This is a genomic window from Fructilactobacillus fructivorans, assembly GCF_000814735.1.
Classification (GTDB): Bacteria; Bacillota; Bacilli; order Lactobacillales; family Lactobacillaceae; genus Fructilactobacillus; species Fructilactobacillus fructivorans.
The window spans coordinates 1-190,786 of record NZ_JOJZ01000024.1 but is presented as its reverse complement, the minus strand read 5'-3'; the positions used below and the strand labels follow the sequence as shown (position 1 = coordinate 190,786).

The following is a 190,786-nucleotide window of genomic DNA, read 5'->3' as shown; positions in this document are numbered from 1 at the left end:
AGTTCTTTCTAAGTGTGGTGGCGAAAGCCTGAAGGATACACCTGTTCCCATGCCGAACACAGAAGTTAAGCTTCAGTACGCCAAGAGTAGTTGGGGGATCGCCCCCTGCAAGGGTAGGACGTTGCCACGCAACCCAGAGTTTTTAACCATTTGGTTAGAAGCTCTTTTTTTGTGCCCAAAAGTGGGTGTATAATTACCAATAATTAAGCTAAGAGGTGGTTTACATGAAAAAGCAACGTTGGTATCGTTTTTCACTCGGTTGGCAAATCGTATTTGGATTATTTTTAGGAATATTCTTTGGGGTTATTTTTTATCAAAATAAGACTGCCATCAATGTGATGCAAAACGTTGGAACAATGTTCATTAGTTTGATTCAAATGGTCGTTTTGCCCATTGTGGTCTCGTGTCTAACGGTCGGAATTGCAGGAATGGGTGACATCAAAAAAGTTGGTCGGATTGGAATTAAGACTCTGGTTTACTTTGAATTAATGACGACCGTAGCCATTATTCTGGGCCTTTTCGTCGCCAACATCACTCATCCAGGAACCTATATTAATGTGCATCAAATGCATGGATCAACTGACATTAGTCAATACATAGCGACTGCCAAACAGTCGAAAAACACCGGAATTTGGTCTATGATCATGAACCTGATTCCTACAAATATCTTCGCTTCACTTAGTAAAGGCGATATGATGCCCATTATCGTCTTTTCAGTTTTCTTCGGACTTGGAACGGCAGCAATCGGTGAAAAAGGACAGATCATCATTAACTTCATGAGTGCTGTCTCAGAAGTGATGTTTAAAATCACGAACTGGGTGATGCACCTGGCTCCCATTGGAGTGTGTGCCCTAATCGGAGTGACTCTAGCAGAGCTTGGAATTAAAGCTTTACTACCGCTAGGTTACTTTGTGTTCTTGGTTTACTTAACCATGTTAATCTTTGTACTGGTAGTGATGGGAATTGTGGCACGACTATGTCACTTTAAACTCTCCGATCTACTAGCGGTCATTAAAAATGAAATTGTCTTAGCGTTTTCAACTGCCAGTTCAGAGGCTGTCCTGCCAAAGATGATTCAAAAAATGGACCATTTTGGGGTCAGTCCTTCGATCGTTTCGTTCGTAATCCCGACTGGATACACCTTTAACCTTGATGGATCAGCCATTTATCAGTCACTAGCGGCCCTCTTTTTAGCGCAGGCTTACAATATTCACTTATCAATTGGACAACAAGTGACGTTACTGATTGTTCTGATGATTACCTCAAAGGGAATGGCGGGAGTTCCCGGAGCATCATTTGTGGTATTACTTGCCACCATTTCGACCATTGGAGTTCCAATGTCCGGTTTGACCTTTATTGCGGGAATTGATCGTTTCATTGACATGGGAAGAACGGCAGTTAACGTGGTGGGTAATTCACTTGCCACTGTGGTAGTTGGTAGCTCCGAACATGAATTTAACCGTAAACAAGCTGACAATTACGTTAAGCGAGTCAAAGCGAAAAAAGCATAAAAATAAAAGCTGAAATCAGATTTTATTCCGATTTCAGCTTTTATTTACTCACTGATTAAGAAATTGACAAAAAGTTATTGACAGAACTACTCATTTCAACTTACAATCAATAAAACTAATGAAAGGAAGTTTCAGCGATGACTACAACTGCATTTTACTTGATTAGCATTTTATTATTCGTCTTAGTCACATTAATCATCAAAAATTGTGTGGATAATAAGATGCTTTTCAGTCAGAGCTAACTTCTTCTTCGAGTCCTCACAGTTTTTCGTCAATAGCTGTGGGGGTTAATGATATTTGTCCTCCAGTTATTGAAACTGGGGGACTTTTTTATTTCAAAGGGAGTGATCAGGGGTAATTAAGGAAGCGTGCATACATCTACCAACTAATACGTTGAAAATCGAAGGAGTTTGGGACATGAAAAATATTTGGAAAAAAATGAATGAAAAAGTTAATTTTCATTTTTATATGGCCAAGGATAAAAATTTGGAAAAAACGTTGACCGTTAAAGATTTCTTAGCACTGGGACTTGGAACGATTCTTTCGACCTCAATCTTCACGTTACCTGGAATTGTGGCCGCTAAGTATACTGGACCTGCCGTGGTGGTTCCCTTTATCTTAGCCGCTTTGGTCGCCGGACTGGTGGCCATGAACTACGCCGAAATGGCTTCTGTCCTACCGTTTGCGGGATCAGCCTATTCTTGGATCTCCGTTTTGTTTGGAAAGTTCTGGGGATGGATCGTTGGTTGGGCGTTGCTAGCCGAATATTTAATTGCCGTGGCCTTCGTGGCGGCCGGACTCTCGTCCAACGTTCAAGGTCTGATTTCTCCGCTAGGAATTGCATTACCGAAAGCCCTGGCGTCACCGCTTGGAACTAATGGTGGTGTGATTGATATCATTGCTGTGATCGTGGTGGCGCTCGTCACTTACATCCTGTTAAGAGGCGATCGGCAGACCACTAAAGTGTCTAACATCTTGGTGGTTTTGAAGTTGTTGGCAATCGTTGCCTTTATTGTGGTGGGCGCAACGGCGATCAAAGCCCAAAACTACGTGCCGTTTTTCCCCAAGAGTCACCCGAATCCGGATGGGACCGTCTTTGGTGGCTGGCAGGGAATCTACGCTGGCATTTCAACGATTTTTCTTTCATACATTGGTTTTGACTCAATTGCTTCCAACTCTGCCGAAGCTAAGAATCCGCAAAAAACGATGCCACGAGGGATCATTGGTTCTTTGATAATTGCGACCATCTTCTTCATTTGTGTCTCACTTGTGATGGTCGGAATGTTCAAATACACCATGTACGCGAATAATGCTGAACCAGTTGGCTGGGCTCTTAGAGAAAGCGGGCACACTGTTATTGCGACAGTCGTTCAAGCCGTCGCCGTTTGCGGTATGCTGGTAGCTTTGATTGGAATGATGATGGCAGGATCTCGTTTGATCTACTCGTTTGGTCGTGACAAGATGCTGCCCAAAATGGTGGGAAAAGTAAATAAGAAAAAGATCCCAAGCAATGCACTGTGGATCATCACCATTATTGGAATTATTCTGGGAGCAATCTTCCCATTTACCTTCCTAGCTCAATTAATTTCAGCTGGGACCCTGATCGCCTTTATGGCTGTCTCACTTGCTATGTATCCACTGAGAAGACGGGAAGGAAAAACCTTGCCAAAAGCATCATACCAAGAACCATTCTATCCAGTTTTGCCCATTCTCGGTTTTTTTGGTTCATTTGCCGTTTTCATGGGATTGGATGTCCAGGCTAAAATCTACTCGGCCGTTTGGTTCCTAATTGGGGTCATCATCTACTTTGTTTACGGGATGCGTCATGCCGATTCGAAGCTCCCGGATGATAGTGACCAGGAAATTGAAGAGAACCTCTAATTTCTCCTTATGTGATTTTTTTACCAAAGGTGGTTGAAAAATCAATATCGGTGGAGTACTCTTAGAGCAATCTTAAAAAGAAAAGGGTGAATTAGTAATGTCAGATAAAAAGAAGAAAGTTGTTCTAGCATATTCTGGTGGTCTTGATACCTCGGTTGCCATTGCCTGGTTAACTGATAAGGGATACGACGTTATCGCAACCTGCATTAACGTCGGTGAAAACAAGGATCCAGAATTCATTAAAAATAAAGCGCTAAAGGTGGGAGCTGTCCGCTCATACGTTATTGACGCTAAGGATGAATTTGCTGACGATTATGCTTCGGTCGACTTACAGGCGAATGCCATGTATGAAGGTGCTTACCCACTTGTTTCGGCTTTGTCACGTCCATTGATTGCCAAGAAATTGGTTGAAGTTGCCAAAGAAGAGAGCGCTGACGCAATTGCGCACGGTTGTACCGGAAAGGGAAACGATCAAGTCCGATTTGAGGTTGCTATTCATGCCCTTGCCCCCGACTTAGACGTGTTAAGTCCAGTTCGTGACTGGCACTGGTCTAGAGAAGACGAGATTGCTTATGCTAAGGATCACAATATCGATATTCCAATCAATCTCAATTCTCCTTACTCAATTGACAGTAACATCTGGGGTCGTGCGAACGAAGCTGGAGTGTTGGAAGATCCATGGGTAAGTGCTCCCGAGGACGCGTATGATATGACCAAACCGGTTGAAGATACTCCTGATGAACCAACCGAATTAGAAATCACCTTTAAAAAGGGATTACCAGTTGCTTTAGACGGAAAACCAATGAAATTCTCTGAGATTATTCAGAAGCTCAACACCATTGCCGGTGAAAATGGGATTGGTCGAATTGACCACATTGAGAACCGATTAGTCGGAATCAAATCTAGAGAAGTCTATGAGACTCCTGGAGCTGAAGTATTGATGAAAGCCCACAAAGAGTTAGAAGATCTAACCTTTGAAAGGGGTTTAGCTCACTTTAAACCATTGGTTGAAAATGAAATCAGTGAAGTCATTTACGATGGTCTTTGGTTCTCACCCCTGATGGAATCACTTCAAGCATTCTTGAAAGATTCCCAAAAGAACGTCAGCGGTGTGGTCAGGGTCAAACTCTTTAAGGGTAACGTCACTGTGCTGGGCAGAAAGTCGCAGAACTCACTCTACGATAAGGATCTCGCTACTTACACCTCATCGGATTCATTTGATCAGGTAGCTTCCAAGGGCTTTATCAAATTGTGGGGTCTGCCAACCAAGGTTAATTCCCAAGTGCAGATCAAGAACGCCAAACAAAAGGACCAGAGCAAATGAGCGATCGATTATGGGGCGGCCGTTTTACCGAACAGCCCGATGAGTCAGTTGACGATTTTGGTTCCTCCATTTCCTTTGACCAGTTAATGGCTGACGAGGATATTGAGGGATCTCTGGCACACGTTAAAATGCTGGAAAAGACCGACATTCTTTCGTCTGGGGATGTGAAACAGATCGTGGCTGGTCTAGAGGGAATCCAAAAGGATCTCCATGCGGGGAAAGTTAAGTTTTCCAAAGAGAACGAAGATATTCACATGAATATTGAAAAGATTCTCACCGATCGCATTGGACCAGTTGCTGGGAAATTGCACACGGCTCGCTCGCGAAATGACCAGGTTGCTACTGATTTTCACCTGTACTTAAAGAGGCGCCTCCCAAAAATTATTGATGAGATTACGACCCTACAGAAGACGCTGGTTAAAATGGCGGAGGAAAACGTCGAGACCATCATGCCAGGGTATACGCATCTTCAACATGCCCAACCCATCTCATACGGACACTATCTAATGGCCTATTATCAGATGCTTAAACGGGACAAGGAACGATTTGAGTTCAACGAAAAGCATACCGACATGTTGCCACTAGGGGCAGCTGCGTTAGCCGGAACCACTTTTCCCATTGACCGTCAGTATACTGCCAAAGAACTTGGTTTTGACGAGGTCTATGCGAATTCATTAGACGCCGTGTCCGATCGAGACTTTGCGTTGGAGTTTTTAAGTAACTGTTCCATCTTGATGATGCACCTGTCCCGTTTCTGTGAGGAAATTAGCATGTGGGTCAGTTATGAGTTTCAGTACCTCGAAATCAGTGACGAGTATTCGACGGGAAGTTCCATCATGCCTCAGAAAAAGAATCCTGACATGGCTGAGCTAATTCGTGGTAAGACGGGACGAGTCTACGGCGATTTAATGGGACTACTTGCAACCATGAAATCACTACCACTTGCCTACAATAAGGACTTACAGGAAGACAAAGAGGGGGTCTTCGATGCGGTTAAAACCGTGCTCCCCGCCTTGAAAGTCTTTAACGGGATGATTGCAACGCTGAAAGTCAATAAGGACAAGATGCGTGATAGTACCAAGCATGACTTGTCAAACGCCACTGAACTTGCTGATTACTTGGCAGCGAAGGGCGTTCCGTTCAGGCAAGCTCACGGAATCGTTGGAAAGTTGGTCCTAAACTGTATTCAAACGCATCGTGATTTGCAGGACATGAGTCTGAAAGAGTTACAAAAAGCCTCACCTGTAATCCAAAATGATGTTTACAGAGAGTTAGACCCTGAAGTAGCCGTAGAGCGTCGCAACTCGGAAGGTGGAACTGGATTTAAGCAGGTTAGAGCACAAATCGAGCGCGCTAAGCATGAATTAAAATAATTAATAAAAAAGACTGAAGTCGCATGGCTTCAGTCTTTTTTGCTTCTTTGTTACTAAGTAAACTTAAATTAGATTTGCAATTAATTTCACAGGTGGTACACTTTGAAAAATTAATTAAGAAAACCTTAAGGAGATGAAGTTCAATGGGCAAGTCGAATTTAAAGACGGTCATGCAGTTGTTGTTAGTCGTTGTCATAGTTGGAATGGGGAGTTTACTAGCACGACGACCAGCACATGCTGACGATCAATCATTGAACCGAGTCAAACAGTCAGGAACTTTGACGGTGGGAACGGCACCGGACTACCCACCGTTTGAGTTTCAGGTAAATAAGGGCGGCAATCAGGAGGATGTCGGGATGGATATTGACATTGCCAAACAAATTGCCAAGAACCTCCACGTTAAGCTAAAGATTAAGAATATGAGTTTTGAATCACTGCTTGTGGCCGTTCAGTCCGGTAAGATTGACATGGCCATTGGTGGTATTAATCCTACTCCCGAACGGAAGCAGAATGCTGATTTTTCCAAGATTTATTACAGTGGTGGTCAAGACTTCTTAATCAACAAGAATGATGCTGGTCAAATTAAAAATAAGAATAGTTTAAGGGGCAAGAAGGTCGGAACTCAGACCGGAACCCTGCAACAGAGTTTAGCTAAAAAAGACATCCCCAACGCCCACGTCGTTGGAATGGACAAAACACCCGATCTGGTTCTCGCCCTTAAGACCCATAAAGTAGCGGCTGTCGGAGTGGAAAAACCAGTCGCCCAGGCTTACGTCGCTAATGACCACGATTTAAAGGCCATTGATTCAGGATACAAGTTAAACAAAAATGACGTTGGGACCGCAATCGCATTTAAAAAGGGGAACACTTCCTTGGTCAACGCCGTTAATCAGAGTATCGATCAAATCCACAAAAAGAATTTAATCCCACAGTACCTTAAGGACGCCGGAAAGCACATGAAAGTTAACACCAATAATACCTCAATGTGGCACTACTGGAAGTACTTTGCTACTGGGGTTGAGTATACGTTAATCATCTCAGTTGTTTCCGTCTTCTTTGGGATTATCCTCGGGATTATCTTGGTTTTGATGCGACTATCCAAGTACAAGTTCTTAAGTTGGCCCTCAATTGCGTATACGGAATTTGTCAGAGGAACCCCAATGATGGTGCAAGTCCTGTTCGTTTATTTCGGACTGGGAGTTTTAGTTAACATTCCCGCATTGACCGCCGGAATCATTGCCGTCTCACTGAACAGTGGCGCGTACGTCAGTGAGATTATCAGAGGTGGGATTAACGCCGTTGACAAGGGACAATCGGAAGCTTCTAGAAGTTTGGGACTATCCAAGAAAGACATGATGGCCTCGGTCATCTTGCCGCAGGCTTTCAAGAACATCTGGCCCGCCCTTGGCAATGAATTTATTACCATCATCAAGGACAGCTCGATCGTTTCCATTATCGGAGTGACCGAAATCGTCTACGAACTAAACATCGTGCGTGCCGATACTTACAGAGGGGTAGCTCCAATCGCAGTCGCCATGATACTGTACTTCATCCTCTCGTTCTCGTTGTCTCGAGTATTAAACTACTTTGAAAGAAGGATGAATCATGACTAAGAATGGTGAGCAAGCATTAATTCAGGTAAATGATTTAAAGAAAATTTTCGGCGAAAATGAAGTTTTGAAGGGCATTAACGGAAACATTCAAACCGGGCAGGTAATCTGTGTGATTGGTCCATCTGGATCCGGAAAGAGTACCTTTCTTCGTTGCCTCAATATGCTAGAACAACCCACCAGTGGACAAATTATCTTCGATGGCAAAGACTTAACCAAATTCACCCATAAAGAAGTGGCCACGCTTGGTGAACGAATTGGGATGGTCTTCCAGAGTTTCAATCTTTTTCCTAACATGACGGTGTTAGATAACATGAAGCTTGCACCTAAAAAAGTAAAGCACATGATGGACCAAGAAGCTACGGAAGTTTCGCTTAAATTGTTGGACCGAGTGGGGTTAAAAGAAAAAGCGAATGTCTATCCTTCCAGTCTCTCAGGTGGACAAGCCCAACGGGTGGCCATGGCCCGAGCTCTGGCAATGAATCCGCAGGTAATGCTGTTTGATGAGCCAACGAGTGCGCTTGATCCCGAGATGGTTGGGGAAGTGCTTGAGGTAATGCAGGAATTAGCGAACGAGGGGATGACAATGGTCGTCGTTACCCATGAAATGGGGTTCGCTAAAAAGGTTGCTGACGAAGTCTGGTTCATGGCGGACGGTTACATTCAGGAGAAAAATACCCCTGACCAGTTGTTCGACCATCCCGAAAATGAGCGAACTAAGGAGTTTATCAATAAGATTATTAACGAAGACGAGTAGACACAAAAAGAGTTTCCAATTTTAACGTTGGAAACTCTTTTTATTTCGTAACCTTTAAATTGTGTGGCGTAGTGGCTTCATACGGATCGTGCTTTTTTAAGTACTTAACGATTAAGTCCGAGGCACTATCGGGGCTCTCGTTTACGACCTTCTTAGCACTGAACATGTCGTAGTCGCCACCGCCAATGGCCCGGTAATTATTTAAGGCAATTCGAAGTTTTTGATTAGCAGTAACGGGTTTTCCATGGTAATTCAGTTTGACGACCCGTTTGCCAACTGGCTTTGAGATATCGAACTCGTAGTCAATGCCACTGTAGATATCATAGTTAAAGAGTTGCATCTTTGGTGCCACAAACTTTGGATCAATGACGATTTTGTCGTCTTGGAGCTTAAAGAACGCCGCACATTTTTCGAGTGCTCGTTTCAACTCAGCACCAGTGATTGCTTCGGCCATGATAGTGTTGGGATAACTATAACCATTAATGATTTCGCGCATCGAGATGTCATGATGAAATCCTTTGATGTCATCGTTGAAGAGGGCGGTTCCGGCAATGTCAATTCCCATCGCGTTCATTTCCACCTTGTTGATGAAATCAATGTAGGGATGGTTGTTCGTCCGAACTTTCATCGGATCATTGATGATCATACTGGCCCCAGTGGCTTGTCCCATGGGTTGATCGAGCCAGTCCTGTACTTCGTCTTCAATCTGATTACTGGAAATTAAATCGAAGTCCGGTTGCGTATCTTTAGTTGATATGAGATGACTTGAACTATTAATAATCTGCTTCTGTTCATTTAAATCCAAATCAATCTCACCAACGTCACTGCCATGGACGCCGGGTTGGGTGAACGGTACTCCGTTAATTTTGGCTGCCAGCTGGCGGTGTTGGTGACCCGTGATTAGGGCATCGATTCCAGGTACTTCAGTGGCAATCCGGTACCCTTCATTTTCTGAGGTGTATTTTTCGGTTGGTTTGCCAGTCTGAGGATCGGCTTCGATGCCACCGTGATAAGTAACGATCACAACGTCAGCTTGTTTACGTAATTCGGGTACGAATTTTTTCGCGGTTGCTAAGGCCGATTGAAACGCAAGACCCTTAATGTTATCAGGCCGTTCCCAGTTGGGGATGAAGGCAGTGGTCAGTCCTAAAATGGCAACTTTTAAGCCCTTCTTTTCAACGATCACGTACGGTTGGTCGGCAATTTGATTATCAACTGCGCCCTCAATGTTGGCGTTCACGATGGGGTAGTTGCGTTTGCTTTCCGCGTTTCTGATGTAATCCTGACCATAGTTAAATTCATGGTTACCAAGCGTTGCAGCATCGTAGCCAACGTTAGCGGCGATTTCACTTAGAATTCCTTGCTTGGTCGCAGCTTGTTCTGATAAATAAGTTGAAAAGGGCGATCCCTGAATCCAGTCGCCGTTTTCGACGGCAATGACGATTTCGTCATCCCTTTCATCTTTTTTAGCGTTTTTAATGATGGAACCAGCTTGAAGCATCCCAAGAGAGGAATGGTTGTCACGCGTGGTGTAGTTCGTAGGGTACACGTATCCGTGAACGTCGCTGGTTGATAAGATTCGAACTTTCAAATTATTGTGCCACCTTTTCAGCATTTTCAGTTGTAGTTACGGGAGCTTTATTTTCGTGCTTTAGTTCTTTGATTGATAGCATGATAACAAAACTAACGAGGTAAATCCCGCTTAAGAATAGGATAACAGCCATGAGGCTAAAGTGGTCCATTAAGAATCCGATTAAGACGGTGGAAAAACTGCCAACACTCTTGGCAATGCTCATGATGGTGTTGTTAGCAGTGGCTCTGATTTCGGTGGGGTAGAGTTTGCTGACGATGGTGCCATAACCACTGTACATTCCGTCAGAACAGAAACCAACGATTCCACCACCGATCAGGAATTCTAACTTGTTCTGGGCGATGATCAGTAAGAAGACCGAGGCGGCAGCGGCTAAAAGCCAGATTCCATAAGCCAATCGACTTCCAAGGTGATCTTGGACAATTCCGAAACACATGATTCCAAGTGACATCCCAATGATGGTGGCAATCATCCAAAGTGATGATCCGGCCACCGAGATGTTCATTCGTTCTTGGGCAATTGACGGTAACCAACTAATGAGACCGTTGTATCCAGCAATGTGAATCATGAACATGATCATGATTCTGATCGTTAGAAAGCATTCAGCTGGGGTAGCGAAGAGTTCGGTCCAGTGGCTGAAGTCACGATTAGGATCTTTTTCAATGGCGTCCCGGTTTTCGGTAAATTCTTTACTTTCTGGTAAATGAAATCTGATAAACCAGGCTAAGACGACGGGAATGATCCCGATGAAGAAGAGCACGTGCCAGCCAAAACGTGGCAGGATAAATGCCGATAACAGTGAAGCCACAATTGAACCAACTTGACCACAGACTCCTGCGGCAGCTGATAATCGACCAAGGTATTTCTTTGAGAAGGCTTCACTTAGCATGGTGATGGCGATCCCATATTCACCAGAGTTTCCTACTCCGATGATAATTCGAAAGAGGCACAGCATCCAGAAGGAATTGGTAAGTCCCATTCCGGCCGTTCCGATGGCGTAGATAATGATGGTCCAGCACAGGGTCTTGACACGACCGTAGCGATCAGCAAGGGCACCAAAGCCAATTCCACCAAAAATAGAACCGATGGCAGTAATGGCTGGAAGAAGGCCACCCTGAGCCTTTGAGATATGTAAAGTAATGATGATTGAAGCCAGTGCCAGCGACATGAACATCGCGTCCATTCGCTCAAGGATGAATCCAATCCCGGTTGACCACGTAATTCGTCTTTGATACTTTGTCAATTTTGGCATAAAAAAATTGTCCTCCCATTAATTCTGCGAGGCCCAGATTCACCGCACAAAATAGCATGAGAACACAATTGTTCAATCATTTATGTATAACATGTTATGCTTGTGGCTTCTCTGAACCATTTAAAGCTTCATATTATAATTAATATTATCATAAACTTGATAAAATTCAATTCCACTTTGTTGTAATTTTTTGAATATTATGAAACAAGTTACCGTCATGACGGTATTGATCAACTTTAGGAAATTAATTTAAAAGAACGCTTGGTAACCTAAAATCAGCGCTACCACGATGGCAAAGATACTAACAACGTAACGCATGACTTTGGATGGAACGTATCTGACGATAATTGGTCCCAGATATCCACCAACAAAAAGTCCAATGGCGATTAAGGGAACAATGAGCCATTCGATTTTCATCGTAAAGATGAAGATAATGACAGTAACAATATGGGCACAGAGGGCGGAAACGTTTCTGACCGCGTTGTTTTCGGCGTATTCATAGTCGTTTGAGATGGACAGAACGGCGGTCATCAGGATCCCGGCTCCGGCTCCAAAGTAACCAACGTAGACCCCAACTAGCAGAGTAGCAATGGCTGAAATGATGAGGACAATCTTAGAAATTGATTTGTGGGTGTTATCTTTTTTGGGAATCATCATTAAGATTCCAGATAAGAGAATGACTACTGGGGTGATTTCCTTGAAACTTTTGGAGCTACTAAAGAGAAGAACGATTGCCCCAACGATGGCTCCGGCCGTGATTAAAGTGGAAAATTTGATGGTTTCGGGAACCACGCGTTTAAATTCTCGTCGTGACGAGAGAACGGCACTAAAGTCACTGAACAAGAGACCAACAGTAATGGTCACATTGGCAATGATTGGGGGAACGCCGACGTAAAGTAACGCCGGATACAAAGCCACGGTGGCCATCCCGACGATTCCGTTCATTATTCCACCCAAGATACTAGCTACCAACATAATGATAATAGAACTAATTGAAAAGATGATTTTTCACTTCTTTCCTTATTAATTAATTGATAGTTCTAGTATTCTTGGTTTCGCGCCCATTGTCAAACCTAAGATACAAAAAAACAGCCGCAAAATTGCGACTGTCTTAAATGTTATTTAATTAACACATGTGGATTCCCATCTTTTTGTACGAATTCATTGCGGGGATGTCTAAGTCCTTTACAGGAATTCCCTCTTCTTTTGAAAGAGCATTCAAAAGGGTATCCATATTCATTAACTTGTACTTCTTGTGTGGATCTTGCTTATCATAAGCCTGGATCTGAAGCATCATGCCACCATCTTCATGTTCGGTGATGTGGCAGTGATACATGTAAACGCCAGGGAAATCGAACTTAACTTGCAGACGAACGACTTCGCCAGGATTGACACCAATGGTATCTTTCCATCCGTGTTCGTTTGGATAAGGATCTTTGCCATTTCTTGAAAGAACCCGGAATTGCGTTCCATGCATGTGGTAGGGGTGAACCATACCTCCATCCATTTCGTTGGAGTTAGAAACTTCCCAGATCCGCTCTTTACCAACTTCTTGGCGGTCATCAATGCGTTGCATGTCGAACTTCTTGCCATTGATTTCAACGGATTCATCCATTCCAGACATTGCTGCCTTATGAACAGGAGCATTCTTATCGACTTTAGCGAACGGAGGCATGTCAATGAGGTGATCTGGCAACTTGGTATCGTCAGGTGCAAATTCATGAATCTTAAATGTCATGATTGGAACATCATCAGAGTAAAGGTGAACCTCGTCACCGGGCTTGTAACCTCTGAAGTCCACGATGACTTCATCACGTTCGGCACAAACCATCATCAAGTGAGTGAATTCAACTGGTTCAGGTAGAATGCCACCATCGGAACCAATCTGAGTGAACTTTAAGTCATCATCAAAATGAAGTCGCCATTCACGTCGGTTTGATCCGTCAAGGAATCGCAACCGAACTTTTTGGGTGGTAACGTCGAAATAGGGGTTAACGGTTCCGTTAATCATAGCCGTTGGACCCTGAACTCCATCAGGATCGTAGTCTTCTTTGTAGTTTAATTGATTTCCCTTGTGGAAATGACGATCTTGGAGGACAACTGGAATGTCATCGACCCCGTAATTTCTTGGGAAGGGTAGTTTAGATTCAATATCATCCTGAACAACTACTGGAGTAGCGAGACCCTTGTAGACTTGTTCCGAGGTTTCTGGACATGGATGAGCGTGTAACCACAGTGTGGCAGCAGGTTGATCCACCGTAAATTCAATTTCATTGCTGGTACCAGGATAAACAGGAGCATGGCAACCACCATCGACGTACGGACCGGAAACATTTAGTCCGTGCCAGTGAAACGTGGTCAAAACCGGTAGGTCATTTTTCAAGGTGACATGCATGTGCTTACCTTCTTTTAAAATGATGGTCTTACCGAGAATGCTGGAGTTATATCCCCAAGTTTTAGTTTTTTCACCAGGCAAAATCTGGGTTTCACCAGGTTGAGCATCAACCGTATACCACATGTCGGTATCGGTTTCCTTGTCTGGTTTTAGAATCCCGGGGATGTTCAGTTTGTGTTCTGGAACATCAGGCACCTCAAGTGGGATGTATCCACCGTCATGGGTGTTAAAAGCGGGTTCGTCATAGAAATAATCATTGTATACTTTTCGTTCGGACATTGTCTTGTTCCTCCCTAATTGTTTAACTATACACTACAACCATAATAATACAGCTTTTTAGGCTAGAATGCTTGTTTTCTAGCTGAAAATATAGAAAAAGATCGACTATTAAAGTCGATCTTTTTAAAATGTTTGATTTTATTGTTCTTTGTACCATGGGTAATGGAAGTTACCTGGACGGTCAGTACGTTCGTAAGTGTGAGCACCGAAGTAATCACGTTGTGCTTGAAGCAAGTTAGCTGGTAATACTTGAGCTCTGTATGAGTCGAAGTATGAAATAGCAGCTGATAATGATGGAACTGGAATACCAGCTTCAGTAGCAAAAGCAACTACTTCTCGAGCTGAATCTTGGTACTTGTTAGCGATGTTTGAGAAGTAAGGATCCATTAACAAGTTAGTTAACTTAGGATCTTTGTCAAAGGCATCGGTGATGTTTTGTAAGAATTGAGCACGAATAATGCATCCTTCACGCCAAATCTTAGCTAATTCATCGTACTTCAAGTCCCAACCGTAATGTTCTGAGGCCATTCGCATTTGTTCGAAACCTTGAGCATAGCTCATGATTTTACCGAAGTATAATGCTTGACGAGCCTTTTCAACGATTTCATCACTGTTGAACTTAGGTTCTTTGGCTGGACCATGAAGAACCTTTGAAGCAGCCATTCGTTCGTCTTTCATCATTGAGATGAAACGAGCGTAAACGGCTTCAGTGATAACTGATTGAGGGGCACCAATGTCTAAAGCATCGATTGAACTCCACTTACCAGTACCCTTGTTAGCACCACGGTCTAAGATAGCATCAACGATTGGCTTGTTCTTGTCGTCACCTAAGTCATCTTTTCTAGTTAAGATGTCAGCAGTGATTTCGATCAAGTATGAGTTTAATTCACCCTTGTCCCAATCTTTGAAGATCTTTGCAAGGTCATCAACTGAGTAACCTGCAGCGTTTCTCAAGAGGTTGAAAGTTTCGTCAATTAACTCTTCGTCACCGTATTCGATACCATTGTGGACCATTTTAACGTAGTGACCAGCACCATTAGGGCCGATGTAAGTAACACATGGTTCGCCATCTTCGGCTTTAGCAGCGATCTTTTCCAAGATTGGAGCTACACGGTCGTAAGCTTCTTTTTGACCACCGGGCATCAATGAAGGACCTTTAAGGGCACCAAGTTCACCACCGGAAACACCCATTCCGATGAAGTTAATACCTGATTTAGCAAGTTTTTCACTTCGAGCCATTGTATCGTGGAAGTTAGTGTTACCACCATCGATAAGAGTGTCACCCTTGTCAAGTAATGGTAATAATTCATCAATAACGGCGTCAGTTGGTTTACCAGCTTTAACCATTAATAAGATTGTACGAGGCTTTTGAATTGATTCAACAAAATCCTTGACGTTGTAACTAGGGAGCAGGTGTTTGTCACCGTGATCCTTCATTACTTGTTCAGTCTTGCTTGCAGTACGGTTGTAGATTGCAACTGTGTAACCGCGACTTTCAATGTTGAGGGCAAGGTTTTTACCCATGACAGCCATACCAACAACACCGATGTTTGCTTTTTTATCAGCCATAATATACCTTCCTTTTCGAATATATATGTTAATTCATTACACTAGTAGTTTACCATTTCACATTAGAATTGTGAAATAGAAACTTCAAAATTGTAAGCACTTTCTTTACTTTTCTTCAGGGAAGTACCAACTGTGCCCATCGCGAGCTAATAACTCGTCAGAAGCCTTTGGACCCATTGACCCTGGTTCGTAGTTAGGGAAGTTTGGTTGGGTTTCATCCCAGTACTTTTGAATGGGATCAACGTACTTCCATGCGGCAGCCACTTCAGGCCAACTTGCGAAGTTGGTGTGGTCACCATTTAAAATGTCATGGAAGAGACGTTCGTATGGTTGTGGAACTTCAGAAGCTCGCGCATCATTTTGAAGATAATCGAGATCAATGGTTTCAGTATGGAAACCTTGTTTGGAGTCTTTGACGTTCACTCTCAATGTAATTCCACCACGAGGATCGATTAGGATTGAAAGGACGTTCGTTTTAAGAGTATCTGGCAAATATGCTTTGGCAAAAATATTGTTGATATCTTTCTTAAAGACAACATCAACTCGAGTAGCTTTGGCAGCTAACTTCTTACCGGTTCTGACGTAGAAAGGAGTTCCTTCCCAACGAGGGAGCTTGTAAGTAACTTTTCCGGCGACAAATGTATCGTTGTTTGAATCGTGTGGGACATCTGGTTCATCACGGTAAGCAGCTGAGCCACTTCCAGCACCGTATTGACCACGAACGAAGTTTTCTTTAACTCCTTCTGTGTCATAGAAATTCATGTTTTCCAAGGTTTTAATCTTGGCAGCCCGAACGTCAGTATCAACAAATGATGCTGGCTTGTCCATTGCGAGCAGGGTCATGATTTGCATGGTATGGTTTTGGACCATATCACGGAGGGCACCGGCCGTATCATAGTATCCGGCTCGATCCTCAACACCAAGTTTTTCTGATAACGTAATCTGAATGTTATCGATGTAATTATGGTTCCAAACGGCATCAATAATGGGGTTACCAAATCGGATAACTGGAATGCTTTGAACCATCTCTTTACCTAAGTAATGGTCAATACGGAAGATTTGATCTTCCTTAAATGCAGTTGTTAATTCGTTATTTAATTTTTCAGCAGAATCGTAGTCCCGACCAAATGGTTTTTCGATTACCAAACGGTTAAAGCCACCATTATCAGAGAGAACGTGTTCGTCCTTTAAGTTTTTAGCAACGATTCCAAAGAATCGGGGTGCCATTGAAACGTAAAAGATTCGATTACCATCAAGTTCGTATTTCTTGTCGAGTTCGTCGGCTAATTTACTCAAAGCTCGATAATGTTCCACGTTGGTAACATCATGAGATCTGAAGTAAAAATGACTAGCAAACTCTTCAGCTTGTTCTTGATTATCTGCTTCTGATGAAATAGAATCCAAAACCATCTTTTGAAATTCTTCATCGGTGTGAGGTCTTCTAGCTAAACCTAACAGTGCGAAATGATTGTCAATACTGCCTTTTTTGTAAAGTTCAAACAAGGCTGGATATAACTTTCGCAAGGCGAGGTCACCAGTACCACCGAAAAGCATAAATAATGCACGGTTAGCAGTTGCCATTAATACTCACTCCTTTAAATAATTGTAGTTATTCGTATACAAGACCAATTATATAACACTACTGCCACCAAAAAAAGTGGTTTATTCCTTATTGTTTCACATATGAAAGCGCTATCTAAACTATTCCTAACTTGACGCATTTCTTCATTATGGATAAGTTAAAATAAATTTGAAGGGGTCAAATTGGTACAGGTCTTAAAATGGTCTAAAAGCCCGTCATGTTAATTTAGTTACCAATTTAAAAAGTTCATTTTAAAAAGTTTTCTACCATAGTAATGGGATTAATTTAAAGATAGAATGTTTGATGAATTTGATTTAACATCTTTGGAATTGAAACATTTATGTTACTTGAATTTTCATTACTATGGTAGAAACTGGATAAAAATGAGGAAATAAGGTTAATTTTAACGAAAAATGGACTTGTCAACGAACTTTTACAATGAATTGAAGAGAAATGAGATGAAGATTACACCCAAAAAAGAGCAAAAATGACAATTTTAGGCCCAAATCGGTAAAAATGACGTGAAAATCGGGGGTTATGTTGCAAAAGATGTTACTAATGTTACAAAATAACAGAAATCCCCTGATTTCTTAAACGTTGTGTTATTTGTGTGTAATGTTTAGCGGTTATTATATATATTGTTGATTGATACAGGAGGTCAACGAGTTAAAAAACAGAATACCGGAAAACGAAAAAATTAGAATTAGAATATTAGATTAGGAGTGATTATTCATTATGAAGTCAAAAAGTATTAAAGCAGTCGTGTTATCAAGTGCCGCAGCATTAGGTTTATTAGCAGTAGGTGCTAACACCACCCACGCTTCAACTAACGTTACAGTTAAATCAGGTGACACCATTTCAGAAATTGCTCAACAATACAAAGTTTCTGCAAATGAAATCGCTAAAGTTAATCATTTACAAAATGCTGACCAAATTACTGTTGGTCAAAGATTAGTAATCCCAACTGGTGTTACTGTTCCAAACGCAGTATCACAATCAGCACAAACTACTAATGCTCAAGCACCAAAGACTACTACTAAAGCTGTTCAAGCACCAGCTGCTAAGGTTCAAGCACCTGTAAAACAACAAGCTGCTGCTCAACCAGCACAACAAGCTCAAGTACAAGCACCAGCTGCTAAGGTTCAAGCACCTGCACAACAACAAGCTGCTGCTCAACCAGCACAACAAGCTCAAGTACAAACACCAGCTGCTAAGGTTCAAGCACCTGTAAAACAACAAGCTGCTACTCAACCAGCACCAAAGGCTGCTGTACAAGCTAACGTTGCTGCAAAGCCAGCTGCTCAAAATAACAACAATGCTCAACCAGCACAACCAACTAACCAAAGAAGTTATGCTGTACAAACTAATACTGTAAAGCCAACTCAAAGTGTTAGCTATCAAAATAATAACACTTCAAGTAATGGCGGCGATGATGCAGCCAAAGCTTGGATCACTTCACGTGAATCAGGTGGCTCATACACTGCTTCAAATGGTAACTACTACGGTAAGTACCAATTATCTAAGTCATACTTAAATGGTGACTATTCACAAGCTAACCAAGATAGAGTTGCTAACCAATACGTAACTTCACGTTATGGTTCATGGAGTGGTGCACAATCATTCTGGCAATCACACGGTTGGTACTAAGATAGAGTTAGTCTAACTGAATAATAAAAAGTAAGTGAAATAGTGATGATTATTAAATCATCACTATTTTTTTATTTTTTTCTCACAAAGCTTGCCAAACAGTATATTTATAAGTTATACTAATAATGTTGAAGCGCGAGTGGAAAGCGTTTAGACGAACATTGTGAAGAAATTACAAGAATTGTGAATCTTTCCCATTGCTTTCGGGTAAGTTAGCAGTTTAGTAATGCAGTGTCCTTGTGAAAAATGTTATTAAGTTATGTGTTTGTAATGTGCTCGTCGCCATCACAAACATGTAATTTAGTAACAACAAAAATTTATATTTTTTGGAGGTAGTTTTTTATGGAAGCAAATATTGGTAAGAAATTGGTCTTAGGTGTGGCTTCACTAGCAGCCGTTTTAGGTTTGTCAGTAGCTGTAGGTAACGTTAATGCTAACGCTGCTACGTTACCAGCAGACACTAGCACAACTGCTAACGACACTACGGGTTCAGTATCAGGAGAATCAAATGCCCATGTTCAAGTAAGAACTGGATACTTGACTTTACAAGAAGTTCCTGACTTGAACTTCGGTGAAGCTGCTAACACATCAACTCCACAAACTAACATTCCTTTGCACGATAACCAAACTGGTCTTGGAAAACCACAATTGGTTGTTACCGATGGTCGTGCCGTTAAAGATCAACCAAATGGTGCTGGTTACAACGTTACAGCTGCATTAAGTAACTTTAGTGATGGCAAAAACACTCAAGGCAATGGCTGGGGAATTCAATTGAAGCAAGGTAGCGGTTTAAATAATGACAATAACGTTCCTGTTAATACGCCACTATTAACTGCCGGAGCTAACAACGCTTCACAAGTACTTTCTGTACAACCTGGTCAAGGTTTAGGTACAACTAGTGTTGATTACTCAAAGAGCACTGATGCTAGTTTAAATATGCCAGCTAATGTAAATCCTGCTGACTACAATGCACCAATCACTTGGACTCTTAATGCTGCTGGTCCACAAAACCCAACTGCTTAATAGTTATTTTTAATAATGCATTGTACAGTGAAGAAGACATTCCAAGTAAGGTTTGTCTTCTTTTTAGTAAATAGGGGAATTAATTAAGTAATTAGGACGTGATTGTAATTTTATCAAGATTGAAAAAAGTCTGGGTGCCGTTTTTACTTGCTGTTGCAACAATCTTTTTGATGATTCCAATGATGGGGATCGGGGAAACGAATGCTTCACAAGGTCCATCAATTGCGGTTAAACCGAACTACACTAAAAATCAAATTAAACAGGATGGGGTGATTTTCGTTCAGACTAAGCCGGGTCAAACCCAGCAAATCAGTTTGAATATTGTTAACTTATCAAAGTCATCCCAATCATTTAGTATTGAACCAACGACAGCATTTACTTCTGGCGGAGGTGCAATTGCACTAAATCCCACTAAGAATTTGCCAGTTGATAAGACTTTAAAGTATAAGTTTAAAGATTTGGTTCAAGATGGAAAGAAACAGACCATTAATTTGGGACCAAATAAGAGTACTAACGTTAATTTTAATGTGAAAGCACCTGATAAAACTTATAACGGAGTCATCTTGGGTGGATTATATATTAAGCCACAATTACCACCAGAGGCTGCAAAGTTAAAGGGAGTCAGTGTTAACAATAAGTTTGCGTTGGCAATGCCGGTTTATCTGCGTGATAACAATAATCAGCCGATCAAGCCGAAATTGACAGCACAAACGATCAAACCGGGTAAGGTTGCTAATCAACCAGTGATTTACACTAAGTTAGCAAACGAAAAACCCACTACGATTAACCAAATGCAGATCAAAGACAAGATTTATCGTAAGAGTGATCCTAGCAAGATTTTGAGTAAGTCCAATCAAAATGGATTGAGCATGGCTCCAAATTCAAACTTTAACTTTACCAATCAATTTGGCAAAAATGCTTTATTACCGGGTAATTACCACTTAAGTTTGAAAGCTTCTGATAACAATGGAAATAAGTGGACAATTGAAAAAGATTTCCACATTACCATTACGCAGGCTGCCATTAACAACGCCAACAAGAACTGGTGGTGGATCATCCTCTTGATTATCCTGTTGATCTTGATCTTAATTTTGTGCTACGTCTTATATCGTCAACACAGAAAACAAAAGAATTTGATTGCACAACAACAAGCAGAACTTGATAAAAGAAACGATCAACCAAAGTAAAGTAGGTTGGGAGATGTTTAAATGAGAAAACGATATTCTAAAGTTTTCAAGTCAATATTGTTAGTTGGAATGACTGTTTTAGTCGCAATTGGATTAGGTTTAAGCGTTACTTCATTTGCCAAAAGTCAGGATAATTCGAACGCAACCGTTAGGATTGGTAAAAATGTAAAACCGGTTGGCCCAGTTAAACCTGGAGCAAATCCTCAGAAGCCGCAACCAGAACCGGTACCACAACCCAAGCCACAAAATATGGCTAATGAAACTCCGGCTCCAGCTGCCAAGCAAGGCACTAAGATTCCGCCAACAGTCGCTGTTAGTGGACAGCAACAAGGTAAGTTGCCTCAGACCGGTCAGATGCTACAGTGGGGAACAATGGTCGCAGGAGCAATCCTCTTGTTCATTGCTTTTCTCATTGTGCTAAACCGTCATTTCATCAAGAAGTTGGAATCTAAAAATTCGAAATAAAAAATTCAAATGCGAAAACTAATTAAAAGTGTAATTTTAGTTGGAGCTTTGTTAATTGGTCTCTTTGCACCAATGACTTCTCAAGCAAGTTCAAAGGACTACACGTCATTTTCTGCCACTCCGATCTTTGGAGGGCTGCCGCTTCAGAAGGGAAAAGAATACTTTGCCATTCGGGCCAAACCGAATCATGAGTATCAATTACCCATTCTGTTAAAGAATTATGGGGCGTATCCAATGAAGGTTCGCTTGACGTTAAATAACGCAACCACGACACCTACGGGAAACATTTCATATGATGACCCAAAGGCACTAGTAAATCGTAGGAGTGCCGTTTCTAAACAAGTAGTTGGGAAACTTGAAAAAAAAGTGACACTTCAACCTAGTTCTAATCAAGTGGTTCGTTATTACCTCAAGACGAATGCTAAGATCGTTGGAACTGAACTTGCGGGCATAACTGCGACCGGGATTGATCCAGCGGAAAATAGCAAGCAGGTCAATAGTCTGGCCAGTTATGTCATTGGGGTTTCATTAAGTGAGCAGGATGCATTGAAATTAGATCGCTTAAAAATTTCAAAAATTGAGAGTGGAAATTATAATTGTTCGAACGCTTTTAAAGTTACGATTAGTAATAATTACCCACAGTTGATTCAACATGCCAAAATGCGAGTGAAAATCTTTCATGGCGGACGATTATACCAAAGTAAAGAGTATCCGGACATTAACATCGCGCCGAATACTCCTTTGGCATGTGTAATCCCGCATAAAAATTTGCAGACTGGTAAGTACCGAATGGACGTAAACATCCAATCAGGTCAACAAAAAGTCCGATTACACCAAACATTTACCCCACTGAAATTATCAAACCAAGCAAGGTCGCATGAACCGCTAATGATTGCGGTTCTGATGACCGTCGAAATTTGGATTATTTTTTGGATTTGTCGAATGATATATCACAAAAAGAAAAATAAAAAGAATTGAGAAAAAATGAAAATAAAAAAAGAAGTACTTTATAAGCTATTAGTAGGAGTGGTGTGTACTGCTTTATTCATGATTTGTGGCATGATGATGAATGCCAGTGCGGATCCTAATAATCCGTATAACATTCCTGAACCACCAGAATCGGGTCCTGCCATGGATAAGTTCATGTTTGCAGGGGTTCAACCCAACGAGGATATTCAGAAGAAGTATCCAAACGTTCAGGTGGTTACCGATAATAACGGTGAAGATCATTCGGCACAAACCATGTGGTGGAGAAATCAGGTAGATTTACAGAAGCCATTTACCATTAAGTTTTATATTTACATGAAGAACCCGAAGAATACGAAGAAATTAGCCGATGGATTAACTTTTACCCTTCAAAATGACAAACCAGACGCGATCGGGTCGTCCGGTGAATCGTTAGGGTCTTACGGAAACGTGCGTCAGGCTTCCGCTGAAATCCATCATGGAAAGGATCCAACCAAAGCTTATCTGGGAACTCAGTTTATTCACAATGCCTTATCGTTTGAATTTGACCCTTACTATAATGGAGACTTTAGTGATCACAAGTTACCAAAGGGAATTCCTCATACGGCCTTCATTTACCCTAATGAATATACCGGTCCCTTTGATTCACGGAGATGGGAAGATCATATCGGGATTAATCATCACGACTACAGTGAAACTCCCTCATTAACTAATCGACAGGGAACATGGATCCCAGTTACTTACAAATGGATGCCCAACAGTTGGACTCCTAATGGAAACGCTAAGTCTGATCATGCAACCGCAACGGTAACCTATAATGATCCGAAGTCTGGTCATCCAGTAAGTGGTGTGGATCAACACACTACCACTGAGAACGTTAACCTTGATCAGTTTAAGGGTGATTATGCTTGGTGGGGATTCACTGGTGCCACTGGGGCATTGAACATGATCAGTGCCATCGCAAACACCGAAATTCCGCAAATCCCAGGAGTTAAGAAGTTAGCTTGTGATTTGAGTGCCTTACAACGTGACGGAAAATACAAGAATATCGATCCCTACGATGGTGATCAAAACGCAGCTAACGACATGATCAAGCAGATTGACCCTAATGATTTTAAGGATCGCGTTACCAATGCGAAAGTTGGGGATGTAATCCTTTATAAAGTTGACACCTATAATTACAAGGACAATGGTTTAGGAAATTCATGGGATAACGTTAAGGTGACCGATAACATTGCTAACTTAGGGATGCGTGGTCTTGATGATAACGATCAGATTGTGGCGGAGTATCCTAACGGAATTGAACCAATTGATGATGATGGGAAGCCAGATTCAGTTGGATTTCGAACCATTATTACTGATCCAAATCCGAATACGAAGCAAAATACCGTCACGGCGAAGGGAAGTAACTTTACTACGCCAGATGACGGAGTGGTCAAATCAAGTCAAGCTACCGTTGAAATGTCGAGTAATCCTTACGACAACGTCAAACCACGAGTGATTTTACAAAACCAGATGTCAAATGATGGTGGCAACACTTGGACCAATAATCTGACCGACGTGAAGAATAACAGTGAGGTTCAATATAAGATTTCACTGCACAACATGATTGAAGGAACTGAATTCAAAGATGGTTCGTATTCCTTTGTCGTTCCAAGCATTAAGAACATTAATAATATTAACGTTAATGGAAGTCCAATTAGTAAAAGTGATTATACGGTTAGTGATACGAAGGACTACCAGATTAGTGGGAAGAACTCCAACACTGACTTTAAGAATGCCAAAAAGATTACGATTCATAACTTACCTGACATGAATGGACGAATGGTAACCGATATCACCGCTGATTTACAGTTAGGTGACAATAATCCGGATAATATGAGTTCAATTCCTGAACTTACTGGAACGGATCGTAATCGGGATGATCTTAAGTTTAAGGGTAAAAAGGAAACCTACAATTTCTGGAACGGTTCAGTAGTTTTGAACCAGCCACAGGACCTGGATTACGGTGTTCAAAATGATTACTTCTTTAAGGATCAGTATTTACAACCGCGAACGATGGGGAAGAACAAGTCTCCCATTGACATAAGCAAGGGTTATGAAGTAGCTAGTTTAACTGATGACAGACGAGTTAAGAGTCCATACAGTGTATGGTTGTCACAGGAGAATACTCCGGAAAATAACCACGAGATTGGAAGACCGAACTCACCGTTTTCACTTGCTTACTTTGATTTAAAGAGTAATCAACCGACCATCTTGCAGCCCGGAACTGGGAGCGCACAGGTGTATAATTATCCTGGGAAGAAAGAAGAAGGTAAGATCACTAACCCCATTAAGTGGGGATTACATCAAGGCCTTGATCTCAGAATGAATTATGCTGGAAGTGCAACCGGGAAAACAGGTAACTATGATGCAACGTTGAATTGGAACATCAAGTACGGATCCAAGGCAGATGGAACACCTTAAAAGTGAAGGCAGCGTGATGCATCTAATCAATTAATTACTGCATTCGTTTGTCTTTTGATAATAATTATTATATAATTTGTTTAATTAAAGACTATCATTTAGATGATAGTCTTTTTTATTTATTAAGTTTGCTAGCTTTTACAAAATAATTAAATTGATTAGCTCAAATATGATTAAGTATCGTATTTAAATCTAAGGAGAGGTGGTCAAGGTATGAAAAATGCCAAGAAAAAATTGGTAATCGTTTTGTTAATGGTAGGAATGATAACGGTGGGCGTTAGTGTTCCATTTGAAGTTAAAAGTCCAATGATCGTTTCAGCGAAGCAAACAATACATAAGAAGGCGGATAGACAAGTGATTAAACAAGAAGCAACTCCGGTAGCATATAGCACCGCGCACCAGTCAGCTTTTGATACTGAGTATCAAACTAAATTTATCGCACTACTTAATCGTGAGCGAAATGCCCGTGGTCTCAAATCTGTTCATCAAACTAAGGAAGCCCAGGATATTTCCAACCAGCGCATTAGGCAAGTTGTCTCAAACTGACCAAGTAGTTATGGACATGATAATAATGATAGTAGACCATACGCTGAATGCATTGGGCAGGTAAATGCCTTAAAGGACACTAGTGCCGAAGATAGTGCTTATACCATGCTTAACCTCTACGTCTATAACGATGCACAAACTTTCGATCACCGTCCATGGGGTCATCGCAACATTTTGCTTGATCCGAACGTTAGTCAAGTTGGGATTAGCATGAAGAAGATGCCCGTGGGTGGTGCTGACGCTAACGTTGGCTATGCCGAATATAATCAGGTTACTTTAATGTAGTGCTTAAACTCTCTCATGGGGCGTGCTATAATTATGTTAATTTAATAAAGCAGGTGAGGTCATGGGTGAGATAAAGAAGAGAATGAAAGACCGTTTGGACGCCTTCAGTGACGCCATTATTGCCATCATCATTACGGTGATGGTATTGGAATTACCGATCGAAAAGATTGGTGGAAGCGTTGATTATCTAGTGCTCTTTCGGGCCATTGGAATCTATGCGGTCAGCTTTTGTTTTGTTGGCAACTTGTGGTATCAGCACGCTCAGGTCTTTAATGACACCGAACGGGTGGCGAATAAGACGGTCGTAATGGACTTGATCTTTTTATTTTTCATGTCGTTGGTTCCTACTTTTACCAAGTTGATGACGGATGATACGTCAAAAATTACGGTAATGCTTTACGGGACCCTTTCGTTAATCTTATTAGTCGTCTTTCGGATCATTGTTTCACAGATTGCTGAGGTTAAGTACAGTAAACATTCTAAACAGCATGAGGTTTTCAATTACATTTTTGCGCGGAACTTCAACTATTCGATTGCTGCATACGTAATTTTGATTGTGCTTGCTTTCTTCTTCCCCAGAATTGCGTTGGTTCTCTTTATCATTATTCCAATCTGGTCGTTTGTTGAAAACAGCCATGAACATGGAACATTAAGCTTAGCTACGCGAGGAATGGAGGAAGGCCGAATCCAAGTTCCTGAATCAGTTAAGAATCTATCTCCTGACCAGAAAAAAGCTTTACGAGCAAAATTGGCATCTACCATTAAAGCTTCAAGGGGTGCTAAGGATGAAAGTCAGAAACGTGAAATTTGGTCTCAATTTGCCGAGTGGGCTGCGGATCAAAGATAAATAATAAAAAAATGAGCACCTTAGATATTAATATCTAAGGTGCTCATTTTTTAATGAAACAGAAGGGCAACTTTTTTAATTGAAGTGCTTCCATAGAAATATCTTTATCCCTTATTTTGCTTTGCTATAATTTTTCCAAACTCCTTTAAATCTTCTGGGGCATCAGACGCTGCCATGCTGACTCGAACGATTGATAGTTGGGAAGAATTATTCTCGATTGATTTCATCGCCATTAGCAGTTCTTTTTCGGTCCTAACATCGAAATAATTATATTGGTTTTTTTTAGCACCAAAAGCTTCAGGAATTAAGCTGTAATTTAATGCAGGAACGTCATTGTATGGTTCGTGCATCCCATGAATTACTCTTTCAACTGAATACCCATGATTATCAATTACAAAGATAATTGGTTTCAGGTCATATTTAACCGCAAATCCCATTTCCTGAATGGTCATCAGAAGTGATCCTTCACCAATTGAAAGGACGTTTCTTCTTTTTGGATTAGCAAGTTGACTTCCTAATGTGGCGGGGAAGCTAAAACCGATTGATGACCAAAGCGGCTGGCAAATAAATTTCACGTTAGCTGGAAATTTAATTTGTTCGAGGGCAAATAGTGATGTCCCTTGTTCGGCAATAACGGTGTCATCACTTTGAATGAAATTACTCATTGCACTAGTATAAAAATCCTGGGTGATTGGTTTATCGGATGGAACGGGTAATTTGTTATTAATGGAATCATGTGGTCCCTTTGGAAAACTTTGAGAAAGGCTTGTTTGACTAATTATCTTAATGAGGTTAACAAAGCCATTTTGTTCATTGTAATTAATTATTTTGGAGTAAAAATTAATTCGTTTGGCATTAATATCAATGGTGTTCTGGCTATTAAAGCTTTGGGTAAAACCACCCGTATTGGCATCTGTTAGAATGGCACCTAATAATAAAATCAAATCAGATTTATTAATAAGTTGGTTAGTTAAATCTTTAGATAAGGAGCCATTATAAGTTCCGATAAACTGTGGGAGGGTTTCATCAATGATGCCTTTGCTTTCGATCATGTCTGCAAAGGGGATGTCATTATTTATAATGAAGTTTCTTACTACGTCTTGGAGATGAAAACGTTGGACATCTTCACCGATGATCAAAATTGGGTGATGAGAATTTTTCAATTGATTACTAATTGCTTCTATATTTTGTAAGTGGTCATGCGGTTCGTTTTTATTTCTAAATAAACTAGGGATTAGTTGTTTAAAAATTGGATTAACTGGCATTTCGGTAAGGTCAACGGGAAGGGCTAAATATCCTGGTTGTTTGTTTTCATAAACATACTTAACGACTTGATTGATTTCGCTGATAGCATCATCTTTAGTGATAGCTTCTACTTTGAAACCAAGTTCTTTATGGACGTTTTGAAAGTGTTCAAAGTTCCCATCACCGAGGCTGTGATGAATTAATTTTTGGTCATATTGGGCAGCTAAGGTTGGGGTCCCCACGATTTCTAAAACCGGGACTTTTTCAGCTTGGCTTCCAGAAAGTCCATTGACCGCACTAAGTTCACCTACACCAAAGGTGGTCACTAGGACTGCCATGCCGTTTTGACGAGCATAACCATCTGCCATGTACGCTGCGTTTAATTCATTCATATTACCACGCCATTTCATGTCAGAACGGCGAGTGATGTGATCTAAAAATGATAAATTGTAGTCACCAGGAACTCCTAGAACATCTTTGACATTTAAATAATTTAAAAGATCTAGCAAATAATCAGAAATTGTATACATATTAATATTCTCCACTTTTTATGTTTTCATTTTATTATCTCTTAGTGTAAATTGAAAAGCTAGCAAATTAACTTTAACGCCATTTTTCTTTCAGCTCACATTGTATGGTAGAATTTAGCTAAAGGTAGGTGTTAAAAATGAAGAAAAATGCATTTACTAGTCGTATCAGTTTACTTTGGACCGCAATGGCAATGATTCTGTTTGGAACCAGTGTTGTTGAGGGAATTCAAGAAATTATTTATGGCTTTCCCATTGGTTGGATTGATTGGATCCTGATCATTTTGAGCGCGATTTGTATCGTGGTTTGGGCAGTTTCCCTATTTATCAAGAATCCAACGATGGCCATTGCTGGTGAAATTACTCAGAAACAACGAGTTTGGGGTGGAGTTGTAACCCTTATCGTGTTCTTGTTAGTTATCATTGGAATCTCCCACCTCTCCGTGATGTGGACTGATTTGATCCTGATTCTAGGCTTTATTGGTTTTCTGCTTAACGAAGTGTGGACGTTTAAAAAGTAAATTCGAAAAAAGATCCATTCCAAATCTTAGTTGGAACGGATCTTTTATTTTGACTTTATTTAAAAACAAAAATTGAAATAATAAGGAAAAAAAGGTAGGCAGCAGCCGGGATGGCTGTTTTTCGCATGACCTTACCTTCTTCACCCTTCAACCCAACTACGCCACTGACTGAAACGATGTTGTAAACACAAATCATGTTACCAACGGCGGCTCCAATCACTTGTCCGGCTAAAATAAGATACTTGTCTAGCCCAGCATCGATGGCCACGTCGGCCTGAATCGAAGAGAAGGTTAGCGTTGAGACGGTCGTACTACCTGTCACAAACGAACCAACGGCTCCTAAGATGGGAGCAATTGCTAACCAAACCCCGTGGAGGTGAGTGGCCATGAATGACGCGAGGTATCCTGGCATACTGTCAAGGTCAGCTCCGTTGAAATTCGTGTTCGTGAAGACTTGGACCATGATTAGAGTGACAATTAGCGTCAAAAGGGTCGTCTTCATGGATTTAACGACGCCCCATGCTTCTTTAGAAAAGGATCGAAACGACTCTTCTCGTAATAAGACCGTTAATAACGCCACAATTAGCAATACGGTTCCGGGTGACGCTAGGAGAAGCCAGCTTGAATCGATGGCTTTAAAACCCAGAATGTTCGTGAGTGACAAGTTAACATGAGTGTTTAACCAGTCGTGAATCGGACGGATTAGTTTGGGGATGACCAACAAGACAACCACGAGAACGTATGGCATCCATGCGCGCGCAAGTGAAATGTTAGTTTTGGGTTCTTTGATAGTAATTTTTGGTGATTGTTTCCACGGATTTTTCTTAACGTCCTTGGGTAATAAAATGTTGAATTTGATACTCAAAATTGCGATCACCAATGCGATGATGGGACTAATAACGGAGGTTAATTCGTATCCCAAAAGTAATTGACTACCAATATTAGAAATGGAATAGACAAGGCCAATGGCAATGCACCAGGGGGTAACCTGTAAGACTGACTTAAGGCGGTTTTGAGTGTGTTGATTAGGAAGAAGAAAAACTAACATGACAATTAAAATCAGTGGTACCAGGGTTCCGCTGATTAATTCTAGGTTAGCGATTTTTAATCCAACTTTGCCCATTTCAGCGGTTCCAACCGTGTTACTTAATCCAACCGTTAGCGGCGTTCCCACGGCCCCAAATGAAGCAGCGGTGGAATCGGCCACTAGTGCTAAGACGATTGACGAAAGGGGCTTGAAGCCTAAAGCGATTAATAGGGGCGCTGTGACCATTGCTGGAGCACCAAAGCCAGAAACACCCTCGATTAATGATCCAAATAAGAAGACAATTAGGATTGTCTGTAGGCGCATGTCAGTGGTTAACTTGGTAAAGCCAGCGTTGATACGATCGACTGATCCAGTGTACTCAAGGGCTCGGAGTAGTAAGAGAGCTCCGAGTAAAATCCACGCAATTGTCAAACTCTTGTGAAATCCTTGAATGGCTGAAGCTGCGAGAGCCTTCAATGGCATTTTCCAGATGAATAGACTAGCTAAAATAACAAGTATTGCCGTTACACTCATTCCCTTTAAGGCTGGCATGTTTAAAAATCCCAGCAGAATAATTGGAACTAGTATCGGAAACATTGAAACTAATAATTCCATAAATGTTTTCTCCTCTTAGTGTTTTGCGGTAAACGATGTCTTGTAACTATTATACATGAGTCAACGTTTTCAAGCTAAGGGATATAAGAAGCAGAAAAATAGGGCGTCCCTCACTTAAGGGACGCCCTATTCTGATTAATTATTTTTTAGGTATTTCTTTTCGTAGTGATGGTACAACAGGTAACCAATTATCCCGAAGATGACGGGTCCAACTACCATCCAAATGCTACTTACATAATTCCCACTCAAAGCGGGAGCGATGATCGTAAAGATGATGGCAAAGCCAACCGTCAACATGACCACGCACACTGCGATTTTAGCAATCAATGGATTCTTATAGAATACAAATGGCTTTTTGATTTTGGAATTAGCTTTAAACCCGATAAAGGCAAAGGCGATGAATAAGTACGGAATGACCATGGCCACGTTGGTCATCTGAACCAAGATGTTGAAGAAGGCCTTGGCACTTTGTCCCCCAAAGGAAATGATCAAGATGAACGCAATTACAAGTAGTCCTTGGATCATCATGGCGTTTCCGGGAACGTCGTGCTTGTTGATCTTGGTAAAGAATTTCGGCCAAATCTCTTTGGGAGTTCCCTCCACAATCGTCTTGATTGGTGAAATGATGAGGGTAATGAAAGCTCCACTTAAGGCAAGAAAGATGGAAATTCCAACGTAACGACTGACCCACATGCCAATCTCAACTGAAACGCCGTGAGAGAAGTTGAGTGCCGTTCCCAGTTGGTAACCAAAGTTGTTCAGAATGATGAAAGGCACGTTAACTAGGTTAATGTTGTGGTGTGAACCTAGAACTTGGCTCCAGTTAGTGAAAGCACCAACCATGAAGATTCCGATGGAGTAAACCACCGAGATGGTTAAAGCTGAGATCGTGATTCCCCTTGGGAAGGTCTTTTCGGGCGTCTTGGTCTGATCGACTAGTCCACCGATGGTTTCAAGACCACCGTACGCAAAGATGGCGTAAACGACGAATCCTAAAACGTTAATTAGTGAATCGTACTGAGGATTAGGGGAAACCAGGATGGCCTTCCAAGACAGTGGTTGAAAGGTATGACCATTAATTAAGAGAATAATGGCACCACCGACAATCAGGATGACGTTGGTTAACATGGCCGCAAAGCCACCAATGGAAGTAACTTTTTGAATCTGACTGATTCCACGGGTAGCAATAAACGTGATTATAATCATTAAGATCACAGCCAGAATTCCAATTGTTTCAACGCTTGAGAGGCCAAACAAGTGACCGTCGGAGGTTTTATCAACCCCGAAGATTGCATTTGAGAGTGGGACCCAGATTGCTGAACTGGTGTTAACCATCCAAATAATGGCAGAGGCATACCACATTGAAATGCCCGTAAAGGCAAACTTGGGATTGACTGATTCACTCATCCAAGTGTAGATGCCACCATGCTTTTTGGAAAAAGCCGCGCCAAATTCCGCAATCATAAACGCGAACGGGATGAAGAAACAGAGCGCTGCTAGGATATACCAGATGATTGAGGCATACCCCATTAAGTAGAACGCTCTGGAAATGTTCGCTGATCCGAAGACGGAAGTAAATATCATCAAAACTAACGCAAATAATGATAATTTTTTATTATCCATCAAATGTAACCTCCAATTTCTTAAAGAATTCTTAATAGTATAACAGGATTAAATTCATTTGTGGGACAAAAAAAGAAATTCATTTCTGAATTTCTTATTTTTTGAATTGAATTTTAACGTATTCACGGTATTTCGGTAGCTTCTTAATCAGTTCTTCATGCGTTCCGTGACCACTAATTTCACCATGATCAACGAAGTAAATGTCATCCGAGTCGACAATGGTACTTAAGCGATGGGCGATGATGAGGGTCGTACGGCCCTTCATTAGTTGACCAAGCGCCTTTTGAACCATGGCTTCTGACTGGGAATCTAGGCTAGCGGTTGCTTCGTCTAACATCAGAATCTTAGGGTCTCTGAGAAAGGCACGAGCAATTGCCAAACGCTGTCTCTGACCGCCACTGACCTTAATACCACGTTCACCAACTTGAGTTGAAAGTCCTTCAGGCATCTCTTTGACAAATCCTTCAGCATAAGCAAGGCTCAATACGTGCCAAAGTTGGTCATCTGTAAACTTTTCGTTTAGTCCATAGGTCAGGTTATGGCGAATGGTTCCGGCCATAATGGCCGAATCCTGACTAACTAGGCCGATCTGGTGGCGCCAATTGGAAAGATTAATGTCATCGATATTTTCGTTTCCAATCGTGAGTGTCCCAGACGTTGGCTGATAGTAGCGTTCGATCAAACTGAAGATGGTAGATTTTCCACCTCCAGAGGGTCCCACAAACGCCGTGGTCTGATTGGGTTTAGCGACAACGTTAACGTTTTTTAGCACTGGTTCGTCAGGGTCATACGCAAAACTTACATCGTTTAAACGAAGTGTCTTTCCACCAATGTCGTCTGAAAAACCGGAGGCAAAGTCCTCTTCGGGCTCGGTAAGTAACTCTCTGACGTGTTCAGTGGAACCATTGGCTTTAGAAAGGTCGGTAATGAATCGACCAAGCATACTAACTGGTCCAATGATTTGGAACAGGTACATTAGAAAGGCAAACATGGTTCCAATTGTCATGGCCCCGATTGCGACTCGATGGGCACCGTAGGCAAGGATTCCAACGATCATGGCCATCATGACCGTATTCAAGATGGGACCAGCAATTGAATCATAGACGGATTCTTTTAAACCAACCCGATATAGGTTGTGAATTAAGCTGGAACCAGCCTTGGTTTCATATGGTTCAGCATTTGATGACTTTACCAGGCGAATCTCATTTAATGTTTCTTGAGCTTTCCCACTAAAATCAGCCATTTGGTCCTGTCTAGACTTTCCAATCTGACTGGATTTTCTAATGATCGGACGCATGACAATCATGACAATTGGAATGGCAATGAACATGATTAAAGCCATTCGCCAGTCCATGATCAGCATGATAATCAGAGCTCCAATTAATTGGAAAATGGACGTAATGGTATTGGGAAATGACACTGATAACAGGTCTTTAATCTGGTCAGAATCACTAACCAAACGCGAAATCATCTTCCCGGTTTTTACACTATCGAAGTAGTGGACGTTTAATTTGACCATTTTCTCCCACAGTAGTTCCCGGAGGTTGGCCACCACGTTTTCACCGAAGAAGCCCAGTAGGGTCCCTGATCCGGCGTTAATTAATGCACTTAAAATGAATAACACGATCATGGCGGAGACTAGGAGTAGACTAACTCCTTTAGCAAAGTCGTTAACCATGACCTGAGCAATCTTTGGCACCGTCAGTTGGGCTCCCGTTGCGATGAGTCCCAGAAGAAGACCAACGACTAACTGCCAGTAGCGGGGTTTGGTTTCACGAATTAGGTGAAAGAATCCCCGAAAGTTGAATGATCCATTATTTTTTGCTTGTTTCTTCACGTTATCACCTCTTAAATCGTAACTACTATCATATCACAAATCGACTTACTTGAAACGAATATACATTCCGCTTATCCTTACTGTAGAAACATATTGAGAGGAGTTCTCATCATGGAATATGAATATTATACTTTAAGTAACGGGATGCAAGTTCCAAAGATTGGCTTTGGAACATACCTGTTAAAGGGCTTTGAAGGTGCCATGGCAATCACTTCTGCCATCCATAAGGGTTACCGTTTAATTGACACTGCCTATAACTACGAAAACGAAGGAGCGGTTGGACGTGGAATTGAAAATTCAAACGTTCGTCGTTCTGATTTACTGGTAACTTCCAAGTTACCTGGTCGTTACTACGATCGTAAGAGTGCCGTTGATGCCATCCAAGAGTCTCTTTACCGGGCTAACTTAGATTACTTTGATATCTACTTGTTGCACTGGCCTAATCCTAAAGAAGGCAACTACGTGGAAGCTTGGCAAGCACTGATTGATGCCCAACAATATGGCTTAATCCGGACGATTGGTGTCTGCAACTTCTTACCTGATTACCTTGATAAATTAGTTGATGAAACGGGCGTTATGCCAGCCATTAACCAAATTGAACTCCATCCATACTTCAACCAAGCTGACATGCGTCATTATGACGACGAACATGGCATCTTGACCGAAGACTGGAGTCCACTTGGTCGTGCTAGTGAAATGCTGAAGAACCCAGTTCTAGTTGACATGGCTGCTAAATACCACAAGAATGTTGGTCAATTGATCTTACGTTGGGAGATTCAATTAGGGACACTTCCAATTCCTAAGTCAGCCAATCCTGGTAGACAAAGTGGGAACCTTGACGTCTTTGACTTCGAGATTACTCCAGAAGACATGAAGACCATTGCTTCTTTGACGAAGCCTGATGGCCGAACCCATAATCAGGATCCTGCAACTTACGAAGAATTTTAATTAATGCAAATTAAAAGAGACTCATGATTGAGTCTCTTTTTTTATGGATTGAATTTAACTGAGAGCTTCTAACGAAATTTGAAGCCGTTGAAGCAGTTTTTCGGAATCATCGGGGGCTTCCATGGCTTCCTTAATGGTTTCGTGACACAGAATGGTAATGGCCCATCGTTTGGGCGGCAATTGAATGATCGTTGAATCATCAAGGTTTTTCTGATTGTGAAGAATGTCCATCTGGATAAACTCGAAGTATTCACTTTCAGAGCTGTCTTCTAGAAACGAACGGGCGGCATTGACGTAGTCGGTGGGCTGTAACTGGTTAATTCGTTTTCCAGCAAACGGCCGATGGATCGTTGATAGGACCATTCTTCTGGTGTAGTCGTAACCGCCTTTGAGGGTAATGAAGTACTTGTAGTAAGCTCCCCGCGATATCTTGGCATCCTTGATGATCCGAGCCACCTGAGCGTCGGCCAACGGATGGGCGGAAAATTCATTGAGAAGGGCAGCATTGATGCGCTCTTTTTTGGCCTGCGGTAGGTTTAAAAAGGTTGATGATGGCATAAAAAAGTCCTCCGTTCAATGTAATAACTTAATTATACCCACATGTTGACACGGTGTTAACTGCTAATTTACCATAAATAGATAATGAGAAGTTTTAGTAGGAAAGAAATGGATCGTTTTTAAAATAAAAAGACCGGACGTTTCCGTTCGATCTCCCATAATTACGTTTAGTTATGCAAAGATGTAACCAAATCCACCGGGACCAACGTGGGTCATGACGATGGGACTGGTTAAACGACAGGTCACGTCAATGTCTGGTCGAGCTTCCTTGATCTTAGCTGCGATCTTCTTGGGTGCAGTCCCATCATCAACGTAGGATAGTCCAACTTCGGAAATATCCTTGTTATTAATGATTTCATCGGTCACTTGATTAGCGATCTTGGTCATCTTCTTCAGACCCCGGCATTTATACTTAAGCTTCAAGGTTCCCTTGGTTAATTGAATCACTGGTTTAAGTTGGATCAGTGATGAAATAAAACCAACGGCTCGGCTGGCACGACCACCTTTAACCATGTAGTCAAAACTATTGATAAAGACGTAGGTCATGATGGTGGGTACAAACGATTTTAAATTATCCATGATTTCGGCAACGGATTTCCCTTCATCGGCTAATTTTTTAGCGCGCATGACGGCAAAGGTGAGGCCACTATCAGTTGAATCACTGTCAAGAACGGCGATTTCACCACCAACCTGTTTAGCAGCGGTTCGGGCGGTTTCCACCGTTCCACTTAAAACTTTAGTGAGATGAATGGAAATGATCGAAGCGTCTGGATCTTCCTTTTGGATTTTTTCGTATGCCTCAATGAATTGACCCAAAGAAGGTTGACTGGTCTTTGGGAACTCTTTATCGTTTGCAAGGTGATCGGAAAATTCCTGACGGGTAATGTCAACGCCGTCCTTATAAGTTTTGCCGTCGATGGTAACCTGAAGCGGTACCACCGTAAGATTATTTTTTTTGATTTCATCTGGTGTTAATTGAGCAGTTGAATCGGTAACAATGTGAATCATGTGTTTCTCCCTCCAATTAACGTTTCGTTAATTTGCCTTATAGATTTTAATTATAGTAGAAGGACTAAATTTTTCCCAGTTAAAATTAAATTTAATTCCACTGGGAGTCCCAACGCCGCAGTGTGTTGCTAATCAGGGCTAACTAAGTGCGGTTACACAGTATGTAAGGTGTAACCAGCGCCACTTATATTATAAAAATTATAAATTAAAAAAATAAGTAGCTTTTTTGTTATAAACAAGATATAACTATAAGTAGGGATTAAAAGCAGAGGAGTTACATTATGAAAAATAAAATGAAAATTTTGTTGACCAGTGTTGCTTCGGTGCTGGTAGCGGGTTCAATGGTAGCTGGAATAGTTGCCAAAAAACGAGATAATGAAAAGAAGCGTGCTTCTAAAAAGTAGGCATTGCTGATTATCAAGGGATTTCAACTACGGTTGAGCATCCCTTTTTATTATGGTCGCTCTAGCGTGAAAAAGTTAGTAAAGATCGAAAAAATGGGAAAGTGAGGCAAATAAATGGTAAAAGGAAAACCAAAAGAATTAAGGCTTAGTACGGTTTTAATTTATTCGTTACTACTGAATACTGGGTCATCATTTATGTGGCCACTAACGACGGTCTACATGCATAATTATCTTCATGAGTCACTAACAACCGCGGGGATTGTTTTGTTTGCCATGTCAATGTTTATGATTATCGGCAATTATCTTGGTGGGTATCTCTTTGATCATTGGTCACCGTATAAGACAGCCATCATCAGTGTTTTGATCACAATGGCTTCAATTGTCACCCTGATCTTCTTTCATGGTTGGCCGATTTTCGGAATCATGCTCTTACTGTACGGTTTAGGAAATGGATCCAGCATGACGCTATTGAACTCGTATGCTTCGATGATTACATCCAAGAGTACTCGCTACGTCTTTAACTCATTATACGTCGGATTAAACCTAGGTGTCGTAGTTGGAACCGCACTGGTAGGATTTTTGATGAAGTACGGAATTTCGGTTGTCTTCATCGTTGCCACTGGCTTTTACATTGTTTTATTATTGATGACCATTTTTGAATTTAACATTAAGTTACATCGTCCCGCACCAACTGCGGTAAAACGTTCTGAGGACGATGATGTCGTTCAACAAAAGAAGAATCGTGGACTAAAACTCATCTGGCTAATTTGTATCATGGTTTTCTGTATTTATATGAGTTACACCTTATGGGAAAGTGTTATGTCAGTTCACATGACCCAACTGGGAATTTCATTTGAGAATTACAGTTTTCTGTGGACGATTAATGGACTCCTGATTGTCTTCATTCAGCCCATTATTAATAAGATTGGAGCCCGCTTCAAGATGAGTCGTCAAATTGCCTTTGGGGTAATCATTTTCGGTCTCAGCTTCTTTATGTTAATATTTGCTAAACAATACGCCGTATTTGTAATCATCATGGTCATTTTGACCTTTGGTGAAATGAATGGGTTGCCAGGAATTCCAGCTTGGATTGATACATTGGCGGATCCCAGACAGAAAGGGAAGTTTCAAGGACTCTTTAATATTTTTATGTCACTTGGGAGAGCCGTTGGACCGCTTTTTGGTGGTTTAATGGTAGAGTTCTTTAACTATCCCGCCCTATTCATTGTATCCGGCGGACTGATCTTGTTCGCGTTGTTCTGTGTGATGAGCGAAGCAAGAAAGTTGAGTAGAACACAGAAGAATTAGTGAGGTGAACTATGGTTGATACTTATTACCAAGATACAATTGATGTCTCTGATGCACATCAAAATAATTTAAAACACGTTAACGTAAAACTCCCGAAGCATGAGATTACTGTTTTCGTTGGTGAATCCGGTTCCGGTAAGTCATCGTTAGTATTTGATACGATTGCGGCAATGTCGCGTCGTGAATTAAACGAAACGTTTCCCAGTTTTTCGCAACAGTATTTACCTAAATACGGACAACCCCACGTCGGTGACATTAAAAATCTGCCCGTCGCAATTGCGATTGAGCAGAAGCAACTGACAGGGAATGCCCGTTCAACCCTTGCCACTTACACGGGGATTTATTCGCTACTACGGTTACTTTTTTCACGAGTAGGGAAGCCGTTTGTAGGTTATTCGGAGGTCTTCTCGTTCAACCTGCCGCAGGGTATGTGTCCCTACTGTCAGGGATTGGGTTACGTTGACGAGGTGGATGAATCAAAGCTAATTGATCCAGAAAAATCTCTCAATAATGGTGCCATTACTTTCGTTAGTTTTGGACCAGGAACCTGGCGTTGGCGTGGTTACGGCTACAGTGGGTTATTTGATAACGACAAGCCGATTAAAGATTACACTCCAGAAGAGTACGACTTGTTAATGCACGCACCCCAACAAAAGTTGTACAATGCCCCAGATTACTACAAAACGAGTCAGTATGAAGGGGTCGTTCCGCGGATCAAACGTTCCATTATCAACAGTCGAGAGGGGAAGCACCATAAGGAAGCCATCAGTGAGATCGTTACACGTGAGGTTTGCCCGGTATGTAAAGGAGCTCGACTCAATCCCCGTTCTTTGAGCGTTAAGATTAATGGATTTAACATTAATGATGTTTCGCAGATGGATCTGGTTCAGTTTCTGGACTTTCTCGATTCGATTAAAGATAATCTGGGGGATGAAATCATCCGGGGTCTCGAGTCCAAGATTCAACCCCTAGTGGACATTGGACTGGGCTATTTGACTTTAGATCGAACGACCAGCACGTTGTCTGGTGGTGAAGTTCAACGGATCAAGATTGCTAATCATCTGACGAACTCGTTGTCCGACATCTTGTATGTCTTTGACGAACCCAGTGTCGGGTTGCATCCCCATGACATTGCGTTGATTAAAAAGGCGATGATTAACCTGAAAAAGAAGGGTAACACCATCTTCATCGTTGATCACAATCCAGAAATTATGTCGATTGCGGATCACGTTGTTGAAGTGGGACCTAAATCAGGAGCTGACGGTGGAAAAATTACCTTCTCTGGTACCTATCCTGAAGTCTTAGATTCTGACACGCTTACCGGAAAATGGTTACGAGCTCCCCATCATTTTGCCAAACCCTTGAAACCAAAGGGCTTTGTTGACTTAGAGCACGTTCACATGCACAACATTGACGACGTAAGTGTTAAGGTGCCAACGGGCATTATGACCGTCCTATCAGGTGTGGCTGGATCTGGAAAGAGTTCACTGGCTGAGGCCATGAAAGACCGTCTAAACGGTGATTACGTGGATCTGACTCAGAAACAAGCTGGAATCAGCATTCGATCCACGCCGGTGACGTATCTCAACATTTTAAATCCAATTCGAAAGTTGTTTGCGAAGGCTAATAACGTTTCTACGCAACTCTTCAGTTACAACGGCAAGGGTGCTTGTCCTCGTTGTAAGGGAAAGGGTGTTACCATCACCAATATGGCGTTTATGGATCCGGTGGTTCAGACCTGTGAGCTGTGTCACGGTAAGCGTTACAGCCAGGAAGCACTTAGTTACAAGTATCATGGAAAAGACATTGCCGATGTTTTGTCAATGTCCGTTGCCCAAGCAGCCACCTTTTTCAAGGATGTTCATGAAATTGCTAACCCATTGAAACAGATGAACGAAGTTGGTCTGGACTATTTGGCCTTGAATCAGGCCCTGACGACGTTATCTGGTGGTGAATTACAACGACTACGGTTAGCTCAGATGTTGGAAGAGAAGGGGAAAATTTACTTTCTTGATGAACCAACGGCTGGCCTTCACATGAACGACACCCAGCGCCTCTTGAAGTTATTTAAACGGATGGTGGCAGATGGTGATAGTTTAATCATCGTGGAACATAACCTGGACGTAATTAGTCAAGCGGACTGGTTGATTGACATGGGACCAGGAGCCGGAATTTACGGTGGAAACGTTCTCTACAGTGGTATTCCAGAGGGATCGGAGAAAGTTCCACAATCCTTTACTGGTCGTGCCCTAAAGAAATACATGTTACCTTATAAAGAAAGATAAGCAAAAAGAGCGCTTCTCATAATGAGAAACGCTCTTTTTAAGTTTTAACGTTAGAATCCGATGTAAGACTGAATTTTAGCAGCCAACATGTTGAAACCATCTTGAATTGTCGTGATAACCTGTTGGATGTCATTTCGGTTATTGTTATCAATATGACTCTCAACTTCTTTTTTGGCGTTATCGATAGCATTCTGAGCTTTTTGGTTAGCATCATTACTACCAGCATTTCCACCATTATCAGCGTTATTTTGTGGTTTGCTGTTATCAGAATTGTTTGCTGGGGTACTATTATCCGCATTATTTGCGGGTTTGTTATTGTAATTTTTGACCACTACGGGTGGATTTTGTTTAACTTGTTGTTGCGCACTTTTGCCGGAATGATACAGACCAAAGATCCCTAGCAGAATAATAATGAGGAAGATGATGACAATCCAGCGAAACCAATGGTGCTTCTTTTTGGAGGGAGCTGCCTGGTTAGAAGCGACACGATCGGCGTTTGGTGAAACGACCTGAGCACTAGGAGCGTAAACCAGATTATAGTTAAGCGTTCCCCTGGCAAACGTCCCATTGATCTTTTCGGCTGGGTTAACTGCCACGACCCGACCAACGTTGGCTGGATAGTCGACGTTGCGCTTAAAAGTAACGTTAGTGAGGTAGCTCACGGCATTTTGATCTCCGCTAAGTCCTTGGACAACGTAACCGTTTAAATCGGGGATTTCGATGGAAAATCCCTTTCCCAGTGCTCCCGAGTATTTCAAGGGGTTGGTAAGGATTTGATCGTTCTTATCGACGACGTTAATGATTACATTACCAACGTTTCGATCCATCCGACTACCAACAGTTTCATTATTCATTAGTTAAGTGCTCCTTTAGTAGTTTATATTAATTATCTTACCATGATTCGTTAATCTGGCAAAAAGAATCCAACTTTGTTAACCAGAGGGACGGGAAGGATCAACTGTCGATTAGTTCCCCGAAATGTGATACTATATTTAATGTAAGTGATAGTTATTAACTATCAGACTGAATATTGAGAGGAAGAATGACATGAGCGAAAAAAAGATGATTAAAAAACTCGATGACATTAAAGATTACGAAGACAAGATGGCTGATTTAGTATCAGCAATTTTGACCGACCAACCTTGGGAACAAACTGACGAAGTTAGAAACGTTTACTTCTTGGACGTTTCCGATTTTGGTAAAGATCTCCAAGACGTTTTGGACCAAATGAACGTTTTGCGTGACCAATATGATGAAACCTTACACTCATACTTGGGTGTTCCGTTCATTCCGTATGTTCCACTATCAAAATTAACTGATGCCGCTTTTAAAACTTTAGTTGATGTTGACCCAACCGACAACATTACTAAGACAAAGAAGAACAGTGTCTTTGTTGATTCGCGTGTTATTGATAGTAAAGATGGTAAGCACATTAGCTTGGACTTACAATTTAACGAACAATAATAGTATTAAAAAGAGCTCTACATATTATGTAGAGCTCTTTTTTTGTATTCGATATTATAACTATTACGGATGACTACTTACTTTGAGCTTCTTTTTCCTGAGCTGCCTGACCCAAAAGGTTGAGGTAGTTGAACGGACGATCAAAGTTTGGTTGAAACAGCATATCAACCATAGCTAAATCATCGATGGTGTTTTCGTTTTGAATGGCAACCGAAAGGACGTTAGCTGACTGCGAAATGTCATACAAACTGGTTAATGCCCCACCCAAAATCCTACGGGTATCAGGATCGTAAACCAGTGACATCAGGACGGGAGTCGTCGTTGGCATGAACTCGGGACGGTAATTATCTTCGAGAATAACCTGGTGTGCGTTAATGCCCTGAGCCTTGGCAGCACTCATGGTCAACCCAGTTGAAGCCAAATTCCGGTCGTACAACTTTAAACCAGATGAAGATTGAGTGCCCATGTACTTCTCGGTATCTTTTTCAATGTTCTTTCCGACTAAAATTCCCTGACGGACGGCATTGGTAGCGAGTGGAATGTAGGCATTCTTGTGGGTTGGATTGTAGTGGACGGCAGCACTGTCACCCGCAGCGTAGATGTCTTGGTTTGATGAGTGCATGTAGTCGTCGACGATGATTGCACCATTTGGCAGCATTTCAACTTGTTCCTTTAGTAAGCTGGTGTTGGGTTTGAAACCGATGCACAGGATGGCAAGATCAGCGGTGAATTCGTCACTAGTGGTTTTGATCGAAACTGTATCACCATTGTCGGTGAACTTTTGGACCATTTGGCCACCTTCAAATTTAACACCATGATCTTTATAGTCTTTTTCGACAATGTCGGTGAATTTGGGATCATAGTATTTACTTAAAACTCGATCCACACCATCGATTAAGGTGACTTCATGACCAGTCTTAGAGTAAGCTTCGGCTAACTCGGCACCAATGTATCCGGCTCCAATGACCGCAATGTGTTTAGCGTCCTTGGCATCATCGAATAGGACCTGAGCGTCCGTCCAATTCTTGCAAAGGCGAACGTGATCATTATGGATTCCTTCAATCGGAGGAACAATTGGCAAAGAACCACTGGTCATGACCAGTTTGTCATAACTCTCAGTTTTACTTTCACCGGAGTCAAGATCCTTTACGGTGATTTCCTTTTTATCGGAGTCAACGTCAGTTACTTCGTGTTTCATTTGAACGTTAGCACCTAAACCCTTTAATTCTTTTGGATCAGAGTAGAAGAGACCCTTAGGATCCTTGACTTCACCACCGAGATAGAGCGCAATTCCACATGAAAGAAATGAGATGTTGTCATTTTTTTCATAAACCGTTAAATCATAATCGGGATGTTCTTTTAAGATCTGCTTAACAGCAAAGGTTCCCGCATGAGTACAACCAACAACAATAATTTTCATGATATGACCTCCTAAATCCAAAACTTAATGTATCGATTATGGATATCCTACCAGATAGTATTGTGAAATGCTAATCAATTGCCATTTATTATTTATTTTTAATTATTTCTTAGCAGTAGCCTGCTCGTCCTCGTATTCCCGCGCTCTTTTGATCATGGTTTGATAGACCCGCGATACATCACGATCGGTTCCCCGCAGTTCGTACTCGGCGATCTCGGGAACGTCGAAACGTTCAGCATATCTTCTGGCGGTGAGGCAAAATTGAATGTTAAAATTGCGGTTACCACTGCCGACAATGCCCATGCAGTAATCAGCGTTGTGATCGTATGCGACATACTCGCCCATGGTATTGGTCATCAGTTCTTTGACCCCATTGTCAATTCCGTTTCCTCCATCTAGATAAGTTGGGACAAAAACGAAATATGGTGACTTTTCGTCGGCAAAGTCACTTTGATCTGAGATTTCGGTGAGTTCAATGAGTGGTTGATCAGAATTTTTTTGGTGCTGGTCTTCAGCGTAGTCTTCTAGATTTTCGACGAAGTTTCGCGTGTTTCCAGCAATTGAGATGTATAAAATACGAATTGGTTTAATGATAATAACCTCCTAAATACGAAAAATAATCACTATTAGTGTAACCTTTAACAGGTTTAAATGCACAAAATTTTCGGAGTTGATTGGAATCAAAAAGCGTCTGGAAGTGATCATCCGGACGCTTTTAATTTATTTTCTTTTTTTGAAGATCCAAATCACGATTGAACTAATTATGAGAATGAGGATTCCAATGACACTGGCGACTGATCCTATGATTAATCCCGGTGTCTGATACCTTAGCCGAATCTGATGTTTACCAGCTGGCAGGATCGCACCGACAAAACCGGTATTGACCCTTTGAGTTGGGGCTGATTTTCCGTCCACAGTGAGTTTCCATCCTGGTGAATAGGGGATGGACGTAGTCAGAACGGATTTTTTCGGATTGGTACTGATTCCCTGAACTTCATTCCTTTTAACTCTTAACTTCTGAAGCCTGTTGCGTTGTAACTTATGGATCTGCTGCTCGTATGAATTGCCGAACGGAACGGCGATCAAACGGGCGTGTTTGAAGTTTAGTCGTGAGACACCGTCAAAGGTCAGTTTGATCTGACCCCGTCGTTTTGGAGAATAACCCAAGTTAATGAGAACGTTCTTTTTCTGAGCGTAGTTAGAAAGATTATCCCGTCCATACTGAGAGTATCCATTCTTCATTCCCTTGGTAGCGGCGTTAAACGAGTATTGATCAACAAATGGGGTATGAAGATTTTTCCTCATCTGGTTTAGTTTCATCATCCGGGTGTAGGGTTCGTTCTTAATGGCATGTTGCCTTTCAACCATCGCGTTTTTGGCGTCGGTGGTGTAATCATGACTTTTGATGCCATCTAGCTGTAAATAAAGTTCCGCGTTCTTAGTGCGGTTAGGCTGTTTAAGCTTAAGGAGGTATGGAATGGGTTTGCCAAGCACATCCTTGGTCATGACGTGTAATCCGTCTGCATTTTGCTTCTGAGTCTCAGTTTCTAGCTCGACGTTTTCATCAAGAATTTTTTGTGCCGTATCCGGTGACGTGTGGTTAATGCTTGGTTCACTGTATTCGACCCGTTTGGAATTATTGGTAAAGGTGGTTAATTTGTCAAAATTATCTAGTGTTTTTTCGTAATTAGGTTTTACTTCGTAATCAAGCTGCCTTTGTTTATCGTTCAGTTTAGCCTCTGGAATCCCCCTTACGGGCGTGGCGATGTGAGCTCCACTAATCATTGACTGTTCGCGTTCCGTTGGCGAGAGAGCTTGATACTGCTTGTCTGACACCGTTTGCTCCTGCGTGTAAGCCAGGGGAAGGGCGTTTTTATTTTGGAGGACAATCGTTCCATCCGGTTCTTTGTCGTCAACGAGAGGATTATTGGCCGTAAACAACAGTGGTTTACGGCCTTTACCCTTAACAGTCTTGAAACCAAATGGTTGCGACTTGTCTTGCTGACCGTTTCGAATGAAGAGGTACTTAACGCCCATGAGGTTATCTAACGTTGTCCGGTAGTCGTTTTGGGCAACCGGTGCGTTGAAGGTCCTTTGGTTGTTTTGAACGGAACTTTCTAGTTGACCGATGGCCCCATTTTCCACCGTTAAGTATGATGAAATGTCGTGTGTACCAAATAACATGGGGATGTTGGTGTTGACGTTGGAGTAGTTGGATAAATTAACGTCGTTCCGACCCGCGTAGTGGTAGCGATTACCGAGCGCGGTTCGCTCACCATTGAGGCGGGGTTCGACGTACTTGTTGGCACCGTTGTAGAAGTTGTTAACAAAATTAGTGGCCACCTGCTTGTTGAGCATCCCCTTTGAAAAGCCGGAGACGTTGGGACTGTAGTACCCAACGCCAAGGGAAATTAAATTGACGACTAAAAGTCCGGTTACACTCCCCATGGTCAGGCGCCGATCCCAGTGAAAGAGCTGACTGCACAGGATGATGCCGACCAGTACTAACAGTAAAATAATTTCGCCGTAGTCATGTGCACTTAATTTCATAATAAATCCACGGAAAGCCCAGATGACGATGATCAATCCGATGGTAGCGCCAATCATAATTTCAAGGTCCCGTTTTGAAAGGGTGGAAATGTGCTCGGCAAAAATGGTAGCTGCCAATCCGATTGGCAATAGGCCAAGGCAGACCCACCGATTTGATGGGGTAGAAATGGCATTAAAGACTGCTCCAAAAGCGGGAATTAACGCTCCAATGAACACGATGATGAGGCCATAGTTTAGATAGCGATACTTTTTGAAATGGGAGAGCGTGTAAACAATTCCCAAAAAGCTGAGACCGCTAATGCTGATGATGAGCCAGAAACTAATGGTTAGATATCCGTTGCCGAGGATTTTACTTGGGATCGAGAGATAGTAGTAGAGGGGATAAAAGAGGTAGCCGTTTGCGAAGTTTGAGGTGATTCTGGTCGACTTCATGGCAAAGAGTAGGGTCGGCACAAAGATGACCGCACTGATGAGGATCCCCGTCAAAATGGCCGCTCCCATCTTGACGACTGATCTAACAAAGTGAAAGTCAGGGTCTTTGCGGATGCTTAAATACCTGATAATGACGTAAATAATGCTACCAAGTCCGATGATGTAGGCAAAGTAGAAGTTACTGAGAAAGGTAAGGGCCACCGCCAACATCAGAGGCATCATCGAGTGGTTGCGAATGATCCGTTCCACGCCGTAACAGATTAATGGAAAGAAAATCATCGGGAGAATAAAAAAGGGATGGTGCATCCCTGCGTATAACGAATAACCAGCAAACGTATAGGTGAGGGTGCCCAGAACCAAACTAATCTTTTTAAAGTTAAATTGGTGAGCAAATAGTAAAAAGGCTAGCCCGGCTATGTAGAGACGCAAGATCACCAGCAGTCCATAGCCTAGTTCAAGTAAGTGATCGGGAAAGAGGACAATGAGATAGTTAAAAAAGTCTCCAACTACGTAGTACGAGAAGCTGGTTAGCTGATCGGCTCCCAGTCCAATGTTAAACGACCAGTTGGTAAAGCCACGACTGGGATTAGTTAAGAATTCGCTCAGCATGTGCTTAAAGTTGATGAGGATGGGATAATGTTGGGCAATTCCGTCCATTCCCCAGATCAATGAATTACCGGTTAGATAAAAAGTCCAAACGTATACCATGGTAATTACAAAAAAAATAAGACTATAAAAGAGCCATGCTGGGCATTTCTTTATTACTTTGTTCATGATGCAAATTTCCCCTATGTATTATTAAAGCCGAGGGGTTACCTCGGCTTTATTGGTGATAGATTAGTTATTTATCTTTTGAATCGTCCTCAGCGTCCGAATCATCGTCTTCTTCGCTGGGTTCGATCTTGTTGACTTCAAGCCAGTTAATGAAAGAGTTCTTGTAATCAAGCACCTTAAACTTAAAGCCATCGATCGTTACCACGTCGCCCACCTTAATGTGGGGATTTTGTTCGATGATAAAACCAGCGATGGTGACGATATCAGAGTCGTCGAAGGCGGGCATTTCAACGTCAAAGTACTTCTCGAAGTCGTACGTGTTTAATTTCCCGTTGACTTGGAAAGTTCCATTAGGTTGTTTGAAGATGTATTCATTGACCTGTGGATCAATCTCATCACGGACGGTGCCAAATAACTCTTCGTAGATATCCTTATCGGTAATCAAGCCGGAAGTTCCACCATACTCATCAATTACCACTACGATTGGTTGGTGCATTTTGATCATTTGTTGAAGCACCATCGTAATCGGTGTGGTTTCGGGGGTCGTGCTGATCTTTCGCAGCAGTTTTCCAACCTTAACGTTGGAATCGACCTGTGATTGACGAACTAGATCGTAACTATATACGTAACCCAGAATATTATCTTTGTCGTTATCCTTAACTACCGGGATTCGACTGAATTTCTTCTGAATGTAGACGTTAATGGCATCTTGAACGGTATCGTTAATGTCAATGGTAACTAGTTGCGTTCGGTCAATCATGATGTCTCGAGCAACCTTATCGTTTAGTTCAAACGAACGTTGCATGTAGAGATAATCGTTTCGTTCCAAGTCTCCGTTTTTCACGGCATCCTTAGAAAGACTCAGAATTTCTGACTGTGAGAATGCCTCATCATTTTCGTTGGCCACTGGAATTCCAAGTAACTTAACTACTCCCGTAGCTGAGACGTTCAGTAACCAAACGAACGGGTAGAACAAGATGTGAAAGAAGTGGAGTGGACCAGAAATCACATTCAATACCTTCAAAGGCATGTCAATACTGATGTTCTTTGGCACAATCTCAGTGAAGACCACTTCTAAGTAGGTAAGTAGTAAGACCCCGATAATCGCACCAACACTGTGGGCAGTAGCGGGGTTAACGTTGAAATCTTTTAATTCCATAACGGAAACTAAGATTCCAATGACAAATGATTCACCAATCCAACCAAGGATGATTCCCGCAAGCGATACCCCTACCTGAGTGGTAGAAAGGTATTCGTTCAGGTTGGTAACCATCTTCATTTCACGGTTGATTTTCTTCTTCTTGCTAGCGCTGATGTCCTCGTCATCGAGTCGTTCTTGTAATGCACTTGGCCTTGATTGAACCAACGAAAACTCACACGCGACAAAGAACGCGGCAAAGAAGAACGTTATTAAAATTATTATTAGATCAAGTATTATCTGACCGGTATCCAAAGTTCATTCCTCATTTCAAAATTTTAAACAGTAATTATATTATAACGTATTTATTCATTTTTTTAAGTATTTAAGATGAATAGCATAATCAATTGATTTTATCACAAAGAGGGACAAATGGAAAAATTATTCTGATTAATTAGTTTGGGTCCCCTTTTTGCCGCCTTTAATGAAGATTTTTAAATAAATGGTCCAAACGTTTCTTAATCGCACTTTTTTTCACCCAAACATGAGCTAATTTCTTGTATAAACGGGGCCTCATCCGTAGTATAGAAGGTGCTAAGAGATTAGCAAATAAAAAATAAAAGAGGTTTTAGTTATGGCAAACGATGTAAGAAAAACAAATTACGATCCAATGGATGACTTTTTCGGCGACTTTGGTAAAAGTTTATTAAATTCAGTTGCCGGAAACAATAAAATGAAAACCGATGTTTTAGATAAAAATGATGAATACGTTGTAAAAGCAGAACTACCTGGATTCAAGAAGAGCGATATCGACATTAGTTACGACAATGACACTTTAACTGTTCATGCAATTCATGACATTGATAAAGAAAACAAGGGTGACTACGGACGTATCCTAAGCAGAGAACGTTCATCAAGTGACGTTAACCGTTCATTCTATATTCCTGGCGTTGATGAAAAGAAGATCTCAGCTGACTACGACGGCGGTGTATTAACCATTACACTTCCAAAGTCACAAGATGAAGAGACCCAGAATCATCACGTTGAAATTGAATAATCAAATTTAAATCGAATTTTAGGAGACGACCCATTTGGATCGTCTCTTTTTTAACTCTTTTTAAAACTCTTTCATTAGTGGTGCAAAATCGAATGCCTTCTTATACAATATTAATTAGATTAGAAATGAATTAATTAATATTGGAGGTGGAACTATGGCAGATGATCAGATTAATATCGATGACGTCAACCCCAGTGAGGGACTGACGACCGCTGAAGTAAAAAGGCAGGTTGACGACGGCTATAAAAACACGGAACCCAAGCCATTGACCAAATCAGTGAAACAGATTTTAGTTGAAAACGTGTTTACATTATTTAACGTAATTAACGTGGTATTAGGTATCCTGGTCTTTTACACCGGCAGCTATATCAACATGCTGTTCCTGGTGATTGCCATAGCTAACACCGCAATCGGAATCTTCCAGGAGATTCGTTCGAAGCGTCAAGTTGACAAAATGGCTTTACTGTCTCAAAGTAAAGTGAAAGTTAGACGAAATGGTGAAAATGAATTAATTCAACCCGATCAGATCGTATTGGGTGACATCATTGAGTTGGATCGCGGTGACCAGGTTCCCGTCGATGGTGTAATCAAAGAAACCAAGGGAATCGAAGTCGACGAGTCCCAGATTACTGGTGAATCCAGTCCAATTGAGAAAAATGACGGGGACCAAGTCACCTCCGGAAGTTTTTTGGTCAGTGGAAAAGCTTTTATGCTGGCCACCAAGGTTGGTGATGAGACCTTCGTCAACACGATTACAAATCAGGCTAAAACCGATAAGAGTAAGAACAGTGTCCTGATTTCATTAATCAAAAAAATCATTAAAATTTTGACGATTATCATTATTCCATTGGGGATTGCCCTCTTTGTCTCTCGTTTGATGCACGGGGTGAGCGTTAATAACGCCATTCTTGGAACCGTGGCTGCGATGATCGGGATGATCCCAGAGGGACTCGTTCTTTTAACCTCAGTGACGCTGGCCATTTCTGCTTATCATCTAGCTAAGAAGCGGGTGCTCGTTCGGGATTTATCTTCCATTGAGACGCTTGCCCGGGTCAACACTATTTGTTTGGACAAGACCGGGACGATTACCAGTGGTGAATTAAAGTTCAACAAGTTAATTAAGGAAGCTCCTCATTATGATGATCAACAGATCGCGGCCATTATGGGATCTCTTGTAAACGAGATTGATGATAATAACGAAACGGCGTCTGCCTTAAAAGATCACTTTACGGATCATCCATACTCAGCAACCAAGATTGTGCCGTTCTCCTCCGCGCGAAAGTGGAGTGGGGCCGAGTTAGATGACAAGGGTAAGTATGTCTTTGGTGCCCCTCAATTTATTCTTAATTTAAACGATCAGCAACAAAAAGAAGTCCAACACTACGCGGAACAAGGCTTCCGGGTGATTGCTTTGGCCAAGGTTGATCAATTAAATGAAGACAGGATCTCAGGAAGTGAATTGATTGCCCTGATTCTGATTACGGATGTGATTCGTCCCAACGCTTCAGATACGCTTCAGTACTTTTACAATCAGGGAGTGGACTTGAAGGTTATTTCCGGAGATGATCCGGTGACGGTCTCAAGCATTGCCAAACGGGTTGGAATTCGAAACTATTCTGACTACGTAGACATGACCACCGTTGGTGACGATGCCAACTATCAGGACCTGGTTAAAAAGTACGTGGTCTTTGGTCGGGTTAAGCCCGATCAAAAACAGCGTCTCATTAAGGCGTTGCAGGAAAATGGACGGACGGTTGCCATGACTGGTGATGGGGTCAACGATCTGTTGGCCTTAAAACAGTCTGACTGTGGCATTGCGATGGCCTCTGGATCTGAGAGTGTTAAAAGTATTGCCGATTTCGTCATTATCGATTCCAACTTTGATGCCCTCATTAAAGTCCTAAACGAGGGACGTAGGGTCATCAACAACATTGACAGCATTGCCTGTCTGTACCTGATCAAGACCATGTTCTCTGTTATGTTAAGCGTGATTTTCTTGTTTTTTGCCAGAAACTATCCGTTTCAGCCAATTCAACTGACACCAATTAATGACTTAATGGTAGGAATTCCATCGTTCTTACTAGCGCTCGAACCAAACTACCGGGCTCTAAAGGACAAATTTGTTTCCAACATTTATGAGATTTCTTTGCCAGCTGCATTGAGTGTCGTGTTTTACATCCTGGTAATTGGGGTGATTGGCGACATCCTCGGACTCTATACTTCGATTACGTCGTCCTTAAGCGTTTTGATTACGGGAGTCATTTGCTGGCTAGCGCTCATAATGGTTTGTCGACCATTTAACCGCTACAAACTGCTCATCGTGATTTTAAGTATGACGTTATTCCTGTCGGTCTTCATCTTCTTGGGTAAAATCTTTTCACTGGTCACGATCTTTACCTGGTCAGTGGGCGGAATTGGACTCCTTTTGGCACTTACAACGGACTTCTCGTTTGTAGGAATTCAGAAATGTGTCAATCTCATCCGACACCAATTTTTCAATAAATAATTATTAAAACAGGTAATCCTTGCTGAGGATTACCTGTTTTTTAACGCCTGCTAGTGTATTTCGTAACAATAGCATCTTTAAACTCAATTACTTACTTTTTAAGAGTTAGACCACCGCCAGAATAATAAGTGAAAAAAAATAACAACGAACCATTGCTTTTTAAAAAAGATGATGATAAGATATTAAATGTGAAAGAAATAACAAGAAAATGTTGGAGGCTGGAAATATGACAGATGCAAAGCAACAACCCAATGTTGACGAGATCGAAAAGAATATTGATGCAAAAGTTCAAAAAGCTCGCATTGCCGTAGACGAGATGAGTAACTTCGACCAAGATAAGGTTGATAAGATTACTCACGCTATGGTTCTTGCAGGTGTAAACGCCCACCAAAAGCTTGCCAAAATGGCGTACGAAGAAACTGGACGTGGAGTTGAAGAAGACAAGGCTATCAAGAACTTGTTCGCAACTGAAGAAATTTGGCACGACATTCGTAATGATAAGACCGTTGGAATCATCTCAGAAGATTCTGAAAATGACTTGATTAAAGTTGCTGAGCCCCTTGGTGTGATCGCTGGAATTACACCAGTTACCAACCCAACCTCAACGACTTTATTTAAAGCAATCATTTCAATGAAGACTAGAAACGCCATCATCTTTAGTTTGCATCCCCAAGCCCTTCAATCCTCAATTGAAGCTGCACGGATTGTAAGAGATGCTGCCGTTAAGGCTGGTGCTCCTAAGGATGCCATTCAATGGATCGAAAAGCCAAGTCGTGAAGCTACGAACGCTTTAATCCAAAATCCTGGAGTTGATATTACCCTTGCTACTGGTGGTCCTGGACTTGTTAAGGCCGCTTACTCAGCTGGAAAGCCAGCTTTAGGTGTTGGTCCTGGTAATGGTCCTGTCTACGTTGAAAAGACCGCTAACATTCCCCGAGCCGTTAATGACATTGTGTTATCAAAAACCTTTGATAACGGGATGATCTGTGCCACTGAGAACAGTGCCGTCATTGACGCTGACATCTACAAGGACGTAAAGGAACAACTTGAATTAAACCGTGTTTACTTTGTTCCCGAAAACGAAAAGCAAAAGTTAACGGACGCCATGTTTGATAGCAAGCGTCTTAGTGTAAAGGGTCCAATCGCTGGTGCCACAGCGCAACAAATCGCTGACATGGCCAAGATTAAGATTCCAAAGGACACTCAGGTTCTAGCCGTTGAAATGACCGGTATTGGTCCCAAGTATCCAATGTCTGGTGAAAAGTTGTCACCAGTGCTCTCAGTTTACAAATCAAAGGACCACAAGGATGCCTTCAGAATTTGTGCTGAATTATTGAACTACGGTGGTTTAGGTCATACCGCAGCCATTCAGACTTCAGATGATCAACTGGCCGTTGACTTTGGAGTAGCCGTTAAGGCTTCTCGTGTCATCGTTAACTCTCCAGCCGGACTTGCCGGAGTTGGTAACTTGTACAACAACATGACTCCATCGCTTACTCTTGGAACTGGATCATGGGGTAAAAACTCAATTTCCCATAACGTTACTGATTATGACTTGTTGAACATTAAAACTATCGCAAAGAGAAGAAATAATATGCAATGGATTAAATTACCTCGAATTTACTTCGAAAAGAACTCAGTTCGTTACTTACACGATATGCCAGGTATCAAGAAGGCCTTCATCGTTACTAGTCCTTCCATGGTTAAATATCACTACGTTGATAAGGTCTTAGATGAATTGAACCGTAGACAAGATGACGTTCAATACTACATCTTTGACGATATCCATGGTGAACCAACGACCGACATGGTAAATGCTGGTGTTACTCAAATGAACGCCTTCAAACCTGATACCATCATTGCCTTAGGTGGTGGATCACCACTTGATGCCGCTAAGATGATGTGGTTGATTTACGAAAGCCCTGAAACTGATTTCTTCGGTGCAAAGCAGAAGTTCTTGGATATCAGAAAGCGGGCTTACCGTTACAACAAACCCGAAAAATCACAAATGGTTGCCATTCCAAGTACCTCTGGAACTGGTTCAGAAGTAACTCCATTCTCAGTTATTACTGATTCGAAGTTGCACGTGAAATACCCACTTGCTGATTACGCTTTGACACCAGATGTTGCCATTGTTGATCCACAATTTGTTAAGACGGTTCCAAAGGGTACCATTGCCGCTTCAGGTCTTGATGCTTTGACTCATGCCATTGAGTCATACGTATCAACCATGGCCTCTGACTACACTCGTCCATTGTCACTACAAGCAATCAAGATGATTTTTGATAACCTGACTGACTCATACAATGGCAACATGGAAGCCAGAGACAAGATGCACACGGCTTCTACCATTGCCGGAATGGCATTTGCGAACGCCTTTCTTGGAATTACCCACTCAATTGCTCATAAAATTGGGGGTCAATTCGGGATTACCCACGGACTTGCCATCGCCATTACTTTGCCACATGTCATCAGATACAACTTCAAGAAGCCTAAGAAGATCGCTACTTGGCCTAAGTACGAATCATTTAGAGCTGATGACGACTACGCTACCATCGCAAGATACTTAGGTCTCCCAGGTAACTCCAATGAAGAATTAAAGGAAGCCTTGGTTCATCGCTTCATCGAATTAGCTCACTCCGTTGGGGTTGAGTTAGATCTGAAGTCCCAAGGGGTAAGTAAGGCAGAGCTTGAAGCCGCTGCTGACCACCTTGCTGAACTGGCATACTCTGATCAATGTACAACTGCTAACCCGAAGGAACCACTAATCGCAGACCTCAAGAAGATGATTCTTGATGAATACGAAGGGGTTGGAGTTGAGACACAAACCGACAAAGAAGTTTAACTAACAAGCTACATTAAGAAAGAAAAAGTAGGAATTCCAAATGGAATTCCTACTTTTTTTGTGTGATCGATTTCGTTAAGACGTTAATGAGTTCTTTTTCTTTCGGTGATAGGACGTGACTCTTTCGATACGCCATGGAAACGTAAAATGGGGGTAAACTGGCATCGTTAATCGGGACTGAGATGAGGGGATCGGTTGACTTAATGGCATTGCTGACCAGAAAGGTGATTCCCACGTTTTCGGAGACTAACTGCTTAGCTAACTCAATATCTGAAGTGTGGTACTTGATGTTGGGGTGAATGGAGTGAAGGTCACACATGTCAGAAAAAACCTTGGTGTGAACAAAATCGTCGGATAAACCGACGAATTCTTCATTCTTTAAATTTGCAAAACGAACTGACTTCATTCCGGCCAAGTGTGATTTGGGATTAACCACAATTTTAAAGGTATCAGAGGTCAGGATTCTGGAGCTGATCTCACTACTTTCAAGGGGCGCACTTGAACCAAGCAAGGCCAAATCAATGTGGCCGTCTTTTAGTTCACTTAAGAGTTTCTGAGAACCACTTTCAGAATTGTCCATGTCATTTAGGATGCCGAGGGAAAGTAATTCGCTGGCCAATTTGGGGAAATAGTAGTTGCCAATGATTGGTGGTAATCCGAAGCGAATCACATGGTCGTTGGCACTGCCCATCTCCTGCTCGATTTCGTTGACCTGGTCAGAAATGATCTTAACGTGTTCCTCTAGTCTTAGCCCGGCATTGGTTAACTTGACGTTGTGGTGGGACTGGTTACGGTTAACCAGTTCGACGTTAAAGTTATTTTCGAGCCGCTTGATTGCCATGGTAACGGTTGGCTGCTTCACGTCGTAGTACTGCGAAACGTCGGTGTAGTTTTTGAGCTCTGCTAACTTGTTAAAGTACATTAAATCTTTTAGCTTCATATACTATCCTCATATAAATTAAATTTATGAATAATTGGCGTTTGACTATATTTTTAAGCATGACTTAATATTTAAAAGAATCAATTAAGAACCATTTTACTACAAAAAGGAGTCTTAAAATATGGTTAAAGGTGAAGAAATATTGAATAATCCCTTTATCAATAAGGGAACCGCATTTACTGAAGACGAACGAAAAACATTAGGACTAGTTGGGATGCTTCCTCCAAACGTTCAAACCCTAGACGAACAGGTTGAAAATGTTTATGACGAATACCAACACAAAAGTAGTGATCTCGACAAACGAGTCTACTTAATGAGTATTTTCAATGAAAATCGAGTTTTATTCTACGCTACGTTTGCTAAACATGTAACGGAATTCATGCCCGTTGTCTACGATCCAACGATTGCGGATTCAATCGAAAACTACTCACGATTGTATGTTAATCCACAAAACGCAGCCTTCTTATCAATCGATCACGATGATTCAGAAACCATCCGTGAAAGTTTGAAGAACACTGCTGCCGGACGCAACATCAAGTTGATTGTTGTAACCGATGGTGAGGGGATCCTCGGAATCGGTGACTGGGGTACTCAAGGAATCGACATCCCCGTTGGAAAGTTAATGGTTTACAGTGCCGCTGCCGGTATTGACCCATCAGAAGTTCTTCCAGTTGTTATGGACGTTGGAACTACTAACAAGAGTTTGTTAGACAACCCACTCTACCTTGGTAATCACCAAGACCGTGACTACGGCCAAAAGTACTACGACTTCGTTGACAAGTTTGTTAAGGAAGCAGAAGACTTGTTCCCAAACTTGTACCTCCACTTTGAGGACTTTGGTCGAGCTAACGCTTCTAACATTCTGGATAAGTACAAGGATGACTACTTGGTCTTTAATGATGATATTCAGGGAACTGGAATCATCGTGCTTGCCGGTGTTCTTGGTGGACTCAAGATCTCCGGTGAAAAGATGACCGATCAGAAGTATCTGTGCTTCGGAGCTGGAACTGCTGGAGTTGGAATTGCTCAGAGAGTCTGTGAAGAAATGGTTCAAGCTGGTCTATCTGAAGAAGACGCTAAGAAACACTTCTACATGGTTGATAAGCAGGGTCTCTTGTTTGATGACATGAGCGACTTAACCCCTGGCCAAAAGGAATTTGCACGGAGTCGTTCTGAATTTGATAACTCAGAAGATCTCACTGACTTACTTTCAATCGTAAAGGCCGTTCATCCATCAATTATGGTAGGAACTTCGACTCAACACGGGGCATTCACAGAAGACGTCATTAAAGAAATGGCCGCTCACACGGAACGTCCAATTATCATGCCAATCTCTAACCCAACTAAATTAGCTGAAGCAACCGCCCCAGATCTAATCAAGTGGACCGATGGTCGTGCTTTAGTTGCTACTGGTGTCCCAAGTGCTCCCGTTGAATACAATGGTGTGAAGTACGAAATCGGACAGGCCAATAACGCTCTGGTATACCCAGGAATTGGATTAGGTGCCATCGCTGCCACCGCAACTAAGTTGAATGACGACATGATTAGTGCCGCTGCTCACTCACTTGGTGGCATTGTGGACTCAAAGGTTCCTGGTGCCGCAATCTTGCCTCCAGTGGATCAATTAACTGAATTCTCTGAGACCGTGGCCATTGCCGTTGCTCAAAGTGCGGTTGATCAAGGCATTACTAGAGAAAAGATTTCTGACGTTAAGTCGGCGGTTGAAGACGAAAAATGGTATCCAGTATACCCAGATTTAACTAATTTAAACAAATAATTGGAGGAATGTTACATTGGCAGCGTTTATTACTTCACTAGAAAGTGTCGCTGAGATTGTCATTGTCATTGCGCTTGGTTATTTCCTAAGAAAGTCGGGTAAGTTTGCCGACAGTTTCAAGGGTAATATCTCATTCTTAATCATGAATGTGGCTTTGCCAATTTCAATTTTCGTATCAGTATTAGATAATTTGACCCGCGGAAAGTTAGTGGGTCTGGCAGGTGGGTTGCTTTATACCCTAATCAGTTTTGCTTTAGGTTATATTGTCGCCATTGCCCTTGTGTACATCTTAAAGATCAGAAAGGGTCGTCGTGGGACCTTCATTAACATGGCGGTAAACGCCAACACCATCTTCATTGGTTTACCATTGAACATGGCACTGTTTGGGACTTCTGGAATGACTTACTTCCTGATTTACTATGTGATGAACACCATCTCAACTTGGGCCATTGGAATCTTCTTCATTTCTGGAGACGATCCAACTAAGGAAAAGGGTTCAAGTAAGGGCAGTTTTAACTGGAAGAAATTACTTCCAGCACCCCTCATTGGTTTCTTGATCGCATTGGCTTGGATCCTAATTGTGAACGTTAAGTTACCAATGTGGATCGATAAGACCTGTAACATGATTGGTGGGCTAGTGACCCCATTGTCATTGATTTACATTGGAATTATTTTAGCCGATGCTGGTCTTTCATCAATTCACTTTGATAAGGACTCCATCGCCGCTTTGATTGCCCGTTTCGTAATTGCTCCGGCCATTATGATCGGAACCTTGTTGGTCTTCATGCACACTGGTGCTGGAATTCCTAACATCGAATTTGGAACATTGGTAATTCAATCCGCAACTCCAGGTCTTGCTGTTCTTCCAATCTTGGTTAGCCAGTCCCACGGAGACGTGGATTACGCAACCAACTTGGTTGTAACCAGTACGATCTTGTTCGTGATTGTGGTACCAATCTTAATGGCAATCATCAACTTCATTGTATAGATTATAATTAATTAAGAAGCCATATGAGTTATGGCTTCTTTTTATTTGGGAAAAGACGCGGCTGGGTTTTGAAAGTGTTAACGTAGAACTATGTACAACTTAATTTATTAATTAATTGGAGGGGTTAAACAGTGACCGCATTTATTGCCTCACTAGAGAGTGTCGCTGAGATTGTTATTATTATTGCTTTAGGGTATTTCATTCGTCGTTCTGGAAAGATGACGGATGGTTTTAAGGGAAACGTTTCGTTTCTAATTATGAACATCGCGTTGCCCGTCTCGATTTTTATCTCGGTCTTAGATAATTTAAACCGGGGGAAATTGGTAGGATTAGCCGGTGGACTTCTGTACACGTTAATTAGTTTTACTTTGGGATACCTTATCGCCATTTTGTTAGTGTTTGTTTTGAGAATCAAAAAGGGTCGTCGAGGAGCTTTTATTAACATGTCGGTGAACGCCAACACGATCTTCATGGGATTACCACTGAACATTGCCTTGTTTGGTAATTCTGGGATGACCTATTTTCTGGTTTACTATGTGATGAATACCGTCTCAACCTGGGCGATTGGGATCTTCTTCATTTCTGGAGATGACCCAACTAAACAAAAGGGTGACAGTAAGAAGAAACTTAGTTTGAAACAAATTCTTCCACCACCACTGATCGGATTTATCCTCGGATTGGCCTGGATCGTAATTATTAACGTGAAACTACCGATGTGGATCGATAAGACCTGTAACATGATCGGTGGACTTGTGACGCCTTTGGCGTTAATTTACATTGGAATCATTCTAGCTGATGCGGGCCTTTCCTCAATTCATTTTGATAAAGATACAATTGCTGGATTAGTAGGAAGATTTGTGATTGCGCCGGCCATTATGATCGGAACGTTACTGGTCTTTATGCATTCAGGAATCTCGGTAACATATCCCGAGTTTGGGACCTTGGTTATTCAGTCCGCTACTCCCGAACTAGCTGTTCTACCAATTTTGGTTAGTCAGGCGCATGGCGACGTGGACTACGCCACCAATCTGGTGGTAACCAGTACCGTGTTGTTTGTGGTAGTAGTTCCAATCTTAATGGAAGTCATTAATTTTATCGTATAATTGGTTAGAAGCTTAAACGGCTTCTTTTTTGTTTGAAAGTAATATGGTAAGTTATTTTGTGGGAGTGAGATAATTGAACGATAAAATTGCGAAAGTCAGAACGTATGCGAAAGAAAACATGAGTAAGGATCGGAGTGGCCATGGTTTTGACCATATTCAACGGGTGGCTAACATGGTGCTCCAACTGATGGGAACGGAACCTGCTAACGGTGAGATTGCACTGACGGCGGCGTACTTGCACGATGTTTTTGACGATAAGATTGCATCTGATCCAGATGCTAAGCGTGATGAGGTGAAGGCGAAGCTGACAGAGTTTGGCTTTGACCAGGCTGAAATTAACCAGGTGATGGATATCATCAATCACATGTCATTTAGTGACAACATTGAACACAAGCAGTCCTTATCAAAGGAAGGGCAAATTGTTCAGGATGCCGATCGACTAGATGCCATTGGTGCCATTGGGATTGTGCGGGCATTTCAGTATGGTGGTGCTCACGGACGGACCATTTACGATCCCAACATCAAGCCCCGTGATTTAACCACTAAAGCAGCCTATCGCAACGCGGTTGATGACACCACCATCAATCATTTTTACGAAAAACTGTTCAAGATTGCATCCGATCTGAATACTGATGCCGCTAAACAAATTGGAAAGAAAAGAACCCAGTACATGCGGGATTTCGTAACGGAATTCAAGCAGGAATGGGATCAATAAAAAAACGTCGATACGATCGTATCGACGTTTTAGTTTATTCAGTTATATCGGCAAAGTGACCGTGCACTAATTGAGCCATGGCCTCTGCATTAACCTTGACTGACCGGCCAATTTGACCAGAAGAGACAATGATCTCACCCTGTTTTTGGGCTTCTTGATCGATGTAAATGGGATAACCCTTTTGTTCATAGATTCCGATGGGGGTGTTAGCTCCATGTTCGTATCCAGTTGTGTTAACGAGGTTTTTTAACGGAACCATGCCGACTTTTTTATTTCCAGAAGCTTTCGCCAACTTTTTGTAGCTTAAGCGTTCATCGAGTGGAACCACCCCGATCACAGGACCCGTCGTTTTGCCGGTTAGGGCGAGGGTTTTGTAAATTAAGTGTTGGTCCACATCGGCCTCATCGGTTGTAATTTGCTGGACGTCACCTTCTGCGTGGGTGGCAAAAATCATCTGTTGAAACGGAATGTTGTGCTTTTCTAGGATTTGTTCGACTAGTGTTTTATGAACTTGGTTCTTCTTTTTCTTTGCCAAACTGCTCACCTCTCGAAGATATTTTATCATATTACTAAAATCTAAGTAAAAATTTTATTTACTTTTAATTCTTATTTATGTAGAATCAACGTGAAGGGAGATGCAAAGGAAAATGAGTGAAAAAGACGAGAAACAAGAACCAAAGAAAAAGCATGCTCTAATCGAGTATGCGAACGGTAAATCCCTTCAAGAGATTAACGGAACCGTTAAAGTTCCAGAAGGAATGGGATTTTGGAAAACATTATTCATGTATTCAGGCCCCGGAGCGTTAGTTGCAGTGGGGTACATGGATCCCGGAAATTGGTCCACTTCAATTACTGGTGGTCAGAATTTCGGATACTTGCTGATGTCAATTATCTTGATTTCAAGTTTGATAGCGATGTTACTTCAATACATGGCGGCTAAACTTGGTATCGTGACACAAATGGATTTAGCGCAAGCCATTCGAGCAAGAACGAGTAAGACGTTAGGAATCGTCCTTTGGATCACCACTGAGTTGGCGATCATGGCGACTGATATTGCGGAAGTTATTGGTGCGGCGATTGCGTTGTACCTGTTGTTCCATATTCCATTGTTGATTGCCGTTTTGATCACTGTGTTGGATGTTTTGGTACTATTACTTCTAACGAGTATCGGTTTTAGAAAGATTGAGGCCATTGTTGTTTGTTTGATTTGTGTTATCTTCTTGGTATTTGCCTACGAAGTTGCTCTATCAAACCCAAGATGGTCACAGGTCTTCTTGAACTTGGTACCAAACATTAAAACGGTTGAAACTCATCCATACGTTGGAGGTCAGACACCATTGAGTGGTGCCTTAGGTATCATTGGTGCGACCGTTATGCCACATAATCTGTACTTGCATTCAGCAATTTCACAGACTCGTGACACCGACAATAATGATGAAGATTCAGTTGCACGTTCAGTTAAGTTTTCGGCTTGGGATTCAAACATCCAGTTATCAATGGCATTCTTCGTTAACGCTTTGCTATTGATCATGGGGGTTGCGGTCTTCAAGTCAGGTGCCGTTAAAGATCCATCATTCTTCGGTTTGTTTGATGCTTTAAAGAATCCTCAATTCATGACGAACCCGTTGTTAGCAAGTGTTGCTAAGACTGGGGTTCTATCAATTCTGTTTGCCGTTGCATTGCTTGCTTCTGGTCAAAACTCAACCATTACTGGTACCTTAACTGGTCAGGTTGTTATGGAAGGCTTTATTCACATGAGAATGCCTTTATGGGCCCGTCGTTTGGTAACCCGTGTCATTTCAATTATCCCAGTTGTTATCTGTGTGCTTTTGAGTAGTGGAAAGCCAGCGGTTCAGGAACATGAGGCGCTCAATACGCTGATGAATAACTCGCAGGTCTTTCTGGCCTTTGCCCTACCATTCTCAATGCTGCCACTTCTAATCTTCACTGACAGCAAGTTTGAGATGCGTGGGAAACGATTCGTAAACTCACTCTGGGTTAAGGTTGCTGGTTGGGCATCCGTTATCGCACTGACTTTCTTGAACCTCTATGGTTTACCAAGTCAGATTGTCAGCTTCTTCGGCGATAATCCAACTCCAGCTCAGACCGATATGGGGAACGGAATCGCATACATTCTGATTGTTCTTGTTTTGGCCTTGCTTGCCTGGGTAATGTGGGATCTTTACAAGAGTAATAAGCGTTTCATGAGAGAACATGAAAACGCCGAAAAGGAAATTGATCAGTACGAATAATTAATTTCAATAATAGAACTTCGATGTTGTCGAGGCTCTATTTTTTTGTCAAAATGAACTAGTATCTTAGTATGGTAGAATGTTAAGTAGGAAACGTCCGGTAAGGAGTATTTGAATGACTGATCTAGTTTATAAACGTGTAATGGATGATTTAAAAAAGAAGATTGAATCCAATTACTTCAAGCAAAACCGCTTGCCAGACGAGCGAACTTTAAGTGCTAAGTATCATGTTAGTCGGAGTTCCGTGAAACAGGCTCTGAGCATTCTAGCCGAGCAGGGAATTATTTTTAAAAAACGGGGGTCGGGAACTTTCATCAACCCCCTGTATTTAAAGAATAAATCCATTTTTAGTTATGAGGGTTCGAACCTGGGGATTACCAACAACCTGAAAACGGAGGGCTATGACCCTAAGATTGATCTCTTAGAGTTTAAAGTCGTTTCACCAACTGCTGAAATTGCGGAGGACCTTTTCTTAAATCCCGGAGATCAGGTGTATGAGATTAAGCGCTTGCGGTCGGTTGACTCCACACCAATCATTATTGAGTCGGGCTACATCCCGGTGAAGGTAGCTCCGAAGATGAATGAGCGGGTAGTGAGTGGTTCGATTTTTAACTATTTAGAGGAGAAACTTAACAAAACGGGAACGAAATCATACATGTCAATTGAGGCCCAACCCTCGACCACAGAAGACCAAAGACTCTTAGGGTTAAAGCCAACTGAGCCAGTGGTGATCATGGGTGGAATTTTCTTTCTTGACGATGGAACACCGTTTGAGATTTCGAACATGCGGATTCATTACAAGTACTTTAATTACAATACGTTTGTGGATTTAAACAATTAAATGATGGTCAGTCCTAATTTTTTTGAAATTCGCAAAAGTGATATAATAAAGTTGTTGTAGTCACGTACATTAGTTGAATTTTAATGTACATAAAGATTTAAAAGAGTGCCAATGTTGGCAAAAAAAGGAAGTATTATGATGGCAAAAAAGGACGTTAGAGTTAGATATGCACCAAGCCCAACTGGTTTTTTACACATTGGAAATGCACAATCGGCTTTATTTAATTATTTGTTTGCAAAACACTTCGGTGGAACGATGGTTCTTCGGATTGAAGATACTGATTTAAAGCGAAACGTTGCCAGTGGTGAAAAGAGTCAGATGGACAACTTACGGTGGTTAGGAATTGATTGGGATGAAGGTCCTGATAAGCCCAACCCTAAGTATGCCCCATATCATCAGACCGAACGAAGAGACCTGTACGATAAGTACATTACTGAACTCATGGATAAGGGCCTCGCATACAAAGATTTTGCTACCGAAGATGAACTAAAAGAAATGCGTGATAAGCAGCGTGCTAATAAGGAAGCTCCTCATTATGATGGTCGTTGGTATGGTGCTTCGGAAGCAGATATCAAGGCTGCTGAAGACAAAGGGTTACCATACACAATTCGTTTGCATCTTCCAAAGGATCACACCTACGAATGGGATGACATTGTAAGAGGCAAGGTTGAATTTAACTCTGATAACTTAGGTGGCGATTTCATCATTCAAAAGAGTGATGGACTTCCAACTTATAACTTTGCCGTAGTTGTCGATGATCATTTGATGGACATCACCGATGTTTTAAGGGGTGACGATCATATTGCTAACACGCCAAAACAAATGGCCGTTTATGATGCTTTAGGTTGGAAACACCCTAACTTTGGTCACATCTCACTAATTTACAATCCCAAGACTGGTAAGAAACTAAGCAAGCGAGACAAGGATACCCTTCAGTTTATTAGCGAATACAAGCGCGAAGGATACCTACGCGAAGCCATCTTTAACTTTATTGCCTTTTTAGGTTGGTCTCCAGTTGGTGAAAAAGAAATCTTCACCAAGGATGAACTGATCAAAGCCTATGACCCTAAACGGATGTCCAAGTCACCAGCATTCTTTGACCAGCACAAGCTCGACTGGATTAACTCGCAATACATTAAGAGCATGTCGTCAAGTGAGATTGCTGATCGCGTGGTTGAACTAGTTGAAGAGGGTCAGACCCCAATTGCCAAGAAGATTCAGGAAGATGATATTCCGAACCTCCACGACTACGCTGAACATGTCATTGATATTTATAAGCACAGTGTTTTCAAGTTGACTGAGATCATGGAATACGTGGACTTCTATTACAACATCTTGGGTCAAGACATTGACTACTCAAAACTAAATGACTTTTCTCACGAAGATTTGGAAAAATTGTTTAACGCTTTGGAAGATAAGATTCATGAAGCCAGTGAAAATGGTCAAAATAAAGGACTAGATTATGGTCCGATTGTAAATGAAGTTGGCAAAGAAACTGGGATGAAGGGTAAAAAACTTTACTTCCCATTAAATGTCATCTTTACAGGTGATACTTCAGCTCCTCAAGTTGCCCAAATTATGGGGTTGTTTTCACCATCAGTTATTAGTGCATTAATTAATAAAGCACTTCGTGGAATTGAATAAAATATTTTCAGCCTTCAATTGCAAAATTGAGGGCTTTTTTCTTGCAAAAAAAGGCTTGAAATTGGGGTTTTTAGGGCCTCAAAATTGGTTCGTATCAATTGTCGAATTGGTTGACATTTCACCAAAAGTCTTTATCATAGTTGTTGTAGGTAAGCCAATAAGTTTGGCGCTTTCAAAAACAGATTAGATTCAGTTCGTTTTCGAGCTGACGATTATTTAAAAGGAGTGTTATAGCATGGCAGTAGATTATGATTCCAAATCATATTTTGAAAAAATGCAACAATACTGGAATACTGCAAATTACTTGTCAGTAGGTCAGCTATTTTTACGTGCTAATCCTTTGCTTAAGAAGCCTTTGACTTCTAAAGATGTAAAGGTTAAGCCAATTGGACATTGGGGAACAATTGCCTCACAAAACTTTGTTTACACCCATTTGAACCGTGTCATTAACAAGTACGACCTTAATATGTTCTATATTGAAGGATCAGGTCACGGTGGCCAAGTTATGGTTTCTAATTCATACATGGATGGAAGCTACTCAGAAATCTATCCAAAAATTTCTCAAGATGAAGCCGGAATGGCTCGACTATTCAAGCAATTCTCATTCCCTGGTGGAATTGCATCACATGCTGCACCTGAAACTCCAGGTTCAATTCATGAAGGTGGAGAATTAGGTTACTCACTTTCACATGGTGTTGGTGCGATCTTTGATAATCCTGATGTTATCGCTGCCGTTGAAATCGGTGACGGTGAATCAGAAACTGGTCCTTTGGCTGGTTCATGGATGTCAAGTAAGTTCATCAACCCTGTTACTGATGGTGCTGTTTTACCAATCATTAACTTAAACGGATACAAAATTGCTAACCCAACTGTCTTAGCTCGTATGACTGACGAAGACATTACTAAGTACTTTGAAGGTATGGGCTGGAAGCCTCGTTTCGTTGAAACCAACATGCCTTACGGTACTGACCAAATGGAAACTCACGAAAAGCTTGCTAAAGTTATGGATGCTTCAATTGAAGAAATTAAAGCAATTCAAAAGAACGCTCGTGAGAACCAAACTGCAGAAACTGCTACAGAACCAAAATGGCCAATGATCATCTTCCGTTCACCTAAGGGCTGGACTGGTCCTAAGAAGAACGCTGAAGGCCTTCCAATTGAAGGATCATTCAGAGCTCACCAAGTTCCAATTCCACTATCAGCAAACGACATGGGTACTGCTGATGAATTCGTAGAATGGATGAAGAGTTACAAACCTGAAGAATCATTTGATGAAAATGGTACTTTAAAGCCATACCTTAGAGAATTAGCTCCTAAGGGTAACAAACGGATGTCAACCAACCCAATCACTAACGGTGGTATCGACCCTAAGCCATTAGACTTACCTGACTACCGTGATTACGCTCTTGACATCAAGACTCCAGGTGCTACTGAAAACGAAGACATGGTTGTTTGGTCAGAATGGCTACGTGATGTTACTAAGAGAAATCCTAATAACTTCCGTGGATTCGGTCCTGATGAAACATGGTCTAACAGATTATGGCACCTCTTCGATGTTACTCGTCGTCAATGGATGCCAAACATCAACCCACCATATGATGAGTACATGGCTCACTATGGCCGTTTGATTGATTCACAATTATCAGAACACCAAGATGAAGGTTGGCTTGAAGGATACACCCTTACTGGTCGTCATGGATTCTTCGCAACTTACGAAGCCTTCGGTCGAGTTGTAGATTCAATGCTTACTCAATACTTCAAGTGGTTGAGAAAAGCTTCTGAACTCGAATGGAGAAACAAGTACCCTGCATTGAACTTCATCGATTCCTCAACTGTATTCCAACAAGATCACAATGGTTACACTCACCAAGATCCAGGTATGATTACCCACTTGTCTGAGAAGAAACCTGAGTTCATCCGTGAATACTTCCCAGCTGATGCAAACACATTATTGGCTGTAGGTAACGAAGCATTTGATAGTTATGAAAGAATTAACTTGATCACTACTTCAAAGCACCCACGTCCACAATGGTTTAACATTGACGAAGCTTCAAACCTTGTTAAGAATGGTCTCGGTTACATTGACTGGGCTTCAACTGACAATGGTGAAGAACCTGATGTTGTTATGGCATCTGCTGGTGTTGAATCAACTCTTGAAACTCTTGCCGCAATTTCAATCTTGCACAAGCGTTTCCCTGAAATGAAGATTCGTTACATCAACGTTGTTGATTTGCTTAAGTTACGTAACCCTGAACTAGACCCTCGTGGTATTAGCGACAAGGAATTCGATCAACTCTTTACTAAAGACAAACCAGTTGTATTCGCATTCCACGGTTTCGAAGATATTATCAGAACCATCTTCTTCGATCGTCACAACAAGAACGTTCACGTTCATGGATACCGTGAAAATGGTGACATTACTACACCATTTGACATGCGTGTCTTGAACCAATTAGATAGATTCAACCTGTCTAAGGAAGTTGTTTCTGATATTCCAGAATACGCCCTTAAGGGTACTGGATTTATCCAAGACATGAACAACATGCTGGACAAGCATGACCACTACATCAGAGAGTATGGTACTGACTTGCCAGAAGTTGAAAACTGGAAATGGGAACCACTTAGAAAACCAGCTAAAAAATAATTAATTGAACTAATTAATTAGAAAGAGCGAACTCTTATGAGTTCGCTCTTTTTGTTTACATATTAAATTCAGGTGGCAGTGGGGCATAAACCTCTAAGAGCTGATAATAAAATGGTGTTAGCATTTTGATTTTCCAAGAATGAAGAAGCATTGGATGACCAGGCTGAGAATTTGGATCATACAGGGGATCGTTAATGATTGGATTTCCAATGGATGCCAGGTGCACCCGAATCTGGTGCGTTCGTCCGGTCTGTAGTTGAAGGGAAACTAGGGTAGCGGTCGTTCCACTTTGAACTACGCGATAATTGGTAAGGGCAGACTGGGCATGAACTCCGTTAATTTTCCGTTTACGCCGATCATTAGGATCACGTCCAATCGGGTCATTGACCACTCCAGTTGGCTGGTTTAACCTACCATGAACCCAGGCAAGATAGGTTCGTTTAACGGTTTTATCCTTAATCATGCGCACGAGGATCGGAACCACCGCCGGATTCTTCCCAATGATGAGAGCTCCGCTGGTTTGTTGATCCAGCCGGTGAACCATGTAAGCATCGGCTGCTGGTTGAAGGTAGTTTTCTGCCTGATTTAACGTGGCGCCAACTTCGCCAGGCTGGTTAGCGTGGGTCTTGTCGCCCCGATTTTTGTTGACGATCAGTAGATCCTCATTTTCGTACACCACTTTTAGTGGTTTCGACGCATCGGGAATGACATGTGGAAAGGGAGTTTGGAAATCCGCAGGGATAAAATCGAGCATTACCCGATCACCAGTGTGGATCGGAAAGTTCATGGGACGATAATTCCCGTTGACCAGAACCCGCTGAGCTTTTCTAAGGGAAAAGATTAGATGCTTAGGAATAAGGAGATATTCGTGTAAATATTCACGAACGGTAGTTTCAGCGACGTTAGGTACAATTAATTGATATTTCCAGTTCTTCATAAAATTCCTCAAAATAAAAAAGCCCACTAAAAAAGTGGACAAAACTAATGATGACTATTTAACGACTAACACGTCTTGCTTTGCGGCACGTGTAACGTAGCTAGTGACCGAGCCAACCATCAATCGTTCAACGGCTGAGAGACCAGTAGCACCAATGATAATTAAATCATCGTGGTGATCGCTTGGAAATTCCTTGGCAATGACTTTTTTAGGATTTCCAAAACGCATATGAATTGATACGTCGGAAACACCCGCATCAGTTGCTTGTTGTTTCAAAGTTTCAAGAATCTTCTTTGTCTTGTCAGTTAACTGGTAAACAGCGTCGGCGGTAATTGCATCTCCGTAACTACGGTTGAATTGGTTAACTTCAATTACGTTTAAAATATCTAAGTGACTGTCATTTTGTTTAGCCATTGTAATCGCACGACTCATAACAGGCATTGTGTCTTCAGCACCATCGACCGGTGCTAAAATTCTCTTGTAATTCTTGGCCATTTAGCTCACCTCATTTGTTTTCTTATACACTAACTATACCATGTTTTAGGGTTTTACGTAACGGATTTAGCCAAATCAAAAATTGTTGGTATCAAATTGCGAAGTTCGTTATACTTAACCTAAAAGGATGGGTAAAAATGAAAAGAAAAAAGACGCTGACGTGGGCACTAATTTCATTGGTCCTGTTTTGGATAGTAAATGTAATCATGACCCTGCCGGTAATGCGATTGGCGGTTAGGGTAAGTGTCAATGGTCTGATCAGAACTTCGGCCATTGCGGCGATTATGTACCTGATTCCTATGATTCTGGTTGCGTTTCAAAGTCGACTGGGATACTATTTGTTGGCAGCCGTGCAGGTGATCTACACCATTGGACTGATTGCGGCCATCATCGCCATGATTACAATTAGTCACGCGGGCTGGCCACTAAAAATTGCGGTGATCGTGCTAGTGATCGTAGCGATTATGGTGAACGTTTACTGGTTTACGATCGCGTACCAGGTTAGAAAGGCCACGACCAAGGAGCGAGTGGCCCATTATATGAAATTTAGAAAATAAAATTAGGTGAACAAAATGGAAATTGACGAAAAAGAGTTTGTGGAAGCAGCTGGAAACGATGATTTTCAAAAGCAAGCAACGGAAATGACGTTAAAGGCGCTCGAGGATGATTTAAAGGGTAACTTGAAAAAAATGACGGATTTTATCGCGACAAATTTGAAAGAGGACAGCATTGCCAGTGCCAGCATTAAGGTTTCTGATCATGATATCCAGTTAGAGCTACAGACCTCGGTCATTAACTTGCCGTTAGACTACGCTAAAAACATCGCTAAGATCACGGTTGGGGATGGGATGAAGCCCATTAACGTCTACATGATTATCGTTTCACCAGACGTTAACCGTTCTAAAATGCGAATTGATGAGTTAGCTGATTCAACGAGCTTTGTGAAAGACCCCGACGGAACCTACCTTGCCCAATTTGTTGACTGGACCCAGGATAAACTGGATCAGATTGCTGCAAATGAGCAGGATGACAAGCCTTCTGATTAGTAATTAATTTCAAAATATGCTACACTAACTTCGTGCGACGAGCCGAACAGACTTTTTAGTCTGATTTGTGGGAACCATGTTTACCTGCCGGATTGCAGATGGTTTGATTAGCAAGTGATGTGAACACTTCGCTAGTCCGTCTGACTAGTTCAGATGCCAAAAAGAGCTTCCAACTTTTGTTGGAGGCTCTTTTATTTTGCTAAATAAACGTGATCTTGAATTAAATCAAAGTTTGAATAATGCTGATTGAGGTTCTTAATTCCTTCGTCATCATAGAGATGAACATCTTGCCAGAATGCTTTCGAATCCGTTGCTCCGTCTTTTTCGCCAATCACGATTAGTTTGATGTCACGTGGGACCTTACGAATGGCCTGTAAGAGTTCGTCATCGATGGGAACCCCATCAGGAGACCATGACATGATAACGTAGTCAACCTGATCCTGATACTTATGAAAGGCATCAAGTGCTGATAATTGCTCAACGTCAGTAACCGGATGGCGACCGGTCTCGTTCTCATTTTTCCATTCCAAGCTATCCGTTGCGATCACATCAGCGTGATTATCACGGAGTCCCTTCGAGATGTAGCCGTTGCCAGCCATTACTTCTAAAGTATGGTGTCCGTTCAGGTATTGGGCCAAGTGATACGTAAATGATGAAGAAATGTAGGCCCACATGCCAAACTGATTTTCAAGATAGTCCCGGAAGTCACGAAGCTGTTTGTCAAGTTCCGGAAGGTCAGCCGATAGCCGGTTCCATTCCTGATCTCCCTTGGGGTCATCCATCTCATACTTCGAGTTAATCTTTTGGTAGATCTGGTCTTGAATGTTATCCGGTAGGATCATCTTGGGAAGATCCTGGGGCAAGCGACCGGCAGTGAGCAGTTTGTCAGCTGCCAGAACGTTGTTAATCAGGTACTTAATCTCAGGATATTCCCGATATTCATCCCGATAGTGTTCCATGTTAGTGATGTAAGTCGGTGTGGCTCTTTTTAATTGATGATTCTTTTTTAGTTTTTTTATGAGTTTGCGTTTATCCATATAATTTCCTTAGTAATGTAAATCAAGCGATTCCTGTTGATTTTCATGGTCATCGCCGCGGTTTTGTTTCCCGTGAAGATACCCGTTAATCAACTGAAAGATCTCGTAGCGATCGTTATTATTGATGGCTTCACCGTTAAAGAAGAGTTGCTTTCCGGAGATAAATAACTTGGAAAGATCCGACTCCTCATGATCAACGCGACCACTTAGATAGTCCATTGACACACCAAAAAATTCGGCTAACTTTTTCACTTCAATATAAGAAGGATTACGAATCCCACGTTCCCAGTTACCAATCTGGGAAGCCGTATTCTCGTGCTCTTTGTCAGTGGGAAACATGGTGTTTAATCCAGTTGCAAGGTCAGTTAGCGTGATTTTCTGACCGGTTCGTAAAGCTCTGAGTCTTTCAGGAAACATAGAATCACTCCTTAATACCATTATACTTCATGATATCATCAAAAAGCACGAGTGACTTATTTTAAAATAAAGATTTAAATGTTATTATTTAATTAGATGAAAATGAATTGAAAAGAAAGGAAGTGTCCAATTGATAACTTCCATTGTGGTTATTATCGCAATCCTTGGCGGTGCGGGAGTCGGTTATTATATCCGCAGAAACCACGTTTACAAGGGGCTTGCAACGGCTAGAAATGCTGCTGACAAGATCAAAGATGATAACCAAGTTAAGATCGATGATACCAAAAGAAAGCTCGAAAGTAAGAGTAAAGCATCTGCTGAACAGTATCGAAAAGAAGAAGAGGGCGAGCTCAACGCCCAGGTAAAAGAGAATCAGAGTCGGACGGTGCGAGTTGACCACAGAGAAAAGAGCCTAGAAACTTCCATCGCTCGATTAGATAAATCAGAAGCTGCGTTAGCAACCAAGAAGAATAATAACGGTTTGCTGGTGGAAAACTTAAAAAAGGCGCGCAATGATGTTGTTAAACTTGAGGAACAACGAAGACAGGTCATCCACGAACGTGGTGAGCTAACGGAGGATCAAGCTAAGCAGCTCGTTTTGGCGAGCCTTGAAGCTGACTTAAAACGAGACTTTGATACCACTGTGAAAGAAAATAACGACCTAGTGACGTTAAATGCAGCCAAGCAGGCTCAGAATTTAATGATTGAGGCCGTTCAAAGTGGTCCTATCGATGTTCCAAGAGATCATATTGAACGTTCGGTTATCATTCCAGACGCGGGGATGCGTGCCAAGATTGCTGGAAAAGATGATCAGCGATTACGCTTGATTGAGACTCTGACTGGAGTTGATTTAATCTTTGATCCTGAAAATCCAGAAACTCTAATCATTAGTACTAATGATCCCGTTCGAAGGGAAATTACGAGGAATTCGATTAATGATTTACTGGCTATCAAGCAGGTGAACAATGGTGTGATTGAAAACGAAGTCAATCAGACACAACAGGATGTTTTAGATGAACTCCGAAAGACCGGTGAGATGACTGTAAGTCACTTACACCTAGGTTGGGTCCATCCTGATCTGATGAAGACGGTCGGACGCCTTAAGTTTCGGACCTCGTATGGTCAAAATGTTCTTGAACATTCCGTTGAAGTAGCGGAACTATCAGCTGTCATGGCTGCGGAACTAGGATTAGACGTCCGAATGGCCAAACGGGCCGGATTGTTTCATGATATTGGAAAAGCGATTGATCGCGAGGTTGCTGGAACCCACGTTGAACTTGGTGTGAAGTTGACCGAAGCCTATGATGAAGATCCCATTGTGATTAATTCGATTGCTTCTCATCATGGTGACGTTGAACCTGATAATCCATACGCCGTCTTAGTTGCAGTGGCTGATGGGATGTCAGGGGCTAGACCGGGCGCCCGAAGTGAGTCTGTGGAAGAGTACATTAATCGTTTGAAGAGTCTCGAAAAGATTGCGAACGAACATCCCGGTGTTAAAGATAGTTATGCCATTCAAGCGGGTCGAGAGATCCGAATCATGGTTGACCCGAAAAAGGTTGACGATGCTGGCAGCGACGAATTAACCAATGAGGTTAAGGATCAAATCGAGGATGAGTTAACGTATCCTGGTAAGATTAAAGTGACGACGATTAGACAACTTCAGGCGGTTCAGTACGTTGGCGGTAAGCCTAAAAATAATAAAAAGAAAAAAGCTGGATAAAAAAATTCCTTATCACGTAAATTAAAGTGATAAGGAATTTTTTTATGAAATAACTTTAAAGTTTTGGCGGTTGTTGGCATCGATGATTGGATGACTTTGAAGATACTTGGCAATGAGATTACTCATGGTAATGGTGTTGTAAGAGACAATCTTGCTTTCATCGTACATGGAGTAGTGACCGCCACCGACAGCGCGATATGCGTTTAGGACGATTTTAAGTGGTTGCTGATCTTTTACGGGACGACCGTGATAGGTCAGATTCGTGATTCGTGACCCAACTGGTTTGGAGACGTCGATGGTGTAATCAATGCCAGCGTACATGTCATAGTTGTAATCCCTGTGTTTGGGATAACTGTAGGCTGGGTTAACAATGATCTGTTTGTCTTTTAAAGCGAAGTATTCGGCCGTCTTTTCAAGGGCGGCTTTTAGATCCTTACCGGTAATGTTCAATACGGCGAGGGTGTTCGGGTAAACATAATTGGTAATGATGTTACGCATGGTGATGGGATTTTCGAATCCATGGGCCTCATCGGTGAAAAGGGCAGTGGCCGAAATGTCGACCCCCATGGTTTCCATTTGTACCCTTTGAATGAAGTTGATAAACGATGAACCTTGGGTCCGAACTTTAAACGGGTCCTTGTAACGAAGACTACCGTTAATTTTGGAAAGTGGCTTTGAGAGCCACCGTTCAACTTGTTGATCAATGGGATCGACAATGTTCTTAGTTGGTTGATAGGGTTTGTTTTGCGCTGTTGAGATGAGTTTAGCGTCACTGTCGGTAACTTTTTTATCGTCATCAATATCAAGAGTGATCTTACCCACGTAATTTCCGCGATGACCAGGTTGAACGTATGGGACGCCGAAGAGATGATTGGCTAACTTGCGATGTTGATGACCAGTGACTAACGCATCGATTCCAGGAACTTGTTCTAAGATTTGATAACTTTCATTTTCACCGGTAAACTTTTCACTGAGTTTGCCCGCTTTATCGCGTTCAAAGCCACCATGATACAGAACGACAATAATGTCAGCCTCTTTTTTCATAATTGGAACGTATTTTTGTGCCGTCTCAAGTCCTGACTTGAACTGAAGTCCCTTGACATTGGCCTTATTTTCCCACTGATTAATGGCCTGGGTGGTCAGTCCTAGTACGCCGACTTTTAGATCACCAAAGTCCTTTATGGCATATGGTTTGCCAAACGCTGGTTCGCCATTTTTGTTTAAAATGTTGGCACACACAAACTGGCGCTTGGTGTTTTGAATGGTGTCTTTAAGATAAGCTTGACCATAGTTAAATTCGTGATTTCCAAGGGAACCAAAATCATAGTTAATCGTGTCGTATGCCGCATTAATGGGTTTGGCACTCGGATGTTTAACGACTTCAGCCGAATAGTAGGCAAGAGGCGAGCCCTCCAAAAAATCACCATCATCTAAAATTAAAGTGTGGTCGGAATCTTTTTGTTCCTGCTTAATTGTAGTTGCTGCCTTTTCTAAACCAAAGGGCATGTTTTCATTTGGTTTAACGTAATTTGTTGGCGCTAAATAACCGTGAATATCGCTCGTACATAGTATTTTGAGTTTCATAGTTTGGCCTCTCCCTTTTATATAATAAAATTATAATATTTATTAACGAAAGTGTAAATAAAACCTAGAAATCGGGCTTTATTTAAGTTCAAAAGACCGTTGACGAAGTCGGGATATATGATACAATTTAGTTGTTTAATAAGTACACGTGTACCTATTTAAACGCATCATGTTCAATGTTAGACATGAGGAGGTTATTATATGTTGAATTTATATGTTGCACCAAGCAGCGCATCAAGTCGAAAAGCACGTGCTTGGTTGAAAGATCATAATATCCCATTTAAGGAACGAAACATTAATTCTAACCCACTTAACGCTGACGAGGTAAAACAAATTCTTCGTTTAACGGAAAATGGTAGTGAAGATATTATTTCAACAAGATCAAACGTTTTTAAGAAACTTCATCTTAACTTAGATGATTTATCTTTGACAGAATTAGTTGATCTATTAGTTAAGTACCCCGACCTAATCAAGCGTCCGATTATCTTTGATGACAAACGACTTGAGGTTGGTTACAACGAAGAAGAAATTAGACGATTCTTACCACGCGATGTTCGTGAGGCAGAGTTGAGACAATTAGAGTCAAAGTTGACTTCTTAAACAAAGAAAACGCCCAGTTGGGCGTTTTTTTATAAATAATATAAATAACGAGGAATAAAAATGATTAAAATGATCGCACTCGATCTCGACAATACGCTGCTTACCAGTGATAAGAAGATCAGTAAAGTAAATGAAGCCGAACTAAAAAAGTTACATCAACAGGGTATTAAAGTGGTTCTTTGTACCGGACGACCGATCAATGCCATTTGGAAATACATTAAACAACTGGGCCTTGATGATCCTGATGACTACACCATTACCTTCAATGGTGGTTTAGTGGTTCGTAATACCGATAAGCATGAGTTGTTTAAACGTGGGATGAACCGGGATGCGTTCAAACCGTTGTATGAATATGCTAAAAAGAATGTTTTTCCGTTAGATATTCTGGATTTCACTCAGGTTTATCCCATTTCTGATCTCAAACCATCCATTTACCAACAATTGTTGAATGCTGATATGCAATTTGTACCAACGAAGTTTTCTGAAATGCCCGATGAAAGTTATTCGAAGGCGGTTATTGCGGCCGAACCAGACGTGTTGGATCGAGCCGTCAAGGATATGCCAGCAACCGTTCGGGACCATTATCATATCGTGCGTTCACAGCCCAAAATCTTAGAGTTTTTGGCTCCTAACGTTGATAAGGCTTATGGACTGGGAGCCCTTCTGAGTCATTATGGTGATGACTTTTCTAACTTGATGGCGTTTGGGGATGCCGAAAATGATGCTGGCATGATCAAGAAGGCGCAAGTTGGAGTTGCTATGGCCAACGCCCAGGAACCAATCAAAAAGATCGCGACGGACGTAACCACGTCGAATGATGATGATGGGGTAGCTGCTTTCTTGCAGAAGTATTTTAAAGTGAAATAGGCATTATATGCAATAAAAAATGAGCTAAACGATTGTTTAGCTCATTTTTTAGTCCGTTTTACATTGTCGCAAACGCGTTATTCATATTCTTCATAAATTCTTTTAAGTACCGTTTGGAATTAACCGCCACGGCCACCTTAACGTTGGTATTGGGATCGTCTAAACGATTCTTGTCACCAATTGTGCGGGCGTAGTATGCGTCAGGCTTGGTGGTGACCACCATGTTCATATCAATGAACTTGACGAAACTAGGATCAACCGCCACACCAACGGCTAGTGGATCGTGTAAGGAGCATCCACCAAGTTCTGGATACATATCAGCGTAGATATTGATGTAGAAATCAACGATATCAGCCATCTTTTTACCAGCTGTCGTTCCAGAATCACGCCACTGTTGGGTTTCTTTCTTAGTCAAAAGGGTCCGAAGGGTTACATCAAGACCCACCATGTTGATGTTTAAGTTACTGGTAAAGACCTCGTTAGCCGAAATGGCATCCTGATTGATGTTGGCTTCGGCAACCGGAGTGACGTTTCCAGGGACGGTTAAAGCGCCACCCATTAGGGTAACGTTGCCAACTTTTGCCATTGCCTTAGGAGCTTGTTTGATCGCTTTGGCTAGGTTAGTAAGAGGACCAGTGGGGACAATGGTTAAATCGTTGCCATATTTTTGGGCGGATTCGATCATGAAGTCGACTCCGTTTTGGTCTTGAACGGCGCCACTTGGATCAGGAAGAGTAACGTCCCCAATCCCATTTTCACCGTGAATATCAGCACTGACCTGCATGCGCACGTAATCTTCACTTAGGGGATGAGTTTCTCCAATGAAGACCGGAACGCTTGAAGCACCAAGTAAGTCTAAAATCTTTAAAGTATTAACCGCAGCTCGTTCCGCTTCGATATTACCGTATGAAGCAACAACCCCAATTAAATCGATCGCTGGATCGCCAACCGCATAGGTTAAAGCCATTGAGTCATCAATTCCAGTGTCAAGGTCTAGAATCATTTTTCTGGTACTCATTTAAAGTCCTCCTGTCTAACTTCAGTTCCAGTACAACTTTATAATACTTTAAACTTGAGTAAAATGCGACAGAAAATGGATTGATTTTCATTATTTCTAATTGGCATGGTAAACTTTGGTTGAAGTTAAATTTAGATAAAGAGTGATAAAAATGGAAAAGATGTACGACATTACGATTATCGGCGGGGGCCCCGTCGGCATGTTTGCGGGCTTTTACGCGGGGTTACGGGATGCCCAAACCCAGATTATTGAAAGTCTTCCTGAACTTGGAGGACAGGTGAAAGCCCTGTACCCCGAAAAGACCATTTTAGATGTTGCGGGGTTTGTTGGGGTCACGGGTGATGAACTCATTACCCGACTTCAGAAACAACTAGATACGATGGATGTTGATCAGAAAGTTGATACCAAGGTTACTGACGTGGTCAAAAAAGATGATTATTTTGAGATTGAGACGAATCATGGGGTCACCAAAAGTAAGACCGTGATAATTGCGACCGGAAATGGGGCCTTTAAACCACGTGAGTTGCGGGCTGATAACGCCAAGGAGTTGACCGGGAAACGCCTCTTTTATAGTATCAATGATTTAAATCAGTTTAAGGATCAGGACGTCATGGTGGCTGGGGGCGGTGATTCGGCCGTTGACATGGCACTTATGCTGGAGAAGGTTGCTAGTAAGGTGTACCTACTTCATCGTCGTGACGAATTTCGTGGTCTTGAATACATGGTGGATCGCTTAAAAGAGTCATCAGTTAAGGTCGTTACGCCATATTTAATTAAACGATTGGATGAAGTTGACAATCGACTGAAAGTCACCAGCAAGAAAGTCAAGACGGAAGACGATGAGATGGCGATGATGGTTGATGACCTGGTAGTGAACTACGGCTTCATTTCTAATAATCGGCAACTCAAAGAGTGGCAGATTCAACCAGCGTTGGATCATCGTTTAATCGAGGTTAACCAGACGTTTGAGACGAGTGTGCCGGGAGTGTTTGCCATCGGGGATCAGATTACTTATCCTGGTAAGCAAGACTTGATCGCAACGGGCTTTGGTGAGGCGCCAACGGCTATTAACGTTTTGATGAAGGAAATTTATCCTGATCGAAGGGGTCCTGTTCACAGTACTTCATTGCATCGAAAATAAATTAAGGAACTTGTTGAAATTAACCTTGGTAATGTTGTGAAAACGTTAACATGATGCTATGATGGTGTTGATTGTAATTTCTTAACTGAAGGAGTGAAATCATGACAACCAAGGTAATTCCGTTATTTTTAAAACCTGTCTTACAGGATAAAATGTGGGGTGGCACCGAACTGAGGCGCTATCATTATCAGCTAAATAGTGATCATGTTGGGGAAGCTTGGATTGCGTCCACCTATGGTAATGATCTGTCAGTGGTCGAAAACGAACCGTACGACGGACAGACCCTGAAAGAAACTTGGAAGAAACATCCTGAACTATTTGGTGGTCATCCGGCTCACGTCGCTTTTCCGTTACTTGTCAAAATTCTGGATGCTAAGGAAAACTTGTCCATCCAAGTTCATCCGAGTGATGAGAACGCTCAGAAGTATTTTAATGAAAGAAACGGAAAGACCGAGTGTTGGTACATTTTGGATGCCAAACTGGATTCGCAGGTTTACTATGGCCATTCGGCAACAAGCAAGGATGAGATTCGGGATGCGATTAAACATCATGAACTTGATCAGATTTTAGAGACGCAGACCGTCCAACCCGGTGAAATGATTTACGTTCCGGCTGGTACCCTTCATTCGCTTGGAGCGGGGATTGTGGCACTTGAAGTCGAACAAAATTCTGACAATACGTTGCGCTTCTATGATTTTGATCGGGTTAATCAGAAGACTGGCAAAAAACGGACCCTCCAGATTGACGATGCGATTAAGGTTACCAATACTCCCAATGTTTTACCCGCAAAGGATCAAACCAAACGGGTTCCAGATCCTGACAATCCCGATCGACTACGGCTACTAAAGTCAAAATACTTTAACGTCTATCAGATTGCCGTGGAAAATGACACTAAAATTAAGGACGTAACTACCTATTCCGTTAACGTGGTGGTTGATGGCGATGGAACCCTAGTTGTTAATGGGACAGCATATCCAGTTAAGAAGGGTGATACTTATATTTTACCCGTACAAGTTAAAGATTATGAATTGAAGGGTCACGTGGTAATTGTTCAGGCCATTGCGAATCAGAATTAACAAAAAAGCTTCTATCCATTTAGATAGAAGCTTTTTAATATCCGATGACATCGTTGGTTACCGTTGCCATGGTTGATTTGGAAATGTCAGAAACGTTAATCAAATACAGCAGGTTTTGGCGGGGATAAAATAACCCCAGCTGTTTAACCGTTTCAAAATATGATTGATTTTCGGAGTGCATCCCCATGATGTAGTACATCAAGATTTGGAGGGTAAACTTGTTGGTGGGTTTAGCCTTGGAAACTTTGAAGTCCCAGAGGCCACTTTTAGTGAGGTAGTCACCGTCACCATTAACCACCGTCTTGGTATAAGCACCCGGAAAATCAAAATCCACCATTATGGGGCCACCCTTGGCAGCGGCGTGTAAAAACTGCGCTCCACGTTTAACCATTTTTTGGACGTGCTCCAAGGTCACTTGGTTTGCTTGATACTTGGGGCGGGGAACGTAGTAGGAAGGATCCATGCGATAGGCAATGTCGTAGTTAACCAGCTGAATGGCACACTGAATGCTCTGATCATCCAAGCCCTTAATTTGACTTGTTAGTTCCTTAAAACGTTTCATATTACCGTTGTAAGGATGGCCGGTCTTTTGGGCTGCCAGGAGATCAACGTTATGTGCACCAATCTCAGGAATGCCGAAGGAACCCACGACGTCTCCAGTAACTTCGAATCGGGTCAGGTAATCGACTACTAGGCCCATGAAGCTCGGGGTGATGTTTTCGGAAGCAATCGGTAGAAATTCATCGTCTTTAAATTGCTTAGTGTTCAAGCTTGCGACGGGAATAAATCCTCCCCGTGGTTGTTTATATTGGTTAGCTCTTTGGGTAACTGTATATTGGGTCATTGTAAAGCCTCCATTTCCAGTATTGACCGCATTATAGCACACGTTTAAAGCGTTGATGATCATCAAAAAAACCACATCAGGTGATGTGGTTTTAGATTATTCTTTATTTGAATCAGGATTAGTGATTTGAATCCGATTAGAATCAGTTGAGCCATGATAAATTTCTGGTGCATCAGTATGGTACAACTTCGTGGTGCTCTTATCATGATTCTTAGAGTAAAGACTAGTTGAAGCCTTACCCAGCTTCTTCTCGATATTTTCCTCATGATCTAAACTATTAGCGTAGTTGTACTTCTGAGGATTGACCGGTTTGAAGCCCTTGGGATGATAGAAACGAAGGAGATTTTGTTCGTTTAAAGTGTCGGACAAGGAGAGTTCCTCGTTCACTTTATTTTGGGTCTTCTCAAATTTCTGCTTCAATTTCTTATCAGGGTGGATCACCTTCTGAGTCTTGTTGTCATAGACGGTTCCGTTAACGGAAGTATATTCAGGAGAAACCCAATCACGGTTTCTGAAGGCCACTACCTGATCATGATGTTTGGAGAAGAGATCGGTTCCAAACTGAATGTACTTTTTGGAACTGATTCCAAGCAAGTGCATGAGGGTAGGGAGAACGTCAATTTCGCCTCCGTAAGTGTGGTCAACGTGACCATTCTTAATTCCCTGCATGTTAATCATAAAGGGCACTCGTTGGAGCTGAGCGTTGTCAAAATCGTTCCAGTTATTTGGATCTTTGCCAAGCAACGGAGCTAAACTCGTGTTTTCAGAGTTGGATAACCCATAGTGATCTCCATACAGAACGATGACGGAATTCTTAAGGAGGCCGGCCTTATTAAGGTAGGCGTACAATTCCTGAACTGATTGGTCCAGATAGTGAGCCGTTACAAAGTAGTTGTTGACGGCTTGGTCATTGGTGTCTGGAGCCTTAAAGTCAGAATCCTTTTGATCCTCATCGTCAAGCTGATAAGGGAAGTGATTAGTAACTGTAATGTACTTAGCGTAGAACGGTTGTTGCAAGTGTTGGAGGTACTTCGTTGAATCTCTAAAGAGTAACTTATCCTTTAATCCATATCCGGTGGACTTATCACCGGAAGTGTCATAGTAGCTCGCATCGAAGAAGTAATCGTAACCCAAGTTCTTATACGTGTTATTCCGGTTCCAGAAGCTAGCAACGTTTCCATGGAAGACGGCGGACGTGTATCCCTTTTGACCCAGAATGGCAGGAGCCCCCTGGAAGGTGTTGTCACTTCCAAGTTGGGCGAAAAGGGATCCCTGTGGTAATCCATAGGTACTGGTTTCGAGCATATTTTCGGCATCGGAAGTCTTTCCTTGTCCTACTTGATGGAAGAAGTTATCAAATGAATAGGTTGACTTACTGTGATACAGCTTGTTAAGGAAAGGAGTTACTTCCTGTCCGTTAATTTTTTTATCAATTGTGAACTGTTGAAAACTTTCTAGATGAATGATGATGACGTTTTTACCCTTAGCCATCCCATACATTTTTTTATTGGGAGCCGCATAATGTTCTTTATTAAACTTGAGAATTCCCGTTAGGTCAGACTTGTTGGCGTTGGCTCGCATGTTGTTAGTCTGTTGGGACTTAATGCCGTCATAGACGGTAAATGAATCTAGGCCTAGGTACTTAACAATGTAAGTTCGGTCAAACGTTCTGGTAAGCAACTGGGGCCGATCCATGTCGGCCAGGGTGATGTTTCCAACCAGCATCAATGATCCTAAGGAGAAAACCGCAAAACCAACGCTGGCTTTCAGTGGTCGCTTATCAATTTTGATCACCCGGAATAACAAAAGTAAGATGACAGCTATAATGTCAACCCAGTAAAAGACATCATGGGGTGAGGTAAGCGCTAATGAGCTCCCGCTTAATCCCTGGTTGACCTTGGAGTAACCAGTCATGGTGGAAACCGTCATGAAGTCGGTAAATTCTCGGAAATAAATGACGTTGAGGTATAAGAGTACCGTGTTTAGGAAATCCAGAAATAAAATGGCTGGATAAAAAAGTTTGGCTGGCTTTAAGTAGAGAGCCAGACCCAACATGAGTACGGCGGTTGCAATGGGATTAATTAGGAGGAGAAACAGTTGAAAACCGCTATCGACTCCCAGATTAAAATCAGTAAAGTATGCGTATATAGTTTTAGCCCAAAAAAGCACTACTAGTAAGACAAAAAATCCAATTCTAGTATTGCATTTGGACAGAATCTTCTTAATCGTTTTCAAGGTATAAAGTCCCCTTTTTAAGTCCAACCTCTATCTTATCAGATTTCTTAAATTTGGGTAGGATCGATAGGAATCTTAGAGAAAAGTTAAAGCTCACAAGTGATATACTTAAGGGGTGAATGAAGGAGGAGACACTATGGCAAAATTTACTTTGTATGTTGTCCGACACGGACAGACATATTTTAATATTTTCAATAAGTTACAGGGATGGAGTAACTCACCATTGACCACTAAGGGTATTTCTGGCGCAAAAGATACCGCTAAGCGTTTATCTAACATTAAATTTGTGCAAGCCTACTGCAGTGACACCACTCGGGCAGAAGACACCGCTAAAATTATCTTAAATGGTAATTCAGCATCGGATATCAATGAGCCGGTTGTATCTCCTGATTTTCGTGAACAATTTTATGGTTACTTTGAAGGACTGAATATGGATGAGGCTTGGTACGAAGCTGGTGCACCTCACGGGGTTCCCACTTTTAAGGACATCGTTACCAAGTATAATATCAATACCGCCAAGGACTATATGAAAGAGGCTGATCCATTTCATATGGCTGAAAATGCGGAAGACTATTGGAAACGTCTCGATCAAGGTCTTTCAATGATTACTCATGATAAAAAGATTAAAGATGGTGACAATGCTTTGCTGATAAGTCACGGCAACACCCTTCTTAGTCTGGTAGAACGTTTTTCTGACGGTCAATATGACATGACCAAGCGTCCTGCAAACGGAAGTATTACTAAGATGAGCGTTGATGGCGATCAAATCAAGGTCACTGATTACAACAAGTAGTGGAGGCGAGGCGACAAATGCACGATACCGACGACAAGCTAATAAGTTCTTTTAACATGCAAGACTTTATCTTTCGAATTGGTGAAGTTAGTAAGATGACTGGCGTATCACCGCGGCAACTCCGATATTGGGAGAAAAAGGGGATACGTTAAGAGTACGCGGGTGGAGAAACTCGCATCGCGAGTGTTTGATTTTTCAAATTTTGTGCTTATTAAATTAATGAAATACTATCTAGATGACGGTTACACCTTAACTACGGCCTACCAAAAGGCAACCCAATTTAAGTCACGGATTGCTTTTTTGTATTCATTTTTTAAACGGGTTGACCATGGATGTCATGAAGTTGACGGAAAACGGATGGCTAACATGGGATATTTCGACGACGCCCATACTAAACGTTTATATGGTTATATTGGCGATAATGGAGACGTTAAATACCGCGTTAAAACAATCGAAGATTAATTAAAAATCACTGGGAGGAATCATGATTCTCAGTGATTTTTTGACGGAATCGCTCATGTACGGTAGCATATTGATTGTCAGTAAAAAAGTAGAGTGCTAGGAAGGGTCATTCAATAATGGCGTTGCTTGAAAAAGTCATTTTGACAATGCTGGGGTTGGTATCGATTTTGATACTCGTCTCCGTTTTGTTTATATTTTAAAATTTAACAACTTAAAGAAAGGAGTTCGCAGATACGCGGACTCTTTTTTTGGTGATTGTTTTTAAAATTTAAAAGAGATATACTTCAGGACAATCATTATTTCATAGGAGATGTCATAAAATGAATAAGAAGTTATTAGAAATTGACATTAAATTTTTACAGATGCACCAAACGGTATTTATTCAGAGGAACACATTTGCCCAAATAGTCGCAAAATGAAGTTGAGTTCTTATTTCATTTGATTATTTGGGTGAATCATTTCTCCTGAATTAGTGATTGAATTCCCTCAACTTCATTCGGAATGGTTAAGTTAAAATGAGGGAAATTATGAAAAATATCAGGAAAATGTATACGTATGCATTCTTCTCTAATTTGACTTTTGAATTAGTGATTTGGATGCTTTATTTGAAACACATGGGATGGTCCGTTGGTCAGATTGCAATGCTCCAACTAGTAATTAATATCGTACAGGTTGTCTGTGAATTACCATCAGGTATCATTGCCGATTGGTTGGGTTATAAGACGACATTAATATTAGGTCAGATCATGTGCGTGTTGTATGGTGCGACTTTCTTTGTAGCTCATAATCACTTTTTAGTGTTTGGCGGCTTCACGCTGTTTGGGTTAGGTCTTTCATTGATTTCTGGGACCGATGAAGCGATTATTTATGAAGCGGATGATGAGCAAAATTACCAGAAATTCTGGGGACGCTACAACGCCATCATGATTTGTACCATTGCTTTTAGTAATTTAGTTGGTGGATATTTAGCGGATATTTCGTGGCCACTGGTTTTCATGGCTTCAATCATAGCGCATCTTCTTTCAATCATGACGGTGGTATTAATCAAACCAAAGCAGGTTACAGCCGATCCAAATGCGCCTGGTGTCTTGAAACAATTAAAGTCATTCTTATTTAGTAGTAGAAATTATCAGAAGCTGATTTTAGTAGTAGCTATTTCGCAAGCTACGGCATCAATCATGTATCAGTATGGTTCTTTGTACCTTTCTCAGATTACAAGTTTTAAAACTAGTGGAATTGCGCTGGTTCTAACAATCGTTGAAATAATTGGAGCAGTTTTTTCGGTCAACGTGTTTAAAGTGGTAGCAAAATTTGGTCGACTTAAAGTGATTTTCTCAAGTATGGTCATTGGTTTATTGATGTCATTATTTTTAGGAGTTTCGAATTTTATCATTGCGTTAGTTGCGTTTGTGATCTTTAGTTCCGTTTTTGAAATTTGGGATACTTCTCTAAATGCGGAGTTACAGGATATCGTAGTGCCACAATTAAGAGTCACACTGATGTCATTTTGTAATTTGATTACGGCCCTTTTGATGGCACTTGAATCGTTATTCATTAGTGCATTCTCAAAAATTCTTAACATTCAAGTAACCTTTGTGTTATTCGGTTTGACGTCAATGGTATTATCGTTGATTATATTGGGATTTTATTTTAAATCTATTCATGAAGATAACCCTGAAGCATAATAAAAAAAGCCATCAGTTTTAACTGATGGCTTTTACTCTATTCTTATTTTTTAGCTTTATGTTCTGGTAAGTGATGCAACTGAGCAAGTGGCAAGGTAACGGATAATTTACCAAGTCCACCCATGACAAGTGGCAAGATCACGTTGAAAATAATAATGGTAATGATAATCGCTAATCCGATGAAGTCAAGTGAATGTAAGAGACTGAAGAAGAGCGACGCCATAATAATGATAGTGGCAAACATCACGTAACTAACGGTTTTTCCAAACGAATGAATGCCATTATGCAGCCATCCCAACATATCAGGATTTTGTTTTCGATATGAAACGGCTAAGAGGGTGAGTTCAAACGTTCCGATGATTCCGAGGGGAACGATCATGGCAATGAAGGCTTCCCAGTTTAATCGACCATCATTGGTAGTGTAGTGCATGATGAGTTGAGTGGCTTGTAAACCAGCCAGGGCACTCATTACATAGGTAATGAGCCACCACAATGGATGAAGGATCGAACGACTAACGATGATTAGACCAACAAAGAAGATGGCTAAGATCATGAGGGTTCCCACCATAAAGTCACGGTCGAAGTTAGTTTGCACGTTGGCATTTTCAATTGGTTGTCCGGTGTAGGCCACCGTTGCGTTTCTTAAGTTGGTATTCTGCAACTGGGTCTTAACCGTGTTTTGCATGTTATGAATGTTGTTTAGATTAGTGTTACCAGTTGGTTCATCGTTGAACTCAACTTCTAGTTTCGTAATCTTTTGATTCTCACTGGCAAAGTTATACTTGGTTTGATAAAAGTCAGTGTCATTAATCTGTTGTGGTGAAATGTAGAAGGTGTTACCGGCACTCGACTTTTTCACTCCGGTTATGTAACCAGTTATAGGGGTTAATTTACGCTTACTTTCTTTTAAAGTTCGGTTGACCGAAGCAATTTCACTTCGAACTCGGGCCGCCTGGTTACTATACTGGCGAACCGATTCTTGGGCATCAATTCCTGAGTTTTGGGCATCCGAAATTTGATTACTCAACTTGTTTAGACTCTGACTGGTATTACTCAATTGATCAGAAAGTTGAGAAAGGTTCTTTCGAAGAGCCTTAGACTTTTCAGCCTGCTTGGACGATTGAGCTGTCTCAAGGGGAGAGAAAGTATGGAAATTATTGGTTTCTGCCTGTTGACTAGTGTTATTAATACGGTCAAGTTGTTTAATGAGAGCATTAACCGACTTGGTTTGATTCTTAATGTTTTTCTGTTTCAGAGTTCGATTAGCACCTTTCAGGGTTCGCTGTGATCCTGATAAGGAGTTACTAATGCCCTTCAAAGTTGAAACGGTCTTACTTAGTTGATCCCTTAGGTAGTACTTGTTAATTTCGGTTCCACCAGGTTGGGTAACGGAGTAAACCCGGGAAACGTTCTTTTGGGACTGAAGCTTCGTGGTTACTTCGTCAATTGGACTGATGGTGTTGTCATTATTAAAGGGTTGATTATTTTTAATGTAGATCGTGACCGGAGTCGGCTTACCCTGATTGAAATGGGCCTGAAGAACCCGGCTTCCAGTTTCCGCTTGACTCTTGGCGGTTAAGTTATTGTTTGGAAGATAAGTTACGTTAGAACGGTAAAACGCTACTAGCGGAACCGTTATTGCCGCCGCAATTACTAGACCAACAATTGGTTGCCATAGTGAAATGTGGGTTAAGTTACTCCAGAAGCCCTCATTAACTAATTTTAGGGTCTTTTTCTTGGGCCAGAAGAAGGTTGGTCCCAGTAACTGCATAAACATTGGTGTGATGGTCATAACGGCCAGTAAGGTGATTATGACAACCACTGCCATACTGCCCATGGCTCTCACAGAACTAAAGCCAAGAATGTAGAGTGACCCAAACGCAAGGGCGGTAATGACCGCTACTGCGGTAAAGGGATAAACAAGGCTCTTTGTAGCGACCTTACTCGGGTCGACGTCCTCATCATTTGAGTTTCTAAGGACCAATTCAAATCGGCGGTACAAGAAGAAACTAGCAACGGTTCCAAAGAGAATGACTACTAAAGTAGTTAGTAGTGGAATGTATGGTGAATATGGTAATGCTAGTCTGGTTGACATCAATGCCGTTGCACTCAGCGATACCAGGTAGGCAATCATCATCGTGATAAACGACAGAATGGGAGCCAAAATGGATCGAAATGCAATGGCAATAAAGAGTAATGCAAGTGCGAAAGCAGCAATCGTAACAATGTTGGTTACGTTGAGGATGTTTTCGTTGTTGTTCTGATTGATTAGTTGCGGGCCAGTGACGTAAGTCTTAAGGCCATCATTAACGTTAAACTGACTGCGAATGGAGTTCGCAAAACTCGAGCTTTTGGCGTTGCTTTCTGGGACTTGAATGTTGACGATCTCAGTGGATTGGTCATCAGAAATGAACTTAGAGGCGCCATTGGGACTGGTGTGAGCCGTTGTAATTCGGCTAATCCCATTATTACCGTTACTTTTCTGAATCTTACCAACCTTTGCGTAGATTTGTTTCTGCTGGGAATTGGTAATCCGACCCTTATCGGCGTGGTAGACAACGTTCATACTTTTCGTACCGTCGAGTCCTCCGCCCCACTGATTTTCCAGTCTTTGTGCTTTGGACATCTGTGTCTTGGAACTCATCTGGGGATTACCAGCCTCCATTACAACCTGACTTAGGTTGGGGAGACTGACAATCGCCGCAAAAATGATCACCAGCCAGATAATTAGAGAAAAAATCCTATTTTCGTGTAACGTCTTTATAAAATGTTTCATTCAACATGTTCCTTTCGCCTTATTTCACTACTCCCTAACTTTATCTTATATTAAATTAGTTCTTAAAGAAATGGTTTGCGCGTAAAAAGAGCAATACGATGATAATAAATATAATCGTAATGATAATTGTGATGATCCACGCTGACGGTTTATCCATAAAGGGCAACTTCACGTTTTCACCATAAAAACCGAAGACGATGTTCGGAACACTTAAAATTAACGAAAAAACGGTTAAAAACTTAATGGTGTTATTTAGATCACTATCAAGGAGGTTGGAATAGGCACTCGCAACCTGTTGAGTGGCCGCGTTGGCCATCTCAGCCATTGAGAGTCCCTGTTGAAGCTCGATGCTGATGTCTTCAACGGCGGCTTTTTGATCTTCGGTTAGATCCATGGTGAAACGACGTTTGAAGTCATTAATCATGTCGTTGTTGGATCCAAGGGACGTCAGAAAGTAGACCAGGTCAGTTTGAAGATTCAAAAGATGGTTGATGGCACTTTTGTTGGCTTTGCCACGCAGGTTACGCTGAATGTTGGTCCTGACACTATTGATTTGATTGATGTAATCGAAGTATTGGACGGATAGTTGGTACAGTGTTTTGTTGATCACATCAATGGGCTGCATCGCTTCAAACTCTTCTTTGCTGGCTTTCTTTACGATTGATGAGATCAGTTCATTTACAAAATTAGTTTTATCCGCGGTAAACGTGAACAACATGTTGCCGTGAGTAATGATTCCAATCGGTTCGGCGGAAACGTCACCGTTAAAACGAGTTGGTTCGGCGACATCAAAAATGAAGAGAAGGACTCCTTCATCGTCGTAATATTCCACTCGCGGTCTTTCGTGACGGTCAAGGGCGTAATAAAGCATTTCGTTATTTAAATGATATTCTGTTTTTAAGATTTCTTTATCAGCTGGACGACAATCAATGGTTTTAATCCAGTTAATATTGTCGTTGATTTTTTCAATTTTGATCAATGGCAAACCACTCCCAGTATTATGTTTTCAGATAACTTTATACTACACTAAATGGTTAAATTAGTCGATTTTCTAAACAGTTTCTTCTATTATAGTGCGTAATTATAAATAGATTAGAAACTTTTTAAGTAATTATAAATACTTACCCAAAAAATAATTTGCTAAGGTATAATAACCACATAGGGAGATGTTGTCCGTGAAACACAATAAAAAGAAAAATATTTGGATTGCAATCGTCATTGGGATTGTTGTAGTTCTGTTGTTAGTGTTTGCTGCCTTTAAGGTTCGACACATGCTAATTAATCATTCTTATCAGGTTCGTCAGGAACAGATGAATAATGATACTAAGAAACGGGAAAAAGAGATTGAGACCCAACATAAGGAGTTCATCCAAAAGATTGGTGATCCAGCCGTTAAAATTTACGAGAAAAAACAGCAAGTATTGCCAAGTGTTGTAATTGGACAAGCTATTTTGGAATCCAACTGGGGACAATCGGAGCTTTATAAGAAAGCTAATAATCCCTTCGGAATAAAGGGAACTTATAATGGACAGTCGATTTCTTATGATACGACGGAGTACGTCAACAACAAGAAGACCACCGAAGTTGGACAATTTCGAAAATATCCATCAGTTGCCGATGCAATTGAAGATCACAACGAAACTTTGAACACCAAGTTTTTAAAGAAAACCGGAATTACAAGTTTCAGACAAGAGGCTAACTTACTGCAGAAAAATGGTTATGCCACTGATCCAGATTACGCCAATAAGCTAATTGGGGTAATTGTTAACCACAAATTAATGAAATATGACGTTAAGGCAATTAATAATTATTAAATGGAGGAATCTTTGATTGTTTGACCTAATCGCTAAATTATATGGTCCTTTTTTTGATCTACACAACTGGGAGACGGTCATCTCGTCTGGTAACGACTGGCTGATTATTTTCTCATTAGTAGTCATTGAATGTCTTTTATCCGTTGATAATGCGGTCGTCTTAGCGGCTCAAACCCAGGTTCTTCCTACCAAAAAATGGCAGGAAGAATCTTTATTTTACGGAATGTGGGGAGCCTACATCTTTCGATTCTTAATCATTGGGGTCGGAGTGTACCTGATTAAATTTTGGATTATTAAAGTCCTAGGGGCCGCTTATCTATTTTATCTTGCTTTTAGTTTCTTCTATAATATGCATCAAAATCGACATAAGAAGAGTCACACGCATCAGGTAAAGCCCAACAAAAAGAACCACACCCGGAGATACTTTTGGTGGGTAGTGGCTCAAATTGAATTTATGGACATTATTTTCTCAATTGACTCGGTCTTGGCATCCTTGGCCATCTCACCAAATCCCGTTATCGTACTGATTGGTGGGATGATTGGAATTTTGGCAATGCGGGGAGTGGCCGAAGTTATTATGATGCTGATGAAAAAGATTCCAGAATTGCAGCCCATGGCCTATTTCCTAATCATTATCATCGCTTTAAAGCTCTTTTTATCAATCCCAATGATTGATATTGAGATCCCAGCAGGATGGTTTGGGATTTTGGTGATTGTTACAATCGGAGTGACCTTAATAATTCATTTGATTAACGTAAGGAGGGGAAAATACGATGACAGTGGATCTAAATCAGAATAATTTTACCTCGGAAACGGCGGGTCCAATGACCGTAGTTGACTTCTGGGCCCCATGGTGTGGACCATGTAAGATGGTGGCACCCATCATGAAAGAACTTGAAAAAAAGTATGATGGTAAAATCAAGTTTACGAAGTTAAATGTTGATGATAATCAAGACATCGCAAAAAAATATCGGGTAATGAGTATTCCAACGCTAGTTCTGTTTCGCAACGGAAAGGGAGTTGAAAAGGTTACCGGAGTGTATCCAAAGAGTAAATTGGAGCACTATTTGGACCGTAAATTAGCCGAAAAATGATTGAAATGGACTATTAGTTAACCATTAATTTTAATGAATTTAAGGAAAGTCTTATGCTTTGAATAACTTTTTTTATGGCAGAAGGCTTTTTCTTTTGCTAAAAATGAGTTTGTGAATGAGATATCAATCCTGAAAAACGGGCATTCTTTTGATTTTTGTTACATAAAGATTACAACGTGACAAAATATTCTTTTTTTTTAACATTGCTGTTTTTGGTGTGTAAATATCAATATTTAGAATATGAAATTGTTGTTTGAGTATATTTCAGTTTTAAGAAAACGGAAGTAACAAAAATTTATAGGAGTGATTTATCATTTTATTAAAATCTAGAAACGCAAAGATGCTTTTCGCATCTATTTTCACAGTAGCCGGAGTATTAATGACCGCTAGCTTCAACGCTAACGCTGCCACTAACACTAAACAAGTTACCGTTAAGAGCGGCGACACAGTCTCAAAAATCGCAAAGCAACACAACACTAGCGTCAACAGCATTGTTAAAGTTAACCACCTTAACAACGTTAACATGATTCATGTCGGAGAGAAGTTAACATTACCTACTAACGCAAACAACATGACTTACCAAAGCAACAATACTCAAACACAACAACCAACAGCTCAGGTAAGTAGTAATGCTTCATACACTGCTGCACCAAAGCAAACCACACAAGCAGCACAACCTGCTCAAACACAACAACAAGCAACTACTACAACCACTACTGCACAGCCTGCTGCTACACCAGCTGCAAGCAACAATAGTGCAAGTAACACTGGCGATGATTCTGGTTTAGCATCAATCGCACAAGTGGAATCTGGTAACTCATACAGTGCCAGAAATGGTCAGTACATTGGTAAATACCAATTATCTTCATCATACTTAAATGGTGACTACTCTCCAGCTAACCAAGAACGGGTAGCTCGTCAATACGCTGTTTCCCGCTACGGTTCAGTTGCTGCAGCTGCTCAATTTAGAGCATCACACAATTACTGGTAAGATTTAGCTTTTAGGTAACAATTACTCAAACGAAAAACAAGATGCAAAAGGACGAAGAATTTTTCTTCGTCCTTTTTTGATACAAAAATCCCAGTACCGTGTTTAACACGACACTGGGATTAATTTACTTAACTTTGGCGAGGAAATAACGTTTCTTTCCACGACGAATAATTACAAACTGACCATCAAAGTGGTCTTGGGGTTGAATGGTGGTGTCAACGTCGGTCACCTTACTGCCGTTGATGGTAATTGCACCATTATTAACGTCCTCTCGTGCTTGACGCTTGGACTTATCGGCCCCAACGGCAATGATCAGGTCAATGACGTTAATGGGATCAGAACTAATTTCGGTGGTTGGCACACTGTTGAAGGCTTGACTAACTTCCTCAGTGGATAAATCCTGAACGTTTCCCTGAAATAAAATACGAGAAATGTTTTCAGCCTGTTTAACAGCGTCTTCGCCGTGAACAAACTTCGTAACTTCTCGGGCGAGGGTCTTTTGGGCCTCGCGCTTCCATGGTTCATCCTTAACTTTCTGGGCCAATTCATCGATTTGAGCTTGGGGTAAAAAGGTAAAGTACTTCAAGTACTTAATCACATCAGCATCATTTTGGTTGAGCCAGAACTGGTAGAATTCGTATGGTGAGGTTTTTTTAGGATCAAGCCAAACAGCACCACCGGCGGTTTTTCCAAATTTAGTGCCATCAGATTTGAGCATCAATGGGATGGTTAAACCATAGACCTTGGCGTCCTGTCCCTCAATCCGATGAATCAGGTCAATTCCGGCCGTAATGTTTCCCCATTGGTCACCACCACCGATTTGAAGTTGAACGTCGTGGTCACGGTAGAGGGTTAGAAAATCTAAGGCCTGCAAGATCTGGTAGGTAAATTCAGTAAATGAAATGCCCTTCTCGAGTCGACTAGCAACGACTTCCTTAGAGAGCATGGTGTTAACGTTAAAGAGTTTTCCGTAGTCCCGCAAGAAATCTAAGAGTGACATATTAGACGTCCAATCGTAGTTGTTGACGATGTGAATATTACTGTCACTTCCAAAAAGATGTTTCATTTGGTTCGTCAGCGCCTCAACGTTGTGTTTCACCATTTTTTTGGTCTGAAGGGGACGTTCGGTGTTTCGACCACTAGGATCCCCGATGGAACCAGTTGCACCACCGATCAGGATGTAGGGGTGAAAGCCAGCCCGTGAGAAGCGTTCCATGATCATAAAGGGAATTAGATGGCCAATGTGCATGCTGTCACCGGTTGGATCCACTCCACAGTACAAAGCAATTTTCTTCTTGTTAGTTAGTTTTTCGAGTCCAGCTTCGTCAGTGGTTTGGTTAATAGCGCCCCGCCACTTTAAGTCTTCGATAATGTTCATAATTTCCTCCTTATAATTGGACAAATAAAAAGCGTCCGATAGTGATTTCACTACTGGGACGCTTGTGCGCGGTACCACCCACGTTCAGATACGAATGTACCTGCACTTATTTGTTGTTATGTTTTAGGTAGTTCATTTTATATCCTGCATGGCTCGCAGCAACCGCCAATTTTCTTTACACCCAGATATAAAACTAATTGAATAAATTTATCGTATCATTAGTTTACTTAATTAACAATGTTGAATTATTCAAGATAAATTTCACGCAACTTTTTGATGTCATTATCAGTCAAACCGATTCCTTGATGAAGGAATTGTTTCATCCCGCCATATAACTTGTTGATTTCATCCATAGCGGCGTTGAAAAAGTCCGGTGAAACGCTATAAAGGAAGCGTAAACTCTTTAAGGCTGGTTCAGTGTAGCCCTCTTCCTTGGCTTTTTCTAGCCGGGCATCAATCACAGGTTTGGATACCTGATTGGTCAACAGGTAATCCTCTTCGATTGTTTTTTGATCGACCCCTAAGGCTGAAAGAATGAAAGTGGCTGACATTCCGGTGCGATCTTTTCCAGCCGTACAATGGAAGATGACGGACTGTCCATCTTGGTGATTCTTAAGTAGGATTTGAAATAACTTATAAAAAGATCGACGACAGTGCTCAGTGTTAATCATACTTCGGTAGACGTTTTCCATGTGGTCGCGTCCGTAAGTCGGATGGGATTCAAGGAGGTCTTTCATTTCGGCTGGGGTTTTAGAGTTATCAGTGGCATCTTCTTTAAAGACGGGGTCGAAGATATATTCAATGTTTTGAGTTTCAACTTGATCAGCTAACATATCAACTTCAGGTTTACTTCGTAAGTCAACATCATAACGAACCCCGTAATTCTCCAGGGTTTTTAAATCACTTTTGCTAAGCAAACCGAGATGGCCCGCCCGAAGTAACTTATGCCATTTGACACTTTGACCGTTGGCCGCCGGGTATCCACCTAGTTCACGGAAATTTTCACCCGTTGGAATTGTTAAAACTCTTTGATTTTTCATGGAATCCACCTTTCAATTGCAGTGTAATACAATGATTATATCATGAAGACTTTATTTCGTATGATTTTTGCGGTATGATTTTACAAATATTAGAAAATAGCATAAGCTTAGGATATGAAGTTTATTAAGGAGAGAATGAATTATGGCAATGACTGAAAGACAAATGATTCAAGAAATTTTGAACACGGTTGACGTTGGATATGATTTTGAAAACGTTGATGAAGACAACAAACAGTATACTTTACTTATCAAACGGCAGGATAATGACGTTCGGGACTTAAACGAAATCAACGCTGAAATCAAGGAATACTTTAAAGACGCTGACTTCTCTTATGACGAACAGGTTGAACCCAAAGACATTGATGCTGATATCAGAGTTGAAGTAAAGCGTTAATTTGAATAACGAGATCAAGAAAGCAGGTTTTCCTGCTTTCTTTTTTTATAATTTAGAAGTGGTTGGAATGATTGAATCGTGCTAGTATAAATATCAAAATATGATGAAATGAGGATGAAAATGGTGTCCACTAATAAAAATTATGTATTAGCGATTGATCAAGGCTCGACCAGTACCCGGGCGATCATTTATGATCACAGCGGGCGAAAGGTGATCGAAAGCTATAAAGAGGTCCCTCAAATTGTTAATAGTGATGGATGGGTAGAACAAGATCCCAATGAGATCTGGAATTCCGTTCTATCTGCGATTGCCAGTGCCTTAATTGATGCTTCCATTCATCCGGAAAACATTGCATCGGTTGGTATTACTAATCAGCGTGAGACCACGGTAGTGTGGGATAAGGTTACAGGCAAGCCCATTTATAACGCCATTGGGTGGTTGTCAAAACAGACCAATGCCATTGCCCAGGGGCTTAAAAATGACGGTTATGAGGATTTAGTTCATCAGAAGACCGGACTAGTGATTGATTCGTACTTTTCGGCCACCAAGTTAAGGTGGATCTTGGATCACGTAGCGGGGTCACAAAAGCGTGCCGAAAACGGAGAGTTGTTATTTGGTACCATTGATACCTGGCTGGTTTGGAAGCTTTCTGGAGGTAAGTACCACATCACTGATTACACCAATGCAAGTCGAACCATGATGTTTAACATCAATGATCTAAAATGGGATGACGAAATTCTGAGTATTTTAAACATCCCAAAGAAGATGCTCCCGACGGTCCACGCTTCTGATGAGGTCTACGGTACTACGGAGAACTATCAGTTTTACGGTGTCAGTGTTCCGATTGCGGGAATTGCTGGTGATCAACAAGCCGCTTTAATTGGGCAGATGGGCTTTTCAAAGGGCATGGTGGAAAACACTTATGGTGACGGAGCTTTTATTATGATGAACACTGGTCATCATCCCCAGTATTCTGATGAAAACCTGCTGACCACCATCGCATATGGTATCAACGGGAAAATCACATATGCACTTGAAGGGTCAATCTTTGTGGCTGGAAGTGCTTTAACTTGGTTACGGGATCAGATGAAAATCATTACCAGTGTCCCTGAATCACGACAGGCGGCTAAGCGTTCGACAGATCACAATGAGGTTTACGTCGTACCGGCCTTTAACGGGCTTGGTGCTCCATACTGGGACCAAAATGTGAGGGGGGCGGTCTTTGGCATTACGCGAGGGACCAACAGTGATGACTTCGTTAAGGCCACCCTTCAATCGATTGCGTACGGGACCAAGGACATCATCAACACGATGGAATCGGACACGAAACTGACAATTCCACAGATTCGAGCTGACGGAGGTGCCAGTCGGAATAGTTATCTCATGCAATTTCAGGCTGACATTTTGAACATTCCGGTTCAACGAGCTAGTGACGAGGAAACCACTGGATTTGGAGCTGCCATCTTAAGTGGATTAGCAACCGGATTTTGGAAAGACTTAGATGAAGTTCAATCCATTTATGAAGAAGGGAAGAGTTTTACCCCTGATATGAAGGAAGCTGAACGGGCTAAATTGTACCAAGGATGGCAAAGAGCGGTCCGTGCCACCCAAGCTTTTAAACCAATTAACTAAGACTTGCTTCGGCAAGTTTTTAAGTTTTTCTTAATGAAAACGTTTTCTTTTTGATTTTACCGTGTTATAATTAATTTCGTAAATAAAGGTTACAAAAAGAATTTTGAAAAGAAGGTATGGGATATGAGTTTTGAAACAATATTAATTGGATTAATTCCAGTGATCGGTTGGGGTCTATTTCCAACCATTTCATCAAAAATTGGTGGTAAACCAACTAACCAAATCTTTGGTGCCACAGTTGGTACATTGATCTTTGCGATTGTTGTCTTATTATTCACCAAAGCTGGATTCCCAATGGGCTGGAACTTGGTCTACGGAATCTTGTCTGGTATGGGTTGGGGCTTCGGTCAAATCATGGCCTTTAAAGGTTATTCTTTGATCGGATCCTCAAGAGTTATGCCAATTACCACCGCATTCCAGTTGATCGTAACTGCTTTGTGGGGTGCATTTGCTTTAAGTAGTTGGCCTGGGATTGGTCACAAGATCATTGGAATTCTTGCTTTGATCGTGATCATCATCGGTGCTACGCTTACAACTTGGAGCCAAAACAAAGAAAACGTTGATAAGGGTGCTTTGAAGAAAGCCATTATCTTACAGTTAATTGGTGTGATTGGTTACTGGTTGTACTCAGCCGCTCCACAAGTTGATAACTTAACTTGGGCCAAGGGCTTCTTACCACAAACTGCTCCAATGAGCGGGATGCAAGCATTCCTGCCACAAGCTGTCGGAATGGTTTTGATGGCCGTTATCTACGGTTTGATGAACATGAAGAAGGAAAATGTTTTTGCTGAAGCTGTTTCATACAAACAGATTATCGCTGGTTTCTTCTTTGCAGTTGCCGCATTCTCATATTTGATTGCTGCACAACCAACTATGTTAGGTCTTTCCACTGGATTCGTTCTATCACAGGTATCAGTAGTTGTTGCTACCTTGACCGGTGTTTACTTCTTACACCAGAAGAAGACTCCAAAGGAAATGGTTGCTACTTTGATCGGTTTAGCTTTGATCATCGCAGCTGCTGCCGTAACCGTTATGCTATAAATCATTAATCTCAAATAAAAACACTTCACATAATGTGAAGTGTTTTTTTATTCGTTTATTTAAAGTAATGACTTCGTTTTAAAAGTTCAGCCGATCTTTTATCGATCGGGACAAAGCCCTTATTTTGGAGGTGTCTAAAGAACATCATATTGTAGACGAAACTCCATGCAAGGGGCATGATTAGAAAAACTTCGTAGGCAGAAGCAGCGATGTTAAGTCCGGTTAAGAAGGTTAACACCATTGCCAAGATGAAGTCAACGCCAATCATACATAGGGTGTTATAGAAATCACCACGAAAAACAGAAGGCCAGATTCCAAAAACTAACGTGGTAAATGAGAAGCCTACTTTTTGGACCTTAACCTCCTGGGTTTCTTTATTCTGAACGACAGCGTAATTAGGTGGAAGGAACATGTTGTTCATCCCGTTATTCCCATTATTATTGTCGTTATCAAATGGATTCATTGACAATTAGACCTTTCTAAGACTTTAAAGTGAATTTGACGACGACCTCGACATGGGGAGTCTGGGGCATCATATCAATTGGTTGTAAGTAGTCGACGTTGTAAGACTTGGTAAGTTGTACCAGATTTTGTGCTAACGTCGATGGATTACATGAAACGTAGACGAATTTAGCCGGTTTACAGGTTAAAATGGCGTCGATTAAGTGTTGATCAAGACCAACTCGTGGAGGATCAACCACGAGAGCTGTTGGTCGCCAGCCCTCCGCCATCCATTGGGGCATGAGATCTTCTGCACTTCCAAAGTAGTACTGAGCGTTATCGATGTGGTTGATTTCCGCATTGTGGTTGGCGTCAGTAATGGCTTCTTGGATGGTATCCATTCCTCTCACTTCGGCTACTTGGTTGGCTAGCGTCAAACCGATGGTACCTACTCCCGAGTAAGCATCAATTAAACGATCGTCTGAATCAAGGTTAAGTGCTTCACCAGCTAAGTGGTAGAGCTTAGGTGTCATAATACTGTTGAGTTGGAGGAAAGCCCGTGGTGACAATTCAAATGAGAGACCATCGATTTTCTCGGTGATACTATCATTTCCCGCCAAATGAACCGTTTTTTCACCCCAAATCAGTGGTGAATCACCTGGATTAATGTTTTGCATGACCGACGTAACCTCAGGAAGCCGATCAGCAATCATCTCCAGTAATTGATGCTTTTTAATTAATTTGGGTGTATTGGTGATAAAGACCACTTGCACATCGTTGGTGTTGAGGGCCGCTCTAACCACCAGTGTTTTTAAGATACCTGAGTGGTTCGATTCAACAAACGTTGGAATGTTTAATTCTTGGACCATTTTAACGAGAGCACGCATGACCTTCATGGTTAGTGGGTACTGAACGGAACAGGTTTCCATGTCAACTACTTCATGGGTTCCCTCTTTGTATAACCCGGCGATGACTTTGCCATCTGCCTGAGTTCTGACCTGAAACTGGGCTTTGTTTCGATATTCGTATGGATCATCCATGCCGATGGTATCCCTTACGTCGTAGTGATCGTAAGCACGAGGATGATATCTTCTTAATGATTGTTTAACTAAATCGCGTTTAAATTCCAATTGTTTAGGGTAGGCAAGATCTTCTAATTCAAAGCCACCGACCTCACCAGCGTATGAATCGCGTGGTTGAACTCGAAATGGACTGGTTTTATCGATTTGAATCAGGGTACCCCTTAAATATTTTGGCTTGATTTCGGTCACATCAGCCTGAACTAATTCACCCACTAACGCACCAGGAATAAAGATTAATTTACGATGAAAATAACCAATTCCTTCGCCATTAATTCCGAGACGTTTAATGGTGACTGTAACTCGTTGGTGGAGTTCTACTGAAACATTTGACGATCTTTTTGAACTGTTTCTAACTCTTTTATAACTCATTAGAACTCCTTTTTTTCTTCATAATAACGTCTACGCCATTATAGCAGACTCATATATGATACAAAAGTGTTGTATAATCATACTGTTAATTTATTAAGAGGAAAAGAGAGGTGTCAAAATGGCAATATTAGAAACTAAGAACCTTTGCTACAGTGCTGATGGTCGCGAAATCATCAAGGATATTAACTGGAGCGTTGATGCCGGAGAAATCGTTACAATCACTGGACCCTCAGGAAGTGGAAAGACGACCTTTGTTAGATTATTGGCGGATCTTCTCACCCCAACTTCCGGTGAGGTAATTTTTGAAGGAAAGAACGTCGCGGATCTAGATCCCATTGAATATCGCAGAAAAGTATCGTACGCAGTTCAACAACCAACTTTATTTGGCAACACGGTTAAGGATAATCTGGAGTTCCCGTATCAAATTCGGAATAAACCATTTAACAAGGATCATGCTCTAAAAGCCCTTCAAACCGTGGATTTAGGTGATGGTGATTTGGATCGAACCGTCGACAACTTGTCTGGTGGGGAACGTCAACGAGTGGCACTGATTAGAAACATCATGTTTGTTCCAGAAGTGCTCATTTTAGACGAAGTAACGACTGGACTTGACGAGAAGACTAAGGCAAGTGTGCATAAAATGATTAACTACATCAATCAGAGAGATCACACAACAATTATCATGATCACTCATGACCAGGATGAAATTGATCATGCAACTGAGTTAGTCACAATTGTTGACGGTCGACTGGTGAAGGGAGATAAAGATGCCTAATTTAATTGTTTCAAACCAAGCGCTTGCGTTGACCGGGCTGCTGGTTTTAATTGCATTGTTTGTCGGATGGAAGGAAAAACTAGGCATTGATAAGTCCATTATCATTGCCACCATCCGTTGTGTGGTTCAATTATTCGTGGTTGGATATGTATTGCGATTTGTCTTTCGCATTAACAACCTTTTTCTGACCATCGCTTTGATTTTAATTATTTTGTTCAATGCCGCTTACAATGCTAAGGGACGAAGTAACGGAATGGAGCACGCGCTGCCCATTTCCATTATTGCCCTTGGTAGCAGTACTTTGGTGGTAATCGCCGTACTGGTTTTTGCTGGTGCCATTAAATTCATTCCATCGCAGGTCGTTCCAATTACGGGAATGGTTGCCAGTAATTCAATGGTTGCCCTGGGACTCTGCTATCGCAGCATGAACTCCATGTTCAAAGATCGCAGACAACAAATCATTGAGAAGTTAGCCTTAGGAGCGGACGTTAAGACTTCCTGCTCCGACATTGTCCGAGACAGTATCAAGACTGGGATGCAACCAACCATTGATACGGCGATGACCGTTGGATTAGTTAGTTTACCAGGAATGATGGCTGGTTTAATCTTTGCTGGAGTTGATCCGGTTAAGGCCATTAAGTATCAGATCATGGTAACCTTTATGCTATTAGGAATCACGGCGGTTAGCTCCATCATTGCTTGCTACATGGGTTATCACAGCTTTTATAACAAAAACGATCAGTTGAAAGATATGAATTAGCCAAGAAATGAGACTCCCGAGTGGAGTCTTTTTTTATTGTTAATAATAGGATAAATGAACTGAGTGGTTTATAATTCAGTTAGGTTAAAGGTTAAGTTTGAAAAATGAAAAGAGGGATTCTATGAGTAAAATGACAGCAAGTCGAGCACTGGTAAAGGTGCTTGAGAGTTGGGATGTCGATCACTTATATGGCATCACGGCTGGTTCTTTGAATAACTTATTGAATGCACTAGATGAAGAAAAAGATAACATTAAATATGTTCAGGTAAGACACGAAGAAGTGGGAGCCATGGCAGCATCAGCTGACCACAAATACACTGGAAAGATCGGGGTATCGTTTGGTTCAGCTGGACCTGGTGCCACCCATATGTTTAACGGTTTATACGATGCTAAGGAAGATAATACTCCGATGTTGGCACTCGTTGGACAAGTTCCACAACCCATGATGAACACGCGTTTCTTCCAGGAAATGGACGAGCTTCCGATGTTTGCGGACGTTTCCGTTTACAATCGACAGGCTTCCACTGCCAAACAGATTCCCAAGATCATTGATGAAGCCATCAGAACGGCTTATCAAAAGAAGGGTCCAGCGGTAGTGATCTTACCCAACGATCTCCTTGGAACTGAAATTGACTATGAACCAATTAAAACGGCAAACGTTTCAAGCAGCATTAAGACGGTTCATCCAAAGCAGGCTGACGTTGATGAAGCCGTCAAGATGATTAAGAAAGCCAAGCATCCGGTTCTTTGGTACGGAAGAGGTGCTAAGGGAGCTCGAGATGAAATCGTGAAGGTTTCTGATCGGTTCAGCATGCCAGTCTTATCAACAGCTCCAGCAACTGGGATCATGCCCAACGACAATCTTAGTTACATGGGAGCTCGCGGACGGCTTGGATCAAAACCTGGATTTGAAGTCTCACAGGCTGCCGACCTGATTATCATGCTGGGAAATGACTTTCCGTTCGCTCGTTTCATGCCTCAAGACAAGCAGATCATTCAAGTTAATAATAACCTGGCGGATTTAGGGCGCCAATATCAGGCTAACCTGACCATTCACGGTGACGCCAAAGAATTTTTGGAGATGCTAATTGATTCAGGGGTAAAGCTTCCTAAGAGTGATTTCTTGAAGGCTGCTCGATTGGATCGCGAAAACTGGTTGAAATGGCTCGATAGCATTGCGACCGATTACGACGAGGGATTACGAGCTGAGACCGTTTTGAAGGCAGTGGCTGATCATTCCAAGTCGGATGCGGTTTACGGACTTGACGTTGGAAACAACACGATGCATTCTATTCGTCAATTACCACTTAATCAGGAGCAAAAGTTTGCCATGTCACCATGGTTTGGAACAATGGGCTTTGGACTTCCAGCGTCTATCTCCGCCAAATTGTCCTATCCGGATCGTCAAGTTTGGTCGATTTCAGGTGATGGTGGTTTCGCCATGGTCATGCAAGATCTCTTGACCCAGGCCAAGTACAATCTACCAGTTATCAATGTGGTTCTGTCTAATGATCGCTTTGGTTACATTGAACACGAAGACGCCCAATCAGATATTAGTGACTATGGGACGAAACTGTATGAAGCTGATTTTGCTCAAGTAGCTGATGGTCTAGGGGGTCACGGCTTTAAAGTATCAGGCCAAGATGAACTGGACGCTGCCATGGAAGAAGTCGACAGAATGCAGGCGGAAGGGAACACGAAACCAATCGTGATTGATGCCAAGATTAAGGCTTTTGATCCGATTGATACGAGTTTTGTTCCACTTGATCCAGAACAGTTTGACCAGAAGACGATTGATGATTATAAGAAACGTTATAACGTATATGGTCAACCGGCTCTCAGTGAAATTATGAAAAGTTTGAAGTAGAATATGTAATAAAAATAACCGCCCTCATTGAGGTCGGTTATTTATTTTGCTTATTTTTTAACATCAGTTTCGTCAATATCTTCGGCAACTGTTGATTCATCATCACCGACATCTAGAGCTTGATGCTTTAGGTGTGGGAAGACGTATTTATCTGCGAGTCCAGTGATTCCACCTTGGAAGAGAAACGCGAAGATCGTTCCAAGTCCCAAGTTAGTAAATTGACGTGTCATTGCAAAAGCAACCACGGCCATTACTGTAGGCGGAATGTATGAAGCCCACATTGCTTTTCCGGCAGCACCATTAAAGTACTTAAACCTTAAGATCTGCATTAAGTCATCAGCTGGATGCAATACCAAGTTAACCCGTTGGTAAATTGAGATGGCAGTTGCGATCAATGCCACTCCAAAGAAGTTCAAGAGGACATAAAAGACAACCATCATCCAACCCTTTGCTTCTGGGAATCCGGCAAAGAATGATACTTTTCCAATAACTGGAAGAGAACCATCCATGAAGAAATCATCGAAGACTTGGATCAGTGCTGAGAACGGAACCATGAAGATTACGTTTCCAATGGCACGTCCCCAGTCCCAGTGGCCAACTAAGAAAGCATTCAAAATGGTAATGGCAACTCCTAAGATTAGAAAGGCCCAGAATAAGTTCCAATGAAAGGCATTTCCAAGGTTAGTTTCAGCTGCCGTCCAATATGCTGAACCTAGAAAAGATGGATGAATTTTAGCAGTTGTTACTAGAGTTAAAACATTTCCAGCAGAGTTAATTATTAATGAAAGGATAAAGAACATAATTGAAGCTGTCATGGAAATGGTACGTTTTGCTTTTCTATTAGCGGTTTTTTTCGCCATAGTTTTCCTCCACGATCAGATTTTGGTTCAATTATTTAAGATCACCATTAACTTTAACAATTGACTTGCCTTGAACTTTGTCGGTACCGGCTAATACGCCAGGGACTTGTTCTAAAGTAAGGATGTTGTTTTGGAAAGGCTTAACCTTAACAGAACCATCTGAAAGGAGGGCGATTGAATCTTCGAAACTGTGTGGGTTAATCATGGAACCCTTGATAGTTAATTGCTTCTTGAAGATTTCGTAAGTGTTCATGTTGAATGTTTGGCCAGGTGCACCAACACCGAACATCATAACTTGAGCACCAGGGTTGGTAGCTTCAACAGCTTGTTCTTGGGTTTCAGGCTTACCAACACATTCGATTACCATGTCGTACTTGTCAGTAATCTTTTCTTTAGTAGTGTTGATAACTTTGTTTAGGTTCAATTCTTTCTTTTCCCAAGCAAGGTTGTCATCATGACGACCAGTCATGTCAATGTTTTGGATACCGTAAATTCTAAGAAGTTGAGCGAATAACTTAGCCATGTAACCATCACCAATGATTAAAGCGTGTTGGTAAGGGGTAATGTTTTCGGTAATCTTCATAGTGTGAACGGCACATGAAAGTGGTTCCATTGAGCATGCTGTTTGAAGTGATAATTCATCAGGAATGTGGTAAACAACCTTTTCTGGAGCAGTGAAGTAGTCTTCAAGGCCACCATCTCTAGTTACACCAACGGCTGATAAGTTTTCACATAATTCGTAACGACCAGTGTGACAGTAGAAACATTTGTCACAGTAGATGTTAGGGTCAACAACAACCCGGTCACCCTTCTTGAAGTCTTTAACGTTCTTTCCGACGGCAGAAACAACTCCAGAATTTTCGTGACCTAAAACAATTGGAGGAGTTGCATCAGCTGAACCGGGAAGACCATTGTATAAAGCGTGGTCAGTACCACAAATACCAGCATAGGCAGTTTCAACTAAGACTTCGTCGTCTTTAGGAGTTGGGACATCTCTGTCTTCAATCTCCATGTGTTGCTTAGCTGTCATAACTAAAGCTTTCATTTTTGACATAAGATAACTTCCTTTCAAAAAAGTTGATGGATTAATATCGTTACAATCTGAACATAATGGGTAGAAAAGCAAAATTTTATGAATTCTACTGTCTATGAGGAGATATGTTTACAATTATTAATGTAAACCGTTTCAATGCCGTTTGCAAGGTCATATGCCCTTGCATTTTTGCACAATTAGAAATTGAACAAGGTCATAATTTAATAAGTGAAATAAATAACGGCATGATAACGGGAATTAAGCAATTAATTTTATAATGATGAAAAAGATGACAAGGAAAATATTTCACAAAATTATTTTTTTAATTTTATCTTAAGGAAGCCGCCTGTTTCTAATTAAAATGTACTTTTTGATAAAAAAGTTTACAATGGATAATACCAAAAAAGAAGGAGAGAGTGACATATGGCATACTTAGAACTAAAAGACATTCGAAAGTCCTATCATATTGATAATCAAGATTTTCATGTTTTAAACGGAATCAGTCTCAACTTCGATCGCGGAGAGTTTGTTTCAATTCTGGGTGAATCTGGTGGTGGGAAAACCACTTTGATGAACATCATTGCAGGATTAGACAGTGACTATTCGGGCGATGTTTTAATTAACGGCCAATCGTTAAAGAAGGATACCAGTAAACAACTTGACGAGTATCGGCGGAGTACGATTGGATTCATTTTTCAAAACTTCAATTTAGTAAATCACCTTACCATCCAAGAGAACGTCATGGTATCACTTGAAATGACGACTCTGACTCATAAGCAACAGGAAGAGCGGGCGATCGAGCTTTTAAAGAAAGTGGGATTATACGATCACCGGAACAAGTACCCCAACCAACTATCTGGTGGGCAGATGCAGCGAGTTTCGATTGCTCGAGCACTGGCATCCGATCCGGACATCATCATTGCTGATGAACCAACCGGGGCATTAGATGCTAAGAACACGGATGACATTCTTGAATTAATGAACGAAATTGCTGAGGACGGGAAACTGGTCATTGCCGTTACTCATTCTCAGACTGTGGCCAACTATGGAACCCGGATCGTTCACCTGGCGGACGGAAAGATCGACGAAGATAAGATCTTAAAGCCAGCCTATCCAGTTGAGAAAAGCAAACCAGCCTTTAAATCACGTCCAGCTAAATTGGGTTCGATTTTTCAAATGGCGTTTGAACACTTTAAGTACAATTTTAAGCGGAACCTTTTAATTATCTTTGGAGCTGCCATTGGAATTTTCTCGGTGATCTTCATGCTGGGACTTGGAAATGGTGTGAGGGGATACATTAACCATGAGATTTATTCTGAGGTTAACCCCACTACCATTCAAGTCAGTCGAAAGCAGAAGCAGGGTGAGAATCCAAGTCCGAAAAATTCCTTAATGACGAATCAGGACAACCGCCAGTTAAATGACTTAAAGAACGTCAAGAGTTCAACCTTAGGGAAGTTTTTATCCGGTGGGCAGTTTAAAGCGGCTGACAAGACGGCCTCTGTCCAGTACGTTCAAACCTATTATCAGGGAGCCATTTTAAAGAAAAACATTAAAAGCGGAACGATTCCTACTAAAGATAATCAGGTCTTAATTAATAAGAAAACGGCTCAAAGTTTTAATAAGAATAAGCCTTATGACATGACCGGGAAGAAGATCCAGTTGTTTGCGAACGCCCCAGATGACAACGGACAACCCCACGTCTTATCAAGGGAAGTTACCGTGAGCGGAGTTACCAGTGACATTAATCCAATGGCGCTAGTCAGCTCTAATACGATGAAATCCATGTTTAGTAGTGCTTCGATGAAGTATGAGCCAAACTTTGCGGCCGTTAACATCGCCGGTGGGGTTCCAAACGTGCAACCGGTTCAAGATAAGATTAAGTCGCTGAAGGGTTCCAACAAGCAGGCTAAGTACCAGATTACGGGTGCAGGAGCCATCGTTTCAACACTGAATACCTACATTAACGTGGCGGTTTGGGTTCTAGCTGGAATTGCCGCGATCTCGCTTCTTGTATCAGCAATCATGATCATCGTGGTTCTTTACATCAGTGTTGCTGAACGGACTAAGGAGATTGGAATATTGCGAGCTCTTGGTTTTACCAAGGGGAACATCAGAAACCTCTTCTTCTCAGAAGCCTTTATCTTGGGAGTCTTTTCTTCCATCTTGGCGGTCATCATTGCCTATCTGGCTGAATGGGGAGCGGACGCGGTCTCTAGTGGAGCCATTAAGTACGCAATTGTTCAGATCTCACCGATGAATGCCATTGCGGGCGCCGTAGTCTTCATCCTTATTTGTCTCTTGGCTGCTCTGGCACCAGCTGCTAAGGCCGCTAAGCTTGATCCAATTGTTAGCTTGAGTTCCGAATAAGAGCGAACGGTTGAAATTGGAACGAGTTTGAGGCAAACTAAAATTTAAATTAACTAAGAGCTATTCTAGACTAATGTCAGAATAGCTCTTATTAATTAGGTCTAATTCAATGGTTAGGAGGGTGAATTATGAAAATTGGAATTGCTGCAAACGTTAATCGGATGCCCACGCCAAACTATAACCTGGATTACGCCAATTATACGGCGCGGGTTTTCATCGATTTGTTACAAAAACATGGAATTCTTCCCATTATTATCCCGATGGCTAGTTTTGATATGATTCCTGATTATGTGGGATTAATTGATGGGCTGATTATTCCCGGTGGTCAGGATGTTCATCCTAAATTATTTCATGAAGAGACTAACCAAAAAGCGGAAGCCCACTATCTTCCCCACGATCAATGGGAGATGGGGCTAGTGAGAGAAATGATGCGAAAGCAAAAGCCGTTGTTGGGAATTTGCCGAGGGTTGCAGTTGATCAACGTGACCCTGGGTGGCACACTCTACCAGGACATTGCGACTGATTTTCCAGAGTCCGAAATTCAACACGTTTATCACGAGCATCCTAAGGATAATTTTCATGAGATTCGGGTCAGAAGTGATAGTGCATTGGCACATTCGGTTGGGAGTCATCTTGTCGTGAACTCCATTCATCATCAGGCGCTAAAAAAGGTCGCTTCTGATGTTCATGTGACGGCTCGTTCATCCGATGGAGTGGTTGAAGCAGTGGAAAATGATGCGGCTACCATCATGGGAGTGCAGTGGCACCCGGAGTTATTGTGGCAAAAAGACCGGAAGCAGGAACAGCTGTTTCTCGATTTCTTTGACCGGGCGAAGGATTAGTATGTAAGATACTTAAGTAAAAGAGTTCCTCCTGAAGAAAATCAAGAGGAACTCTTTTTTATTGGCCATTTTCGAAATATTCTTCTTCATGATTGGTGCTATGACTAAGTTCGACCATCTTACCAGTTTGGTTGTAGACCAACCATTCGGCAAGGTTGACGACGTGATCGCCAATTCGTTCTAAGAGTCGAATCACCATGAGGTAACTCAAGGCCGCTTGAGCAGTCTGACTGTTCTTTTTTAGTGACTCTGTTACCAGTTTCCTGGTGGAATGGTAGTACTTATCAATTGATTCGTCCTGGTCCGCAATCTTTTTAGCCTCGGCAGCATTGCCTTCAAAGAAAGCTTCAAGAACCTGTTCTAGCATTGTACGGACCTGTTCGGTCATCTCACTGATGACTTTTTCGACCGCCGGGATGCGTTCGTGACCCTTGGCGTTGATAGTTTCTCTGGCAATCGTGTTGGCGTGGTCACCGATGCGTTCAATGTCAGTACTGGCTTTTAAAATACTGATGATCTGACGGAAATCACTTGCAACTGGTTGCTGTAACGCGATGAGTTGCAAGGATTGCTTTTCTAAGTCCATTTCTTCGTTGTTAATTTTAGGGTCTTCAGCCACAATCTTGCGTGCTAGATCCTTGTCATGGTCAATGAAAGATTTGGTGGCCTGATAGATCTGCTCACTGCTGTCAAATCCCATTTCCATAAAGTGTCCTTTGAGTTTCTTTAGTTCGTCATCAAATAATGCTCCCATGATCGTTCTCCTTATCCAAATTTTCCGTTGAGGTAGTCACTGGTTTCCTGCTTGTCGGGGGTTAGAAACATTTTCTTGGTGTCCCCAACTTCCACCAAATGGCCGTTTAGCATAAAGGCCGTTTTATCAGAGATCCGAGAAGCCTGTGACATGTTATGGGTCACGATGATAATGGTGTACCTATCCTTAATGTTAAGGAGGGTATCTTCGATCATTTGACTAGAGATAGGATCTAGTGCACTTGTTGGCTCATCCAATAAAATGACGTCTGGTTGAATTGCTAGCAGTCGAGCGATACAGATTCGTTGTTGTTGACCACCAGAAAACGAGAGGGCACTTTTGTGCAGTTTATCCTTCACCTCGTCCCAGATTGCGGCCTGTTTAAGAGATTCCTCGACTCGTTCATCTAGAGTCTTCTTATCCTTAATTCCAGCTAATTTTAGGCCAAAGGTGACGTTGTCGTACACGGAGAACGGGAAAGGATTAGGTTGTTGAAAAACCATGCCGACTTCCTTTCTAAGCCGGACCGTATCTTCCTTTGGACCATAAATGTTGTGCCCATTGAGGGTGAAACTACCGGTGATGGTGATGTTAGGGATGAGGTCGTTCATCCGATTAAGGCACCGGAGGTACGTTGATTTTCCACAGCCAGATGGTCCAATCAAGGCGGTAATCTCATTTTCCCTGAAGTTGAGGTTGATTCCGTGAAGTGCTTTTCGTTCCCCATAGTATAGATTAACGTTTTCAGTTTTAATGATCTCTTTTGCTTCTGTTTTAGTTGTCATTTACTTCTCCTTAACCGAAGTTGCCGGAAATGTAGTCCTCGGTAGCTTTTACCTGCGGTCTGGTAAAGATATCAGCGGTCTTTTTGTATTCCATCACGTGCCCCAGATGAAAGAAGGCGGTGTAGTCGCTCACACGAGCCGCTTGTTGCATGTTGTGGGTCACAATAATGATCGTGTACTTTTGTTTAAGTTCTAGGAGTGTTTCCTCAATTTTGGCGGTTGAGATGGGATCCAGAGCACTGGCCGGCTCGTCCAAGAGAAGGATGTCTGGTTGCATGGCAATTGAACGTGCAATGCACAGTCGTTGCGCCTGTCCCCCTGATAATTCGAGGGCACTTGTATCCAACTTATCCTTGACTTCATCCCATAGAGCCGCTGCTCTTAGGCTTTGTTCGACACGTTGATCCAGAACCGTTTGATCCTTTACTCCGTGTTTTTTTAGTGCGAATTGAATGTTTTCCCGGATGGTCTTGGCAAATGGATTAGGGTGCTGAAACACCATTCCAATGTTTTTTCTTAACACGTAGACGTTTAAATTTTTCTGATTGATGTTGACGTTACGATACATAATGGCACCAGTCACGGTAGCCACATCGTCATTCATCCGATTGAGGCAACGGAGAAAGGTGGATTTACCCGATCCAGAGGCCCCGATCAAGGCGGAAATCTTAAAACGCGGAAAAGCTAGTGAGGTGTCAAAGGTGGCTTGCTTTTTACCATAGAAAACGTTGACGTCTTTGGTTTCAAGGGCGATTTCACCTGGTGGCACGATAATTTGATGTTGATCTAAGTTGTAGTCTGGTTGTGTCATGAGTTAGCCTCGTTTCTTTCTAGTTGTTCCGGTCATCTTGCGGTATGCCCAGTTACCGAAAAATCGAGATGACAGGTTAAAGATCAGGATGACGATGATAAGGACCGCCGATGCCCCACTTGAAACGATATGAGCATCAGGAACAATCCCCTCCGTGTTCAGTTTCCAGATGTGAACCGCTAGTGTTTCGGCAGGGCGCATGGGATTTAGAAAGCTGCTGGGGCTGAACGGGTTCCAATCAGTGTAACTTACGATTGGGGCACTTTGCCCTGCAGTGTAGATTAAAGCGGCGGCCTCACCGAAGATTCGCCCAGAACTAAGGATGACACCGGTAATAATTCCGGGGATGGCAAGTGGCAAGACCACGCCGACGATGGTTTTGGACTTTGAGAGTCCCAGGGACAGGCCAGCTTCACGTTGCAGCTTAGGGACTTCTTCAATGGAGTCTTCCACACTCCTTGTGAGTAAGGGGAGGTTAAAGATTGTAAGAGCGATGGCACCCGACAGAATGGAGTAGTCCAATTGAAACTTGATTACTAGGATCAGGTATCCGAAAAGACCAACGACAATCGATGGAAGGGAGCTTAACACCTCGATGGCTGTTTTAATTAAGGTGGTTATCCAATTATCCTTGGCGTACTCGGCAAGATAGATGCCAGCTTCCAGACTAATGGGGAGAGAGATGATAATCGTTAGGACCAGGAGGTAGACGGAATTAAAGAGTTGATCACGAATCCCACCTCCCGCGCTGATTGAACTCGAGGTTGAGGTTAGAAATTTCCACGAAATATCAGGAAGTCCAGTGACCAAAATGTAGCCCAGCAGGAAGATTAAAATTAAAACTACGACGCTAACGAGTGCCCAGATGGTCCCAATGGCCAATTTATTGATTTTTTTGGCATTTATTTTCATTTTTTAAATGCACTCCTCTTTCCAATTAATTTCACGATAACGTTGAAAACCAGTGACATTACCAGTAAAACCAGTGCCAGCGTCCAAAGGGCATTGTTAGGGAGAGTCCCCATGATGGTGTTTCCCATTTGGGTGGTTAACTGACTGGTTAAAGTGGCCGTTGGACTAGTTAGACTAGTTGGCATCAGGACCGCATTTCCGATGACCATCTGAACGGCTAGGGCTTCACCGAAAGCCCGTGCCATTCCGAAAATCATGGCGGTTAAGATTCCAGGAGTGGCAGCCCTTAAAACGACTTTATACATCATTTGCCACCTCGTGGCCCCCAGTGAAAGAGCTGCACTTCGGTAGTCCCGGGGGACGGCCTTGAGTGCGTCAACTGACATTGACGTAATGGTGGGAAGAACCATGACGAACAAAACGATCGTAGCCGGTAGGATTCCCGATCCAGTTCCACCAAACACGGTTCGAACCATTGGGATCAAGACCATGAGGCCAATGAAACCATAGACAACGGATGGAATTCCCACGAGTAATTCGATGACCGGTTGCAGGATTTTTTGGCCCTGTTTAGGAGCAATTTCCGTCATAAAGAGGGCCATCGCAATCGCAAAGGGAGTGGCCAAGATGGCTGACAGAAGGGTAACCGCAAATGAAGTAACAATCATCGCTAGTGCGCCAACTTCTGGTTTCCCGTTTGGCCCCTTTTGACTTGGGCTCCAGTCGCTCTTGGTGAAGAAGTCGATTACGTTGACGTGGTCGGTGGTAAAGGTGGCCAGTCCCTTAGTGGTAATAAAGAAGAGGATGGCAACCACTAAGATGCCAATAAAGCCAATACATACTAAACTAATTAAATGTCCAATTTGATCCTGATGGGTTTCTTTGGATGGTTTCAGTAATTTTTCTTTAATTTCATTCATATAAAAACCACTTTCTTAATTATTTAATCTTTTGGACGTGACCGTCGGCGTTCTTTTCAAACTTCATGTTTTGCACCTGAATGTATCCGATCTGTTTGACGAGTCGCTTCTGCACCTTATCCGAAAGCATGTAATTGATAAAATCCTTGGTGGTACCAACTGGTTTGCCCTTGGTATACATGTGTTCGTATGACCAAATCTTCCAGTCATTATTTTCCACGTGTTGATCGGTAGGAGTGACGTGGTCAATTGAGATTTCCTGGGTTTTCTGATTGAGATAAGGGAACGACAAGTAACTAATCGCTCCGGGAGTGGATGAAACAATCTGTTGTACCGTCCCGTTTGAATCTTGCTGTTGAGCGTTAACGGCCTTTTGCCCCTTTAGGACCGACTGTTCGAAGGTTGTTCGCGTTCCGCTTCCTTCGACACGATTGATGACCACAATCTTGACGTTGTTTCCACCAACCTGTTTCCAGTTGGTAACTTTCCCAGTAAAGATTTGTTCTAGTTGCTTCATCGACAAGTCTTTAACGCCCACCTTTTTATTAGCGACCGGGGCAATTCCGACCACCGCAATCTTATGATCAACTAGTTCCTTGGCGTTCACGCCTGGTTGTTCGGAGGCAAAGACGTCAGAATTTCCAATGTTGACGGCTCCCTGCTGAATTTGACTCAGGCCAGTTCCGGACCCGCCTCCCTGAACGTTAACGTTGACGTGGGGGTGATCGACCTGATATTCACGACTCGCTTGTTCCACTAATGGCTGTAAAGCCGTGGATCCCACGGCGGTAATCTTATTGCCGTTTTGTGCCTTTGTGGCAGAAGATGAGCCGCAAGCGGTTAGTGCAAGTGCGAGGAACCCGCAGCTTAAGATGAGTGCGGTAATTCCCTTTTTGCCAAATGACATGTCCAAAATCTCCTTTTGAGTGGTCGTATTTTCATTACGAACTAAGTATATAAAGTGAATGTAAATGTTAAGTAAATTTTAGGATTTTTTGTGTAAATGTTTGGTAAAAATAAAAAGTGCCCCAATCATTTTGATTGAGGCACTGCGATTGATATTTAATTTTTAAGATCCGCTTCAAAGTTATAACCAAAGCCACGGACCGTTTTGATGAACGTCGGATCCTTAGGATTGGGTTCGATTTTGTCCCTTAAGTGACTAATGTGCATTTCGAGCATTCGCGAAGATTGATCGATATAGAGGTCGTTCCAGACGCCATTTAGAATTTGTTCCCGGCTTAGAATGTGTTTGGGATGGTTTAAAAAGTACTCAAGTAGTTTGAATTCTTTGGGTGTCAGTCGAAGGGGTGTCCCATTCTTTTTGACCGTCTTATGATCTAGGTCAACCTCAATGTTGCCAAAGTAATAGGGTGGCCGTTGGGAGTCCTGACGCTCTGAGGACTGGCTTAACGTCTGATCCTGGTAGGACCGGGTTCGACACTTCATTCTAAGGAGCACTTCATTAGCATCGTATGGTTGGATGATGTAGTCATCGATGCCAGCCTTAAATAGTTGGGTGACGACTCTGGGATCCTTTTTTTCATCTAAAACAAAAATGGGAAGGGAAGCGGTGACTCGGATTTTTGGAACCAGCTTCATTAACTCGTCAATTGAAACCGTTGCTAGGTCCCAGATGATCGCCTGTTCGTGATATTTACGAATTGAGGATAACAAGTTAGAAACGTCGTAAAGGTCATCGACGAAGTATCCATTGTCATTAAAGGTTTGATTAAAACTAAGTGCTAACGATAGTTTCTCGGTCACTAAAATAATGTGATTCATGGCATCCATCCTGGTTCAAAATCACGTGCTGTTCTACTTACTCATTATACAATTTTATTGATGTCAGTCGTACTTTTAGCCTTTGATTTCCTACTTTACGTCTTGATGATGGTTTTCTTTTTCCTGACGTTTTTTGGCCCGGTGAAGACTGATCATAACCGTAATGATTGTAACTAAGATAAAGACCACTACCATCATTATGACTAGCCCAATAAATGTCTTTAAACTCATGATGTCAAATCCCTTCATTAAATAATGATTTTATTTTAACACGACGGAAAAGATTAAGTTTTAAGGAAATCGCAAATTTTTAGTTCAATCTATTGTGATAAAATAACTAAGAAGGAGTTTGATGTATATAATGAATGATACAAATGACGCTAATACCACTAATTACTTAGATATCGTAAAAAGATTAGTCTTTGATGAAAAAATTGAATACTTATTTTGGGGAGCAATGACAACGCTGGTCTACTTTGTGAGTCGGTTTGTTTCGATGAAGATCTTTACCAGCGACTTCATTCCCGTTTTGATTGCGCAGGTTTTGTCAATTGCGTTTGCCTTTGTGGTCAACAAATACTTTGTTTTTAACAGTGGCACCCAGTCCAAAACCATTCAGGCTCAGATTGTGAACTTTGTGGCTGGCCGGTTGTTCGTTTTAGTCCTAGATTTCTTGATGACGTACGTTATGATCGATAAGTTTCCCCAGTTTTTTGTTAAAATTCTGTTCCTTGATCATTTCAATTATTCAGCGTGGCTCTTTCAGCTACCCATCGTGCACGGCTTGATTGGGAGTCCCATTCTTTTGAACAGTTTCATCTGTGTGGTTGGGACTCAGGTCATGGCAATTGTGATCAACTACTTTGTTTCAAAGTATTTTGCCTTTAAATAAAAGAAAAATAGCATCTCACGAAAAGTGGGATGCTATTTCTTTGCAATATAGTCCAAGAATTTAAATAAATTAGTATGATTTTGTTCGGAAATTTGATGATGTAAAATATCGGCTTGCGATTGATGGAAAACGGAGTTTGCGAGGTACGGATAATCGTTGATGATCATCTCATGGACGTTACTAGCTTTTGGTTCTAAATGAAATTGAAGTCCGATTAGATTGTTCTTAATGAATCCCTGATTAAGAAGGTGCTCACTTGAGTACAACAAAGTGGCTCCCTTCGGTATCTCGAACGTTTCTTGGTGCCAGTGAAGGACCACTAGTTCACTAGCGAGCCCCTCAATTTGATTCGTTTTTAAGTAAACGGGAGCCCAACCAACTTCTTTTACGTGTGAATCAGAAACGGTGGCGCCCAAGACTTTTGCCATTTGTTGAGCCCCAAAACAAATCCCAAGGATTGGTTTATTTTGATCAATCATTTGTGAAATGAGTCGGCGTTCCGCTTTAATCCAGCTTGAGTTGTCATTGGCGCTCATCGGTCCACCTAGGATGATGAGCATGTCAGAGTCGTTTACATCGGGAAGTACACCAAACTGAGCTGGGTAGTAAATGGACATTTGATGTTGATTTTGATGAATCCAATCAGCAATGGCACCAGGACCTTCATCAGGGGTATGTTGTAAGATATTAACTTTCATAATTCACACTCTTCTTAAATTAGAATAAAAAAAATAATGCCATTGGCATTATTTTAGTAGTTTACATCATTCCGCCTTGCATACCAATCATGGCAGCAATGGCAGCAACGATCATCTTGAATAAGCCCATGACGATGAACGCGATGATAATTCCAAAGGCAATGGTAAATGCCATTTGCATTGATGATTTCCAAGCTGCCTTGTCTCTGCCACCAAGGAACTTGTAGAATAACCAAGCTAAGGCGATTAGAATGATTAGAACAATCACTAATGCAACAATAGAAATAATTAAACTTTCTGTACCCATAATTTTCACCTCTCAAACATAAAAATATATACATTTAGCATGAACTTTTACGCGGTAATGTGCAAATATCTGACTTAATTTTGAAGGAATCACTAAGATTCTTAAAATAAACTTATATTGAAACGTTTTAATACCTATTTGACGGGAACGGTGCTATCTTAAAAGTTGAAACATCATAAAATATCAAAGGAGCTCTTCAAAATGAAAATGAAGAAAACGTTATTTACACTAGCCGCCGTGGCTAGTGTTGGACTAGTACTTACTGGTTGTGGTGAAAGCAAGAGTAATTCAAAGTCATCCTCATCATCTAAGATGTCTAGTAGCAGTAGTGAAAAGACTATGAGCAAAAAAGACATGAAAGAGACCAAAGGTGATAAGTCCATGGACATGAACATGCAAATGAAGCACAAGATGGCACTGCCAACTGATCTTACAGCTGCTAAAAATCCGAAGTACAAAGTTGGTTCTGAGGTTAAATTAAATGCCGATCACATGAAAGGGATGAAAGGCGCCAAGGCCAAAGTTACTGGCGCTTATGATTCACCACTTTATGTAATTGACTACAAGCCAACCGATGGTAAGGCAGAAGTTAAGAACCATGAATTTGTTACCAAGAATCAACTCAAGGCTGACAAACCAGGAGCTGCTTTGAAGAAGGGTGAAAAAGTCACCGTTGAAGCCGATCACATGAAGGGAATGAAAGGTGCCAAAGGTAAGATCGTGAAAGTTTGTGACGGTCCTGCTTATGCTGTTACCTTCACTCCAACTAATGGTGGTAAAGAATACGTGAACCATCAATGGGTCAGCCAAACTGAAATGGAAAAAGAATAATTTAATTGAACGTAAAAATACTAGGACACATGTGTCCTAGTATTTTTTTGCCAATTTTTAGATGAAGTTGTAACCAACGGCACCAATCAACCCCATGATGGCGGCTGCTAAATACCATTTGGTTTTGGTGGTTCTGCCGAACATGCCCCAGCATATTTCATCAATGAAGACGACTAGGACGGTGATCAGTAGAATGTTGAAATGGGCAAACATGATGGCGATCACTAATGCCAGACCACAAATGATGTCATTAACATTTCGGATTATTTTACGTTGGTTTTTCATTTTTTCTCCATTTAAATAAGTAAAATTTTAATTGTTACTTTAATCATAGTATGAGAGAAACGTTTCGGCAACGTTTGGAGAAAATGAACCATCCTTAGCCTTTAAAAAGTAAGGATGATTCTATAAATATTGAGATTTATCCATTGCTTCTTGTAAGGCTTTTGGACAAACATTAATATTTTCCGATACTTTTAGATTATTATTACTAGCGGCTTCAATGATTTGGGCGATCTCCTTGATGGACAGTTTTCCCTTTAAGGCATAAGAAATGTGAACGGCGAATTCGTAAAAGTTATTTGAGTTTTGCATCTCCATTTGAACGGTATTATAAAGTCTTTGATTATCGATGAAAACATCATTTCCAGTACTGTAAATCATGATGATTCCTCCTTAATTATCTTATAATAATAATTATAAATAAATAATGTGAATAATCAACAATTAAATGATGTAAAAGTTAATTGTAGTAGAAGAGACTCAGCCTTGATGACGACAAAATCCTATTATGCCATGGCTAACTAAGGTTAATTAATTGATTTTTTTATTTATGTAACTGACCAACCTTTTCTTGAATTGATTAGTATGTGATAATGTAAACGTAAGAAAATCTTAACAATTTATTCAATGGAGGAATGAACATGAATGAATGTCCCAATTGTCACTTTCATAACCAGCCGGGAGCTAAGTTCTGCGTTAAGTGTGGAACTAAGCTCACTGGTAACAGCAGTAACGTACATAATGAATCAAAGAAAAAGCAACAACCACGTAGTCCTCAGTCGGACGCTACTAATGGCTTGAACAACGTTTTTACCTACTTTGTAGCATCGGTAAAACATCCCGTTAAGTACGAAGTTCCAGGTGAAAAGTATCTTGGTTACATCTCCCTAGGTGTTTTTACCGTTTTAACTTGGCTAGTTTCGTTCGTTTTAGCCATGAGAATCAATGGAGGTTTGGCGAATGAATCCATCCCGTATTCGGTTCTTCATAAAATTAACAGGGTATTTAATACCAGCTTGATGGGACTGGGATTAATCATCGCACTTCTTGGGTTACTATCTTGGATCTTGGGCTACGTTGGCATTCATTTTGTCATGAACAACGCCATGAGTTTGAGTGAGTATACGAATGAGTATGGTCGTTTTTTGAACGTTGGCATTATTTTATTGCTGGTAGGGATTATCTTTGCCGCTGTGATGCCAGCTGGAATTTTAATGTGGATTGGACTCTACCTGGTGAGCTTGGCCATTACCATTTCAGGATGGGCGTTAACCTATGAGGTGTTGGTCTCAAAGGATTTCGGTTCGGTCGATCGTTTTTACGTTTTATTAGTGATTACCGTTGTCGTGGCCATCGTTGCGGTTGTTTGTGTCAGTCTTTTGTGGGGTAGTCTATCTTCTCAACTGTCTAATCTAGGCCAAGAATTAATTGGTAGATTTATGGACTCATTGAATCAAGACTACTAGGAGGAAAGAAAATGAGTGAAGAAGCTTCTTTTTGTCCCAATTGTGGACATCGGATTAATGCCAATGATGAGTTCTGCCCGAACTGTGGATATAAATTAACTCCCAGTGGATCACAGGCTCATCGCGGAGGTCAGCATCAAACTGTCGCTGACAACGTTCCACCGCGTCGGACCAGTAATGGGAATCATCCCCGTGGAAATAAGAAAATGAAACCACTAACAAAAGTGGTGTGGATTGTCGTAGTAGTGCTAGTAGTGGCACTGATCGGTGGTTACTTCTTTGGTAGAAGTTACTATTCCAAGACTAACCAAGTTGATCGGGTCATTTCAGCGATGAAAAATGATCAGGAAAAGCGTTTGGCAGGCATGGCGGAAACAAATGATCCCAACTTCAAAATTAGTGGAGCGGCAATGAAACCCACCATTAACTACTACGCTAGTAACAAGGATCAATTGTCGAAGTTAAGAAGTCAATTTATGCGGGATAATGACAGCCCAGTAACTGATAACTTACAGTTCAAGCAGGATGGGAACGCATGGCTAATTTTTCCTCGCTATAAACTGATGGTAAAACCCGTTTATTCTAACGTTTCTACTAATCTTAACGGGGTCTCATTAAGTGTGAACGGTAAACAGGTTACTAGCAACATGGGAGCCCAAAAGTCGAAGAAGATTGGACCACTTGCTCCCGGCCTTTATAACATTACGACGTCTGGTAAAGTGAACGGACGTGAGCTGCACAATAACGGTCAGTTTAATTGGATTGATGGGGCTAGTTCGGTATCTCTCCCGCTTCGTATCATCACCTTCACAGTGAAGGGGCAACCGGGATCAGACGTATTAATTCAAAATAAGAAGGTAGGTACCATCGGTGATAATGGCAACCTGAAACTTTCTAATTATCCTTTCAGTACTAACATGAACGTCCAGGTTCAGATGAAAGGGAAGTCCGGAAAGCTTATTGCTAGTAAGCCATATAGTCTAAAGGAGACCGACGATAACAATACGATCGAACCAAAATTTGATGGAATTGCTACGAAGGACCAGGCGGATCAGGTTTTACATGGCCTGTGGACTGACGCTAGTGGTGCTGATAATGGAGTCGATCTTTCCAAATATTTTGATGGTGGAAACGATAATCCAGCCTGTCAGGATATGTTGAAGATGGTAAAGAGTTATAACGATAACGATAAGATTGATACCTTTGATACGGAAGAGACAACTGACTCCGTGGCTCCCTATGATAGTGGTGAGACTCAGGTCACTTATCACGTTGATTACACCTTCTATAATGATGATAATGGGGTTTCGGTTCATCACCAAACCTTTGAGTACAATGCGATTCTGGTCAAGAAACCGGGAAGTGATAATTCAGATGCTTTACCGTTTGTTATCAAGAGTAATCAATCAACTAAAAAAGTGTCAGACAGTACCGATAATAGTTAATCAAACCTAAAAGAAACGGAGCATTCACTCCGTTTCTTTTTATTTGGCGTATGTTATGATTTCCCTATATTGATATAAAGGGTGGAAGTACACGTGGATACAAAGCATAAATCACATAAGTTTCTGGCGTTCCTGATAGTTCTTGAAATTATAATTGTTGTTACGATTGGGATCGTTGGAACCAACTATTACTCTAAGAAAGCGAGTGGAGAGCGTTTAATTAGCGCATTACAGGGTCATCAGCAAAAAAGCGTCATGGCAAACATCAAAATTGCGGGTCAAAAGGGAACTCCTGATGAAGGAACCGTTCAACCCGTGATGACTTACTTTGATCAGCATCCCAGTGCCATTAGTAATCTTAAAATGCAGATGAGTGGTGGAGATGGAATCAGCCAAGCCTTTTCTTATGAACAAACGGGGAAAAACTTCTTGGTCTTTCCCCGTTACCAGTTAGTGGTCAAACCAGTTGCACCAAGTGTTAAAACTAATTTGCCACACGCTCAGGTAACGGTCGACGGGAAAAAGGCTGGTCAGACTGACGATCATGGTGAATTAAAGGTTAAAGAATTAATTCCAGGAGTCCATCAGGTTACTGCTACGGCGGAAGCAAACGGGAAAAGACTTGAAACGAACGGACAGTTTAGTCTACTGGAATCAGATGACACGGCTCACTTGAACTTTAAGGTGGTTTCATTTCGGGTTAAAAGTGTGCCCAGTGCCGTGGTGTACGTTGACAATCATCCCATTGTTAACCTTGATAAAAGTGGAAAAACCAAGATTAAGAACCTACCAATTAATGCCAATTCATCAATTTGGGCCACCTTGAGTGTGAATGGCAAGCCCGTGCAAAGTGAGGTACAGTACCTTACGATGAAAAATGACAACTCCCAAATTACCATTAAGTTTGACAAGTTAGTGGATAAGAAAGCGGCTAGCAACCTGATCAACGCCATCTGGGATCCCATTAACGGTGATGTTTCTGACGATGCCTCGGCTGATAAGGCTCAGTATGACCAAAACTTTATTGATGGGAAAAAGAATCCTGCTTATGGCAAAATGATTGCGATTGCCAAGCAGGATCACACTGATAAGATTAAGGATCGTAAAATTACGGCCAACGTTAAAAAAGTGCAAAGTACCGGTGAGGGTAAAGCGAACGTTGAGTTTGAGGTCCAGACCCAAACGACCGATGATAATGGTCAACAGACCACTAAAGCCGCCAATTATCGGGCTGACGTTAAACAATCTGTTGATGGTCAGCTTCAACTGCAAAATCTGGATGAAGTGAAATAATTAAAAAAGAGCCGATTAGGGCTCTTTTTGATTAACGTTTTTTTGAATAAATTCTGCGATGATCTTGGCCATCATTTTGTAGGTTGATGAGTTGGGATGGAGCCGATGATCATTTAGGCGAGTTTGATAGTTGCTGTTATCAACCAAAGTAGGGGCAACTTTCCGCCAGTTCAAGACGTTAATGTTATTTTGGTGATAGATTTTGATGAGACGATCTAGTAATTGACCAAACGTGTAATGAGCAAGTCCTTCCACATTATAATTATCGGACCCACCATCGAAGCGATTTAATGGCAGGATCCCTAAAATCATAATGGAGGGATTTTCGGCCTTGATTTGTTTGATGTTCTGGTCGAGCATCCTTCCCACTACTTCCAGAGTTTCATAACGATGGGCAAAGTCATTGGTACCGTAAAAAATCGTGGCCAGCTCGTAGTTCTTGAAGTCGTGGTGATCAACCTGATAAGTCAAGTCTAACTCGCAGTTACCGGTGATCGTACCAGCGTTCTGACCGGCGTTAGTGATTGATTTAAATGGTAAAAATTGGCCTAAGTAGTACGGCCAGTTATAAACGAGATCCCTTTCCCCATCGAAACCACGGGTTAAAGAATCTCCTAGTAAGATGATGTTGTCTTCGTTAATTGGTTTCATTTTTAATCCTCGATTTTAAATTTTGATACTTTTATTCTACCCCTTAAGTCAATTGACATGGGCGGCTTATTATTGCATGATAGTATACAATTAAATTTTATTGAGTACGGGAGATGAAAACGTGAGTTATAAAAGAGTAATTGTTGTGGATTTGGCATCACTTGGTTTACGCTCGGACAACGAGGCAGAACAACTTAACGCCTCAAGCGACAACATCCTTTCACACGTTTTGAATCAGTCCTCAAAGTCAGATTTACCGACCCTTAGACGTTTAGGACTTTTCAACATTTTTTTCAACGGTGACCATTCTTCAGATGAAGTTAATCCGGTTGGCGCATATGGTTTGGTTCGGACTAATTCGGTAGTAAATAAGCCAGCGTCTGGTTTGCGTGAAATGTTTGATTGTGCCGTTAATTCGCGCGTTTCAAGCGTATTTGAAGAGGTTTACAAAGCCCAAAAGAGTTCGGTCATCATTTCACGGTTTGTGGAATACCTTCAGGTCCAGGACTTCTCTAAAAGAATCCAGGTCCCAAATAATACGGCAACGTTTGTGGAACTGAACCAGCAACTGGAAAAGATGCGAAGTGGTTTCATTTACGCTCAAGTTCCAGAATTGCAGGCGGCTGCCATGGAGGGCGACCTTGACCAATTTTCTTCTGAATTAAAAAAGGTCGACGTCATGTTGGGTGAACTGATGGATTCCCTTGAAGATGATGATTTATTAATTGTGACGTCCAGTCGGGTAGGTGATTCGCAGACCCAGGATGGACTATCAACTTACAAGATTTTACCAGTAATGCTATACGATAATCAATCGAATGGAAAACACATTGAGGATATTGATCGTGTCAGTGTGATTGGTGGAACGGTATTAGACGGACTGGGCATTTTAGCTAAGGTTAAACGTCCCTCTAAGAGTTTAATTCCGTATCTAAGGAAAGAGTCCGTTTAGCGGGCTCTTTTTTGTTGGCTTCAAAAGTAAGAATAAGGTTAAGCGTGTGGTAAAATTAAATGATAATCACATAATCGTAACGGAGGGATATTATGCAAAAAATCATTATGGATATGGATCCAGGTATCGATGATGCAGCTGCTCTGTCAGTCGCATTAAATGATCCGGAACTAGACGTTGACCTGGTAACGACCGTTTCTGGAAACGTGACGGTTGATAAAACCACGATTAATGCGCTCAAGATCATTAACTTTTTTCATGATGGTGATACTGTTCCAGTAGCTGCCGGAGCACAAGACCCGCTGGTGAAACCATTTGAAGACGCGGCTCGCATTCACGGAGAGTCGGGAATGCGTGGCTATGAGTTTTCTGATGATTTACCATCACCGTTAAAGAAAACGGCGGTCGCAGCTTTACACGAACACATCATGAATTGTGAGGAGCCGGTGACGCTAGTTGCGACTGGTTCTTACACTAACATAGCCCTACTTCTTTCAGAATATCCCGAAGTTAAATCTAAATTAAGCCGAATTGTGGCAATGGGAGGCGCTCTGGGACGTGGTAATATGACCAGTGCGGCAGAATTTAACGTCTTTACCGATCCCGATGCTGCTAAAATCATGTATCAAAGTGGCGTTCCCATTGTGATGATTGGCTTGGATGTTACGAAAAAGGCTCTCCTAACCAATGAAACCCTAGAAGAGATTCAGAATATGAATCGAGCGGGAAAGATGTTGCATGATATTATTACCAGCGATGGTGATCAAAGCGAGAACGGCGTCGCCATGCATGACGTTAATACCATCTTCTACCTGCTTCATCCCGAAGATCTCACCACTGAACCAATGTGGATTGATATTCAAACTACGGGACCCGCTAATGGTGCGACGGTTGGTGACATTCGGGGCGCTTATCATAATGGTGAAACCAACGCTGATGTGGCCGTTGATATTGATGCTGCTGCTTTTAACCGCTGGTTTAAAACAGAAGTTCAAAATATGAAAAAGTAGTAAAGAGTCGAGAAGGATTGAAGTGCTCTATAAAAGTTAGACACTTGATAATCTCTCGACTTTTTTATTTTTTTGGTAACGAAAACTTTAAAATTTCGTTATAATGAAATAAGAATCTAATTTGTTGAATTAGATGAAACAGAACGTGGAAGCGTTTTGTTCATCGTGGGAGAGTCTAATGAATCCAGAACAATTTAAAGCCGCATTGGAAAAGCATGACCTGCCGTTATCGGGTCAACAGGAGCAGCAGTTTGCCACTTATTACAAGCTACTGGTTGCTTACAACCAAAAGGTAAACTTAACGACCATTGTGGAACAAGATGATGTGTATCTCAAACATTTTTATGATTCACTTACTCCAGCCTTCTACATTCCTGAATTACTTCAGAATAAATCAATCGTGGATGTTGGGGCAGGAGCTGGCTTCCCCTCCATTCCACTTAAGATTATTAATCCTGATTTACAGGTTACCATCGTGGATTCACTCAACAAACGAATTATCTTTTTACAACAATTAATCGACCAACTGGGATTAAAGGACGTGCGGTTGGTTCACGCCCGCGCCGAAGAGTTCGGTGGGAAACGATCGAAGGATCGTGAGAAGTTTGATTTTGCAACGGCCCGAGCTCTTGCTCGTCTAAGCGTTCTTTCAGAATTGTGTTTGCCATTGGTTAAAATCGGTGGCAAATTGATTGCGTTAAAAGCGGCTCGAGCTCCCGAAGAATTAAAGGCGGCTCAGCACGCCATTACAACCTTAGGTGGAAAAGTTGAAGACGATTTCGAATTCAAGTTACCGGAAAACAACGAAGTTCGTAACATCATTGTGATTGATAAAGTGAAGGAAACACCAAAGAAATATCCAAGAAAAGCTGGAATCCCTAATAAGGATCCACTTAAGTAATCACGTAACAAGGAGGGAACAACATGGGAACCGTTATATCGCTTGCAAACCAAAAGGGTGGGGTCGGAAAGACTACCACGGCTGTTAACTTGGGTGCTGATCTTGCTACTCAAGGTAAAAGAGTTCTACTGGTTGACGCTGATGCACAGGGAAACGCCACCAGCGGAGTTGGTCTGAGCAAGCAAAAAATTAATAAGGATGTTTATGACGTTTTAGTTAACGAAGAGCCAATTGAAAACGTCATTTTACACTCCTCACACCAAAATCTTGATATCGTTCCTGCCACCATCCAACTATCTGGGGCTGAAATTGAATTAACACCCATGATGGCACGAGAAACCCGACTGAAGTCGGCACTTGATAGTATTTCTGATCAATATGATTATATTCTGATTGACTGTCCACCATCTCTGGGACTAATTACAATTAATGCTTTTACCGCAAGTAATTCAATCCTTATTCCGGTTCAATCGGAATACTATGCTCTGGAAGGATTGAGTCAATTGCTCAATACCATTGGACTAGTCCAAAAACACTTTAACCCCAATCTTAAAATTGAGGGAGTGTTATTGACGATGTTTGATTCCCGTACTAATCTTGGAGCACAAGTTAATAGTGAAGTTCGTAAGTTTTTTAAGGATAAGGTATATACGACCGTTATTCCAAGAAACGTTCGTTTATCGGAAGCACCCAGTCACGGATTACCAATCATTGACTACGATGCTAAATCAAAAGGTGCCAAAGTATACATGGAATTGACAAAGGAAGTGTTAGCTGCCCATGACCAACAAAAATAGCAAGGGCTTAGGACGTGGAATTGAGGCATTGTTTAAGGACAATGACGTTAACAATGATGACGAAGCGGTCGTTGATCTTGACCTAACTAAGATTTCACCTAATCCCTATCAACCACGAAAGAAGTTTGACCAAAAAGCCCTGGATGATTTAACGAAATCGATTGAAGAATCAGGGGTATTTCAGCCAATCATTGTCAGACATGACACTGATAAGAATCGTTACCAGATTATTGCTGGTGAGCGCCGCTTTCGGGCTTCAAAAGCTGCCGCTAAGACCAAGATCCCAGCCATTGTTCGTGATGCTACTGAAGAACAAATGATGGAAATTGCTGTCATGGAAAACTTACAGCGAGAAGATCTCAATCCGTTAGAAGAAGCTCAGGCCTATGATACTTTAATGACTAAACTGAATCTAACGCAGGCTCAGGTGTCAGAACGATTAGGTAAGAGTCGACCATACATCGCCAACTACTTACGGTTATTGGGACTTCCTCAACCAGTGAAAGAAATGCTCCAACGAAAGCAGTTGTCAATGGGACAGGCGCGAGCTTTGCTTTCGGTAAAAGAGAAGTCTCAGCTGTTGAGTCTAGCTGCAAAGGCTAAGGACGAAACCCTGACGGTTAGACAGTTAGAAAAACTAATTGCCAAGGCTAATAAGTCCAATTCAACGAAAAACAAGCGCCCGACCAAGCGAACCAAATCACCCTACATTAAAGAGAGTGAGGATCAGCTTCAGGATAAGTTTGGCACTAAAGTATTGATCAACGAAACGAATACTAAAGCTGGTAAGGGTCAGATCCAAATTGATTATATGTCAACTGATGATTTAAACCGGATTTTAGATTTATTGGATATTCATCTCGACTAGGGAGGATATTTTTATGTATGGAATGCATGATATCGTTGAAATGAAGAAGCCTCATCCATGTGGAACCAATCGATGGGAAATCATTCGAATGGGTGCCGACATTAAGGTGCAGTGCACGGGATGCGGCCATATCGTTATGATTAGTCGACGACAATTTGAGAAACGTTTAAAAAAAGTATTAGAGAAACACGCAGAAAATTAATTAAAAAGAGGTAAACAGGATGTCTTTAACAGCGGGAATCGTTGGGTTGCCGAACGTTGGTAAGTCAACACTTTTTAATGCCATTACAAAGGCTGGAGCCGAAATGGCTAACTATCCTTTTGCAACGATTGATCCAAATGTTGGAATGGTAGAAGTTCCAGACAAACGACTGGATCGGATTCAAGAACTAATTCCAGCCAAGAAAGTGGTACCAACCACCTTTGAATTTACCGACATTGCGGGAATCGTAAAAGGTGCAAGTAAAGGTGAAGGACTTGGAAACAAGTTCCTGGAAAATATTCGTCAGGTTGACGCCATCGTGCACGTGGTACGTGCTTTTGACGACGACAATATTACCTCAGTAACTGGGAAAGTGGATCCAGTTGGTGACATTGAAACTATCAACGTCGAATTGGGAATTGCCGACTTGGATGCCGTTGATAAACGAATTGGTAAGGTTCAAAGAGCTGCCAAGGGATCTGATGAAGCCAAAGAAGAACTGGATGTTTTAAATAAAATTAAACCGGTTTTAGAAGATGGCGGCGCAGTTCGTGACATTGATTTTGATGAAGATGAGCAGAAAATCGTGAAGGGATTGTTCCTGTTAACATCGAAACCGGTCTTGTATGTTGCTAACATTAGTGAAGCTTCAATGGCTGATCCTGCTAGCGATAAGTATTTTAAGCTGGTTAATGACTACGCTAAAAAACATGGAGCCCAGGCCATTGGCATTGCGGCTGAAACCGAACAAGAAATTGCGGAACTAGGCGACGATGATAAGGCTGATTTTCTTGAAGCGGAAGGCGTAACTGAGCCAGGATTAAACAAATTGATTCGGGCTTCTTACAAATTACTCGGTCTTGAAACGTTCTTTACCGCCGGTGGTAAGGAAACGAAAGCTTGGACCTTTAAGAAGGGAACCAAAGCTCCTCAAGCAGCTGGTATTATCCATTCTGACTTTGAACGTGGATTTATTCGAGCAGAAATCATGTCATTTGATGACCTTGATAAGTATGGTAGTGAAAATGCTGTTAAGGATGCTGGAAAACTACGGGTTGAAGGTAAGGACTACGTCATGCAAGACGGTGACATTGCTGAATTTAGATTCAACGTTTAGGAGGAAACTATGAGCGAGGAAGACAATCGAAAACGAAATGCGAAAGCTAAGCAACATCAACATCACTCAAACACTAAGATTGCTGAACGGGAGCAATTTGATCACGTTGGTCTAACCAAGCGAAACGCTGAGTATATGTACAAATTCAAGCAGGAACTGTCTGAGACCAAGCTGGAACCAGAAAAACAGGCTACTAAGATTAGTGAGATGGTTGATGAATTAAAGAAGGCCCAGAAGCGTGGGGTAACCGCTAAGAACTTGTACGGCACGGTAACGCAAAAAGTCGAGCTTACGGTTCATCCACCTAAGAAACCACAAAAGTTGACACCCATGACCTATGTCATTGATGCGACGTACAATTTCTTATGGTTCTTGGTTTTGTTCTGCTTCTTATATGCTGCGATGTTCTTCATCAACTCCTCACAGGCATCAAAGGGTGGTGTCATGGGAATTACCGGAATCATTGTTTCATCAATTGTTGCTGGAGCAGGGATGCCACTGATGACCAACCTCTTTGCACCTGGAGTTAAACACAAGTACAACGGGATTATTCGGGCTTTGATGATGGTTCTATTGTTTGCCATTTGGATGCTAGTATTCTTTGGTGGGACTTATATTCCAAGAATAATTAACCCAATTACTGGTCCGATCGTTGATGCAGTGATCGGTGTCATTGGAATTGCGGGAATTCTGTACATGCGTCATCGTTTCCCAATTACCAACGGACTCTTTACTGGAAACCGAAACTAATTAATTAATCGTGGATCAACCGGTCTACGATTTTTTTGATGTAAAAGTTTAAATGTTTATAATGTTAAAACAATTTGGGTTAATCTCTATTTTCAATCTGATAAACTAAAGAAAAATAGTGAATTAGAGGTAATTAAAATGAAAATTTTAGTTGTTGATGATGACAAAGAAATCGCACAATTATTAGAAATTTATATTAAAAATGAAGGTTATGAACCAGTTTCAGCTTATAACGGGAATGATGCCCTTTCACTGCTACGAACCGAACCTGACATTGGACTTGTCATTTTGGATATTATGATGCCCGGAATGAGTGGAATTGATGTGATTAAGGAGATTCGAAAAGATTCTCAGATTCCAATTATCGTCTTATCTGCCAAAACGGCTGACATGGATAAGATTCAAGGACTGGTATCGGGAGCTGATGATTACGTTACCAAACCATTTAACCCCCTTGAAATCATGGCACGGGTTCGTTCGTTACTTCGTCGGAGTCAGAACGATGTTACTAAAGCCAAGCCCGACATTTTGAACGTGGGACCACTTACCATTAACAAGGATTCTCATGAGGTGAAGACAGATGATGGCAAGGAAATTCAGCTAACCGCATTAGAATTTGGAATCCTGTATCTTCTTGCTAGTCATCCTAATCGAGTCTTTTCGGCTGATGAAATTTTTGAACGGGTTTGGAAACAGGAAAGTATTATTTCCGCTAAAACCGTTATGGTGCACGTAAGTCACTTACGCGATAAGATTGAAGAGGCAACTGGTGGTGAAAAAGTCATCCAGACCGTGTGGGGCGTTGGCTATAAAGTAGAAGCATAAAGAGGAACCTGTGGTTTGAAATTAACAACAAAGGAAAAAACTGAATTATTTGGTGAGGGAGTAGTTACTTTAATCTTATTACTCCTTTTAAACCTGGCCATTACCGTGATCATTACCCAATCAATTGAAAGTAACCCGGGACTTCGAGATGGGATCTTTATCATCAAACAGTCGGTTACGTTTGGCCCGATGCACTTCCATTTGTTAAGTTGGGAGAACCTCTTCATCTTGGCGATGGGCGTCATCGATGTCATCATTATTTACTGGCGGCTGATTCGTCGTTATCATCAGATGCAACTACGTCATATCATTTCGGAGCTGCACTACATCGCTAACGGACATTTTGATCATCGAATTCCGTTTGAATTGAAGGGTGATACCGAACGGGTTATCCAAAGCATTAATGCCTTGGTTGATAGTGTAATTGAATCCATGAATGACGAACGAAAGGTGGAGGTCTCAAAGGACAAATTAGTTACCAGTGTTAGCCACGATCTTCGAACTCCTTTAACATCGATTTTGGGATACCTTGGCCTTATCGAAGATGGTCAGTGTAAAAATCAGGATGAAATTTTAAAATACTCTCACATTGCATATTTGAAGGCGCAACAAATGAAACAGTTGGTTGATCGCTTGTTTGAGTATGCTAAAGCAGGGGATAAATCGAAACCATCACAAGAAATTGATAATATCGACGTAAACGCTCTGTTAGAACAATTGCAGGCATCGTTTAAGCTGGACGCTTCTAAACATGGGATGTCAATTGAGATGAAACCCTTAAAAAAGAACGTTTGGATTAAAGCCAACGCGGAATCCCTGGGTCGTGTCTTTAATAATCTGATCTCTAATGCGTTTAAGTACGGAAAGGGTGGTAAGAACATTTATTTATCCGCTAAACCTGAGGGTAAAAATGGCGTTGAAATTGTGGTCGCAAATGATGGGGAACAGATTCCCAAACGGTCTCTAGAACACATCTTTGACCGCTTCTATCGGGTTGAAGAATCACGAAATACCAAGACTGGTGGAACCGGGTTAGGTCTTGCCATCGTCCGTGAAATCGTGACGAACCAGGGCGGATACATTAACGTTTCGTCAACCAAAAAACTTACCGCATTTAAGATTTATCTTCCGTTAGATGTTAATCATCCGTTACAGAAAAATAAACGTATGACAGGAGAGGCAAATGAAAAACAAGAAAAGTAATGCGAATACCCACCAGCTGATTGTTTCATTTTTGATTATGGTCGTTGCGCTTATTGCGATGGTGCCAGAAACCCTTGCTCAAGCTAATTCAGATGGGATCGACAGTAAGTCAGCAATTGCGGTCGATGCCAAGTCGGGTCAAATTATTTATCAAAAAAATGCCACCAAGAATTTGCCGGCGGCATCGATGAGTAAGTTACTCACCGCGTACATAGTCCAGAAGCGAGTTCACGATCATCAACTAAAATGGAATGATCAAGTCACCATCTCACCAGAAGTAGCTAAGTTAAGTACCAAGAAGGGATTTACCAACGTTAAACTAGATGCTCATAAGAAGTATACGGTGAAGTCCCTCTATTCATCCGCTTTAATTGGATCAGCTAATGCCAGTGCCATGGCTCTTGGTGATAAAGTTGCTGGCAACAGTCAGAATTTTGCAAAAACGATGCGTTCTACCGCTAAGGAACTGGGAATTAGAGACGCTCAATTTTATAATGCGTGTGGTCTGACGAATGAACAAGTGGCTCCCATGAATTTACCAAGGGTTCAAGGAGACGCCGAAAACGAAATGTCGGCACGAGACACTGCCATTATTTCCCAGAAAATTATTGCCAAAGATCCTGCAATTTTGAAAACGACGAGGCAAGCAAGTTACACGTTCAGTGATGTCTCTGGGAAGCAAAAAGAAGTGGTTAAGACTTCTGACGAAATGTTAAAGGGCCAGCGGTACTATGATCCGGCTTTAAATGTGGATGGTCTCAAGACGGGAACGTCCCAAAAAGCGGGCGAGAACTTTGCGGGAACCCTAGATAATCATCATGGTCATCGGATCATCACCGTCATCATGGGCGCAAAGCCCAACCAACGGTTTGTGGTTACCAAAGAGCTGATGGAGCATGTCATAAAGAACTACCGTCCCATGAAGTACGATAATGACCAATTTAAATTAAGGGTAAGGAACGGAAAACAAAAAGAAGTTAAGGTTAAAATGACCAAATCCATCACACTTTGGGGTAAAATTGCTCAACCAGCTCAGTTTACCAATAAGATTAAGCTTGATCCCAAGGTTTCAAAAAATAATGAAATTACGGCTCCGGTGCTGAAAAATCAAAAAATCGGAACGAATCAAGTTGGATTAAAAAATCAGAAAGTTGAGTTCTTAAATCAGAGTGGTGGTAAGGCACCAATCGTTACCGGACAAAGCGTTGATAAGGTTAATTTCTTTGTGAGATTGTATCGTGATGTAGTTAGCTTTTTCTAATAATTACCGTTAGAATCAAATTATGGTTTGTTATTTCACCATTTTTTCTTATAATAAACATTGTACGCAAAAAGTTGATTAATTTTTTTAAATATTTTATTCGAGAAATCAAGTGGAGGATTTCAATTGACAAAATTAGTACCGAATCCTAACGAACCTGCTTGGAAAGAGAATTTAAAGGTTTCATTTCCTTTAGATTTGAGCTATATTCCCATTGGATTAGCTTGTGGGATTCTATTGCATGCGGCTGGGTTTAACACTTTTAACACGATCTTGGTTTCACTACTGGTATTTTCTGGTGGAGCCCAATTTTTGATTGCATCCATGTTAACCATTAATTCGCCACTTTTAACGATCGTTTTGATGCTATTTTTCCTTGAACTACGATACGCTTTGCTGGGCTCGAGTCTTTCAAAGTATCTTCATGGACAGAATACGCTTTTTACGTTCTTCTTTGCCTGTTCGCTAAATGATGAGAATTACGCCGTGAACTATCTGAAGTTTTCAACGGATAAGAAGTGGACACCCAAGGACGCTCTTCAAGTTGAACATTTTACGCTGTTTTTCTGGACCATTAGTAATCTGGTAGGGAGTTTGATTGGTTCAGCTTTAACCATCGATTTAACCGTGGTGCATTTTGCATTAACCGCACTTTTCTTATACATGATTGTGATGCAACTAAAGGATTTGCTAAAAGTGTTCATCGCATTTCTTGCTGCTGGCCTTGCGATCTTCTTCCTGGTGTTAACCAAATCAACGCTAGGATTGGTAGCGGCGACCTTAGTAGCTTCATTTGTCGGTTTCATACTTGATAAGTACTTTCGGAGTCGAAGACATAAGACACACAAAAAGAGTATTTTTCTTAAGACGTTTAAAAACCCTGCGGGAACACCAAAGGAATAAGTTGGGAGAATTGTTATGAAATGGGATGCGATGCAGCACTTTCTGTTAATATTGTTGTGTTTTGGAGTTGCTTTAGCTCCAAGGTTTATACCACTAGCATTTTTTAGGAAACGTAAAATTCCAAAATGGTTTACCGAATGGATGGAGTTTGTCCCGATCTGTTTGTTCACTTCATTGGTCGTAAAGGATATTTTCATTAATCAATCCTATGCCTTTTCAATCAGTGGTCAGGGACCAGAGCTAATTGCTGCCGTGCTAGTGATTGGAATTGCTTACTGGACACGATCCATGTTAGTTTCGGTGATGGCTGGATTAGCAGCCGTGTTTCTACTAACTTTTGTCCTTTAACTTAATCAATAAAAAAGACGTAACTTCAAAAATTGAAGTTACGTCTTTTAATATCTGTAAAGTTATTTATACATGTAATCTCGGGTCATTGGTAGTGAAGCACCAGCGGGTCCCTTGGAAATTAAGTATTGCATAACGTCGATGTTTCCAACCTTAAATGATGCGGCACATGCTTGTAAGTAAAGGTCCCACATCCGACAGAAACGTTCGTCAAACATGTTTTCAATTTCTTTTCTGTGAGCATTAAAATTCTTGTCCCATGTTTCCGTAGTTTTTTGATAGTGTCGTCTTAGTGATTCAAGATCGTAAATTTGCATCCCGTTACCAATAATGTGATCCAAGTTTTCGGTCAAACCGGGAATGTAGCCACCTGGGAAGATCCATTTGTTCAACCAACCATTGATGGCACCACCTTGTTGTCTAGTGATTCCGTGGATCAAAGCGTTTCCGTTTTGGGCGAGGTGATCAGAAACCACCTTGAAGTATTCGTCGAGGTTTTCCTTTCCAACGTGTTCAAACATTCCAACTGAGGTAATGTAGTCCCATTTCTCAGATTTTGGAAGTTCACGGTAATCTTGTAATCGAACTTCAGCAACATCTTCTAAGCCATACTTCTTGATTTGTTCGTTGACGTAGTCACATTGTTCCTGACTAAGGGTAACACCAGTTACCTTTAGGTCGTATTCTTTGGCCGCGATCAGCATGAGGGTTCCCCAACCACATCCAATGTCTAGTAGGGTACCACCAGGCTGTGGGTTCAACTTTTTGATGATGTGATGAACCTTATTCATTTGGGCGTCGTAAAGACTGTCTTCGGGACTTTCCCAATAACCACAAGAGTAAGTCATGGTTTTATCAAGCCAAATCTTGTAGAATTCGTTTCCGATGTCATAATGCTTTTGGACATCTTTTTTACTTGCAGCTTCGGAATGAGATGATTTTGGCAACCATTTGATAAACTTCTTGTTATGAAGAAAACTGCTGGTATCAAGGTAAGCAGCCGCAACCAAGTCTTCCAATGAGATTCCTTCAATGGTGATGACACCGTCCATGTAAGCTTCACCTAAAGCAATCGAAGCATTGTTAGTGATGTCCTTGATTGGAATAGCTTTGTGGATGGTAATGTGAGCTTTTGGTTCACCCTTACCATATGTCTTAGTTGAACCGTCCCAGTAAGTTACCTTTAGTGGAATATTAAAACTGTGTTTGATAAATTCACTATAAAACGTCTTTTCAAGCATATAAAAACCTCTCTTTAATTCAATAGTTATAAGGACATTATAACCTTTTTTTGTGAAACTCGTAAAATAGACTGACACAAATTTCACCAAATTACAATCGATGGTATAATAAAAACATTCCATCTTATGGTTGAAATGGAGGAATAATCGTGAAAAAGAAGTGGCTTTGGATCATCGTCATGTTAGGTGGCTCCATTTTCTTATTTCATGAATATACAAGTGTTCATAACATTAACGATCAAATTTCTCACCACATAACAGGAAGGCACAGGTTAATCATGCGGTGCCTTCATCTAATAATCGTTTAATCGTTCGAAAAATAATGGTAAAACATCTAATCTAGGGACTCCAGACGTACCAAAGAAGGCTACTGGGTTAAGAGTTACCATTTCATCTTGAGGTAAAATCATAACTTTGGAAAAGAGGATCAATTAAATTAAAAATGGATAATATTACAAACTGGTGGCAGAAATTTTTAAATAACACGAAACTAAGACGAGCAACGGTCTTATTGCTGATTATCTTGGTACTGTACCTATGTCGTTCAATGATGACGACCATTCTTTTGACCTTTATTTTTACCTTACTAATCACTAAGCTGGTGCTCTGGATTCGCGCTCGAATTAAGATTCCAATTCCTATTTTGGTGATTGTAATCTACTTGTTGATCATTGGTGCTATTATCCTAGTGAGTGTCCTTTACCTACCTAAAGTTGCCGAGCAGGGGGTGGAAACGACCAAGACCCTGATCACGTTCTATGAAAGCCCCCATTCGATCAAGAATCCACAGGTGAGGGCTTCAGTGCTCTGGTTATTAAAGAATTTTAACGTTCCTAATCAGATTAAGAGCAGTATGAACTTGATCTTTAGTTACATTACTAGTATTGGAACAACTGGAATTGCCATGTTCATGTCGCTTCTTCTAAGTTTCTTCTTTACCCTCGAACTGAAGCAGGTCAAACGGTTTTCGAAAAAATTTCTAACCAGCACCTTTGGTTGGTTCTTCTCAGACATTTTGTATTTCGCTAAAACGTTCGTGAAGACGTTCGGGGTGGTAATTGAAGCGCAGTTCTTTATCGCGATCTGTAATACCACCATTACGACGATCTGCCTGTGGATTATGCAGATTCCACAACTTTTGATTCTGGCGGTCATGATCTTCTTTCTTAGTTTGATTCCTGTTGCTGGAGTGATCATTTCGCTAATTCCGCTGACGCTGGTTGGTTACACGGTCGGTGGCTTTAGATACGTAATCTATATTTTCATCATCATCATGTTGGTTCACCTACTTGAAGCCTATGTCCTAAATCCTAAGTTTATGTCGGCTAAGACTGAATTACCGATTTTCTTCACCTTTGTGGTCTTACTGGTTGGTGAGCACATCTTTGGAACATGGGGTCTAATTGTTTCGGTTCCTATCTTTACCTTCCTGTTGGATGTTCTGGGAGTTCAGAACGTTGATGATGTTGGTAAGAACAAAAAGCCGGGATGGATCAGTAAGTTAATGAAAAAATGCTTCAAATGATGTAAAATAAACTTGGATTAAAACAAAAGAGGGGTATTACAATGGCTAAATTAGTATTTGTTAGACACGGTCAAAGCGAATGGAACTTATCAAATCAATTCACTGGTTGGGTTGACGTTGACTTAAGTGAAGAGGGAGTTAAGCAAGCTAAGAATGCTGGTAAGTTGATTGCCGAAGCAGGAATTCAGTTTGATCAGGCTTACACTTCAGTTTTAAAGCGTGCAATTAAGACTTTGGATTACGTATTGGACGAAAGTGACCAATTATGGATCCCAGTTACAAAATCTTGGCGTTTAAACGAACGTCATTATGGTGCACTTCAAGGTCAAAACAAGGCCGAAGCCGCTGAAAAGTTTGGTAAAGAACAAGTTCACATCTGGCGTCGTTCATACGATGTTTTGCCTCCACTTTTGGACGCAAACGATGCGGGCTCAGCTGCTAAAGACCGTCGTTATGCTGACTTGGATCCTAAAGCAATTCCTGGTGGTGAAAACCTCAAGGTTACTTTGGAACGGGTTATTCCATTCTGGCAAGACCACATTGCTCCAAAACTTTTAGACAATAAGAACGTTATTGTTGCTGCTCACGGTAATTCTCTTCGTGCTTTAACGAAGTACATCGAAGGAATTTCTGATGAAGACATCATGAACGTTGAAATTGCTACTGGTCAACCAATTGTTTACGACATTGACTCAGATTTAAATGTTTTAGACAAGGTTAAGTTAGGCGAAGACAAATAATTTAACGTTAATTAGTAAGTAAAAACACTTCCCGTTAGTTAGGAAGTGTTTTTTTTGTGTCCATTAATTTAATTTTAGTGTCACCATCGATAATTTGGATCACCACTGATTTACTTGGGTCATCTGATAGTGCTCCCATATTGATGCAATAATTACCATCTCGAGTTTTAACGTATTTAACTCGGTCAAGAATGAGTTTCTTAAAAACTTGACTGATTTTCTCATGGCGTTCGGCTTTTTTAACTGCGGTTACTAAGGTAAAACCTGATTCTAGATATGATTTAATTAGTAGCACGGTAATAAGAGTATGAATACTATACCGTTTATTTTGATTTTTCTGGACGGGAAGCGATGAGATGTAACCCCGTTGTTCCCAATAGCGAATCTTACTCTGTGGAATGCCAGAACACTTTGAAATATCACCAATTCCAACCGAAATGTTGTTCTTTTCGATGATTTTGCCAAGCCGACCATTAAGATCGGCTACGTCATGATCATTCTCATTTTCCAAATGCGCACCTACTTTCTTTATTTTGTCAAACTCGATGCATCCGTTAAATGATACACTATTCATTATATGTAAAATAATGTATGTGTCAATTAAGTTGACACATACATTAGATAGTTGTATAGTTATCAGTATCGCAATTTACGCGAGTTAAACTAATTAAGTTTTGAAAGGGGTACATTTATAATGCATAATTTTCCAGCTGTTGATGCAAATGGAAAAAAGTATAATCGGACGATGTTTGTCATTATTCTTTTAGTTGGAACCTTCTGTACGGTTCTGAATCAGACCATTTTATCAACGGCTTTTCCAACGTTGATGCATGCGTTTAATGTTAATACCTCAACCGTTCAGTGGTTAACGACTGGATTCATGATGGTTAACGGAATTTTGATTCCAGTTAGTGCCTGGTTGAGTGGACGTTTTAACACTAAATGGTTATATTTATCGGCAATGATCATTTTTGAAATCGGAACGGTCACGGCGTGGGTCGCACCTACGTTTAGCGTTCTGTTTATTGCACGTTTGGTCCAAGCGGTCGGAGTGGGAATTGCCATGCCACTGCTTCAGACCATCATGCTTTCGATCTTCCCAACTGAAAAACGTGGATTCGCCTTAGGACTAGCCGGCATTGTTGTTGGTTTAGCACCTGCCATTGGCCCTACGTTATCTGGATGGGTCATCGACATTTCATCTTGGCGGTCTTTATTCGGAATTATTGCACCAATTGTGGCAGTAGTAATCGTTTTGGGTCTCTTCTTCGTTAAGCCAGTCCTACCAACCAAGAAGAGTAAACTAGACTACTTTTCATTAGTCCTTTCTACCATTGGTTTTGGTAGTTTGCTCTATGGATTCTCATCAGTCGGAAACGACGGTTGGGGTAGTCCAGTTGTAATCTGGTCGCTGATTATTGGTGTCATCTTCATTATTCTATTTGGTTGGCGTCAACTAGTTATGAAGCATCCCTTCCTTAATCTCGATGTCTTTAAGGCCCGTGAATTTCGACTAGGAACCTTAATCAGTTCCGTTGTCTTCATGGCCATGGTCGGAGTTGAAATGGTTTTGCCACTTTATCTTCAGATTGTAAGGGGAATGAGTGCCTTCCATTCTGGTCTAACCCTGTTGCCCGGAGCGATTTTAACTGGATTAATGAGTCCAGTTACAGGACAACTCTTTGACCGGTTTGGTGCCAGAAGACTTGCCATGGGTGGTTTGTTCCTTTTGACGGTTGGAACTTTCCCATTCATCTTTCTAACTAAAGATACGCCAACATTGTACGTAACGATTCTTTACGCTACAAGAATGTTTGGGGTTTCAATGTCAATGATGCCAGTGACGACGTCTGGAATGAACGCCTTACCAATTAAACGGATGGGTGATGGAACTGCCGCTAATAACACGGTTCGACAGGTTTCTGGTTCAATCGCTACGGCGGTCATGATTTCAATCTTATCCAACGTTACCAGCAATCATATGCCAGCCAAGCATTTGCTTAAGATTAATCCGTTGGCTTACCAATCCGGTGCAATTAACGCTACTTTGAAGGGATATATGGCAGCCTTTGGAATTGCTTTTGTAATTTCTGCCATTGCCTTTTTGAGCACCTTCCTTTTAAAGAAAGGTAAATACGTGGTTCCTGCTGACAAGAATGATGAAGGAGGCAATGACTAATGATATTTATTTTATTTATTATCTTTTTAGTTGGCTTCTTCTTAAGTTGGAATTTGATTACTAATAAAAAGTGGTCCAATATCATCGGCATCTCATTTGGGTTACTGATTATCATTAGTATTGGACTAATGATCGGTAACTATCACAATCACTTGGGGATGGAGAAGAAAACTACCACGCAAACGACTTCATTTACCTCGGTTAATGACCAAGCTAACATGTTGTTATACAAAAAGATTGGTCAGACAAATAATAAAGTCATTATTTATAAGAAGAACAAGCAACAAAAGAAACCAACCGTAACCCCAGCGGTTGACACTACTAATGAAATTAAACAGGGTGGCACTTCTAATCAACTAGTCACTAAGAAGCAAGACTGGGTTTATAAGAATTCGTTTTATAAGTTCTTCTTTATGTTTGCACAAAAGGAATCCTTCATTAAACGAACCAATACTTTCCATGTAAAGTCTGGATACATGGTCTTCACACCTGAACAGGCGAAAGCATTTGGGCAAGCTATGAAACAGCAGGCGGCTCAGATGAAGAAGTCACAACAAAATCCACAGGCTCAGCAACAGACAGCTGCTTCTGGAAAACAGTTTGTGACTGCTAAAATGCAACAAGCCATGGCAGAAAATCCAAAGATGTCACAGGCTGATCAAGCTAAGTTACAGAAGAAAGCAATGAGTGACTTTAAGGCTCAGATGCAGGCTAAAGTTCAAAAACAAATGGAACAAAAAGCCATGGATCAAGCTTTAAGAGTTAAATAAAACAAAAACGATGCTCAAAAATTTGAGCATCGTTTTTTTATTGTTGATTTTGAATTTTTTCTAGTTCTCGATACTGATTCGTCATCCACTGCATATAATTTTGGCCTCTTGGTGCAGTTTCAGAGACATTTAGGATTGGGACGTTGTACTTTTTAGCATATTTAACCATCTGAGTAACCACAGGACTGTCAGACTGAGTGTTGTTAACGAAGAAGGCGATCTTATGATTGCGCATATCGCTTTGAAGCTCGGCAATATCATTGACAGAGGGATCGACGCCCTTTTCAATTGCATTAGAAAAGCCGTAATCCTTGAGCTTGTACCCAAAGGCATCAAGCGAGTAGTCAAAGACTGGTTCACTCGTAGCAACTGATTGACCGTGTGAATTTTTGGAGAGTTTTTTGATTAACTGCTGAGTCTTTCCCCACTCATTCTTGTATTCCTGAGCATTCTTTTTAAAATAGTCACGGTGGTCAGGATCAAGTTTACTATAGATGGTGACTAAACGATCAACGAGGTGATCCATGGTTTCAGGATCATACCAGATGTGTTCGTTATCACCATCTTTTTTGTGCATTAATGCCCCAACGTTAATGTCCTGTTGATGATCGTTACCAGCGTTGTGGATCAGTTCTTTCATCCAATCATCATATCCAATTCCGTTGGCAATGACCACGTTTGCTCTAGCAACTTCTTTCGCGTTATTAGTTGTTGGTTCAAAATCGTGGGGGTCAACGTCAGAGTTAATGATTGAAGTATTATGACCATACTTGCCAACCACCTTTTGAGCGGCATCACCGTAGAAATTAACGGAACTAACGACCTGAATTTTCTTCGAGCCATTGGACGTGGATTGATGACATCCCACTAATGGAATCATGAATAATGCAAGGCAGGCTACTAATAGAGCAATCTTAAAGTGTCTTTTCATTTTATCTTCCTTTTCTAATCTTTGTCGAATTCTATCCTAGTGTAACATTTTTGGTGTGGTAAAATGAAAATGCCATTCTAGCTCAGTAGGTAGAGCATTTCCATGGTAAGGAAAAGGTGCCGGGTTCGACTCCCGGGAATGGCTTTCCGGTTCGTTTGATTAAGTTAATTAATTGAAAAATCTCACTACTGTGTAGTGAGATTTTTTTATTCAGCCGTTGAATTTTTGCTGATTTTAATTAAATTATTACTGATGGCCCGCTTAGGAATCAACGGAGAAACCTCACCATTACACAGCAGGGTCAACGAGTGCATGGCCCGTGTCAGAATTGTGTAAAGGACCCCAAGTGAATGTTCATCAGGATAGTTTCTTTTGGATGTATCCCATGCAACGACAGAGTCAAACTCGAGTCCCTTTGCAAGATAGACCGGGAGAACCACGACTGGAGAATTCATGTCACGATCACTATCTTTTAAGAGGGTGGCATCGAACCTGGCGTTCACTTTCTGGTAGACCCGCTTGGCAGACGCAGCATCCTTGGTGATGACAGCCACGGTTTCGTGCTTTTGAAGTTGTTGCTTAATGACGCTGAGAAGGGTTTGTTCCAATTCCTCTGAACTATCTTTGACGATCAATTCCGGCTTATCACCGTTACGATTAAAGGCTTCAATATCATTGCCATCGGGCAGCAATGATTTAGCGAACGAGGTAATTGGGTAAGTAGAACGATACGATCGATTTAGTTGAATCAAACGGGAACGTTTACTTGGAATCGCATCATTTAATTTATCTAATAATGTTTGAGCGGATTCCACATCCTTAAAAATGGCCTGTTCACTATCGCCAATTAGATTGAACTTGGCGCGTGGAAAGATGAGTTTGAGATACATAATTTGGGCAATGGAATAGTCTTGGATCTCATCAACAAAGAGGTACTTAATGTTGACGTTTTTATTTTCACCGCTGAAACGATCCCGGAGGTACAGTAACGGAGCGGTGTCATCTAAACCAATCTGGTGAAATTCAATGTGACTCAAAAAGTCATTCTTATTTTGCTTCCACTGGTCTAAATCAACCTGGTTCGGTAGCTTAACGTGGTCCAGAAAATCAGCGTATTGAACGTAGGGATCTAAAAACTCATCGTTATAGATGGCATCGTAGACCGTGCTTAAACGATTTTTAACTAATTGGGTAGCAATATAATCCCGTTCGTCATCGAGTTCCTCAAAGTCGTTTAGGTGCTTTGCGCCGAGTAGGTTGTGATACTGTTCATCACTCATGGTGTCGATGATGTCTGCGACCCATTTCTTCTTGGTCTCGTCGTGAATCCGATTCTTGAGGCGCTTAATCAGCTTGTTTTTGGTTTGAAGCAGTTTTTCACTACTGGTCATTCCCTGTGGAAGGGCAGCATAAACTTCTCGAATCTCATCCTTTGAAAAGTAGACCTCACCATTAAAGTGAATGTCATCAAACTTAATGCGATCAGGAGTTAGCTGTTTAACGTACTCCTCAATTTGGTCAATGTAATTCTGACTGTTTTTAAATTCGCGGAGAGCAGGATCAAGATCTTGATCGTTATCTTCATACCGCTGAAACAAGGTTTGAACCTTCATGCCCTCCAGGCGGTGAGCAAAGAATTCGGCCAGAGTAACCTGACGCATGTTCCGTTCCCCTAGGCTTGGCAACACATCTTTAATGTAGTTACTAAATAAAAGATTGGGCGAGAACAGTAGAATCTGGTCGGCATTGAGTGAGTCCCGACTGTGATACAGCAGAAAGGCAATGCGCTGCAAGAGAGCCGATGTCTTCCCTGAACCAGCGACTCCTTGAACCACTAATAGGTTACTGTTGGTATCTCTGATGATGTCATTTTGTTCGTGTTGAATGGTAGCCACGATGTTCTGCATCTTTTCGTTGTTTTCATCACTTAAGGCACTCTGAAGCAGTTCATCGCCGACCGTTTCGTTAGTATCAAACATGTTGATAATCTTGCCGTTCTTAATCTGAAACTGACGTTTCTTTAGCAGATCGGTATTTTGCTTGCCATTGGGAGTATCGTAAGCAACTTTGCCAAGGGTCCCATTATAGTAGACACTCGAAATGGGAGCTCGCCAATCATAGATTAAGAACTCGCCATCTTTGTCAATGAAAGAAGCTTTCCCAATGTAGAGGTGGTCCACGTCAGAAAAGCCTTCATCTTGAATGTCGATGCGTCCAAAGTATGGTGACTGTCGTAGGTCGCGATAAGTTGCTAATTGGCTTTCAACGATGGCTTGATCCTCGACTACTTTATTGGTAAGACTACGTTGCTGTTGAAGGTCCGCACTGGTTTCGATCCGATCGTCTGCTTCTAAGTAGTTGGCAGAGGTGTTGGTCCCATAGTCCTTTTGAACTCGTTGAGTTTCTGCCTTGGCTTTTTGGTATTCAGTTTGGGTGTCCTGGATTTTTTCGTCTAGTTGTTGCGAAACCCAGGTAACACGCTCTTGCTCTTTGTTTCTTTCATCCTTATTCAAGTGCATACTCCTCCCTTTAATTCGTGAATAATTCTAATTTGAAAAGCCAGGACTGTCAATTTTTTCGTGCTTTGACAACCCTCCTTAAATCGCATAAAATAATGTTGATATAGATTTGAATTAATAAGTAGTAGAGTCAAATGACAGAGAGGCTATTTTTACTGAGATTAGCCAGACGATACGAAATGGTTTAATGGTTAACTACCTTATAGTTTGAGTGGCAGAAAATTTCTGCAATTTAGGTGGTACCACGTGCAGGCGTCCTATTGATTATTCAATAGGACGTTTTTTCTTAAAGAAGGGGAAATTATAATGGCAGAAAAAGAAATTGTTTTGACCGGTGATCGTCCGACCGGCAAGCTTCACATTGGACACTACGTTGGTTCATTAATGAGTCGACTTGAGCTCCAAAATTCAGGCAATTATGATCCATTTATTATGATCGCCGATATGCAGGCGTTAACTGATAATGCTCGTGATCCAGAGAAGATTCAAAATAGTCTGTTACAAGTAGCCTTAGATTACCTGGCAGTTGGGCTTGATCCAGCTAAATCAACCATCTTCGTGCAGTCTCAGATTCCAGCTTTAAACGAATTAACCATGATTTACTTGAACCTGGTCACGGTTTCACGTTTAAAACGTAATCCGACCGTTAAGACCGAGATTAAACAGAAAAACTTCGGTGAAAGTGTTCCAGCTGGCTTCTTCATCTATCCGGTCAGTCAAGCGGCTGACATTACCGCCTTTAAAGCAACCGTGGTGCCAGTTGGAGAGGATCAGGAACCAATGATCGAACAGACACGCGAGATCGTGAGAAGTTTCAATAACGCTTACCACAAGGATGTGTTGGTTGAGCCAGAAGGCTTTTTCCCACCAAAGGGGCGGGGTCGAATTCCAGGATTAGATGGAAACGCTAAGATGAGCAAATCGTTGAATAATGCGATCTATCTGGCTGATGATGCCGACACCATTAAAAAGAAAGTAATGTCCATGTATACGGATCCAGATCATATTCACGTCCAGGATCCCGGTAAAGTGGAGGGCAACACCGTTTTCACCTACCTTGATATTTTCGCTAAAGATCAACAAAAAGTTAACGAACTGAAAGAGCAATATCAACATGGTGGTCTTGGAGATGTTAAAATTAAGTTGTATTTAAACGAAGTTTTACAAGATGAACTCAAACCAATCAGAGAGCGCCGAGAAAAATTGGCAAAAGATCCCCAATATGTCTATCAGGTCTTAAAGGATGGCAGCGACGCAGCTAACATTGTTGCAGAAAACACTCTTGAAGAAGTTCGTGATGCGATGGGAATTAACTACTTTAAGTAGCATAAATTTTCAAAGCATAAAATACGAATAAATACTTGAGGAGGAGAATCGAATGGAGAACTTTGTCATCATTGATATCGGTTCGAACTCAGTTAGAATGGCAATTTATTGCATTGATCCAGATGGAAGTTACCATGAGATAAAACGCGTGAAGAACGATACCAGATTATCTGAGGGAATCGGACAAAATAATATTTTACAGATAACGGCAATGAATCGTACTATTTCAGCGCTTCGATCCTTTAAGTCAGAGTATTCAAAGTATAAGAATGTGGTGGTGCGAGCCATCGCTACGGCGGCGGTGCGGCAAGCTCAAAACCAAAAAGATTTTTTAAAAAATGTCTATAAGCAGCTCCACATTAAAGTGCGCGTGTTAACCGGGAAAGAAGAGGCCTACTACGATTACCTCGGAATTTCAGATCGTTTAGCGGTGAAGGATTATCTTTTGATGGACGTGGGTGGAGCCAGTGTGGAGATCATCCACGTACGAAATCAAAAGTGTATTCATTGTGTGAGTGTTCCCATCGGAGCCGTTAAGATTTCGGAACAATTTCATCTCATTGATCATATAACCGCCGCTAATTTATTTGAAGCGGAGTCATACATTGCGGAAGTCTACAGTCGGATTCCGTGGATTAAAAAGCCCCTTCATTATCCCATCGTGTTGATCGGTGGAGCAGCTCGCGCCATTGCGCGCATCAACCGGCGTTATCAACATCTTAGTCATGTTGACCACATTCAGAATTTTCAGTTAACCAGAAAGCAGGTCAATGTCACGGTTGAGACGTTTTTGAACCGTAATTTGGCAGAACGACAGAAAATCAATGGTCTTGAAAACGACCGAGCCGATGTGATCATCGGTGGTTCGTTGTGTCTGACGGTGATGATGAACTTTATTGACTCCAAGCGGGTTATTTTTTCCAATGGCGGAGTTCGTGAGGGACTCATTAACGAATACATTGAGAATAATCCTCATTTTAGGAAATAGGTGTCATTTTGAACGATTTTAAGGGTTTTTACAAAAAATCATATCATGAACGGTTAAAGCAGGTTGCCCAGTTTGCTGACCTAGATGGATCTCAGCTTGAAGTGATTCGTCATCATTTTGACGATACCAGCAGTCACCTTATTGAGAATTATTTGGCCGACTACGGATTGCCAGAGGGAATTGCCACTAATTTTGTGATCAATGGAGTGGAACACCTGATTCCCATGGTAATTGAAGAACCATCAGTTATTGCCGCTGCAAGCAACGGTGCTAACATGTTACGGGCTGGTGATGGCATTCACGCCAAGGCCCAGAGTCGCGTTTTAACTGGTGAAGTGGTTTTAAGGGTGGATCGCCCAGCTCAGTTTGAACGGTGGGTTCAAGAAAACCGATTGAAACTTATGGAAGTTGCTAGAAAGGCTCATCCCACGGTTGAGAAATATGGAGGGGTTCGTGATCTTAGTGTGACTGAGATTGACGAGCATTACCTAACCATTGAACTATTTGTTGATGTGGGGGATGCAATGGGGGCCAACATCATTAATTCGATGTTGGAGGCTCTCTCGACCTATCTTGAACTTAATGTGGATCAGTCTTCCTTAATGAGCATTCTTTCAAACTATGGTGATCGGAACCTGGTTCAAGCCAGCGGAACCGTACCATTTTCCGCTTTGAGACGTGGTGAATTAGACGGCCAAATGGTGGCTAAAAAGATTGCAGAGGCATCGATGATTGCCCAAAAGTATCCGAAGCGAGCGGCTACTCATAATAAGGGAATTATGAATGGAATTGATGCCGTGTTGCTTGCAACCGGAAATGACTGGCGAGCCGTTGAAAGTGCAGTACACGCTTATGCAACTCGTAAGGGTCAGTACCAAGGCCTTAGTCAGTGGAAAGTTACAGATAAGGGTCTCACTGGAACAATTACCATTCCAGTTCCATCAGGAATCATTGGCGGAGCGACCCACCTCTTTATCATGAGTCGAATTAATTATCAGATTTTAAACGTTAATTCAGCACTTCAGTTTATGGAAGTGATTGCGGCGGTCGGACTGGCACAAAATCTGGCAGCCTTAAAGGCACTTGTGACCGACGGGATTCAGCGTGGTCACATGAACCTTCAGATGAAGTCCCTTGCTATGTCTGCGGGGGCCACCAGTTACCAGCTTGATACCGTGGTTAACGAATTAAAAAAATTACCAAAAAATCAAAGAAATTTAGAAAATACGCAACGAATTTTAGAAGGGAAGTTTGGATCAAATGGCCGAAAATAACAATAATGTCCAACTAAGTAAAACGACCCAGGGCTTAATTAACGATGTTAGTCACTTTTTCCCGGGCGACGTTGAGGTCCAGTTTATTGGCAACTTGAAGTCTGGTTACGTGCGTCATGATCAGGCTCAGGTGGTTCAAGATGGTGATCGACTTTACGTCCAGATTAACGACCTGACCGAGCCTGATTTCACTGCCACTCATGAGTTACTTCATCTCTTGATGACACTGCGTGGCTTTCCTCAGATTTACTTTCCCCTTACTAGTGGGGATAAGCAGCTTGATGAACAGTTGATGTACATGGGAACCGAGTTGTACGATGACGTTTGTCATTTTGTGGTTTATTCTGAGCAACGAAAACACGGTTTAGTTGATGAGAGAATCGAAAAGGAATATGTTAAGGGTGTCAGACAGACGATCACCCCTGAATCAGGGAAGGTTGACGATGAAATGCCACTGCGTCTCGTCACGATTTTAGATGCGATGATTTTTCTCGGTGACCATTTCGATCAGTTTGCTGACGTGTTTCAAAGGAGCTTTCCGATTTCTTTGAAGGCGGCTAAGGAATTATACGCCATGTTAACCGAAAAGCCAGTTGACTCTCCGTTTGCCCTTCGACGTGATGTAGTAAAATTATATCGTGATTTTGATAAGCAGATGAAGAAGTGGGGACTTCCACCCCTTCAACTAAATGATTTTGTAATGATGACAGCCGTCTTTTCAAAACGGCAACTAGGCCTTCAAGTAAAACAGGTCTTTAACCTTTATCATTCGGAACTAAAAGAAACCAAGACCGGGAAAAGAGCCTACGTTGGTTTCACCAAGTCAGATGATCAAAACTCGTTCGTGACAAGTGGACCAGCGGGTAAACAGGCTAGTGAAGATTATTTTAAAGAACTGTATTCTAAGACAGTGAAAGAATTGTATCAAGATTTAAGGATTCCATATTTATTGAGATAGGGTGACAATATGAATCAAGATAATATTCAAGAAAAGTTTAATAATGCTAAGAACATCGTATTTTTAACGGGTGCTGGGATTTCAACTCCATCTGGCATTCCTGATTATCGTTCAAAGGGCGGCTTGTATACGAATGACAAGAGCAATAAACCAGCCGAATATTACTTGAGTCATGACTGCTTGGTAAATGAACCAGAAGTATTCTATGAATATGTAAAAAAGAATATGTACTATCCAGATGCTAAACCAAACGTCATTCACGAAAAGCAGGCTGAATTAACCCGACAAAATCGTGCTAGTATCATCACTCAAAACGTTGATAATTTGTACGAAAAAGCGGACGCTAAAAATTTGAATGAATTTCACGGTAACTTGTACCACATCTACTGTCAAAAGTGTGGCAAACACGTTGATTATCATGAATACATGAAGAGTATGTATCACAAGAATTGTGGTGGAATCCTGAGACCAAACATTGTTTTGTATGGTGAAGGAATCAATACCCAGACGGTTGAAAACAGCGTGCGACTGATGAGTCAGAGTGATCTGATTGTGATCGTAGGAACATCGATGCGAGTTTATCCGTTTGCGGGACTATTGGACTATCGAAATCCCAATGCTGATGTCATTGCGATTAATCAGGAAGCTCTTCACTTTGATTTTCCATTTACAATGGTTAAAGAAGATGCCGTTGACTTCTTTGATAAACTGAAAGTATAGGTGGTAACGTGATTTTAATTGGACTGACAACCTGGTCCGATCATCCATCGTTAATTCATGGGAAAAATCGTAAGGTTACTTTATCTGAATATGCCCAACATTTTCCCGTTGTGGAAGTTGATAATCCGTTTTACGGAATTCCCAAAATTAAGACGGTGGAGAATTGGCAAAAACAGGTTCCAAATAATTTTCAATTTATACTAAAAGCAAACTATTTAATGACAAAACATCATTTGCCTCAGTTAGGTGATGACAATGAACAGGTTCGAAGAGAGACCTTTATGCGATATGGCGAAATGGTGGATCCACTGGTTAACAGTAAGCAGTTGGCGTCCGTTTTATTTCAATTTCCGCCGTATTTTCGCTTAAATAACGATAACATTCGCTACCTGAGGTTAATTCGCGAGTGGATGGGAAGTTTACCCATCTCGATTGAATTTCGGAATCCGAGTTGGTATGGCGATGAAATCTCTCAAGATGTTCATGACTATTTAAAGAGCTTGAAAATGAGTGAAGTGGTAGTTGACGAACCACACAATCTGTCAGACGGAGTGCCATTTGAGCCCTTTGTGACGGATAAAAACTTCGTTATGATGAGACTGCATGGACAGAACCAGAAGGGCTGGTTTGAAAAGAGCTCTCAGTGGCGCAAGAAACGAACTTTGTACCGTTATAACGAAGATGAACTGAAGCACTTTGCGGAAGTCGTAAATGACCTGCAGAAGCAAGCTAAAGTGGTCTGCGTTATTTTTAACAATAATTCTGGCCATGATGCGGCTGATAATGCCTTACAATTAAAAAAGATTTTAGGATTGAATTTTGGTGGATTGGCTCCCATGCAACTCGATCTGTTTTAAAAAGTAAAAGTAGTATAATATTAATACGATTGAATTTGTACGATATGAAATAAAGGAGAGAATTGGGATGGCTGAAAAACCAACATATTACATTACAACACCAATTTATTATCCATCAGGAAGATTACACATTGGAAACGCGTACACGACGGTTGCCTGTGATGCACTGGCTCGTTTTAAGCGTGAATCTGGTTATGATGTTTTTTACCTGACTGGAACCGATGAACATGGTCTTAAGATTGAACAAAAGGCGGAAAAATTGGGGGTTGATCCCAAGAGTTACGTTGATAAAATGGCCACCCAAATTTCTGACCTCTGGGCTAACCTCGATATTTCAAATGACGCTTTTATTAGAACGACCGATGACAAGCACGTGAAAGCCGTTCAGAAGATTTTTCAAACGTTACTAGACCAAGGCGATATTTACCTCGGTCAGTATTCTGGCTGGTATTCTGTTTCCGATGAGGAGTACTTTACTGAGTCCCAATTAGCGGAAGTTTATCACGATGCTGACGGAAAGGTAATCGGCGGAAAGGCTCCTTCTGGCCATGAAGTTCAGCTGGTTAACGAGGAATGTTATTTCTTCAAAATGAGTAAATATGCAGACTGGCTGATGAACTACTACAAGGAACATCCTGATTTTATTGAACCTCATTCACGAATGAATGAAATGGTGAATAATTTCTTAAAGCCAGGTCTAGATGATTTGGCGGTTTCTCGGACCACCTTTAATTGGGGAGTTCCGGTGAAATCTGACCCTAAACACGTGGTTTACGTCTGGATTGATGCTTTATCAAACTATATCACTGCCCTTGGATACGACAGTGATGATGATAAGTTGTTCAAGAAGTTCTGGCCGGCTGACCTTCAAATGGTCGGAAAAGAAATCGTGCGTTTTCACACCATTTACTGGCCGATTATTTTGCATGCTCTCGGCCTACCACTTCCAAAGAAAATTTACGGACACGGTTGGTTAACCATGAAGGACGGTAAGATGTCCAAATCAAAGGGGAACGTCATTTATCCAGAGACGTTAATTGATCGTTATGGACTAGATGCCACAAGATACTACCTCATTCGAGCAATTCCCTTCGCAAGTGATGGAATTTTTACTCCAGAAGATTTTGTTGATCGGATCAACTACGATTTAGCGAATGACCTTGGAAACTTGTTGAACCGGACGATTGCCATGGTTAACAAATATGAAGATGGCGTCACTCCTGCTTACCATGATTCAGATGATCAACCAAGTGTTGATTTACAAAAGGTGGCCCAAACGACCGTTACCGAATTTAAGCGGTTAATGAATGACACCCATTTATCAGATGCATTGGCTGAAATTTGGAAGCTTGTTTCCCAGACTAATAAGTATATTGATCAAACTGAGCCATGGACACTGGCTAAAAATACGGATAACCCAGATGATCAAGCTAAACTAGCAAACGTGATGAGCCACTTGGTAGCAAGTCTACGTTTGATTGCTATCTTGGTCAGTCCAATCATGCCGAACGCAGCCAATGAGATGGATCGTCAGCTTGGCCTTGATCAAATGGCCGATTTCGACATCAAGAATGCTGATTTGGCTGGTTTACCAGCAAAACAAAAGGTCATCGAAAATGGTGAACCCATTTTTCCTCGATTAGATCGGGACGTTGAAGTGCAATTCATCAAGGACCAAATGACTAAGTCCGATAAAACAAAGGGACGTTCAGCAATGAAGCGTGCCGACGAAAAGAAGGCCGCCTTTGATCCCCAAAAGACCGTTTTAAAGTCAGCAAAGAAAACGTTAGATTTCAATGATTTTGAAAAGGTTGAGTTGAAGGTAGCTGAGGTTAAAGACGTTGCTAAGGTTGAAAATGCGGATAAGTTGCTTAAATTTCAACTCGATGCTGGTGACGATGGTGATCGTCAAATTGTTTCTGGAATTGCCAAATGGTATCCAGATTTCAAGCAACTAATCGGCAAAAAGGTGATCATTGTGGCTAACCTTAAGCCTAAAAAGCTCCGTGGACAATTGAGCCAGGGGATGATTTTGTCAGTTGAACAAAATGATGGTTCAATTAAGGTCGCAACTGTTGATCAAACCTTAGATAATGGCAGTACTTTAGAGTAGATATAAGAGTTTCACTAGTCGATGATTAGTGAAACTTTTTCGCTTATGAAAGGATATCCAATGAAAATATTTGATTCTCACACCCATTTAAACGATCGGCCATTTGAAAATGACATTGATGGATACGTCAATCACGCCCAAAAACTTGGAGTAGTGAGGATGGCTAACGTAGGTTCGAACGCCGAATTAAATGAACGGTCACTTCAACTCGCTCAAAGATACGATAATCTTTATTCGATCGTGGGTTGGCATCCGGAAGATGCGCTGAATTACGATCAAGACCAGGAGCAACTGTTGGAAAAGCAACTCGAAAATCCGAAGGTGGTTGCTGTTGGTGAGATTGGGATGGATTATTTTCAGGATACGACCCCCAAAGACGTGCAGGAGCGAGTCTTTCGTAGACAGATTGAGATTGCTAAAAACATGCATCTACCAATCTCGGTTCATAATCGGGATGCTTTTGAGGATGTCTACCGCATTTTAAAGGATGAACACATCTCAGAGGTTGGTGGCATCATCCACAGTTTTAACGGCGATAGTGAGTGGATGAAGAAGTTCATTGATCTGGGGATGGTCGTTTCTTACAGTGGGGTCGTAAGTTTTAAAAAGACCAAGGAAGTCCATGAGGCCGCTCGATTAACGCCCATGGATAAGATCCTGGTTGAAACGGATGCTCCGTACCTTACCCCAGAACCATTTCGAGGACGTCAAAATGAGCCGGCCTATTCTTTGTATACATTAGAGGCAGTAGCGCGGTTTAAAGACGTTGACCCGGATGTGGTTGCTAGAGCAACGTATGCGAACACAAATCGAATATTTGGATTGGAAAATTAATATGAAAAGAATTAAAGAAGTAATTGTGGTTGAGGGAAAAGATGATACCAAACAGATTCAACGAACGGTGGATGCTGACACCATTGAGACGCGTGGTTCAGCAATTTCCGATGAGACCCTCGACTTAATTGATCGTTTGGCTCAAACCCGTGGGGTGATTGTTTTTACTGATCCCGACTTTTCTGGTGAAAAAATTCGTAAGATCATTTCTGATGAGATCCCAGAAGCTAAGCATGCTTTCTTAAAGAAGGCAGATGCGGTTCCTGATACATCCCAGGGTTCACTGGGTGTAGAACACGCTAGTCCTCAGGCTATTCAGGATGCCCTTTCATCCGTTTACACCAAGAGTGACGAGAATCCCGAAGTAATTAGTAAACAGGATTTAATTGCAACTGGCTTGGTAGGAACTAAGGAAGCCAAGGAACGTCGCCTTGAAATGGGAGAAATTCTCCATCTTGGTTACGTGAATGCCAAACAAATGCAGCGGAGGCTTCGCATGTTTGGCATTACTAAAAAGCAGTTCAATGATGCGTTAAAACAAATTGATGATGAGGAGGGCTATAAATGAGTAAAATTCCTGCAATTGGAAGTCCAGCACGAACCCAAGCCATTTTAAATCGGTACCGATTAAACGCTAAAAAAAGCCTTGGTCAGAATTTCTTAAATGATTTAGGGGTTTTAAAAGAGATTGTGCAAGTTGCCGATATTTCTACGGCTGACGATGTTATTGAGATTGGTCCTGGAATTGGGGCCTTAACGGAACAAATTGCCCAGTCGGCTCATGAAGTAATGGCATTTGAAATTGACGAGAATTTACTGCCAATTCTGGATGAGACTCTTAGTCCGTACGATAATATTAAGGTGATTAACCAAGACTTTTTGCAGGCTAATTTGCCTAAGCTGATCAAAGAAAATTTTGACGGACAACACCGTCTAAAGGTGGTGGCAAACCTACCTTACTACGTTACTAAACCCATTCTTATGGACATTTTGAAGGGAAACGTAAACTTCGATGCGACGGTTTTGATGATGCAAAAAGAAGTAGCGGAACGGATTAGTGCCAAGCCTGGAAATCGTGACTACGGTGCCCTGACGGTCATCACCCAGTACCTTGAGAACGTGGAAATTGCGATTAACGTGTCGGCGCAATCGTTTATTCCGTCCCCAAAAGTGGATTCTTCAGTAGTCAAACTTACCCCAAAGCAAAAACGAAATGTGGTTGCCTACGATGAAAAAGCCTTCTTTGGATTTGCGCACGGTTGTTTTATGCACCGTCGCAAGACTTTGTGGAATAATCTTCAGGGAATTTTTGGAAAACAACCAGCAGTTAAAGTGCAAATTAAAGCTGATTTGAAGAAGTTAAACATCAATCAATCGGACCGACCTGAGCAGTTATCAGTGGATCAATTTGTTGAAATGGCAAATCAGTTTCATGCCAGTGGATTACTGTCATAGCGGTATTTACGCCCATTAGCTTTACATTATATTGATTTTAATGTATAATAGTGGTACGTGAGGTGATTGATGATGCCAACTAGTCTATCTAAGATTAAATTATTTCTAGATAATCACATTGGACAGGAAATCCATGTAACTGCACAAGCTGGAAGAAAACGAACAAATGAGTACGATGGTGTCTTGTCTGAGACATTTCCCGCTGTATTTTTAATTACGCTTGATTCCGACGAGAAGTTAGGACAAGTATCATACAGTTATACCGATATTTTAACCAAGAACATCGAGATTAACTTTGTTTAAATTGACCGAGAGGTCTTTTTTTTTACTTTATATTTCCATCATTAATGAGTAAGATGGTACAAGTAAAGGACTCAGAATAATAGGAGTTTAATAATGGATGACTTAATTTTAAAAGTAGAGAATTTAACCGTTGATTTTGCTGAAAAGCACGTTTTAAATGACCTAAGTTTTGACGTGCAACGGGGCGATTTTTTAAGTATTGTGGGACAAAATGGGGTTGGTAAAACAACCCTCGTTCGGGTAATTTTAGGTCAATTGAAACCAACCAGTGGGAAGGTTCAATTTGTTCCGAATCGGTCCCAGGTCAAGATCGGTTACGTTCCCCAGTTTCGAAACATCGATACTGAGTATCCACTTTCGGTTAAAGATTTTGTGGCACTCGCCTTTAGCGGCTTTAAATTACCGTGGCTTTCAAAAAAAGAACACCAAAGATTAAATGAGGTGTTAAAAGAGACTAATTTGAATGCCATTTCAAAGGAACCACTGGGACGAACTTCCGGAGGAGAAAAGCAGCGGGCTTACCTGGCACAGGCATTAGTGGTTCAGCCGGATTTGTTAATCCTAGATGAGTCAACTGCCAGTCTTGATCCAGAGGCGAAGGAAAGCCTGTTAAACGTCGTTTCCGACCTTAACTCTAAACATGGATTAACTGTAATTTTTGTTACCCATGACATTCCGCTGGCCAAGAAATTTGCTAACAAATACTTATTCTTGCGACCAAATAATTATGAATTTGGACCAATTAGTAACCTAAATGTTGAGGAATTCTGGAAGGGGCAAGCTGATGTTTAGTTTTGAATTTATGCGGAACGCCTTTTTGGCAAGTACCATCATTGCCGTTGTATGTGGAGTCATTGGGGTCTTTGTGGTTTCTCGAAACATGCCATTTTTAACTCACACTTTGTCCGAAATTGGATTTGCGGGAGCTTCATTTGGAATGTTTATTGGAATCAGTCCCCTAAATGGAATGCTACTTTTTACCACCATTAGTTCCGTTTTGGTTGGCAAAATGAGTTCTGGATCGGTTGCAGAAAGGCGAGAAGATACCATTAGTGCGGTTTCAGCACTGTTTATTGGACTTGGGGTCCTCTTTCTGGCGCTGTCGAATAGTAGTGCTAGTTATGCGACAAATATTCTATTCGGAAGTATCGTCGGTATTAGTGCCTCTGAGGTTCATCAGATGATTTGGTTATCAGTCATCGTACTGATTGTGACTTTATTTATTTATCGTGATTTAAAGTTTGACTCGTTTGACGCCGTTGGGGCACGGGCTCAGAAGATTCCTAGTGGAATTTTGTCATTAATTTTCTTGGTGATGTTGGCTTTAAGTGTTTCGGTAGCTGCTCAAATCGTGGGAGCACTGTTGATCTTTATTCTCTTGACTCTTCCCGCCGCTAGTGCCAAATACTTCGTTCATTCGGTTAGTAAAATGATTGGACTAGCAATCGTCTTTGGTCTGGTTGGAGTCTGGGTTGGATTGACCCTGGGATATTACACTAACTGGCCGGTTAGTTTCTTCATCGCCGTTATTGAAGTCGTTATTTACTTTAGTTCATTAATCTATAATCACTTTGTAGAGGGTTAACTGGTCAAGTTAACCTCTCTTTTTTTGGCTTTTTTTCGATAAAGTGAAGTAAAACACGAACATTTATGCTAAAATCTCCTTGTGTGCCAATTTATGACGAGGTGAAAGCATGAAATTTAAAAGAAGTGAACGATTAGTAGACATGACGAACTATCTATTAAACCGTCCTCATACATTAGTACCATTAACTTTTTTCGCTAAGCGATATAATTCCGCTAAGTCTTCCATCAGTGAAGATCTCGGAATCGTGAAGCAAGCATTTCAACAACGTGGAATTGGTTTGGTTGAAACTGTTCCTGGCGCTTCCGGTGGTGCTAAATTTACACCGTACATTTTAAAAGAAGCCGCTGATCAGTTTATTGGTGAAGTTTCTGACATCTTAAATGACAACGATCGCTACCTTCCAGGTGGCTATGTTTACATGTCAGACATTTTAGGACAACCAGAGAAGTTGAAGACGATTGGGAGAATCATTGCTACCCAATACCTGTTTCAAAAAGTTGACGCGGTACTAACGGTTGCAACGAGAGGAATTCCCGTCGCCGAAGCTTCTGCCACGTATTTAAATGTGCCACTAGTAATTGCCAGACATGATTCTCAAATTACGGAAGGATCAACCGTCAGTGTTAACTATGTTTCAGCATCCAGTCAAGAAGTCAAAAGAATGACCATCTCAAAACGGAGCCTTCAACCGGGTTCAAACGTTTTGATCGTTGACGACTTTTTGCGTGGAGGCGGTACTATTTCCGGCTTGACCTCTTTGATTGATGAATTTGACTGTCATCTCGTGGGTAGTACGGTCTTCGTTGAAACCGACGATCCTGGTCACAGAAGGGTTACTGACTTTACCTCTTTATTGAAGATGGATATTAAAGATGACCAGATTGAGATTAAACCCGGCAATTATGCCCAAAAGATTTTTGGGAGTACCAATTAAAATTAATTACAAGGGGAACAAAAATGAGCTCAAAAAATACAATTATTCTAGCCGCGGGTAAGGGTACCCGCATGAAATCCAAATTATACAAGGTTCTCCACCGAATCTGTGGAAAGTCCATGGTTGACCATGTGTTAACGCAGGTTTCTCAACTCGATATGGATAACATCATCACGATTGTTGGCTATGGTGCTGAGGACGTTGAAAATGAACTTGGTAATCGTTGTGAGTACGTTGTTCAGGATCAACAGCTGGGAACGGGAGACGCTGTTGCTCGTGCCGAGGGACTTTTAAAGGACTCGGATGGCGAGACCCTCGTTATTAGTGGTGATACTCCGCTATTTACGGCTGCTACTTTGAAACAATTGTTTGAATATCACGAACAAAAGAAAGCCACGGCGACAATTTTGACGTCTCAAGCTCCGGATCCCGCTGGTTATGGAAGAATTGTGCGCAATAACCTGGGAATTGTTGAAAAGATCGTGGAGCAAAAGGATGCCACTTCTGAAGAACAGGGCATTCATGAGATTAACACGGGCGTTTACGTCTTTGATAATCAAGCCTTGTTTGAGGCACTCCACAAGATTAACAACGATAACGCCCAGGGTGAGTACTACTTGACCGATGCCATTGAAGTTTTAAAAAATGAAGGACGGACGATTGCGGCTTACAAAATGGCTAACTTCAATGAATCAATGGGAGTTAACGACCGGGTAGCTCAAGCTCGAGCAACCCACATTATGCAGGATCGCATCAACCGCTACCACATGAAAAACGGGGTTACCATTGTTAACCCCGATGCTACTTACATTGATAGTGACATCAAGATCGGTCAGGACACCATTATTGAACCAGGCGTTCAGCTGCAGAATGGAACCGAGATTGGCAGTAATTGTGTCATTGGTGCCCATTCCAAGATTTCAGGAAGTAAGATTCATGACAATGTTCATGTCTTTTCTTCGGTAATTGAGGACGCTGAGATGATGCCGGGTTCAGACATTGGACCGAACAGTCATCTTCGCCCAGGTGCTGAGATTGGTAAGAATGTCCATATTGGGAATTTCTGTGAAGTTAAAAGTGCCACCATTGGTGAGGGAACCAAGATGGGCCATTTGACCTACGTTGGCAATGCTAAACTTGGCAAGCACATTAACATTGGATGTGGGGTAATCTTTGCCAACTACGATGGTGCTCATAAACACACTTCCACGGTAGGGGACGATTCGTTCATTGGCAGCAATTCAAACCTCATTGCGCCCGTCCACATTGCCGACCATACCTTTATTGCCGCTGGTTCTACCATTACTGATGATATGAACCAATACGACATGGGAATTGCTAGAGAACGCCAGACTAACAAGCCGGGCTACTATAAAAAACTTCCCTTTAAAGGTGCCAATTAATTTGAGCTAAATAGTGAAATTATTTTATTAAAATAATATAATGGAAACTGATTAGGTAGGTAAGAAAATGTGGGGGTTATAATGGCTGAAAAGTATGCTGATCCAAAATTGAAAATTTTCTCTTTAAATTCAAATCGTCCGCTTGCGGAAAAGATTGCTAAACGAGTAGGAGTTCCACTAGGGAAAGCTTCCGTTAGTCGTTTTAGTGATGGTGAAATCCAAATTAACATTGAGGAAAGCATTCGTGGCGATAACGTTTATATTATCCAATCAACTTCTGATCCCGTTAACGATAACTTAATGGAATTATTAATTATGATCGATGCTCTAAGACGAGCAAGTGCTAAGACCATTAACGTTGTTATTCCGTACTATGGTTATGCTAGACAAGACCGTAAGGCACGAAGTCGTGAGCCAATTACCGCTAAGTTAGTGGCTGACATGCTTGAAAAAGACGGCATTACTCGTCTTGTTGCACTTGACTTGCACGCGGCTCAGATTCAAGGGTTCTTCGATGTTCCTGTTGATCACTTGATGGGTGCTCCTTTACTTGCGGAATACTTCATTAAGAATGGTCTTGCAAAAGATGCAGTTGTGGTATCACCTGATCATGGTGGTGTGAGTCGAGCTCGTGCCATGGCTGAGTTCTTGAAGGCACCAATTGCAATTATTGATAAGCGTCGTCCTAAAGCCAACGTTGCTCAGATTATGAACATCATTGGTGACGTAAAGGGTAAACGTTGTATCATGATTGACGATATGATTGATACCGCCGGAACCATTACAAAAGGGGCACAAGCATTGATGGATGCCGGTGCTTCTGAAGTATACGCATGTTGTACTCATCCCGTCCTCTCAGGACCTGCGACCGAAAGAATTGAGGCTTCACCAATCAAGAAGCTAGTTGTTACTGATTCAATTCAGTTACCAGACTACAAGAAGATTGATAAGATTAAGCAGATTTCGGTGGCCCCGCTGATCGGGGATGCAATTACCAGAATTAATGAAAACCGTCCCGTTAGTCCATTGTTTAGTCATCGGTTTGACTATGGTAAGGATGACGAGAAAAAATAGCAATAAAAAAATAATCTTAGCTTTTGAAGTTTCTCATAAGCTAAGATTATTTTTTATGCTCTAACTATTGGTTAACGTACTTGTTAATGGCATACGCTACTCCGTCTTCTGAATTAGGCTTGGTAACAAATTGGGCGTTCTTTTTAATCTCCTCAATTCCGTTTCCCATTGAGACCCCGAGGCCAGCGAACTTGATCATGGAAAGGTCGTTTCCTTGATCACCGATTGCCATGACGTTATCAGGCTTTAAACCGAGTTGTTCTGAGAGGGCCTTTAGTGCGTTTCCCTTACTTGAATTAGAATTCATAAATTCAAGGAAGACGGGAGAACTTTGGACAACACTCATGCGCTCATAGATAGACTTAGGAAGATTTCCCTTCGCTTTAGTAATTTTATCAGGATAATCCACGTACATTAGCTTGTAGATGTTAACGTCACGGGTGATTTCGCCCGGTGTTCGATACTTAATTGGCATTGACACTAAATGACTTTCTTCAACGGAGAAGGGACTGATATCACGGTTGGTGGTTGTGATAGAATCAACCGTTTCAATTTGGAAATGAACGCCCATTTCTCTGGACATCATTTCAATTTCCAAGAAATCATCGTATTTAACCGTTTCTTTACTTAAAACTTTTCCGTCAACCGTTTCAACGAGGGCTCCATTGTAGGTAATGGCATATTCGTCGTTTCCATCGATTCCTAGTTTGTTCAAGTAAGGTTTCACACCTGTAATGGGACGACCAGTACATAAGGCCACTTTAATGCCTTTCTGACGGGCTTCAGTAATTGCTTCAATCGTAGCTGGGGCTAACTGATTTTTTTCGTTTAAGAGGGTGCCATCGATGTCGATAGCAATTAATTTAATGTCCATGTTAGTTCTCCTTTGGAATTATAAGGTTATCATTATCAATGTATTTTTGAAATTCATCATACAGGGGTTGAAAAAGTTCAACGTTCTTGGTTGGTTTAAGCATTTCTCTGGGAAAGAAAAAGCGCTTATCCCCAATGAGTTTTCCCGTAATGGCTTTTACTAAGTCACTAGCCTGGGAAAGCTCAACAAGGTTGCCATCATTTTCCATCAGTTCAATCTGAGCGTTCTGATGTTTACTTTTCGGATCGTAGACGTCGTATGGTTGATCAAAACTGTTGTCAGTGGCTGTGTAATACTTAGGATTAAAGCCAGCTTTTTCGATGATTTCCTGTAGTTTAGGAATTAAGAACTCCGTTTGATCGTCATACTTCGCCGATTTGAAGGGGTGACGATTCAAAAAGCGTTTAGCTAGATCGGATAGGATGGGATCTTCTGAACGGCGCCACATGATGAAATAAGTGTTCAAGACTCCGTCGTCAATCTGGAGGTAATCATCAAGCGAATAATGATTTTCAAAAATTGGCATGAGGAGGCTAGGCTTAAAATTACTGTTAGGCTTTAGAGCTAATTCTTTGGCACGCATCAATAGATGACTTAAAATGACTTCCATCGAACGGGATACGGGATGAAAGTAGACCTGTTGATACATTTGAAAACGACAAACAATGTAGTATTCAATGGCATGCAGACCGCTCGCTCTAAAGCAGATTCCACCCGAATAGGGTCGCATGACCTGAAGGATACGATCCAGATCAAACTTACCGTACTGCGCTCCGGTGTAGTACGAATCACTCAGTAAATAATCCATGCGATCTGCGTCAACCTGACTTGAAATCATTTGAACCACTTGGGGATTGTCGTACGTTTTATTAATGACACTAGCAACCCGTTCCGGAAAATCGGGACCAACCTGACTTAGAACGTGGTTAATTTCGGTTTCTTTAGACGTGATGATCTGCTGGGTGATTTGTTCATGATTAGTGTGAAAGATGTGTTCAAACGTGTGTGAGTAAGCTCCGTGACCTACATCATGCAGCAAGGCGGCACATAAGGCCACGATTCGTTCTGAATCATCCCACAGTCCGTCGCCAGCTTCTTTAGTTGGATAATTTCTTTGAAAATTATCGCAAATTCGGCGGGTAATCTCATAGACTCCTAAAGAATGACTAAAGCGGGTGTGCTCTGCCCCATGAAAGGTCAATGAAGTTGTTCCTAATTGTTTGATTCGTCTTAAACGTTGAAACTCAGGTGTATTGATTAGATCTAAGATGACCTGATGCTCAACGTAAATGTGACCCAGAACTGGATCACGAAAGACTTTGTCATATTTTAATGGCTGACTGTAATACCTCAATAAAAGACCTCCATTCATTACTAGTTTTTCTCCATTATAGCGGAAATAAAAATAAACGTCATGACAAACTCAAAGTTAGTGCATTTACATCGTTAACGGCGTAACATTGAACTGGTGAGGTGGTATTTTGACAGAAAACGAAAAAACCAAAAAAGTGCAAGTTGAGATTTCAACCGAGATCAATCAGGATGGCAACGTCGAACGTCATCACTTTGAAGAAAATGGTCAGCTAGTTACGATTAATGGCAACCGTTATTTGCGTTACGTGGAACATGTAACTGGTCAGCCCGACGTTCCAGTGACATACCGGATCGGCAAAGATTCGATTCGGTTGACTCGTGCTGGTGAGAATCACCTTGAACTTCATTTTAAACCCAATGAAACCATTGAAGACTTGTATCGGACCCCATATGGAAATCTCAAAATTGGAGCCCACACCACGAGCATTAAACAATCTAAAGACGCGCAAACGGGGCTTGAAATAATCGAGATTAATTATGAATTGTATACCAATGGACAAAAGGTTGGTGACTACCGAGTCAAATTGCAATTTAAATGTTAAACTAGTATTATTAGTCTGTTAGGAATCTAGAAAGGCGTGGTCGAATTGGAACTTAAAGAATTAGACAAGCAAGACAAAAGCGAATTATCAATGGTTGAAGTGGCTCATGCAATTTTAGCTGACGCCGGTAAAACCATGTCATTCGTTGATTTAACCAACGAAGTACAAAAATACTTGGGGGATAGTAACCAAGTAATTCGTGATCGTTTACCTCAATTCTATACAGATCTTAATGTCGATGGGAGCTTTATTTCCCTTGGCAATAACGTCTGGGGTCTTCGAACTTGGTACCCATACGAATCAATTAATGAAGCAACCATCAACGAGGGCGAAGAAGATAATAACAATACCCCAAAGAAGCATCGTAAAGTTAACGCCTTTATGGCTGATGCTGCTGACGACGATGATGTAATTGATTATGACAACGATGATCCAGAAGATCAGGACGATTTTGAAGACAGTTCTGATGATGACAAAGACAAATATCACAAGGATCTGGATGAAGAAAATCCTGATACTGACGATGACGCCATCGATGATGATGACGGTGTTGAAGGCGATCTTTCGGAAGTGGATCCAGACGATCATGATGATAAAGATAACGATGATGACGACAAGAATTAGACTTGACTAATTTTGTAAAATCCCTTAGTATTCTATTTGGGCACTTTACAGACATGTGAAGTATTTCGAATAAGTAATGGCTCCCTATTCAGTGAATGGGGAGCTTTTTTTATGTTATAACCAAAATTTTATGGAGGAGTTTGAGCATGACTAAGTATATTTTTGTAACCGGTGGAGTAGTTTCTTCCTTAGGAAAGGGAATTGTTTCTGCTTCAATCGGAAGATTACTGAAAAATCGTGGCTTTAATGTCACCATTCAAAAATTTGATCCATATATTAATATTGACCCAGGAACAATGAATCCTTATCAACACGGGGAAGTCTTTGTTACCGATGATGGTGCTGAAACCGATCTTGATTTGGGTCATTACGAACGTTTTATTGATAATAATTTAAACAAGTATTCTAATTTTACAACCGGTAAGATTTATGAAGAAGTTCTAAGAAAGGAACGTCATGGTGACTACCTTGGTCGGACCGTGCAGGTAATTCCTCACATTACCGGTATGATCAAACAGAAAATTATGAGTGCCGCTAAGAGTACGGATGCTGATATTGTCATTTCTGAAATTGGGGGAACGGTTGGTGACATTGAATCACTTCCATTCCTTGAGGCCATTCGTCAGATGAAACATGAAGTTGGGGACGACAACACCTTTTACATTCATGTAACCCTGGTTCCATATTTGCATGCTGCCAAAGAAATGAAGACAAAACCAACCCAACACAGTGTTAAAGAGTTACGAAGCATTGGAATTCAACCCGATATGTTGGTTCTTCGGGCAGAAAAACCAGTTAGTGATGAGATGAAGAAAAAGATCGCGATGTTCTGTGACGTTCCGGTTAAGGACATCATTGAATCAATTGACGCTCCAAACTTGTACCAGATTCCCCTTAGCTTTCAGAAACAGGATATGGATGATGAAATCCTAAAACACTTTAATGTGAAGGCTCCTGAGGCTGACATGAAATACTGGAAGAAGATGGAGAAACACATCCGCAACTTGAAAGGTGAGGTCAACATTGCCATTGTTGGAAAATACGTTGATCTAAATGATGCTTATCTTTCAGTGAACGAAGCTTTGAAGCATGCTGGATACGCTGCTGATGATAAGGTTAATATTCACATGATTGACGCTGGTACGATTGATAAAGACAATGTGGCAAAGAAGTTGAAGGGAATGGATGGTATCTTGGTTCCCGGAGGCTTTGGTAATCGTGGGGTTGAAGGAATGATTCAAGCCGTTCGATACGCCAGAGAGAAAGATATTCCTTACCTAGGTGTTTGTCTTGGGATGCAGATTGCCACTATCGAATACGCTAGAGATGTAGTGGGTTACAAGGATGCGAACTCGACTGAATTTGACCCACAGACCAAACACAACGTGATTGATCTTATGGCAGATCAAAATGATGTCACTGACGCTGGTGGTACTCAACGATTAGGTGCTTACCCAACCAAGTTAAAACCGGGTACCAAGGCTGCTAGTGCTTACGATAACAAGAAGGAAATTTCGGAACGACACCGTCATCGTTATGAGTTCAACAATAAGTTTCGCAAAGACCTTGAGGATGCCGGATTAGTTGTTTCTGGGACCTCACCAGATGATCATTTGGTAGAAGTGGTTGAAGTTCCTCACAAGAAATTCTTCGTGGCCGCTCAGTATCATCCAGAATTTCTGTCACGTCCGGATCGTCCGGAAGGCTTATTCAAGGCATTCGTGGCTGCTTCCGACAAAGAACACAAGCATAACCACAAAAAATAATTGGTCTTTCTAATAATCTTAAGAAAATAATTTCTCATTTTGTATTGTGTTTTGGTACAAATTTTCCTATGATTATTACTGAAAGATATGATATAAGTGAGGATTACCAAATTATGACGATATTAAAAATATCAGGAGGACATCCTCTATATGGTGACGTCACCGTTGGTGGAGCAAAAAACAGCACGGTTGCTTTAATTCCGGCTGCCATTTTAGCGGATAGTCCAGTGGAACTTGATATGGTTCCTGATATCCTGGATGTGCATAATCTCATGCTAATTCTCCAGTCAATGAACGTAACATCCGATTTTTCGGATGGTGTCTTAAATATTGATCCAACTAACATACTCGAGGGTGAACTCCCCGGTAAAGCAATTAAAAGTTTACGCGCCTCATACTACTTTATGGGGGCACTTCTTGGAAAGTTTCATCGCGCTACGATCAGTTTCCCAGGGGGAGACAACATCGGGCCACGGCCCATTGACCAACACATTCGGGCTTTTAAAGCCCTAGGAGCTGAAGTTAGTGAGAGTGATGATTCGGTTGACATTAATGCGACCGAGCATGGACTCCATGGAGCTTCAATCTTCTTTGACATGGTTTCTGTGGGAGCAACCATTAATACTATTTTGGCTGCCGTCAAGGCTGATGGTGTCACCACGATTAGTAATGCTGCTAAAGAACCTGAGATTATTGATATTGCATCATTTTTGAACAGTATGGGAGCTAAAATTCGTGGTGCTGGAACGGATGTGATCCGAATCCAGGGAGTTAACCATTTGCAAGCGAAGGCCACTCACACGATTATTCCAGATCGGATTGAAGCTGGGACCTATTTGACGTTAGCGGCAGCCATTGGTAAGGGCATCAACGTAAAGAACGTGATTCCCGAACATTTGCAGGCTTATACCGCTAAGCTGATTGAGGCGGGGGTTCAGTTAGAGATCGGTGAAGACAGCATTTATGTTCCGAAGACTGGAAAATTAAATGGGATTGAAGTTAAAACGGCTCCGTTTCCTGGATTTGCAACGGATCTGCAACAACCAATTACCCCGATGCTGTTTAAGGCGGATGATGATAGTGTGATTCATGACACCATCTATCCCGAGCGACAAAATCATATTGCTCAGCTGCAAAAGATGGGTGCTAATATTCGGGTTAACCCCACTGATAATTCAATTATCATCAGTAAGAGTGACAATCTTCACGGAACGACGGTTCAAGCCGGAGAAATTCGAGCAGGTGCCTCCCTAGTCATCGCTGGACTGATGGCGCAGGGACAGACCACGATTGAGAATGCTGATAATATTCTTCGTGGCTATGATAATATTACGAATAAATTAACTAACCTACATGCCAACGTTCAAATGATTGATCAAGATGACTAGTTTAGGTACCATTGCGTGTGTCAAAAAATAATGTTAAGCTATTCTAGTTGATATAATTCGATAATCAATCTCTGAACGTTGTTTAGGGCAAAAGGAGCGAGATATTATGAAAAAAGGAATTCATCCAGATTTTCACCAAGTTGTATTTCAAGATTCAAGTACTGGATTTAAGTTCATTACTGGTTCAACTGCAACCTCTGATGAAACCATCAAAATGGACGATGGCAACACTTACCCACTAATTCGTGTTGAAATTTCATCTGATTCACATCCATTCTACACTGGTAGACAAAAGTTCAACCAAGCAGATGGTGCGGTCGATCGTTTCAACAAGAAATATGGTCTTGCCAACAAATAATAATAAACAAAAAAGAGTCAACTTTAGGTTGGCTCTTTTTTTTGTGATTAAATTTAATTAACGGATCTTTGTTCATTTCTGGTTTCATTGAGTACCAGTAGAAAATTGATGAATACTAGGAGTGCCGTTGAAATGAAGACACTTGAGTAATCAAATAACGAAGAAACAATTGAACCGATGATGGGTCCAATACAGTTTCCGGCCGCCTGCATGGATTGATTCCAGCTGAAGATCCGACCAGTAACGTTGGATGGGGTGTTCTTAGCCAGAATGGCTTGAACGGCTGGTAGCATACATGCATTCGAAATTCCGATTAGAAACCGCAATCCCATTAATTCCCAAACGTTCGTGACGAACGCCATTGGGATGTAAACTAGCATGGCGAAGATGAAGCCACCTAACATGATCTTGGAGGTCCCAATCCGGTCGCCTAATGCACCTAGTTTAGGTGCCGCAAACAGTGTGGCTATCCCTGGAACCGCGGCAACAATTCCACTGTAAAAGGTAACTTGGGGACTGTTGTGCATAATTTCTTTGACATAGAGGGATAGAATTGGCGAGATGGAAAAGTTTGAGGCCTGAATGATAAGGGTGGTTAAAAACATTCCGAAGATTAACTTCACGTTAGAAAGTTCAGAAATGACCTGCTTGGTTGAGAGGTTATCTTCTTTGGCAACGGGAGTGAAGTGTTCTTTTACGAAGAATAAAGTGACAAAGAACACGGAAATAAGTAGCCCACCGGTAATAAAGAAAGTTAGTCGATATGAGAACACGGACGCTAAGATTCCGCCAATGAACGGACCAAATAGTGTTCCGGAAACGTTCCCAGTCGTCAAGATTCCAAGGGCCTTGCCGCTTTCTCGCTTTGGAACCTGGGTAGCCAGAAGGGCATTGGCATTACTCATGTAACCAGAAAAAATTCCTTGAATGAAACGTAGAGCAATTAATTGCCAAACGGCTGTCACAAATCCCATTAGGATCAAACAGACTGCCATTCCAAGGGAGGCCCGCAAAAGCATGACTTTTCTTCCGTATCGATCAGCAAGTGATCCCCAAATTGGGGATACCACAGCAGTAACGATGAAAGAGGCCGAAAAGGCCAGTCCACTATAGATACTTAACTGACTAGAACTATAGTGACCTAGAGTGGCGATGAATAAGGACAGAAAGGGCATGACTTCACTGAAACCCAGTCCGTTCATAAACATCCCAAACCACAGAGCTACTAAGTTTTTGTGCCAGATCTCTGGTGGGACCGGATCAGATATTTGATTTTTATTCTGAGTCAAATGATGCGCTTCCTTCCCGTTTGCTGTTATGATGGTCTTGCATGTACTTTAGCCACAGTGGCAAAGCTTGATCCAGCATTTGGTAGGTATCCTCAAATCGATGCGTATACCAAGGATCAACGATGTTGACCCCTTTTTTTGCCGGGGACAATGTCCATGCATAAATGAAGTTTATCCCATTGGTCTTGAGGGATCATTTCCTTAAGATCACTGATATTATAATCATCCATGGTAATAATATAGTCAGCATTTTGGATGTCAGTTGCAGTGATCGGATGTGATCGCTTGCCACGATAATCTAAATGATGGGCGTCCATGGTTTTTTGAGCACCAGGATGAGGACGGCTGCCTGCTTCATCATTTTCAGTGGCAGCTGAGCTCACCGAATAGTTGTCGGAAAGCCCTTCATTTGTAAGCATTTTTTTAAACATTGCTTCTGCCATGGGAGATCGACAAATATTCCCTAGGCAGACAAATAAAACATTTGTTTTTTTCATAATCCACTCTCCCAAAATTAAATCATTACTACCATATTAACAGTAATCGGATTTTATATGTATAAAAAAGAACGCAAATTATAACGTAGGAAAGGATCACGAGTTGGAAATGGTTGTTAAAAGTCTCGTTTACAATGAAGGGAGTATGAAAGTATTGGAGTAGAAGAATATGTTAACTAATACAGTGTATTTCCAAGTTAATCCAGTTAAGAATTTTGCTTGCAGCTGGGGCATTCTTCCCTCGGATTTTTTAAATGGAATTAAAAATGAACCACAAAACATTATTTTATTGAATGATGACTACCAAAACGCAAATGATTTTAATATGTCGACTAAGTTTGACCTAATTGCTGGGGAAAATGAGATTAGAGAATACATGATTGATAATCGAACCAGTACGAAAAAGTGGGTTGATTTGAAAAGTAAAGAGGATCTGGATTCTTTAAGTGAAGACGAAATTGCTGATTTGTTGTATTTGAGTCACATGGGAATGCCCATGACTGGAATCAGCCCGTTTTCAGCTAAGATTAATAATCAATTTGTTTTCTTGAGTGATTCAACTGGTTTTACCAAGGTTTATCTCCGTCGCTTCAATGAAATTAATCAAATTTTAGCCGTTTGTCTGAAACGTCACTTAAAAGAACAGTGGAACAAGAGACGAGTGTTTGTGAAGTCAATCCCCTTTAAAGACGTTGATCTCCAGACACTAACGAAGTTATTAAAATTAGGTATTACCGGGGTGATCATTCCTTGTGATATGGTAGAAATAGAAAAGCCGAAACTGGAAATTCCCTTAATGAGGCATCGAAAGCAGTCGCCACGGGTGATCTGGAACTCTGAGGCCCAGCTACGTGCCGGAACTGAGAAAGTTGGCCAGATCACTTATGATATTTCCACTCAGACGTGGGAATTGCGTAAGGATGTTGATGATGAGGGAGAATTAAACGATTTGGTTTAAGCGAACCGAATCGCTTTTTTGCTGGACTTTTTCTGATATACTTTAAATGCATTTAGATCGAATTAATAGGAGTTTTGTTATGAAAATGAACCTTTTAGAGATTGCCAAAGCCGTCAACGGCGACTTGAATTCAAAAAAATATGAAAATGTGGATGTGACGGGCGTTTCGTTTGATAGTCGGAAGCTAAAGCCAAACGACCTGTTTGTGCCACTTACGGGGAAACATGATGGTCATGACTTCATTGCAAGTGCCATTGAAAACGGCGCTAGTGCAACCTTTTGGAATAAAAGTAGAAGTGAGGACGCGCCAAAGGGATTCCCAGTTATCTTAGTTGATGACACTTTGAAAGCTCTTCAAGACTTGAGTAGTCATTACTTAAATAAGATTAATCCGAAGGTGGTCGCCATTACGGGAAGTAACGGTAAAACTACCACTAAGGATATGATTGCTTCCATTCTTGCCACCCAGTTTAATGTATGCAAAACGCATGCGAACTTTAATAATGAGATTGGGGTTCCCATCACCATTCTTTCCATGGAATCGAACACTGAATACTTGGTGGTTGAAATGGGGATGGATAGACCGGGTCAGCTTGACTTCTTGAGTAAACTGGTGAAGCCTGATATCGCCGTCATTACGATGATTGGAGAGGCCCACATTGAGTTCTTTGGTACTCGTGATAAGATTGCGGACGCTAAGATGGAAATCACCCATGGTTTAAGACCTGACGGGGTGTTTGTCTATGATGGGGATGAACCATTATTAAATGAACGCGCTAAGGAACTCGATGTTGAAAAATTAACCTTCGGAAGAAAAGATACTAATGATATTTATCCAAAGGACGTGTTTGATGGCGATCATGAGACCACGTTTAAGACCAACAAACTTGGCAACATGAAGTTCACCATTCCTTTGATTGGTGATTACAATGTTAATAATGCCCTAGCTGCGATTGAAGTCGGTGAGTTAGCTGAGATTTTACCAGCCAACATGCGTGGAGCGTTAGATCATACGAATTTTACTAACAATCGAACGGAATGGGTTAAAGGTGCAAACGGTGAGATGATCTTGAGCGATGTTTATAATTCGAACCCGTCCGCTTTAAAGGCGGTGTTAAAGGCCTTTCAGGATACTCATTTGGATGGAAAACGAATTGCCGTTTTGGGTGACATGCTCGAATTAGGCGATCATGCTCAAGAAATGCATGAGGGAATTTCAGATGCCATTAATCCCCAATTGATTCAACAAGTTTATCTGGTTGGACCGCTGATGAAGTCATTATATAAAATGTTACAAAAAAAATATCCAAATCAAAATAACCTCCATTATTACGCAACCGATCAACTGGATCAACTAGCTAAAGACTTAGACCCCCAGTTATCTACTGGTGATGAGGTCTTGCTCAAAGGGAGTCACGGGATTCACTTAGAACAAGTTTTAAAAGCATTAGAATAGTTTTGCTTAGCGGTTTTGATTTGTGAAATTTGGTTAAATGGTGTAATATATTTTAGACACGTAATCGCTGAAGTATTTAGAAATAAGTGTGGATCAGATAACTTGCGCACTACGGGAAACGGATTTTTCTCAAGCAAATTATTGAATCCACAGTTGTTGTTTCAATAGGAGGAACACATTTGAAGTTTAAAGATTTAGGACTATCAGATAGTCTACTAAAAGCCATTGAGAAATCAGGCTTTGATGAACCCACTCCAATCCAAGCCCAAACAATTCCATTATTGCTTAAGGGTCAGGATGTGATTGGACAGGCTCAAACTGGAACCGGGAAAACGGCTGCGTTTGCCCTTCCAATTCTACAAGAGATCGATCTGAACAATCCAGACGTTCAGGCCCTTGTCATTTCACCAACTAGAGAACTAGCAATTCAGACCCAAAAAGAGATGCAACGACTCGGTGGGGTTGAAGGTGCTCGAGTTCAGGTTGTTTATGGTGGTTCTGACATCCGTCAACAGATTAGAGATTTGAAGAAGAAACCACAGATTGTGGTAGGAACTCCAGGACGGATACTTGATCACATTAATCGTCGTACTTTAAAGCTTGGTCACGTTAAGTACCTTGTTTTGGATGAAGCGGATGAAATGCTTAACATGGGTTTCTTAGATGATATCGAGAGTATCATCAAGAACATTCCAAGTGATCGACAAACTTTGCTTTTCTCAGCAACGATGCCAGCTCCCATTAAGCGAGTTGGGGTTCAGTTCATGAGGGATCCAAAGCAGATTACCGTTAAGTCTAAGGAATTAACCACTGATTTAGTTGATCAGTACTACGTTAAAGTAAAGGACAATGAGAAGTTTGATACGATGACACGTTTGTTTGACGTTCAAACTCCCAAAGTTACCATCGTTTTTTGTCGAACTAAGCGTCGAGTTGATGAAGTTTCCAAGGGACTAATTGCACGAGGATATCGTGCTGCCGGCCTTCATGGTGATTTAACTCAGAAGCGTCGTACTCAAATTATGAATGAGTTCAAGAACGACAAAATTAATTATTTAGTTGCAACCGATGTTGCTGCTAGAGGAATTGATGTTTCAGGAGTAACTTACGTTTATAACTTTGATATTCCTCAGGATCCTGAGAGTTATGTCCATCGAATTGGACGAACTGGTCGTGCCGGTCATCATGGTACTTCCGTTACTTTTGTAACCCCCAACGAAATGAGTTACCTTCGTGGGATTGAAAAGTTGACCAAGGTGAGAATGTTACCTTTGAAGCCACCTTCAGAGGATGAAGCACTTGCTGGACAGTTAAAGTTTGCAGAAAATGATATTGAGAAACTGGTTCAAAAGACTGATACAGCCAAGTTTGAACGAGTTGCTAAAAAGTTACTTGAAAAGTATGACAGTGTTGATTTAGTATCGGCATTGTTAAATGACATGACAAGAGATCAAGTTAAGGTTCATATTACTGCTGAAAAACCACTCAAGAATCATGGTGGATTCGGCGGACACCGTGGTGGTGGTTATCACGGAAAACGTAATGATCGCAATAGTCACAAACGATTTGGTAATCGTCGTGGTGGACATGACTCTAGACGTCATGATTCACGAGGACGTAACGGTGGAAATCACGGTAAATCAAAGGGTTTCGTCATTAAGAATAAGTAGAAAAAAGAGAACCACGAGTGGTTCTCTTTTTGTTTAGAAAATTAATTTGTTAAGTGCTATAATAATCATCAAAGAATAATTAGATAGTACTTTATTCAAGGAAGTATACGTTATGGCAGTGGGAAAAAACCGAAATGCACAACTAGTGATTGACGAAGATGCTATTTTTCATAATATTAGTGAAGAGCGGAAACGCTTAGACTCGAAGTCGGATTTATTTATGGTCGTTAAAGCCAATGCTTACGGTCATGGAGCGGTTCAGGTTGCCGGAATTGCTAAGGCAGCTGGAGCGACTGGCTTTTGTGTTGCAATCTTGGACGAGGCCATTCAGCTTAGAGAAGCGGGCTTTGTTTCAGAGCCGATTCTCGTTTTAGGGCTTTCTGATCTGAACAACGTCCCATTAATCTCGAAGTACAACGTTTCAGTCACGGTTAGTTCAGTCGATTGGATCAAGCAGGCAGCTGAATTAGCCCAAAAGTTGGGACTTAAAAACAAGATTAGGGTTCATTTAGCTCTAGATACGGGAATGGGACGAATCGGACTACAAACCGTTTCTGAAGTTAAAGATGCAATAGTTGAGTTGAAGCGAACTAGCGAGTATATTGATTTTGAGGGAGTTTTTACTCATTTTTCCACTGCAGATAGCACTGATGATGATTACTTTCAGTATCAGTTAGACAATTTTAATGAATTGATGACTGCAATTCCTGAGAAACCGCGCTACGTTCATGTGGCTAACTCAGCCACTAGTATGTGGCACAAAGCAGCGGGGGGAAACATGGTCCGTTTTGGAGTGGCTGGCTATGGTTTAAATCCGTCTGGGGTTGCGATTGCGTCGCCATTTAAGTTGGAACCTGCCATGAGCTTCACGAGCGAATTAATTTACGTGAAGGAGGTTCAGAGCGGTCGTTCAATTGGATACGGGGCAACTTATACATCCGATTCAAGGGAGTGGATTGGAACGGTTCCTGTTGGCTATGCGGACGGTGTTCGCCGCTCGATGCAGGGATTTTCAGTTCTTGTGGATGGTCAGTATTGTCCCATCGTTGGTAGAGTATGTATGGATCAACTAATGGTTAGGTTACCTTACAAGATGCCGATCGGAACTAAGGTTACCTTGGTTGGAACCGATCACGACCATACCATTACTTTACAGGACGTTGCTGACTATTGTCATACCATTCATTATGAGATTGCATGTGGGTATTCTAGCCGTTTACCACGTGTTTATCGGTCAAGTGATCATCTGAAGTAAATATTTGTAAGAGGGAGTATCTCCATGATATACAAATACGTGATTAATCCTATCTGGATCCAGAAAAATGAAGAATATTCCACCAAACGGGGACTTTCTTTTGACAACCACAAGATTGCCATGAGTTGTGACTCGTTTGATAAAGACCCTCTAATTAATTCTTTGATTTATGGCTACTCAGTCATGGCCAACTTAAATTCACTAATTGTCGATGAGTATTCTCCGTGCGAAGATGAAGTATCTAAGCGGTTATTCGATGACTATGAGAACGAAAAGTCACGACTGTAAGTTTATTTATGCGGAAGGAATAGTCTATGGAAAACGTTGAGATTAAACGTGGCGATATTTTCTATGCAGACTTATCTCCAGTCGTTGGTTCTGAACAAGGTGGGATGCGCCCTGTGTTGGTAGTGCAAAATAACGTGGGAAATCACTATAGTCCCACTGTGATTGTGGCTGCTATTACAGCTCGAATTACAAAGCCCAAGATGCCTACGCACGTGGGCATTACACCTCAGAACGCCGGAATTGAGAAGAGTTCGGTGATTCTGTTAGAACAAATTAGGACAATTGATAAGCAGCGTCTTAAAGATCATGTCACCCATTTAAGTAAAGATATCATGAGAAAAGTTGATGCTGGTCTCAGCCTAAGTCTGGGACTCAGCCGGAGCACACACGAAGTCTGATGATACATAATATAAAAAGGAACGTGGAATTATTCCACGTTCCTTTTTATATCTAATTTTCTTCGATTGGGGTTTCTTTGGACTCCTGTTTTAAATCTTCTACCTCGGGAACCTTGAAGCCCTTGCGCTCAAGGGCGGCAATGATCCGATTCAAACGTTCTTTGGTAACTTTAGAAGGAAGGGTAAACATGGTCCTCCGATAAATTGTTTTGCCGGTTCGATCTACTGAATCCAGACTGATAACACTGGAAATGGCGGTGTACCTAGTAATAATGTGGGCCATCTCTTCTAGATCACCTCGTTCACCAGGTGAAATTACAGAGATTACGTAGCTTCCAAACTTTACGTTCCAAGACTGAGATAAACTTTCCATCAGTTTGGTGTGGGTTAAGATTCCGTAGAAATCATTGAACTCGTCTAAAATGGCAATGTACGGGAGATCTTTGATCGTAAAGAAGACCTTAAAAAAGGCGGAATTCAGGTTAACGAACTTGGTTTCGTTCCGAATTAGCGTCATCACCGAGTCGGACATTTTGCCGCCGTCAGCTTCATGTTTGTAGATGTGCATTCGATAAATATTTCCCTTAAATGCCTTGTGAGTGGCATCTAAGACGGGGATACAACGAAAATGGTTCTTTTCCATTAATTTCAATGCAGTGTCAAGATCAGTGTTTTCGTCCACAGTGATCAAGTCGCTCTTAGGTTTAACTAAAGATTGCAAAATCATGGCTAAGGCTCCTCACGTAAGTAATATTTAATTAATACTAACACAAAATAACTGAGAGCATAAAAAAACAGACATAAATGTCTGCTTTTTAAAATTAAATTTTAAAGATCGATCGTCTTCATACCCTTATCAATTGTTTCTTTAAGTGTCTTAGCAGAAGCGCTCATCTTATCTTTTTCGTCATCGCTTAGTGGAACTTCAAGAACCTTAGCAACTCCGGAAGCATTGACGATGGCTGGAGTACCGATATAAATGTCGGATAAACCGTATTGTCCATCAACTGGAGCACCAATTGGAAGGACGGTGTTTTCATCTCTTAAGATGGCTTTTGAGATTCTCATCAAAGCAGTTCCAACTCCGTAGAAAGTAGCACCCTTCTTGTTGATGATTTCGTAAGCCTTGTTTCTGGTTTCGTCTTCCATCTTCAATAGGTCGTCTTTGGTAACACCATTTTTCTTAGCGAATTCAACCAATGGGACATTTCCGATTGAGGCTTCGTCGATGTCAGCAAATTCAGAGTCACCATGTTCACCCATTACGTAAGCATTGATGCTTTGAGGGTTAACGTTTAGTTTCTTACCAACAGCAACTTGGAAACGTGAGGTATCAAGTGAAGTACCTGAACCAAAGACCTTGTTTCTAGGGAAACCAGAAATCTTTTGGGTTGCGTAAGTCAAAATGTCAACTGGGTTGGCAGCAACTAAGAAAATTCCATCAAAACCAGAATCAACTACTGGTTTAACGATGGTAGTCAAGATCTTTAAGTTCTTGTTAACAAGGTCAAGTCTAGTTTCACCAGGCTTTTGTGGTGCACCAGCAGTGATAACCACTAAGTCAGCGTCTTTACAGTCGCTGTAGTCACCAGAGTAGATCTTCTTTGGAGAAGTGAAGGGTTGGGCATCTTCAAGATCCAATGCGTCTCCTTCAGTTCGGTTCTTGTCAATATCAACAACTACAAATTCTTCGGCGATACCTTGTTGCATCATTGCGAATGCATATGATGAACCAACGGCACCATCACCGACTAAAACAACTTTTTCATGTTTTTCAGCCATAATATTTCTCCCTCTTGAAATTAGTTTGTTCACAAACTAATTATATCATGAACGAATTTAATTATACAGAACCTTATGTTAAGTGGTGGCGTATCAAATCAAATCGTTAATTTATTATGATACAATAAACATGATTAAGCCGAGTGAATATTCATTTCGGCCATTTTGCGTTAATTAGAAGTAAATGGGAGACATTAATGATGAAAATGATTGTGGGATTAGGCAATGTCGGTTCTGAGTTCGATGGAACCAGACATAACACCGGATTTATGGTAGTTGATCAGTTTGCGGATCAAAACGGCATTGAGATTAACAAGCAAAAGTTAGATGCCATGTACGGAACCGGAATTGTAAATGGCGAAAAAGTCATGGTCGTTAAACCAACCACCATGATGAATGATTCTGGAAGGGCCGTTCATCCCTTGATGCAGTTTTACAAGTTGGATTTAGACGACCTAGTGATTGTGTACGATGACATGGATCTCCCAGTTGGTCGTATTCGCTTACGAAATCATGGTTCTGCTGGTGGACATAACGGAATTAAGAGTATGATTGCTCACCTGGGAACTGACCAGTTTAACCGAATTAAAGTGGGAACCAGCCATCCCAAACGCGAGAGTGTCGTTAATTATGTATTAGGTAAATTTAGTTTAGAACAGCGTGCTCCGTTTGGTGAAGCCAAGGATCATGCGGTGAAAGCACTGAACGAGTGGGTTTCTGGAACCGACTTTAGTAAATTAGAAAATCAGTTTAATTAATCCGTATTAATAAATAGAGAGGGGATGAGTTTTTGAAGTTAGATGAAACACTTAGGGAAATGCCACAATATGAGAAGATTAGTTCCAAGCTTGATCCAGATACCAAGCAGTTAATTACTGGAACTAGTGGTTCCGCTCGGACTCTACTCTTAAAGCAATTAATTAATGATAAGCAAAAACCAACGATTTACGTTACCGATACGATGAATCATGCGGATCAAATGACCGAGTCGTTTAATGATGTCATGGATTCAGACCAAGTCTTTGAGTTTCCTGCTGAAGAGTTAGTGGCAGCGGAAATTGCGACGAGTTCACCCCAATATCGAGCTCAGCGAGTTCGGGCATTAAATGCGCTTGAATCTGGGAAACCGGTCGTAGTAATTGTTTCAACGGCGGGATTAAAACGTTATTTACCTGAGCCAGTTAGTTTTAATCAAGCCCAATTACATGCTCAGGTGGGTGACGATTTGGATCTTGAAAAGATCCAGCAAGAGTTAGTCCAGATGGGTTACGAAAGAAAAAACATGGTAGCCGCTCCTGGGGAGTTCGCTAATCGGGGATCCATTTTGGATATTTATCCGTTAAACTCGGATTATCCCGTTCGAATTGACTTCTTCGACACTGAAGTTGATTCAATGCGATATTTTGATGCTGCAACGCAACGGAGTGTTAAAAACATCAATGAGATTAACGTGTTGCCGGCTTCCGATTTCTTGCCAAGTGAGGCGGACCGAAAGCATGGAATTAAGGAACTTCAAAAACGATTAGATCAGGCCATTAAGGATGATGGCAGTGATATCCTGGTTGATAAAATTCAGCAGGTAATTGATGGACTAAAGGGAAAATCGATTGATCAAAAGTGGAGCGAGTATAGTCAGTTTATTTTCGAAAAAGAAACGTCAATTTTGGACTATCTGCCTGAAAATGGAATGGTCGTCTACGATGACTACAGTCGGGTTCGGGATGCTAATAAGCAACTTGAAAACGATGAAAAAAACTGGCGTGAGTCGATTGCAGACAATCATGAGTTGTTTTCCGATCAGAAGTTGTCATTAGACTTTAGGACGATTACTAGAAATGATCACCATGCCACACTCTTATTTTCTTTGTTTCAAAAGGGCTTAGGAAGGATGAAGCTTTCCGACATCATCGACATTAAAGTTCATCCCATGCAGCGTTTCTTTGGGCAAATGCCGATGTTTAAAGCTGAAATGCAGCGGTACCAAACCGAAAAACGGACCGTGGTAATTGCGGTTGGTGATGAAAAACGGGTTGAAAAAGTTTCTTCCACTTTAAACGATTTTGGAGTCGATGCCATTGAATCGACCACTGATAATATTATTAAGGGTAAAACCCAGATTGTGTCTGCTAACCTCAAAGATGGATTCGACCTTCCGGCTGCTAACCTGGCAGTTGTGTCAGAATCAGACATGTTTAAACGGGTTAACGAACAAAAAAAGAAGAAACGAGTAAGACGACAGACCTTTTCAAACGCAGAGCGAATCAAGAGTTATACCGACTTGAAACCCGGGGACTACGTTGTGCACGTGAACCACGGAATTGGTCGTTATGATGGTATGAAAACCATGGAAGTTGATGGTCGTCATCAGGATTATATGACCTTAACTTACCAAAAAGGTGCCAAAATTTACGTGCCGGTTGATCAATTAAATCTGGTTCAAAAATACGTTTCATCAGAAGATAAGCACCCTAAAATTAATAAACTTGGTGGTACCGAATGGGCAAAAACCAAGCGTTCGGTTGCTTCAAAAGTAGAGGATATCGCCGATGATTTGGTGGACTTGTATGCCAAACGTGAGGCTGAATCCGGTTATGCTTTTCCGGTTGATGATCAATACCAGACTGAATTTGAACAGGCCTTTCCTTACACTGAGACTCCAGATCAAATTCGGAGCACGGATGAAATTAAAAAAGACATGGAAAGTCCACATCCGATGGATCGTTTATTAGTCGGAGACGTTGGCTATGGAAAGACCGAGGTTGCCCTAAGAGCTGCCTTTAAGGCGGTTGAAGCTGGAAAGCAGGTCGCTTTTCTAGTACCAACAACGGTCTTAGCTCAACAACATTATGAGACGATGATGGAACGTTTTGACGGGTTCCCGGTTAAAGTTGGGGTGTTGTCTCGATTTGATACCCCCAAGCAAACTCGCCAGACCATTCAAGATTTAAAGGATGGCAAGATTGACATTGTGGTTGGAACCCATCGTTTGCTTTCAAAAGACGTGAAGTTCAATGATCTAGGACTTCTCATTGTGGATGAAGAGCAACGCTTTGGGGTTAAGCACAAAGAAAAGATTAAGGAATTGAGGTCGAACGTTGATGTATTAACGTTGACGGCAACCCCGATTCCGCGAACGTTGAACATGTCGATGATGGGAGTCCGTGATCTTTCAGTCATTGAGACGCCGCCAGCTAATCGTTATCCAATTCAAACTTACGTGATGGAACAAAATGAAGGTTCCATCGTGGACGGAATCAGGCGTGAAATGCAACGGGGCGGTCAAGTCTTTTATCTGCATAACCGGGTCAAAGATATTGATCAAACGGTTGATAAACTGCAGACGTTACTACCGGATGCAAGAATTGCTTCCATTAATGGTCAGATGTCTGAAAACGAGATGGAAGGAATTCTGTACGATTTCGTAAACGGCGATTATGATGTATTGGTTACGACCACCATTATCGAAACGGGTGTTGATATTCCGAACGCTAACACTTTGTTCGTTGAAGACGCTGATCGCATGGGACTATCCCAACTTTATCAGATTCGGGGCCGAATTGGTCGTAGTAATCGAGTTGGGCAAGCCTACTTTATGTATCAGCCTAACAAGGTTTTGACTGAGGTTTCGGAGAATCGTTTGGAAGCCATTAAGGATTTCACCGAATTGGGTTCTGGATTTAAGGTGGCCATGCGGGACCTTTCCATTCGGGGAGCCGGCAACGTGCTTGGCAAACAGCAGCATGGTTTCATCAATTCGGTTGGTTATGATATGTACACTAAGATGTTATCTGATGCAGTTTCTAAGAAAAAGGGACAGCATCGGGTGGTTGAAAAATCGGATTCGAAGGTTGAACTTGGCATTGAAGCCTACCTGCCATCAACCTACATTGAAGATCAACAACAGAAGATTGAATTGTATAAGCGGATTCGCCAGATGGACAGCGAAGATCAGTTCACGGAACTTCAAAGTGACTTAATTGATCGTTTTGGTGAGTATCCGGTTGAAGTTGCTAATTTACTTGAAATCGACCGAATTAAAATGTTGGCTGATTATGATTTAATTGAAAAGATTCGAAAGGATCAAAGCAATTTGATGGTAACCGTCAGTAAAACGGGAACCCAAAAGTTCACTAGTAAGGATATCCTAAAGGCTATTGCTGATACTGACTTTCGATCAGCCGTTAAGGTTGTGGACGGACGCTATCAGATTAAATTAGTGGTTCAACCAACGATGAAAGACAAAGATTGGTTAAGCCAGTTGTATAAGTTTGTTAGTGGCTTAAGTAAAATCAGATTGGAACAAGAAGAGCATGAATCAAAAGACAAATAAGAAAATTATTAGCGGGACCTTGATTCTTTCCATTGCTGCCATTATTTCAAAGGTGCTGAGTGCGGTTTATCGCATCCCACTGGAAAACTTTGTTGGAAACGTTGGTTTCTACATTTATCAGCAGGTTTATCCGATCTATGGCATTGGAGTAGCATTTGCGTTGACTGGTCTGCCGGCTTTCATTTCGAAACTGATTGTGGAACGGGACACGGAGGAAGCAAAGCAGACTTTGTTCTTTCAAATCATGGTAATTTTGACGATCATTACAGTGGTGATCTTTGCCGGTCTTCAACTGTTTTCTTCTGAAATTGCTACTTTAATGGGAGATCTTGAACTAAAGCCTGTGATTCAAGCAGTCAGCTGGATGTTCTTATTAATGCCACTGTTAGCTGACATTCGGGGATATTATCAGTCTTCGATGCAGATGATTCCGACGGCTACTTCTCAGGTAGTGGAGCAGGTAGTCCGGGTTGCCATGATTATCGTGGTTGCTTACCTAGCAGCTGCTCAACATTGGAACTTATATCACATGGGAACTTTAGCCATGCTATCAGCACCGGTGGCTGCCGTGTTTGCGGCCGTGATTTTGCTTGGTCAATCTCACCACCTTTTTCGGCATTTTCATTTGGCTGATTTAAAGTTTAACTATGTGACTTTAACCAAGCAAATTGTCCTAGAGGGTGGTGTCTTAAGCATCCTAGCGGCTTTGATGGTTTTAATGCAGCTGGTGGATTCGTTTACAGTGAAAAACGGGCTAGTTGCCAGCGGATTAAGTAATCTCGTTGCCCAAACCCAGAAGGGGATCTATGATCGGGCACAACCCATTGTTCAGTTAGGATTGGTAATTGGAACGGCGATTTCGTCCACGGTTCTTCCCCAGATGGCCTACTATTACCATACTGGAAAAGAAAAGTCCTTTAAGACCTTGGTAAAACACAGTATGCGGATTACACTGGTGGTAACGATGGCAGTTACCTTTGGATTAATTAGTATCATGCCTCAACTGAACCACCTTTTGTTCGGGAGTTATGATTTGGATCTGACCCTTGCCATTTATTGCCTCAGTATCCTGTTTGCAACGATGGTAACCGCATTTAATTCGGTTTTACAAAGTATCAATAACTTTAAGAGTACGGCAGTAGCAATTTTTGGTGGATTATTATGTAAGCTCGCTTTAACTAGAATATTTGTTGTTCACTTTGGAATTATGGGAGCCTCTTTATCAACCATCATTGCTTTAGCAGTGGTTCTTTTGGTTAACTGGTATACCAGTCCCAAGCAAGTTCATGAACATATCTTTAGGGTAGACTTTCTGATAAAAGTAGCGGCCATCAGTATAGTAATGATGATTGTGATTGGATTACTAGGATGGTTACTTAATTATTATTTGGGTAATGGAAGTAGACTAATGGATATCGTTAAGCTGATGGTGGTCATCCCAGTGGGAGCCATTGTGTTCCTAGGAATGTGTTTAAAGGGGAAAGTCCTCAGTGCTTCCGAATTAGAAATGATTCCGATTCTAAATCGATTTGTAGGAGATAAGATTAAATGAGAATTGATAAATTTTTGAAAATTGCACGAATTATAAAACGGCGTCCGATTGCTAAAAAAATTGCTGATCAGGGACGGGTTTTTGTAAATGGAGAACCAGCAAAATCTTCAAGTAAAGTTTCTGTTGGTGATCAGATTTTAATTAAATTTGGGAATAAGAATTTAACGGTAGAAGTTTTGCAATTGTTAGATACTACTAAAAAAGCTGACTCTGATACCATGTATAAAACAATCAGCGAAACATACGATCGTGATTATAAAGCAGAAAACGATGAGTTAGAATAATTATTGTTAAATTAATATTATATTCTGGATTGGCTTGTGTTATTATGATCATATAAACTTGTGGAGGCATTTCTGATGAACAGAAATAATAATGTAGAGTATTTGAATTCTGCTTCAAGGAAAAATAAGAAAAATCAACAAAAGAATCGTCCTAAAGTTAATAAACGAACTAAACGTCTCATGGCGATCGTAGCGGTTTTTGCTGTGGTTATTATTGCACTTGGATGGCAAATTGTTGATGGAATGAATCAAATCCACGAAGTAAACGCCCAAATTACTGAAAAGCAACAGGATTATCGGGTGGAAAAACAAAAAGAAAAAGGGCTTAATGAACAGATTAAGCTGTTAAATAACAAGAATTATCTTCAGGAATTGATGCGAGCCAAATATTATTACACAAAACCGGGCGAAACAGTTTACAGTTTCCCACAGAATAGTAATATTGGTAATGAATAGAGGGTTACGATTGTGTAATCTTCTTTTATTTTACTTTGAAGTATTATGTTATAATTAACTCAACATTTATTAGGAGGAATGGCTTTTTTATGGCAATTAAGGTTGGAGAGAAAGTCACTGGAAAAGTTTCTGGAATTACTAATTTTGGAGCTTTTATTGATCTAGGCGATCACAAGACTGGATTGGTTCATATCAGTGAAGTTTCTGATGGTTACGTGAAGGATATTCATGATATTTTGTCTGTTGGCGATGAAGTGACCGTTAAGGTTTTGAGCATTGGGGATGACGGTAAGATCGGCTTATCCATCCGCAAGGCTTCTGATCATCCAGGCGAAGGATCACATTCACATCATGGTGAACATAATCATGATGAGCATTCACACCATGGACACGCAAATAATGGGAATCATGGACATCGTGGTGGCCACGACAATCGGAATGGCCATAAGGGTAAGAATGAAAGCTTTGATGACTTACTTTCAGATTTCATGAAAGAAAGCGAAAGTCGGATGTCCGTAATCAAGAAAAACACAGAAGGTAAACGCGGTGGCCGTGGTGGCCGTCGTAGTTAATGAACGAATAACTGAGCAATCTGCTCGGCTTTTTTGTTTTGGAGGTTAATTTGAATTTACAACGTCAAATTAATTCATTAATTAATAAGGAACACTGGTGGAATGAAGCTCAACCAGTTGTGGTTGGCGTGTCAACGGGGGTTGATTCCATGGTGTTATTGAACTTGTTGGAGCATTTACCTAAGCTGATAAAGCCTCGAATCATCGTTGCCCACGTTAATCATCATTTAAGAGAGCAAAGTACCATTGAAGAGCGGTTTATAACTGAATATTGTAGGAACCATCACCTTGAGTTAATGGTTGGAAATTGGGACCCTAATGACATTCATAGTGGAATCGAAGCCAGAGCACGTCAGTTTCGGTATCATTTTTTTACTAAGGTAATGGATGAAAAGGGTGCCACAATTCTTTTAACCGCTCACCAGGCCAATGACCAGGCTGAGACTGTCCTCATGAAACTGATTCGAAGCGGAAATTTAATGGAGTGCCAGGGAATTCAACCAATTCGGCCGTTTCATAATGGTAAGATTATTCGCCCAATGTTATCTTTCTCAAAAAATAATATTCGGGCTTATGCTCGTAGTCATGGGTTAGTTTGGTACGAAGATGAGACTAATTTTGGAGAAGAGGTTTTGCGAAACCGAATTCGGAACCAAATTTTACCGAACCTAATGAAAGAAAATCCTCAAGTAATATCCCATCTTGCTAATTTTGCTAAAAACTTACAGTCTGAGATTGCTGGGGCGGAAGAATTGGCCTCAACATTTTTGCAACATCAAGATCTTAAGGTAAAGAATGACCGAGTTAGTGCTCGATCCGATTTAATTAAAACAGATCAACTACCAATTTTACTGCGAACGTTACTAAAGAAACTGACAACTTCAGTTACTCTTTCTGACAACCAAATTACAGAAATCATGACTTTAGTTAAAGATTTTGAAAAACCTCAAGGAAAATTGCAAATTTCAAATGCTTATTTTTTTGAAAAAAGTTATAATAGTATCATGTTTTTTAAGCAATCTCCTAACAATTACGATGAAGACCGTGATAAAAGTTCGTTTGTGGTAAAATTAAACACGTGGAACTACGATAATAATGGATTTAACTTTGGAATTTTTGATAAGAATCATGTTCCAAAGGGGAAATTCGATCGTGTTAGTTACTTCGATTTAGCGACTGCGCAATTTCCTTTATCTATAAGAAGTGGTCAGCCGACTGATACCATTGAACTTAAAAATGGCGGACATCAAAGTTTAAGAAGATTGTTAATTAATCAAAAGGTTCCAAGTGAAAAACGGCGTCATGTCAAGGTGTTGGTAGATAGTAAGGAACAGGTTTTAGCAATCATTGGTTACAAAGAAAGTCGGAAGTCGTCGCCAAGTGCGACAAACGGGTATGAACTTTTAGTTACGCGAAAGGATGTAACAAATGAATGACGATATTGAGAGGGTTCTATATAGTCAAGAAGACATTGCCGCTGCGGTAAGAAGATTGGGAAAACAGTTAAGTAATGATTATCGGGACAAAAAGCCACTAGTGGTTTGCGTACTTACTGGTGCTGTTTTATTTATGAGCGATATTATTCGTCAGATGGACATATACTTAGATATTGATTTTGTAGACGTTTCAAGTTATAAGGGTGGAACTGCCTCAACCGGAAAGGTAGAGCTCATCCGTGATCTTGACAGTGATGTTAGTGGTCGTGACATTATTTTTGTTGAAGATATTATTGATACGGGAAGAACCCTTCAATTTCTCGAAGATTTAGTTTCAGATCGAGGAGCTAACTCAATTAAAGTTTGTACCATTTTTGATAAACCCGAGGGACGGGTCGTTTCTGCTAAGGCAGATTACGTTGGATTTAATGTTCCAAATGAATTTATTGTGGGTTATGGACTTGATTACAAGGGTTTTTATCGTAATTTGCCATACATTGGAATTTTAAAACCTTCAATTTATTCGGCCTAAACGGTCGTTCATTTAAAGTAAAAGTGATAACATTCTATTTGTTATCTTTTCGAGAAATAAGATTGGGAGGCACAAATGAAAAATAATAAAAATGGGCTTTTTAAGAGTAGTCTATTTTATATCATCATCTTTGTGGTTGTCATGGGTGTTATTATGTTGGTCACTGGTGGTGGCGGATCACAAAGCACTCAAACTCAGGGAATTCGTTCAAGTCAATTTACTAATGATTTGCAGACGAATAAAGTCAAGAATTTCTCTGTTCAACCTTCTGGCGGTGTATATAAAATAACTGGTCAGTACAAGAAACCCCAAAATGTTAAGCAGAAGAATAATGGAATTCCGCTTAACTTTAGTAATGGAAAACTTACCAAGTCTAGTAACAATAACTACACTAAGGTAAATGGATTCACTACTAGTGTTTTAAAGAACGATTCATCCGTTAGTCAGATTACCAAGTTGGCTAACAAGAACAAGGTACCGATGAGTACCAAAGAAACACAATCGAATAGTTTTTGGTTGAACCTAGCCATCTCAGTTCTACCATTATTAATCTTCATCTATTTGTTCTACATTATGATGAAACAAGCTGGTGGAGCTGGCGGTGGTGCCGGTGGTGTCATGAAAGTCGGCAAGAGTCAGGCTAAGCCAGTCAAGAGTAGTGTTAAGTTTAGTGATGTTGCTGGTGAAGATGAAGAGAAACAAGAACTGGTTGAAGTTGTTGAATTCTTGAAGGATCCGAAGAAATTTACTAAACTTGGTGCCGTCATTCCCAAAGGTGTTTTACTTGAGGGACCTCCTGGTACCGGTAAGACCTTGCTAGCTAAAGCGGTTGCTGGTGAAGCAAATGTTCCATTCTATTCATTATCTGGATCAGATTTCGTTGAAATGTTTGTGGGTGTTGGTGCTAGCCGGGTTAGAGATTTATTTGCCCAAGCCAAGAAAAATGCACCAGCAATCATCTTTATTGATGAAATTGATGCCGTTGGACGAAAACGTGGATCCGGAATGGGCGGCGGTCACGATGAACGTGAACAAACCCTTAATCAACTATTAGTTGAAATGGATGGTTTTACAGGGAATGAAGGTGTCATTGTCATTGCCGCAACTAACCGTTCTGATGTTCTTGATCCAGCTTTGACTCGTCCAGGTCGATTTGACCGTAAAATTTTAGTTGGTCAACCAGATGTTCGTGGTCGAGAGGCTATTTTAAAGGTTCATGCCAAAGGCAAGCCACTTGCTCCCGATGTTGATCTTCATGAAATTGCTAAACAAACCCCTGGATTTGTGGGAGCTGACTTAGCTAACTTACTAAATGAAGCCGCATTACTGGCAGCAAGAAATGGCGATAATCAGATTAATGCAGCCGATATGGATGAAGCTGAAGATCGAGTTATTGCCGGTCCTGCTAAGCGGAATAAGGTTATCAATGAACACGAACGTCAAATTGTGGCTAACCATGAAGCTGGTCATACCATTGTTGGATTAGTACTAAATGATGCCCGAGTTGTTCATAAAGTTACGATTGTTCCAAGAGGTCGTGCAGGTGGATACGCCATCATGCTACCAAAGGAAGATCAGCAATTAATTTCGAAGAAAAATGCTCAAGAACAACTTGCTGGATTAATGGGTGGTAGAACGGCTGAAGAAGTTGTCTTCCATTCTGAATCATCTGGAGCTTCCAATGACTTTGAACAGGCTACTAATCTTGCCCGTGCCATGGTTACTCAGTACGGGATGAGTGATAAGATTGGAACCGTTGAACTTGAGAGTCCTAACCAAGATCCATATGCTGCACCTAAGTACTCACAGGAAACTGCAACCAAGATTGATGATGAAGTGAAATACTTTATTGATGAGGCTCACAGTGAAGCCAAGAAGATCATTGAGGGTCATCGTGAGCAGCATAAGGCCATTGCGGATGCACTTCTCAAGTACGAGACATTGGATGAAAAGGAAATCTTGAGTTTGTATAAGACTGGTAAGATGCCTGAACATTCAGAAAATAGTGACGAGTATCCAAGCGAAAATGAGACTTTCGAACAAGCTAAGAAAGCCATTGATGCAAAGGAACACGAACACGAAAAGAAACTTGAAAAGGAAATTGATCATTCTGAAGAGAAACACGATGAAAATCATGACAATTCAGATCACCCAAATTCTGATAATCAAGATCAATAAACAAAAAGAACGTTGGGATTATAACCCACGTTCTTTTTTAATATAAGGAGTGAATAAAATGAGTGATAAAAATGATGTATTAGTTAAAGCACTTACAAAGGACGGAATGTTTCGGGTTTACGGGTTAAATGCCACGGGAATCGTGAGTTACGTTCAAAAAATTCATGACACCTGGAGCACTTCAACCGCGGCATTGGGACGAACCATTGCGGCCACCTTGATGCTCTCGGCTTCTGTTTTGAAGGGAAAGGAAAGTATGACCGTTCGACTAAATGGCCAAGGTCCAGTTGGTGGAATGGTGATTGATGCGGATGCCAAGGGTCATATTAAGGGTTACATTCAAAACCCACACGTTAATCTTCCCTTAACTCAAGATGGCAAGATTGATGTTGCCAAGGGTGTTGGTAAGAATGGATTTCTAGAGGTTGTTAAAAACCAAGGAACCAGTGAGCCATATACCAGTGATGTTCCTCTTGCAAGTGGAAAAATTGGTGATGACTTTACCTTTTATCTCGCCAAGTCGGAACAAATCCCATCTGCTGTGGGTGTTTCCGTTGATATTGATGGAAAAAATAACGTTCAAAGTGCCGGCGGATACTTGATTCAAGTGATGCCTGGGGCTTCGGATGAGGCCATTGATAAATTAGAAAAGACCTTAAAAACGGCTCCTAGCATTTCATCGATGCTGGAAAAAGATCCCAATCCAGATCATATTTTAGATGAGTTGTTTGGTAAGGACCAACTGGATATTGTTGATCATCTGCCCGTTGAATTTGTATGCAATTGTTCTAAGGAACGATTTGCTAAAGACATTGCTGGAATTGGGAAAAAGGATTTGCAACAATTAATTGATGAGGATCACGGAGCTCAGGTGGTATGTAATTTCTGTGGTAAAAAGTATGATTTTTCAGAAGATGAGCTTGTGGAAATGTTAAATAATAAAGATAAATAACACTACGGAGCGAGCTAGAGAGCGGTTCGCTCTTTTTTGTTTTAATATGGTATTATATAAAATGTTTGGAAACAATTTAGATGAGGTGAAAAAATGGAGTGGAAAATTGGTAATGTAACGATCCCAAATCAATTGGTTGTAGCTCCAATGGCTGGAGTTACTAACTCAGCTTTTAGAATTATTTGTAAAAAGTTCGGTGCCGGATTAGTGGTCTGTGAAATGATTTCTGATCGTGGAATTATGTACAATAACAAAAAAACGTTAAGCATGGTAAATGTCGATCCTAATGAGCACCCAATGAGTATTCAAATTTTTGGTGGAACTAAGGAGACCCTGGTGGAAGCGGCAAAGTTTATTGATCAAAAAACGGCTGCCGATATCATTGATATCAACATGGGGTGCCCGGTAAATAAGGTTGTAAAAACCGACGCGGGGGCCAAGTGGTTACTTGATCCGGATAAAGTCTATGAGATGGTTTCGTATGTAACGGACGCGGTTCAAAAACCAGTGACCGTTAAAATGCGGACTGGCTGGGATGAAGATCATGTTTATGCCATTCAAAATGCGTTAGCAGCTGAGGCCGCTGGAGCTTCTGCGGTTGCCATGCATGGACGGACTAGAAAACAGATGTACACTGGTCATGCTAATTGGGAAATCCTAAAAGAAGTTGCTGATGCTTTGACCATTCCATTCATTGGAAATGGTGACGTTACGACCCCACAACAGGCAAAACAAATGATTGATGAAGTTGGTTGTGATGCGGTCATGATGGGGAGAGCTGTGGAAGGTAATCCATGGATTTTGAAGCAAACTGAGCGTTATTTGGAAACGGGTGAATTAATTCCCGAACCTAGTGTGGAAGAAAAGATTAATACTGCTAAAGAGCATTTGCATGGATTGGTTAAGATCAAGGGTGATTACGTTGGTCCAAGACAATTTAGGGGACAAGCTGCGTATTATTTAAAGGGAATTTCCCACTCTGCAAGAACGAAAGTTAAATTAAATAATGCGGAGTCTGAAGAAGAAATGGATCAGATTTTTGATGATTTCCTTGAAAAAGATGCAAAACGAAATGCGCGGAAAAATGCATAATATCGATGATTAATTATGTTATTATGAATGTAAGTTACTAGTTTGGGGGATTTGAATTGGCACAAGAGAAGAAAATGAACGACCAATTAAAAGTTCGTAGAGAGAAAATGCAAGAACTGAGGGATGAAGGAATTGATCCCTTTGGTCATGCCTTTAAGCCAACGTACTTGGCAAGGGATTTAGATAAAGAATTTAACCAGTATGATAAGGAAGAATTGGAGCAAAAAGACGTTAAAGCAACCATTGCTGGACGTATGGTGGCTAAACGTGGGAAAGGTAAGGTTGGCTTCGCTGACATTTTGGATCGTTCTGGTAAGATCCAGGTATACGTTCGTAAAGATGTTGTGGGTGAAGATCAATACCATATTTTTAAGCGAGCCGACATTGGAGACTTTCTTGGTTTCACTGGTGAAGTGATTAAGACAGACATGGGCCAATTAACGATTCGAGCAACCTCGATTACCTTTTTATCAAAGGCATTGCGTCCACTTCCTGATAAATATCATGGATTACAGAATAAAGAACAAAAATACCGTCAACGTTACCTTGATTTGATTTCTAATCGAGATAGTTTTGAACGTTTTCAAAAGCGTAGCAAAATTATTAAGGCGGTTAGAAACTTCTTAGACAACAAAATGGACTTTACTGAAGTTGAAACACCAGTTTTGCACACTTCAGCCGGTGGAGCTTCAGCTCGTCCGTTTGTTACTCACCATAATGCTTTGAATATCGATTTATACTTACGAATTGCACTCGAGCTTCATTTAAAACGTTTGATCGTTGGTGGCATGGGCCGTGTTTATGAAATTGGTCGTGTCTTTCGAAATGAAGGAATGGATAAAGAACACAATCCTGAATTCACAGAACTTGAGACTTATGCCGCATATTTTGATTTCCATGATGTAATGGATGAGACCGAGGGAATCTTTAGAGCAGCTGCAAAAGCCGTTAGTGACGATGGTAAGGTGACTTATCAAGGTGAAGAAGTTGATTTAAACCAAGAATTTGATCGAATTCATATGGTTGATGCCGTTAAGAAGTATACTGGTGTTGATTTCTGGCCTAAGATGTCAGACGAAGACGCTAAGAAATTGGCTGACGAGCATGGGGTTCACTATGAATCATATTGGAAAGTTGGTCATATCATTAATGCCTTCTTCGAACAGTTTGTTCAACCAAAATTAAAGAAACCAACCTTCGTTTATGGTCATCCAATTGAAATTTCTCCATTGGCAAAGAAAAATGCTGATGACCCAAGATTTACTGATCGTTTTGAATTATATATTTTGGGTAATGAGTACGCTAATGCTTTCTCAGAATTAAATGATCCAATTGATCAGCGTCAACGTTTCGAAGCACAGGCTAAGGAACGCGAAGAGGGTAATGATGAGGCTCAAGGAATTGATGAAGACTTTATTGAAGCTCTTGAGTATGGAATGCCACCAACAGGTGGACTAGGAATTGGGATTGATCGTTTGGTAATGCTCTTAACTGATGCACCATCAATTCGAGATGTTTTGTTATTCCCAACGATGAGACCAGAAGATAATACTGATAATCCGCAAAATGAGGATAAAAAGAAATAATTATTATATATAGTAGAATAAAAGAGCAATTGCACTCGAAGTGCAATTGCTCTTTTTGTTTCATGGCCTATGATTGAATAATGGCTATTTAGAGGGGTTTGATGAAAGAAGTTAGTTGTGAAATAGCTAAAAATAAAAAAGTTTGACCTTTTTTGACCAAAAGTGTTGACAAAGTATTTAAGCGCATGTATAGTAGTAAATGCTCAGTGAGAGAGATAAAGTGATTTGCTAATAATTAATAGTCATTGATTATGAACTGAATTAATTATTTTAATTGTATCTCTTGCGTTTGAGCTGAGAATATTGTATTATGTTAACTGCTGTTTGAGCTTTGTAATTAAATGTTGAGTTAAATAAATTTAAATTAATTGAGTTTATCTGTTGACATTCATTAATCAATGTAGTATAGTTATATATGTTGCGTTGGTGATAACTAAACGGCAACAAACAAGAGTAGATCTTTGAAAACTGAACAAGATTTTGATTACAAGTGTAAGGTAGTTTTAAGTGTACAAGCTTAAAATT

174 protein-coding genes, 1 tRNA gene and 1 rRNA gene are annotated in these 190,786 nt (G+C 41.3%); 118 read left to right on the top strand and 58 right to left on the bottom strand.

Going from position 1 to position 190,786, the window contains the following annotated elements; all coding sequences use genetic code 11:
• Positions 1-13 precede the first annotated feature (13 nt).
• The 7 genes from rrf (at position 14) to LfDm3_RS06585 (ending at position 8,456) form a co-directional block, all read left to right on the top strand.
• Positions 14-130 (top strand): 5S ribosomal RNA (gene rrf, locus LfDm3_RS06615).
• 94 nt (positions 131-224) lie between these two features.
• Entirely contained in the window at positions 225-1,511 is a 1,287-nt protein-coding gene (locus LfDm3_RS06610) for a cation:dicarboxylate symporter family transporter (RefSeq protein WP_039145185.1), read from the top strand.
• 417 nt (positions 1,512-1,928) lie between these two features.
• Positions 1,929-3,392: an APC family permease gene (locus LfDm3_RS06605; protein ID WP_039145183.1), complete on the top strand. Its 1,464-nt coding sequence runs from the start codon at positions 1,929-1,931 to the stop codon at positions 3,390-3,392.
• Positions 3,393-3,489: 97 nt separating this feature from the next.
• Positions 3,490-4,716, top strand: a complete 1,227-nt coding sequence (locus LfDm3_RS06600; protein ID WP_039145181.1) for an argininosuccinate synthase — start codon at positions 3,490-3,492, stop codon at positions 4,714-4,716.
• Complete coding sequence (argH, locus tag LfDm3_RS06595) at positions 4,713-6,089, top strand: argininosuccinate lyase (RefSeq protein WP_039145180.1); 1,377 nt, start codon at positions 4,713-4,715, stop codon at positions 6,087-6,089. The genes LfDm3_RS06600 and argH overlap by 4 nt, the downstream gene beginning before the upstream one ends.
• Before the next feature lie 143 nt (positions 6,090-6,232).
• Complete coding sequence (locus tag LfDm3_RS06590) at positions 6,233-7,702, top strand: ABC transporter substrate-binding protein/permease (protein ID WP_039145177.1); 1,470 nt, start codon at positions 6,233-6,235, stop codon at positions 7,700-7,702.
• On the top strand, positions 7,695-8,456 hold the full coding sequence (locus LfDm3_RS06585; RefSeq protein WP_039145174.1) for an amino acid ABC transporter ATP-binding protein: 762 nt from the start codon (positions 7,695-7,697) through the stop codon (positions 8,454-8,456). Before LfDm3_RS06590 ends, LfDm3_RS06585 begins: the two co-directional genes overlap by 8 nt.
• A 40-nt stretch (positions 8,457-8,496) precedes the next feature.
• Here LfDm3_RS06585 and LfDm3_RS06580 read toward each other — a convergent pair whose 3' ends face one another.
• From LfDm3_RS06580 to zwf, 6 genes are all read right to left on the bottom strand, one after another.
• Positions 8,497-10,047, bottom strand: a complete 1,551-nt coding sequence (locus LfDm3_RS06580; protein WP_039145169.1) for a bifunctional metallophosphatase/5'-nucleotidase — start codon at positions 10,045-10,047, stop codon at positions 8,497-8,499.
• A gap of 1 nt (position 10,048) precedes the next feature.
• Positions 10,049-11,299 carry an MFS transporter gene (locus tag LfDm3_RS06575; RefSeq protein WP_039145168.1) on the bottom strand — a complete coding sequence of 417 codons (1,251 nt, stop codon included), beginning with the start codon at positions 11,297-11,299 and terminating at the stop codon, positions 10,049-10,051.
• A 249-nt stretch (positions 11,300-11,548) separates the two neighbouring features.
• The gene (locus LfDm3_RS06570; RefSeq protein ID WP_082019982.1) at positions 11,549-12,274 is read right to left on the bottom strand and encodes a sulfite exporter TauE/SafE family protein; all 726 of its coding nucleotides are present in this window, start codon (positions 12,272-12,274) and stop codon (positions 11,549-11,551) included.
• Positions 12,275-12,425: 151 nt separating this feature from the next.
• Positions 12,426-13,973 carry a multicopper oxidase family protein gene (locus LfDm3_RS06565; RefSeq protein ID WP_039145164.1) on the bottom strand — a complete coding sequence of 516 codons (1,548 nt, stop codon included), beginning with the start codon at positions 13,971-13,973 and terminating at the stop codon, positions 12,426-12,428.
• Between the two features lie 138 nt (positions 13,974-14,111).
• Positions 14,112-15,542 carry an NADP-dependent phosphogluconate dehydrogenase gene (gene gndA / locus LfDm3_RS06560; RefSeq protein WP_010023031.1) on the bottom strand — a complete coding sequence of 477 codons (1,431 nt, stop codon included), beginning with the start codon at positions 15,540-15,542 and terminating at the stop codon, positions 14,112-14,114.
• A 105-nt stretch (positions 15,543-15,647) separates the two neighbouring features.
• Positions 15,648-17,123, bottom strand: a complete 1,476-nt coding sequence (gene zwf, locus LfDm3_RS06555) for a glucose-6-phosphate dehydrogenase (RefSeq protein WP_039145159.1) — start codon at positions 17,121-17,123, stop codon at positions 15,648-15,650.
• Between the two features lie 736 nt (positions 17,124-17,859).
• Here zwf and apf (LfDm3_RS06550) point away from each other — a divergent pair.
• The 9 genes from apf (LfDm3_RS06550) (at position 17,860) to LfDm3_RS06510 (ending at position 26,556) form a co-directional block, all read left to right on the top strand.
• A complete protein-coding gene (gene apf, locus LfDm3_RS06550) occupies positions 17,860-18,771 on the top strand; it encodes an aggregation-promoting factor (protein WP_039145158.1) in 912 nt (303 codons plus the stop codon).
• Between the two features lie 342 nt (positions 18,772-19,113).
• Complete coding sequence (locus tag LfDm3_RS06545; RefSeq protein WP_039145156.1) at positions 19,114-19,794, top strand: WxL domain-containing protein; 681 nt, start codon at positions 19,114-19,116, stop codon at positions 19,792-19,794.
• A 119-nt stretch (positions 19,795-19,913) separates the two neighbouring features.
• Entirely contained in the window at positions 19,914-20,981 is a 1,068-nt protein-coding gene (locus tag LfDm3_RS06540; protein ID WP_156112372.1) for a DUF916 and DUF3324 domain-containing protein, read from the top strand.
• 21 nt (positions 20,982-21,002) lie between these two features.
• On the top strand, positions 21,003-21,446 hold the full coding sequence (locus LfDm3_RS06535; protein WP_039145153.1) for an LPXTG cell wall anchor domain-containing protein: 444 nt from the start codon (positions 21,003-21,005) through the stop codon (positions 21,444-21,446).
• A 9-nt stretch (positions 21,447-21,455) separates the two neighbouring features.
• Positions 21,456-22,424, top strand: coding sequence for a WxL protein host-binding domain-containing protein (locus tag LfDm3_RS06530; protein WP_039145151.1), 969 nt, complete (start codon positions 21,456-21,458; stop codon positions 22,422-22,424).
• Between the two features lie 6 nt (positions 22,425-22,430).
• Complete coding sequence (locus LfDm3_RS06525; RefSeq protein ID WP_156112371.1) at positions 22,431-24,878, top strand: lectin-like domain-containing protein; 2,448 nt, start codon at positions 22,431-22,433, stop codon at positions 24,876-24,878.
• A gap of 213 nt (positions 24,879-25,091) precedes the next feature.
• The gene (locus LfDm3_RS06520; protein WP_039145147.1) at positions 25,092-25,424 is read left to right on the top strand and encodes a hypothetical protein; all 333 of its coding nucleotides are present in this window, start codon (positions 25,092-25,094) and stop codon (positions 25,422-25,424) included.
• Between the two features lie 51 nt (positions 25,425-25,475).
• The gene (locus LfDm3_RS06515) at positions 25,476-25,709 is read left to right on the top strand and encodes a hypothetical protein (RefSeq protein ID WP_404825428.1); all 234 of its coding nucleotides are present in this window, start codon (positions 25,476-25,478) and stop codon (positions 25,707-25,709) included.
• Between the two features lie 82 nt (positions 25,710-25,791).
• Positions 25,792-26,556, top strand: a complete 765-nt coding sequence (locus LfDm3_RS06510; protein ID WP_191978931.1) for a TMEM175 family protein — start codon at positions 25,792-25,794, stop codon at positions 26,554-26,556.
• Positions 26,557-26,660: 104 nt separating this feature from the next.
• Here LfDm3_RS06510 and LfDm3_RS06505 read toward each other — a convergent pair whose 3' ends face one another.
• Positions 26,661-28,331, bottom strand: a complete 1,671-nt coding sequence (locus LfDm3_RS06505) for an alpha-keto acid decarboxylase family protein (RefSeq protein ID WP_039145143.1) — start codon at positions 28,329-28,331, stop codon at positions 26,661-26,663.
• A 137-nt stretch (positions 28,332-28,468) separates the two neighbouring features.
• Between LfDm3_RS06505 and LfDm3_RS06500 the strand changes: the two genes are divergently transcribed.
• Positions 28,469-28,849 carry a hypothetical protein gene (locus tag LfDm3_RS06500; RefSeq protein WP_039145141.1) on the top strand — a complete coding sequence of 127 codons (381 nt, stop codon included), beginning with the start codon at positions 28,469-28,471 and terminating at the stop codon, positions 28,847-28,849.
• A gap of 55 nt (positions 28,850-28,904) precedes the next feature.
• On the opposite strand, the gene LfDm3_RS06495 is transcribed toward LfDm3_RS06500, so the two are convergent.
• The 3 genes from LfDm3_RS06495 to LfDm3_RS06485 all read right to left on the bottom strand — a co-directional run bounded on the left by LfDm3_RS06495 (position 28,905) and on the right by LfDm3_RS06485 (position 33,951).
• Entirely contained in the window at positions 28,905-30,491 is a 1,587-nt protein-coding gene (locus LfDm3_RS06495; protein ID WP_039145139.1) for an L-lactate permease, read from the bottom strand.
• A gap of 135 nt (positions 30,492-30,626) precedes the next feature.
• The gene (yjeM, locus tag LfDm3_RS06490) at positions 30,627-32,114 is read right to left on the bottom strand and encodes a glutamate/gamma-aminobutyrate family transporter YjeM (protein WP_039145138.1); all 1,488 of its coding nucleotides are present in this window, start codon (positions 32,112-32,114) and stop codon (positions 30,627-30,629) included.
• 94 nt (positions 32,115-32,208) lie between these two features.
• Complete coding sequence (locus LfDm3_RS06485; RefSeq protein ID WP_039145136.1) at positions 32,209-33,951, bottom strand: ABC transporter ATP-binding protein; 1,743 nt, start codon at positions 33,949-33,951, stop codon at positions 32,209-32,211.
• A gap of 111 nt (positions 33,952-34,062) precedes the next feature.
• Here LfDm3_RS06485 and LfDm3_RS06480 point away from each other — a divergent pair, with 111 nt between their 5' ends.
• The gene (locus LfDm3_RS06480) at positions 34,063-34,899 is read left to right on the top strand and encodes an aldo/keto reductase (RefSeq protein WP_039145135.1); all 837 of its coding nucleotides are present in this window, start codon (positions 34,063-34,065) and stop codon (positions 34,897-34,899) included.
• Between the two features lie 54 nt (positions 34,900-34,953).
• Here the strand turns inward: LfDm3_RS06480 and LfDm3_RS06475 are convergent, their stop codons facing one another.
• Together LfDm3_RS06475 and LfDm3_RS06470 are read right to left on the bottom strand one after the other, a co-directional pair.
• Positions 34,954-35,457 carry a TetR/AcrR family transcriptional regulator gene (locus LfDm3_RS06475; protein WP_039145133.1) on the bottom strand — a complete coding sequence of 168 codons (504 nt, stop codon included), beginning with the start codon at positions 35,455-35,457 and terminating at the stop codon, positions 34,954-34,956.
• A 171-nt stretch (positions 35,458-35,628) separates the two neighbouring features.
• Positions 35,629-36,465, bottom strand: coding sequence for a DegV family protein (locus tag LfDm3_RS06470; RefSeq protein WP_039145131.1), 837 nt, complete (start codon positions 36,463-36,465; stop codon positions 35,629-35,631).
• A gap of 281 nt (positions 36,466-36,746) precedes the next feature.
• Here LfDm3_RS06470 and LfDm3_RS06975 point away from each other — a divergent pair, with 281 nt between their 5' ends.
• The 3 genes from LfDm3_RS06975 to LfDm3_RS06460 all read left to right on the top strand — a co-directional run bounded on the left by LfDm3_RS06975 (position 36,747) and on the right by LfDm3_RS06460 (position 40,462).
• Positions 36,747-36,869, top strand: coding sequence for a hypothetical protein (locus LfDm3_RS06975; RefSeq protein WP_259739964.1), 123 nt, complete (start codon positions 36,747-36,749; stop codon positions 36,867-36,869).
• Positions 36,870-36,983: 114 nt separating this feature from the next.
• The gene (locus tag LfDm3_RS06465; RefSeq protein WP_039145130.1) at positions 36,984-38,177 is read left to right on the top strand and encodes an MDR family MFS transporter; all 1,194 of its coding nucleotides are present in this window, start codon (positions 36,984-36,986) and stop codon (positions 38,175-38,177) included.
• A gap of 11 nt (positions 38,178-38,188) precedes the next feature.
• Positions 38,189-40,462 carry an ATP-binding cassette domain-containing protein gene (locus LfDm3_RS06460; RefSeq protein WP_039145128.1) on the top strand — a complete coding sequence of 758 codons (2,274 nt, stop codon included), beginning with the start codon at positions 38,189-38,191 and terminating at the stop codon, positions 40,460-40,462.
• Between the two features lie 50 nt (positions 40,463-40,512).
• Here LfDm3_RS06460 and LfDm3_RS06455 read toward each other — a convergent pair whose 3' ends face one another.
• Positions 40,513-41,316, bottom strand: a complete 804-nt coding sequence (locus LfDm3_RS06455) for a hypothetical protein (protein WP_039145126.1) — start codon at positions 41,314-41,316, stop codon at positions 40,513-40,515.
• Positions 41,317-41,509: 193 nt separating this feature from the next.
• Between LfDm3_RS06455 and LfDm3_RS06450 the strand changes: the two genes are divergently transcribed.
• Positions 41,510-41,926, top strand: a complete 417-nt coding sequence (locus LfDm3_RS06450; protein ID WP_010023001.1) for a hypothetical protein — start codon at positions 41,510-41,512, stop codon at positions 41,924-41,926.
• 73 nt (positions 41,927-41,999) lie between these two features.
• Here the strand turns inward: LfDm3_RS06450 and LfDm3_RS06445 are convergent, their stop codons facing one another.
• The 4 genes from LfDm3_RS06445 to LfDm3_RS06430 form a co-directional block, all read right to left on the bottom strand.
• Positions 42,000-43,346: an FAD-dependent oxidoreductase gene (locus tag LfDm3_RS06445; protein ID WP_039145125.1), complete on the bottom strand. Its 1,347-nt coding sequence runs from the start codon at positions 43,344-43,346 to the stop codon at positions 42,000-42,002.
• A gap of 102 nt (positions 43,347-43,448) precedes the next feature.
• Positions 43,449-43,937, bottom strand: a complete 489-nt coding sequence (nrdI, locus tag LfDm3_RS06440) for a class Ib ribonucleoside-diphosphate reductase assembly flavoprotein NrdI (protein WP_039145123.1) — start codon at positions 43,935-43,937, stop codon at positions 43,449-43,451.
• Positions 43,938-44,066: 129 nt separating this feature from the next.
• Positions 44,067-47,102, bottom strand: coding sequence for a YfhO family protein (locus tag LfDm3_RS06435; protein WP_039145122.1), 3,036 nt, complete (start codon positions 47,100-47,102; stop codon positions 44,067-44,069).
• 67 nt (positions 47,103-47,169) lie between these two features.
• Positions 47,170-48,555, bottom strand: coding sequence for a hemolysin family protein (locus LfDm3_RS06430; protein ID WP_039145120.1), 1,386 nt, complete (start codon positions 48,553-48,555; stop codon positions 47,170-47,172).
• 319 nt (positions 48,556-48,874) lie between these two features.
• Here LfDm3_RS06430 and LfDm3_RS06425 point away from each other — a divergent pair, with 319 nt between their 5' ends.
• From LfDm3_RS06425 to adhE, 3 genes are all read left to right on the top strand, one after another.
• Complete coding sequence (locus LfDm3_RS06425) at positions 48,875-49,297, top strand: Hsp20/alpha crystallin family protein (RefSeq protein WP_039145118.1); 423 nt, start codon at positions 48,875-48,877, stop codon at positions 49,295-49,297.
• Between the two features lie 154 nt (positions 49,298-49,451).
• Positions 49,452-51,803 carry an HAD-IC family P-type ATPase gene (locus LfDm3_RS06420; protein ID WP_039145116.1) on the top strand — a complete coding sequence of 784 codons (2,352 nt, stop codon included), beginning with the start codon at positions 49,452-49,454 and terminating at the stop codon, positions 51,801-51,803.
• 226 nt (positions 51,804-52,029) lie between these two features.
• Positions 52,030-54,648 (top strand): bifunctional acetaldehyde-CoA/alcohol dehydrogenase, encoded by a 2,619-nt coding sequence (gene adhE, locus LfDm3_RS06415; protein ID WP_039145114.1) that lies wholly within the window; start codon positions 52,030-52,032, stop codon positions 54,646-54,648.
• A gap of 49 nt (positions 54,649-54,697) precedes the next feature.
• Here the strand turns inward: adhE and LfDm3_RS06410 are convergent, their stop codons facing one another.
• Positions 54,698-55,588 (bottom strand): LysR family transcriptional regulator, encoded by an 891-nt coding sequence (locus LfDm3_RS06410; protein ID WP_039145112.1) that lies wholly within the window; start codon positions 55,586-55,588, stop codon positions 54,698-54,700.
• Between the two features lie 121 nt (positions 55,589-55,709).
• Here LfDm3_RS06410 and LfDm3_RS06405 point away from each other — a divergent pair, with 121 nt between their 5' ends.
• The 4 genes from LfDm3_RS06405 (at position 55,710) to LfDm3_RS06390 (ending at position 60,171) form a co-directional block, all read left to right on the top strand.
• Positions 55,710-57,365: a malolactic enzyme gene (locus LfDm3_RS06405; protein ID WP_039145111.1), complete on the top strand. Its 1,656-nt coding sequence runs from the start codon at positions 55,710-55,712 to the stop codon at positions 57,363-57,365.
• Positions 57,366-57,381: 16 nt separating this feature from the next.
• Positions 57,382-58,353, top strand: a complete 972-nt coding sequence (locus tag LfDm3_RS06400; RefSeq protein ID WP_010022990.1) for an AEC family transporter — start codon at positions 57,382-57,384, stop codon at positions 58,351-58,353.
• A gap of 131 nt (positions 58,354-58,484) precedes the next feature.
• On the top strand, positions 58,485-59,456 hold the full coding sequence (locus LfDm3_RS06395) for an AEC family transporter (RefSeq protein ID WP_010022989.1): 972 nt from the start codon (positions 58,485-58,487) through the stop codon (positions 59,454-59,456).
• A gap of 73 nt (positions 59,457-59,529) precedes the next feature.
• The gene (locus LfDm3_RS06390) at positions 59,530-60,171 is read left to right on the top strand and encodes an HD domain-containing protein (RefSeq protein WP_039145109.1); all 642 of its coding nucleotides are present in this window, start codon (positions 59,530-59,532) and stop codon (positions 60,169-60,171) included.
• A 34-nt stretch (positions 60,172-60,205) separates the two neighbouring features.
• Here the strand turns inward: LfDm3_RS06390 and LfDm3_RS06385 are convergent, their stop codons facing one another.
• Positions 60,206-60,706, bottom strand: a complete 501-nt coding sequence (locus LfDm3_RS06385) for an aminoacyl-tRNA deacylase (protein WP_010022987.1) — start codon at positions 60,704-60,706, stop codon at positions 60,206-60,208.
• Between the two features lie 112 nt (positions 60,707-60,818).
• Between LfDm3_RS06385 and LfDm3_RS06380 the strand changes: the two genes are divergently transcribed.
• The 4 genes from LfDm3_RS06380 (at position 60,819) to LfDm3_RS06360 (ending at position 67,552) form a co-directional block, all read left to right on the top strand.
• Entirely contained in the window at positions 60,819-62,423 is a 1,605-nt protein-coding gene (locus LfDm3_RS06380; protein WP_010022986.1) for an Nramp family divalent metal transporter, read from the top strand.
• A 115-nt stretch (positions 62,424-62,538) separates the two neighbouring features.
• The gene (locus LfDm3_RS06375; protein ID WP_039145107.1) at positions 62,539-63,264 is read left to right on the top strand and encodes a GntR family transcriptional regulator; all 726 of its coding nucleotides are present in this window, start codon (positions 62,539-62,541) and stop codon (positions 63,262-63,264) included.
• Between the two features lie 138 nt (positions 63,265-63,402).
• Complete coding sequence (gltX, locus tag LfDm3_RS06370; RefSeq protein WP_010022982.1) at positions 63,403-64,908, top strand: glutamate--tRNA ligase; 1,506 nt, start codon at positions 63,403-63,405, stop codon at positions 64,906-64,908.
• A 235-nt stretch (positions 64,909-65,143) separates the two neighbouring features.
• Entirely contained in the window at positions 65,144-67,552 is a 2,409-nt protein-coding gene (locus tag LfDm3_RS06360; protein ID WP_039145104.1) for a phosphoketolase family protein, read from the top strand.
• A 55-nt stretch (positions 67,553-67,607) separates the two neighbouring features.
• Here LfDm3_RS06360 and LfDm3_RS06355 read toward each other — a convergent pair whose 3' ends face one another.
• The gene (locus LfDm3_RS06355) at positions 67,608-68,489 is read right to left on the bottom strand and encodes an RluA family pseudouridine synthase (RefSeq protein ID WP_039145102.1); all 882 of its coding nucleotides are present in this window, start codon (positions 68,487-68,489) and stop codon (positions 67,608-67,610) included.
• Positions 68,490-68,543: 54 nt separating this feature from the next.
• The gene (locus LfDm3_RS06350) at positions 68,544-68,984 is read right to left on the bottom strand and encodes a universal stress protein (RefSeq protein WP_010022979.1); all 441 of its coding nucleotides are present in this window, start codon (positions 68,982-68,984) and stop codon (positions 68,544-68,546) included.
• A 137-nt stretch (positions 68,985-69,121) separates the two neighbouring features.
• Here LfDm3_RS06350 and LfDm3_RS06345 point away from each other — a divergent pair, with 137 nt between their 5' ends.
• Complete coding sequence (locus tag LfDm3_RS06345; protein ID WP_039145100.1) at positions 69,122-69,541, top strand: hypothetical protein; 420 nt, start codon at positions 69,122-69,124, stop codon at positions 69,539-69,541.
• A 15-nt stretch (positions 69,542-69,556) separates the two neighbouring features.
• Complete coding sequence (locus LfDm3_RS06730) at positions 69,557-70,030, top strand: hypothetical protein (RefSeq protein WP_052236640.1); 474 nt, start codon at positions 69,557-69,559, stop codon at positions 70,028-70,030.
• Between the two features lie 191 nt (positions 70,031-70,221).
• Here the strand turns inward: LfDm3_RS06730 and LfDm3_RS06335 are convergent, their stop codons facing one another.
• Positions 70,222-71,067: a hypothetical protein gene (locus tag LfDm3_RS06335; RefSeq protein WP_039145098.1), complete on the bottom strand. Its 846-nt coding sequence runs from the start codon at positions 71,065-71,067 to the stop codon at positions 70,222-70,224.
• A 9-nt stretch (positions 71,068-71,076) separates the two neighbouring features.
• Positions 71,077-71,484, bottom strand: a complete 408-nt coding sequence (locus LfDm3_RS06330; protein ID WP_010022974.1) for a helix-turn-helix domain-containing protein — start codon at positions 71,482-71,484, stop codon at positions 71,077-71,079.
• 130 nt (positions 71,485-71,614) lie between these two features.
• Between LfDm3_RS06330 and rny the strand changes: the two genes are divergently transcribed.
• Positions 71,615-73,207: a ribonuclease Y gene (gene rny / locus LfDm3_RS06325; RefSeq protein WP_039145097.1), complete on the top strand. Its 1,593-nt coding sequence runs from the start codon at positions 71,615-71,617 to the stop codon at positions 73,205-73,207.
• A 42-nt stretch (positions 73,208-73,249) separates the two neighbouring features.
• Here the strand turns inward: rny and LfDm3_RS06320 are convergent, their stop codons facing one another.
• Positions 73,250-74,791 (bottom strand): bifunctional metallophosphatase/5'-nucleotidase, encoded by a 1,542-nt coding sequence (locus LfDm3_RS06320; protein ID WP_039145095.1) that lies wholly within the window; start codon positions 74,789-74,791, stop codon positions 73,250-73,252.
• Between the two features lie 201 nt (positions 74,792-74,992).
• Between LfDm3_RS06320 and spx the strand changes: the two genes are divergently transcribed.
• Together spx and LfDm3_RS06310 are read left to right on the top strand one after the other, a co-directional pair.
• Positions 74,993-75,391, top strand: a complete 399-nt coding sequence (gene spx, locus LfDm3_RS06315) for a transcriptional regulator Spx (RefSeq protein ID WP_010022968.1) — start codon at positions 74,993-74,995, stop codon at positions 75,389-75,391.
• Positions 75,392-75,451: 60 nt separating this feature from the next.
• Complete coding sequence (locus tag LfDm3_RS06310) at positions 75,452-76,258, top strand: Cof-type HAD-IIB family hydrolase (protein WP_039145093.1); 807 nt, start codon at positions 75,452-75,454, stop codon at positions 76,256-76,258.
• A 58-nt stretch (positions 76,259-76,316) separates the two neighbouring features.
• Here the strand turns inward: LfDm3_RS06310 and LfDm3_RS06305 are convergent, their stop codons facing one another.
• Positions 76,317-77,276, bottom strand: a complete 960-nt coding sequence (locus LfDm3_RS06305) for a nucleoside hydrolase (RefSeq protein WP_039145092.1) — start codon at positions 77,274-77,276, stop codon at positions 76,317-76,319.
• Positions 77,277-77,427: 151 nt separating this feature from the next.
• Between LfDm3_RS06305 and LfDm3_RS06300 the strand changes: the two genes are divergently transcribed.
• Both LfDm3_RS06300 and LfDm3_RS06295 read left to right on the top strand, forming a co-directional pair.
• On the top strand, positions 77,428-78,417 hold the full coding sequence (locus tag LfDm3_RS06300; RefSeq protein WP_082019980.1) for an NAD(P)/FAD-dependent oxidoreductase: 990 nt from the start codon (positions 77,428-77,430) through the stop codon (positions 78,415-78,417).
• 101 nt (positions 78,418-78,518) lie between these two features.
• Positions 78,519-79,493, top strand: a complete 975-nt coding sequence (locus LfDm3_RS06295; RefSeq protein WP_039145089.1) for a type I phosphomannose isomerase catalytic subunit — start codon at positions 78,519-78,521, stop codon at positions 79,491-79,493.
• A gap of 34 nt (positions 79,494-79,527) precedes the next feature.
• On the opposite strand, the gene LfDm3_RS06290 is transcribed toward LfDm3_RS06295, so the two are convergent.
• Complete coding sequence (locus tag LfDm3_RS06290; protein WP_039145087.1) at positions 79,528-80,337, bottom strand: hypothetical protein; 810 nt, start codon at positions 80,335-80,337, stop codon at positions 79,528-79,530.
• Between the two features lie 96 nt (positions 80,338-80,433).
• On the bottom strand, positions 80,434-82,572 hold the full coding sequence (locus LfDm3_RS06285; RefSeq protein ID WP_039145085.1) for an LTA synthase family protein: 2,139 nt from the start codon (positions 82,570-82,572) through the stop codon (positions 80,434-80,436).
• 136 nt (positions 82,573-82,708) lie between these two features.
• Here LfDm3_RS06285 and LfDm3_RS06280 point away from each other — a divergent pair, with 136 nt between their 5' ends.
• The 4 genes from LfDm3_RS06280 (at position 82,709) to LfDm3_RS06270 (ending at position 85,512) form a co-directional block, all read left to right on the top strand.
• Positions 82,709-83,365: a histidine phosphatase family protein gene (locus tag LfDm3_RS06280; protein ID WP_010022960.1), complete on the top strand. Its 657-nt coding sequence runs from the start codon at positions 82,709-82,711 to the stop codon at positions 83,363-83,365.
• A gap of 17 nt (positions 83,366-83,382) precedes the next feature.
• The gene (locus LfDm3_RS06985; RefSeq protein WP_082019979.1) at positions 83,383-83,517 is read left to right on the top strand and encodes a MerR family DNA-binding transcriptional regulator; all 135 of its coding nucleotides are present in this window, start codon (positions 83,383-83,385) and stop codon (positions 83,515-83,517) included.
• 52 nt (positions 83,518-83,569) lie between these two features.
• Entirely contained in the window at positions 83,570-83,827 is a 258-nt protein-coding gene (locus LfDm3_RS06795) for a hypothetical protein (protein WP_156112369.1), read from the top strand.
• A 527-nt stretch (positions 83,828-84,354) separates the two neighbouring features.
• A complete protein-coding gene (locus LfDm3_RS06270) occupies positions 84,355-85,512 on the top strand; it encodes an MFS transporter (RefSeq protein WP_039145083.1) in 1,158 nt (385 codons plus the stop codon).
• Positions 85,513-85,555: 43 nt separating this feature from the next.
• Here the strand turns inward: LfDm3_RS06270 and LfDm3_RS06265 are convergent, their stop codons facing one another.
• Both LfDm3_RS06265 and LfDm3_RS06260 read right to left on the bottom strand, forming a co-directional pair.
• The gene (locus tag LfDm3_RS06265; protein WP_039145081.1) at positions 85,556-88,288 is read right to left on the bottom strand and encodes an MMPL family transporter; all 2,733 of its coding nucleotides are present in this window, start codon (positions 88,286-88,288) and stop codon (positions 85,556-85,558) included.
• A gap of 55 nt (positions 88,289-88,343) precedes the next feature.
• Positions 88,344-89,267: a magnesium transporter CorA family protein gene (locus LfDm3_RS06260; RefSeq protein WP_039145079.1), complete on the bottom strand. Its 924-nt coding sequence runs from the start codon at positions 89,265-89,267 to the stop codon at positions 88,344-88,346.
• A 187-nt stretch (positions 89,268-89,454) separates the two neighbouring features.
• Here LfDm3_RS06260 and LfDm3_RS06255 point away from each other — a divergent pair, with 187 nt between their 5' ends.
• The 4 genes from LfDm3_RS06255 to apf (LfDm3_RS06240) all read left to right on the top strand — a co-directional run bounded on the left by LfDm3_RS06255 (position 89,455) and on the right by apf (LfDm3_RS06240) (position 92,187).
• Positions 89,455-90,102 (top strand): glycoside hydrolase family 73 protein, encoded by a 648-nt coding sequence (locus LfDm3_RS06255; RefSeq protein ID WP_039145077.1) that lies wholly within the window; start codon positions 89,455-89,457, stop codon positions 90,100-90,102.
• Positions 90,103-90,118: 16 nt separating this feature from the next.
• Entirely contained in the window at positions 90,119-90,901 is a 783-nt protein-coding gene (locus tag LfDm3_RS06250) for a TerC family protein (RefSeq protein WP_039145075.1), read from the top strand.
• Complete coding sequence (gene trxA / locus LfDm3_RS06245; protein WP_039145073.1) at positions 90,876-91,196, top strand: thioredoxin; 321 nt, start codon at positions 90,876-90,878, stop codon at positions 91,194-91,196. Before LfDm3_RS06250 ends, trxA begins: the two co-directional genes overlap by 26 nt.
• Positions 91,197-91,536: 340 nt before the next feature.
• Positions 91,537-92,187, top strand: a complete 651-nt coding sequence (apf, locus tag LfDm3_RS06240) for an aggregation-promoting factor (RefSeq protein WP_039145070.1) — start codon at positions 91,537-91,539, stop codon at positions 92,185-92,187.
• A 124-nt stretch (positions 92,188-92,311) separates the two neighbouring features.
• Here the strand turns inward: apf (LfDm3_RS06240) and tyrS are convergent, their stop codons facing one another.
• Positions 92,312-93,565 carry a tyrosine--tRNA ligase gene (tyrS, locus tag LfDm3_RS06235; RefSeq protein WP_039145067.1) on the bottom strand — a complete coding sequence of 418 codons (1,254 nt, stop codon included), beginning with the start codon at positions 93,563-93,565 and terminating at the stop codon, positions 92,312-92,314.
• 245 nt (positions 93,566-93,810) lie between these two features.
• Complete coding sequence (locus LfDm3_RS06230; protein WP_039145065.1) at positions 93,811-94,605, bottom strand: tyrosine-protein phosphatase; 795 nt, start codon at positions 94,603-94,605, stop codon at positions 93,811-93,813.
• A gap of 142 nt (positions 94,606-94,747) precedes the next feature.
• Here LfDm3_RS06230 and LfDm3_RS06225 point away from each other — a divergent pair, with 142 nt between their 5' ends.
• The 3 genes from LfDm3_RS06225 (at position 94,748) to rbsU (ending at position 97,672) form a co-directional block, all read left to right on the top strand.
• Positions 94,748-94,999, top strand: a complete 252-nt coding sequence (locus LfDm3_RS06225) for a hypothetical protein (RefSeq protein WP_010022943.1) — start codon at positions 94,748-94,750, stop codon at positions 94,997-94,999.
• A 120-nt stretch (positions 95,000-95,119) separates the two neighbouring features.
• Positions 95,120-96,631, top strand: a complete 1,512-nt coding sequence (glpK, locus tag LfDm3_RS06220) for a glycerol kinase GlpK (RefSeq protein WP_039145063.1) — start codon at positions 95,120-95,122, stop codon at positions 96,629-96,631.
• 123 nt (positions 96,632-96,754) lie between these two features.
• The gene (rbsU, locus tag LfDm3_RS06215) at positions 96,755-97,672 is read left to right on the top strand and encodes a ribose/proton symporter RbsU (RefSeq protein ID WP_039145062.1); all 918 of its coding nucleotides are present in this window, start codon (positions 96,755-96,757) and stop codon (positions 97,670-97,672) included.
• Between the two features lie 55 nt (positions 97,673-97,727).
• Here rbsU and LfDm3_RS06210 read toward each other — a convergent pair whose 3' ends face one another.
• A complete protein-coding gene (locus tag LfDm3_RS06210) occupies positions 97,728-98,135 on the bottom strand; it encodes a hypothetical protein (RefSeq protein WP_010022939.1) in 408 nt (135 codons plus the stop codon).
• Positions 98,136-98,151: 16 nt separating this feature from the next.
• The gene (gene rlmD, locus LfDm3_RS06205; protein ID WP_039145061.1) at positions 98,152-99,564 is read right to left on the bottom strand and encodes a 23S rRNA (uracil(1939)-C(5))-methyltransferase RlmD; all 1,413 of its coding nucleotides are present in this window, start codon (positions 99,562-99,564) and stop codon (positions 98,152-98,154) included.
• 118 nt (positions 99,565-99,682) lie between these two features.
• Here rlmD and LfDm3_RS06200 point away from each other — a divergent pair, with 118 nt between their 5' ends.
• The 3 genes from LfDm3_RS06200 to spxB all read left to right on the top strand — a co-directional run bounded on the left by LfDm3_RS06200 (position 99,683) and on the right by spxB (position 102,966).
• Complete coding sequence (locus LfDm3_RS06200; protein WP_010022937.1) at positions 99,683-100,339, top strand: ABC transporter ATP-binding protein; 657 nt, start codon at positions 99,683-99,685, stop codon at positions 100,337-100,339.
• Positions 100,332-101,099, top strand: coding sequence for an ABC transporter permease (locus LfDm3_RS06195; RefSeq protein ID WP_039145059.1), 768 nt, complete (start codon positions 100,332-100,334; stop codon positions 101,097-101,099). The genes LfDm3_RS06200 and LfDm3_RS06195 overlap by 8 nt, the downstream gene beginning before the upstream one ends.
• A 121-nt stretch (positions 101,100-101,220) precedes the next feature.
• A complete protein-coding gene (spxB, locus tag LfDm3_RS06190) occupies positions 101,221-102,966 on the top strand; it encodes a pyruvate oxidase (protein ID WP_039145057.1) in 1,746 nt (581 codons plus the stop codon).
• Positions 102,967-103,016: 50 nt separating this feature from the next.
• Here the strand turns inward: spxB and LfDm3_RS06185 are convergent, their stop codons facing one another.
• Both LfDm3_RS06185 and LfDm3_RS06180 read right to left on the bottom strand, forming a co-directional pair.
• Positions 103,017-103,826: a hypothetical protein gene (locus tag LfDm3_RS06185; RefSeq protein ID WP_010022932.1), complete on the bottom strand. Its 810-nt coding sequence runs from the start codon at positions 103,824-103,826 to the stop codon at positions 103,017-103,019.
• A 31-nt stretch (positions 103,827-103,857) separates the two neighbouring features.
• The gene (locus LfDm3_RS06180) at positions 103,858-104,871 is read right to left on the bottom strand and encodes a zinc-dependent alcohol dehydrogenase family protein (protein ID WP_029327205.1); all 1,014 of its coding nucleotides are present in this window, start codon (positions 104,869-104,871) and stop codon (positions 103,858-103,860) included.
• A gap of 411 nt (positions 104,872-105,282) precedes the next feature.
• Between LfDm3_RS06180 and LfDm3_RS06175 the strand changes: the two genes are divergently transcribed.
• Positions 105,283-107,229: an ABC transporter ATP-binding protein/permease gene (locus LfDm3_RS06175; protein ID WP_039145054.1), complete on the top strand. Its 1,947-nt coding sequence runs from the start codon at positions 105,283-105,285 to the stop codon at positions 107,227-107,229.
• A 128-nt stretch (positions 107,230-107,357) separates the two neighbouring features.
• A complete protein-coding gene (locus LfDm3_RS06170) occupies positions 107,358-108,071 on the top strand; it encodes a gamma-glutamyl-gamma-aminobutyrate hydrolase family protein (protein WP_039145052.1) in 714 nt (237 codons plus the stop codon).
• A gap of 58 nt (positions 108,072-108,129) precedes the next feature.
• Here the strand turns inward: LfDm3_RS06170 and phoU are convergent, their stop codons facing one another.
• The 8 genes from phoU to LfDm3_RS06850 form a co-directional block, all read right to left on the bottom strand.
• Positions 108,130-108,825, bottom strand: coding sequence for a phosphate signaling complex protein PhoU (phoU, locus tag LfDm3_RS06165; RefSeq protein ID WP_010022924.1), 696 nt, complete (start codon positions 108,823-108,825; stop codon positions 108,130-108,132).
• A gap of 11 nt (positions 108,826-108,836) precedes the next feature.
• The gene (gene pstB, locus LfDm3_RS06160; RefSeq protein WP_039145050.1) at positions 108,837-109,610 is read right to left on the bottom strand and encodes a phosphate ABC transporter ATP-binding protein PstB; all 774 of its coding nucleotides are present in this window, start codon (positions 109,608-109,610) and stop codon (positions 108,837-108,839) included.
• A 10-nt stretch (positions 109,611-109,620) separates the two neighbouring features.
• Positions 109,621-110,421 carry a phosphate ABC transporter ATP-binding protein PstB gene (gene pstB / locus LfDm3_RS06155; protein WP_039145048.1) on the bottom strand — a complete coding sequence of 267 codons (801 nt, stop codon included), beginning with the start codon at positions 110,419-110,421 and terminating at the stop codon, positions 109,621-109,623.
• Between the two features lie 3 nt (positions 110,422-110,424).
• Positions 110,425-111,327, bottom strand: coding sequence for a phosphate ABC transporter permease PstA (gene pstA / locus LfDm3_RS06150; RefSeq protein ID WP_039145201.1), 903 nt, complete (start codon positions 111,325-111,327; stop codon positions 110,425-110,427).
• 2 nt (positions 111,328-111,329) lie between these two features.
• Positions 111,330-112,253, bottom strand: coding sequence for a phosphate ABC transporter permease subunit PstC (gene pstC, locus LfDm3_RS06145; RefSeq protein ID WP_039145046.1), 924 nt, complete (start codon positions 112,251-112,253; stop codon positions 111,330-111,332).
• Between the two features lie 19 nt (positions 112,254-112,272).
• Complete coding sequence (locus LfDm3_RS06140; protein WP_039145044.1) at positions 112,273-113,160, bottom strand: phosphate ABC transporter substrate-binding protein PstS family protein; 888 nt, start codon at positions 113,158-113,160, stop codon at positions 112,273-112,275.
• A 155-nt stretch (positions 113,161-113,315) separates the two neighbouring features.
• Positions 113,316-114,038, bottom strand: a complete 723-nt coding sequence (locus LfDm3_RS06135) for a winged helix-turn-helix domain-containing protein (RefSeq protein WP_191978930.1) — start codon at positions 114,036-114,038, stop codon at positions 113,316-113,318.
• Between the two features lie 90 nt (positions 114,039-114,128).
• Entirely contained in the window at positions 114,129-114,269 is a 141-nt protein-coding gene (locus LfDm3_RS06850) for a hypothetical protein (protein ID WP_156112368.1), read from the bottom strand.
• 130 nt (positions 114,270-114,399) lie between these two features.
• Between LfDm3_RS06850 and LfDm3_RS06130 the strand changes: the two genes are divergently transcribed.
• Positions 114,400-114,930, top strand: coding sequence for a GtrA family protein (locus LfDm3_RS06130; protein ID WP_010022913.1), 531 nt, complete (start codon positions 114,400-114,402; stop codon positions 114,928-114,930).
• A gap of 32 nt (positions 114,931-114,962) precedes the next feature.
• On the opposite strand, the gene LfDm3_RS06125 is transcribed toward LfDm3_RS06130, so the two are convergent.
• Both LfDm3_RS06125 and LfDm3_RS06120 read right to left on the bottom strand, forming a co-directional pair.
• Positions 114,963-115,628: a type 1 glutamine amidotransferase gene (locus LfDm3_RS06125; RefSeq protein WP_039145043.1), complete on the bottom strand. Its 666-nt coding sequence runs from the start codon at positions 115,626-115,628 to the stop codon at positions 114,963-114,965.
• A gap of 61 nt (positions 115,629-115,689) precedes the next feature.
• Entirely contained in the window at positions 115,690-115,935 is a 246-nt protein-coding gene (locus LfDm3_RS06120) for an FtsX-like permease family protein (RefSeq protein WP_039145041.1), read from the bottom strand.
• A 201-nt stretch (positions 115,936-116,136) separates the two neighbouring features.
• Here LfDm3_RS06120 and LfDm3_RS06115 point away from each other — a divergent pair, with 201 nt between their 5' ends.
• Positions 116,137-116,766, top strand: a complete 630-nt coding sequence (locus LfDm3_RS06115; protein WP_052236637.1) for a YdhK family protein — start codon at positions 116,137-116,139, stop codon at positions 116,764-116,766.
• A gap of 57 nt (positions 116,767-116,823) precedes the next feature.
• On the opposite strand, the gene LfDm3_RS06110 is transcribed toward LfDm3_RS06115, so the two are convergent.
• Positions 116,824-117,051 (bottom strand): hypothetical protein, encoded by a 228-nt coding sequence (locus tag LfDm3_RS06110; RefSeq protein ID WP_039145039.1) that lies wholly within the window; start codon positions 117,049-117,051, stop codon positions 116,824-116,826.
• A 120-nt stretch (positions 117,052-117,171) separates the two neighbouring features.
• Positions 117,172-117,429: a hypothetical protein gene (locus LfDm3_RS06105; protein WP_039145038.1), complete on the bottom strand. Its 258-nt coding sequence runs from the start codon at positions 117,427-117,429 to the stop codon at positions 117,172-117,174.
• Positions 117,430-117,689: 260 nt separating this feature from the next.
• Here LfDm3_RS06105 and LfDm3_RS06100 point away from each other — a divergent pair, with 260 nt between their 5' ends.
• The 3 genes from LfDm3_RS06100 (at position 117,690) to LfDm3_RS06090 (ending at position 121,252) form a co-directional block, all read left to right on the top strand.
• A complete protein-coding gene (locus tag LfDm3_RS06100; protein ID WP_039145036.1) occupies positions 117,690-118,514 on the top strand; it encodes a zinc ribbon domain-containing protein in 825 nt (274 codons plus the stop codon).
• An 11-nt stretch (positions 118,515-118,525) separates the two neighbouring features.
• Complete coding sequence (locus tag LfDm3_RS06095; protein WP_039145034.1) at positions 118,526-119,959, top strand: zinc ribbon domain-containing protein; 1,434 nt, start codon at positions 118,526-118,528, stop codon at positions 119,957-119,959.
• Positions 119,960-120,052: 93 nt separating this feature from the next.
• The gene (locus LfDm3_RS06090) at positions 120,053-121,252 is read left to right on the top strand and encodes a zinc ribbon domain-containing protein (RefSeq protein ID WP_039145033.1); all 1,200 of its coding nucleotides are present in this window, start codon (positions 120,053-120,055) and stop codon (positions 121,250-121,252) included.
• A gap of 15 nt (positions 121,253-121,267) precedes the next feature.
• Here the strand turns inward: LfDm3_RS06090 and LfDm3_RS06085 are convergent, their stop codons facing one another.
• A complete protein-coding gene (locus LfDm3_RS06085) occupies positions 121,268-121,903 on the bottom strand; it encodes an SGNH/GDSL hydrolase family protein (RefSeq protein WP_039145031.1) in 636 nt (211 codons plus the stop codon).
• Between the two features lie 121 nt (positions 121,904-122,024).
• Here LfDm3_RS06085 and LfDm3_RS06080 point away from each other — a divergent pair, with 121 nt between their 5' ends.
• The 13 genes from LfDm3_RS06080 (at position 122,025) to LfDm3_RS06020 (ending at position 133,040) form a co-directional block, all read left to right on the top strand.
• On the top strand, positions 122,025-122,855 hold the full coding sequence (locus LfDm3_RS06080) for an alkaline phosphatase family protein (protein ID WP_039145030.1): 831 nt from the start codon (positions 122,025-122,027) through the stop codon (positions 122,853-122,855).
• Positions 122,856-122,944: 89 nt separating this feature from the next.
• The gene (gene rihC / locus LfDm3_RS06075; RefSeq protein WP_156112366.1) at positions 122,945-123,865 is read left to right on the top strand and encodes a ribonucleoside hydrolase RihC; all 921 of its coding nucleotides are present in this window, start codon (positions 122,945-122,947) and stop codon (positions 123,863-123,865) included.
• Between the two features lie 178 nt (positions 123,866-124,043).
• Positions 124,044-124,766, top strand: coding sequence for a 16S rRNA (guanine(527)-N(7))-methyltransferase RsmG (gene rsmG, locus LfDm3_RS06070; protein ID WP_039145027.1), 723 nt, complete (start codon positions 124,044-124,046; stop codon positions 124,764-124,766).
• A gap of 23 nt (positions 124,767-124,789) precedes the next feature.
• A complete protein-coding gene (locus tag LfDm3_RS06065; RefSeq protein ID WP_039145026.1) occupies positions 124,790-125,563 on the top strand; it encodes a ParA family protein in 774 nt (257 codons plus the stop codon).
• Positions 125,547-126,431 (top strand): ParB/RepB/Spo0J family partition protein, encoded by an 885-nt coding sequence (locus LfDm3_RS06060; RefSeq protein WP_010022894.1) that lies wholly within the window; start codon positions 125,547-125,549, stop codon positions 126,429-126,431. Before LfDm3_RS06065 ends, LfDm3_RS06060 begins: the two co-directional genes overlap by 17 nt.
• Positions 126,432-126,444: 13 nt before the next feature.
• A complete protein-coding gene (locus tag LfDm3_RS06055; RefSeq protein ID WP_010022893.1) occupies positions 126,445-126,633 on the top strand; it encodes a DUF951 domain-containing protein in 189 nt (62 codons plus the stop codon).
• A 19-nt stretch (positions 126,634-126,652) separates the two neighbouring features.
• Positions 126,653-127,750 carry a redox-regulated ATPase YchF gene (gene ychF / locus LfDm3_RS06050; RefSeq protein WP_039145023.1) on the top strand — a complete coding sequence of 366 codons (1,098 nt, stop codon included), beginning with the start codon at positions 126,653-126,655 and terminating at the stop codon, positions 127,748-127,750.
• Positions 127,751-127,759: 9 nt separating this feature from the next.
• Positions 127,760-128,500, top strand: a complete 741-nt coding sequence (locus tag LfDm3_RS06045) for a DUF1129 family protein (RefSeq protein WP_039145022.1) — start codon at positions 127,760-127,762, stop codon at positions 128,498-128,500.
• 138 nt (positions 128,501-128,638) lie between these two features.
• Entirely contained in the window at positions 128,639-129,325 is a 687-nt protein-coding gene (locus LfDm3_RS06040) for a response regulator transcription factor (protein ID WP_039145020.1), read from the top strand.
• Positions 129,326-129,340: 15 nt separating this feature from the next.
• Entirely contained in the window at positions 129,341-130,528 is a 1,188-nt protein-coding gene (locus LfDm3_RS06035; protein WP_039145019.1) for a sensor histidine kinase, read from the top strand.
• A complete protein-coding gene (locus LfDm3_RS06030) occupies positions 130,509-131,789 on the top strand; it encodes a D-alanyl-D-alanine carboxypeptidase family protein (RefSeq protein ID WP_052236636.1) in 1,281 nt (426 codons plus the stop codon). The genes LfDm3_RS06035 and LfDm3_RS06030 overlap by 20 nt, the downstream gene beginning before the upstream one ends.
• Before the next feature lie 126 nt (positions 131,790-131,915).
• A complete protein-coding gene (locus LfDm3_RS06025) occupies positions 131,916-132,692 on the top strand; it encodes an AzlC family ABC transporter permease (protein ID WP_039145017.1) in 777 nt (258 codons plus the stop codon).
• A gap of 15 nt (positions 132,693-132,707) precedes the next feature.
• Positions 132,708-133,040, top strand: coding sequence for an AzlD domain-containing protein (locus LfDm3_RS06020; RefSeq protein ID WP_039145015.1), 333 nt, complete (start codon positions 132,708-132,710; stop codon positions 133,038-133,040).
• A 62-nt stretch (positions 133,041-133,102) separates the two neighbouring features.
• Here LfDm3_RS06020 and LfDm3_RS06015 read toward each other — a convergent pair whose 3' ends face one another.
• Entirely contained in the window at positions 133,103-134,281 is a 1,179-nt protein-coding gene (locus LfDm3_RS06015; protein WP_039145013.1) for an SAM-dependent methyltransferase, read from the bottom strand.
• A 442-nt stretch (positions 134,282-134,723) separates the two neighbouring features.
• Here LfDm3_RS06015 and LfDm3_RS06010 point away from each other — a divergent pair, with 442 nt between their 5' ends.
• Positions 134,724-135,806 carry an AI-2E family transporter gene (locus LfDm3_RS06010; RefSeq protein WP_039145011.1) on the top strand — a complete coding sequence of 361 codons (1,083 nt, stop codon included), beginning with the start codon at positions 134,724-134,726 and terminating at the stop codon, positions 135,804-135,806.
• Between the two features lie 41 nt (positions 135,807-135,847).
• Positions 135,848-136,546, top strand: coding sequence for a 2,3-diphosphoglycerate-dependent phosphoglycerate mutase (locus tag LfDm3_RS06005; RefSeq protein ID WP_039145009.1), 699 nt, complete (start codon positions 135,848-135,850; stop codon positions 136,544-136,546).
• A gap of 34 nt (positions 136,547-136,580) precedes the next feature.
• Here LfDm3_RS06005 and LfDm3_RS06000 read toward each other — a convergent pair whose 3' ends face one another.
• Complete coding sequence (locus LfDm3_RS06000; RefSeq protein WP_039145007.1) at positions 136,581-137,057, bottom strand: MerR family transcriptional regulator; 477 nt, start codon at positions 137,055-137,057, stop codon at positions 136,581-136,583.
• Positions 137,058-137,240: 183 nt separating this feature from the next.
• Between LfDm3_RS06000 and LfDm3_RS05995 the strand changes: the two genes are divergently transcribed.
• Both LfDm3_RS05995 and LfDm3_RS05990 read left to right on the top strand, forming a co-directional pair.
• Positions 137,241-138,725, top strand: coding sequence for an MDR family MFS transporter (locus tag LfDm3_RS05995; protein WP_039145006.1), 1,485 nt, complete (start codon positions 137,241-137,243; stop codon positions 138,723-138,725).
• The gene (locus LfDm3_RS05990; protein WP_039145004.1) at positions 138,725-139,495 is read left to right on the top strand and encodes a DUF4811 domain-containing protein; all 771 of its coding nucleotides are present in this window, start codon (positions 138,725-138,727) and stop codon (positions 139,493-139,495) included. The genes LfDm3_RS05995 and LfDm3_RS05990 overlap by 1 nt, the downstream gene beginning before the upstream one ends.
• 37 nt (positions 139,496-139,532) lie before the next feature.
• Here the strand turns inward: LfDm3_RS05990 and LfDm3_RS05985 are convergent, their stop codons facing one another.
• Complete coding sequence (locus LfDm3_RS05985) at positions 139,533-140,426, bottom strand: metal ABC transporter solute-binding protein, Zn/Mn family (RefSeq protein WP_039145002.1); 894 nt, start codon at positions 140,424-140,426, stop codon at positions 139,533-139,535.
• 71 nt (positions 140,427-140,497) lie between these two features.
• Between LfDm3_RS05985 and LfDm3_RS05980 the strand changes: the two genes are divergently transcribed.
• A tRNA-Thr gene (locus LfDm3_RS05980) sits at positions 140,498-140,570 on the top strand.
• Positions 140,571-140,632: 62 nt separating this feature from the next.
• Here the strand turns inward: LfDm3_RS05980 and helD are convergent.
• Positions 140,633-142,945: an RNA polymerase recycling motor HelD gene (gene helD / locus LfDm3_RS05975; protein ID WP_039145000.1), complete on the bottom strand. Its 2,313-nt coding sequence runs from the start codon at positions 142,943-142,945 to the stop codon at positions 140,633-140,635.
• A 306-nt stretch (positions 142,946-143,251) separates the two neighbouring features.
• On the opposite strand from helD, the gene trpS reads away from it, so the two are divergent.
• The 16 genes from trpS (at position 143,252) to LfDm3_RS05895 (ending at position 158,772) form a co-directional block, all read left to right on the top strand.
• On the top strand, positions 143,252-144,271 hold the full coding sequence (gene trpS, locus LfDm3_RS05970; protein ID WP_039144999.1) for a tryptophan--tRNA ligase: 1,020 nt from the start codon (positions 143,252-143,254) through the stop codon (positions 144,269-144,271).
• 52 nt (positions 144,272-144,323) lie between these two features.
• Positions 144,324-145,259 carry a Ppx/GppA phosphatase family protein gene (locus tag LfDm3_RS05965; RefSeq protein WP_039144997.1) on the top strand — a complete coding sequence of 312 codons (936 nt, stop codon included), beginning with the start codon at positions 144,324-144,326 and terminating at the stop codon, positions 145,257-145,259.
• Positions 145,260-145,267: 8 nt separating this feature from the next.
• A complete protein-coding gene (locus LfDm3_RS05960) occupies positions 145,268-146,533 on the top strand; it encodes a hydroxymethylglutaryl-CoA reductase, degradative (RefSeq protein ID WP_039144995.1) in 1,266 nt (421 codons plus the stop codon).
• A complete protein-coding gene (locus tag LfDm3_RS05955; RefSeq protein WP_039145195.1) occupies positions 146,520-147,491 on the top strand; it encodes a hypothetical protein in 972 nt (323 codons plus the stop codon). The genes LfDm3_RS05960 and LfDm3_RS05955 overlap by 14 nt, the downstream gene beginning before the upstream one ends.
• Positions 147,492-147,500: 9 nt before the next feature.
• Positions 147,501-148,211, top strand: coding sequence for an NAD-dependent protein deacylase (locus tag LfDm3_RS05950; protein WP_039144993.1), 711 nt, complete (start codon positions 147,501-147,503; stop codon positions 148,209-148,211).
• A gap of 8 nt (positions 148,212-148,219) precedes the next feature.
• On the top strand, positions 148,220-149,068 hold the full coding sequence (locus tag LfDm3_RS05945) for a DUF72 domain-containing protein (RefSeq protein WP_039144992.1): 849 nt from the start codon (positions 148,220-148,222) through the stop codon (positions 149,066-149,068).
• A 67-nt stretch (positions 149,069-149,135) separates the two neighbouring features.
• Positions 149,136-151,181: a methionine--tRNA ligase gene (gene metG, locus LfDm3_RS05940; protein WP_039144990.1), complete on the top strand. Its 2,046-nt coding sequence runs from the start codon at positions 149,136-149,138 to the stop codon at positions 151,179-151,181.
• Positions 151,182-151,241: 60 nt separating this feature from the next.
• A complete protein-coding gene (locus tag LfDm3_RS05935; protein WP_039145193.1) occupies positions 151,242-152,015 on the top strand; it encodes a TatD family hydrolase in 774 nt (257 codons plus the stop codon).
• A 1-nt stretch (position 152,016) separates the two neighbouring features.
• Positions 152,017-152,583, top strand: coding sequence for a ribonuclease M5 (gene rnmV, locus LfDm3_RS05930; protein ID WP_039144988.1), 567 nt, complete (start codon positions 152,017-152,019; stop codon positions 152,581-152,583).
• Positions 152,580-153,470 carry a 16S rRNA (adenine(1518)-N(6)/adenine(1519)-N(6))-dimethyltransferase RsmA gene (rsmA, locus tag LfDm3_RS05925; RefSeq protein ID WP_039144987.1) on the top strand — a complete coding sequence of 297 codons (891 nt, stop codon included), beginning with the start codon at positions 152,580-152,582 and terminating at the stop codon, positions 153,468-153,470. Before rnmV ends, rsmA begins: the two co-directional genes overlap by 4 nt.
• Before the next feature lie 72 nt (positions 153,471-153,542).
• On the top strand, positions 153,543-153,773 hold the full coding sequence (locus tag LfDm3_RS05920) for a Veg family protein (RefSeq protein WP_010022858.1): 231 nt from the start codon (positions 153,543-153,545) through the stop codon (positions 153,771-153,773).
• Positions 153,774-153,866: 93 nt separating this feature from the next.
• Positions 153,867-154,565 (top strand): metal ABC transporter ATP-binding protein, encoded by a 699-nt coding sequence (locus LfDm3_RS05915; RefSeq protein ID WP_039144986.1) that lies wholly within the window; start codon positions 153,867-153,869, stop codon positions 154,563-154,565.
• Positions 154,558-155,358, top strand: coding sequence for a metal ABC transporter permease (locus LfDm3_RS05910; RefSeq protein ID WP_010022856.1), 801 nt, complete (start codon positions 154,558-154,560; stop codon positions 155,356-155,358). The genes LfDm3_RS05915 and LfDm3_RS05910 overlap by 8 nt, the downstream gene beginning before the upstream one ends.
• Positions 155,359-155,467: 109 nt before the next feature.
• Entirely contained in the window at positions 155,468-156,295 is an 828-nt protein-coding gene (gene purR, locus LfDm3_RS05905) for a pur operon repressor (RefSeq protein WP_039144983.1), read from the top strand.
• Between the two features lie 23 nt (positions 156,296-156,318).
• Entirely contained in the window at positions 156,319-157,698 is a 1,380-nt protein-coding gene (glmU, locus tag LfDm3_RS05900) for a bifunctional UDP-N-acetylglucosamine diphosphorylase/glucosamine-1-phosphate N-acetyltransferase GlmU (protein ID WP_039144981.1), read from the top strand.
• 81 nt (positions 157,699-157,779) lie between these two features.
• A complete protein-coding gene (locus tag LfDm3_RS05895) occupies positions 157,780-158,772 on the top strand; it encodes a ribose-phosphate diphosphokinase (RefSeq protein ID WP_039144979.1) in 993 nt (330 codons plus the stop codon).
• Positions 158,773-158,836: 64 nt separating this feature from the next.
• Here the strand turns inward: LfDm3_RS05895 and yidA are convergent, their stop codons facing one another.
• Together yidA and LfDm3_RS05885 are read right to left on the bottom strand one after the other, a co-directional pair.
• A complete protein-coding gene (gene yidA, locus LfDm3_RS05890; RefSeq protein ID WP_039144977.1) occupies positions 158,837-159,646 on the bottom strand; it encodes a sugar-phosphatase in 810 nt (269 codons plus the stop codon).
• A 1-nt stretch (position 159,647) separates the two neighbouring features.
• Entirely contained in the window at positions 159,648-161,000 is a 1,353-nt protein-coding gene (locus tag LfDm3_RS05885; protein WP_039144976.1) for an HD domain-containing protein, read from the bottom strand.
• Positions 161,001-161,127: 127 nt separating this feature from the next.
• On the opposite strand from LfDm3_RS05885, the gene LfDm3_RS05880 reads away from it, so the two are divergent.
• From LfDm3_RS05880 to LfDm3_RS05860, 5 genes are all read left to right on the top strand, one after another.
• Positions 161,128-161,562: a DUF1934 domain-containing protein gene (locus LfDm3_RS05880; protein WP_039144974.1), complete on the top strand. Its 435-nt coding sequence runs from the start codon at positions 161,128-161,130 to the stop codon at positions 161,560-161,562.
• 45 nt (positions 161,563-161,607) lie between these two features.
• Positions 161,608-162,186 (top strand): DNA-directed RNA polymerase subunit delta, encoded by a 579-nt coding sequence (rpoE, locus tag LfDm3_RS05875; protein ID WP_029327199.1) that lies wholly within the window; start codon positions 161,608-161,610, stop codon positions 162,184-162,186.
• A 146-nt stretch (positions 162,187-162,332) separates the two neighbouring features.
• Positions 162,333-163,952, top strand: coding sequence for a CTP synthase (locus LfDm3_RS05870; protein ID WP_039144972.1), 1,620 nt, complete (start codon positions 162,333-162,335; stop codon positions 163,950-163,952).
• A gap of 113 nt (positions 163,953-164,065) precedes the next feature.
• Positions 164,066-165,340 (top strand): UDP-N-acetylglucosamine 1-carboxyvinyltransferase, encoded by a 1,275-nt coding sequence (locus LfDm3_RS05865; protein WP_010022847.1) that lies wholly within the window; start codon positions 164,066-164,068, stop codon positions 165,338-165,340.
• Between the two features lie 106 nt (positions 165,341-165,446).
• Positions 165,447-165,698 carry a type B 50S ribosomal protein L31 gene (locus tag LfDm3_RS05860; protein ID WP_010022846.1) on the top strand — a complete coding sequence of 84 codons (252 nt, stop codon included), beginning with the start codon at positions 165,447-165,449 and terminating at the stop codon, positions 165,696-165,698.
• Positions 165,699-165,751: 53 nt separating this feature from the next.
• On the opposite strand, the gene LfDm3_RS05855 is transcribed toward LfDm3_RS05860, so the two are convergent.
• Together LfDm3_RS05855 and LfDm3_RS05850 are read right to left on the bottom strand one after the other, a co-directional pair.
• Entirely contained in the window at positions 165,752-166,987 is a 1,236-nt protein-coding gene (locus LfDm3_RS05855) for a multidrug efflux MFS transporter (RefSeq protein WP_039144971.1), read from the bottom strand.
• 116 nt (positions 166,988-167,103) lie between these two features.
• Entirely contained in the window at positions 167,104-167,484 is a 381-nt protein-coding gene (locus tag LfDm3_RS05850; protein ID WP_404825427.1) for a low molecular weight protein-tyrosine-phosphatase, read from the bottom strand.
• A 169-nt stretch (positions 167,485-167,653) separates the two neighbouring features.
• On the opposite strand from LfDm3_RS05850, the gene LfDm3_RS05845 reads away from it, so the two are divergent.
• The 6 genes from LfDm3_RS05845 (at position 167,654) to LfDm3_RS05820 (ending at position 173,509) form a co-directional block, all read left to right on the top strand.
• Positions 167,654-168,442: a hypothetical protein gene (locus LfDm3_RS05845; protein WP_039144970.1), complete on the top strand. Its 789-nt coding sequence runs from the start codon at positions 167,654-167,656 to the stop codon at positions 168,440-168,442.
• Positions 168,443-168,521: 79 nt separating this feature from the next.
• Complete coding sequence (locus LfDm3_RS05840) at positions 168,522-169,898, top strand: UDP-N-acetylmuramoyl-tripeptide--D-alanyl-D-alanine ligase (protein WP_039144968.1); 1,377 nt, start codon at positions 168,522-168,524, stop codon at positions 169,896-169,898.
• A gap of 179 nt (positions 169,899-170,077) precedes the next feature.
• A complete protein-coding gene (locus LfDm3_RS05835) occupies positions 170,078-171,568 on the top strand; it encodes a DEAD/DEAH box helicase (protein WP_039144966.1) in 1,491 nt (496 codons plus the stop codon).
• Between the two features lie 112 nt (positions 171,569-171,680).
• Positions 171,681-172,823 (top strand): alanine racemase, encoded by a 1,143-nt coding sequence (alr, locus tag LfDm3_RS05830; protein WP_039144965.1) that lies wholly within the window; start codon positions 171,681-171,683, stop codon positions 172,821-172,823.
• A gap of 24 nt (positions 172,824-172,847) precedes the next feature.
• The gene (locus tag LfDm3_RS05825) at positions 172,848-173,111 is read left to right on the top strand and encodes a hypothetical protein (protein WP_039144963.1); all 264 of its coding nucleotides are present in this window, start codon (positions 172,848-172,850) and stop codon (positions 173,109-173,111) included.
• A gap of 26 nt (positions 173,112-173,137) precedes the next feature.
• The gene (locus LfDm3_RS05820) at positions 173,138-173,509 is read left to right on the top strand and encodes a type II toxin-antitoxin system PemK/MazF family toxin (RefSeq protein ID WP_039144961.1); all 372 of its coding nucleotides are present in this window, start codon (positions 173,138-173,140) and stop codon (positions 173,507-173,509) included.
• A 52-nt stretch (positions 173,510-173,561) separates the two neighbouring features.
• Here the strand turns inward: LfDm3_RS05820 and cbpA are convergent, their stop codons facing one another.
• Both cbpA and LfDm3_RS05810 read right to left on the bottom strand, forming a co-directional pair.
• The gene (cbpA, locus tag LfDm3_RS05815; protein WP_039144960.1) at positions 173,562-174,236 is read right to left on the bottom strand and encodes a cyclic di-AMP binding protein CbpA; all 675 of its coding nucleotides are present in this window, start codon (positions 174,234-174,236) and stop codon (positions 173,562-173,564) included.
• Positions 174,237-174,337: 101 nt separating this feature from the next.
• On the bottom strand, positions 174,338-175,291 hold the full coding sequence (locus LfDm3_RS05810; RefSeq protein WP_010022833.1) for an L-lactate dehydrogenase: 954 nt from the start codon (positions 175,289-175,291) through the stop codon (positions 174,338-174,340).
• 200 nt (positions 175,292-175,491) lie between these two features.
• On the opposite strand from LfDm3_RS05810, the gene pth reads away from it, so the two are divergent.
• The 12 genes from pth to lysS all read left to right on the top strand — a co-directional run bounded on the left by pth (position 175,492) and on the right by lysS (position 190,261).
• Positions 175,492-176,049 carry an aminoacyl-tRNA hydrolase gene (gene pth, locus LfDm3_RS05805; RefSeq protein ID WP_039144958.1) on the top strand — a complete coding sequence of 186 codons (558 nt, stop codon included), beginning with the start codon at positions 175,492-175,494 and terminating at the stop codon, positions 176,047-176,049.
• 32 nt (positions 176,050-176,081) lie between these two features.
• The gene (gene mfd / locus LfDm3_RS05800) at positions 176,082-179,621 is read left to right on the top strand and encodes a transcription-repair coupling factor (RefSeq protein ID WP_156112363.1); all 3,540 of its coding nucleotides are present in this window, start codon (positions 176,082-176,084) and stop codon (positions 179,619-179,621) included.
• Positions 179,602-181,173 carry a putative polysaccharide biosynthesis protein gene (locus LfDm3_RS05795; RefSeq protein WP_052236635.1) on the top strand — a complete coding sequence of 524 codons (1,572 nt, stop codon included), beginning with the start codon at positions 179,602-179,604 and terminating at the stop codon, positions 181,171-181,173. Before mfd ends, LfDm3_RS05795 begins: the two co-directional genes overlap by 20 nt.
• Positions 181,170-181,457: an RNA-binding S4 domain-containing protein gene (locus tag LfDm3_RS05790; RefSeq protein ID WP_039144956.1), complete on the top strand. Its 288-nt coding sequence runs from the start codon at positions 181,170-181,172 to the stop codon at positions 181,455-181,457. The genes LfDm3_RS05795 and LfDm3_RS05790 overlap by 4 nt, the downstream gene beginning before the upstream one ends.
• A 75-nt stretch (positions 181,458-181,532) precedes the next feature.
• A complete protein-coding gene (locus tag LfDm3_RS05785; RefSeq protein ID WP_052236634.1) occupies positions 181,533-181,913 on the top strand; it encodes an FtsB family cell division protein in 381 nt (126 codons plus the stop codon).
• An 89-nt stretch (positions 181,914-182,002) separates the two neighbouring features.
• Entirely contained in the window at positions 182,003-182,485 is a 483-nt protein-coding gene (locus tag LfDm3_RS05780) for a S1 domain-containing RNA-binding protein (RefSeq protein WP_010022826.1), read from the top strand.
• A 50-nt stretch (positions 182,486-182,535) separates the two neighbouring features.
• Positions 182,536-183,921, top strand: a complete 1,386-nt coding sequence (tilS, locus tag LfDm3_RS05775; RefSeq protein WP_052236633.1) for a tRNA lysidine(34) synthetase TilS — start codon at positions 182,536-182,538, stop codon at positions 183,919-183,921.
• The gene (gene hpt, locus LfDm3_RS05770) at positions 183,914-184,453 is read left to right on the top strand and encodes a hypoxanthine phosphoribosyltransferase (protein ID WP_039144954.1); all 540 of its coding nucleotides are present in this window, start codon (positions 183,914-183,916) and stop codon (positions 184,451-184,453) included. The genes tilS and hpt overlap by 8 nt, the downstream gene beginning before the upstream one ends.
• Positions 184,454-184,528: 75 nt before the next feature.
• Positions 184,529-186,631 (top strand): ATP-dependent zinc metalloprotease FtsH, encoded by a 2,103-nt coding sequence (ftsH, locus tag LfDm3_RS05765; protein ID WP_010022823.1) that lies wholly within the window; start codon positions 184,529-184,531, stop codon positions 186,629-186,631.
• A 58-nt stretch (positions 186,632-186,689) separates the two neighbouring features.
• Positions 186,690-187,583, top strand: a complete 894-nt coding sequence (hslO, locus tag LfDm3_RS05760) for an Hsp33 family molecular chaperone HslO (protein WP_039144952.1) — start codon at positions 186,690-186,692, stop codon at positions 187,581-187,583.
• A gap of 93 nt (positions 187,584-187,676) precedes the next feature.
• Entirely contained in the window at positions 187,677-188,675 is a 999-nt protein-coding gene (dusB, locus tag LfDm3_RS05755) for a tRNA dihydrouridine synthase DusB (protein ID WP_039144950.1), read from the top strand.
• Positions 188,676-188,731: 56 nt separating this feature from the next.
• A complete protein-coding gene (lysS, locus tag LfDm3_RS05750) occupies positions 188,732-190,261 on the top strand; it encodes a lysine--tRNA ligase (RefSeq protein WP_010022815.1) in 1,530 nt (509 codons plus the stop codon).
• Positions 190,262-190,786: the final 525 nt, after the last annotated feature.

What these genes read in the sequence shown, in the direction of transcription:
- dusB (WP_039144950.1), top strand. Translation starts at nt 187,677, where the DNA reads ATGGAGTGGAAAATTGGTAATGTAACGATCCCAAATCAATTGGTTGTA.
- spxB (WP_039145057.1), top strand. Translation starts at nt 101,221, where the DNA reads ATGAGTAAAATGACAGCAAGTCGAGCACTGGTAAAGGTGCTTGAGAGT.
- LfDm3_RS05785 (WP_052236634.1), top strand. Translation starts at nt 181,533, where the DNA reads ATGAACAGAAATAATAATGTAGAGTATTTGAATTCTGCTTCAAGGAAA.
- LfDm3_RS06110 (WP_039145039.1), bottom strand. Translation starts at nt 117,051, where the DNA reads ATGAAAAACCAACGTAAAATAATCCGAAATGTTAATGACATCATTTGT.
- LfDm3_RS05965 (WP_039144997.1), top strand. Translation starts at nt 144,324, where the DNA reads ATGGAGAACTTTGTCATCATTGATATCGGTTCGAACTCAGTTAGAATG.
- zwf (WP_039145159.1), bottom strand. Translation starts at nt 17,123, where the DNA reads ATGGCAACTGCTAACCGTGCATTATTTATGCTTTTCGGTGGTACTGGT.
- LfDm3_RS06545 (WP_039145156.1), top strand. Translation starts at nt 19,114, where the DNA reads ATGGAAGCAAATATTGGTAAGAAATTGGTCTTAGGTGTGGCTTCACTA.
- pstB (WP_039145050.1), bottom strand. Translation starts at nt 109,610, where the DNA reads ATGACAACTAAAACAGAAGCAAAAGAGATCATTAAAACTGAAAACGTT.
- LfDm3_RS06585 (WP_039145174.1), top strand. Translation starts at nt 7,695, where the DNA reads ATGACTAAGAATGGTGAGCAAGCATTAATTCAGGTAAATGATTTAAAG.
- LfDm3_RS06180 (WP_029327205.1), bottom strand. Translation starts at nt 104,871, where the DNA reads ATGAAAGCTTTAGTTATGACAGCTAAGCAACACATGGAGATTGAAGAC.
- LfDm3_RS06420 (WP_039145116.1), top strand. Translation starts at nt 49,452, where the DNA reads ATGGCAGATGATCAGATTAATATCGATGACGTCAACCCCAGTGAGGGA.
- LfDm3_RS06060 (WP_010022894.1), top strand. Translation starts at nt 125,547, where the DNA reads ATGACCAACAAAAATAGCAAGGGCTTAGGACGTGGAATTGAGGCATTG.
- LfDm3_RS06530 (WP_039145151.1), top strand. Translation starts at nt 21,456, where the DNA reads ATGCGAAAACTAATTAAAAGTGTAATTTTAGTTGGAGCTTTGTTAATT.
- metG (WP_039144990.1), top strand. Translation starts at nt 149,136, where the DNA reads ATGGCTGAAAAACCAACATATTACATTACAACACCAATTTATTATCCA.
- LfDm3_RS06330 (WP_010022974.1), bottom strand. Translation starts at nt 71,484, where the DNA reads ATGTTTCCTGAAAGACTCAGAGCTTTACGAACCGGTCAGAAAATCACG.
- LfDm3_RS06475 (WP_039145133.1), bottom strand. Translation starts at nt 35,457, where the DNA reads ATGCCATCATCAACCTTTTTAAACCTACCGCAGGCCAAAAAAGAGCGC.
- LfDm3_RS06125 (WP_039145043.1), bottom strand. Translation starts at nt 115,628, where the DNA reads ATGAAAGTTAATATCTTACAACATACCCCTGATGAAGGTCCTGGTGCC.
- LfDm3_RS06435 (WP_039145122.1), bottom strand. Translation starts at nt 47,102, where the DNA reads ATGAACAAAGTAATAAAGAAATGCCCAGCATGGCTCTTTTATAGTCTT.
- LfDm3_RS06040 (WP_039145020.1), top strand. Translation starts at nt 128,639, where the DNA reads ATGAAAATTTTAGTTGTTGATGATGACAAAGAAATCGCACAATTATTA.
- apf (WP_039145158.1), top strand. Translation starts at nt 17,860, where the DNA reads ATGAAGTCAAAAAGTATTAAAGCAGTCGTGTTATCAAGTGCCGCAGCA.
- cbpA (WP_039144960.1), bottom strand. Translation starts at nt 174,236, where the DNA reads ATGATTTTGCAATCTTTAGTTAAACCTAAGAGCGACTTGATCACTGTG.
- ychF (WP_039145023.1), top strand. Translation starts at nt 126,653, where the DNA reads ATGTCTTTAACAGCGGGAATCGTTGGGTTGCCGAACGTTGGTAAGTCA.
- LfDm3_RS06525 (WP_156112371.1), top strand. Translation starts at nt 22,431, where the DNA reads ATGAAAATAAAAAAAGAAGTACTTTATAAGCTATTAGTAGGAGTGGTG.
- LfDm3_RS05955 (WP_039145195.1), top strand. Translation starts at nt 146,520, where the DNA reads ATGGCCGAAAATAACAATAATGTCCAACTAAGTAAAACGACCCAGGGC.
- LfDm3_RS06345 (WP_039145100.1), top strand. Translation starts at nt 69,122, where the DNA reads ATGAAAAGAAAAAAGACGCTGACGTGGGCACTAATTTCATTGGTCCTG.
- LfDm3_RS05850 (WP_404825427.1), bottom strand. Translation starts at nt 167,484, where the DNA reads ATGAAAAAAACAAATGTTTTATTTGTCTGCCTAGGGAATATTTGTCGA.
- rlmD (WP_039145061.1), bottom strand. Translation starts at nt 99,564, where the DNA reads ATGAGTTATAAAAGAGTTAGAAACAGTTCAAAAAGATCGTCAAATGTT.
- LfDm3_RS05820 (WP_039144961.1), top strand. Translation starts at nt 173,138, where the DNA reads ATGGAAAACGTTGAGATTAAACGTGGCGATATTTTCTATGCAGACTTA.
- LfDm3_RS06100 (WP_039145036.1), top strand. Translation starts at nt 117,690, where the DNA reads ATGAATGAATGTCCCAATTGTCACTTTCATAACCAGCCGGGAGCTAAG.
- alr (WP_039144965.1), top strand. Translation starts at nt 171,681, where the DNA reads ATGGCAGTGGGAAAAAACCGAAATGCACAACTAGTGATTGACGAAGAT.
- pth (WP_039144958.1), top strand. Translation starts at nt 175,492, where the DNA reads ATGAAAATGATTGTGGGATTAGGCAATGTCGGTTCTGAGTTCGATGGA.
- LfDm3_RS06130 (WP_010022913.1), top strand. Translation starts at nt 114,400, where the DNA reads ATGAATGATACAAATGACGCTAATACCACTAATTACTTAGATATCGTA.
- LfDm3_RS06065 (WP_039145026.1), top strand. Translation starts at nt 124,790, where the DNA reads ATGGGAACCGTTATATCGCTTGCAAACCAAAAGGGTGGGGTCGGAAAG.
- LfDm3_RS06445 (WP_039145125.1), bottom strand. Translation starts at nt 43,346, where the DNA reads ATGAAAATTATTGTTGTTGGTTGTACTCATGCGGGAACCTTTGCTGTT.
- LfDm3_RS06005 (WP_039145009.1), top strand. Translation starts at nt 135,848, where the DNA reads ATGGCTAAATTAGTATTTGTTAGACACGGTCAAAGCGAATGGAACTTA.
- LfDm3_RS06095 (WP_039145034.1), top strand. Translation starts at nt 118,526, where the DNA reads ATGAGTGAAGAAGCTTCTTTTTGTCCCAATTGTGGACATCGGATTAAT.
- rnmV (WP_039144988.1), top strand. Translation starts at nt 152,017, where the DNA reads ATGAAAAGAATTAAAGAAGTAATTGTGGTTGAGGGAAAAGATGATACC.
- LfDm3_RS06175 (WP_039145054.1), top strand. Translation starts at nt 105,283, where the DNA reads ATGGCATACTTAGAACTAAAAGACATTCGAAAGTCCTATCATATTGAT.
- gndA (WP_010023031.1), bottom strand. Translation starts at nt 15,542, where the DNA reads ATGGCTGATAAAAAAGCAAACATCGGTGTTGTTGGTATGGCTGTCATG.
- LfDm3_RS06455 (WP_039145126.1), bottom strand. Translation starts at nt 41,316, where the DNA reads ATGAATAATGAAACTGTTGGTAGTCGGATGGATCGAAACGTTGGTAAT.
- LfDm3_RS06200 (WP_010022937.1), top strand. Translation starts at nt 99,683, where the DNA reads ATGGCAATATTAGAAACTAAGAACCTTTGCTACAGTGCTGATGGTCGC.
- yjeM (WP_039145138.1), bottom strand. Translation starts at nt 32,114, where the DNA reads ATGGATAATAAAAAATTATCATTATTTGCGTTAGTTTTGATGATATTT.
- LfDm3_RS06985 (WP_082019979.1), top strand. Translation starts at nt 83,383, where the DNA reads ATGCACGATACCGACGACAAGCTAATAAGTTCTTTTAACATGCAAGAC.
- LfDm3_RS06450 (WP_010023001.1), top strand. Translation starts at nt 41,510, where the DNA reads ATGAGCGAAAAAAAGATGATTAAAAAACTCGATGACATTAAAGATTAC.
- LfDm3_RS06255 (WP_039145077.1), top strand. Translation starts at nt 89,455, where the DNA reads ATGTTGTCCGTGAAACACAATAAAAAGAAAAATATTTGGATTGCAATC.
- LfDm3_RS06975 (WP_259739964.1), top strand. Translation starts at nt 36,747, where the DNA reads ATGAAAAATAAAATGAAAATTTTGTTGACCAGTGTTGCTTCGGTGCTG.
- LfDm3_RS06300 (WP_082019980.1), top strand. Translation starts at nt 77,428, where the DNA reads ATGGAAAAGATGTACGACATTACGATTATCGGCGGGGGCCCCGTCGGC.
- LfDm3_RS06335 (WP_039145098.1), bottom strand. Translation starts at nt 71,067, where the DNA reads ATGGATAAACGCAAACTCATAAAAAAACTAAAAAAGAATCATCAATTA.
- rsmA (WP_039144987.1), top strand. Translation starts at nt 152,580, where the DNA reads ATGAGTAAAATTCCTGCAATTGGAAGTCCAGCACGAACCCAAGCCATT.
- trpS (WP_039144999.1), top strand. Translation starts at nt 143,252, where the DNA reads ATGGCAGAAAAAGAAATTGTTTTGACCGGTGATCGTCCGACCGGCAAG.
- hpt (WP_039144954.1), top strand. Translation starts at nt 183,914, where the DNA reads ATGAATGACGATATTGAGAGGGTTCTATATAGTCAAGAAGACATTGCC.
- LfDm3_RS06045 (WP_039145022.1), top strand. Translation starts at nt 127,760, where the DNA reads ATGAGCGAGGAAGACAATCGAAAACGAAATGCGAAAGCTAAGCAACAT.
- LfDm3_RS06230 (WP_039145065.1), bottom strand. Translation starts at nt 94,605, where the DNA reads ATGAAAAATCAAAGAGTTTTAACAATTCCAACGGGTGAAAATTTCCGT.
- LfDm3_RS06570 (WP_082019982.1), bottom strand. Translation starts at nt 12,274, where the DNA reads ATGTTGGTAGCTAGTATCTTGGGTGGAATAATGAACGGAATCGTCGGG.
- LfDm3_RS06015 (WP_039145013.1), bottom strand. Translation starts at nt 134,281, where the DNA reads ATGCTTGAAAAGACGTTTTATAGTGAATTTATCAAACACAGTTTTAAT.
- tyrS (WP_039145067.1), bottom strand. Translation starts at nt 93,565, where the DNA reads ATGAACATTATCGAAGACTTAAAGTGGCGGGGCGCTATTAACCAAACC.
- hslO (WP_039144952.1), top strand. Translation starts at nt 186,690, where the DNA reads ATGAGTGATAAAAATGATGTATTAGTTAAAGCACTTACAAAGGACGGA.
- LfDm3_RS05985 (WP_039145002.1), bottom strand. Translation starts at nt 140,426, where the DNA reads ATGAAAAGACACTTTAAGATTGCTCTATTAGTAGCCTGCCTTGCATTA.
- LfDm3_RS06470 (WP_039145131.1), bottom strand. Translation starts at nt 36,465, where the DNA reads ATGATTCACATTGTTACCGATTCAACTGCTCAATTAACACCAGATGAA.
- LfDm3_RS06575 (WP_039145168.1), bottom strand. Translation starts at nt 11,299, where the DNA reads ATGCCAAAATTGACAAAGTATCAAAGACGAATTACGTGGTCAACCGGG.
- LfDm3_RS05790 (WP_039144956.1), top strand. Translation starts at nt 181,170, where the DNA reads ATGAGAATTGATAAATTTTTGAAAATTGCACGAATTATAAAACGGCGT.
- argH (WP_039145180.1), top strand. Translation starts at nt 4,713, where the DNA reads ATGAGCGATCGATTATGGGGCGGCCGTTTTACCGAACAGCCCGATGAG.
- LfDm3_RS06010 (WP_039145011.1), top strand. Translation starts at nt 134,724, where the DNA reads ATGGATAATATTACAAACTGGTGGCAGAAATTTTTAAATAACACGAAA.
- pstB (WP_039145048.1), bottom strand. Translation starts at nt 110,421, where the DNA reads ATGACACAACCAGACTACAACTTAGATCAACATCAAATTATCGTGCCA.
- LfDm3_RS06410 (WP_039145112.1), bottom strand. Translation starts at nt 55,588, where the DNA reads ATGAAGCTAAAAGATTTAATGTACTTTAACAAGTTAGCAGAGCTCAAA.
- LfDm3_RS06270 (WP_039145083.1), top strand. Translation starts at nt 84,355, where the DNA reads ATGAAAAATATCAGGAAAATGTATACGTATGCATTCTTCTCTAATTTG.
- LfDm3_RS06030 (WP_052236636.1), top strand. Translation starts at nt 130,509, where the DNA reads ATGAAAAACAAGAAAAGTAATGCGAATACCCACCAGCTGATTGTTTCA.
- LfDm3_RS06850 (WP_156112368.1), bottom strand. Translation starts at nt 114,269, where the DNA reads ATGAGTTTAAAGACATTTATTGGGCTAGTCATAATGATGGTAGTGGTC.
- LfDm3_RS05870 (WP_039144972.1), top strand. Translation starts at nt 162,333, where the DNA reads ATGACTAAGTATATTTTTGTAACCGGTGGAGTAGTTTCTTCCTTAGGA.
- purR (WP_039144983.1), top strand. Translation starts at nt 155,468, where the DNA reads ATGAAATTTAAAAGAAGTGAACGATTAGTAGACATGACGAACTATCTA.
- LfDm3_RS06460 (WP_039145128.1), top strand. Translation starts at nt 38,189, where the DNA reads ATGGTTGATACTTATTACCAAGATACAATTGATGTCTCTGATGCACAT.
- trxA (WP_039145073.1), top strand. Translation starts at nt 90,876, where the DNA reads ATGACAGTGGATCTAAATCAGAATAATTTTACCTCGGAAACGGCGGGT.
- yidA (WP_039144977.1), bottom strand. Translation starts at nt 159,646, where the DNA reads ATGGACATTAAATTAATTGCTATCGACATCGATGGCACCCTCTTAAAC.
- LfDm3_RS06120 (WP_039145041.1), bottom strand. Translation starts at nt 115,935, where the DNA reads ATGGGTACAGAAAGTTTAATTATTTCTATTGTTGCATTAGTGATTGTT.
- LfDm3_RS06600 (WP_039145181.1), top strand. Translation starts at nt 3,490, where the DNA reads ATGTCAGATAAAAAGAAGAAAGTTGTTCTAGCATATTCTGGTGGTCTT.
- LfDm3_RS06105 (WP_039145038.1), bottom strand. Translation starts at nt 117,429, where the DNA reads ATGATTTACAGTACTGGAAATGATGTTTTCATCGATAATCAAAGACTT.
- LfDm3_RS06290 (WP_039145087.1), bottom strand. Translation starts at nt 80,337, where the DNA reads ATGACCCAATATACAGTTACCCAAAGAGCTAACCAATATAAACAACCA.
- adhE (WP_039145114.1), top strand. Translation starts at nt 52,030, where the DNA reads ATGACAGATGCAAAGCAACAACCCAATGTTGACGAGATCGAAAAGAAT.
- spx (WP_010022968.1), top strand. Translation starts at nt 74,993, where the DNA reads ATGTTGAATTTATATGTTGCACCAAGCAGCGCATCAAGTCGAAAAGCA.
- LfDm3_RS05910 (WP_010022856.1), top strand. Translation starts at nt 154,558, where the DNA reads ATGTTTAGTTTTGAATTTATGCGGAACGCCTTTTTGGCAAGTACCATC.
- LfDm3_RS06610 (WP_039145185.1), top strand. Translation starts at nt 225, where the DNA reads ATGAAAAAGCAACGTTGGTATCGTTTTTCACTCGGTTGGCAAATCGTA.
- LfDm3_RS05935 (WP_039145193.1), top strand. Translation starts at nt 151,242, where the DNA reads ATGAAAATATTTGATTCTCACACCCATTTAAACGATCGGCCATTTGAA.
- LfDm3_RS06375 (WP_039145107.1), top strand. Translation starts at nt 62,539, where the DNA reads ATGACTGATCTAGTTTATAAACGTGTAATGGATGATTTAAAAAAGAAG.
- LfDm3_RS05895 (WP_039144979.1), top strand. Translation starts at nt 157,780, where the DNA reads ATGGCTGAAAAGTATGCTGATCCAAAATTGAAAATTTTCTCTTTAAAT.
- LfDm3_RS06380 (WP_010022986.1), top strand. Translation starts at nt 60,819, where the DNA reads ATGAGTGAAAAAGACGAGAAACAAGAACCAAAGAAAAAGCATGCTCTA.
- LfDm3_RS06135 (WP_191978930.1), bottom strand. Translation starts at nt 114,038, where the DNA reads ATGAATCACATTATTTTAGTGACCGAGAAACTATCGTTAGCACTTAGT.
- LfDm3_RS05920 (WP_010022858.1), top strand. Translation starts at nt 153,543, where the DNA reads ATGCCAACTAGTCTATCTAAGATTAAATTATTTCTAGATAATCACATT.
- LfDm3_RS06360 (WP_039145104.1), top strand. Translation starts at nt 65,144, where the DNA reads ATGGCAGTAGATTATGATTCCAAATCATATTTTGAAAAAATGCAACAA.
- LfDm3_RS06210 (WP_010022939.1), bottom strand. Translation starts at nt 98,135, where the DNA reads ATGAATCCATTTGATAACGACAATAATAATGGGAATAACGGGATGAAC.
- glmU (WP_039144981.1), top strand. Translation starts at nt 156,319, where the DNA reads ATGAGCTCAAAAAATACAATTATTCTAGCCGCGGGTAAGGGTACCCGC.
- LfDm3_RS06565 (WP_039145164.1), bottom strand. Translation starts at nt 13,973, where the DNA reads ATGTCCGAACGAAAAGTATACAATGATTATTTCTATGACGAACCCGCT.
- LfDm3_RS06500 (WP_039145141.1), top strand. Translation starts at nt 28,469, where the DNA reads ATGAAGAAAAATGCATTTACTAGTCGTATCAGTTTACTTTGGACCGCA.
- LfDm3_RS06185 (WP_010022932.1), bottom strand. Translation starts at nt 103,826, where the DNA reads ATGGCGAAAAAAACCGCTAATAGAAAAGCAAAACGTACCATTTCCATG.
- LfDm3_RS06355 (WP_039145102.1), bottom strand. Translation starts at nt 68,489, where the DNA reads ATGAAGAACTGGAAATATCAATTAATTGTACCTAACGTCGCTGAAACT.
- LfDm3_RS06225 (WP_010022943.1), top strand. Translation starts at nt 94,748, where the DNA reads ATGGCAATGACTGAAAGACAAATGATTCAAGAAATTTTGAACACGGTT.
- LfDm3_RS06115 (WP_052236637.1), top strand. Translation starts at nt 116,137, where the DNA reads ATGAAAATGAAGAAAACGTTATTTACACTAGCCGCCGTGGCTAGTGTT.
- LfDm3_RS05840 (WP_039144968.1), top strand. Translation starts at nt 168,522, where the DNA reads ATGAAAATGAACCTTTTAGAGATTGCCAAAGCCGTCAACGGCGACTTG.
- LfDm3_RS06730 (WP_052236640.1), top strand. Translation starts at nt 69,557, where the DNA reads ATGGAAATTGACGAAAAAGAGTTTGTGGAAGCAGCTGGAAACGATGAT.
- phoU (WP_010022924.1), bottom strand. Translation starts at nt 108,825, where the DNA reads ATGGGAGCATTATTTGATGACGAACTAAAGAAACTCAAAGGACACTTT.
- LfDm3_RS06085 (WP_039145031.1), bottom strand. Translation starts at nt 121,903, where the DNA reads ATGAAACCAATTAACGAAGACAACATCATCTTACTAGGAGATTCTTTA.
- ftsH (WP_010022823.1), top strand. Translation starts at nt 184,529, where the DNA reads ATGAAAAATAATAAAAATGGGCTTTTTAAGAGTAGTCTATTTTATATC.
- LfDm3_RS06295 (WP_039145089.1), top strand. Translation starts at nt 78,519, where the DNA reads ATGACAACCAAGGTAATTCCGTTATTTTTAAAACCTGTCTTACAGGAT.
- LfDm3_RS06320 (WP_039145095.1), bottom strand. Translation starts at nt 74,791, where the DNA reads ATGAAACTCAAAATACTATGTACGAGCGATATTCACGGTTATTTAGCG.
- LfDm3_RS06535 (WP_039145153.1), top strand. Translation starts at nt 21,003, where the DNA reads ATGAGAAAACGATATTCTAAAGTTTTCAAGTCAATATTGTTAGTTGGA.
- LfDm3_RS06170 (WP_039145052.1), top strand. Translation starts at nt 107,358, where the DNA reads ATGAAAATTGGAATTGCTGCAAACGTTAATCGGATGCCCACGCCAAAC.
- LfDm3_RS06425 (WP_039145118.1), top strand. Translation starts at nt 48,875, where the DNA reads ATGGCAAACGATGTAAGAAAAACAAATTACGATCCAATGGATGACTTT.
- LfDm3_RS06495 (WP_039145139.1), bottom strand. Translation starts at nt 30,491, where the DNA reads ATGGAATTATTAGTTTCAATGTTTCCGATACTAGTTCCAATTATTCTG.
- LfDm3_RS05780 (WP_010022826.1), top strand. Translation starts at nt 182,003, where the DNA reads ATGGCAATTAAGGTTGGAGAGAAAGTCACTGGAAAAGTTTCTGGAATT.
- LfDm3_RS06605 (WP_039145183.1), top strand. Translation starts at nt 1,929, where the DNA reads ATGAAAAATATTTGGAAAAAAATGAATGAAAAAGTTAATTTTCATTTT.
- LfDm3_RS06265 (WP_039145081.1), bottom strand. Translation starts at nt 88,288, where the DNA reads ATGAAACATTTTATAAAGACGTTACACGAAAATAGGATTTTTTCTCTA.
- LfDm3_RS05995 (WP_039145006.1), top strand. Translation starts at nt 137,241, where the DNA reads ATGCATAATTTTCCAGCTGTTGATGCAAATGGAAAAAAGTATAATCGG.
- helD (WP_039145000.1), bottom strand. Translation starts at nt 142,945, where the DNA reads ATGCACTTGAATAAGGATGAAAGAAACAAAGAGCAAGAGCGTGTTACC.
- LfDm3_RS06055 (WP_010022893.1), top strand. Translation starts at nt 126,445, where the DNA reads ATGTATGGAATGCATGATATCGTTGAAATGAAGAAGCCTCATCCATGT.
- LfDm3_RS05860 (WP_010022846.1), top strand. Translation starts at nt 165,447, where the DNA reads ATGAAAAAAGGAATTCATCCAGATTTTCACCAAGTTGTATTTCAAGAT.
- LfDm3_RS05865 (WP_010022847.1), top strand. Translation starts at nt 164,066, where the DNA reads ATGACGATATTAAAAATATCAGGAGGACATCCTCTATATGGTGACGTC.
- LfDm3_RS06310 (WP_039145093.1), top strand. Translation starts at nt 75,452, where the DNA reads ATGATTAAAATGATCGCACTCGATCTCGACAATACGCTGCTTACCAGT.
- LfDm3_RS05845 (WP_039144970.1), top strand. Translation starts at nt 167,654, where the DNA reads ATGTTAACTAATACAGTGTATTTCCAAGTTAATCCAGTTAAGAATTTT.
- LfDm3_RS06590 (WP_039145177.1), top strand. Translation starts at nt 6,233, where the DNA reads ATGGGCAAGTCGAATTTAAAGACGGTCATGCAGTTGTTGTTAGTCGTT.
- LfDm3_RS06520 (WP_039145147.1), top strand. Translation starts at nt 25,092, where the DNA reads ATGAAAAATGCCAAGAAAAAATTGGTAATCGTTTTGTTAATGGTAGGA.
- apf (WP_039145070.1), top strand. Translation starts at nt 91,537, where the DNA reads ATGCTTTTCGCATCTATTTTCACAGTAGCCGGAGTATTAATGACCGCT.
- LfDm3_RS05825 (WP_039144963.1), top strand. Translation starts at nt 172,848, where the DNA reads ATGATATACAAATACGTGATTAATCCTATCTGGATCCAGAAAAATGAA.
- LfDm3_RS05810 (WP_010022833.1), bottom strand. Translation starts at nt 175,291, where the DNA reads ATGGCTGAAAAACATGAAAAAGTTGTTTTAGTCGGTGATGGTGCCGTT.
- LfDm3_RS06480 (WP_039145135.1), top strand. Translation starts at nt 34,063, where the DNA reads ATGGAATATGAATATTATACTTTAAGTAACGGGATGCAAGTTCCAAAG.
- LfDm3_RS05915 (WP_039144986.1), top strand. Translation starts at nt 153,867, where the DNA reads ATGGATGACTTAATTTTAAAAGTAGAGAATTTAACCGTTGATTTTGCT.
- LfDm3_RS06305 (WP_039145092.1), bottom strand. Translation starts at nt 77,276, where the DNA reads ATGAGTACCAGAAAAATGATTCTAGACCTTGACACTGGAATTGATGAC.
- glpK (WP_039145063.1), top strand. Translation starts at nt 95,120, where the DNA reads ATGGTGTCCACTAATAAAAATTATGTATTAGCGATTGATCAAGGCTCG.
- LfDm3_RS06350 (WP_010022979.1), bottom strand. Translation starts at nt 68,984, where the DNA reads ATGGCCAAGAATTACAAGAGAATTTTAGCACCGGTCGATGGTGCTGAA.
- LfDm3_RS06405 (WP_039145111.1), top strand. Translation starts at nt 55,710, where the DNA reads ATGGTTAAAGGTGAAGAAATATTGAATAATCCCTTTATCAATAAGGGA.
- rbsU (WP_039145062.1), top strand. Translation starts at nt 96,755, where the DNA reads ATGAGTTTTGAAACAATATTAATTGGATTAATTCCAGTGATCGGTTGG.
- LfDm3_RS05950 (WP_039144993.1), top strand. Translation starts at nt 147,501, where the DNA reads ATGAATCAAGATAATATTCAAGAAAAGTTTAATAATGCTAAGAACATC.
- gltX (WP_010022982.1), top strand. Translation starts at nt 63,403, where the DNA reads ATGGCAAAAAAGGACGTTAGAGTTAGATATGCACCAAGCCCAACTGGT.
- rsmG (WP_039145027.1), top strand. Translation starts at nt 124,044, where the DNA reads ATGAATCCAGAACAATTTAAAGCCGCATTGGAAAAGCATGACCTGCCG.
- LfDm3_RS06280 (WP_010022960.1), top strand. Translation starts at nt 82,709, where the DNA reads ATGGCAAAATTTACTTTGTATGTTGTCCGACACGGACAGACATATTTT.
- LfDm3_RS06510 (WP_191978931.1), top strand. Translation starts at nt 25,792, where the DNA reads ATGAAAGACCGTTTGGACGCCTTCAGTGACGCCATTATTGCCATCATC.
- LfDm3_RS05795 (WP_052236635.1), top strand. Translation starts at nt 179,602, where the DNA reads ATGAATCAAAAGACAAATAAGAAAATTATTAGCGGGACCTTGATTCTT.
- LfDm3_RS06505 (WP_039145143.1), bottom strand. Translation starts at nt 28,331, where the DNA reads ATGTATACAATTTCTGATTATTTGCTAGATCTTTTAAATTATTTAAAT.
- pstC (WP_039145046.1), bottom strand. Translation starts at nt 112,253, where the DNA reads ATGAATGAAATTAAAGAAAAATTACTGAAACCATCCAAAGAAACCCAT.
- LfDm3_RS06195 (WP_039145059.1), top strand. Translation starts at nt 100,332, where the DNA reads ATGCCTAATTTAATTGTTTCAAACCAAGCGCTTGCGTTGACCGGGCTG.
- LfDm3_RS06465 (WP_039145130.1), top strand. Translation starts at nt 36,984, where the DNA reads ATGGTAAAAGGAAAACCAAAAGAATTAAGGCTTAGTACGGTTTTAATT.
- LfDm3_RS06140 (WP_039145044.1), bottom strand. Translation starts at nt 113,160, where the DNA reads ATGTCATTTGGCAAAAAGGGAATTACCGCACTCATCTTAAGCTGCGGG.
- LfDm3_RS06020 (WP_039145015.1), top strand. Translation starts at nt 132,708, where the DNA reads ATGAAATGGGATGCGATGCAGCACTTTCTGTTAATATTGTTGTGTTTT.
- LfDm3_RS05990 (WP_039145004.1), top strand. Translation starts at nt 138,725, where the DNA reads ATGATATTTATTTTATTTATTATCTTTTTAGTTGGCTTCTTCTTAAGT.